Genomic DNA, 230686 nt, shown 5'->3' with positions numbered 1-230686 from the left:
TATCCATTCATGGATAATTTTGCAGCGTGGGCTGGACCAAACGCAGCAACCATATTAGGCGTTGTTGTATTATTTGGTAAGATCTTCTTCTCTATCTTCTTTTTCATGTGGGTACGCTGGACTATCCCGCGTTTCCGTTATGACCAGTTGATGGACCTTGGCTGGAAAATATTAATTCCATTGGCCATTACCAACATCGTGCTGACAGGCGTGATTAGTACATTACTTAAATAGATTGGAGTTTTTAAAAAATGGAATCATTAAGCAATAAACGAAAAGTACTGGAAGTTAAGCCACTCAATTTTTTAGAGCGTGCTTATCTGCCGGCCATTGTGGGCGGTTTATCCACTACAATGAAACACTTTTTCAAAAAGCCGGTAACCATCAGCTATCCTGAAGAAAAGCGTGAATTTTCGGAGAATTTCCGCGGTATGCACTCGCTTAAACGTGATGAGGATGGCAGAGAACGTTGCACAGCCTGCGGCCTTTGCGCATTATCGTGCCCGGCAGAAGCTATTACCATGACAGCTGCCGAACGCCAGAAAGGCGAGGAGCACCTGTACCGCGAAGAGAAATATGCTGCTGTTTATGAAATTAACATGCTGCGCTGCATTTTTTGCGGTTTATGTGAAGAGGCCTGCCCTAAAGAAGCTATTTATCTTGACGGTGATATCGTACCTGCCGACTACTTAAGGAAGGATTTTATTTACGGTAAAGACAAATTAGTAGAAGCACCCTTAAATCAATAAAGAAGTTTTATACCTTTGCCCTGCCTAAAAGGGTAAAGGTATTTTGTAAATAAAAACATGAGTACATTTTACTTCATCGCATTTTTGTCCATATTCTTTTCGATATTGGTAATCTCGGCCAAAAATCCGGTACATAGTATCCTTTATCTGATCCTTACTTTTTTTACTTTCACCATTCACTACATTTTGCTTAACGCTCAATTTTTGGCGATAGTAAATTTCATTGTATACATGGGCGCTATATTGGTATTGTTCCTGTATACGCTGATGCTCATCAACCTTAACAAGGAGTCGGAACCTGTAAAGCCTTTCATGGTTAAAATAGCCGGTGTTTTTGGCGGTGGCATATTAGCTGTTGCTGTTGCATCATCGCTTAAACTCATTGGTGCATCAAACCCGGTAATATTACAAAACCCGGATCTGGGCCTTGTAAAAAACTTAGGTAAAGTATTGTTCAACGAATTTTTATTGCCTTTTGAAGTATCATCGGTGCTATTGCTATCGGCAATGGTAGGCGCGGTATTATTGGCCACTAAAGAAAAAGAACCTAAAGTAGCATAATGGAAAGTTTAACAAATACTATGCACGCCGTGCCGCTTAATCATTACATACTGTTAAGCACAATCATTTTTGCTATAGGCGTAATGGGCGTATTGATCCGCCGTAATGCAATCGTGATCTTCATGTCGGTTGAGTTGATGCTTAATTCGGTTAACCTGCTGCTTACCGCGTTTTCGGTATACAGGGGTGATGCAACCGGGCAGGTGTTCGTGTTTTTTATCATGGCGTTGGCCGCTGCTGAAGTTGCAGTTGGTTTGGCTATTATCGTGATGATCTATCGTAACACAAACTCAATTGATATCAACGTACTGAACAGGTTGAAGTGGTAATAGTTATTTCGGATTTCGAAGTTTCGATTTCGGAATTGTAATAGCTGATTAGTAATAAAACAAACGTTGTTGCCTCTTTCCCGCAATAGCGATTAGATAATTAAAAACGTATAACGTAACGCGTAAAACGTACAACATCGAACATGGATAAATATATCTGGCTTATTCCAATACTACCGTTAGCCGGTTTTGTTATAAACGGACTTGGCCGTAATTCATTATCAAAAAGTGTAATTGGCTTTATTGGCAGTTTGCTTGTACTGGTATCATTTGGTTTAAGCATTGCAGCTTTTTTCCAGGTAAAATCAACCGGAGTTCCTATTAATGTCAACTACTTTACCTGGTTTGCGGTTGGGTCATTAAAATTTCCTTTCGCATTCCTTATAGATCAGTTAAGCGCTATCATGCTGCTGATCATTACAGGCGTTGGCTTCCTGATCCACCTGTATTCTATTGGCTACATGCATGACGACGAAGGTTTCGGAAAATTTTTCGCTTATCTCAACCTGTTCGTTTTTTTCATGCTATTGCTGGTTTTAGGTTCAAACTACCTCATCATGTTTATTGGATGGGAGGGCGTGGGCTTGTGCTCATACCTGCTGATCGGTTTCTGGTTTACCAATCCTGATTATGCAGATGCAGCGAAGAAAGCGTTTGTGATGAACCGTATCGGTGATCTTGGCTTCTTATTAGGCATCTTCACCATTATTTATGTTTTCGGTAGCATCCAGTTTGCAGAGATCTTCCCGAAGGCAGCTGTTATGAAATCAAGCGCTGGTCCACTGTTTATCATTACCATTTTACTATTCATTGGTGCCTGCGGTAAATCTGCGCAGTTGCCGTTGTTTACCTGGTTGCCAGATGCGATGGCCGGCCCAACTCCGGTTTCGGCTTTGATCCACGCTGCTACCATGGTTACAGCCGGTATCTATATGATTGCCCGCTCAAACATATTCTATACTTTATCTCCGGATACAATGGAGATCATTGCTTATGTAGGTTTGGCCACGGCTCTTATTGCAGCACTTATCGCGTTAACGCAAACAGATATTAAAAAGGTATTGGCTTATTCAACCGTATCTCAATTGGGGTATATGTTTTTAGGCCTGGGTGTTGGTGCTTATACCGGCGCTTTCTTCCACGTGTTAACACACGCTTTCTTTAAAGCTTTATTATTCCTTGGTGCAGGGTCAGTGATCCACGCCATGAGTGGTGAGCAGGATATGCGTAAAATGGGCGGCTTGAAAGGCAAGATCAAAACTACGTTCACCACTATGATGATTGGTACTGTAGCTATCGCCGGTATCCCTCCTTTGGCAGGTTTCTTTTCAAAAGATGAGATCCTGGCACATGCTTACGCCCATAGCCCTATATTTTGGGCTGTAGGTGTATTAACCGCTATGTTAACTTCATTCTATATGTTCAGGATGATGTACCTAACATTTTACGGAAAATTTCGTGGTACTCATGAGCAGGAGCATCATTTACATGAATCGCCTCCAACCATGACTATTCCGCTTATTGTGTTAGCTATACTTTCATTTTTTGGTGGTTTTATAGGTGTGCCGGAAGTATTACACGGGCATCACGAGCTGGCACATTTCCTTGAACCAGTTTTCAAAAAATCAAATGAGATTTTGGGCGAACATCATTTGTCCGAATCACTTGAGTATGCTTTAATGGGTACTTCGGTGGTATTGGCTTTAGCTGCTATGGCATATGCTTATGTTAAATATGCTAAAAATGGCAGTGTACCTGTTGCTGATACTGAAGAGCGTCCGGCGTTGACCAGCTTATCATACCACAAGTTTTACCTTGATGAACTCTATGATCTGGTTGTTCGCAAACCACTCGACTGGCTTTCAACCTTCTTCTATAACATCATAGAGCGTTTAGGTATCGATGGTTTGGTGAACGGAATTGGCAGAGGAACAATTGAAACCAGTAAAGGCTTGCGCCTGTTGCAAACAGGGAATGTAGGTTTCTACATATTTATAATGGTACTGGGAATTATCGCGGTATTACTGTATAGCGTATTTGGATTAACTAAAATATAAACGATAAGCGTTTAGCAACATAAAAATGACCGTTAGTATATTACTTTTTTTGCCAATAGTTGCCGCTGTTATAACTGCCCTGCTTAAAAACGGGATAGCTAAACATGCTGCATTATTTTTCTCTGTTGCCCAACTGGTAATAGCGCTTATATTTTTAAGCAAGTTTGTTCCGGATGCATCAACCCAGTTTGTTATTGATGTGCCATGGATCAGCAGTTTTGGAATTTACTTTAGTGCCGGTATCGACGGGATCAGTATGATCCTGGTTTTGTTGACCACCGTGCTTGTACCATTAATTATTTTAACAACCTATCAGCATCAATATAAAAACGAAGGTGCCTTTTATGGTCTTATCCTGTTTATGCAGGCTGGTATGCTGGTTGTATTTACCGCCCTCGACGGATTTTTGTTTTACGTTGGATGGGAAGCGGCATTGATTCCAATTTACTTCATTTGTGCCCTTTGGGGAGGCGAAAACCGCATCCGTATTACCATTAAATTTTTCATCTACACCTTTGCCGGTTCGTTGTTCATGCTGGTAGGCATTATCTACCTGTACCTCCAATCTCCTGACAAAACTTTTGATATCCACAATTTCTATAAAATGACTTTGGATGTTAAACATCAGAGCTGGATCTTCTGGGCGTTTTTTCTGGCCTTTGCCATCAAGATGCCTTTGTTCCCTTTCCATACCTGGCAGCCTGATACTTATACCGAAGCTCCATCTGGCGGGACCATGATGTTATCAGGTATCATGCTTAAAATGGGTATTTACGGTGCTATCCGCTGGATGATCCCTAATGCCCCGCTTGGCTTTTATCATTTCCAGGCATTGGCCATGATCCTCGGGGTTATAGGTGTAGTTTATGCTTCTATTATCGCCTTTAAACAAAAAGACGGAAAACGCCTGGTGGCCTATTCATCAATAGCACACGTTGGCCTGATAGCTGCAGGTATTTTTGCCTGGAATATTGCCGGTGTTCAGGGTGCCATGATTCAGATGCTTAACCACGGTATTAACGTTGTTGGTATGTTCTTTATCTGGGATATCATCGGCCGCAGGCTAAACACCCGTGAGATAGATCAGCTTGGCGGTATCGCGAAGGTAGCCCCTAAATTTGCAATAGGTTTCCTGATCATATTATTAGGTACAGTGGGATTACCGCTTACCAATGGTTTTATTGGCGAGTTCCTGTTGCTGAAAGGTGTATTTGATTTTAGCGTACAGCACTATGTAAACCTGGTACTGGCTGCAGTTGCAGGTCTTACCATCATTTTTGGTGCGGTTTACATGTTACGCCTTTATAAAAACGTAATGCAGGGTGAAACCAACCCGCTTACAGCTACTTTTGCTGATGTTAGCGGTACTGAAAAGTTAACGTTGTGTATAATTTGTGCCCTGGTTATTGTATTGGGCATTTATCCTCAGCCTATTCTGCATATCTCTGAAGCTGCGGTAACGCAACTGGTAAATCAGATAGGTTCAAAGTTTACAATGTAGGTTTAAGATTTTAAAGAAAAGAATGAATACTATAATCATCATATCTGTTTTACCTATAGTGCTGCTGTATTTAGGGCTATATAAAGCGCAAAAGGCTTTGCTGCCCGTTACTGTTATAGGATTGCTGGCTGCCTTGGGTTTTGCAATTTGCCAATGGACTTCAAAAGATACAGCTGAGCCGCTTTATACCGGCATGCTGTTGTTCAATAATTTCTCGGTTGTATTTTCAAGCGTTACCATTATATCTACTATCCTGATCCTGTTGCTGTCAAAAGGTTACTTTGAGCGTATCAGCAGGCACACGGCGGAATATTATGCTATTATCCTGTTTTCACTGACAGGCATAATCGTAATGGTATCGTTTAATAACCTTGTGATGCTGTTTATCGGCATCGAGATCATGTCGGTGAGCTTATACATCCTGGCGGGTATTAAAAAGAGTGATTTCGCTTCAAATGAAGCAGCTTTGAAATACTTTTTGATGGGTGCTTTTTCAACCGGTTTCCTGCTGTTTGGTATGGCGCTGTTGTACGGATCGTCAGGTTCATTCAATATCGATACTATCAGGGAGTATGTAATTAACCATCCACATATCGATCCTATGTTTTATACAGGCATAGCCCTGATCATTGTAGGTTTATGTTTTAAAGTAGGTGCAGCCCCCTTTCATTTCTGGACACCGGATGTATACGAAGGTGCGCCTACGCTGATCACGGCTTTCATGTCTACAGTAGTTAAAACGGCGGGGTTTGCAGCTTTCCTGCGTTTATTTTCAGCCTGTTTCCAGCCATTGTCTGACTTCTGGACACCAATAATACTTGTAATCACTATTATTACCTTATTTATAGGCAATATCACCGCGTTGTATCAGCAAAGCTTTAAGAGGATGCTTGCATTTTCAAGTATCTCTCACGCCGGCTACCTGTTATTTGCAATCGTGTCATTAGGCGCTGCCTCAGGTAATTCGGTATTTGTATATGCGACAGCATACTCGATAGCTTCAATCATCGCGTTTGGCGGTTTAATATTAGTACAGCAACAAGGTGGAAGTGATAACTTTGAAAGTTTTAATGGTTTGGGTAAGAAGAACCCGTTCCTTGCCTTTGTATTAACTGTAGCCATGCTTTCATTGGCGGGGATTCCGCTTACTGCAGGCTTCATCGGTAAATTCTTCATGTTTTCAGGAGCGGTAAGCCGTTATCATATCGGTTTAATTATTATAGCTGTGATTAACGCTATCATTAGTATCTTTTACTATTTCAGGGTCATCATCGCCATGTACTTCCGTACCGACGAACGCGCAGAGCTTACTGTGCCGGTTTATTATAAAGTAGTATTCGCACTTTCAGCTCTCGCTACAATCCTTATTGGTGTTTATCCCGATCTTATAGCCCGTTTCATATAATCGGTATTGATAACTGCAAATTGATATAATATTTGTAGTTTTACAGATATAGTGAATGGAAAGTTTCTGGGAATACCTTCAAAATTTAACTGACGCACAATCCATAATAAGCAGGGGTGGTTTTTATCTCTTGCTTATTGTTGTTTTTGCTGAAACCGGTTTATTCTTTGGTTTCTTTCTGCCCGGCGATTACCTGCTGTTTATGGCTGGGTTATTGTGTGCCGCTGGTAAAGTTGATGTTTCTATAACTACGCTGGTATTGTCATTGATAGGCGCCGGAGTATTAGGCAATTTTACCGGGTATTGGTTTGGTTACCGAACGGGGCCGGTATTATTCAATAAAAACGACTCACTATTTTTTAAGCGGCGCTACGTAGTACTGGCCAGTGAGTTTTACAACAAACATGGAGGGATGGCGCTTATTTTAGGGAGATTTTTCCCTATTGTTAGAACATTTGCTCCTATATTTGCAGGTGTTGTTAAGGTTGATATTAAAAGATTTTCGGTTTATAACCTTATTGGCAGCGTGGCCTGGGTATGTGTATTTACGCTGGGCGGTTTTTTTTTAGGGCGAAGGTTCCCTCAACTGCAGGATTATCTGCAATACATTGTACTGGGATTGATAGTAATTACAACAATTCCGCTGGTTATTGCTTATGTTAAAAAGAAACTTCGTGAAAAAAACGAAAAAATAGATTAGTTAATAATTTTATATACTATATAATAAAGATAAATGAGTACTCTGCATCCATGGCACCAGGTTTCACCAGGTGATAATATCCCTGAAATAGTAAACGCTATTATTGAAATTCCAAAAGGATCAAAAGCGAAATATGAAATTGATAAAGAATCAGGCTTGCTGAAGCTCGATCGTGTGTTATTTTCATCTGTAATGTACCCGGCTAACTACGGCTTTATCCCTCAAACCTATTGCGATGATAAAGATCCTTTGGATATCCTTGTACTTTGCTCAATTGATGTTTTCCCAATGTCTATCATTGAGGCTAAGGTAGTAGGTGTAATGCACATGGTTGATAACGGTGAGCAGGATGATAAGATCATTGCGGTGGCTAAAAATGATATGTCGGTAAATTATATTAACGACTTAAACGAATTGCCTCCACATGCCATGACCGAAATTGTTCGCTTTTTTAAAGACTACAAAAAATTAGAAGGCAAAAACGTAACCATCGAACATTTGTTAGGTGTGCGTTACGCACATAAAGTGATAAACGAAAGTTTGGAGCTGTACAAGTCTACGTTCCCTGTGTATCAATCTTAAATAAATGGACCCCGCACATTACGAGATTAGCTTATTTTACATTTTCGCTACCATATTTTTGGTTTTACTCAATGGCTTTTTCGTAGCTGCGGAGTTTGCCATGGTAAGGGTTCGGGGTTCGCAAATTGAAATTAGGGCTAAAGGCGGCAGCGGCGTAGCCAAAGTTGCCCGGGGCATATTGCATAATTTGGATGGCTACCTGGCTGCTACACAGCTGGGTATTACCATTGCTTCACTGGCCCTTGGTGTTGTGGGCGAGGAGGTTGCGACCAACCTTGTGATCCGCGCTTTCCTGAGCGTAGGCATAACCCTTTCTCCCGGTTATATTACGGCCAGTCATATCCTGGCTTTCAGCTTTATTACCATCATGCACATAGTTTTTGGTGAGCTTGCGCCTAAATCGTTAGCTATCCAAAAATCGGTACGTACAGTGATGGCTGTTTCATTGCCGCTCAGGTTCTTCTTTGTGGTTTTCAGGCCATTTATTTGGGTGCTTAATAATTTCGCAAATTTCATCCTGAAATTGTTGGGCATAAGTACCGTTGAAGGCAGCGAAACCCATCACAGTTCGGAAGAGCTGCAATACTTATTGGAGCAAGGTAAGGAGACTGGTGCACTTGATTCAAATGAGCACGAACTTATCCAGAACGTGTTTGATTTTAACGAGCGGGTGGTAAAAAACATCATGGTACCACGTACCAAAATTTCGGGAGTAGATATTGCTTCAACCAAAGAAGAGCTGCTGGATATGATTATCAACGAAGGTTATTCGCGGATGCCGGTTTATGACGATGTGATAGATAAGATCATCGGTATTGTACACGCCAAAGATATTTTGCCACTACTGGCCCGCAATGAAGAAATCGTACTGAAAGATATTATCCGCAAACCGTATTTCATCCCCGAAACCAAAAAGATCAACGATCTGATGGCCGAATTGCAACAAAAGCGTATCCAGATAGCTATTGTACTTGACGAGTTTGGCGGCACCGCCGGTATGGTTACGCTGGAGGATATTGTAGAAGAATTGGTTGGCGAGATCCAGGATGAGTATGATGAAGAAAAGCCGATTGTCGAAAAAGTAAATGAGCGTGAGTTTATAGTTAATGCGCTTGCATCTATTTACGATGTGAACGAGCATTTACCACATGATTTACCTGAAGATGGCGACTTTGATACCGTATCGGGCTGGCTTGGAGATATCTTCGGAAAGATCCCCGATGTAGGCGAGCAGAAAGAATCGAACGGGTACAATATCACTGTACTGAAAAAATCAGACCAGAATATTGAATCAGTTAAACTCGAATTACTGATAAATGAAGAAGATGCAGTAGATTTACATTAATCTGCTTTTCCAAAATGCAACTTTTTTATACGCCTGATATTGACGCCTCGCATCCCCAATACTTTCTGAGCGAAGAGGAAAGCAAACATGCTATACGTGTGCTGCGCCTTGAAGCAGGCAGCGAGGTACAATTGATTGACGGCAGGGGCGGTTTATACACAGCCCTGATCCATGACGCGCACCCCAAGCGTACCATTCTTAAAATTACATCAGTATCTACCGAATTTGAAAAACGCAACCATTACCTGCACCTCGCGGTAGCTCCGACCAAAAATATCGAACGCCTGGAGTGGTTTTTAGAGAAAGCTACAGAAATAGGTATTGATGAGGTGTCATTAATTATCACCCAGCGGTCGGAACGTAAGGAAGCCAAAACAGAGCGTTTAAATAAAATTATTACGGCGGCTATCAAGCAATCCCTTAAGGCTTATCACCCCATATTAAATGAGCCGGTAACGCTAAATCAGCTACTTGATAAACCTTTTGAGGGGCAAAAGTTTATTGCCCATTGCGAACCCGGAGAGAAATTCAATCTGAAAGACGAAATAACCCCGCAAGGCCGTTATTTAATATTGATAGGCCCGGAAGGGGATTTTGCTCCGGCTGAGATTGATAAGGCTTTACAAAACGGTTTTAAACCGATATCTTTAGGTACAAGTCGCCTACGTACGGAAACGGCTGCGCTGGGGGCTTGCTTTGAGGTGAATTTTTTAAACAGGTGATGAAAAGAATAAGGTTAGCATTGGTTGTTTTATTTGCAGCTATAGCAATGAGCAGCTTTAATGCCCCTGCCTATAAAATTGCACGCCTCAAATACAGCGGCGGCGGTGATTGGTATGGCGACCGTACAGCGTTACCTAACCTGATCAAATTCTGTAACGAAAACCTCAAAACCAATTTTGATGATGATGATGAGGTGGTTGAGGCAGGTAGTGCTACTTTATTTAATTATCCTTTCACTTTTATGACAGGGCATGGTAATGTTATCTTTTCCGATCAGGAAGCCCGTAACCTGCGTAAATACCTCACTGGCGGCGGCTTTTTGCATATAGACGATAACTATGGGCTCGATCAATATATCCGCCCGCAAATGAAAAAAGTGTTTCCCGAGCTCGATTTTGTTGAGCTGCCGGTTAATCATCCCATCTACCATCAAAAATATGACTTCCCGAACGGCCTGCCCAAAATTCATGAACATGATGGTAAGCGCGCCCAGGGTTTTGGTTTGATATACAAAGGCAGACTGGTTTGCTTTTATACCTATGAGTGCGATTTAGGCAATGGCTGGGAGGATTATGGCACCTATGCCGGCGATACCCAGGAAGCCCGCCAAAAGGCCCTCAAAATGGGCGCGAATTTAATTCAGTATATTTTTACTCAATAGGAGCTGCTCTTATCCGCAGCTTTCAATTCTTTTAACGCTATTGGAGATGGAATTTACTTGTTGCTGTATTGCAAGTGAAATTATACAGGGTTTACTAAAGGTTTTATATAAAGCAATTGGATAATATTAAACTATAAGCTTTTTAAATTTTACTTTCAGCTTTTATATAATATGTTTAGCTTTATATCAACCCCTAATATAAACCGCTTATCCTCAAATCCAAACCCTATGTATAAATTGAGTATTAATGACAGTTACAGTATTGAAGCTGAAAAAACCGTTGCGGCAGGCTTACTTATTAACGGGGTTAAAAGTGAAGCCGATATTAAACAATTAAGGCCGGGAATCTATCATGTTATTGAAAATAACCGCTCATACAATGTCGAGATAGTTAATTTTAACGGTAACGATAAAACTGCTGAAATAAAGGTTAATAACCATATTTATCATATTACCGCTAAAGATCAGTTTGATATATTACTTGATAAGCTTGGATTTAGTGATTTAAACAGTGCCAGGATTAGTGAAATAAAAGCCCCCATGCCGGGTTTGGTGTTGAAAGTATTTGTAAATAAAGGAGATATCATAAAAAAAGGTGATAATCTCTTTGTGCTTGAAGCCATGAAAATGGAAAATATTATCAAATCGCCGGCTGATGTTATTGTAGAAAAGATATTAATAAAATCAGGAGATAAAGTTGAAAAAGGACAAATCTTAATATCGTTTTAACTGAGTGTTATAGCTTAAATATGCGATAATAACATTTTTGCAATGAACTGAACGTAATTTTAAGGCTTTTGTTGTTTCTGCACATTTTTTTTACGAACTTACTTTCTTAATTAACAATATTAACTTTTATGAAGAAACATCTACTAACAGTCATGTTACTGTTTTCTTGTATGGCTATGGTTTTTGCTCAAAACCGGGTTATTACAGGTAAAGTAACCGACCAGAAAGACGGCTCGCCCTTACCGGGAGTAAGCGTAACCGTAAAAGGAGTTGCCGGACTTGGCACCCAAACCGACATTAATGGCAGTTACAAATTAAGCGTACCTGCTATCGCCAAAGTTTTGGCTTTTAACTTTTTGGGATACCTCCCTCATGAAGTTTCAATAAATGGAGCCACCGTAAATGCGCAATTAGCTACCGATTCAAAAGTGCTTAACGAAGTTGTAGTTGTAGGATATGGTACACAAAGCAAGCGTTCGTTAACAGGCTCTGTTTCAAAAATTAAGGGCGGCGATATAGAGAATATTCCTGTACCAAGCCTTGAATCGGCTATACAAGGCCGGAGCCCTGGTGTGTATATTCAAGCCCAAAACGGTAAGTTAGGGCAAGGGATCCAGGTCCGGGTACGTGGTGCATCTTCTGTATCAGCCGGCAGCCAGCCATTATACGTTGTTGACGGGTTACCGATCACCGTAGATGATTTTTCGAGTAACGGAGCATCCACCAATCCACTTGTGGATTTGAACCAGAATGACATTGAGTCTATTGATATCTTAAAGGACGCTTCTGCTGCAGCTATATATGGTTCGAGAGCGTCAAACGGCGTTGTTTTGGTTACCACAAAAAAGGGTAAAGCAGGTTCAACAAAAATTACTTATAATCAATACTATGGTTTTAGTAAGCCGACCCGTGAGCGTGAATTTTTAAACTCAAAAGAATATCTAAAGCTTGTTCAGTCAGCTGCTGTTGCGGGTGGTTTGGAAAGTTATGCGAAGACCCGCTTAATCAGGTATGCAGCAGGAAATACAGATTACGCAAATACAAGTGTAAATACCAATTGGCAGGATCAGATTACCCAACATGCTCCGGTTCAAAACTATAACCTCGTATTTTCGGGAGGAACTGAAAAAACAAAGTTTTACATATCTGGCACTTATAACGATCAAAAAGGCTGGATACTGAAAAACCAGATCAATCAATACAGCCTACGTACAAATATCGAAAACCAAGCTAACAACTGGTTGACAATTGGGGCTAATTTGAGTGTTTCGCGTACGCAAAACCATCGTTTGGATAATGACAATGCTTTTTCTACTCCTGAGCAAATCGTGGCCTTGTCGCCTATCACACCAGTAATTGATCCACGTACAGGTTTATTAAGTGGTCAACTTGACCCGGCTACGGGATTACCCAATAGTAATTTTCCTGTATATTTTAATCCGCTGTTAAATTCAGAGAATAGCTATTTCATTACTACTGACTACAGAAATCTCGGTAATGTTTTTGGAGAGATTAAAATATTACCGTCTTTGACTTTCAGGAGTGAAGTTGGAGTTGACATTTTAAATTCGACTGAAGATAATTATTCAGGTAGTCTTACTGCCCGTAACTCGGGTACTAATAATGGGGTGGGTCTTAATTCGTCGGTAACCTCTATTAACCTTAATACCAATAACTTTTTACATTTCCTGAAAGATTTCGGGAAAAGTAGCATTGACGCGGTGGGTGGTATGACCTATCAAAGGCAACAGAATGACCTTAATTCGTTAAATGGCGAACAATTTCCGAGCGACGCTTACAAGAAGCTGACCAGTTCTGCAAGTATCACCAGTGCTTTGTCGTCCTCTACTGCTTATTCATTGCTTTCATATTTTGCAAGGGCTAACTATAAGTATCACGATAAATATTTATTGTCATTAAGCGGTCGTATAGACGGCTCATCAAGATTTGGTGCCGACCATCGTTATGGTTTTTTTCCGGCAGGTTCCGTTGGATGGGTGGTTTCGGAGGAGAATTTTATGAAAGATCAAAAGGTTATATCTGATCTGAAAATAAGGGGTAGCTATGGCTTAACTGGTAACTCAGAGATTGGTAATTTCCCGGCCCGGGGGTTATATTCAGAATTCGGTTACGCCGGTGTTGCCGGAGCAAGGCCTACACAATTGCCAAACCCCGGTTTAAAGTGGGAAACCACAGCCCAAACAGATATAGGTTTGGATATAGCTTTCCTTGGAGGTCGTTTAGCGGGACAGTTTGATGTTTATCTAAAGAAAACCAAGGACCTGTTATTAAATGTACAGGTACCGGCAACTTCAGGATTTACCACTATCACACAAAATCTTGGTAAGTTGCAGAACAAGGGTTTGGAGATTCAGATAGATTCAAAAAATCTTGTGGGTAAAGTAACCTGGAATACAAGTTTTAATATCTCATTCAACCGAAATAAAATTACCGACTTGAAAGGTCAGGTAATTACAGGTAGTGGCGATGCTGTCAACCGTGCTATGGAAGGGCAGCCTCTGGGTGTATTCGTGGCTCCTGAATTTGCGGGCGCTGATCCGGCTAATGGGGACGCCTTGTATTATAAAAATACCGATTTAGGTGGTGGCAAGAGAGACCGTACAAAAACCAACGATTACAACCAGGCAGTACCTGTTGTGGTTGGTAATCCTAATCCCCAATATATAGCAGGCTTAAATAACAGCATAAGTTACATGGGCATAGATTTTAGCTTCCTGTTACAATCTGTGAACGGAAATCAGATTTACAATGGCGCCGGCCAATATATGTCGGTTGGTTTTAACAACGGTTTTGATAACCAAACCCGCGATCAATTGCAGGCTTGGACAAAGCCCGGCCAGATCACCAACGTACCTGAAGCGCGTTTGTTTGGCGGAAATGGTGTTAATCCAAGCTCAAGGTTCCTGGATGATGGTTCATATGTGCGTTTGAAAAATGTTGTGTTAGGATATAACTTTCCAAAGGCGTGGATAAGCAAGATTAAATTATCAAGCTTAAGGGTTTATGCTCAAGCTACTAACCTGGCCACCTGGACAAAATACAAAGGCTGGGACCCGGAGCTGAATTCGGATGCATTTTCGGGAAATATTACCCAAGGGTATGATTTTTATGCAGCACCGCAGGCTAAAACTATAACTTTTGGTATAAACGTGGGATTTTAATTTAAGCTGAAGAACAATGAAAAAAACTAAATATACAATTATAGCATTGAGTACATTAGCAATGCTATATAGTTCCGGCTGCCAAAAACAACTGGATATAAAACCCCAGGATTCTGTTGAGCAGGACCTTGCTATTAAAACTTCAAAAGATGTTCAGGGCGTACTTGTTGGTGCTTATACGGCCGCCGGCTTAAGAGGCCTATATGGAGGCCGGTTTCAATCAACCACCGACTTTTTAGCTGACGATGGCGACTTTTCATATTTTGGAACTTTTTCAGAATATACTGAACTGGCAAATAAAGCGATAACCGTTAATAATATTTTTGTTGAAGGTGTTTGGGATAGCGGGTATAATGCTATTAACGTGTGCAACAACGTTTTGGCCAACTTAAATCTGGTTGATGCTGCTAATAAGGATAGAGTGGAGGGTGAAGCCAAGTTTTTGCGGGGCATGATCTATTTTGATTTGGCAAGGGTGTTTGGTAAAGCATGGAATGATGGAACGCCGGCTTCAAATCCGGCTGTACCCATAATATTAACTCCAACAACTTCGATCCCTGGTATTCAGAAACCATTACGCAATACAGTTGCTGAAGTCTATGCACAAGCCATAAAAGATCTTACAGACGCAGAAGCAAAACTGGATACATATAAAACATCATTCGCTAACTCCCCTGATGCTTCAGCGGTACTTGCACGGATATATTTAACACAGGAAAAATTTGACCTTGCCGAACAGGAGGCTACAAAAGTTATTGGTTCAGGTTTATACTCTTTGGTTCCTGTTTTTAAGGATGAGTTCCAAAATTATGAACAGGCAACACGTGTGTTTAATTCAAGTGAAGATGTGTTTGCTATTCAGATATCACCTCAATCAGGTTTCAATGCGTTAAACGAGGTGTTCGCCAGTGCCGATTTTGCAGGCAGGGGAGAAACTGTAATTAATCAACAACACTTTGACAGGTATGAATCGGGAGATGCAAGAGCTGATGAGTTTTATAATGATGGCGATAATTATACCGCTAAATTTAACAATAAATTTGGCAACGTGATTGTGATGAGGCTTGCCGAAATGTATTTGATCAGATCAGAAGCCAGGTCGCAAAAAAACACTCCCGATTTTACAGGTGCTAAATCTGATTTGAATGTTGTAAGGAACCGGGCCGGATTAGGAAATACAACCGTTGCGAGCACCAAACAAGCATTGCGCGATGCGGTAGAAGTGGAACGCCGTGTGGAGTTGCCATTTGAGGGTTTCAGGCTATTTGATTTGAAACGCTATAAAGGAAGTACGGTTACTACAGACGAGGACGGAAATGTAGCAGATACGTTTGAGTGGAACTCGCCAAAATTGATCTTCCCAATCCCGAAACGCGAGCGTGATGCTAACCCCAACTTAACGCAAAACGAAGGATATCAATAAGAATTGTATTCTTTTAAATGTTTATATCCCGGTGGTAGCTTATCACCGGGATTTTACTTATTAAAACTAAGTAAGGCTTGTTAATTACTCCGATTTAGTTTGTTGACCAAATCGGGTTTAGCTGCTATTTGCAACTTTACCTATATTAAACAGAATAAAAGAGCTAAAACACCATGAAAGATGAGCAAATCCTTACAGCCCTGAATGCCCACTGGCAAGCATCGGCCGCTGGCGATATCAACACAGAGCATGATATTTACGATGATGATGTGATCTGTGATTATCCCCAGTCGGGTGAGCGAATTTTTGGGCGAATTAATTTACAGGCCTTGCGCGGGCATCATCCCGGTAAACCATCAGGTTTCCGTGTCAGGAGGATTCTGGGAAAAGGCGATACATGGGTCACGGAATATATGATCAACTACCAGGAAAAGTCGGTCTACACGGTAAGCATTATGGAGTTTCGTGAGGACAAGGTAATACATGAAACACAATACTTTGCCGATCCCTTCGAAGCCCCGGCCTGGCGAAGCCAATGGGTTGAGCCGATTGATGGATAGATAAAACTTTAAAACAAATAAGGCCTCTCATCGCTGAAAGGCCTTGTTTCAAATATCTGTTATAAAAATTATCTTGTTTTAAACGGTTTAGCTTTTTTAACCGGGTAATGTGGTTTGCCATTAGGGTTAATTTCAGGAGCGCCAACTAAGGTCATTGCACAGCGGAAACCAACCTCGGCACTCGCCTCGTCCTGATCCATAAAACGACGGGTAGCAGGGTTTAGCCAAAACGCCATATCGTTCCATGATCCACCTTTGTACACTTTAGAATGGTCGTTAACCAGCGTGGTTGTGCCGTAAAGAGCTTTATTAACTTCATCTTTTTCGCCCCTCGCATCCGGGTTGTAAGCTTTACCCGAGTTTTTAGGCAGCAATGAATCAATCGGTAGCGAACCTGGTTGAGGAGTTGCAAGCGGCGCGTTTGGATTGGCGCTTTGCGCGACTGTATTTTGTTGCTGTAAAGCTAAAAGTTCGCTGTATTTTAGTTTCTTATTAGCATGTGCGGGATCTTTGATTGGCTTGCCATATTTATCTTTTGCATAAAGTCCTTTGCTTGGATCTGCAAGGCGTTTGTTTGAAAACTCATTACCGCGGAAAGGGTTAAAATCTTCAAACTCCTCAAATGATGTTTGGCGGTAGGTATCAGCAACCCATTCGTTAACATTACCCGCCATGTTATATAAGCCAAAATCATTAGGTGCATATGAACGTACAGGGGCGGTAATGTCTGCCTTATCGTTCAGGTAACCGCCAACACCGGCGTTATCACCGTTGCCGCGTTTAAAGTTTGCCATGATCAGGCCGCGTGTTTTCTTTTTTGCCGAACGTACACCCATACCGTTCCATGTATATATTTTGCCATCATCGATGTTTTCAAACTGGGTGTTTCCTGCAAGGGCCAATGCTGCATATTCCCATTCGGCTTCTGATGGTAAGCGATACGCTTGCTTAAGGATCCCGTCTTCCATACGTACAGGCCTAACGGCTTTGCCGCCTTTTCCTGTACCTGCCTGGGCATTAGGGCTCAGGTTAGGCATCATTTTTTTACCATCGATGCCTGCCCCGGTCATCTGGCCGTTCAGGTAAATATCAGTATTAAAAGGTTGTCCGTTCGCTGCAATGCCGGCGTCACCGCCACCACCTTTTTTGCCCATATCTTTCCACGCTACCATTTTTCCGGTTTCGCGTAAAATGTTTTCGTTGGTACGGTCGGTGCGCCATGAGCAATAATCCTGTGCCTGGTCCCAGGTTACGCCTACAACAGGATAATCCTGAAAAGCAGGGTGACGCAGGTAGTTATCTACATATGGCTCATTATAAGATAAGGGATGACGCCAAACCAATGTATCCGGCACCGCATTGTAATATAACTCACGATCCTGTGGGAAAGTAATGTTTATCCAATGCAGGTAATCAAGCCAATCCTGATTCGATACTTCGGTTTCGTCCATGTAAAAAGAGGGTACGGTAACCCTGCGGCGTACATTATTGTAATCGTAAGTTATGTCCTGGTCGGCACTGCCTCCCATAACAAAAGTACCACCCTCAATAGGTACCAATCCGGGTCCTGGCGATGGATGGCTTTGCCTGAAACGCTCATAACCGCCGTTATTTTTATCGTTATAAGTTATACCCGTTTTTTGCGATTGCTCACGTTTACTGCAGCTACTCATCACGGCACCTAAAGCCAACAATCCCAGAGCAGTTTTAGTAAAAAGTATTTTCATATTTTTACAGTTATATTAAGTGGTAAATTTATAAAAAAATGGATACAGTGCTTATGCTAATGAACCATTATTTAGAAATAAATACTACAATTATCAGGGGTTTTAACGAAAAATTGATGAAATTAGTTGCGTTGATTTAAATTTTTGATTTAACTTTCAGCGAAAGTGCGGACTTGAAAATGTGAAGCAAGTCATGGTCCTATGTTTATAAAATACAAATTGTTAAAACCTAACTCCTACAAATGAAGTTTTTTACATTTCGAGGCCTTGCTATTATTACCCCATTTTTGTTGCCACTTGCTGCAGCTGCGCAAACAAATCCTAACGGAAGTAATATCAATGCAATTCCCACCGAAGTCCCTTTTTTAAATATTTCACCTGATTCGCGTTCGGGGGCTATGGGGGATGCAGGCGTGGCTTTGTCGCCGGATGTAAATGCGAATTTTTGGAATCCGTCAAAGCTTGCATTTTTAGAAAGTAATGATGCATTGTCTGTATCATATAGCCCCTGGTTAAGGCACCTTGTTCCTGATATCAGCTTATCATACCTGAGCTATGCCCATAAAATTGATGAGCGGAATACAATAGGCGCTTCGCTCAGGTATTTTAATTATGGTTCCATTCAGCTTACCGACGATAACACAAACGATCAGGGTACTTACACACCAAACGAGTATTCGTTAGATGCTTCATTTGCCCGTAAGTTTGGCGATAATTTTTCACTGGGCCTGACCGCCCGGTATATTCATTCCAATATATCAAGTATTTCGTTTGCCACCGGCTCAAGCCAGGCGGCAAAAGCCGGCAATGCTTTTGCCGCAGATGTTTCACTATACTACACGGCGCCTTATGGTGACGGCAACACTTTTGCTTTTGGAACACACATTTCAAATATTGGTACAAAAATCAGCTACAGCGATGTGGGCAACAAGTATTTTTTGCCGGCCAATTTGAAATTAGGGGTGGCTAACACCTGGCAGTTAGATGATGTTAATGAGTTTACAGCAACCTTTGACATCAACAAACTGCTGGTACCAACCCCGCCCCTCCGCGACAAAGATGGTAAGATCATTAAAGGCAAGGATGATAATGTATCGGTGCCGGCGGGTCTTTTTCAATCGTTTGGCGATGCACCGGGTGGTTTCAGTGAAGAGTTGAAAGAGATCAGCTTTTCGCCGGGTGTTGAATATTGGTACAACAAACAGTTTGCTGTACGGGCAGGCTATTTTTATGAAAACCCCAACAAAGGCGACAGGCATTATGTTACCATGGGTATTGGATTTAAGTACAGTGTTTTTGATTTTGATTTTTCGTACCTGGCAGCCAGCCAGCAAAATAGTGCCCTGGCCAATACTTTGCGCTTCACTTTGTCGGCAAATTTTGGCGGTACAACAAATGCTTCTAAAAGATAATGGGTAAAATTAAGGTAGGTTTTGGGTTTGATGTACACCAGTTAAAAAAAGATCACCCGTTTGTTTTAGGCGGGGTTAAACTTGAGCACCACGCTGGTGCTTATGGCCACTCAGATGCCGATGTATTGTTACACGCAATTTGTGATGCCCTGCTGGGGGCGGCAAACCTGCGCGATATAGGCTTTCACTTTTCAAATAAGGATGACAGATGGAAAGGTATCAGCAGCCTGGTCCTTTTGCAGCATGTAGTTGCCCTGATCAAAGAAAAGGGTTTCACAATCGGCAATATTGATGCTATGGTATGCCTTGAGGCTCCGAAGATCAACCCGCATATCCCTGCAATGAAAACCTACATAGCCGAAGCTGCGGCAATTAGCGAAGAAGATATTTCCATTAAAGCTACTACCAACGAGCAAATGGGTTTTATAGGTCGTGAAGAAGGTGTTGTGGCTTATGCGGTTTGTTTGATTGAAAGGGGGTAAGGAAGCAATCTGTAGTTACAAACTGAGGGCATAGTCGTCCGAAGTCTCCGACTTCGGACAGCGGAATTGAAAAGAAAATGCTATTCGAAGTCTCTGACGTCGAATCTGCTGTAGTTTGTAACTACAGGCTCTTTTAATTCTAACTATAATGTTTATACAACAAATACACAATCACCGCAACTATTGCCACGCCAATTACCATATATATCGGCTGCGCTTTTTTGTTTCCCGAACCATCAACTTTCACATTACCCGTACGCTTAAGCACTCCCCATCCGCTCAATTCGCCCTTCAATGCTTTTCGTAGCGATTTAAACAGCACGTAATACATTAACTGCCGCCACATAAAACGCTGCGGAATGATATAGATGAGTTTCTTGTAGTCTTCCTTTTCCATCCGGAAAGCGATGATACCTACTATAAAATCAACCACTACAAAGGCTACGTAATAAAGCAGCATCTTTTCGGGTTTTTCACCGAACAGGGCGAATAGCATCATCAAATCTGCCAGAGGGGAGAACAGCGGCAATATGATCTGGAAGATAAGGATGTTTGGCATTCCCACCATCCCAAAGAACTTGTACTTTTTGTTAAACAGCGCGTCGCGGTTTTTCCAGAAACTTTGCATCACACCAAAACTCCAACGGAAACGCTGTTTAAGCAACATGTTTATCGTCTCCGGCGCTTCGGTATAAGCAATGGCTTCGGCGCAGTTACGCACTACGTAGCCTTGCTTCAGGATACGCATGGTAAGGTCGCAATCCTCGGCAAGGGTATCATAGGTGAAGCCGCCGGCCCGGAAAATAGCCGATTTACGGAATGCACCAATAGCCCCCGGTACAACCGTAATACTATTGATGAGGTCAAACGCCCGGCGGTCCATGTTTTGCGCGGTGATATATTCTATCGACTGCCAGCGGGTGATGATATTTGTTTCGTTTCCAACTTTGACCGTTCCGGCTACAGCGCCAATTTCCTCATCGGTAAAGTAGGTCATGAGCTGGTACACGGCATCCGTTTTAAGTTGGGTATCGGCATCAATACAAACCACAAAATCATTTTGGGCATGGGTTATACCAAAGTTTAATGCTGATGCCTTGCCTCCGTTTGGTTTGGTTAGGATCTTGATGAGCGGATTACCTTTATAGGCGGATTCTACAACCTCAAATGTTTTATCTTTTGATCCGTCATCAACAAAAATAATCTCGAATGATGGATAATCGGTTTTAAGCAAGCTTTGTATTGTTGCTACTGCATTCACCTCTTCGTTATAGGCTGGCACAATAATGCTCACGGCAGGCATCACATCGGTATTACGATCAAGCTTTTTGGATTTTTTATCCACGCTTCGCTGCCTTACAGCCAAAATGCCAATAAGCACAATGCGGCCAATAGCCAGGAATATAGCCGACAGGAATATATAGATCAGCGCCCAGTTTATATAGTAATAACCATGGATAAAAACATCATAGGCGGGCCCGAAAATGCCTGTGCTTGGATCTGGTTTAATCGGCGGCATCAGATCATCCTTAGTTTTGCCCAGTACATCGGCAATGGTGGTAAACTGGTATCCTTGCGATTTAAAGTAATGAATGATTGCAGGAAGGGCTTTAACGGTCTCTTCACGGGTATCACCTCCTGCATCATGCAGTAATATCATCGATCCGTTATCTTTTTGCCTTATGGTGCGGGCAATAATACTATCGGCAGTTACGCCGGGCTGCCAATCCCAGGGATCGATAGATTCGCCGATGGTTATATAGCTTTGACGGCGGCTTTCTGCAACCGGAATAACCTCGGCAAGGGTTTGCGGCTCGGCATCGGCATTAAATGGAGGGCGGAACAAGATAGTGCTTCGGCCGGTTACCGATTCAATAAGTTTGCGCGTGGAGTTAAGCTCCAGGATCACCCTTTTTAAGCTGATGGTTGAAATATCGGGGTGGAAAAACGTGTGATTGCCTATTTCATAGCCTTCTTCGTATTCGCGCCGCAACAACTGTATGTTTTTTTCGGCCATGGAACCCACAACAAAGAATGCTGCCGGTACCTTTTCGGCTTTAAGGATATCTAAAATACGTGGGGTAAAATCGGGGTCGGGGCCATCGTCAAAAGTTAAAACTACTTTCTTAGGAGCATAACCATACCTGCGGATCACATATTTAGTGGGAAGTTTTATATAATGCTGATCGAGAATGGTAAATGTAGATGTATCCATTTTTACATTAATTACCCCGGTGGTAGGCGTGGTAATGAGGTCAAGCACCTCGCCATCACCATCGTAGTCAACATTTACACGGTTGTTTAAACCTACAGATGTAAGTTTCCGCATATCTACACCTGTCTTTTTCAATGAGTCTATCGACAGGTTTTTCTGGAAAAATGTCCACAAACGCGGATCTTCGGCACCTAAACGCCATAAAGCCACGCCACCGGTGGCCCAGTCGTCGGCCATGCGGATTACGTTAAAGTTTGTTGCCGCGTCTGTAAAGTAAATAGTATGGTCAAGGCTGTCCTTGTCCATATAAGTGAAGTGTAAATTTGCCGAATTTGGATCAAAGGTGATCTTGCTTTTTTGCTCTTCGGCGGTACTGATAGCCTGCTGATAACCTATAGTTTTACCTACACTGCCTTCGGGCCAGTCATAGGCCCCGCCTGCGAATGTTAAAATTATTTTTTCTGACGGAACTTTCGAACATACATCATCGAGGATTTGCTCAACCCAGCGCTGATTTGAAAGATCGCCGGCATTAGTTGCTTCATAATGTTCATCAATAGCCATGATGAACAGGAAATCGTTTACATGCTGGAGCTTTGTGATATCAAAGCTTTCATCCTCCGGCACTACGTTTTGAGTAACCAGGAAACCTTTGGCATGCAAGGTTGTATAAAGCTCATTTTGAAAGGCTATGTAATTTTTACTGTTGCGGTCCCTTAGCTCATCAAAATCAACATTGACTCCCTTCAACTTGTTTTTGGTGAGCGAGTTAGCTATGCTGTTAATAAAATTACTACGAAGTGTTTTATTGTTAACAATACGGTCTACATCTTTAGTATCATAGCCGCCGTGTGTGTTGTTGTAGTTTACGTAGTTTGACAGTGATACAATAATCGGCTTGTTGTATTTTTTATTGAGGTTCATCAGCCCGGTATCGAGCTTGGTTACAACGGTATCAGTTTTAGGTAATATAGAAAAGCCTTCGCTCACTACCATATCCAGGTGGCCAATATTCACCACCAGCGAGTTATAAGCCTGGGGTTCCCACGCACGATAAAAAGCGGCGTTTATACGGTCTTTATTGTTAGGTTGTTTAAGCTGGTGTAATTTTTTTGCCCTCTCAAGTGCTTCTATTTCAGATTTTTGAATTTTGAACGATTTGAACTTCGTTGACTTTTTTAATTGCTCGAGCTCCTCCCTGGTCATTTTTTTGGGCGCAGGGTTAAGGTTGGGAAGCTCGGGGTAATAGGTTGAGCGGATGGTAACAATAACGGCTATTATACCAATAATCAATGCAGCCAGTAGTACACGGCTCAACCATTTAAAACGGTTCCACCTACCGGGATTATCAGCCTGAAAAACTTGCTTGCTTGATGACATTAAGAAAAATTACTTTATTAAAAGTATAGGTTACTTATGAAGATTGTATGAAATAAGAATTGGCCATTATTTGGTGGTTTTTCCGGGTTCGATACCTGAAAAATCAACACCGCATTTGCAATTGCCGCCGCAGCTTTTTTTAGTAGTAAGCGCCCTGTACATCATACGGCCAATGTAAAAAACAGCGCCTGCAAAAAGTATCGCGATAATGATGATCTGCATATTCATAAAGACAAAATTAAGCATTATTTAATATATACGTACAGACAGGGTAATTAGTACAAAGTTTAACGGGGCATAAAAGCAACCGTGCCGCCAACCCAGTTGTAATCTTTATTATAACGTACGCCTATCATTTTTCCACGGCTTAACCGCGCAAGGTTTATGGCAAGTGTGGGTTTTTTATCCCCATCGGGCCAGAGATAAAGCAACCTGATCTCGGCCTTTACGCCGCCTTCCGGCGATTGTACAACAGGTTCGTAATTTACCTTTTCCTGTAAAATCCAGTTTTCAGGATCTGTAATAGTTGTTATGTCTTCCTTACTAATATCGATAATTACACCCTGACCCGCAAAGGAGAACAACGGTTTAAGCACATAGTTTTCCAAATTGGCAGGGATTTGTTCTAACTGGTGCAAAAACTGAGTTTTGGGAATGTAATTGCCTGTTAAAAAAGGCATGGTGAATTTACTGACCCGATAAAACCAGTTGGGATGAGTGATCCATTCAACCTCAAGGGGCTGCCTGATATCGGCCACTTTTGTAAAAATATCCGGATCACCGGCTATTTCATCGAAAATAAGACGATTGTAGATACGCTTAATTGGTTTCTTTTGATCGCCTGCCATGTAATAGAGCTTTTTGCCATCCTGGATCAGATCGCTCAACGATACCACCGGCGTACCAATGTATTTTTGTGTGAGATAAAAATCAACTGCTGTTTTTTGCTCTGGGGCGTTTACGTCCATTAATACAACTTCATCGGGCTGGTAAGGGCCAAGAATAGTTTTTTTGAGCAGATCGAGGTAACTTTCCTCCTTCAGTCCCCCAAAAAAGATGGTTTCATCCGCGGGGATATCATAAACCTCCTGATAAGTATCTCCCAGATGCACCTGGAAACTGTAAAGTGAAGGAAATCCCTGCAATTCAATAAGTTTTGGCACCATATTACCCTGCTCATCTTTACAGATCCCAAAATCAAGTGCGATAAAATGAGGATGATCATTTTCATTGGATACCCGCCAAAAATCAGGGATGGCCCCCTCTGTAAGTTCTTTGAAATTGGGCTTGAGGATAGTATCAACAATATCATTGCCGGCGGAGATAAGCTTATCACGGAAATCAGCAGTTAAAAAAACGGGTGTCTCTGCAACACGGAAAGGAACGGGTTCTTTTAAGTTATTATTGAGCTTATCCAGAAATTGAGCGTATTTCTCGCCGCTGAATTTTTCGTTAAATGTTTTCCTGGCTGATGGATTCATCGATAATTATTTTTAAATCAAAGTCATATTGAGTTTTAAATCCGTGGCCTCTAAAGCTGAAATGACATCTCCACGCCGTCATGCTGAACTTGTTTCAGCACCCCACAAGAAAGGTAGGCGATTTGCTTAGCATATGGCTTAGCAAGTGGGGTGTTGAAACAAGTTCAACATGACGATAGTTTATTAATCGGGTCATGCTGAGCCTGTCGAAGCATAGTGGACAGGGCCTCTGCGCGCGTCCTTCGACAGGCTAAGGATGACAGTCCCGCTACACAAAAATGAAATTACAGTTTATGTCACCCCCAACGCACTTTCAACCGCCATATCCAAAAAATTAGGGATCAGTGTACGCTGAGTATACGTTATTTTATCCGGGTCGTCGAGGCGTTCCAGCATCTCATGGTATTTAACTTCTCCGTGTTCGCTGATGACTTCGCCCTTTTTTTCTTCGCGAAGCAGCATCCCCTTCATTCCTCCGGCATCGGCCTCGGGGTGAAATTGTGTGGCAAAGAAATAATCGTTATACCTGATGGCCATCATCGCCCTTGGCAAATCAACATGCGGCCGTTCTTTTTCTATAGCCACCAGTTGCATGCCCAGCTCTTTAAAGCGTTTTTCATCCGGGTTGATCACCTGCCAACTACGCGAATCAACAGCGTAAAATGGTTCGGCTAAACCTTCAAATAATGGCTCATTTAACCCAAGCCCGGTTTTATTTACCGGCAGTACGCCAAACGACGGCGAGCGCCGCATATTGATATCGCCCAGCTTGTAATGGCGGCACATTAACTGAAACGAGTGGCACACAAAGAACACATGCTTTTTGTTGCTGTTGTGAGACAGGTTATGATCTTCCAGCTTATCAACCAGGTTAAAGTATTTCTTCTCCCATTCGGTACCTTCTGTTTCCAATGGATTACCCGGGCCTCCGCTCGAAATATAAATATCAAAGTTGAGATCGGCCATTTCACATTTACGGCGTACATCAAAGATCTGGTAAGTTAAATTTAAGTTGTGTTCAGCCCTGTAACGTTTTAAAATGTCCTGGAAACCGCGCATCCCCTCGTTCGCTATCCCATCATACAAATCAAGTATGGCTACTTTTATTTCCGGTTTCATATGCACCCTCTAAATGGCCCCCTAAAGGGGAAGACTTTTAAATTTTTGTTTGTAATTAAATATTGACAGCCCTGCTCATTAAAGCCCTCTCCCTTTAGGGGAGGGTTTGGGTGGGGCTTACAACCCTTTCAAAGTTTGTGAGGTGATATAATCCACCACGTCGGCAAAGTTATTGTTTTGCTGGTAAATGGCCAGCTGCCTGTCGGCGCCGGTACCGTGCTCCAGGATATTGTGTACGTATTGCAGGTCATCGCGTGAGCCAAGCTCATCAACTACATCGTCTACAAAATCAAGTAGTTCCAATATTAACGATCGGGTATTCACCTCCATTTCCTTACCAAAATCTATCATTTTGCCGTCGATACCGTACCGGGCTGCACGCCATTTATTTTCGTTAATGAGCGCGCGCGAATAGTTAATAAACTTCATGTTTTGCGCCCTGAGTTTGTATAACTTGGCACATAAAGCCTGGAATAGGGCCGTAAACGCAATGGTTTCATCAACCAGCATCGGGCAGTCGCAAATGCGAAACTCAATAGTTTCAAAAAAAGGATGTACCCGGATATCCCACCAGATCTTCTTGGCGTTATCGATGCAATTGGTTTTTACGAGCAGCTTTATGTAGCGGTCATACTCCTCTATACTGCTAAAATAATCGGGGATACCAGTACGCGGAAACTTATCAAAAACCTTGGTACGGAATGATTTGAAGCCCGTGTTTCGCCCTTCCCAAAATGGTGAATTGGTTGAAAGGGCATACACATGCGGTAAAAAATAGCGTACCTGGTTGGCAATATGAATAGCCATATCGCGCGACTGGATGCCAACATGCACATGCAAACCAAAAATGAGGTTGGAACGGGCCGCCTCCTGCATCTCATCCACAATTTCAAAATACCTGGGGTTATCGGTAATCAATTGATGCTGCCAGTGCGAAAACGGGTGTGTACCCGCGGCGCCAATCCGCAGACCAATATCACCTGCCAGTTGCGCTACCGTGGTACGAAGCTTACTTACCTCCTTGCGGGCTTCCTGGGTATTGCGGCAAATATGTGTACCCACCTCAACTACAGCCTGGTGCATTTCGGCTTTCACCTGGTCTTCATGGATCTTTTGCGCGGCATCCACAATTTTTTGCTCATGCGATTTTAGCTCCCGCGATACCGGGTCAATCACCATAAATTCTTCTTCAACACCTAAGGTAAATTCGTTCATAATTGGTTAGGGTTATGATATTTCAAATCCCCTCTTGAGAGGGGGCGCGTTGGGTTGTGTGATAGCAGGGGTGTGTTTCTGCGAGCGATAACACACCCCTACACCCCTCTCAAGAGGGGAATCGCACATGCCCTTTATTTCTTAGCCGCTTTTTTGGGCTTAGTCACTGCTTTTTCTTTTACAGCGGCTGCTTTTGCGGCGGGTTCTTTCACTGCTGCCGCTTTTGCTGCGGGTGCTTTGGTTGTTTTGGTTTTCTTCGGTTTGCCCTCGTCTTCAATAGCATGGTCAACCACAGCCACGGAAACATCTGCTTTAACAGCCGCTTTTTTTGCAACTGCTACCAACGGCATTTTTGCTGCCGAAGTTTTTACAAATTCGCCCCAGGTAAGGTTGTCTAAGCCGTCTTTTTGTTTTTTTGCGCGTTCAATGGCATAATCGGCAGCGGTTTCAACCACCCATTCAAAATTTTCCTGGCCTACGCTGGTTACTTCAGCATCGGGAGCAGGGTTACAAAAATCAATAGCGTAAGGTATGCCATCGCGAACGGCAAACTCCACTGTATTAAAATCGTAACCTAAATATTGGTTTAGTTTTATCACATAATCTTTAATGGTGTCCAATAGCTTTTTAGATGCAGGTACTTTACCATGCTCATAGCGCAGGTGGTGCGGGTTACGCGGCTCATACTGCATAATGCGCACATGCTTGCCACCAATGCAATAGCAGCGAAAGTAATCGTCAAAAACAACCTCTTCCTGCAGCATCATTACATACTGTTTGGTTTTATCGTATTTGCTGAAAAAATCTTTCTCATTTTCCAGTTTATAAACTTCTTTCCAACCGCCGCCGTCAAAAGGTTTCATATAGGCTGGGAAACCTACATAGTTGAAAATGCCATTCCAATCTAACGGGTAGGCCAGGTTGCGGAATGATTTATTGGTGGTATCATCAGGAAGTTCCTTTGATGGCAGAATTACGGTTTTAGGTACAGGCACTCCAATTTTTACAGCAAGGGCGTTGTTGAAAAACTTTTCGTCGGCACTCCACCAAAATGGATTGTTGATTACGGCTGTACCGCAAATAGCCGCATTTTTTAGGGCCGCGCGATAGTAAGGCACATCCTGCGAAATGCGGTCGATGATCACAGCATAGTCAAGCGGTTCGGCCTGCATTACCTTATCGAGCCGCACAAACTCGGCACTGATGCCTTTTTCTGCTTTTTGGTTCACGCGGTCAACAAATGCCTGCGGAAATGAATCTTCCTGTCCGAATAAGATACCGATTTTTTTCATGATAGTAGGTGTTTATATGTTTGTTTTTCTTTGGGTTTCAGGTTGATGTAAATGTTGCTCTTTATTTTTCCATTTTTTAAACTCTTGCCTTTTATTTTCTTGTTTCTTGAATCCTGATCTCTTGTTTCTATTTAATCGTTGATAAATAATGCGGGAACATTTCGCGCCAGATGGGCCAGTCGTGATTGGCAAAGGGCCGGATATCCAGCCAGTGTTTAATGTTTTTTTGTTTTAAAATGTTTGAGAGCTGGATGTTATATCCTTTGCATATGTCATACTCGGATGTGCCGAGAACAATGTTCATTTGCCAAAGGTCATGATGGTTGCTGCCCGGCAAAAAATCGACCGGGTTATTATAAAAAATATTATCATCATAATAACCATCGGTAAACATTTTAATATCAAAGGCCCCGCCCATGGTAAACAAATGCTTCACCTTTTCAGGATGTTTGAACGCGAAATTGGCGGCATGATAGCCCCCAAAACTACAGCCGGCGAGAGCTACCTTGCCAACACCTGTTTCATGCATGGCCCAGGGGATAAGCTCGTTTACCAACATGCGATCATACCCTGCATAGGTTTTAGCCCTGTCGGCCGGGTGTATGCCTTTGTTGTACCAGCTGCGGTCGTCGATGGTATCGGGGCAGTAGATTTTTACCAGACCATTATCAATAAACCATTTTACACTCTCGATCAGGCCGAAATCTTTGTTTTGATAATAGCGGCCTTTGGTAGTAGGGAAAACGATCACAGGATAACCGCGGTCGCCGAATACCAGCATTTCGAGGTCGGTGTTGGTGTTGGGTGAATGCCAGCGGTGAAATTTTTCGGTCAAAGCTTGTAGTTTTTATAATGACTGTAAGTTAGGAGGTTTGTTTGAAAAAGGCAACAGCCTGATAATATTAATCCTTAGCCGCCAAAAAGTAAAAAGTATAGCTTATTTTTGCGCCCTTAATTTTAATTTAGAAAGAGATGTACCCGGGCTGGCTTGATACTGAAATGACGATAACCGAACAAGAAATAAATATAACCTCGGCACTGCTGGAGCGGGAAGTGACCTTAACCATCTTGAAGCCGGAAGACAGTGATATCGCCGAACCGCTAAACCTGCTGCTGCTTAATGACGGACAGGAGCTTGAAAACCTCGGATTAAAAACCACGCTCGAAACATTATATAATACCAATCGCCTTAAGCCGCTGCTGATCGTAGCTATCCATGCCGGAGATAGCCGCCTGGATGAATATGGCATTGCTGGTAAACCCGATTTTAAAGGCCGGGGTGCCAAAGCAGGTGTATATACACAATTTATAAAGGAAGAACTATTGCCTCAATTACTACAATTAACCAGCTTTACTGAATTTGATGCAACGGCCTTTGCAGGCTTTTCGCTCGGCGGTTTATCCGCATTTGATATTGTTTGGAATAATCCGGCATTGTTCAATAAAACCGGCGTTTTTTCCGGTTCGTTTTGGTGGCGGGGAAAAGACCTGACCAAAGGCTATACCGACGCCGACAGGCTTATGCACCAGGTAATCAGGGAAACCAAAACCAAACCGGCTATCAATGCCTGGCTGCAAACCGGCACTAAAGATGAAACCAGCGATCGAAACAAAAACGGCATTATTGATGCCATTGACGATACTATCGACCTGATCAAAGAAATGGAGATGAAGGGCTTTAAACGCCCTGAAGAAATTCAATATGTTGAAATAGTAGGAGGCACCCATGATCCCGCTACATGGGGCAAGGCGATGGCCAAGTTTTTGGTTTGGGCTTTTGGGAGATAACGTATAGTTTTTGTAAATTAGCTTAATTAAGTTTAAGAACATGGTTAGTGCTGCACTTATAAAAAAGCTTGATCAATTGCCCCCTGATTTACAAACTCAGATAGAGAAAGATGTGGATAGGCTTTTGAAAAAAATTACTAATGCTGAATTGGTAAACAGTGATCAAACCATAAGAGGATATGGAAGTTTAAAAGGGAAAATTTGGGTGTCGGAAGACTTTGACGAACCGCTTGAGGATTTTAAAGATTATATGTAATGCAATTGCTTATAGATACACAAGCAATTCTTTGGTTTCAAACTTCTCATGACAGATTATCTAAAACAGCCAAACAATTAATTGAAAACCCCGATAACCAATGCTATATAAGCATGGCATCACTATGGGAGATGGCTATCAAGGTTGCTTTAAAAAAGCTTAATATCGAAATTGGTTATGAAAATTTTTATAGCTATTTAATAGGGAAGCAATTTGAGGTTCTTGATATAACACCTTATCATTTAAGTAAATTAATATCTCTGCCTCATTATCACGGAGATTCTTTTGACCGCCTCATTATCTCGCAGGCTATCTCTAAAAATCTTACCATCATTTCGGCTGATCAACACTTCAAAGCCTACCCGGCAAGCGTACTTTGGTAAACTCAATGTTAATTCTAAACAATAACCGCTAAACGCTTTATAATCTCATAATTTAACCTTACCTTTGCGCCAAATTTAGAGAGGCATTTTCATGCAAAAAATCAGAAATATTGCGATCATCGCGCACGTTGACCACGGTAAAACTACTTTGGTTGATAAAATCCTGCACAGCTGTGCCATTTTCAGGGACAATGAGCAAACCGGAGAGTTAATCCTTGACAACAATGACCTTGAACGTGAGCGTGGTATTACCATCGTTTCAAAAAACGTATCTGTAAGGTATAAAGATGTTAAGATCAACATTATTGATACCCCTGGTCACGCCGATTTTGGTGGCGAGGTTGAGCGTGTATTGAAAATGGCCGATGGTGTATTATTACTTTGCGATGCTTTTGAAGGCGCTATGCCTCAAACTCGTTTCGTAACTCAAAAAGCTTTGGCTTTAGGCCTTAAGCCAATTGTGGTTGTAAACAAAGTTGATAAAGAGAACTGTCGCCCTGAAGAAGTTTACGAACAAATTTTTGAATTATTCTTCAACCTTGAAGCTACCGAAGAGCAGCTGGATTTCCCGGTTATCTACGGTTCATCAAAACAAGGCTGGATGAGCACCGACTGGAAGAAACCTACGGAGGATATCTTCCCGTTGATGGATGCTATATTAGAAAACATTCCTCCGGCCCCTATCGCCGAAGGTACGCTGCAAATGCAGATCACTTCGTTAGATTATTCATCTTTCGTAGGCCGTATTGCTATCGGTCGTGTAGCCCGTGGTACAATCAAAGAAAACCAGCCGGTATCTTTGGTAAAACGCGACGGCACTATCCAAAAATCAAGGATCAAAGAACTTTACACTTTCGAAGGTTTGGGTAAAGTAAAGGCTACCGAAGTAAAATCTGGTGATATCTGCGCTGTAGTTGGTATCGACGGTTTTGATATCGGTGATACTATTGCTGATTTTGAAAATCCTGAGCAATTAGAGGTTATCAAAATTGATGAGCCAACCATGAACATGTTGTTTACCATCAATAACTCGCCTTTCTTTGGTAAAGAAGGTAAATTTGTTACTTCACGCCACGTACGCGACCGTCTGTACAAAGAGATGGAGAAAAACCTGGCGCTTAAGGTTGTTGAAACCGAGTCGCCTGATTCATACCTGGTTTATGGCCGTGGTATCCTTCACTTGTCAGTGCTGATCGAAACTATGCGTCGTGAAGGTTACGAGTTACAGGTAGGACAGCCTCAGGTTATCGTTAAACACATTGATGGTGTTAAATGCGAGCCGGTTGAAACCCTTATAGTTGACGTTCCTGCTGAAGTTGCCGGTAAGGTAATTGAATTGGTAACTCAACGTAAAGGAGACCTGTTGATCATGGAACCAAAAGGTGATTTACAGCACTTAGAGTTTGAAATTCCTTCACGCGGTATCATCGGTTTACGTAACAACGTATTAACTGCTACTGCCGGTGAAGCTATCATGGCGCACCGCTTTAAAGCTTACGAACCATGGAAAGGGCCAATCCCTGGCCGTTCAAACGGTGTATTGATCTCGATGGAAAAAGGCAACACAACTGCTTATGCAATTGACAAACTGCAGGACCGTGGCCGTTTCTTCGTTGATCCGGGTGTTGATATTTACGAAGGTCAGATCCTTGGTGAGCACATCCGCGATAACGATTTAGTGATCAACGTTGTTAAAGGTAAACAATTAACCAACATGCGTGCATCAGGTAGTGATGATAACGTTCGTATCGCACCGGCTATCAAATTCTCGTTAGAAGAATCTATGGAGTATATCCAGGCTGATGAATACATCGAAGTTACACCGCAAAGCATGCGTTTACGTAAAATCTACTTAACCGAAAACGAGCGTAAAGTAAACGCTAAAAGGTTTGTTAATCAATAAATTTCAATAAACAAGTATATGAAGCCCTTCGGTTAACCGGAGGGCTTTTTACTTATCAGCTTACCATTATAAACTACTTTGCCATTTAGTTCGATGGTATAAACATACACGCCTGCCACGAGATTTACGGGGATACTGTTTTGTAATTCATTGATGTTTTTAACCAGGGTTAACTTACCATCGATGCTGTATAGTTTAAATTCGTAATTATTGATATCGCCGCTGATGATATTGATCTGGCCGGCAACAGGGTTGGGGTATATAACAAATTGGTTGGGCTGTAAATAAACAGCATCGGCTATGTTGGAGTAAATGATATCGCCGTTAATTGTGATGAGTTTTGCCCGGTAATATTGTTTGCCCCTCCGGGGATTATTGTCGGCGTATATATAATCTACCGCTTTACTAACCGGGATGGTATTTAAAGTAACGTATTGGCCCGTAGCTGTTGTTTTTTCCCATGTGATGGATTTAAGATTATAAACACTGCCCAACTGCAGGTTGAGCACAACGGTATTGTTAACTACGTTTGCCAATAATGTTTTTACATAGCAGCCAACCCCCTGTGTGGTAGCATTAATGGTATAACTTTTTATGCCCTCAAAACCACCGCCTGTAGCGCTCACCGCAAAATAAGTTGAAGTCTGTTGTTGCGCGGGTATGATGATGCTGGTATCAGCAGTTGATACAAGTTTTTGAAGCAGGTTATCTTTAATAGTATAAACGCTGTAGCCTATGCTGCCTGGCTGGGGTTTCCATTGCAGGAGTGTGCCGCTGGCGCAATTATATCCTATATCAAGTGTTAAAGGTTTTGAAATACTGAATTCCGCACTGGTAAAAGTTTGCCCCCCGATATCCATTTTAAGCATGGTTTTGGTAAAAACATCGGGCGTTGTCCAGGTATAATAGCGGTTTTTAAGGGTGGCATTATTAATGGCCTGCCAGGTTTGGCCATGATCATAGCTAACGCTTATTGTACCCGATGCGGTATTGAATGAGCTTTGCCATCTCAGGTAATTATCCTCGCCGGCAAAAAGCTGGTCGCCGGCCGAGGGGTAGATCCATTCGAACCGGTTTGAAATGATCTCCTGGTGGGCAACATGAAATTTTTGAGCACCGGCAGTAACCCTCCTGCCCTTAACATGCACCATATATATGCCAGTCACGGGGTTTTGTAAACTTATTTGTTCTGTATTGTTTAATATATCCACTCGTCTTTTTGCCGGGGCAGATAAGGAATCGGCAGAAGGGAAGCTGCTAAGCACCCATGGTAAAATTTGCTGCCCGGATGGTGTGGTGACGGTAAGATCGAGATCATTTACCAAAGCCCATGGTGCGTTAACGGCCGCCGCGGGGTCATTCCAGGCCAACGAAACTTTAAGCTCACTGCAATTTGCTGGGACCGTTATGGAATAGTCTGTTTGTGTAGCATTGCTGACCGAGCCGGTAAAAGTGCGTTTTTCATTGATGGTGCGTAATGCTTCCAATGCATTCAATGAACCATAGCCTGTTTTATGGCTGGGACCGGATAAGCCTGTTTCATCGGCCGAGTTAATGAGTACACTTTTTATAAGCGCGGCAGATGGCAGTTGTTTATATTGTGTTTTATAAGCTTGCTGCAGCAAAGCTACCGTGCCTGATGCCAGGGCTGCCGCGCCAGACGTACCATCTTCACCATCCGCGATCAATTCGGGCTTGATGCGGCCATCATATGCCGGTCCTGCTGAACTTAAGGATTCGGGGACACCCGTCCTGCCGGTGCCGCCAACCACCAATACATTTTTAGCCTGCTTAAAGTCGCCCGAGAGGTTGGCTACCGCGTTTATACCGCTGTAAACCCCGCTTTCAGGTGCAGAAGTACCGATATTGCCCGATGAAAATACATGAACCAGCGAATCATTTTCAAAAATCTGCTGATCATAAGCGGCGCTTTCGGCTCCGTAATAATTTTCAATGCCGGTACCATATGAATGGTTTTGTACCGAAATCCTGAATGATTTAAAAATGGTAGTGCTATCGGGCATTAATTGTGCAAAAGATGATGAGGTGAAATTTACCTTAGGAGCAACTCCCAGGCCTTTGATATATGAGTTGCCGTTGCCGCCTATGAGTGTTGCCATGGTGGTAGCGTGTCCTGATGTGATATCGGATGTTTTGAAGGATGTGAAGCTGCGGCCTAACAGGTCGAGATCATTATCATAGCGGTCTTCTTTTACCGAAACGTTAATGCCGGATCCGGTTATACCCGGAAAATTAGCGCCTATGGCCGACATGGTATTTAAACCAAGATCAATATCGCTAATGGCAAGCTCTGCATGAGGTTGGCGCACCTCATTGGCAAATAATATATAGTCCTGCCGAAGTAAGGCAGGCAGGTTTTCTAATTTGATGTTAAGACGTATTAGGTTGCCGGTTTGGCCTGTAATGACTCCTGATTGTTGGATGTGGTTGATAACCGTGTCATTGACAGCGGTAGCCGTAACCTCAATGGCTTGTGTACGTGCCGGATGCTGCTTCCAGTTCTTCGCAAGGTTATCCGAAGCTTTCCAGATGGAGGAAGCGGCGCTGTTATTTATAATATTAGCATCGCTTTTGATAGCCGAGGCTGATGATACTACATAATAGTTATAGGAAACCCGTTTGATGATATTGTATTTCTGGTTATCGATATGTGCCGGATCTTTAAATTTTACAAGGTAATACTGGTTGGAATTTTTTTGCGGAGATAAAGATGTTGCCTTATAAAGTGAAACAATTGCCTCGTCGCTCATGTGTTTTTGTGACCATGACACTTTAAAGCATAAAAAAAGGAGTAATACGGTAACAGGTAGTCTTTTTGTCATAGGCGGTAGTGTGATCAAACCAATAAAGGGGAGCTGCAGCATCCCCTTTATTGATAAAGCTATTTAGTTGAAATGTAAAAAAACAACTATAGGCGCTATTAGTATAAATAGTTTAACGCTATCTGATCGTTGGCATTAAACGTACGGTCGGTACCGCTTGAGCAGGCTAACATCCATGAGCCGGCATCTGCCTTGGTTGGTGTGCCCGGAATGTTGATAGCGCCTATGCCTGCCGAACCTTCGTTTACATGTCGGCCGCCGCAGCTGAACGCGCGGTTCATATAGTCGGTATGACGGAAACCGATACAATGGCCCAACTCGTGCTGAATAACTGATGTTACATAACCCAGATCAGGGTTAGTGCCATAAGCCTGTTCGTTGGTGTTCATCTGGATTTGGCTATACGGGTCGCCCGATGAAGTAGGGAAGCCTGATGAACCTAAAGTGATATAACCGCCGCTTGGGCCCTCGTTAAAGCCGATGATATCGATTGTGCCGCCACTGCTAACCATTTGAAATTTAAGCGTGAGGTTTAAAGCATTGTAACGTGCAACCGCCGCGGTAGCCGCGTTAAGGTAAACAGTAGGCAGGTTTGTAACTGATACGGTTACTGTCCTGGGCAGATTTTTAACCAGGTTTGTGGTACGGTACTGCTCAACATCGGCAATTCTTAAGGTAGGGCTGGTGCTTGCTTCGGCTAAATTAGCTTTAGTGAGCAGGATATCTCCTTCAACAAGATAGCCATCGCCCTGCCTGCGCACTTCATCGGTGCTGAAGCCTAAGTTTGTAATACTTTTCAGTACATCATCCGGAATAGCGGTTGGGCTGGTGGTTGTAGTTTTTGCAGCCTTGTCTTTTGAACAGGAGAATAGTACAGAGATCCCGACAAGCACGCTTAGTCCGATCCCTAATAATAGTTTTCTTTTCATTGTTTTCGTTACGTTTTAGATGTAAAAGAAGAATTAATTTCAGCAGCCGGCCAGCGCTATTAACTTATACGCAATATATAAATAAAATGTTATGGATTTATTAATAGAAAATAACAAAAAAATATTCTTTTTAGGAATTATTGTCTTTTTATTCGATTGATATCGAAATTATAATTGTCATTTTGACTATTATGCCAATTATAGCTTTGTTATAACCGAATGGGTATTTTTGGAGCAAACCCTTGTTGATTAATTAAAATTACCTTCGAATATATAAGGCCCCGCGTAAGCTTGACAAAGGCTTTTTTAGTTTCAGTACCCGTTTCCCATAGTCAATAACGGCTTTATATTTCATTAAAATATCTCCGCCCAAAACACCCAATACCTGCGGGTACCCCATTTGGCCGTAGGCGACATTAATGGTGGAAAGATCAAGCACAGCTACTTCAAATTCGGCGATAGGCAAGTCGCCGATGTGCAGGTCGCTGACTGTTGCTGTAAAAGATTCCATGGTATTAGTGCCGAGGCCAGTGGAGAGTTTATCGCTGGCTAAGATGTTCATGGTTTCATTGGCTTCGGAAAGCACCGTTTGATCAAAAGCGGTTTTTGACGCGCCGGTATCCAGCACCATAATAAAAGTTTTTTCAAACAGCATAACTTCAACCAGCGGGTGGAAACCATCGTCATGAAGGTCGATAATACGGAGCGGGACAGATATAATCATTGCAGGCATGCCAATTACAGATGTGCAAATGTGCAGATTAAAGCAGTGATTATTATTGATCCTGTTAGAAAAAAAATCCGGCAGTAGTTTTAGGATTTAATTAGATGGCATCTTTCACGGTGTGATCTTTCAATTGTGATAAGGTTTAGGCTTTAAAGATCACCAACAGGGAGTTAATTTTAACAACGCCTTTTAGTTTCTTTATAACGCTAAATTAGCGTTAACCATTAAGCCCTGCAATACTGAAAAAGTGGTATATCAGATTGCGCGAAATTTATTAATAGCTTCTACTTTATTTTGTACCTGCAGTTTGATGTAGGTATTGCGGATGTGTTTTTTAACGGTTCCGGTAGAGATATCGAGGCGATCGGCGATTTCTTTGTACTGGAGGCCGCGGGCCAGGTGGTTAAGTACTTCAACCTCGCGGTCCGTGAGGCTTTCGGCAGCAGGGGCAGGCGGTTTATCGGCGTCGGCATTGAATGATGCGATGACCCTTCGCGAGATATAGGCGCTCATGGGCGAACCGCCGGCCGCGATTTCGATAATGGCGCTCCTGATCTCATCGGCCGAAGATTCTTTGAGCATATAGCCGGTTGCGCCGCTCTTTAAGGACTCAAAAATATTGGTATTGTCGTCGTTGATAGTGCACATCAAAAATTCGGCATCCGGCACAAAGGGCTTGGCCCGCCGTATAAATTCAATGCCCGACATGCCTTCGAGGTTTATATCCACGATAAAGATATCCGGTTTAAGCTGGTCAATTTTTTTTAATACGGCTTCGGCATTGGAATAAGAACCAATTAAAGTTACACCGCTCATATCATGAATAATCTGTTCCAGCCCGCGCCGGTAATGTAAATTATCCTCTAACAAAACTATCTGGAGCATGCTTTTCGGTAAATATAAAATGCTAATTTCCTAAATTATCCCGGCTTTCTTTATACCTATTATGGGGTATACGCTAAAGGTTCAGTTTAAGGCCGATGGATGTGCCTTTACCGTGGGCGGTATCAATTTTCAGTTCGGCGTTCAATCTTTTTGCCCGCGTGTGAATATTCCGGATGCCCATGGTTTCGTGCTTGCGCACATCAGGGTCAAATCCGCGCCCGTCATCACGGATGCTGATCTGCAGCCGGTTTTTGTAAAGATTGATTTCCAGAAACGCGTTTTGTGCCTCCGAATGTTTGACAATATTGTTTAATACTTCCTTAACAAGGAGGTATACCTGGCGCCTTTTTTCGCCGCTGATGGTAACCGGAGTTTCACTGACGGAGGCATTTACATGGAGGTCAATATTGCTGTATTCAAATATTTTAATGGCTTGTTTATGAATAAAGCCGGCCAGGTTGCTTACTTCGTCGTTTTCGGCATCAAGGCTCCAGATAATTAACCTTACCTGGGTAGATATATCGGTAATGGCTTCATGAATAGCGTCAATCTCCTTAAAAGCCGGCTGATCGGCCGTTTTGCGGCTGAGTAATTCGGTCCTGAGCTTAATACCGGAGATGCTTGCCCCTAAATCATCATGCACCTCACTGCTGATGCGCTGTCGTTCGCGCTGAAGGGCAAGGGCATTTTCATAGTCCTTTTTTTGTAAGCCGATGATGGATTGATAATATTTCCGTACCAACAGGAAAGCGATGATTATGGCACTTAATACAGCCACCACCTGCAGCCATAGCTGTTGGTACCATAAAGGCATAACGTCAAATTTAAAAATGAGCGGCTGGCTTAACTGGTTAAAACGGTCGGCAGCCAGGGCTTCTAACTCATAGTTTCCGGGGGGCAGCAGGTCGAACCGTTTTTCGCCGGAAGGTGCGACGCTCCAATTTTTATCAACCCCCTTAAGCCTGAAGCGGTATTGTATTTTGCCCATGCTTTTGTAGGATAGGGCAACGCAGTTAAATACAACAGGCCGGCCGTAAGTAAAGCTGTTTTGAGTACCGGGTATCCCGTCATTAATCAACACCGGTTTAGGCAGGCCCGTATTCCCTAAATTTTGAGTAACGGCTATGCCCTGATCGGTGGCTATATAATAATCATGGCCGTTCTGCACCACATCGGCAACGTTATCCGAGGGGAGCCCGTTACTGGTATTGAGTAAACTTATGCGGTAATTTTGATAATGATTATAGAAGCTGATAATGCTTACACCGTTTGCGGTGCAGACCCATAGTGTATTGTCATCTGTCCATACCAGTTTACGGATATCGCCTGAAAAAATAGCAGGAGATCTAAATTGAACAATTTTTTCGCCGGCCAGCAAAAACACCCCCTGAGCTTCGGTGCCTATCGCGCATACATCATTATTTGATGCCAGGCTCTTAACAACATTTATTCCTTTATTGGCTAATATTCGAATAGAGGAAAACTTGTCAGTGTTCCCGTAAGGTACAAACTGGTATAACCCGTAAAGCGAGCCTATGAGCATCTTACTCTTATACCATGTAACAGATGTCATACGTATGGGCTTAAAATTGTACCCCTCTTGATGTTTCAATTCATCTGTTAAAACGCCAACTGCATTTTGTGTAAGGAAATACACTGTGTCGGATCGTGCAGCAATTCCTTTTATCGGACCATAAAAAATTTTTACAGAATGCCATGACAACGGGTTCTTATTCGAAATATCTAATCTGAATATACCATTATCGGTACCTATAACGAGAGTGTTGCCCGGGATTGTAAGCAGATTGGTTATCCGGTTAAAGTCAGACCGGTTTTGATTCATAGTTATAGTGCCAATCGGCGGCGTTTGATTTGCGCCAAGTTTCATATAACTCAGTGTGCTTAAAACATGCCCGGTAAAAAGGTAACCTCCTGCAATGGCCAGTTTTAAAACATCTTCATTGGCCAGCCCGCTTTCTTTGTTAATGATTTTTATTTCGGGATTGGTACATAGAAAAAAGCCTTTGTCATAGCTGCCAAACCATAAATTATTTTCCCGGTCAATAACCGTGGCTGTAGTGATGTTATTATTAAGGTAATTTTTCCGTTCGCCGGTAAGATAGTTAATAATGTAGGTGCCCTGTTTTACCGTTGTAACGGCAAACGTATTTTTGCCGGTAAGGTATACTGAAGTTACATTCCCGGTAAAAAAGATTTTACTGAGCGGGATGATCCCGGTTTTTTGATACCGATAAACACGTACCCAGTCTTTAGTTATCAATAACAAATAATTTTGCTGTAAAGCCAACCGGTAAGGTTTGGTATTGTTATTGGCGGTTTGAAAACTTAGCTGGCCGGCCTTAAGTTCTTCTTCGAGGATATCAAGATCATTTTCAGACAGGATGATCTCTTCTCCGTCAGAACCATAAATATACCCGTTCAAATGCCGGATAGCATGTCTTTCCGATTTCAATTCCTCAAAATGGTAAACTTTGGTACTAAGCCTGTAATTTACACAGAGCTCATTATAACGGTTAAAAAAGAAATTGGCGAAGGGTAATACGGTTACTTTTTGAGGCGAATTAAGCTTATGTATAAGCCCGTTTTCATAATAACAAACCCGGTAGTTATTACAGTAAAAAAAGATCCGGTGATAATTATCCTCGGCAATCCTGAAACACTCATTGTTTTCCAGCCCGTCAGCCGATGTGAAGTTTTTAAAGTGCTGTCCGTCAAACCTGCTTACGCCTTTATCGGTGGCCAGCCAGATAAAACCCCTGCTGTCCTGCATTAAATAGTTAACCCTTGAACTGGGCAGGCCATCAGGGGCGCTATAATTTTTCAGGTAAACTAACTGATATGGAATGTCGGCACATACCCGGCCCGGGAATAGAAACAGCGTTAATATTAAAAGTTTAAAAAAAAGGCTTTTTAGCGGCATTCTATAATTTGTATCAATTTAACATCGCTGCTTTTATCAATATGCAATGATACGGTGTATCGCTTTGTTTTGTTGTATCACCGATAAATTTAAAAAGAAATGATTTGTATTGAAATACAGTTTGAAAACGGCGAGGGAGCCGATCCAGTGTAAAACAGACGCGTATATGTATGATTGATTGCCTATTAAAGCAAACAGCACAATAGCTTTTGGCTAATTGTGCTGTTTCGCGCTATGCTATATGCCAAGCTTAACTTTCGTTATATTTAGACTGTAAAATTAAAACGGATACCCGATTGCGAGGTTAAATACACTCCGGTTAAAGTTGAAATCCCAGCGCGGCTCATTAGCACGTACATACGGTGTACGAATAGGGATGCCTAAATCTGTACGCAATACCAGTACGGTTAAATCAAACCTTAAACCAAAGCCGGCATCAACGGCAAAATCGTTATAAAATTTATTGCTGAACACTGCTCCCGGTTGTAAGCTGTTGGAGTGCAGCAGCCAGATATTACCTGCGTCAACAAATAATGCGCCACGTACAATGCTGAACAATTTTGGGCGGTATTCGATATTAGCTTCTATTTTGATATCGCCCGATTCATCTGCCAGGAAACCTCCGGTACCTAAGCCGGTTTGTGGGTCAAATGAACCCGGCCCGATGGCCCTCGCCCTGAATCCCCGCAGGCTGTTTGGTCCGCCTATAAAAAACTGCTGACTATATGGTAATTGGGTTGAGTTGCCATAAGGTAAACCAACACCCACTATGAACCTTGTGGCAATAGTGCTGTTGGGTGCGGTTTTATGGAAATACCTGATCTCGTTTTCGAACTTTACAAACTGGTTAAATATCGCGCCGAAAAGTTTTTTAGGTTTTCCACCGGCACTATCGGCACCGGTTACCAAACCATATATGTTATTTGAGAGGGTTACTTTGCCATTGTAATAAAACGTATTGGTGCGGTAATCTTCGTTGGTATTGGTAAAGGTATAGCTGTAGCTTGGGCCCAATATAAACTGCTTATCAATTACATGCTTTAAGGCGGGATTAACAGGGCCATTAGCCGGATTGATACTTGCCTTATATTCGTCAGAAACACTCAGCGGATTTACAAACTGAAAATTGATGAGGTTCAGTTCATGTGAACGGTGTTCTGTTTCGCGCCACTGATAACCAAACGATAAGTTATATGAATTTAAGTTATACAGTTTTTGGCGGTTTACTATCGAATATCCTAAACTCAAATTAGTATGCGGGATATAGGCATCAGCCGCTTTTGGGTAGATAGGCCCAATAAAACGAGGCCATGATAAGGTTGTTTGAATACCTGCCTGGTATACGTTGTAGCCTGCATTTTGCCCGCCTGCCTGCACATCAGTACTTCCAAATAAGGTTATTTTCAAAGCTTCGGCACCTTTAAAGGCATTGCGGTTGAGCCAGTTTAAGTTTACCTGTGTACCGGTGTAATTGGCTGACGTGGTGCGCCCTAAAACATCAAGCGATAGTGATTTCTTTTTGTATTGGGTTAAAAAATAATAAACATCCAGCTTCGATGAATCGGCAGATACATCTTCAAACCTATTTTTTACAAATTTATAAGGGCCCAGATTAATGAAGCGGTTAAGCGAGTTGTTATGCGCGGTGCGGTTGTAAACCTGGCCGGGTCGCATCAGCACCGTATTGGCAAAAGTATAAGTATGTACGGTGTTACGACGCTCAACAATATTATACCATTTATAAAAAACAGCTTTATCCTTCATCAGCGAAGTATCTCTTAACGAGTAACTCGGATACACATAAATATTATTGATGGTATAAATGTTTTGGGCGCGACCAGGTGTTTCATTTTTAACAGCCACAAAAATATCAACCTGGTGCCCGGCTATAGTGCTATCGACATGCATGATGAGGTTTTCGGGTGAGAAATAGTAAAAACCTTCTTCTTTAAGTTTAGCGTCAATGCGCAGCCGTTCGGTTTTAATAACATCAAGGTTGTATTTATCGCCAACTTTTAGCAGCGTTTTTGCCGACGTTCCGGCTACTGCGGTATCGATAGTGCGGTTACCCTGCGGAAATACTACCTTCCTGATTTTATAGCCCGGCCCGGTTACTGCTGTATAAACCGCTTTGGCAACTTTTGACGTTGGTTTTTTGCTTACCGTATCGCCGCTAACCTGCGCCTGAAAATAGCTTTCATTTTGTAGCCTGTTTTGCAGGATTTTGCTGTTTTGATCAAGGTTAACAGAACTAATAAGCACAGGAGGCTCACCTTTTTTGTTAAGCCAGTGGGCAAGGCCTTTGGTTTTATTGGTTTTTGTTTTAAAGTACAGCCACAGTTTAAATCTCAAACCTAATATGGTACTGTTGGGCACTGGCCTTAGTAAAGCCCCAAGCTCTTCACTTAAAGCTTTTTTCTCGCTCTTTTTCAACACCGAATCTTTGATCACAACCTCGCCGCCTGTGTACAGTTTTTGGCCGGGCGCCAGGAATTTAGTGGTACTGCAGGCACTCAGTAAAACACATGATGAAAGCAGTATATATTTTAAATGTTTGGTCATGGGCTTAGTTTGAAGTAGTTTGCGGTTTGTTTTCCTGTTGCTGCTGCATGTTCTTTTGCTCCAGTGCTTTATCTGCCTGGTCCTGTTTTTCTTTTTTCTCCTTTTGTTCCTGCTGGTACTGGCGGCGCAACCTGCGTTCTTCAGGGGTACGTTTGCGGAAAATCTCGCGGAAGCGGTTATAATCAACCGTCAAAGTAAAACCCACGCCTGTTTCAATGATCTGTCCCTGGATCACAATAAACTCGTCGCGGCGATAAGCACGCAGGGTATAGCGGCCGTCCTTGCTTAGTTTATAGGCTATGGATACGTCACCTGCGATGTTCGATGCTTTTTGACCGGGTTGATTACCTTCCAGGTTAAAATTATTGCCAACACTTACGGTAAGCCTGTCATTCAGGAACCGTTTAGACAGGCCAACGTTGAGGTCGGTACGATTGGTGGCCGTGCCAGATGAATAATCCTCACCTGAGGTTAAACCGAAATTCAGATCAACTCCTGATATTAAACTTCCTGCGAGCCTGTTTAACTGGTCAGATAACAGGCTGCTTACGCTGTTACGGATGGTGCCCTCTACGGTAGTACCCGCACCCTGGCTTTGCAGCGGATTATCGCCAATAAAGTGCCCCAGTACAAGTACACCTAATACCTGTTTATTAAGCTCGTTAGGATCCTGGCGTATCTGGGTAAGGCGGGTATTAACCGTACTTACCACATCGGATGACACAGAATACGAGCTATCGGGCAATACAATGTCAAAGCTGATAGTTGGTGTGAGCAACTGATCTTTCAGGTTAAGGTTAACATTGAAAGGTAGTTTTTGCTTGTACATCGTACTATTTTGCGCATCCGAAAGCTGGTTTGAAACCAGGTCAATAGGTGGTACATTGGCTACGTAAATAGCGGTAAGATCAATATTGGCACTGGTTGGGTCGCCGGTCCAAACAATGGTGCTGCCTTTTTTAAAGTTAAAAGTGCGCTTGACAGTTGCATAGGCCAGGTTGTACGAGCCCGAGTTAACCACATAAGTACCGGTAAGGTTTATTTTGCCGCTTGGATCAATGCCGCCATTCAGGCTGGCCTCGCCTTTAAGATGTACGATATCGCCGTTTCGCTCATCAACTACAATAGTAAACGCTGCGTTTTTATTTACGTTGATGGTTGCAGAAACATCCAAACCCGTAACATCCGATTTCTTGAGCGAATCCAGTTGCCTGGCCAGCAGGATGGAATCCATTTTAGGGGCATCTTTATCAATAAAGTCAACCACACCCTTCCGGTCTTCCAGCGCCGGGTCGTTGGTAGGCAGCACAAAGGTCATGTCGGTTTTGTCATTAACAGTAAGGTTGGCATCAACCACCGGCTTAGTCATATTGCCACGGATCTTGATGCGGGTATCCACATACAGTTTACCGTAGTAAAGTTTGTTATCAGCCTGGGTGGAGTTGGTCACCCTGAAGTTATTGGCGTTAATATCCATACCGAAGGCAAAATCAGTGTAAGTTTTGGTGTAGATACTGCCGCTTACCACAGACTTGTTGCCGGTCGAATCAACCAAAGTAAAGTCATTAAAGCGGATGCCTTCGTTGTTAAACGTAATGCTTTCCTGCGGCATGCGGAAGTAGGAGTTAAGCATAGCAACGTTAAAGCCTACTTTGTTAAAGTTGATATCTCCCCGTACAGAAGGGGCATCTGTAGTGCCGGATATTTTAAGCGCCCCGGTAATATTACCCGTAGCATTACGCAAACTGCCAAAGCTGAATCCCTCAATGCTCTTCATACTCAGGTTCACGATATTCAGGTCGAGATCAAAGCGGCTTTCGGGCGAAGTATAGTAGGTACCGTTCAAATCAACCTGGTTGCCTTTGCCGGTTATACTCATTTGCGCAGCATACGCGTTTTCGGTTTGGTTATTTACTTTGAGGGCGATGTTACCCACGGTATCGCCTTTAAAGTTAAAATCATTAACGTTGATGGCGGCCGTAAATAAAGGAGCAGCCTGGAAATGACTAACGGTAGCATCGCCGTTTATAACGCCACCTACCTGTAAGGAATCCTGCTTGGCCATTTTGGTTAGCGCCTCTATATGGAAGTTGTTAAACTTGATATTCAGCGGACTGTTAAATTCCTGCGTACTGCTGTTAACACTAAGGATCTGGTTGTTGTTGCTGATGGTGAAGTTATGCGCCAGGATCCCTTTTGGCCCGTATTGTAAAAAGTTATCGTCACTAACGGCCCATGGCAAATAATCCAGCAATAGGCCATCTTTATTAAAGCTAAACTGGTATTCGTTTGGTAACAAACTGAAAGTACCTGCTATTCGGAAACGTTCTTTTTTAGCTGCGTCGCGGATTTGAACGTTCAAGCCTGCTTTGTTGTCCTGCGCAGCTCCGGAAATGTTGGCATACAACAGGTCGACAGACGATCCAACTTTAACTTCATCAACTGAAAGATTATAGTTAAGCGCGTTGTTAGCGGTGTTAATGTTAAGCGACGCTTTATTAATGGTATTAGTGCCGTAAACCACTTTGGGTATGGAGCCTTTAACAATCAACTCGCCGCTTTGGCTGTTGAAACTGCCATTCAGCAAAACAGGGTCGAGCTGTTTCAGGTCGGGGGCAAACTGGGTAAGCAGCGGGGTTTTAACCAGTTTGGCTTCAAACGTAAACTGCTGAGGAGAATATTTAACTGCAGGCGCAGGTTTGGCTTTTATGGTTTTGCCGCCTTTAGTTTTTACAGCTACCTGCTGCCCGCCTGCAATAGCGGTGTTGAAATATTTGTTAATCACATCCTGCACGGCCGGAGCTATCTGTGTGAGCTTGTATTTACCGGCCATGTGGGCGCTCATGACAGCAGTTTTTAAATGAAGTGTACTGCTGTCGGCACTGGCTGTAGAGATGAGGCTGATGGTATCCATCCGGATCCGTTGACCTTTGTTCACCACCAATAGATCGGTAGCTTTAATATCGGCGTTCAGGTAATCCGGATCGGCGGTTGGTACATCGGCCACGATCTTGCCATGGAAACGCATATCGTCCTTCACAAAATTCAGGTTTTTAAGGTTGATGCTATCCACATTCAGAGTGGCCTTCACTGCCGGATATTTTTTATTGAGATCAGCCTTCGCATTTAGGCTAAAATTAATGTTAGGATCTTTCATGGTAGCAACAGCGGTATAAGCCCCGTTGCTCGATGTACCTTTCATTACCAGGTTTTTGTACGTATAGCCTTTAACATAAGCCTTTGCAATATTGCCATTAAAAGCGATGCTGGCTTTTTTAGGATCGAGGCTTGTGCCTTTCACGTTGGCGCTCATGGTTATGCGGCCAACCATTTGCGGCTGTTTGGTAAGCGCGCCCACATTAAGTTCATTCGCCTTAATGTTGGCGGTATAAGTTGCCGCGTTTTTGTTTTTCCCGTTTTTTAAAGCAGCTACCAGATCAACTGCGCCATAACTCGAGCGCAGGCCCATTTTGGTATTAAAGCTGTACATGCTGCCTTTAAAAGTACCTTTCAGGTTCAATTTTTCGGGAATGCTCACATTTGGCGGGATACTGCCCGCGGGAGCGAGCTTAGCGATATCACCGCGACTGGTGCTGAAATCGGCAATGTTTACATCAAAGGTGGCCTTGTTTACGTCGGGCAGCCCTTTCATTTTAGCTGAAGCCTTGATATGCGTGCTGCTTAAGCCGGTAACTTCCAGGTTGGGGATCTCGAGGTTGTTCACTTGTCCGTTTACCCGGCCGTTGATCTTAAACACCGTACCCGGCGATGATTTAAAGGGCTCCATATTGGCCACGGTTGGCATCAGCAATAAAACATCCTTTAGGCCCAAACGGCTGCCATCTAAATTGGCATTGATACCCAGCACGCCAATGTTTTTGGTGATGGCATCAATAGAAGGGTAACGTACCTGTACCGACTTTTGTAGTGTGGTATTCGGCGTTTCCAGCAACAGGTCGTTCATATAAGCGTTAGTTGGGCCGTACAGGAAGGCAGTATGGAACTTATTGATCTTTAAACCGCTTTTTTCGGTAAAGGTAAAGGAGTTAATTTTGCCCGAAATGGTATCAGGGCTATAGGAAATATTTTCAGCTTCGGCATTAAGACTTCGGATGTCCATATGGCCAAAATCAAGGCCTTTGGGGATAGCTTTCTGTGCTTCATTATCGAACTTAATATTATCGTTAGTAAAAGTAACCTTGCCAATAGTGGCCCGCCAGGTAGATTTGGTAGGAGAGGACACCAGCGTATCCAGCTTTTTAATTGTTTTAACAACTTCTTTAACTACTGTTTTTGGTTTGGCGAGGGTCAATCCGGCTTTGGTATTGCTCAATTCAATGTTTTTGATTCCAACCTTTTGGTTTTTCAGGTCGATCTTGTCCATCTCCACCAAAAATTTGCTCAAATCTACCTTGGCAGCCATTTCGGCACTTTGGTAATCGACTTTGATTTTGGAGATATCGATCACACCTAAATTCAGATCCATGTTTAGCGGTGTAGTTGCGGTATCGGGTGGTGGGATGGCTTTGGTTGGTGTTTGGATGATCTTGGCATTTACATCGCTCAGGGTAATTTTCGGTATGGTGAACTTCATCTTATCCATATCAAAATCCTTAACGCGGGTGTCAAAATGGCCAAGCAAAAACTTTACATCGTTGCCGGTAATGGCATCCTTGTATTTTATGTTGATCTTATCGAGAACAATCTTATCAACAGAAAATTTCATGGTTGAAGTGGTATTGGTAGGCTTAACTTCTTTTTTCTGTTCGCTTACAAAGGCTTTCATAATATAGTCGAAGTTGAAAATGCTGTCGGCACCCCTGTTTACATTTGCTGTAATGCCCTGAAGGTTTATTTCGTTCACCTCAACCTCGCTGTGAAGCAGTTTAAGCATACTGATATCAACTTTTAGCTTTTCGCCGGCTATGAGGGTGTCTTTTTTCTGGTCTTCAAAATATACATCTTCCAGCACCAGCAGTTTGGGCAGGCCGAGGCTGATATGGCCAATCTTAACTTTGGTATGGATCTTATTTTCTAAAAAAGTTACGGCTTTGTCTTTCGCGAAGTTTTGTACAGCTGGAACCTGTATCAAAATTACTACAAGGATAACCAGCAGAACTACACTTACCAGTATCCAAAGTATCGTTTTAAGGGTTATTCGTAGTATTTTTTTCAATTGTATTTGTATTTCAAAGGTGAAGATGCTGTTGATCAATATAAACAAATAACATGCTAAGTATAGCAGTCGCTGCGTGTTATTGTATAATTTACAAAATGGGGCGGCTTTAATTAAATTTCCACAGCGCTACTTTTTAACAGTCTACATCCCTAACTTGTTTTAACTTTGTACCTCATAAAGATTTTGTCGAAACGGATTTACTATGCCTGATTTTTCTCACCTCCACGTACATACTCAATTCTCCCTGCTCGACGGTGCAGCCGATATTTCCAAGTTGTATAAAAAAGCCGCTAAGGACGGAATGAAGGCCCTCGCTATTACCGATCATGGTAATATGTTCGGCGTATTTAAGTTTGTGGCCGAAGCCGGCAAACACAATGTAAAACCCATTGTGGGCTGCGAATTTTATGTGGTTGAAGACAGGCATAAAAAGCAGTTCACCAAGGAGAATAAGGACGTTCGCCGCCACCAGCTGATGTTGGCTAAAAACCCTACCGGTTACAAAAACCTGGTGAAGTTATGCTCGTTGGGATATATGGAAGGCCTGTACAGTAAATGGCCCCGTATTGATAAGGAACTTATTTTAAAATACCACGAAGGTATCATTGCCACCACCTGTTGTATAGGTGCATCAGTACCGCAGGCCATTTTAAAGGATACGCCCGAAAATGCCGAGAAGGAATTCAGATGGTGGCTTGACCTGTTTGGCGAGGATTATTACATCGAGTTGCAGCGCCACGAAATTCCGGAGCAGGAAACAATTAACAGGGTGTTGCTCACTTATGCTAAAAAGTATAATGTAAAAGTGATCTGCTCAAACGATTCGCATTATGTGGATCAGCAAGATTCCAACGCGCATGATATTTTGCTTTGCGTAAACACAGGTGATATGCAAAGCACCCCCATAGCAACCGACGAAGAAGGTGGTAAGGGGTATCGCTTCGGTTTTCCTAACGATCAGTTTTATTTTAAAACCCAGGAAGAAATGGGACAATTGTTCCATGACTTGCCTGAGTCATTGGATAATACCAACGAAATTGTTGATAAGGTAGAAACGCTGAAACTGAAACGCGATATTCTGCTGCCCAACTACGTTATCCCCGATGAATTTAAAATTCACAACACGCCCGATGCTGATACCCTGAACCAGTGGGAATACCTGAAGCACCTCACCTTTATGGGTGCTAAGGAACGCTACAGGGATATAAGCCCGGAAGCCGAAGAGCGTATCAACTTTGAGTTGTTCACCATCCGTACTATGGGTTTTGCGGGATACTTTTTGATCGTGGCCGACTTTATCAGAGCCGGCCGTGATATGGGGGTGTTCATTGGCCCGGGTCGTGGTTCGGCAGCGGGATCGGTGGTGGCTTACTGTATTGGCATCACTAATATTGATCCTATAAAATATAACCTACTGTTCGAGAGGTTCCTGAACCCCGATCGTAAATCTATGCCCGATATTGATACTGACTTTGACGATGCCGGCCGCCAGCGTGTTATTGACTACGTGGTTGATAAATATGGTAAAAACCAGGTAGCACAGATCATTACCTACGGATCCATGGCCGCGCGTACCAGTATCCAGGATGTAGGCCGTGTGCTTGATATGCCGCTGGCCGATGTAAGTGCCATGAAGAAGCTGGTACCGGAAACCCTCGGTATCACCCTCAAGGATGCTATTGAGCAAGTGCCGGAACTAAAAGAGATCCTGAACGGTAACGACCTTAAAGCCCAGGTACTTCGCGAGGCCGAAAAGTTGGAAGGCTCGGTACGTAATACCGGTGTACACGCCGCGGGGATCATTATTGCGCCATATGACTTAACCGATATTGTACCGGTAGCTACGGCTAAAGATTCGGACCTGCTGGTTACCCAATATGACGGACGTGTAATCGAAGACGCAGGTGTAATTAAGATGGACTTTTTGGGTTTGAAGACCCTTACCATTATTAAGGATGCCCTGCGCATGATCAAACAAAATCACGGTGTGGTAATTGATATCGACTACATTCCGCTTGATGACCTGAAAACTTATGAGCTTTATCAGCGTGGCGATACCAATGGTACTTTCCAGTTTGAAAGTGACGGTATGCAAATGTACCTGCGCGAGCTTAAGCCTGATAAGTTTGAAGACTTAATTGCCATGAACGCCCTTTACCGCCCGGGCCCGATAGAGTACATTCCAAACTTTATTTCCCGTAAGCACGGCCGCGAACCAATTGTATTCGACTTACCTGACATGGAGGAATACCTGGGCGAAACCTACGGTATTACCGTATATCAGGAACAGGTGATGCTTCTGTCGCAAAAATTGGCGGGCTTTAGTAAAGGCGATGCTGACGTTTTGCGTAAGGCGATGGGTAAAAAGCAGATTGAGGTATTGAATAAAATGGAAGCCCAGTTTATGGACGGGGCGGTAGCTAAAGGCCATCCAAAAGATAAGCTTACCAAAATCTGGACCGACTGGAAAGCATTTGCCCAGTACGCGTTCAATAAATCGCACTCTACATGTTACGCTTTCGTAGCATACCAAACAGCTTACTTAAAAGCGCACTATCCGTCAGAGTATATGGCGGCGGTTTTAAATAACCAGAACAACATTGAAAAAATTACCTTCTTTATGGAGGAGTGCCGCCGTATGGGCGTAGAGGTATTGGGGCCGGATATCAACGAGTCGGACATGGCCTTTGCGGTTAACAAACGCGGGCAGGTACGCTTTGGTCTAACCGGTGTAAAAGGTGTGGGTGATAAAGCGGTAGAAAGTATCATTGAAGAACGCAACGCCAACGGCCCGTTTGAGACAGTATATGATTTTGCAAGGCGTTCCAATACTCGTAGCGTTAACCGTAAATCATACGAGAACCTGGTATATGGTGGTGCGTTCGATGGTTTCGGGATAGCCCGTTCACAATTTTTTGCCAAAACTGAACTGGGCACTTTAACCGGTGTTGAACGGCTCATTAAGTACGCTAATGATTATCAAAACGTGCAAAGCAGCTCTCAATCGTCATTATTTGGCGGTTCGGTAGCATCATATGTACCGGAGCCTGCTATGCCCGATGTTGAAGAATGGCCGCTGATAGAGAAGCTGAAGTACGAGAAAATGGTTATCGGGATCTATTTAACCGGTCACCCCTTGGATAATTATAAGGTTGAGCTTAAACGTTTCTGTAACGCCAATATCAGTGATCTCAAACTGATGCAAAAAGCCCGCTCAGGCGAAGGCGGCGAGGATGTGATGGTTGCGTTTAATGAATTGCGCCGTCGCGGGGAGTTGCGGATTGGCGGCCTGGTATCAAGCGTTCAGCATAAAATGACCAAAACGGGTAAGCCATTCGGCACGTTTGTGTTTGAGGATTATAATGAATCGTACGAGTTTGCTTTGTTTGGCGACGATTATGTAAAGTTCCGTAATATGATGATGGAGGGTTACTTCCTGCATATTAAAGGAACCATAGAGGAGAAATTCCGCCAGAAAGATAACTGGGATTTGCGGATCATGGTGATGGACCTGCTATCGGAAATGCGGGATAAACTTACCAAGTCATTAACTGTTTGTATTGATGTGCAAATGCTCAACAGTAAGCTGCTGGATGATATCCAGCACATGATAGATGATAACAACGAAAAGTACCCGGTTAAAAACTGTAAGCTCCGTTTCCAGATCAAAGACAGGGAAGAGGTTATGCTTGTTGAGTTGTCATCTAAATCATTCAAAGTAAATCCAAGCGATGATTTTATGGCGGGGATACATAGTTTGACTAATGAAGAGCCGGTGTTGAGTTAAGATAAAAGCTGGTTTGATATAGTTGATTTTATAAGTTAAATTTGTTTAACAAGTGATCGTTATTATGGAAACAGAAGTTATTAGGGAAAGACTACAAGAGTATATCCGTTTTGCCGATGATAAAAAAGTGGCAGCTATATACACTATGGTTGAGAGTGAGATACAGGACGAGCTTGATTTATGGGAAGATCAGGATTTCTTAAACGAAATGAAGGATCGTGTTGATGAGTATGAGAGCGGTAAAGTGGCTGGAATCCCCTGGGAGCAGGTTAAGAAAAACGCAAGGGCTCGATAATTCTGATGAGGTATAACATTGAATTGCTTCCCAAAGCCGAAATTGAATATCAGAAAGCATATAGGTGGTATGAAGAACAATTAATTGGCCTGGGTGATCGCTTTGAAACTTCCGTTGAGCGAAAATTAAAAAGCATAAGTAATAACCCTCTTTTTTACCCTAACAAGATTGGCAAATTGCGTGAATGCAAGGTGGACGATTTTCCTTTTCTCATCATTTTTAGAGTTTACTCTGAAAAGAATCTCATCTTTGTTTATTCAATATTTCATACAAGTCGCCGTCCTGGCAAAAAATATAAAAGCAGCCTTTAAAGGATGCCGTGTTTAACTTGCGCTCGTAACGAGTGCAATGATTTATACACTTTCCTTCACCACCTCATCATCCTGTTTCACTAAAGTATAACAAGTATAATCAGGCTTGATTATTTCGCCATTGGCATTGGTAACGGTCATGTAATGGCTGCCCCATCTTTCGAGGGTGTAAAATATAGATGATAGCTCCTGGCCGATGGGAGTGAGGGAATATTCAACCCTTGGCGGTACTTCGGGGAAAATATGGCGGGATACGATACCGTCTTCTTCCAGTTCACGGATTTGTTGTGAAAGCATCTTTTCGGTCATGCCGGGAATGGCCCGGTTTATCTCGCTGTAGCGCTTCTGACCACTTAATAATTGGTTTATTATACTCAGTTTCCACTTACCACTAATCACGCTTAGGGCTGCTGCCATAGTGCAGGAGTGATCGGAATGTCTGTTTTTTGTCATAATGAAAAAGGCGATATATCGATTGCATCAAACCGGCCCATAACCTACCAAAAAGTATGTTGCACACAAAATGGTGCATTCTTGTGGGGAGCTATAACTCACTGTACCTTTGATGTATCAAAACAAAGATAATGAAAAAGTTACAAGGAAAAACAGCAGTAATAACAGGCGGCAACAGTGGTATAGGCCTGGCCACAGCACAGGAGTTCATTGCACAAGGTGCAAAAGTGATCATCACTGGCAGGAACCAAAAATCAATTAACGAGGCACTTGAAATACTTGGTGCTGATGCGAAAGGTGTGATTGCCGACAGCGGCGACATGAACCAGGTAAAACAATTAGGCGACAAAGTAAAAGCCATTGCCGAAAAAATTGACATCGTATTTGTTAACGCCGGTATTGGCCAGTTCAATTCAACTGAGCAAATGAGCGAGCAGATGTTTGATGATATCATGAACATCAACTTTAAAGGTGCCTACTTCAGTATTCAGCAATTGTTGCCTTTAATTAATGATGGCGGCTCTATCATACTTAATACTTCTATAAACGCACATATCGGTATGGCCGGCGCAACTGTTTATGCAGCAAGTAAAGCAGCATTGCTTTCATTAGCTAAAAACATTTCGGCCGAGTTGTTGCCACGTCGTATCAGGGTTAACTCAGTAAGCCCTGGCCCGGTTGTAACACCTTTACACACCGCCGATAAATTAGGCTTAACACAAGAACAGTTAGAAGGCATGGGCTCTGAATTGATCAAACAGATCCCAATGGGCCGTTTTGGTTTGGCCGAAGAAATTGCCAAAACAGTTACTTTCTTCGCTTCCGACGATTCAACATTTATAACCGGTGCCGAGTTGATTGCCGACGGTGGTATGGCTACTTTGAAAGGCGCATAAGCCCCCTCTAAACGGCGTAGCCCTCATGAGCACTAAAAGCAAATTAACTGCGAATAATCTCCCCCTGAAGGGGAAACTTTAAAAATTGCTCCCGGAATAAATTGGGTGAGATATAGTGAATCGGAGTAATACATTAAACGACTGGTGGTTTAGCTGCCAGTCGTTTTTTTGTCTGAACTCGAATTTCGATAATTAAACGAATTGGCAGAATAAAAGGCAAATTCAATAAATTCAAATAATTACTTAAAATTCGAGTTCAGACAATAACCTATTGCAGAGCTGTAATGTTAATTAATGCCGCCAATGTTAAAAACTAACCCGCCGGTGTAGTTGTAAATATCGTTCGGAAACAGGTTATTTGTGTTAATACGCCATGTCGCAAAGCTATATTTAAGGGTGTAAACGCGACAAATGGTCATGCCTGCGTTAAGGGCGTGGATTATAATAATATAATTGTCACATTGTCAGTAACGCACTTGTGGCAAGCAATTTGAATAGCATATATTTGTAAGTACAAAATTTAAAAAAATAGAAATCATGGCTTTAGAAATAACTGATGCAAACTTTGACGAGCTTGTCCTGAAATCAGACAAACCGGTATTAATTGACTTTTGGGCAGAATGGTGCGGTCCGTGTAGGATGGTAGGTCCGGTAGTTGAAGATATTGCTAAAGAATATGAAGGCAAAGCTGTTGTTGGTAAAGTAGACGTTGACAACAACCCAGGTATATCTGTAAAATACGGTATCCGTAACATCCCTGCCTTATTGTTCTTCAAAAATGGCGAAATTGTGGATAAACAAATCGGTGCTGTGCCAAAATCAGTATTAACTGATAAACTGGTAAAACAGTTAGCATAACCCTTAATTTTATTTAATGCTATTCACTGTAGCATTAATACAACATATTTTTTGAAAAAGCGTTGCAATTTTGCAACGCTTTTTTTATGTCCATATATTAGCCTATGCCCAAATTAAATGATGATCAGCAAATAAGGCAATTGGCCAATCTCGAATTGCTGGCCCGGCAGGTGGTTGAAGGTTTTATCACCGGCCTGCACCAAAGCCCCTTTCATGGTTTTTCTGTTGAGTTCGCCGAACACCGATTGTATAACAACGGCGAGTCGGTAAAAAATATCGACTGGAAGCTGCTGGCCCGTACCGATAAATTGTTTGTAAAGCAGTTTGAGGAAGAAACCAATCTTCGTTGTTTTTTGCTGCTGGATACCTCGTCATCTATGAATTTCCCCGAAACTGGTATCAATAAACTTCAGTTTTCAGTTTATGCCATAGCATCGTTAATGTACCTGTTCAAAAAACAGCGCGACGCTTTTGGACTTTGTCTTTTTTCGGATAAAATAGACTGGATCAGCGCGGCGAAATCAACCACTACACACCTGTTTTATTTATATGCCGAGCTGGAAAAAATGTACGCCAGTCCAAAAGTAAATACGCAAACCAATATCACTAACGTGCTGCACCATATAGCGCAGGAAATTCATCAGCGTTCGTTGGTGATCATTTTTAGCGATATGCTGGAGAATAATCTGAATGCCGAAAAGCAGCAGGCTTTATTTGCGGCAATTCAGCATTTAAAGTTTAATAAGCATGAGGTAATAATTTTTAATGTTACTGATAAGCAAAAAGAACTTGAGTTTAATTTTGATAACCGCCCTCATCATTTTGTTGATATCGAAAGTGGTGACGAGCTGAAGGTGAACCCGGCCCGCATCCGCGACGCCTACAGGGCATCGTTAAAAGAGTACCGCCATCAGTTGGAGTTAAAATGTGCACAGTATCATATTGATTTGGTTGACGCTAATATTCATGAAGGCTATCATCATATCCTGAATACCTACCTGGTTAAGCGGAATAAGATGATATAAGAGATTATTTTGTAAAAAAGGCGTCATTGCGAGGTACGAAGCAATCCCCAATACGCCGGGCCGCTCTATATAGTTTGGGATTGCTTCGTACCTCGCAATAACGGTAGTTTTTTGATTGGGTTTTCTTGAAAGCAAAAAAAGGCCATTCCCATTTGGAAAACGGCCTCTATAGTTAAATAGGGGATCTACTTACAAAATAAACTTTGTAAAGGTATTGATACAATGTGAAGATTAAGTGAAGTCGTTATTCACGGTTAAATATGAGGAATATGCTCGTTCCCCTGTCTTTTACCGAATCTATTTTTACCCTGATGCCATGAAAAGTAGTAATACTTTTTACAATAGCTAAACCGAGGCCGTAGCTTTCCTTTTCTTCAGTCTCAAATTTTTCAAAACGGTTAAAAGCGTTTTCTATTTGTTGTTGGTCCATCCCCGCACCTGTGTCCGTAATTTCCAGTACATAAACATCTTCCTTCAATGCATCGGCAACGGTGATACTACCTTTGGGCCTATTGTATTTAATAGCATTGTTTATCAAATTGAACAACAAGGTATGCATCAGCGGGCGGTTACCCATAATGGAGTAGATGTATTTAATGTTATTGTTGAAGGTGAGATGTTTTTCTTCCAAACGGTCTTCCAGTTCTTCCTGGATCTCCATAATTACACCTGCTATCATCACCACATCGGTCTTGGCATACTGATTATTTTCAACTTTTGATATTAGCAGCAGGCTATTGATGATAGATTTAAGCCGGTTTAATGTTTTCAGCGAGGCGTGCATTTTGTTTTCGCTGGCTTCGCTAAGTTCTTCCTGCAATAAAATATTCTCCAGCCGCGAGCTGATAATTGATATGGGCGTAAGTAACTCATGCGATACATTGGCAATGAACTGTTTTTCCAGAGCAAACAGATTACTGATCTTTTTCATGAGTGTGCTGATACTGTCATCAAGCAGTTCAAAATCCTGTGTGGTGGTCTGGATCTTTTCATAATCAAAGTTCATAGGATCATTTACTTTGATCAGCTTACGGTCGATGATCTTATAAAAGGGCGCGAGCAAAAATTTGGTAAACACGAGGTCGCTTACCAGCGTGAGAGCGAGTGCTATTATCAATGTCAAAAGGGTAAACCTTTTAATGATGGATTTTAATTCCTCAATGGAGGTAACTGACACGCCAATTTCAAGCAGATAGGTGTGGTTGTTAAAATTAAACTGGTGAGTGAGGATACGATAAGTTTGTGTGACCAGGTCACTGGTACGGGTTTCGGTTGTGAATTTTACAGCTTTGGTTTCGGTGGGCTCAAATTTAACAGGGGTTATAATAATGAACTCCTCTTTTAAAATATTATAATCGGTATAAGGCTTTTGATTAGCAAGCTTGCTGCTAATCTCTTTTGAACTGAGGTTTTTAAGCGTTTCTCTTTCATTTTCCTCAAGCCTGAGCTCTACATGATTATAGGAGATCTTCTCGATAGAAAGCAGGATAAGCAGGCCAGTGAAAAGTATAATGGCTAATTTGGTTAACGTATTATAAAGGGCCAGTTTTACCTGTAATTTCATGAGGCTGTTAATTTCAGATGTTGATACGGTAGCCGATGCTCCTTACGGTTTCAAACCAATCTATAGGAATATATGCCGATAGCTTTTTACGCAGGTTTTTAACGTGCACATCCACAAAGTTAGAGTCGGAATTTATTTCCAATACATCGCCCCAAACATGTTCGGTGAGGTTGGTGCGCGATATTACCCTGTTTTTGTTAAGAACCAGGTAGTTGAAGATCTCGAACTCTTTTTTGGTGAGGGTTATACGCTCATCATTGTAGGTAACGGTACGGTTTTGTATGTTGATCTTTAACCCTTTTACATTAATGTCATTACTCTCCAGGCGGTGTTTGCGGCGGGTGATGGCATGCATGCGGGCTAATAGTTCGTTTAATGAAAACGGCTTTGCCAGGTAATCGTCGGCACCCTGTTCAAGGCCCGATACCCGGTCGTCAACAGCGCCGCGGGCGGTGAGGATAATTACAGCATCTTCGCGTTCGTTCATGCCTTTCAGCATTTTAAGCAGGTCAAAGCCGTCACCGTCGGGCAGGCCCAGGTCGAGCAGGATAAAGTCATAATTATTTACGAAAATTTTTTCAGATGCCGATTTCTTGGTGCGGGCGTGTTCAACTGTGAAACCTTCGTGGCTTAAAAATTCATCAACCTCAAGCGCAAGGCCTTTTTCGTCTTCAACAATTAGTACGTTCATAATTGTGCATTTACAGGAACTATCAATAAGGGTTACAGGATCAAGATTATTCACGGCAGGCAAAGTACCGTACCGAAGATTAATAAAGTATGAAGATAGGTTTTTATAGCGGCCTGTAAAGTGTCATTTTTTAAATCTTGCGTTTAAATTAAAAAAGCGCAAATCAATTTGCGCCGATTGGTGTTACAAACTAAAAGCTACCACTTCATTGTATGAGACTTTCTATCGAACGCAAACCCATCCGGGTAAATCCAGATCCGAAACGTGTAATAGCAAGATTTTTTTTTAATGGGAACGATCGCGCCAAAGAGGTTATTGAGCGTGTAATGTTAATCAGCGAAGATGATGCTTTTGGCATTGTATCGCCCTTGCTGCAGGAATATTCCAAAAGGCACCGTAATATTACCCGGGTGCTCAACAGGCATTGCAGCAAACTTAAGCCCTTGTTTTTAGAGCTCAATATTGATTTTGATACGCTTACCGTTTACCGAAAGCTGCTCATTGGGTCTTATTTTACCCATGAGTATTCAATAGAATCGGCCGCCTTCTTTAATCCCTCGATAGTTGAAGATCCCGACCAAACTGAGCTTGAAGACGGTCAGCGCAGGGTGATCATCAGTTTCCGGGCGGTAGGCGAGGGGCATATCTCTTCCATAACTTTTCGCCGTGCCTGGATAGATAAGGATAACAACATCAGCATACAACCTGCGGGCAGTTATATTGATGAAGCCGAAATTGTGAGGAATGCAGTTTATAATAAAAAGCTTTTTTTTGAAAAAGCAGCCATTACCCAAATTAATATTGATGTTATAAGCGAGCTGGAATCAAAGCTCGATCATCATTTTGAGTACGCCAACCTGCGCCGGATCATTATGGACTCGCAAAAACTGCAGGAAGACGATATGAAGCGGCTGGAGTATGACAAGGTACTTTGGCTGGCAGATTCCTATTATGAAATTGTTTTTTCACTGGATACCGATATTTCCGACAGGGTGATCTTCCCGATATCCGAATATGAACGTAAGGGTATTGAGGATGCCCGTTTTGTACAGTTTACCAACGATGACGGCAGCAAACTGTACTATGCTACTTATACCGCCTACGATGGCTCGCTGATTATGCCTAAGCTGCTGCAAACAACTGATTTTTATAACTTTAAGATCATGCCTTTGTACGGTGCGGGTGCACAGAATAAAAACCTGGCCTTGTTTCCGCGCAAGGTGAACGGCAAGTATGTGATGATATCGCGGATAGACGGCTGCAATAACTATATCATGTACTCGGATAAGATCAATATTTGGGAAAAGCCGGTGATGCTGCAACAGCCTAAATTTAGCTGGGAGTTTGTGCAGATAGGTAATTGCGGCTCGCCCATTGAAACACCCGATGGATGGATCATGATAACCCATGGCGTTGGTCCCATGCGCCGTTATGTGCTGGGTGCAAGTCTGCTTAAACTGGATGACCCAACGGTTGAAATTGGCCGCCTGCGCGAGCCTTTACTAATCCCCAACAGTGATGAGCGGGAAGGCTATGTACCTAACGTGCTTTATTCATGCGGGGTAATTGTACACAACAATAAACTCATTATTCCATACGGTGTTTCAGACTCATCAACTGCCTTTGCAGAAGTATGTTTAGATGCACTTTTGAATAAGCTTAAAGCCTGAAAAGAGCTTAATGCTGAAAGCTCAAAGCGAAAAGCTTTGTGTTTGAAAAGCTTTCAGCATTAAGCTTTCAGCTTTTAGCCTGTATTTATATTGTTGATTATAAGTCATTTAACTTTCACGCAAATCTCATAATGTATTATTAGTTAAAACTTATTCTTCTTTTTCAAGTTAAATAAATATGAAAAAGATAATTTTAAGCTTAAGCATAATACTGTTTTCGCTTACAGGTTTTAGCCAGGCACTTAAACCTGTAAAGATAGATAGCCTTGTCACGGTTTCATTACCCGAAGGCTTTACTAAAAAGGATACATTAGGCCAGCAGATATACCAGGGTAGTGCATCATTAGGTAATATTCTTGTTTTACGCGTGCCAAACGCTAATACAAAACCTTTAAACAAGGAGAGCGACTTGAAAGATGTATTTAAAACCTACATCAAAGGTATTCAAAAACAATCTGTTAATGGCAGCGTAATGTATCCGCGTGATACCACTATCGGTAAACTGGAAGGAAAGGTATTCACTCTCAGGATTGATAACAGCGGTTCAACCGGCGAATCTCCGGAGTTAAGAAATTTTATCCTGTTATATACCCAGGACGTAACCTATACTTTTGAATATAACTATCCGGAGCAAAGACTTGATCTGGCAAAGGCCGAACTGAAACAATTTTCCAGTTCTATAAAAATCGCACCTACTTTAGATCGCCGCGATCAGTATTTGTCTGACGCAAAAGGCATGTCTGCCCCGGCCAAAATAGGTATTTATGGCGGCGGCGCCGTTATAATACTGATTATCGTGTTAACCGTGATCAAACGTAAAAACAGTCAACTGGAAGCTGGAGTTTAATTGGCGACAGGGGCTTTTTTGAATACGTTATCGAGCAGGCCCCGGTTCCATTTGGCCGAATTGATGAACTGCTTACCATCAAGCCATGTTAACCAAAATATAGTAACAAACACACCAATGGCCGAGCCGGCAAGCACGTCTTCATAAAAGTGCTCGGTTAAATAAATTCTTGAATAGCCAACCATTATGGCAACAAACAAGGCTGGGATTCCCCAGCTTTTGTTTTTACAGAGGTACGTTATGACCAACGCGGCAGAAAAAGCACTCACCGTATGCCCGGACGGAAAACTGTATTTCTCCAATATATAAACTCCTTCTACGGTATGTACCCTGCTCCACTGGCTGGCAAAGTATAGCTTTGGCCGGGGAGCAATGTAAATATATTTAAGGATTTGTGCCGCTATGGACGTTATGGCATAGCTTGAGGCCATTAACAGCCAGCAGCGGTAGCTGAATAAAAGCATAGCAAGTGATACTATCACTGCTGTGGTGCCATCGCCGATATCTGTAACATAAGGCTCAATGGTATCAAGCCAGGGTTGGTGCCAACCATTTACGGTAAAAAAAATAGCTTCACGGGTAAATAGCAGTTTGATAGTCAGGCAGGTGGCTAAGACGATAAGGTAAAGGATAAAAAAAGGGCGGATCCTGTGCAACACGTCTTTTATTCCTATCTTCATGCTGCAAAGTAAGCATATACTTATTCAATGCAAAAAAATGATTAATTTTGAGATTGGTTAGCACTTATTAATTAAACTACATGTCGAAAAGTATCTTTCGTAAAAAGTCGGTAGCAAAAATTTTAAATGATGTTGAATGTGGTTTTAGTGATAGTGAGCATCCCGGTACAACGTCATCCCAACTCAAAAAAGAACTTAACGTAAAAGACCTCACCCTCATGGGGATAGCCGCCGTTGTGGGGGCAGGTATATTTTCGACAATTGGCGAAGCCTCTTTCCACGGCGGCCCCGCGGTTTCCATCCTGTTTATTTTAACCGCTGTTACCTGCGGCTTTTCGGCTCTTTGTTATGCCGAGTTTGCCTCGCGTATCCCGGTTGCGGGCAGTGCGTATACCTACGCTTATGCCTCTTTTGGTGAATTGATAGCATGGATCATTGGCTGGGACCTGTTAATGGAATACGCCATTGGCAACATCGCGGTAGCCATTTCCTGGAGCGAATACTTTGTAAACCTGCTGGAAGGCTTTCATATACATATGCCCAAGTTTCTGACTATGGACTATGTTTCGGCCCTGCGCGGGCATGAGCAGGTTCAGGCAGCAGGTGCAAACCTGGCTGATATCAGTGATAAAGTAAAAGCAGAAGCACTGGCCTGGGATCAGGCGCCGGGCATAGGTGGTTTTAAGCTCATTGCCAATTTGCCCGCCCTTTTAATTGTTATCATCATCACTTACCTGGTTTATGTGGGCATCCGCGAAACAAAAAAGGCCACCAATGCTATGGTAGTTTTGAAGATAGTGATTGTTATAGCAGTTATAGTAGTCGGCTTTTTTTATGTAACACCTGCCAACTGGCACCCATTTATGCCTAACGGTTTCAGTGGCGTTATGAAAGGCGTATCGGGGGTGTTTTTTGCTTATATCGGCTTTGACGCCATCTCAACCACAGCCGAAGAATGTGAAAGGCCCCAGCGCGACCTGCCCCGCGGCATGATCTATTCGCTGGTGATTTGTACAGTATTGTATATCCTGATAGCGTTGGTGCTTACCGGCATGGTAAGTTATAAAGACCTTCAGGTTGGTGACCCACTGGCCTTTGTTTTTGCAAAGGTGGGCTTAAATAAGATTAGCTATGTGATCTCCATTAGTGCGGTTGTTGCTACAGCGAGTGTATTGCTGATATTCCAGTTAGGCCAGCCCAGGATCTGGATGAGCATGAGCCGCGATGGTTTATTGCCTAAAGCATTTTCACGTATCCATCCAAAATATCAAACACCTGCTTTTGCCACCGTGGTGACCGGTTTTGTGGTGGCTATACCGGCCCTGTTCATGAACCTTACCGAAGTAACTGATTTGACCAGTATTGGTACCCTGTTTGCATTTGTACTGGTTTGCGGCGGTGTGCTGTTGCTGCCGCGTGAAGAGGCTGTTAAAGGCAAATTCCATTTACCATACGTGAATGGTAAATTTATTATACCAATTATCACACTGGTGATTTTGGGTTCGGTCGCCTGGTTTAAACCGGCCGCGCAAGTTGAGATGATGCAGTTTAAGAAACTAAAAGACCGTAGCGATATCATTGATAATATGGATAACAATGACAAGCTGAGCCTGCTTAAAACTACCAATCAGCTTTATAACGCTAATGTAACTGCCCAGCCCGACTCGGCTAAAAAATATTTTAAGGATATAGAAGAGGATAAATTCAATACCGCGCTAAGGCAAACGAACGATATCAGCGATGGTAAGAAGTATTATTTAGGTTTTGATGGCTTCCTGTATAATTTCCCTAACTATCTTTTCTTTATCCTGATCATTATTATAGCGGTTTACAGCTTTATTAAAAACTTCTCGCTCATCCCTGTTTTGGGGCTGATGAGCTGTTTTTACCTGATGACGGAACTTGGCTATACCAACTGGCTCAGGTTTTTGATATGGCTGGTGATAGGTCTGGTAATTTATGCCACTTACAGCTATAAAAACAGCGTGCTGGGCAAAGAAATCAAAACCGCGTAAAACTTATGTGGACCTGCCCTTTATGCGAACGTGAATTTACCGCCACCAACCAGGCGCATTCATGCCGCGACAGGGAGCTATCGGAAGCGCTAAGCAGCAAAACGCCCCATACCATAGCGCTGTTTGATCATTTGATTGATGAGTACCTGCAAATTACCGAAATTAAAGTTTATCCTACCAAAAGCATGATAGCATTGGGAGCAAGGATAAACTTTGCTTATGTTACCCAATTAGGTAAAAACTTTATTGATGTGGTATTTCCCTTTAAACAGGTTTATGACGATAACCTGTGCTTCAGTAAAATAAAACAAGTGCCCGGCACCGATCAGTATAATCACTACTTCAGGATGTATTTTAAGGAAGATATTAATGATGAAGTGCGGAAATATATGCGGATGGCTTGGGAAAAAAGTAAATAACTATATAACTACCGCAGGCTTTCAGCCTGTGGGTGGCATAATGTAAGCTTTCAGCTTACACCCTTGAGCTGAAAGCTCAAACCATGGTATACCACGGGCTGAAAGCCCGCGGCAGATTGAGCGACAGAATGTAAAAAGAAAAGCCTCCCGTTTCCGGAAGGCTTTCAATATTAAAAAGGATTGCAATTAATTAACCCTGTGGATTTCAATTGCCTCAGGTATAGCAAGTACCAGCGGTACTTTCTCTACCGTTACAAAACTCAGGTCGAGGCCGAAACCGCGCTCTTCGGATAAGCTCACTTTTTTAAGCTGCTTGTAGTAATCCATTATAAATCTTTCGATGAATGACAGGTTGTGTGAGCGTGAGAAGATCTTTTCGATCACCACAAAACGGAAATCGCCGACAATTTTGTGCCTGTTCAGTGATTTATAAGTGCTGGTAATATCAACCTCGCCTTTTTTAACTAGGTCTTCTACTACTTTCCTGAATAGCAGGTTTATTTGCTGTTCAACGCGGAAACCGAGCTTAAAGTCAATCCGGATGAGTTTGTTTGGCACTAAATGGTCAACTTCGTATTCGCGTTTGTAAGGTTCGTCCACTACGTCAACGTGTACCAGCCAATAAACATCGGCACGTTTAGGCTGTTTTTGAAGTATAGAATAAACAATTTTTGATTCGATTTCTGAATTGAAGTTGGCGCTGGTTAAATAAACCAACTGCGAAGCATATTTAGGTACACTTTCGTCGGAGCTTAACTCCTTTATAATGTCAAAATAGTCTTCTATCTCAACAAACTTCACATAGCGGTTCCTGATCTTGCGGGCGGTATGCCAGGTCCACATCACAGTAAACAATACAAAACCTATCGACAGTGTAAACCAACCGCCATCTAAGAACTTATGCAGGTTACCGGTAAGGAAGGTTCCTTCAATAAGCAGGTAAACCGCCAAAAACGTATTGATGATATAATTGGGCACTTTTTTGCGCTTCAGGAATTTGGATACCAGTATGGTAGTCATAAGCATGGCTACGGTAATACTTAAGCCGTAAGCAGCCTCCATTTTATCCGAGTGTTTGAATATCAGCACCACACCTAAACAACCCGCCCAAAGCAGCCAGTTAACGCTGGGCACATATAACTGTCCTTTTTGCTCTGATGGGTAGTTGATCCTAACTTTTGGCCAAAGATTAAGCCTTACCGCTTCGGCAATGAGCGTAAACGAACCTGATATCAGCGCCTGGCTGGCAATGATGGCCGCTACTGTAGCTATGCCGATACCATATATCAGGAACCATGTTGGCATGATTTGATAAAAAGGGTTTTGAGCGTTAAGGTCCATAACGTGCCCGTTACGTTGTAGCAGCCAAACTGCCTGGCCTAAATAGTTTAGGATAAGGCAAATCTTAACATAAACCCAGCTTACGCGGATATTGGCTTTACCGCAATGACCAAGATCGGAGTACAATGCTTCGGCACCCGTGGTACACAGAAACACGGCACCTAATATAATGAAGGCGCCATCGCTTGAGCTTGAGGTAAGCAATTTAATGGCATAGTACGGGTTTAACGAGCGGATAACCCATGGATCATGTACGATATAGGTAACACCTAAAAAGCCCATCATCGTAAACCAGACGAACATGATAGGCCCGAATGCCTTACCTACCAGTGATGTGCCGAATTGCTGTATGATAAATAAAGCGGTAATAATGGCCATTACCACATATACAGTAGGCAAATTAGGGTAATAGGTTTGCAAACCTTCAATGGCCGATGATATGGTAATTGGCGGGGTAATAATGCCATCGGCCAAAAGGGCGCAGCCCCCTACAACCGCCGGTATAATAAGCCATTTTGCTTTACGCCGTACTAATGAAAACAGCGAGAAAATGCCGCCCTCACCCTTGTTATCGGCCCTTAGGGTTATCACCACATACTTTAAAGTGGTTTGCAGGGTTAATGTCCAAAAAATGAGCGAAACACCTCCAAGAATTAATGTTTCTGAAATTTGACGCTGGCCAACTATAGCCTTGAATACGTATAATGGGGAGGTACCAATATCACCGTAAATTATTCCTAAACTGATTAGAAAGCCCGCGGCCGACAGTTTATGCAGATCTTTATGATTTGACACTTTTATGATTTAGAGATGGCAAAAATATTAATTTTTTTGGTTAAACCATTAGAATGATTAAACGTATAAGGAAATTATGTGTCTATTATACAATAAGGCTGTGCATTTTGTTAAAATTTGTTAAAAAGTTTTACAAAAACACTAATATTTAATGGGATGAGGGCATTATTTATACTTTTGTAGAATCATACTAAATAATGAGGCGAAATTTTACATATTCTTATGTTTATACCTATACATGGGTCGTGATAATTGCGATGGCAATTTTCGTGAACTTCGCCTTTGTTGCCGATGGTCATTCGCTAAAGTCTGATACCGTGTATCTTAGGGGTAAAACTAAAGCCGCCAAAACGTCTTATTTAAAGAATGGCTTGCACCTTTCGCTTCCTCCATTAAAACCCGCTGTTACTTCAAGTGTAAAATTGAATGTATCCCGGCCTGATGATAAACTACTAAGCGATGTGCAATTGTACCCTAACCCGGTAACCGACCAGATCAATCTTAAATATTCCATTTCGCGCAATGCCAACGTAACCATTAAAATAATGGATGTGCTGGGCAACGATATTTCTACCCTGTTTTCTCAAAGGGTTGAATCCGGCGATCATAATCTGAATTACCCGATCAGCAATAAGCTGGTCCGTGGTTTTTACTTTGTCCGCGTTGTTGCCGGCACCGAATCTGTTATCAAAAGGATTTCGGTTATTAATTAAATTCGATTAAACTTAATTTTTTCATTTTTGACTGCCCCAGCGGGGCAAAAGGTTTGTAGCAATTGAATGAACCCCATTTTGGGCGTGCCAGAGGTACGCAACTTGCCTGCGTAAGTTTTACTTGAGGGGAACGTCAAATTATTAATACAACATTATAAACCTTCCTCCCAAACCCATCAATTTTTTTAGCTTTGGCGATTATAGCGTTCATTTATGAAAATTATTGCCATTGGCCGCAACTACGCCGAACACGCCAAAGAACTCAATAACCCGGTACCCACAACGCCGGTTATCTTCATGAAGCCCGATACGGCCTTATTAAAAGAGAACAAGCCTTTTTACCATCCCGATTTTTCGGAAGATGTACACCATGAAATTGAATTGGTTTTGAAGGTCAGTAAAGAGGGCAAACACATCAGCGAAAAATTTGCCGCTAATTACTATGAAGAAATTGGCTTAGGTATTGATTTTACCGCGCGTGATGTTCAGGCACGCCACAAAGAAAAAGGCCTTCCCTGGGAACTGGCTAAAGCCTTTGATGGCTCGGCGCCCATCAGTACTTTTGTGCCTAAGACCAAGTTTGAATCTGTTTATGATATCAACTTTAAGCTGGATATTAACGGCGAAACCCGCCAGCAGGGCAACACCCGCGATTTGCTTTTTTCGTTTGAGAGCATCATAGCCTTTGTTTCAAAATACATCACCCTAAAAAAGGGCGACCTAATATTTACCGGCACCCCACCAGGTGTATCAAAAGTAAAAATCGGCGACAGACTTGAGGGATACCTCGAAGATGAGAAAATGCTCGATTTTTACGTTAAGTAAGCATGATAAAAAAAATATTGGTTACAGGCGCAATGTGTTTGGCGCTTTATTCAAACGCATTTGCTCAAAATATTATACAAAGCAGAGCTTACCCGCAAAATTATTTCAGGTATCCGCTTGATCTTACGCCACCCACTACAGCCGGTTCATTTGGCGAGTTAAGGCCGTCACATTTCCACTCCGGGCTCGATTTTAAAACCAACCAGAGGACAGGCTACCCTGTATATGCAGCTGCCGAAGGTTACATATCAAGGGTACGTGTTCAGTTTGGTGGTTTTGGGAGGGCTATTTATATTACCCACCCCAATGGGTATACTACGGTTTATGGTCACCTGCAAAGTTTTAGTCCAGCGGTTATTGAGCTGGTAAAGAAATATCAATACGAGCACCAAACCTACGAAGCCGATTTTAAACTTACACCAACACAGGTGCCGGTAAAAAAGGATGAGGTGGTAGCCATTTCAGGGAACGCCGGTGCATCGGCCGGGCCGCATGTGCACTTTGAGATCAGGGACAGTAAAACAGAGGAAACTATCAATGCACAGCTATTTGGTTTAACCATTCCTGATAAAGTGCCGCCTACAATTACCTCCATCGGCATTTATCATCTTAACGGGAAACCTTTCAGCGAAAAAACACCCAGGGAGTTTTTTGGTGTTACGGGCTCAGCAGGTAATTATCATCTCCTTAAACCACAAACACTGGAACTAAGTGGTAATATCGGATTCGGGATTAATACCACCGATATGAACAGCACGTCGTTTAATCATAACGGCGTTTATTCAATAGAGCTAAAACTGGATGGCAAAACAGTTTATACCTTTGCGGTTGAGCGTTTCGCGTTTGATCAGACCCATGCTATTAATGCATATATAGATTACCCTGCATTTGAATCATCCCGCAGGTGGATGCAGAAATGTTTCATCCTGCCCGGCAGCCGGATTTCATTGTATCCGCAATCGGTAAATAACGGCATCATTACGTTTGATGATAACGCGACGCATGATGTGGAGTACGTTGTAAAGGATGTGGCGGGCAATACAGCATTGCTTAACCTGAAGGTTAAATCATCTCCGTTTACAAACCCACAGCCTGTAAAACCTACCGGTACTATGTTTTACTATGATAAGCGGAGTGAGTTTAACAACGACAAAGTGAAAGTGGTCATTATGCCTGGTAACCTTTATGATGACCTTGATTTCCAATATTCAGCATCAGCTAAACCTGTGGGGGCTTATTCGGCCATGCACCATATCCATAACCGGTTGACACCCATTCATGATAGCTATGAGATCTGGATTAAGCCCGATATTGACCTGGGCAAGTATGCCGATAAGGCGGTTATTGTGAGCTCATGGGGCGGCTGCCAGGGTGGTTACTTTAAAGATGGTTACGTGATATCGCAGGTGAGTGCCTTTGGTGATTATTATATCAAAGTAGACACTGTGCCGCCCGTTATCCATCCGCTTAATATTAAAAATGGCAGCAATATGAAGGCTGCCCATAGTATTAATTTCAGAATGAGCGATAATTTATCAGGAATTAAGAGCTATACAGGCACAATTGATGGTAAATGGGTGCTAATGGAGCATGATTATAAAACTAAAATATTAAGTTACACCTTTAATAGCGATATTGCACCCGGTAAACACGTGTTTAAGTTGACTTTAGTTGATAACAAGAATAATTTTTCGGAATTTTCCGCCGATTTTTCCAGATAAGTACCTAAATAAGCCATGACAACATTAAAAGAAGGCGATAAAGCTCCTGCTTTTACCGCTAAAGATCAAAACGGCAAAGAAGTATCGCTTGCCGATTATAAAGGCAAAAATGTGATCCTTTACTTTTATCCTAAAGATGATACCCCCGGCTGTACTGCCGAATCATGCGATTTCAGGGATAACTATCAATCACTTTTAAGCAAAGGTTTTGAGGTGATAGGGGTAAGTACCGACGATGAAAAATCGCACAAAAAGTTTGAAACCAAATATAGCCTGCCATTTACCCTGATAGCCGATAATGAGCTTAAAATTGTTGAAGCTTACGGCGTGTGGGTTGAAAAAAATATGTACGGCAAAAAATATATGGGTACAGCCCGTACCACATTTATAATTGATGCAGAAGGGGTTATTACGCATGTGATCAGTAAGGTTGATACTAAGGCCTCGTCACAACAGGTGCTCGATCTTGTAAAATAAGTGTTAAAAACACAATCAAAATAGCTACTTTAGCAGTTCCTAAATTCCATTAATGAAAGCAGACTTACAAACATTAGAAAAAACCGCGTCACAAATCAGGCGCGACATTGTACGCATGGTACATGGCTGTCAATCAGGCCACCCGGGCGGCTCATTGGGCTGTACCGATTTCTTTACCGCATTGTATTTTTCGGTAATGAACCACGATCCTAAATTTAATATGGATGCAGTTGGCGAAGATATTTTCTTCCTGTCAAACGGCCATATTTCCCCCGTGTTTTACAGCACATTGGCACATGCCGGTTATTTTGATAAAGCCGAACTGGCAACTTTCCGTAAACTGAACGCGCGTTTACAAGGTCACCCAACCACACATGAGCATCTTCCGGGTATCCGTATTGCCTCGGGTTCATTGGGCCAGGGCTTATCGGTAGCTATCGGCGCTGCATTGGCAAAAAAATTAAACGGTGATAAATCATTGGTGTTTACCCTGCATGGCGATGGCGAGATCCAGGAAGGCCAGATTTGGGAAGCTGCGATGTTTGCCCCGCACAATCATGTTGATAACCTGATCTCAACTATCGATGTTAACGGTCAGCAAATTGATGGTCCAACCAAACAGGTACTTTCATTAGGCGATCTTCGCGCTAAATGGGAAGCTTTTGGCTGGGATGTTTTGGATATGAAAGGTAACGATATGGCCGATGTGGTTAGGGTGCTCGAAGAAGCAAAAAGCCGTACAGGTCAGGGCAAACCGATCATGATCCTGATGCATACCGAAATGGGTTACGGTGTTGACTTTATGGTAGGCAGCCACAAATGGCACGGTGTTGCGCCAAATGATGAGCAGCTTAAACTGGCTTTAGATCAGTTAGAGGAAACACTGGGCGATTATTAGCCCCCCGGCCCCCTGAAGGGGGAGAGTCAAAAACATCAGTTTATATTATCACGATTTAATTCCAATCCTTCCCGATTGCGGAGGGAATTTGAACAATGAAAAAATACACTTACACAGATAAAAAAGATACCCGCTCGGGCTTTGGCGCCGGGTTGCTGGAAGCAGGCCAGAAAAATGATCAGGTTGTTGCACTTTGCGCCGACCTTATTGGTTCGTTAAAAATGAACGATTTTATTAAAGCATTCCCTGAACGTTTTGTACAGGTAGGTATTGCTGAAGCTAACATGATCGGTATTGCTGCCGGTATGACCATCGGCGGTAAAATTCCTTTCACCGGTACTTTCGCCAACTTTTCAACAGGCAGGGTTTATGACCAAATCCGTCAGTCAGTAGCTTATTCAAACAAAAACGTTAAAATTTGCGCTTCACATGCCGGTTTAACCTTGGGCGAGGATGGTGCTACCCACCAGATTTTGGAAGATATCGGCCTGATGAAAATGTTACCAGGTATGACTGTTATCAACACCTGCGATTATAACCAAACTAAAGCCGCTACTGTTGCTATTGCTGAGTATGATGGCCCGGTTTACTTACGTTTCGGCCGCCCGGTTGTTCCGATCTTTACCGATCCCGATCAAAAATTTGAAATTGGTAAAGCATGGATGGTGAACGAAGGCGCTGATGTAAGTATCTTTGCTACAGGTCACTTGGTATGGCAGGCTATCCTTGCAGGCGAAATTTTAGCTGAGCAGGGTATCGATGCCGAGATCATCAACATCCACACCATTAAACCGTTGGATGAAGAGGCTATTTTGAAATCGGTTGCTAAAACAGGCTGCGTAGTTACTGCCGAAGAGCATAACCGTTTGGGCGGCTTAGGCGATAGCGTTGCACAGGTGCTTGCAGTGCACAATCCATCACCACAGGAGTACGTAGCTGTAAATGACAGCTTTGGCGAAAGCGGTACACCTGAGCAACTGATGACCAAATACGGCCTGGATGCAGATCATATTGTGGCAGCGGTGAAAAAGGTGATAGAAAGAAAAAACAAAAAAGGTTAATTAAACCTTTAACATTAATAAAATTCTAAAAATGTCGGTACAGGTTGAAGATTCAGAGATATTAAGCAAGTTTCAGGACGAAAAGACCCGGAATGAGGCATTTAACCTGTTGTTGAAAAAGTACCAGCAAAAAATATACTGGCACATCAGGCGCATGGTTGTTGATCATGATGATGCTGATGATCTGGTTCAGGATGTTTTTGTAAAGGTTTGGAAAAACCTGGCTGGTTTCAGAAACGACGCGCAACTGTACACCTGGATGTACAGGATAGCATCCAACGAATGCATTACTTTTTTGAATAAGAAAAAACAAAAAAATAATGTTTCGTTGGATGATGTTGCTTATGAGCTGGCCGATACACTGGCCGACTCAACCTACTTTAACGGCGATGCTGCGCAGCGTAAGCTACAGGAAGCACTGCTTACCCTGCCCGAAAAACAACGGCTCGTTTTCAATATGAAATATTATGAAGACATGAAGTACGAAGAAATGTCGCAGGTTTTGGGTACCAGTGTGGGAGCTTTAAAGGCTTCGTTTCACCTGGCAGTCAAAAAGATAGAAGCTCATTTGCTTGGCAGGGATTAATTTTTTAATTTACGTTAAACCTTTTAGCACTATACCAATCTATAGTTGTGTATGAAAAGCGATATGGACAATAGGGAATGGCTGGATGATTTCATCGCACTGAAACAGGTTAGCAAAACTAACCCGTTCACAGTGCCTGAAGGCTATTTCCATGAGTTAGCGCAGCACATTACAACACGTATAAGGCTTGAGGGATTAAAAAACTATCCATCTGCAGGGTATACCATACCCGAAAATTACTTTGACGAGCTAAGCAGCAACATCCGGAGCCGTATAAATATTGAGCGTGCTTTAAGCGCCGGTGATTCGGGGTTTACCGTTCCCGAAAATTATTTTGATGAGCTGAGCAGCAATATTCAAAGCCGTATTGTGGTGGATGAAGCCATGAATGCGGGAGAGGGTTTCACGGTGCCCGAAAACTATTTTGACGAGTTAAGCAGCAATATCCAAAGCCGCATAGCGGTAGAGGAGGCCATGAACCTGGCTGATGAAGGCTTCACCGTACCCGAAAATTACTTTGATGAGCTGAGCAGCAACATCCAAAGCCGCATTGCGGTTGAGGAAGCCATGGGCGATGAAGGGTTTACTGTTCCTGAAAATTATTTTGAGGAGCTAAGTGCCAATATTCAAAGCCGCATAGCAGTTGAGGAGGCAATAAATGCCGAGCACGAAGGCTTTGTTGTACCGATAGATTACTTTGATAAGCTTAACCAGCGTATCCTGGATAAAACAGTTAATGCTGAAGTTGAAGAGGAGCAGGAGATTGATAATGTTATAAGCATTAACAAAGCAAAACCTGTACAGAAAAAAGGAATGGTGAGGAGGCTTTGGTTGTCGCCAACCATCAGGTATGCTACAGCGGCCTGCTTTGCTTTAATATTAGGTGTGGGTGTTATTTTCAGGGGAGATATCCAGGCGCCGGATCATAACCATTCTTACTTGCATGAGCAGGTATCATCGGTGCCGGTTGATGAAATAAAAAGCTATCTTCAGTTACACATGGACGCGAGCGATACCCGTACGCTGATAGATGCAAACCAAAAAAGCAACACAAGTAATGCAGACGAAGATCTGTCGGATTATATAGATAATTAAACAGAGGAAAAAATTTAATGAGTAAATTGATCAGGCATATTTGTATTGTGTTATTTGTTATGGCATTAGGCTATGAAGCTGTGGGACAGGTTAACCGCTTTGTTCCGGCTCAAACGCCCTCAAGGCCTCAACTTAACCCGGTACGTCCTAATGGCAACAAAAAGGGCGCTATGGGTAAAAGGCTTGAGGCTGCCCGTAACAGGTATATCAGCCGCCAGCTTGATCTTACTGATGAAGAGGCTAACAAATTCTGGCCGCTTTATAATCAGTACCAGCAGGAGCTTACTGCTGTACGCATTCTGAAGCGTTTAAATAACTCCACTTCATCAACCAACGGCACCGAGCAAATAGATAAGGAGATCTATTACGAAAGCCAGCTGGTTGGGATCCGTAAACGCTACCGCGATTCCTTTGCCAAGATCCTTCCGCCCGAAAAGGTGAGTGTCCTGTACAAAAGCGAACAGGAATTTAACGATGAGCTCATCAAACAACTCAGCGAACGCAGCGAAAGAGCGGGGAATTAGGGGTAGTGATTAGAGGTTGGAGTTTAGAGATTAGGTTTCTTTTCTTCCTAATAAATCAAGATCATTTTAAAAATACGTTTACAGATGGATTTTCGCCCATCTGTTTTAGTTTATCTTTGTCGGTAAATCTAAGTAGGTCATCATTGCGGACCTAAGACTTACGAAGTTTTTAAAACTTCGTAAGTCTGGGTTCTACTACTCGTCATTGCGAGGTACGAAGCAATCCCCTATAAGCAGAGCCGCTCTGTATAGTTCGCGATTGCTTCGTACCTCGCAATGACGGTTTGGATTTTAACAGTTTTGAACACAACTTAACAACATGTCTACTCTTCGCCAGCTTTTTTTAGCCAATAACGCGCAAACCACTAATTTCCCTTTATTGCTTGAATTTGAGCGTGCCGGAGGTATTTATATGTACAATGCGGAGGGCAAGCCTTATATCGACCTGATCTCGGGCATTGGGGTAAGCAGTCTTGGGCACAGCAATCCTTATGTTATTAACGCGATAAAAGAGCAGGTTGATAAATACATGCACCTGATGGTGTACGGCGAGTATGTACAAACCCCGCAGGTGCGTTTTGCCGAAAAGCTTGTTTCCGTATTACCGGCGCCCCTCCAGTCGGTATATTTTACCAACTCGGGTGCCGAGGCCGTTGAGGGGGCATTAAAGCTTGCCAAGCGTTTTACAGGCAGGCAGCAGGTTGTTGCTTGTCTTAACTCGTATCATGGCAGCACACATGGGGCATTGAGTGTTATGGGCAATGAGGAGTTTAAACAGGCTTATCGTCCTTTATTGCCGGGCGTGAATTTCATCCGTTTTAATAACCCGGAAGATCTTGTGCTGATAACTGAAGAAACCGCCTGCGTGATTATCGAAACCATCCAGGGTGAGGCCGGCATCCGTGTGCCGGATCTTGCATATATGCAGGCTTTACGTGCCCGTTGTACCGAAACCGGTACGCTGTTGATCCTGGATGAGATCCAGGCGGCGTTTGGACGAACAGGAAAGCTTTTCGCGTTTGAGCATTTTGATATCGTACCAGATATCCTGTTACTGGCAAAAGCTTTAGGCGGCGGGATGCCGATAGGGGCGTTCATTTCATCAAACCAGATCATGGACGCATTGAAGGAAAACCCGATCCTTGGTCATATCACTACCTTTGGCGGGCACCCTGTATGCTGCGCGGCAGGTTTAGCGGCACTGGAGTTTCTGCTGGATAACAACCTGGTATCCGGCGTAGCCGAAAAGGAAGCTTTGTTTCGGGATTTGCTTGTACACCCGGCTATACAACAGGTACGCGGCAAAGGCCTCATGATGGCTATCGAACTGGAAAACTTCGAGCTCAATAAAAACATAATTGACCGTTGTATCGAAAATGGTGTAATAACCGACTGGTTTTTACATTGCAGCAACTCCATGCGTTTGGCGCCTCCTTTGATCATTACCCACGACGAGATCAGGAAAGCTTGTGATGTAATTATAGAAGCGATTGATTTCTACACTAATAAATAAAATATAACATTCCTCCTCGTGAAATGAGGAGAAATCTTCTGCGGACAGTTAAGAAACCATGCAAATCCAGCCTCGATTGTGTATATGATTTCTCTTTCGCGTTAACGCGAAATCTCATTACTGCTCTATACTAAATGAAAAGAAGTTTTCTTCAGCCCATTTGCGAATCAAAGAAAGCCGACAAGCACAACGATGTTTGGCTAAGTCAATTCTGTGCTATTCTTCCTTGTAAATTGCCTGTTACAACCCCTTCATAATTCATAAGGATTATAGTTTGAGTTAAATTGGTATGGTTTGTGTATTTATAGCAATGCCTATAAAAACAATGCTTTCAGTGTCCTAAAGGCAATAAATAAGGTCACTGATGCATCTTTTTAAGGTCACCCTGCTTTTACAATTAATTAAATGTTGTAAAACGAACTATCAAAGCATCTATACACAATCTACATATGAAAATAGCATATATATCAACCTATCCCCCCCGCGAATGCGGCCTTGCAACATTTAATAATAATTTGATGCGTGCCATCAGTTCAAATTTTCCTGAAAGGCACACCTTAGCACAAAATGGCTTTGTCGTGGCACTTAATGATTCGGAAAACCTGCAGGAATATGAATACCCGGAGGAAGTTAAATATATCATTCGCCAAAATCACCAGAAAGATTATATCCGTGCGGCCAATTATATCAATACCAGTAATGCCGATGTATGTATTATGGAGCATGAGTTTGGCATTTACGGCGGCGAAAGCGGCATTTATATTTTACCGCTGATCAATCGTCTCGAAAAACCATTGATCTCTATTTTGCATACAGTATTGAAAGACCCGAGCTATGTGCAGCGCATCATTATTCGCGAAATTGCCGAGCAATCATCGAAGGTTGTGGTGATGAGCAAACGTGCTGTAGATTTCCTGACCAATATTTATGAGATCCCTGCCGATAAGATCCAGATCATAGAGCATGGCGTGCCCAATGTGGAAGCCCCTGCCGAGAATCCGGTGAAAAGCTTGTCGGCTTTTAAAAACAAAAGGGTGATGTTAACCTTTGGTTTGCTAAGCCGTAACAAAGGTTTGGAAACCGTAATAAAAGCATTGCCTAAAATAGTTGCGAAACACCCTGATGTGATGTACGTGGTATTGGGTAATACACATCCCGGGGTTATCAAAAGTTCGGGCGAGGAGTACCGTGATCACTTGAAATCGCTTGCGGCGCAGTTAGGCGTTTCGAAGAACCTGGCATTTATTGCCAAGTTTGTTTCCGAAGAGGAATTGGTAAACTACTTAACTGCCTGCGAAATTTACGTAACACCATATTTAAACGAAGCACAGATCACCAGCGGTACCTTATCATATGCGGTTGGTGCGGGTGCAGCTGTGGTTTCGACTCCATACTGGCATGCTACCGAATTGCTGGCCGAGAAGCGTGGCAGGCTATTTGATTTTAAAAATTCGGAAGCCCTGGCCGATACCGTTATTGAATTACTTGATCAGGACCGTGTGCTGAACGAACTGAAGGACAATGCGTACCAATATGGCTTGCATTTACGCTGGCCGGTTATTGGTGCCGAATTTATTAAAGTAGCACAAGAGTCTCTGGTTAGATATGATTTCAGTGATAAAATCCTTCGCAACAGCATTGTTGATCCGGAGATCCTGCCAAAATTCAGCTTGACCCACGTATTGCGGCTAACCGATGATACCGGGATTGTACAACATGCCAAGTACGGGATCCCGAATTTAAAAGAAGGGTATTGTTTGGATGATAATGCCCGCGCGCTCATTATGGCACTAATGGCTTATCAGCGTAACGGGAGCCGGGAAGCATTTGAGCTGCTGCCTATTTACCTGAGCTATATCCACTATATGCAAACTGATGATGGTAACTTCCGCAACTTCCTGAGTTTTGACAGGCGCTACCTGGACGAGGTTGGGTCGGAAGATTCATTTGGCCGTACCATTTGGGCCCTCGGCCATTTGATTGGCTGTGCGGCCAGCAATTCATACCGTGAATTCGCCCTGGAGATCTTCCATAAATCGGTGCCGCATTTTTCAGCGCTGAAACATTTAAGGGGTGTGGCAAATACTATAATTGGCATCAGTCTTTACCTGCAGGTTTATCCTACAGATGAAGGCATGGTTAAAATATTGGCCAACCTTACCCAGCCATTGATTGATGCTTATAACAACACCCAGTCTGATGATTGGCAATGGTTTGAGGAAAAGATGACTTACGATAACGCCATCCTGCCGCTGGCCTTACTGCACTCATGCGAGATTACCAGTAATGAAGAGGCCAGGAAAATAGCTTTGGCAACTATGGCTTTCCTTGATCAGCTTACTTTATCAAACGGATATTTAAGTCCTGTTGGTAACGATGGCTGGTATTACCGTGGCGGCACATTCCCTACATTTGATCAGCAGGCTATTGAAACCATGGCTATGGTGCTGATGCATTTCCAGGCATACCAGATCTTCAGGATACCGCAGTATATTGAAAAAATGTTCCTGAGCTATAAATGGTTCCTCGGCGAAAATACTTTGCGGGCACCGTTGTATGACCATGAAACCAAAGGCTGCTGCGATGGTTTGCTGCCTGGCGGCATTAACCGTAACCAGGGAGCTGAAAGTACATTGGCTTATCTGATATCGCACCTTACGGTGTTGAAAGCCTTTGAGCTGGAATATGAGTACAATAAATACGGCCAAAAAATGCAGATCTGTTAAATGAAGGTAGCTGTATTAGCCCCTGTTGCCTGGCGCACGCCGCCCAGGCACTACGGGCCCTGGGAGCAAATAGCATCAAACATAACCGAAGGGATCATCAAAATGGGGGCGGAGGTAACCCTTTTCGCCACGGGCGATTCGATAACCGCGGGTAAACTTGATGCCATTTGCGACACGGGTTATGAGGAAGACAGAACACAGGATGCCAAAGTGCTGGAATGCCTGCATATCAGTAACCTGATGGAAAAGGCCGGTCAGTTCGACATTATTCATAATAACTTTGACTTTTTGCCGCTTACCTATTCATGCCTAATTAAAACGCCGCTAATCACTACCATTCACGGGTTTTCATCATCAAAGATCATCCCGGTTTATAAAAAATATAATAGCCGGGGGCATTACGTTTCTATTAGCAATGCCGACCGTAGTCCTGAGCTTGATTATCTTGCTACGGTTTATAACGGCATAGATACCCGCGATTTTAAATTTAATGAGCAGCCGGATGAATACCTGCTATACTTTGGGCGGATCCATCCAGATAAAGGAACTGCTGAAGCTATCGATATCGCCAGGAAAAGTAAACGGAAATTACTGATAGCTGGGATAGTTCAGGATACCAACTACTTTAAGGAAAAGATAGAGCCATTGCTTTGTGCCGATGTGGAGTATATAGGCCATGCCGGGCCTGATAAGCGCCGGGAGCTTTTAGGCAGCGCTTATGCACTGTTGCATCCCATCAGCTTTGACGAACCTTTTGGCCTGAGTGTGGCTGAAGCAATGCTATCCGGTACGCCGGTAATAGCTTTTAACCGCGGCTCAATGCCTGAATTAGTCAAAAACGCACAGACCGGCTTTCTGGTTAATACGGTTGATGAAGCTGTTGAGGCTGTTAGCGCTCTTGGGGAAATTAGCAGGATTAATTGTTATGAATGGGCTAATGCACAGTTTTCGAGTGAAAAAATGGTAAGTGATTATTGGGAGTTATATAAGACGATATTAAACAAATAACCAATAACTGCCGCAGGTTTAGCGCAGCGTAACCTGTGGTAATTCATAATTGGGGCTTTCAGCCCAAGCGGTTAAGCTGAAAGCTTTAACCATAGCTAACCACGGGTTACGCTGCGCTAAACCCGCGGCAGCAGTGAAACAACAAAAGCGCCCAATGGCGCTTTTGTTGTTTTATGAAGAATTTATCTTAATTCAATTTATCCAGCTCTGCCTTAACAAACTCAGCCAGTTCTTTTACATAAGCCGCGCTGAAATCAAATTTGATTCCGGCGGTTTCGTAAATTTCTTTGATGGTTTTGGTGTAGCCAAGCTTAAGGGCATTAAGATATTGCTGCAAACCCTTTTCCGGATTTTCTTTGTAGTTTTTCCACACAGCGATAGCGCCTAACTGGGCCATGCCGTATTCGATATAGTAAAACGGCACCTCGAAGATATGCAACTGTTTTTGCCAAAGATTTGCTAATGCTTCGCGATGTTCGCTCCAATCGGCAAAACCCGCGCCGAATGGTTCAAAGATCTCGATCCAGGCGGTTGTGCGGTCGGCGTCGGTATGGTCGGGGTTGGTATAGATCCAGTGCTGAAACTGATCGACAACGGCTACCCAGGGCAAAGTTTTCAATACATCAACCAACTGATCACGTTTAGCGCGTTTAAGATCTTCCTCATTATCAAAATACACATTCCAGTTATCCATCGAGATCAGCTCCATCGACATGGAGGCTAATTCGGCAACTTCGGATGGGCAATGTTTAAAATCATTCAGTTCCAGATCGGCAGTAAGGAAAGTGTGTACCGCGTGACCGCCCTCATGTACCATAGTGGTTAAATCGCGAAAGGTATTGGCCGAATTCATAAAAATGAAAGGTGCGCCGGTTTCGGCCAAGGGATAGTTGTAACCACCCGGGGCTTTGCCTTTACGGCTTTCCACATCAAACAGGCCGTTATCTTTCATGATCTCCAAACGTTCGCCTAAATAGCGATTGATGTTGCTGAAGCACTGGATAGATTTCTCGATCAGGTCTTCGCCATTTTGGAATGGTTTAAGGGCTGGTTTGCCTGAAATATCCACATCCATATCCCATGGCTTAAGCGTAGGTAAGTGCAAAGCCTCGCGGCGCTTTTCGGCCTGGGTTTTTAGAATAGGTACTATTTCGGTTTCGATAGCTGCATGAAAAGCATAACAATCCTGCGGGGTATAATCAAAACGGCCTAAAGCCTGGAACATATAATCGCGGAAGTTTTCAAAATTGGCGTTTGTTGCCACTGTGTGACGAAGCTTGCGCAAATGATCGAAAAGTTCATCGAGTTTGTCTTTATCCTGTAAACGGCGGCTGGTGATCTTTTCCCAAACTTCCTGGCGTTTAGCACGATCAGTGCCTTTTAAAAATACGGAAGCTTGTTCTAAAGTAAATTCCTTATCATCAACATGAACAGACATGGAACCGGTTATAGATTGGTACTTCTGCTGTTCCACCTGGATTTCGGTTTGTACCGGGATATTTTCCTCGCGGAAAAGTTCCAATGCTTTTTTTACAGCCCGTAAAAAAATAAAATATTTTTCGCCGTCCAGTTTATCAACAAATGCGCTGGCAACCAACTTTTTGTTCAGTTCGTTACTATATGGAGCAATTTTGGGCTCAATTTCGGTAGCAAAGTACTGGAACTTTTGAAGCAAGTCTTCGCTGGTGGTATCGCAGGTCATGCGGATATAGCGCCATGCGAAATCTTCTTCCAAAGCTGCCTCCAGCTCACTTTTATCGCGCAGCCATTTCTCCAGTTCTTCAACTGAATTGATAGGGCGATCTAATAATTCTTTATAAAAAGGTTCAAGGGTTTCCCATTTAATATCAAGGGAAGCCGGGATATATGTTCTCGTTTTTTTGTGGATCATGATTTTTAGATGTGCAGATATGCAAATATGCGTATTTAGTCCGTAAGTCCGCAAGTCGGAAAAGTCCGTAGGTTGGAATTAAAAAGAAGATATTCCTATTAAAAAAGCCCGAAAGTTACATCTTGACTTTCGGACTTGCTGACATCGGACTTGCCGACAAAAAAACAACTTTCGGACTTTCGGACTCACCCTTTATGAAGCGTTTTCGATATCTCAGTTATCGCATCCTCGTAGCTTGTTGGTTTAAAGTTGAACGCTTTCTCAAATTTGCTGCTGTTGAAAATATAATCGTGATCGTACTGGTAATACATCTCCACTGTACCCATTACCACCTTTTTAAATAAACCGAACAGCCACAGCATTACTTTATTAACGCGTGTATATTTTGGTTCAACTTTATAAACCCCGGCGGCAATATCCAAAAACTGTTTACCGGTGATGGCCGGCGGGGTAGGGAGGTGCCAGATCTGGTTGCCGCTATTGGGATTTTGACCAAGCATAAACATAGCTTTACCTGCATCGGGCACATAAATAAAATTGTGTTTACAATCCGGATTGCCTATCCATTGCGCGTTTTGTTTTTTGGCGTAATTGCTAAGCACCATCATATCAATAAAGCTGTTGACCGGGGCGCCATAAAAATCAGGTGCGCGGGCTATGGTTGCGTTGATATTGCCGGCTTTAACTTCATTCATGAGCATTTCGGCGATGCCCGCTCTTATTTCGCCTTTAACGCTGCTGGGTTTATATGGGGTATCTTCGGTCATGGAGCCGTTAACCAGTCCGTACATGTAAACGTTATCAAAAAATATTAAACGGGCACCGGTGGCTTTGGTAACATTGATCACATTTTGCATGATCACCGGCCATTGCGCCCGCCAGATGTCTTTATCATAAACCAGGCCGGCCACGAGATAAATTACTGTCGATCCTTTTGCTGCCGACAGTACTTCATCGTAATTGAGCAGGTCGGCTTTTTGCCAGGTTACTTTATCATTATTATTTGTGTTAACCGGTTTGCGGCTAACTAAACGGATGGTTTCGTTATGGTTGATTAATTCTTTGGTGAGGATGTTTGCTACCGGACCGCCGGCTCCTAATATAGTATGCATGATCTTTTTCGTTTTGTGTATTACAAAGGTAGGCTGCCTTTGTAAATCAAAACGTTAACAAAAGATAAGGAATTTCACCTCTCCTAAATCCTCTCCGAAGGAGAGGACTTTAAAATTTATGCCTTTACTCCCTCTCCTTTGGAGAGGGCAGGGGTGAGGTTTAAGCGCTTATCTTCATGATCCTTCTCCTGATTCGCGAAAGCGAAACCGGAGTGATCCCTAAATAATTGGCAATATAATGTTGGGGGATGCGGTATAAGGCTTCGCCACCTGTTTGTAAAAGATCGGCATAACGTTCTTCGGGCGATTGGGTGATAAAGGAAGTAATACGTTCTTCGTAACAGATGAGATAGTGTTCGGCTGTTAATCTTCCAAAACGCTCCATCTTAAAACCGAGCAGCTCATTCATGCAAGCTTCTTTCAGATTTTTGTGGCTTAAATTCACAATCACCGAATCTTCGAGCGCCTGGATATAATTTGCCGCCGGTGTACGGGTGAGGAAACTTTTGTATGAGCTTAACATCTCATCTTCAAAGCTGAAATAGCCGGTTATTTCTTCGCCGTCTTTAATATGGTAATAACGTACCGAGCCTTTAACTACCAGGCCGATATGATCGCATACTTTACCGGCCTCTACATAAAACCTTTTCTTTTTTAAGGCATCTACCGTTAGGTATTGCGATAAAGCCTGCCACTCGTAGTCGGTAAGCGGAACATATCTCTCAAAATACTCCCGAAACTTGTTAATGGCCTTTAGCGAATCCATATCCTGTCGAGCAAAAACAATACAGCAAATACTACGCTGGCAATGCCATTGGTAGTCATAAAAGCAAAGTTAACGCGGCTCAGGTCGTTTGGTTTTACAAGCAGGTGCTGGTAAACAAGCATGGCGCAAAAGAACGCGATACCAATGTAGTACAGGAAGCCTACCTGAGTTTCAAATGCCGGCATCATGATGAAAACAGCCGAAAGCACATGTAAAAAGGTAGAGAGTCTTAAGGCGTTCACTTTACCTAAGTACGCCGGGATAGAGTGCAGGTTTTGGCTTCGGTCAAAATCTTCATCTTGCAAAGCGTAAATAATATCAAATCCGCTTACCCAACAAAGTACGGATAGTGAAAAGAATATAGGTGTGAGGGCAAATTGACCGGTGACCACTAAGTAAGCGCCGATAGGAGCAAGCGATAAACCCAATCCTAATACCAGATGGCAGAGCGCGGTAAAACGTTTGGTTGCGCTGTAGCCCATTACCACAAATAAAGCTACCGGCGATAAAAAGAAACAAAGCCTGTTGATGAACCAGGTAGCTGTAATAAACAGCAGGCAGTTGATAATAACAAATGTTAAAGCAGCTTTTGGGCTGATCCGGCCGGCCGGGATATCGCGCTGTTTGGTACGTGGGTTTTGAATGTCGATATCCCTGTCAAGGTAACGGTTAAAGGCCATTGCCGAATTACGGGCAAATACCATACATAAAACCATCAAAACCAGCTTTAGCCAGTCGAAATGATACTGGGTTGTAGTTACTGCCAAAAAGAAGCCGATAAATGCAAACGGCATGGCAAAAATGGTATGGGCGAAGGTTACTAAGGATAAGTATTTTTTCATTGTTTATTATTCTCAAGAGGGGAACTAAAAAACTGCGGTACTTCAAAATTTTGATTTACTGCATCAATAAACTCAAGTATCTCTTCGCGGCCTTGCTGTGTTTCCGACGATGTGATGAAAAACTGCGGCATTTCATCAAATGTAGCCAGCAGGGCTTTCCTGAATTTGGCAATGCTTTGGTCTGTTTTAATGCTCGATTGTTTATCGGCCTTGGTAAATACCAGCACAAATGAAAGGCCTTTTTCGCCCAACCAGTTGCAAAATTCAAGGTCGATCTTTTGCGGCTCGAGACGACTGTCTATCAACACCATTACACATTGCAGGCTTTCGCGCTTGTCCAGGTAAGTATGGATGAACTTATCCCATTTGGCTTTTTCCGTTTTTGATGCGCGGGCATAGCCATAACCGGGTAAATCAACAATGTACCAGCCCTCGTTGATCAGGAAATGATTGATCAGCTGCGTTTTGCCGGGAGTTTGCGACGTTTTAGCAAGACCCTTTTTACCAGTTAATGTATTGATAAGGGATGATTTGCCCACATTTGAGCGCCCGATGAAAGCGTACTCCGCTTTAACGGGTGGAGGTAACTTGCTTACCTGGCTGTTGCTGCAAATAAATTCGGCCGATTTTACGATCATTCTGCAAAGGTAGGGTTTTGTTTTGGATGTTATAAAGTAGGATTTGTTGTTATAAAGTTGTAATGTTTTAAAGTTGAAATGTTATTAGATTGTTGATGGTTGTAATGTTTTGTTCAAACCAGCGTAGTGCTTCAGGTTTGAAACTGAATCAAAATTAATAAAAATAGATGTTTAAACATATTTTACATGTTGCCGACACGGTCCGGATTAAAATAGCTTAAATTTGTGACAGTTAATGATGTTTGTAGGCAACATTCCAACTTTACAACATTTTAACCTTCCAACAAGAAACAACATGAACAATTATAAAATACCCGCCCAAACCCGCATTGGTCACGTACATTTAAAAGTAAGCGACCTGCAAAAATCTCTTGATTTTTACTGTGGTTTGTTAGGCTTTGAAAAAATGGTGATGTACGGCGATCAGGCTGCATTTATATCTGCAGGTGGTTATCACCATCATATTGGCTTAAATACCTGGCATAGCAAAGGCGCTTCACCGGCCCCGGAATACGCACCGGGCTTATACCATACTGCCATCTTATATCCCGAAAGAAAAGACCTGGCCATTATACTTAAAAGGCTGATTGATGCCCGTTACAATATTACAGGAGCATCTGATCATGGTGTATCTGAAGCCATCTATCTTAACGATCCTGATCAAAACGGGGTTGAGCTCTACTGGGATCGCCCCAAAGAACACTGGCCTGTAGATCAGGAAGGGAATTTGACCATGTTTACCCGCAGGTTGGATATAGAAAATTTACTGCAACTGGCTAATTAACAGATAAAAAGCAAACAAAAAAACTCATTGTGGGTTATATATTTAACGGGGGGATCAAAAGATAATCAATCTTTCCCGGTCATTGGGAGGCGGAACGGCGAAGCAGTCCTCTGCCGGCGATATTGCATGGTTGCCTGCTGTTAAGGATTGCTTCGTACCCCCAATGAGTTTTTTGATAAAGATAAAACTGTTGCGCGAAGGTACGAAGCAAAAAATTATAAATTTTATAATTCCTTTATTTTAATGCTCCTGAAATAAGCTTTATGCCCGTGGTCCTGCAGTGCAATTAAGCCGGTTTTGGCGTTGCCATAGTCGGGATAATCTTTCCATTTACCTTCGGCTTTTTTCCTTTTCCAGTCGCTGGTCCAGGCTTCAAAAGCTAAAATCTTTTTGCCGTTGAGCCAGTGTTCAACATGCCCGTTGTTGAAAATAATTTTACTGGTGTTCCAGGTGCCAACCGGGGCTACTTTTTTTGAGGCGTTTGGCAGGTACATGGCATAATCACAGCCTGTTTTTTGCCAGTCTTCCAGTTTTTCGGGCCAGCCGGCATCGTCAATGATCTGGTATTCGGGGCCGGTTTCATAAGGGCCGTGGTATTTCGGATCTTCAACCACATGGTATATTACACCGCTGTTACTGCCTTTTTCTATCTTCCATTCCCATGAAAGCTCAAAATTGGTATAAGCTTTATCGGTTACTATATCTCCGCCGGTATCACCCTGCGCTGCACCAAGACAAACCAGGGCACCGTCAACAATGGTCCAGTTTTTTACCGGACCGTTTTTGTTGAAGCCATGCCAGCCTTTTAACGTTTTGCCATCAAATAAATTTATCCAGGTACCTTTTGCAGGAGTAGCCTGTTCAGGAAGTTTGGCGTTATGAACCGGAATCCCTGACGTTTGTACGCAAACTAAGCCTGCAGCAGCCAGTGCCAAACCCAATTTTTTAAACTGTTGTTTCATAATAAGGTATTTGCTGTGATCTGTTATTTTTTGACAACCTGCATTTTTTCCGGATCCCAGAACATGGGGCTGTTATTGTAATAGCTGTCATTACACAGCAGGGCAGGGGCCGCCGCACGATATCCAAATATCGCATCTTCAGTTACCTTGCCTTTATTGCGGATAGCGGTAAAAAAGTTCACCATATGATCATATGGCCCACCTTTGTATCCTTTTTCGGCATCATACGTGATCTCTTCGGGCGGTAGCATTTTTTTGCGTTCGGCATAACCGCTGCCTGCTTTTTTGAGTTTATCAAGATAGAATGGATCATCAGAGTCCATCACTTTATTGCGTTTAAGCGTCACTTTATCCCATGTTATATCCATTGAGCCTTCGCTGCCTACCAGTTTAAGATAAGTAGTACCGCTGGTGCCATCCACGAAGTTGCAACGCAAGGAAAGATTAAAGGCCGGGTGTGCCTGTGTTTTACCATAATCAAAAGTGCCTAAAAGTACATCAGGTACTTCGCGGCCATCATTCCAGAAACGTAAGCCGCCGGATGCATAAATTTTATTAGGGCCAACAGAATCGGTTATAAAATGCAGGCTTGAAAAAAGGTGAACAAAAAGGTCGCCTGCCATGCCTGTACCATAGTCGGTATAATTTCTCCAGCGGAAAAAGCGTTTTTCATCAAACGGACGCTTTTTGGTATTGCTGATATAAGTTTCCCAATCAACAGTTTGAGGTGAGGCATCTTCAGGGATCGGGTATTGCCAAACCTCAAGCGGCGCGCGGCGGGCCCAGAAACCTTCGGCATAGTTTAATTCGCCAATAGCGCCGCTTTTTAATAACTCGTGTGCTTTTTCATTGCCTAATGATGATACCCCCTGGCTGCCTACCTGGAAGATCATTCCTGTTTCTTTTTGCGCTTTAATCACCGCCGGACCTTCGGTAATGGCGTGCACCATCGGTTTTTCGCAATACACATGTTTACCGGCGTGCATGGCATCAACAGAAATCTGCTGGTGCCAGTGATCAGGCGTGGCAATGATTACGGCGTCAATGTCTTTACGGTTCAGGATCTCTTTGTAAACCCGGGTAGTAAAAATGTCGGCTCCCCAGCGGGTTTTGGCATCTTTTAAGCGACCGTCATACAAATCGCATACGGCTACCAGTTTAACACCGGGCACCTGCAGGGCGGTGATGGTATCCTGGGTACCCATACCACCGGCGCCAATGAGGGCGATGTTTACCTGGTCGTTAGGACTGTTGCCGATGAGGCGTTTTTGGATGGAAAAAGATTTGGCCTGGCTTTGGCTGGCTAAGAGGCCCGATCCGGCAGCTACGGCCGCGGTTGCAGTGGTTAGTTTTTTAATAAAACTGCGGCGCGAGGATTCTTGTTCGTCTTTCATAAGGATAAGGAAACAAATTTTTAAATGTGATTTGCCGGAGTGTGCCGGCTGAAATTGGTTTTTAAAAATAATGAATTGACTTAACATTTACATAATTGTAGTAATATAAAATCGGTTTAGTTACAGCGTAACGCATAGGTGATCCATTTGGCTTGCGCTGCGTTGGGCCACCCTCCTCTATCCTTCGGATAAAGAGGGTAAGAAAATATATAAATTAAACCCCCCTTCTTTGCGAAGCAGAGAGGGGTGGCGAGCGTAGCGAAGTCGGGGTGAGTTAACTTGTCAGCCCTGTTTCAGTATTCGTTTTTCACCCGTGTTAGTGTTAATGCATTCGGTATACAATCATTATCTTTGCCCGCGATGAGCAAAACCATAACACCGTACCATGACGAGCAGGCTACCAAAAAAGAACAGGTGGCAGATATGTTCAACAATATATCAAAAACCTATGATTTCCTTAACCATTTCATGTCGCTTGGTATTGATATCATCTGGCGTAAAAAGGCCATTAACGAATTAAAGAAGGATAAACCCAAACTGATACTTGATGTTGCTACCGGTACCGGCGATTTTGCTTTTGAGGCTTTATCTATCCTGAAACCTGAAAAAATTATTGGTGTAGATATTTCAAGGGGGATGCTTGACATCGCGGAGCAAAAAATAGCAAAACGGGGTTTAAGCGATAAATTTGCTGTAAAACTGGGCGATTCGGAAAAACTGCCGTTTGAGGGCGCGGAGTTTGACGCTGTTACGGTTGCCTACGGTGTACGTAATTTTGAAAACCTGGAAAAAGGCCTTGCTGATATAATCCGGGTGCTAAAACCCGGAGGAAAGGTGGTGGTGCTTGAGTTTTCAAAGCCTAAAGTATTCCCGGTAAAGCAGTTGTATAATTTTTACTTCAGCTATATTACCCCGGGGATTGGTAAATTGTTCAGCAAAGATGCACGGGCATACAGCTATTTGCCCGAGTCGGTAGCTGCTTTTCCTGATGGGCAGGCTTTTGTGGGTTTGATGGATAAAGTAGGCTTTAAGAATACCAAATGCCGGCCTTTAACGTTTGGTATCTGTTCAATATACACCGGTATTAAATGATTATAAACCGTTACCTGCTTGTAGTTGTACTTATTTTTAGCAGCAATTTATTGTTTGCTCAGCATGTACCTGCATGGGGTGGCGGTGCCGATCAGCAGGATCTGAGCTTTGGCTTCAGTTTCACGTATGTAAGCACCGATTTTAAGATCGTCAATCAACCCAATTTTCGCAACGCGTTTTTAGATGAGAACGGTGTGCAGGTTAAAGGGCCGCTTAACAGCATCAGCTCAAAAAGTTCACCGGCTTTCGGAGTAGGTTTTTTGACCCGGTACAGGATCACTGAGCACCTTGAGGTACGCACCACACCTTCATTAATTTTTGCCGACAGGGCTTTGCATTATTCTTATGTCGATCCGTCGGAAGATGTGGATAAAAAAGTACAAACCACTTCGGTTGACATTCCCCTGCAATTGAAATTAAAATCAGACAGGCTGGGCGATTTCAGGGCTTACGTGGTAGGCGGCCTGAAATATACCCAGGCCATAGGCTCTAAGAAAAACGCGGATGCCAATCTCGACCTTTCAGAGAAGCTGGTTAAAAACGTAGGCGGCTTTGCCTCATATGAGGCGGGCGTGGGTTGTGATATTTATTTTGAATTTTTTAAGCTTTCGCCCGAGATTAAGATCTCCAATTCATTAGGCAACGTACTGATGCGCGAGTATAACCCTTATTCGGCGCCCCTCAGCAGGTTGGGCTTACATACCATTATGTTTAGTTTGATTTTTGAGTAGGATGTAATCCTCCTAAATCTCGCGCTTTTCTTGCGCTCATTTATAATGAGTGCTTAAAATGGGTTGGCGTTTTTAACGCAAATGGTAAAAATCCCCATACAAAAACATCCTTACTCCCAACCGACAATATTTTGAACTAAAAAACATAATTTCGCTGTTTATAGTTATCAATATCTATGAGTAAGATTGCCTTAATTACAGGAGCTACCGCCGGCATTGGCGAGGCATGTGCACACGTTTTTGCCCGTGAAGGCTATGACCTGGTTTTAACCGGTCGCCGGTTAGATAGGTTGGAGAAACTGGCCAAACACCTGAATGATAAGTATAACGTAGAAGTTGCGGTTTCGTCATTTGATGTGCGTAACCGCGAAGATACCATTAACAACCTGGAAGCTTTGCCGGCCGAATGGAAGAATGTAACGGTACTGGTTAATAACGCCGGTTTAAGCCAGGGGCTTGATCCTATTCAAAAAGGCAGCATTGATGATTGGGAAACCATGATTGATACCAATATTAAGGGCCTGCTGTATGTAAGCCGGGTGATATCAAACTGGATGATAGAAAATGGTAAGGGACACATTATAAATCTTGGTTCGATTGCCGGTAAGGAAGTTTATGCCAATGGAAATGTATATTGCGCTACCAAACATGCAGTTGATGCTTTAAATAAAGGTATGCGGATTGACCTTTTACCCCATAATATTAAGGTAACGGCGATACATCCGGGGGCTGTGGAAACCGAGTTTTCGGAGGTGCGCTTTAAGGGTGATAAGGAAAGGGCTAAAAAAGTTTATGATGGTTTTAAACCATTGGTGGCCGAAGATGTGGCCGAAACCATCTGGTTCATTGCATCACGACCGGCACATGTTAACATTAACGACCTCGTGATCATGCCTACAGCACAAGCCAACGCAGGTACGATATTTAGGGGGTAGGAAGGAAGTCTGAAGTCGGAAAGTCAGTAAAGTCCGAAAGTAAGACAAGGCTGCTTTATTAACCAAACAAATCCTTCGGACTTCCGGACATCGGATTTCCGGACTAAAAAGAAAAACTTCCGGACTTTCCGATATCGGAATTCCGGACTAACATAAAACATATGTCATTAATTACACAAATAGACCAGGACATTAAACTGGCCATGCTTGCCAAGCAGGCAGATCGTTTGCAGGGGTTGCGTGCCATCAAATCGGCATTGCTTTTGGCTAAAACCGAAAAAGGTGCTGCCGATGAACTAACCGAGGAAGCTGAAATTAAAGTATTGCAAAAGCTGGTAAAACAGCGTAAGGAATCGGCCGATATTTATAAGGAGCAAAACCGCGACGACCTGTACCAGGTGGAAATAGCCGAAATGCTGGTTATTGAAGAATACCTTCCGCAACAAATGAGCAAGTTTGAAATTGAAGGCTACCTGGAAGAGCTTATTGGCAGGATAGGTGCTACATCCGTAAAAGATATGGGCCGCGTAATGGGTATGGCCAGTAAAGAGCTTGCAGGCAAGGCCGATGGTAAAACAATATCAGAGGTGGTTAAACAGTTATTGGGTTAAGTTTTTACCATTTAATTAATACAGCGCTTTTTTGCGTAATGTTGTGTTAATGTTAATCTTGTTTAATAAAAGCTTAACATTACTACATTGGTAAATAATTACTATACTTGCTAAATGTCGTTCGTAATAAACTAATTTTACAGCGGAATAACAGGAATTTGTACTGAAAGCGATTTTGGTATAAGATAAGTTTGAAAAATTAATTTTTAATATTTTATATGGAGTTCGTGCTTAAAGAGGAACACGGTTTTAGTTACATCGATGAGGGCGAAGGAGAGGTGCTGTTACTGCTGCATGGTTTAATGGGGGCGTTGAGCAATTGGGATGGTGTTATTAATGAGTTTAAATCAAAATACAGGGTTATTATCCCCATGCTGCCTGTTTATGACATGCCGCTAATCAGTACCGGGGTAAAAAGTTTATCGAAATTTGTACATAAGTTTATAAAGTTTAAAAAGCTTAGCAATATTACCTTATTGGGTAACTCGCTTGGCGGGCATGTGGCATTAGTTTATTTAACCACGCATCCCGAAAACATCAGGGCCCTTGTTTTAACCGGTAGCTCGGGCTTATATGAAAATGCTTTCGGCGGCTCTTTTCCGCGCAGGGAGAGTATAGATTTTGTGCGCGAAAAAGTACAATTTACATTTTACGATCCGGCTATAGCCACTGATGAGTTGGTGCAGGATGTTTTCCAAACCATTAACGACAGGCATAAGGTGATCCGCTTGCTGGCCATGGCAAAATCGGCCATCAGGCACAATATGAAAAAAGATCTGCATAAGATCACTATCCCGGTATCTTTGATATGGGGACGAAATGACAAGATCACCCCGCCCGAGGTAGCTGTTGAATTTCATGAACTACTGCCCGATTCGGAACTTCATTGGATTGATAAATGCGGACACGCCCCTATGATGGAGCACCCTGAAGAATTTAATACTTTACTTAAACAGTTTTTAGCTAAATTAGAAACCAAAGTAAATGCATAGATGATAGCACTTGACCTGATAGCTGACTCGATACCGCCGGTACACACTTCTGATACCATTCAGAAAGTGCTTGACCGTATGATTGAGTTTCGCCTCAGGCATTTGCCTATTGTAAATGAAGAGCAGTTTTTAGGTTTGCTTGCCGAGGATGACCTGATAGCCGAAAGTGATTATCAAACACCCATAGGTGCGCTGGCCCTTTCGTTGGTTAATCCCTACGTGCTGGAAGATCAGCATATTTATGATGTTATCCGCCTGTTTTATGAGCAGCAGCTTACCATTGTACCGGTGCTTGACGCAAAAAGCAACTATCTTGGGCTGATATCTATTAACGCCATTACAGAATATTTCGCAAAAATAACTTCAGTATCGCAACCGGGAGGCATTATTGTACTGGAGATCAATAATAAAAATAATTCGCTTGCGCACATGGCGCAGATAGTTGAGTCAGACAACGCGCAGATCCTGAGCTCCTATGTTCAGTCCTTTCCCGATTCAACCCGGATGGAAGTTACCCTTAAGGTTAACAAGCAGGATATTTCGGCCATAACTGCCAGCTTCCTTCGGTATGAGTATGATATCAAAGCTACCTTTAATCATACCGATATCAACGATACCACCCGCGACAGGTATGATTCGCTCATGAATTACCTTAATTTGTAGTATTAAGTCATTAGTCCGAAGCCTTGAGTCGGCTGTGCATGACTTTTTCGCACAATTTAAACTACTGACTTAAGGCTCAGAACTTCCGACTTTGGACTTTAAACCAAATTATAAGCCTGCGCAAACATCACTGCATCATAATTATTTTTCAGGTGCAGTTTGTTCTTGATGTTTTTACGGTGCGTTTCGGCCGTAGCCGGGGCAATGAACAGCTTCGCGCTGATCTCTGCCGAGCTCATACCCATGGCAATATATTTCAGAATTTCTTTTTCGCGCCGGGTAAGTGTTAAAAATAGCAGGTTATTATGGCGTAAAAAAGCGATCTCATTCATAAGCCGATTTACCTTGGTGGTGATATGATGCACAGGATCAAGCCTGCTGGCTATAGTTAGCATGTATGTAGCATCGCCTGCTTCATTGCGTGCAAAAACCTTGGTATTGCTCACAAACAACTGCCACTCGGGGTTATCAGGTACACGTACCTGCTGAAAGTAGGATACCTGCTCCTGTGTTTTGCTTTTTATCAGGTGCAAAATTTTAGGTACGTACTCGTCGCTGTCTTCAGTGTTAAAATATTTCAGGTGATATGTTTCAGGGCCCATGGCCTGCAGTTCGCCGAGCGTGGTACCCAGTATATCGAGGCCTACACTGTTCATATACACTATCTGCAGCGTTTCAACCTCATGAATTATTAATGCAGAAGGAAGGTCATCAGCTATTGACTGTATATCCGATAGTTTTTGGGTAAAAGTTTTATCCATCAATAAAATAACCGTTGTTTAAATATTGGTAAGGTAGGCCAAAAATAGTTAAACTTAATTATTTTACTTTGAAGTTATTTATCTGTTAAAGCAATTAAAATGGCTTTATTAGGAAATATAAGCAAACAATAGTGCACAATTTACCATTATAAGAAAAATGTATGATGGATGGATTGTAGGGTTTAGTTTATGCCGGTATTAATTATTTATGCCTTGCTGCAATTAATGTACTTTCAAAGTTCGATATTCGCTTTTTTAAAAAATGAAAATAGCAGTTTACGGCAGGCCGTTTAATGAGCCATCTGTTTTACCTTTTATACAGCAGGTTTTTGATAACCTTGCATTGCATGGTGTTGATATTTATGTACACCAGCAACTCCACGAATATTTGCAGGATAAACTAACCACAGTGCAATATAAAGTGTTGCGCCCCGCCGAAACCTTAAAAGGCTTTATTGATATTTTTATAACGCTTGGAGGCGATGGTACCCTGCTTGATACGGTTACCTTGATTCGCGATTCGGGGATCCCTGTTATCGGTATAAACTTTGGCCGCCTGGGCTTTTTGGCCAGTGTTAATAAAAGTGATATTACGGCAGCCATTCATGCCGTGGTGAACAGGCAGTTTACCTGCGATTGCCGCGAATTGCTTACCGTCGACTCGGATCCCAATGTTTTTGGCAGCAATAATTTTGCCCTTAATGATGTAACCATCCATAAGCGCGATGATGCCGCCATGATCATAACGCACGTGTTTTTGAACGATGAGTTTTTAAATTCATACTGGGGCGATGGTATTATCATCTCAACATCAACCGGCTCAACAGCTTATTCATTAAGCTGCGGAGGGCCTATTATTTTCCCGCAGTCAAACAGCATAGTGGTAACCCCGGTATCACCTCACAACCTTAACGTGCGGCCTATAGTGATCCCTGATACCAGTAAGCTTTGTTTTGAGGTGGAAAGCCGCAGCGCTAATTATATCATCTCCTGCGATTCGCGGACGGAAGTTTTAGATCAAACAGTTAAGTTTCATGTTCAAAAAGCCAGTTTTCAGTTAAATTTAATTCGCCTTAGTAATGAAAGCTATTTAACTACGTTAAGGAATAAACTGCTTTGGGGCCTTGATGCCCGTAATTACTAAATTTGATTGATGCCTAAATTTTTACTTTTTGCCATATTCTTGTTTTTAACTTATCAGCTGCAGGCCCAAACCTGGGAAATAGGCGGATCGATAGGCGGTGCTGGGTACATAGGTGATCTTAACCCCAATAACCCTGTTAAAATAAGCGGCGTTTCGGCGGGTATCTTTGGTAAAAGAAATTTTAATGGCTATTTTTCAGCTAAACTGAATATTGGTGTTGGTAATATATCGGCTTATGATAACAGGTCCGGCTACCAGCAGTTTCGTGATCGTAACCTTAACTTTAAAGATCAATTGCGGGAGGTAAGTCTTATCGGCGAGTTTAACTTTATGAACTATATCCCCGATGCCGGACGAAAGAAATACACACCTTATATATTTACAGGTATTGGCGTTGCATCTTACGCGCCGCGTGCACAGGATTTTGACGGTCGTGAGATTAGCTTAAGGCAGCTAAAAACCGAAGGCCAGGCTAAGCCTTATGGCAATAACACCGTCGTCATCCCGTATGGTTTAGGTATCAAGTATAATTTATCCGGTAAGTTTACAGTTATGGCCGATATGGGTTACCGCTATGCATTTACAGATTACCTGGATGATGTAAGCGGTGTATATGCCGATAAAAGCAAAATGACCACGACCGGCGCTTTACTCTCTGATCGTTCGGGCGAAAAAACCGGCAATTATATTGGTACCGTTGCTTCTCAGCGCGGCGACTTTAAATCGCATGATACCTACTTCTTCCTTAACTTTACAATCTCATTTACTTTTGTAACAGCAAACTGCTACTTCTAATTACATCAGGCCTGTAACAAGTGTTGTGGATTTATTGCGTCTCTTTTAGATAATAATTAAATATTTAATTCGTTTTAAATTTAAAATACAATATTTAATTCTGTTTTCATGTTGTATTTTACAATTTAGTATTGTAATTGATTATTAACCTAAAATCTTTAAAGTCATGGCCGAATTAAACTCATCTCCCCAAAATGGCGGCGGAAAGCACAAACGCAAAAAAATAAACGCCCGCGTTGATCTTACTGCAATGGTCGATCTGGCATTCCTGCTTATTACCTTTTTTATCATGACCACCACGCTGGCTAAACCAAAAGCTATGGATTTGGCTATGCCAGATGACGGCGGCGACGGAATGCCGGTTCCGGCAAGCCGAACACTGACTGTAGTTTTGGGCAAAAATAATAAGGCCATGTATTTTCTGGGCGAGCTTAAAAATCCGATCATTGCACCTTCGGTAACCGATTTTTCAGCCAATGGCATTCGCAGGGCCATCATCGAAACCAATAAAAAAGTACACGACGGCTCGGGCAAAAGCATGATAGTATTGGTAAAACCAAGCGATAAATCACAATACAGCAATTTGGTGAGTACGCTTGATGAGCTGGCTATTACCGGCATTCAGCAATACGCTATAGTTGATATTATGCCCGCCGATGTTGACGCGCTTAAACAAAAAGGAATATAAAAGTGTAACGCAATTGTAAGCAAATTTACGCGCGGTTTTTTAAGGCCGGCAGCTTTCATTATCAGGCAGATAATGGCTGCCGGCTTTTTTATTTTTTTGAGCTTTAAACCAAATATTATGAAAAATCATGGTTTTGATAGCTGTTTAGGCAGTTTTAATATATTATTCGCAATAACATTTTCTTTTAACGCGGGATACTAAAAAAATACAAAGTAAGTTTTACCTTTGTACCCTGAAAAATCCGTCAATTTGCGTGACAAAAATGGCAGATGCAGGTAATTAATAATTGATTAGTCTAACAACCGAATATCGCAGACCATAGTATTGATGAAAAATTTTACACAGGTGTGTTTGTACAGGGTGGCTTTTGATAAAGAGTAATATGGATTATTTGGATCAGATTGATTTGTCGAGACTACCACAGCACGTAGCTATTATTATGGATGGCAACGGGCGTTGGGCAAAAGGGAAAGGCAAATTAAGAATATTTGGCCATCACAACGGTGTAACATCTGTTAGGGATGTTGTTGAGGGGGCCGATAAATTAGGTATTAAATATATCACCTTATATACATTTTCGTCCGAAAACTGGAACCGCCCTAAGCTGGAGGTTATGGCTATTATGGAGTTAATGGTAACCACTATTCATAAAGAGGTTCCCGGCTTTATGAAAAACAACATCAGGCTAAATGCCATCGGCGATCTGGACACATTGCCCGAAAAATGTCTTCGCGAACTTAATAACGCTATTGAAACAACAGCCGGTAATACCGGTGTTGTGCTTACGCTTGCTTTAAGCTATAGCTCGCGCCGCGAAATTGTACGGGCCGCAAAAAATATAGCCATAAAGGTAAAAAACGGCGAGTTGAATGCGGAAGATATTAATGAAGAGGTTTTTGAACAAAACCTTTTTACAGGCGATATGCCAAACCCCGAACTGCTGATCAGAACCAGCGGTGAATACCGTATAAGTAATTATTTATTATGGCAGATTGCTTACGCCGAGTTGTATTTTACAACCAAATTATGGCCCGATTTCAGGAAAGAAGACCTGTATGAAGCAGTGATCGATTTTCAGAAACGCGAGCGCCGTTTTGGCCTAACAAGTGAGCAGGTGAACTAAATTTTTACTTTTAACAAATTTTAACAACTGTATAAATTATTTTTAGCCCACTAAAATATTCGAATGTATAAATTTCTTTTTGCTATTTTTTTCTCGGTTTTGGCTACTACGGCTTTCGCCCAGATATCCAATGGGCCGAGGCCTACACTTACAAAATCGATACCGGCTGATAGTTTAAGTTATCTTAATCCTAAAGATTATATTATTGGTGGTATTTCTGTTAGTGGCGCAAAATATCTTGATAAAGACATCCTGATCCAGCTATCCAAATTAACCAAAGGCGATCGTATCAACCTGCCGGGCGAGCGTAATGCCGAGGTAATTAAAACCTTATATCAACAGGGTTTATTTGATGATGTTCAATTAAACATTACCAAAATTAACATGGATACGATTTACCTGGAGATTGCTGTGTTGGAGCGTCCGCGTTTATCACGCATGCACTTAACCGGTATTCGCAAAGGCGAAATTGAAGATGTTCAGAAAAAATTGAACGACCGTGTAGGCAAGATCGTAAATGAAAACCTCATCAGCACAACAACTGCTATCATAAAAAAGCATTTTAACGAGAAAGGTTTCTTAAACACTACCGTTACCATTACCCAACGCAAGGATCAGGGCGATGTTAACAGCGTTATATTGGATGTTGCCATTGATAAAAAGACCAAGGTTAAAATTAACGACGTTATTTTTGAAGGCAACAAAGCATTTAAAACAGGTACGTTGCGCGGATTTTTAAGTAAAACCCGTAAACGTAAATGGTATAACCTATTTGGTTCAAAGAAATTTAAACAGGATAAATACGAAGAAGATAAACAAAACCTGGTTGAAAAAATGCAGGCCAGGGGTTACCGTGATGCCGAGATCCTGAGCGATTCTGTATGGAAACATGACGATGAAACCGTAAACGTAAAGCTGAAAGTATATGAAGGCCCTAAATATTACTTCGGTAATGTTAAGTTTTCGGGTAATGCCAAGTATACCACCGATTTGTTAAACAGGATCCTTCACGTTAAAAAAGGTGACGTATTTAGCGAAGACGAGCTGAACAAGCGTTTAAGCGGCCCGACTCCGGGTAACGATGACATTTCATCGCTTTACCTTAATGATGGCTATTTAACCTTTAATGCCGATCCGGTACAAACAAGGGTTTATAACGATACTGTAGATGTTGATGTGAGGATTTATGAAGGCCCTCAGTATACGATTAACCGCGTTATGTTAAAAGGTAACGACGTTACTAACGATAAGGTGGTAATGCGTGAGATCCAGACAAAACCGGGTCAAAAATTTAACAAAGAGTTACTGATCCGCAGTGCGCGTGAAATTGGCCAGCTGGGCAACTTTGACGAGCAAAAAACCGAACCTAAACCAACCAACATCAATCCGCAGGATGGTACTGTTGATTTGGTTTACAACGTAGTTGAAAAACCTTCAGACCAGATCGAGCTTTCGGGTGGTTTTGGTGGCGGCCAGTTGGTAGGCACCTTGGGTTTAACCTTTAATAACTTCTCTATCCGTAATATCTTCCACCTTAAAGCTTACAAACCGCTACCAAAAGGCGATGGTCAGAAACTGAGCTTAAGGGGGCAATCGAGCGGTCGTACTTATCAAAACTTCTCGTTCACATTTTCCGAGCCGTGGTTAGGCGGTAAAAAGCCAATCTACTTTGCATTGTCGGCTTATACACAGGGAAGCTCAACCGGTCAGTACTATCCAAAATCAAGTCCTTACTATAATAAGTTGCGTATTAATGGTATTGGGGTTACGTTAGGTAAACGTTTGAAATGGCCTGACAACTATTTCCAGTTAAACTACTCGCTTAACTTTGACCATTACAGTCTTGATAACTATGGTGGTTACCTGTTTACCAATGGTACATCATATAATATTAAGTTAACCCAGGAGTTAACCCGTAACTCTATTGACGCGCCTATCTTCCCGACACAGGGTTCAAATATTAAATTTACTGTACAGGCTACGCCGCCATACTCATTGTTTAACAATATAAACTATAAAATAGCTACACCGGAAGAGCGTTACCATTTTGTTGAGTATTATAAATTTAAATATGATGCGCAGTGGTTCTCGAAACTGGTAGGTAAATTTGTGTTAATGTCGCAGGTTAGGTTTGGTTTCCTTGGCCAGTACAATCACCAGGTTGGCCCATCACCGTTTGAACGCTTTAAATTAGGTGGCGACGGTATGCAGAGCTATCAGTTTTTACAGGGTAGCGAGATCATCGGTTTACGCGGTTACCAAAACTTCTCAATAGTGCCTGAAGGCTCAAACGAAACTCAAAATAATAATACAGGTAGTGCGATCTACAATAAATACACACTGGAGCTTCGCCACCCGGTTATTGCAAGCCAGTCGGCAACGATTTTCTTGCTGGCCTTTGCCGAAGGCGGTAACGCATGGAACCAGTTTAGCCAGTTTAATCCGTTTAACGTAAGGCGTTCGGTAGGTGTGGGCGCAAGGATATTTTTGCCTATATTTGGCTTACTGGGGTTAGATTATGGTTATGGCTTTGACAAAATACCGGGACAACCGGATGCTAATAAAGGCCAGTTCCATTTTACAATTTCTCAGAGTTTATCCGGCGGATTTAATTAATTTGCGTACCGAATATATGAAGAAGATAATTTTAGTGGCCTTTTTAACGTTAACTGCTTTTGCAGGCGCTTATGCGCAACGTTTTGCTTATGTTGATTCAGAGTATATATTAAAGCACATGCCCGAATATGCCTCATCACAAAAGCAATTAGCTGCATTATCTGATCAGTGGCAGAAGGAAGTTGATGGCCGTTTTCAGGAAATTGACCGCCTGTATAAAGCTTATCAGGCCGACCAGGTGCTGATGACCCCTGATATGAAAAAACGCCGTGAGGCCGAAATTGTTGATAAAGAAAAGGCCGCGAAAGATTTTCAACGCCAGAAGTTTGGTCCGGATGGCGAGCTTTCACAAAGAAGCACAGCGCTGATTAAACCAATTCAGGATAGGGTGTCTAAAGCTGTACAAGCAATTGCCGAAGGCGATAACCTGGATATGATTTTTGATAAAAACAGCGAGGTTATTATGTTATATGCTAACCCGCGGTATGATAAAAGCGCGGATGTTATAACCAGATTAGGACTAAAACCCGGGGTATTTGCTAAATAATTTGAATTAAAATAAATCGAACTATTATTTAAACACAGAAAAAGGAAAATGAAAAAACTATTTAAAGTTGCCTTAGTTGCAGTAGGTTTGTTATTTGCGGGCAGCTTTGCAAATGCTCAGACTAAGATCGGCCACATCAACTTCAATCAGCTGATTGATATGATGCCCGAAACTAAAACTGTAACTGCTTCGATACAGGCTTATCAAAAAACATTTATTGATCAGCTTACTACAATGAATAATGAGTACCAGACAAAGGGCCAGGACTACCAGTCAAAAAGGGCAAGCATGACCGATGCTGTACGTACTGCTAAAGAAAACGAGCTTACCGATATCCAAAAACGTATGAATGATTACCAAAACAATGCCCAGCAACAGGTTGATGCTAAAAGGCAGGAATTAGGTAAACCGCTTATTGATAAAGCTACGCAGGCAGTACAGGCTGTAGCTAAAGAAAAAGGCTATGCTTATGTATTGGATTCATCACAGATCACCTTATTGGTATCTCCTGATGCTGATGACCTGATGGCAGCTGTGAAATTAAAATTAGGTTTGAAATAAGAAATACAAAAGACATAAAAAAAGCGCCCTGATTAAACGGGACGCTTTTTTTATGTTTGCCATTTAAATTACACATTGTTATTTTAGCCGGGTAAGGGTAGCTGTCAAATGTTCCTGTTCATTGTAAGCTCTCCCGAGGTTAGTTCATGAGTGATTTGCTGATACACGTTACAAAAACAAACAGATAATTATTATCCATTATTAAACACAGGACACAAAACAAAATGAAAAAACTATTTAAAGTCGCCTTAGTTGCAGCAGGTATGTTGTTCGTGGGTAGTTTTGCTAAAGCGCAAACAAAAATAGGTTATGTTAATTTTAGCCAGGTTATTGACCAGATGCCTGAAACTAAAACTGTTTCTACAACATTACAGGCCTATCAAAAAACATTCATTGATCAGTTAACCACTATGAACAATGAGTTACAAACCAAGGGTGCCGATTTGGAAAAAAACGGTGCAACTCTGACAGATGCTGCCCGTTCAGCAAAAACTTCTGAATTGCAGGATATTCAGAAACGCATGAACGATTACCAAAACAATGCTCAGCAACAAGTTGATGCTAAAAAACAAGAATTGGGCAAACCAATTATTGATAAAGTATCGGCTGCTGTACAAGCTGTAGCCAAAGAAAAAGGTTACGCTTATGTACTGGATTCATCACAGGTTAGCATGATCGTATCTCCTGCAGGCGACGACCTGATGGCTGCCGTGAAATTGAAATTGGGTTTAAAATAAAATCACCTTTAAGTAAATTATACAAAAGCGCCCCGTAATTACGGGGCGCTTTTTTTATGTTTGTATATGTCAAATCAACCAATTGGTATTTTTGATTCGGGTTATGGCGGGCTAACGGTGTTCCGTTCTATCATTGAACAACTGCCCGGCTATGATTATATTTATATGGGCGATAATGCCCGTGCTCCCTATGGTAACCGCTCATTCAGCACCATACACCAGTATACCTGGGAATGTGTGCAGTGGATGTTTGACCAGGGATGCCCCTTAGTGATCCTGGCGTGTAATACGGCATCGGCCAAGGCATTACGTACCATTCAGCAGCAGGACCTTAAACAGATAGATGATCCGTCGAAGAGAGTATTGGGCGTTATCCGCCCTACGGCCGAGGTTATTGGCGATTATACTAAAACCAAAGAGATTGGGGTGCTTGGCACAAAGGGCACCGTACAATCTGGCTCATACCTGCTCGAGATCCAGAATTTTTTCCCCGACATAAAAGTTTACCAGCAGGCCTGTCCGCTTTGGGTGCCGTTAATTGAAAACGGGGAATACGATAAACCCGGTGCGGATTTTTTTGTGCAGCTGTACCTGGATCAAATCATGGCACAATCGCCCAACATCGATACCATTTTGTTGGCCTGCACACATTATCCTATTATCCAGGACAAAATAAAAGCACATTTGCCCGAACGCATTAATGTTATAGGGCAGGGCGATATCGTGGCTAAAAGCCTTGTTAGTTATTTAAACCGCCACCCCGAAATTGAGCAAAAGCTTAGTCGGAACGGCGAAAATAAGTTTTATACCACTACCGATGATACTGCCGATTTTGACCATCATGCTTCGCTGTTCTTCTCGGCCCCGGTAAAATCAACGTTTATATCGGCAAATGATTTGGTGAAGTGTTGAACCGTGATTTCTATGATTATAGGATGATTATGATACAGAGCTTCAGGCGTTGATATATCAGGCAATCCTTAAATCAGGTAAATCATGGTTCTCCTATCAACTTAATATATAATTTAATCATTCTAAATAACTCAACATTTAGTAAGTTTGCACCCTTAAGCAAATATTCCTGTTGAACTATTATTTTACATATTTTATTGCAGCAATCGGGTTGTTCAGTTTTTCGGCCTTTTTCGCTTTATTCGGTGTATATGCCGAGCGTAAAATATCAGCGTTTATACAAGACAGGCTCGGTCCAACGGAAACGGGAAAATATGGTTCGCTGCAAACGCTGGCCGATATTTTAAAAATGCTTCAGAAAGAGCTGATCGCCCCGGCAGCTGCCGATAGATGGTTGTTTATGTTGGCTCCGGCAGTAATATTCATAGCCGTATACCTCGGTTTCGCCGCGCTACCCTGGGCTCCCGGACTTATCCCTTCAAAAACAAATATCGGTCTCTACTATATTTTTGCCATTATTTCTATCGAAACGTTAGGAATTTTGATGGCAGGATGGGGATCAAACAATAAGTATTCTATCCTGGGTGCCATGCGCTCGGCAGCACAGATCATTTCGTATGAGATCCCTGCCGGTTTTGCCATTATAGCTGTTGTGATGATAGCACAAACGCTGGATTTGCAGGTGATTTCGGCCCAGCAGGGTATCCTGGCGACGGAAAAAGTTAAATTCGCTGGGTTTTGGGACGTATCTCAAATAGGTGGTTTTTTTAGCTGGAATGTTTTCAGGGCACCGCATTTGCTCATCGCATTTGTGATCTATTTTATAGCTTCATTGGCCGAGAGTAACCGTGCACCTTTTGATATCCCGGAAGCGGAGTCGGAACTGGTTGCCGGTTTCCATACCGAGTTTACCGGGATCCGCTTTGCGCTGGTATTTTTGGCCGAATATTCGATGATGTTCCTGGTATCTATGATAGCAGTAATATTGTTTTTAGGTGCCTGGAATACGCCGCTGCCCAACATAGGCGGCGTTAAATTGGCAACATGGACAACCGGAGTAGCCTGGGGGATATTATGGGTAGTATTAAAAACATTAGGCCTGGTGGGTGTTCAAATGTGGATCAGGTGGACATTGCCCCGCCTGCGGGTTGACCAGCTCATGAACCTTTGCTGGAAAGTATTAACACCACTGGCCTTTGCCTGTATGTTGATATCGGGTGTATGGAGGTTGTGGCTGATGTGATTTTTAATTTCGGATGTTCGATTTCGGATTTGGAAAAGTTGAAATATAGAATTTATTAAAATATAAAATAACGGATTTAACGGAGAGAAAGGCAATATCCTGGCCATCCTAAAATCCTAAAAATCATGGTTCAGAAAGTAATAAAAGCGTTTACAACGGCATGGAAAGGTCTAAGCCTTACCATACGCCACCTTTTTGCGGGTAATGGCAAAAGGGAGATTGTAACCGTGAGCGATAGCAATTATTTTAAGCAACTGGAGCATGGCACCAACACTATTCAATATCCTAAGCAGCAACTGCCGGTACCTGAAGTGGGCCGCTACCAGTTGGATGTGGAAATGGATGACTGTATCGTATGCGATCTGTGCGCCAAGGTTTGCCCCGTTAATTGTATTGATATTGAATCGATCAAGGCTACGGAAGCTATCGGCCAAACATCCGACGGTACAACCAAACGTTTGTATGCAGCCAAGTTTGATATTGATATGGCCAAGTGTATGTATTGTGGTTTGTGTACTATTGTGTGCCCAACTGAATGCATTACCATGACCAACCAGTACGATAAAACAGTTTTTCAGCTAAGCGATCTGGTTTACCAGTTTTCGGATATGACGCCCGAAGATGCCGCCGAAAAGCGTGCCCTTTTTGACAAACAACAGGCCGAAAAACAGGCTGCCAAATTAGCCGCCATGAAACAAAAGGAGGGCGGGGCATGAGCTTAGTGCGCTTGTTGTTTTATGTGATGAGTTTTATTGCCATTGGTTCGGCCTTATATGCAGCCTTAAGTAAAAACCTGGTCAGGAGTATTTTTATATTTTTTGTGACCTTGTTTGCATTAGCCGGTTTGTATGTATTGGCCCTTGCAGATTTTGTGGCGGTAACCCAAGTGGTGATCTATGTAGGGGGCATCCTGGTGCTCATCCTTTTTGCATTTATGCTCTCCGGTCGGGAAACATTGAATGTGATCCAACAGCAGAAAGGGAAATTCATTAATATGGCTAAAGTACCGGCGGTTATACTGGCTACGCTGTTTTTAGCGGTGATTGTAAACATTATCCTTAAAGCTGATGCTGATAACCTGCCATGGGTAAAACAGGCCATCGCACAAAAAAATGAGATAACGCCAACCTCTTCAACTATAGATAATATAGGCGTTAACCTCATGACCACCTACCTGCTGCCTTTTGAGGCCATTTCTGTTTTATTGCTGATGGCATTGGTAGGGGCGGCGCATTTATCACGTAAGGAGGGCAGGGCATGATAACGTTAACCGATTTTTTACTGGTAGGCGCGTTATTGTTTTGTACAGGCATGTACATGATTGTATCCAAACGCAACTCTATACAAGTATTAATAGGTATTGAACTGATGCTGAATGCTGCCATTTTAAACCTGGTAGCTTTTGGTAAATATGATAAGCTGAATAACGGCGGACAGGTGTTCGCCTTGTTTGCAATTGTGCTGGCAGCGGCTACAACAGCGGTTGCGCTGGCCATCGTCCTGAATATTTACCGGCGATATAAAACCATTGACCCGGATGAGATTAAAAATTTGAGGGATTAAAATATTGTAGAGACGCATAATTGCGTCTCCCGCAGGACAAGCGGAAATGTACATTCGGAGACGCAATTATGCGTCTCTACAGAAGATAAAAAAGATAATTGAACAACGCTATACCATATACCGATACCATCATCAGCTACACCATTGCAGCCGTGGGTTTGCCGCTGTTTGCTGCGTTGATCAACTTTTGCCTGCCGGTAAAAAGTAAAGCAGCAGGCTGGATCTCAACACTGGCTATTTTGGTTGGGTGTGTATTATCAGCCATTGTGTTTGCAAGGGTGTGGAACCAGCAACCTCAGCATGCGCAAACCTTATGGTTCACAATTGGTACTACCAAAGTTTTCGCGGGCATCCTGCTTAATAATCTGTCAGCGCTGATGTTGCTGCTGGTGTCTCTGATTGCCTTGCCTGTTCACATCTATTCCACAGCTTACATGAAGCATGACGACAGGTACAGTCGTTATTTTACCTACTTAAGTTTCTTTTGTTTCAGCATGCTGGGTTTGGTTGTGGTAGATAGCCTGGTGCTGTTCTATGCTTTCTGGGAACTGGTGGGCTTTTCATCATACCTGCTTATCGGTTTTTGGTTTACCAGGGATAAAGCCGTACAGGCCAATAAAAAAGCCTTTATCATGAACCGTATCGGAGACATCGGTTTGCTAAGTGCTATCATTATCCTATTTGCCCAGTTTCATACGTTTGATATTGATGCCTTATTTGGACAACATGGACTTGTTAAGTTTATGGGGCCTGATAACGGGCAATGGACTTTTGCTCCTGATAGGATGCCTTCTAATTATGGCTCTGTTTGGACCCGGGGGGCAATGGTTACATTACCCGCGATATGGCAGTATATAGCCTGCGCCGGGATCTTCCTTGCTGTTGCTGCAAAATCGGCACAATTCCCTTTGCATACTTGGCTACCTGATGCCATGGAAGGGCCGACGTCTGTTTCGGCGCTGATCCACGCGGCTACTATGGTGGCTGCAGGTGTATTTCTGCTGGGCAGGGTTTATCCTTTGTTTACCGATACGGAGTTAACGGTTCTTGCTGTAATAGGTTGCTTTACCGCTTTCATGGCCGCCACTATCGCGCTTACACAAAACGATTTGAAACGGGTGCTTGCTTACTCAACCATATCGCAACTGGGTTATATGATCCTGGCGATGGGGGTTGGGGCTTATGGCTCTTCTTTATTCCATTTAGCCACGCATGCTTTCTTTAAATGTTTACTGTTTTTGGTGGCCGGTGTTGTGATCCACGAAATGCAGCATATCAGGGAGGAAAATAACCTGGATATCGACCCGCAAAATATTCAGTACATGGGTGGCTTGCGTAAAAAGCTGCCATTAACTTTTATTGTGGCAATTGTTGGTTCACTGGCGCTTATAGGTATTCCGCTTACTTCGGGCTATCTGTCAAAAGATGGCATCCTGATCCAGGCGTTTGAATGGAGCGAGGGTAGAAGCGCATGGCTTAAACTGATCCCGGCAGGTGCATTATTTACCAGTTGGCTTACTGCCTTTTACGTATCAAGGTTAATAGTGAAAGTATTTTTCGGAGAGTTTCGCTTGTTAAAACATCGTCCGGAAATTAAAATTCATATCGGCGATGGCGGCTGGCAATATCGTATACCATTGATATTACTGGCAATATGCAGTTTGTTCCCATTGTTCTCGCTCAATCCTTTCTTTTATGAAAAAGCCTGGCTATTCGAAAGCTTAAAACCTGCCGAATTCATGGCCCGCGAAAATATCTACCATACCATTATTCCGATAGGAGTGAATATTTTGAGCGTATTTGTAATGTACGCGGCCTATGCTATCTACGTAAAAAGGAATACGTTCTCGTTTCCGCAAACCGGCTTCTTTTACCGCTTATCCTATAACCAATGGTATTTGGATAAGATATATAAAAAAGTAATTGTAAAACCGATACTTGGTTTGGGTAAAACCTGCTTCTGGTTCGACTGGAATATTATTGACGGGCTGATCCACTCAATTGAACGATTGAGCCGGAAGATAGCAGACCTTACCGCCTGGTGCGATAAATATATTGTTGACGGATTTTTGCATTTGATGGCTGCATTAGTGCAAAGTATTGGCAATTTTGCACGTAAATTTCAAAACGGAAAAGTGCAGTACTATTTGTACAGTATGCTGCTCATTGTGTTGGTACTCTTTATTTTAAAAATACTGATCTGAATTTAATGAACCTACTAACCCTACTCATATTTATACCTGTACTGTTTGCGTTGGTGATCGTATTGCTGCCATCGTCGGTTCGGGGGAGCTTTAAATATATAACGCTGCTGGCTACGCTTTTGCAGTTAGGAATCAGCATATATATTTATCTTCATTTCAAAACAGGTGCAGCTACAGCAGGAATCAATCACGAAGAACAGTTTCAATTTGTACAAAAGCTGCCATGGATAGGTCTTAACCTGGGCAGCATGGGTAAGCTGCAGATAGATTACTTTGTTGGGATAGACGGGATTTCGGTAATGCTGCTGGTGATGTCGGCACTGGTAATGGTGATAGCAACGCTTGCGTCCTGGGAAATTAAGAGCAATCTCAAAGGTTTCTTCCTGTTGTTTTTATTGTTGGATATGGCCGTGATGGGTGTATTCTGCGCGCTGGATTTCTTCCTGTTTTACCTGTTTTATGAGTTGATGTTGCTGCCGCTTTATTTCCTGATTGGGATGTGGGGCGGTGTGCGGCGGGAATACGCGGCCATCAAGTTTTTCTTGTATACCCTGTTTGGTTCAGTATTTATGTTACTGGTGATGGTAGGTTTATACCTTTCGGTAAACGATCCCGCAACCGGAAGCCATACTTTCAATATTATCCAGATGATGAACCCTGCCAATTATACCCAAGGTTCGGTATTTTCAGTGGCGGCACATCAAACCATATTGGGGATGCCAGCGCGTACTGTTGGCTTCGTGGTGCTGTTTATTGCTTTTGCTATTAAAGTGCCAGTTGTGCCTTTACATACCTGGCTGCCCGATGCGCACGTTGAAGCGCCCACACCGGTATCTATCATTCTTGCTGGGGTATTGCTTAAAATTGGTGGTTATGGCATTATCCGTATCTGCCTCGGGATTTTCCCGGAGATAGCATCATCCGGAGCTTTTTGGCTCGGTTTAATAGGCGTTGTTTCGATATTATATGGTGCCTGCAACGCCCTGGCCCAGCGCGATCTGAAGCGGATGATCGCTTACTCTTCAGTATCGCATATGGGTTTTGTATTGCTGGGGATAGCTTCGCAAACTGCCGAAGGTGTAAGCGGCGCGGTAATGCAGATGGTAAGCCATGGCTTTTTATCATCAATGCTGTTCTTTTTGGTGGGTGTGGTTTATAACCGCGTACACGACAGGGATATTTATCATTTCCGTGGATTGGGCACGCAGATGCCTCAATATACAGCCTTTGTTATGGTGGCTTTTTTTGCTTCCTTAGGCCTGCCGGGCTTTTCGGCATTTGTGGCCGAAGCATTTACACTGGCGGGCACATTTAAATCGCCAACGGTTAACGGTTTGCTGCCATACTGGATGGCAGTTTGTGGGTCGGTTGGTATCCTGTTGGGAGCGGCTTATTTCCTGTGGACGCTGCAGCGCATGTTCTTCGGAAAAGTATCACTTAAAGGCGGCGAGGTTTGGAAAATAGCACTTACCGATGTAAGCATCCGCGAAAAGCTGGCATTGATACCAATGGCCGCTGCAGCATTGGCTTTAGGTTTGATGCCGTCGTTGGTGTTTGGAAAAATCAATGATTCGGTATTGGCATTGATACAGTTTTTACAGGCTAAATAAAAAAATAGTGTTTCAACATAAATTCATTTATGGAAAAGTGCATACACCTGCATCTTTTATTTACGCTGTCCCCGGCAACCCGGGCTTAAGCGAAATAACAGATGGTATGTATTTAACCGAAGGAATTATGTTTAAAAAATTATCCATTGCCGCAGCATTACTTTTTATCACTGCGGCAACCAGGGCCGATGAAGGCCAGAAAGTAGCCTCCAAAGTTCAAAAAGTAACCGTTTTTTTGAACGGAGCACAGGTAAGTCGTACCGCATTGGTCAATATCAGCCCCGGCACATCAACACTGGTGTTTGAAAACTTGTCGCCTGGAATTGATGTGCAGAGTATCCAGGTAAATGCAGGCGGCGATTTTACCATTCTTTCGGTTAATCACGAACTTGATTTTGCCGATAATGATATCAGGCAAAAAAACATACAGGCTATTGAGGCGAAGGTAAAACTGGTAAGAAACAAAATAGCCTTGCAAAATAACATGCTCTCTATTTACCAGGAAGAAGCTAATACACTGGCTAAAAACCCGGTGAGCAATGGTACTAATGTTGCGCTGGATCCAGTTAAGCTGAAACAGACACTCGACTTTCAGACAGCTCGCTTAAATGAGATCAAAAAGAATCAGCAAGCCGTAAATGATCAGATAGATTTGTTTAACGACCAGTTAGAAGATTATAACAAACAAATTGCAGAGATTAACAAAGCGGGTGTTAAAACAACCAGTAATGTTTTGGTCACCGTATCGGCAAAAGTAGCCTTGCAGGCAAATTTTACTTTAAGTTATCTGGTGCGAAACGCCAGCTGGTTCCCAACCTACGATATCCGTGCTAAAAATGTGAACAGTCCAATAACTATCGTTTACAAAGCCAACGTATCGCAAAAAACGGGTGAGGACTGGAAAAGCGCTAAGCTTACCTTATCAACCGGTAACCCAAGCGTAAATGGGGCGAAGCCCGAGCTTACGCCTACCTATCTTAACTTCGGTATGTACTATTCAGGTACTGGTGTTTCAATAACTAAAGTAATGGGTAGAATAGTGAGCAGGGATGATAACAGCTCAATACCTGGTGTAAGCATCAGGGTAAAAGGTACATCAATAGGGGCCGTAAGCGATGCCGGTGGAAATTACAGCATCCAGATCCCTAACGCCAATGCTGTGCTTACTTACAGTTTTATTGGATATGAAACATTAGAAAGGCAGGCCAGCGCGCCAATGCTCAACGTGGCGCTAAATCCGTCTTCACGACAGCTTAACGAGGTGGTTGTTGCAGGTTATGGCACGGAATATAAAAGGGATTTGACCGGCGCTGTTGCGAGAATACAAGATAAAAGTATAATTAACACGGTTCCTATCGAAGTAAAAAAAGAAGAGAACCAAACCAATATCGAGTTTAATATTGCCAACCCTTATACGGTACCAAGCGATGGCAAACAATATGCGGTTGAAATTAGCCAATATAATATCGATGCTACTTATCAATATTACGTGGCGCCAAAATTGAGTACCGATGTATTCCTTACCGCGCAGCTTACCAACTGGAATAAATACAGTTTTCTTTCGGGCGAGGCCAACCTGTTTTTTGAAGGAACCTATATTGGCAAGTCGCTGATTAATACTGATGCTACTACCGATACGCTGAACCTATCGTTAGGTACGGATAAAAACATTGTGGTTACCCGCACATTGGAGAAAGGTTTGGCTATGAGGCAATCATCAGGCTCCAACCAAAAGGAAACCCGCAATTGGCTTATCGACGTAAAAAACAGGAAAAGCCAGTCGGTTAATTTATTGGTTGAAGACCAGGTACCGGTTTCACAAAATAAAGATATCGAAGTAGAGGCGCAGGAAACGTCAGGCGCAAAACCTGATGCAACAACAGGCAAGGTTTCATGGAATTTCATGTTAAATTCGCTCGATGAAAAGAAGGTGAAACTAAAATACCAGGTTAAATACCCCAAAAATCAATCAGTAATAGTACAATAAAATATAAATGCACGATCTGCTCCCCCATATATCAGTTCAGTTAACCAATGTTTTTGGCAGTATACCCTATTTTATGCCCGAAATTTATTTAACCGTGCTGTTTTTGGTTGTACTGATAACCGACCTGATATTTGGGCGCAGATCTGTAAAGCTTTGTAAAATGGTAGCCTGCGGTGGCTTACTGCTGGTACTGTTTAAAGACCTGCAGCAGGTAGCCCTGATCCTTGACGGCGATCATGTTATTTTCGGCAGTATGTTACTGCTGCGCAGGTCGGCAGTATTTTTCAAGATCATTATCGACCTGCTATCGTTTATCCTGCTATTGAATTTTACCTGGGATGATAAGCTGAAGGCGCATCCAAAAGGCTTATCAGACCTGTATACCATTTCCATAGCCTCTATTTTAGGTCTGCATTTAATGGCCATGGTTATTAACCTGCTTTCTGTTTATCTTGCCATCGAGATGGTATCCATAGCGTCATACCTGATGGTGGCTTACCGGTCCGAAACTGCTTTAAGTACCGAAGCCGGTTTAAAGTACGTACTTTTCGGCGCGGCATCATCGGCTGTTATGCTATACGGGATCTCGTTACTGTACGGCTTCAGCGGCTCGCTGGATCTGCCGGGTATTGTAACCCAGTTGCCCAATGTAAACCCGTTGAGTGCTTCATTTGCTTTAGTACTGGTGATGATTGGCATAGGGTTTAAATTATCATTTATGCCGATGCATTTTTGGGTACCCGATGTTTACCAGGGGGCACCCACGCCGGTTACCGCATATCTTTCAACCGTACCTAAAATAGCGGCTTTTGCGCTGCTTGTAAATGTGATGCCTTTGTTCCTGTTTTCGGCGGATTGGAAGGGGATTGATTTTGGGATAGTTTTATCGGCTATTGGTATTATCACCATGATAGCCGGAAATTTTGCTGCCGTTTTGCAAAGCAATGTAAAAAGGATGCTGGCTTATTCAAGCATTGGCCACACCGGTTTTGCTTTAATGGCAGTAGTTACGTTCAATTTACAGGGCTTATCATCATTAACCTATTACCTGGCCGTTTACGCGTTAGCCAATATCGGGGCGCTGACACTGGCATCGTACTTCAGCAATATTGTGGACGCTGAAGAGGTGGAAGCTTACAAGGGGCAGGGCTTAAAATACCCTGTAGCCTCGGTTTGTTTTGTAATTATCCTTATTTCTTTAACGGGGATCCCGGTTACTGCGGGGTTTACGGGTAAACTGTTTGTGTTTTCGGCGGCTTACAGCGCCTATGAGCAAACACACAGTACCTGGCTGTTGTCGCTGATGATAACCGGTGCTGTAACTACGGTAGTATCGTTGTTTTATTACCTTAAAATTCCTTTGTATTTATTTCTGAAAAGGACAGAAAATGCCGAAGTTGCCAGTGAAAGATCTTATAATTTACTTGTTTTAGCTATTGTTATTAGTTTTCTGCTCGTTTTATTAGGGATTTTCCCGAATTCTGTCCTGAAATATCTGTAGTTGTTGTTTTTTTCAACAAAAGTCAATTAGTTTCTTTTGTTTTTAGAAAAAATACTAACTTTCATGCCGATTTAAAACATATTTTTTCTGAATACATGAAGAGGTATTTCCCTTTTTTCCTGATCTTAATTATACTTTCCCTTACTTTCATTTTTCCGTCGGTTGATTTTAAGGATTCAGGTCACCCCAATTTTAATACGGGCGATATCGCCTGGATGCTGATGTCGACGGCGCTGGTTTTGATCATGACACCCGGTCTCGCTTTTTTTTACGGGGGAATGGTTAATAAAAAGAACGTGATCTCCACCATGCTGCAAAGTATTATTTGTATGGTGATCATTACAGTAATGTGGGGGATCTTTGGTTTCAGCCTGGCCTTCGGCGATAGCTTTTATGGGCTTATCGGTAACCCCGGAACTTATTTCATGATGAAGGGTATGTTAGGTAACGCCACCTGGAAAGCCGCGCCAACCATTCCTTTACTGCTTTTTGCTATGTACCAGTTAAAATTCGCCATTATTACCCCGGCGCTTATTACCGGTGCATTTGCCGAGCGTATCCGTTTTAACTCGTATATTATTTTCCTGGTACTGTTTTCTATTTTCATATTCTCGCCGCTGGCGCATTGCACCTGGCACCCTGATGGCATATTAGCCAAATTTGGTGTGCTTGACTTTGCAGGCGGTACGGTAGTGCACATGTCGGCCGGATGGGCTGCCCTGGCATCGGCCTTATATTTAAAACGCCGTAACGAGGCTAATCATTCCCCAGCGCGGATTACCTACGTAATGATAGGTACGGGCTTGTTGTGGTTCGGTTGGTTTGGTTTCAATGCAGGTTCGGCTTTTGGCGCAAACGCTTTGGCGGTTACCGCTTTGGCAACCAGTACCACTGCTTCGGCAGCTGCAGGTGTTACCTGGATCTTTTTTGATATGCTGCTTGGCCGCAAACCATCTGCAATGGGTACCTGTATTGGCGCCGTTGTGGGTTTGGTGGCAATTACGCCAGCCGCCGGCTTTGTATCGGTACCGCACTCGCTGGCTATCGGTATCATATCGGCTGTGGTGAGTAACCTGGTTGTGGAATGGCGTACCCGTACCTCTATTGATGACACGCTTGATGTATTTCCTTGTCACGGCGTTGGCGGTATGGTAGGGATGCTGTTAACCGGCGTATTTGCCAGTCAGCATGTAAATGCTAATAATACAACAGGCAACGGTTTGTTTTTTGGCGAGACACACCTGTTTCTTGTACAGTTGGTGGCATTGGTGTGCGTATCGATATTCGCATTCTTTGGTTCATTATTATTGTTAAAGATCACCGACATGATCTCGCCGTTGAGGGTATCGGCCGAAGAAGAGGAGCAAGGTCTTGATATCAGCCAGCACGGCGAAAAATTATAATTACGTATTTCCAACCAATCCAATAAATCTAATGAAATTCCCGGCCGCAAGGCCGGGTTTTTTGTTTTAAGGGGTAGTTGAAAATATTAACACGGGTTCAGACGCCCGCATTTGAATGACTTTTTAACAGGAGCGTACACGCTCCCTGATATTATGGTAAGCGTGAATCCATTAGGGAGAAAAACTTAAAAATCTCCCCTTACGCCCTGGTATAATAAAGCAAAGCCGCACCACAGGCAAATGGTTTACAATTCATCAACTTTAATTCTAAATCATTTTTTAAAGGGTTGAAGGTTTGTTGTCCGTTACCAACCTCTGCAGGGTTTACAAGCAAATAAAACTCATCAATCAAATCATGTTGAATTAAGGATGATACAAACGAATCTCCTCCATAAACAAGGATGTCTTTACCATTTTTCTTTTTCAATGTTTCTATCGCCTCCTTTACGTCACCGCCTATTATCGTTGTATTGTCCCATGGGCTTACTTTAAGGCTGTTTGAAAAAACAACATTTGGAATATCCGCGAAACGCCTTCCAAGCTTATATTCAGCGTCATTGGGGTTGTTTGCTATTGCTGTCCAATAGGGAATAAAACCTTCAGCTGTTTTTCGTCCATGTAAAATACAGTCCACATTCTTAAGATTGTCGATACTAAAATCAGACATTCCGCTGTCCCATTTATTGTTGAGTGCAAGGTTCATTTGTAATTTTAACTTTCTCATGCCGATCCGTTTTAGGGTAAATTGATATTACAAAGTTACAGGCCCAGCGGCTGCAGAATAAGGCATGATCACGACATTATACCGTTATGATTGCGACATTTTAGAAGTATTCGTCCCGCGCTCGTTTGCAACGAGAGCTTAACCTGCGTTAGCGTTTAAAGCGCGAAGAGCGATGCGATTGCCCGATTGGAATAAGCACTCGTTGAAAATAAGCGCAAAAGGCAGAAAAATAAAGCCCCGCTTTGCAAAGCAAAGAGGGGCAACACATGTAGTTAGGTAGTGGAAGTTAATACATAATGGTTAGCCCTACGCAAAAACTTTCTTACCCATACCTTCAACCGCTTTATGCGTGACCGGGTCAACCCTTTTTATGTGGATATTATTAACCGGTTTTACCACCAGCGGAATCTTTTCAATGCGTGTTTCACTGGTATCAAGCCCAAAAGCTTTAGCTTCTGACTGGGCCAGTTTTTTAATGGCAAAATAGCTGTTGAGGATAAAGCTCTCCGATACGTTGAACACGTTATTGTACGACAGGAATTTCTCCATGATCACAAACCTGAAATCGGCAGCCATATTGTGTTGTTTTAATGATGGGTAATTGCTGGAGATATCAATCTCGCCACGTTCAACCATATCTTCAACTACTTTACGGAACAATACGTTTACCCGCGGCTGGATCCTGAAGCCCAAACGGAATTCTACGCGGATGACCTTGCCCGGCTCAATTTGGTCAACACTGTACTCCATAGTATATGGCTCGTCGGTGCGTTCAATGTGCACAAACCAATAGGTGTCGGCACGTTTAGGACGGCGGCTCATGATGGAGTAGATGATCTTTTCTTCAATCTGTTTGCCATTATTGGCTTTGGTAAGATAGATCAGGTGCGTAGCGTATTTGTTTATGGTAGCATCATTGCTCAGCGCGTTTAGTAAAGGCAGTTTCTCCTTGATATCGGTAAAATGAAGGAAGCGGTTATTGATTTTACGGGCCTTAAACCAGGTGTACATCGTAAAGATCAGACCAACTTCAAATCCCACAAAAAACAAACGTTTTAGTATTTTAACCGCGTTAGCTACAAAAAAGGAGAATTCGACGGTTACAAATAAGCACAGGATAATGGTAACCAGCCATACAGGCCAGTGCTTTACATAGCGCATAAAGTAATACATTAAAATGGTGGTGCTAAGCATAGCAATGGTGATGCTGAATCCGTAAGCAGCCGTCATTGCGCTTGAGGTACGGAAATAGAGCGATACCAGGATACAACCTATACACAGTATCCAGTTAATGCTTGGAATATAGATCTGCCCGCGGATATTTGATGGGTATTTGATGGTGATCCTCGGCCAAAAGTTCATGCTTACCGCCTCACTGATTAGCGTAAATGAACCACTGATTAAAGCCTGGCTGGCAATAATGGTTGCCAGTGTAGCCAAAGCTATCGCAGGTAGCAGGAAGAAATGGGGAACGATTTCAAAGAACGGGTTAACGCCGGTAAAGTTCTTATCCGGAGCTTGTGACAGCACCCATGCGCCCTGCCCCAGGTAGTTTAATATCAGGGTTGTTTTCACAAAGATCCAGCTTACCTGGATATTGCGCCTGCCGCAATGGCCAAGGTCGGAGTATAGGGCTTCGGCACCCGTGGTACATAAAAATACCGCGCCTAACAACCAGAAACCTTTAGGATGGTCCATCAGTAAATGGGCGCCATAATAAGGGTTGAGAGCTTTAAAAATAGAGGGGAAATGCGCTACCTGTATAGTGCCTAATACACCCAGCATGATAAACCACATCAGCATAACCGGCCCGAATGCCGAACCGACCACTTTGGTGCCAAACTGCTGAAAAAAGAACAGCAATAAAATGATGCTAATTACAATAATGAGGATCAGGTTATTGCCGGGGACAATAACGGTTGAAAATGCCGGTACTAAATTTAGGCCTTCAATGGCCGAGGTTACAGAGATGGGCGGGGTAATGATACCATCGGCAAGCAAAGTACCTGCGCCAATTATAGCAGGAATAGCCAGCCATTTACCGTAACGCCTTACCAGGGCATATAATGAAAAAATACCGCCCTCGCCTTTGTTATCAGCCTGTAGCGTAATAACGATATACTTGAAAGTGGTTTGCAGTGTGAGTGTCCAGAAGATACAGGAGATAGAGCCTAATACCAGCGCGGGGTTCACCTTACCGCCTTCAACCAACAGGGTTTGAAAAACATACAGGGGAGAGGTACCAATATCGCCAAAAATAATACCGAGAGTAACGATCATACCCGCGAAAGTGAGTTGCTTAACGTGCGAATTCATGAAGTGTATAAATTGTTAGGGGAAAAGAGGGGATGATACCAGCTGCAATGAAGGAACTTATTGTCCGTTTTGTAAATTTTGCTGTAGCAGCGATAAACAATGCCATCGTAAATTTATTTTGTATTGTGAAACCGCATGGACAATAAGCATGCCATAGCGTTTTTTATTTATTTAGAGGCTTGTGTTATAGGAGTTTATCAAAATGAGAAAGATTTTCTCAATATGAAGAAAAGCTATCAAAATGATAGGTTTTATCATTATGATAATAGGGCAGGCTATCGTGTTTTATAGCATGTATTACAGATATTTGAACATGGACCTATTCAATAATGACCAACTGAACCTGTTTGGCGCACCAAAAAACTTATTACCTTTTGATGGAGAGGTATTGCTTTATCCCCATTTTTATAAGGAAGATGTATTTACGCGGCTGGTTGAGGAAACACCATGGAAGCAGGATAAAATGAAGATCTACGGCAAGGAAGTGAACTTCCCACGGCTTACGGCCTGGTACGGAGAGCGTGATGAAGTATATGTATATTCAGGTGTGGTAAATGTGCCGGTTAAGTTTAGTCCGCTGCTTAATAGCATTAAGCAGGCGGCGGAGCAGCAGTGCGGTCACCGGTTTAATACAGCGCTGCTTAATTATTACCGTGACGGTGGCGATAGTATGGGCTGGCATAGTGATGATGAAAGCGAGCTTGGCGGTAACCCTGTCATCGCTTCGGTATCGTTTGGCGCTTCGCGGGTTTTTCAGTTTAAGCATAAGCGGCAAAAGAATGCTAAAGTATCTGTCGTACTTAACAACGGCGATCTGCTGATCATGCAGGGGCAAACGCAGCATCACTGGCTTCACCAGGTGCCTAAAACAAGCAGGATGCAGGGGGCAAGGATTAATATAACGTTCAGAAGAATAGGGTGAAGATTTTGCTTTTATGATATAGTTGATCGGAAAGTGACAGGTGCAATTAAGCAAAAAACTGTTTTGTAACATCCCAAGCAAACTGCTATCTTACATTAACATTACTGACCTTATGAAAACACCTTTATTATTATTTGCCGCCTTTTCGGCCTTAATAACAAACGCCAGTGCACAAACCGATTTGCCAACTGACAGCGGTACTTTTTTTCTGCATAAGTTTGAGCAACACATTGGTAGGGAAACCTATTATGTGCACAAGTATAAAGATGCCGTTCATTATAATGTCAATTTTAAGTTTGTTGACCGCGGTTCGCCGGTGCCGCTTACTGCCGAGTTGAAGGTGAACCCCGTAGCCGATCCGCTGGAATTGACTATAAAAGGCAATACTTCAAGGTTTTCGACCATTGATGATAAAATAACCATTCGCGGAGGTGAGGCTGCAATCAGGGTTAACGATTCATCATATACACAAAAAGTATTGCCGCTCAGCTTCCCGGTAGCGGGCTATTCGCCAGGCACTGTGCAGCAGGTGCTCATCCAATATTGGAGTAAACATAAACAACCTACAAGTATCCATACACTGCCATTTGGAGCGGTACAGATCAAAAAAGCAGGTATTGATCAGTTTACGTTTAACGGTAAACCACTTACACTTAGCCGGCTCACCATAAGCGGACTGGTTTGGGGTAACGAACTGGTTTGGACTGATAGTGAAGGGAAACTCATATGCCTGATCACTAATGACGCCGAAGGTGACAAACTGGAAATGATGCGGGTACCTTACGAAGAGCTGTTACCGCAGCTCATCAGTAAGGCGGCTACCTATGGTATGGAGCTATTTGCGAAAGCGGCCGCACCAACAGGTAAAGCAGATAAGATAATAGCTATTACCGGTGGCAACCTAATTGATGTAAACACCGGTACAAACACCCCCAATGCTGTTGTGTTGATTGAAAATGGCATTATCAAACAAACGGGCAAGGTTGGTGAGGTTAAAATACCGGCAGGGGCTAAGCTCATCGATGCCAAAGGAAAATCTATTTTACCTGGCCTGTGGGATATGCACTCGCACTTTGAACAGGCCGAGTGGGGGCCGGCCTATCTTGCAGCAGGTGTAACTACCGTGCGCGATTGTGGTAACGAATTTGGTTACATCAATGCTATAAAAGCCGCTATTGATGGCGGAAAAGGTGTGGGGCCGAACATCATTAAAGCAGGCATTATTGACGGCAAAGGGCCTTATGCATTGGGGATTATCCAGGCTGATACTAAGGAAGAGGCTATAAAGGCAGTAGACCGTTATAAAGAAAATGGCTTTCAGCAGATCAAGATCTATAGCTCGGTTAAACCGGCCATAGTTAAAGTTATTTGTGATGAGGCACACCGGTTGGGTTTAACTGTAACAGGCCATATTCCGCAGGGGATGACCCTTCAGCAAGGGGTTGATTCGGGGATGAATATGGTTAACCACGTGCAGTATGTGTATGCCATCATGAAACGGGATAAGGACAGGTCGGTTATTTTCGATGATTCGGTAAGTATCGCGGCTATTAAGTTTATAAAAGAACATCACGTGGTGATAGATCCTACTATAGGTGTTTTCGAGCTCGCCTTCCGTAATGTTAAGGATGATATAACCAAACTGGAGCCTAATTATTATACACTGCCGCTGCCGCTTCAGGCACTGTTTAAAAACATGGGCGAAGAACCGGAGAAGGCCGCTAAGCTGAAACCCTTGTATGAAAGCATGAAGAAAACCGTTAAGGTATTGCATGATGCCGGAGTTACTATTGTTGCAGGCACAGATATGGGGTTCCCCGGCTATAGTCTTGACCGCGAGCTTGAATTATATGTTGAAGCCGGTCTTACCCCGGCGCAGGCTATCAAAACGGCAACGATAACACCGGCTATGGTGATGGGACTTGATAAAACTACAGGTTCGGTTGAAGCGGGAAAGCAAGCCGATCTTGTTATTATCGATGGTGATCCGCTGCGCAATATCAGGGAAATCAGGAAGGTATCAGTAGTAATAAAAGAGGGCAGGATCTATGACCCGGTTAAGCTGCACCAGATGGTTGGGTTTAAGAAATAGGTGAATAATGGAAGAATTAACAACGCTTTACAGGCCTGTAGGGCCACGGGAATTAAAGCTTATAGAGGAATCGGGATTTAAACGTTTTCCGAAACGTTTAGCTGAACAACCCATTTTTTATCCGGTGATGAACAAGGAGTATGCCATTCAAATAGCAAGAGATTGGAACGTGCCTGCATCAGGTTCGGGTTTTGTGACTAAATTTAGTTTGCCTGCTGAATATTTGAAACGCTATGATGTACAAAATGTGGGCGGTATTGTACACGATGAGCTTTGGGTTCCGGCCGAAGAACTTGAAGAGTTCAACGATCATATAGTTGGATATATTGAGGTTACGCGTTCTTTTTACCCCGATAAAGCGGATTAAACAGAGTTGTAAATAAATGCAATGTTATGACAATAGATTTTACCGATACTTCATTTTAAAATGATACCTTTGCAGCCTCATTCCGAATCATGAGCGATCAGATTAAACATGAATGCGGTGTGGCATTTATCCGCTTACTAAAGCCACTATCTTATTATCAGAAAAAGTACGGAACTGCACTGTACGGCCTGAACAAACTTTATCTCTTAATGGAAAAACAACACAACCGCGGCCAGGATGGCGCTGGTGTTGCTACCATTAAACTGGATATTGAACCTGGCAAAAGATACATCAGCCGTCACCGCTCAATGGCCTCAAATGCCGTTGCCGATATTTTTGAATATATCCAAAAGAAATTTGCGGACATTCAGAAAGAGACCCCCGAAAAAATGGCGGACGCTGAGTGGCTTAAAGAACATGTTAGCTTTACCGGCGAGGTTTTGTTAGGGCACCTGCGTTATGGTACCCATGGCAAAAACAGCATTGAAAGCTGCCACCCGTTTTTAAGGCAAAACAACTGGATGACCCGTAACCTGGTTATTGCCGGTAATTTTAACATGACCAATGTTGATGAATTACTGCAACAACTGTATGCGTTAGGCCAGCATCCAAAAGAAAAGGCCGACACGGTTACTGTGCTCGAAAAAATAGGCCACTTTATCGATACCGAAAACCAGGGCTTGTTTGATCAGTACAAGCGCGAGGGATTGGACGACAACAGAGAGATCAGTAAGCTTATCGCTAATGATATGGATGTTGCCAAGATCCTCCGTAAATCCGCAAAGAACTGGGATGGTGGCTATACTATTGCCGGGATCCTTGGCCACGGTGATGCTTTTGTAATGCGTGATCCGGTGGGGATCCGTCCGGCATTTTACTATTATAATGATGAGATCGTTGTTGCGGCATCTGAACGCCCTGCTATTCAAACGGCATTTAACGTGCCGATGGAGGAGATCAGGGAAATTCGCCCCGGACATGCGTTGATCGTTAAAAAGAATGGTAAAATAACCGAGGATATGTTCAGCGAGCCAAAAGAAAAGAAAGCCTGCTCTTTTGAGCGGATCTACTTTTCGCGCGGCAGCGACTCGGCCATTTACCGTGAGCGTAAGCAATTAGGTCGCCTGCTTTGTCCTCAGATATTGGATTTTGTTAATCATGACATTAAAAACACGGTATTCTCCTACATACCAAACACCGCCGAAGTTGCCTTTTATGGTATGGTTGAAGGTATGCATAAGTATGTAAAGAAATATCAGCACCAAAAATTGCTTGAGCTTGGAAGCGACATTACCGAAGAAAAGCTTACCGAAATATTACAGATAGCCCCAAGGGTTGAAAAGATAGCCATTAAGGATGTTAAACTGCGTACTTTCATCACGCAGGACGCGGATCGCAGCGAAATGGTGGCCCATGTATACGATACTACTTACGGATTGATCAAAAAAGGTACCGACACGTTAGTTGTATTGGACGATTCCATTGTTCGCGGTACTACGCTGAAACAAAGTATCCTGAAGATTCTTGACAGGCTTGGCCCTAAAAAAGTAGTCGTGGTTTCGTCTGCTCCGCAGATCCGTTACCCCGATTGTTATGGTATCGACATGTCACGTATGGGTGAATTTGTGGCATTTGAAGCTGCAATCAGTTTGTTAAAAGAGATGGGCAGAGAAGATGTGATCCTGGATGTTTATCAAAAATGTAAAGACAGCCAGAAACTGCCGAAGGAAGAAGTTAAAAATTATGTGAAAGAGATTTATGCCTTGTTTACCGATCAACAGATCTCTGACCGTATTGCGCAGATCATCACACCTAAAAATGTGAACTGCGAAGTACAGGTAATTTATCAAACATTAGATAACCTGCACATCGCTTGTCCTGATAATTTGGGCGACTGGTATTTCAGTGGTGATTACCCAACCCCTGGTGGTAACAAGGTTGTTAACCGCGCCTTTGTTAACTGGATGGAAGGTAAAAACCAAAGAGCTTATATGTAAAAGTCCCTAACCCCCTAAAGGGGGAATGATATACGAGGCGATGAGTTTTTCATCGCCTTTTTTGTTGCTATTAGTTTTAGAGCATCGTTGAGAATAAGCACAGTGCCAACAATGGCAATTTCTGGTGTTATGTTTAGGAAAATGGAGATTTTAATAATCTGTTTATTGGCTTGAGTTTGGCTTATTTATTGAGCAAGAATAAATGAAATTTGAACTATCACTGGCATTACAAAACCCAATTTAAGGAAGAATAAGGAGAAAAACTTCAATGCAAAAGCATTAAAACTCTTGTTTCGTTCGATTGCATCTCTGTTTATTCCTTTGATTACTTCATGATGAAAGAATAAGAAAAATAATACAGGGGCAAGGCCCATAAATACAATTGGTATAACTACATCAATAGGCCAAAGGAAACTAAGATTAAACAGATGGAGTAAAACGAACAGAACTAATATTGCGCCAATCAAATTAAATTGAGTGTTGTTGATCCAGTCCTTTTTATGAAGTTTCGAGTATACCAATAGATCGGTCACGATTGCGAATAGCAAGTAGGCGAATTTAAGTAACATTATGATAAGGTTTAAAAATGGCCGAGGTTGAAATATGTAACTATTTACGATCCTGCCGGTGCCGCAAATACAAAATGTGTAACCAGCTTATCAATCAGCACCAATGAGGCGATAATGAGCGCGATACCGGCAACCTCATTTAAACGGTGGATAAACTTAACCGAAATACGTGCCCGGAGTTTATTAGCATAAAAAGCTTTGAGGGTATCCATACCAAACTGGATGATGAGTATGGTAAGGAACATGACAGCTATATGAAAGGATCTGTGCGGTGTACCTACCAGGAATGTGGTGCTGGCTGCACCGATCACTACCGTCCAGTGGAAAAGGAGGGTAGGGTTAAAAATGCACATCAGGAAACCTTTAAGTACGTAACCAAAGCGGTCGGCACCTGATGGGACTTTGTTTTCATAATTGATCTCGCTTTTCTTGAACATGTAATATAGGCCAAGCGCGAATAATATGGCGCTGCCTACAACGCCTGCTATAACTTTGGTATGGTCAGATACATCGATATATTGCGAACCAAACAGGATTGCGCCCACAAAAACCACATCGCTGCAAACCACGCCAAGGGCAAGCGAAACACCGGCATGAAACCCTTTTTCGATACTGGTTTTAATGAGCGCAAAAAAAACCGGGCCGGTAATAAATGTAAGTACTAATCCAAACCCGATACCCGAAACAATGGCTTTTATCATTAAGTTAAGCTTTGTTCTTTTTTGAACATTGCGAATATGCAATTTTATCTCATAAACAACGAAAGTTAAAATTGTGATTTAATTTATTTAAAAAAGACCAGAGAGTTTTACCAAAATTGAATTATGTTTAGAAATTCAAAAATCAAATCTGTACAACCTATTTTAAAATGGAACAAAACAATGCTAAGAACTACGGTACAGCCCTGTATACGCTGATTACCGTGTTTTTCTTTTGGGGCTTTTTAGCCGCCTCCAACGGTATTTTCATACCTTTCTGTAAAGAGCACTTTCACCTTACCCAGTTCGAATCACAACTTATCGACTTTACATTTTACGGTGGGTATTTTATCGGTTCATTGATACTTTACTTTGCATCACAAGCCAGTAAAGTTGATATTATGAACAAGTTAGGTTACAAAAATGGTATCATTTTAGGCCTCGTTGTTTCGGCCGTTGGTGCATTGGCTATGATCCCTGCTGTAGCTTCGGGCGCGTTTGGTTTCATTTTGGCAGTATTCTTTATAATAGCTGTTGGTTTTTCGTTACAGCAAACAGCTGCAAACCCATTTGTTGTTGCATTAGGACCTCCTGAAACCGGTTCAAACCGTTTAAACTTTGCAGGCAGTATCAACAACATTGGCGCTTTATTGGGTCCCGTAGTAGTAAGTGTGGTATTATTTGGTTCGGCAACCGCAAAAACTGCCGCTGCTGATGTTAAAATATCATCAATCAATAACCTATATTATTTGTTGGCTGGCTTGTTCATTGCTGTTGCTTTGTTCTTTTGGTTTTCGAACCTGCCAAAGGTTACCAGCGATGAAAAGATCGAATCAAGCTCAAAAGCAAATACACCTTTGCTGGTAATGTTTGTTGCGTTTTGTTTAATACTTGCAGCCGATCCTATCAGCAAGGCTATAGGCATACCAAGCCAATATTTTGTATATGCTTCGTTAGCTATAATTGTATTTACACTGATAGGTACCATTTTCGCCGCTAAAAAGAGTAAAGAAGGCTGGGGCGCCATGCAATACCCGCAGTTAATATTGGGTATGCTTGCTATATTTACTTACGTAGGTACTGAGGTTACTATTCAAAGTAATATGGGTTCATTATTAAAGACCCCGGAATTTGGTTCTTTTGCTGAGTCAGATATTGCTCCATATATCTCATTATACTGGGGTAGTTTAATGATCGGGCGTTTTGCGGGATCTATTGATGCGTTTAATCTTTCAAAATCGGTTAAATACGTTTTATATGTTTTAATCCCGTTCCTCGCATTCGGCATAGTGCTGCTGGTAAATGTTTTCTCGGGCGCTAACGTAAGCCACCTGTACGCCTATGCGATTTGCGTGGCCATCCTGATCGTTGCCTTCTTTATCGGCCAGCAAAAACCAACCCGTACTTTATCGGTACTCGGTTTATTGGGCGTAGCGTTCATGCTTGCGGGTTTATTTACTACAGGCAAGGTAGCTACCTTCTCGTTTATCAGCGGTGGATTATGCTGCTCAATCATGTGGCCGTCAATCTTCTCGTTAGCTATTACCGGTTTAGGCAAATACACCAGCCAGGGCTCGGCATTTTTGATCATGATGATCTTAGGGGGCTCTATCATCCCACCGCTGCAAGGTAAAATTGCCGATGGTGCCGGTAGTGTTGTTCCGGGTATGAGCGGTATTCACTTCTCGTACATCGTACCTGTAATAGGTTTCGCATACCTTGCTTATTTTGCATGGAAAGTTAGCCGTGAGCTCCGTCATCAGGGTATCGACCTTGACCACGTTGAAGTTAAAGGCGGACATTAATATTTTTAGAGATTAGAGGTTGGAGATTAGAGGTTAGGCCTTTAATTTTCAACCTCTTTCTTTTTATAATAATTTTAACTAATCTCAAATCTCTAACCTCCGATCACCGATGACAAAACCCAGCTTTGATCAAATCTTCATGAACCTGGCCACTGATCTGGCCGAGCGGTCGCATTGTGTTAAGGCGCATGTAGGGGCGGTTTTGACACGCGATACGCGGATTATTTCCATAGGCTATAACGGTCCGCCGGCTGGAACACATAACTGCGATGTTGAATGGCCCGAAACAGGTTGTGCCCGCGATTCAAAAGGCAGCTGTTCACTTGCCCTGCATGCCGAAGAAAACGCGATACTTTATGCGGTAAAAAATGGGGCGCGACTTGAAGGCGCTACGTTGTATACCACGCTGTCGCCATGTTTGCCTTGCGCAAGGCTCATCTATTCGGCCGGGATCACCCAGGTTTATTATGATAAATCATATGCCGAATATAAAGGCTTAGTAAGCGACGAGGGGGTAGATTTTTTAAACAGGTTTGGGGTGAAAGCGGAGAAGTTTAACCGTTGATTTTTTTGATTACGTTGATTTTTTCCGGGATTTCACCGATTGATTTTTGATTACACTGATTAATTGGGGGGCTGATATAATCATCAGTTTCTGAATAAAAAAAGCGTCATAAGGTTTTTGCTTATGGCGCTCTTTATTCAAGGGTTGAATCTAATCTCTGATCTCTGAAAAGAAACTAATCTCCGATCTCCAACCTCTAATCACTAACCGCTACTCCGCAATAAACGGTTCAATATGGCTTATGGCAAACATCAATTGCTCATCCTGGCTCAGGTCGGTGTTGTCTAATATAATGGCATCTTCGGCGCGGGTAAGGGGGCTTTCCTCGCGGGTGGTATCCTGGTAGTCGCGGTGTGCCAGGTTATCAAAAACCTCTTCCAAAGTAATGTTAGGGTTGGTTGGTAATAACTCTTTATAACGGCGTTCGGCCCGGATCTTTGGATCGGCAGTCATGAACAGTTTCACCTGCGCATCAGGGAACACAACGGTACCAATATCCCGGCCATCCATAATAATATTTTTGGAGCGGCCTAAACGCTGCTGCTGCCTTACCATGGCTGTGCGCACTTCTTTTATAGCTGCTACCGAGCTAACTTTGTCAGCTACGTGCATCTGGCGGATCTCTTCAGACACGTCCTCTTCATTTAAGGTAATAAAGGTTTTATAATTTTGCGTATGAAAATTAAGATGGATATTATGCAAGGCGTCCGCTATCTGGGCATGATTTTCAAGATCAATGTTATGCCTTAAAAAGTATAAGGTTACGGCACGGTACATAGCGCCGCTATCAACATAGATAAAATGAAGCTCTTTTGCTAAAGCTTTTGCCAGGGTGCTTTTCCCGCACGAAGAATAACCATCAATGGCTACTACGATATTGTTGTTCATAGAGCTGCTAAAATAGCAAATTATTAGCAAATGGCCTGATAGCGGTAACTCAATAAGGCTTATTTTTGAAGATGAATTTTACTAAAGCAGATCTTCAAAAGGAAACAAGCTACAAAACATCAAGAAGCGGCGGAAAGGGCGGGCAAAACGTAAATAAGGTTTCGAGCAAGGTTGAACTGTTATTTTCAATAGGTTCATCCGCTTTGTTTAACGATGAGGAAAAGCTGTTGTTAACCGAAAAACTGCAGAACAGGCTTAACAAAGATGGTTACGTGCAGGTAATATGCGATGAAGAGCGAAGCCAGTATCTTAATAAAGAAAAAGCAATTGAAAGGTTAACATCGCTGCTAACAAAAGCCCTTCAAAAGCCTAAAGTGCGCAAACCCACCAAAGCAAGTAAAGCTGCAAAAGCCGCAAGATTGGACAGTAAGAAAATACAGTCAGCTAAGAAAGAAAATAGGAAAATTGATTTTAGGGAATAGTTAAGCGAACTCTCTAAAGCTATGTCATTGCGCAGCGTGGCAATCGCATACTCTACAGAGTGGCAATGCTTCCGTGCGATTGCTTCGTTCCTCGCAATGACATGATGGTTCAGGTAGCGGTTCTTCTAATCACTAACCTCCAACCTCTAATCTCTTTATTTAAACCTGTAAAACCCGGTAATTGATCCCCATTGATGAGAGCGGATCATTTCTTTGGCATCTTTGGTATGGAATATCGCCGCTATATCAAACGCGAAACGGCTGGTTGTAAAAGCTACACCTACCTGCTGGCTAAATATAAACGGTTTCTTTTCTGAAACAACTTCCAGGCTGTTTGGGTCGTCATGTTTGCGGAACAGGCTGCCCTGGATGGTTGCATCATAACCAACCAAATTGGCTAAAGGCTTGTAGTAAAAAAAGATCTCGTGCTTGTGCAGTAATTTTTCCTCGCCGCCGGTTGATACCGTACTTTGGGTACTGATGGAATTAAAAAGCTGGTTAAAGTTACCTATGCGTACAAAGCCACCTGCACCTGCGCCGGTAAAACCGTTACCCAGGTTGGCATAGGAGCTAAAGCTCAGGTCAATCCATGAGGTACGGGCCAGCAGCTTATTATACTCGGCCGAAAGATTGAGCTCTACATCATTTTTGATCTGGTATTGCCAGCCGTTAAGTTTGTAAAAACCGAAAGTATTGTGAATAAGCTTCTGAACAGGTTCGCCGCCCGCAGCCGGGCCTACCAAGCCAATCTGGGTGCCAAGCTTCAGGTTACTTTCGTTTTTGTAAAGCAAGTTAAGTGTTGAACCTATATATGTATATGCAGCAAACGGCCTGTCAATATCAAAGGGACCGCGAACATAGCCCGATTGGGGGTTGAACATTTTTTGCCCTAACTCAAATCCTAAAACTTTGTTTTGAAGATCGTTTTCGGTTGGTTTAACTGTAAGCGCTTTTCGGTAATAAAAGAAAATACCATTGGTGTAATACCTGTCAGATCCCTGACCAAGGAATGAATCATTGTCAGATTGAATACCAAATTCATGACCGCGGGTTTGTGCAAATAAACAGGTAGCGCTTAACAGGCATACCAGTGTTAAAAATAGTTTATTAGGCATTGGGGTTTATATAGTATAATAGTATATATGTGCGCTAATATATAAAAAACCCGATGCAAATAAAGCAGTTATAAATTTAGGGAATGTTACAGTTTGAAATTTGGTTGATGAGAAAGAAATGAATTAGTGTTTTACTAAAATAAAACGAAATTTAAAAAGCAAAGCAAGCAACCCATAATCCCATATTTATATGAACGTGCAGCAACAAACCGAAGAGTATATTGCCAGCCAACCCGAACCCAAACGTGGTGATATGCAAACATTACATAGGCGCATACTTCAAATATTACCGGGATGTAAGCTATGGTTTGAGGATGGCAGAAACGCTGAAGGCCGGATTGTTAGCAACCCTAACGTGGGATATGGATCTTACACCATAAAATATGCTAACGGAACAACCCGGGAGTTTTTTCAGGTTGGTATGAGCGCCAACACGACGGGGATTTCTATCTACATCCTTGGTATTAAGGATAAAAAATATTTACCCCAAACATATGGAAAAGAAATAGGCAAAGCGAGCGTGACAGGGTATTGTATTAAGTTCAATAATTTGAACGATATAAATATTGATATACTTGAAGCGGCAATAAGGGATGGGGTTGAGATTACAAGTGAAAATTAAACTTCAAGCCGGGGACTCTATTTTAAGTTGGGCATTATTATGTTTTGATACTTTGTCATGAAGAGCTTCTAAAACAAAAAAGTTTTACAGCGTGTAACTGTAAAACTTTTTTGTTTTATGCCGGGAAATAGCCCCGCTTTAATTAATGGCTGTTTTTTCGTCTTCTTTAACGGTAAGATTTATTGGATTTTTAACCTTTTCGTTAAGCAGGGCCAGGGTTATCACATCTCTCATATCGGTAACGTAATGAAAGCTAAGGTCTTTGATGTAATCTTCCTTAATTTCCAGAATATCTTTTTGATTTGATTTGCACAGGATGATCTCTTTTATGTTGGCGCGTTTTGCAGCCAGGATCTTTTCTTTGATACCGCCCACAGGCAAAACCCGACCTCGGAGGGTGATCTCGCCCGTCATGGCCAAATTAGGCTTTACTTTACGCTGCGTAAATGCCGAAACCAGCGCTGTAAGCATGGTAACACCTGCCGACGGGCCATCTTTAGGGGTGGCGCCCGCAGGTACGTGTACATGCACATCCCATTGATCAAACAGTTTAGGGTTGATGTCAAAATCGGCAGCATGAGCGCGCAGGTAAGCGAGGGCTATAGTTACCGACTCCTTCATTACATCGCCCAGGCTGCCTGTAAGCGTTAAGCGGCCTTTTCCGGGGCTTAAACTGGCTTCAATAAACAGGATGTCGCCGCCTACAGAAGTCCAGGCCAGGCCCGTTACAACGCCTGCAACATCATTGCCTTCATAAAGGTCTTTATCAAAAATAGGTGCGCCCAGTATCTTTTCGATATCTTTTTTACTTACAACACTGTTGTAAGGCTCTTCCATAGCTATGTTCTTAGCCACGCCGCGCACAACCGATCCAATCTTTTTCTCCAGTGAACGTACCCCCGATTCGCGAGTATAATCAACTATCACCTTTTCGATAACATCTGCTTTAAGGCTTACATCTTTTATTTTTAAGCCATGTGCTTCGCGCTGTTTAGGCACCAGGTGTTGCTTGGCTATCTCAATTTTTTCTTCAATAGTATAGCCGTTCACTTCAATGATCTCCATCCTGTCTAACAAAGCAGGCTGGATCGTGCTCAGCGAGTTGGCGGTAGCAATAAACATTACGTTTGAAAGGTCGTAGTCCATTTCAACATAATGATCAGAAAAAGTGCCGTTTTGCTCGGGGTCAAGTACTTCAAGCAGGGCCGATGAAGGATCGCCCCTGAAATCGTTGCCTACTTTATCTATCTCATCCAAAATAAATACCGGGTTTGACGCGCCCGCCTTTTTTATCGACTGGATAATGCGACCCGGCATAGCACCAATATATGTTTTACGATGACCCCGGATCTCCGCTTCATCGCGGATTCCGCCTAATGCCATGCGCACATACTTACGGCCCAAAGCTTTGGCTATTGATTTACCTAACGATGTTTTACCAACCCCCGGAGGGCCGACCAAACAAAGTATCGGAGCTTTCATGTCGTGCTTTAATTTCAATACGGCCAGGTATTCGATAATGCGTTGTTTTACTTTATCTAAACCAAAGTGATCTTTATCAAGGATCCTTTGCGCACGCTTAAGGTCGAAGTTATCTTTGGTAAACTCGTTCCATGGTAAATCAAGCAACAGTTCAAGGTAATTGATCTGGACCGAGTAATCGGCTGCTGCGGGATTGGTACGACTCAGTTTTTCAAGCTCTTTGTTAAAATGATCTTTAACTTCTTTTGCCCATTTCTTTTTAATGCCACGCTGGCGCAGGCTCTCAATTTCCAGGTCGGGCGTATTGCCGCCCAACTCTTCCTGTATAGTTTTTAGCTGCTGGTTAAGGAAATAATCCCTTTGCTGTTTATCCAAATCGACACGTACTTTGGTCTGGATCTGGTTTTTTAATTCCAGCATTTGCAGGTCGAGCGTTAAATGCTCAAGCACAAGGTTGGCACGTTCGCGCAGGTTGGCAATTTCAAGCAGGTGTTGCTTAGCGGTCATATCAGCGTTCATATTTGATGATATGAAGTTGATCAGGAACGATGTGCTTTCGATATTGCGGATTGCGATCCCTGCTTCACTCGGGATGTTTGGCGAAAGCTGGATAATATTCATGGCCATATCCTTAATGGATGATACCATGGCTTTAAACTCTTTATCTTCCTTGATTTTTATCTCATGAAAGGGCTCAACTGTGGCTTTTATATAGGGTTCGCTCTGTACTTCTTCTTTTAAATAAAAACGTTTTTTGCCCTGGATGATAACGGTGGTGTTACCATCAGGCATTTGCAGCATTTTTATAATGAGTGCTATAGTACCAACTTTGTTAAGCTGGTTAAAAGTAGGGTCTTCAATCCCCACATCCTGTTGCGAAACCACCCCAATCATGCGGCTGCCTTTATTGGCATCGCGGATTAGTTTTATTGATTTATCCCTGCCAACTGTAATTGGGATCACAACACCCGGGAAAAGTACAGTATTGCGCAAGGGTAAAATAGGCATTACATCGGGCAGTTCCTCATTATTCATCTCTTCTTCATCTTCCGATGACATTAGCGGGAAAAATTCTGAATCCTCGTTTATAACCGGTAAAGCATTTTTAAAATCAAACGGATCGAAATTCATTATTATATTTTGTAGAATAAAACGTCATGTTGTCAGCCTGTAATATAGTATCCACTTCAATTACAGGTTAAATTGCGATTATCAATCGCACATAACAATGGTTCAAGAGCTGTGCCAAGTTACGATAATAAATAACAACAATTAATCTGGTGATTTAACGTACTGGGTATATGTTTGTTACAAATTTGTAAAACGAATTGTAAATAAATAAGATTTTATTGGTAAAGATGAAAAAAAGTCATAGTATCGCTGTGCTTAAATTATTTGTAGGTGTAAAAATTTTTACACAAAACCACAATATGGCATAATAATTTAGGGTATTAATAGTTAATATTATACCATTTTTGTTTTACCAGTAATCCGTTTAATGAAGTTATCAGTTATCCTGCCCCTTCTGATCATGTCTTCGCTCGAGTCGGCTATAGCGCAAAACGCTTATGTGCGGCTCGGCCAGCAGGCGCTTATGGATGGCGATTTCCGTTCGGCGGTGTCACACCTGGAAAAAGCGTGCATAACTGATTCAACAAATGCAAACGCTATGTGGATGCTGGGCTACTCATACTACCACAGCGATAACTACAAAAAATCGATACTGGCATATACCAAGGTAATTGCCGTAAAGCCGGCCGATGCAACAGCTTATTATTACAGGGCAAGGGCAAAAAGCTATCTCGGGAGAGACAGCCAGGCTTCAGCGGCGGATAAGGAATTGTACCTGTTAGGCGCTATTGTGGATCTTACAAAGGCCATTTCTATTAACAGCGATCTCAGGGATAACAAGTACTATCAAAACAGGGGCATAGCTTACCGCGACTACGGTATGTTTAAATTGCAGGCGACATCTCGTTTTTATGACAAAGCAAGGGGAATAAACTCGTTAAAAGCTTCAGTTGCCGATCTGGAAAAGGTACTGGCAGATAACCCGGGCCGCATGGACATTTCCGCACTGATCGATCAGTCAAAAGAGAAACTCATCCAGGCTACTACAGGGGTTAATACTTTAGTGAAGCAGCACTAAAATCAGGTTAAACTTTCTCTTTACCTTTTAGGCAGGGTTCCCTGCACCTTATAATCGTTCCGGCCCATCAATTTCACGTGTTGTGTTTTTTGGATCAGGTAAAGCGAATCGGGAAAATAACTCAATTTTTCGTTGGTTTCGTACAGCAGGTTTTTGGTGTGGTTATAGATCAGGATCCACGCCACTTTATCGCCGACTTTTTTGATAATCATGCGGCGGGTTTTAAGCTCGGGGGTACGGGCCTTATAAATAATAGCGCTATCGCTTGTACTTACTGTATAACTGTTTTTCCAGGCCGGGCGGTTAATGTCCGACTGGATAAACAAATTAAGCTCCTGGTTCCAGTTGCCAATGTGTACTACTTTGGTTTCGGTAACGCCATTGTGGGTAACCGTTTTGTTTACCGCGGGGTTTAACCTGGTAAGCCGTGCCGAATCGGCCCTGAAAAATTCTTTCAGGTCAAAGTAAACCAGTTTGGCACCGCTTTGCCTGTTATCGGGCCGGCAGGAATACAAATTTGCTATTAACAATAAAAAGCCGCCCATCAGGGCGGCTTTGCTTATGTTTTTTGGATTACACCAATACATTACCAGTCATTTCGGGAGGGATGGCAACACCTAATATACTTAATATGGTTGGCGCCACATCGCCCAGTTTTCCGTCTTTTACTTCTTTTACATCTTTGTCAATCACGATACATGGTACCAGGTTGGTAGTATGTGCCGTATTGGGCGACCCATCTTCGTTGATCATGTAATCGGCATTGCCATGGTCGGCCAGGATAATAAACGAATAGCCATTGGCCAAACCTGCTTCAACAACAGCTTTGGTGCAGCTGTCGGCAGTTTCGGCTGCTTTAACCACCGCGCTGAAAACACCGGTATGGCCAACCATGTCGGTATTGGCAAAGTTAAGGCAAACAAAATCAGGCCAGCCGGTTTCCAGCTCAGGGATAATGGCATCACGGATGCCCGCAGCGCTCATTTCTGGCTGAAGATCATAAGTAGCCACTTTTGGTGATGGTACTAATAAACGTTTTTCGTTATCAAATTCTTTTTCGCGCCCACCCGAAAAGAAGAAGGTTACGTGAGGATATTTTTCGGTTTCGGCAATCCTGATCTGTGATTTACCTGCGTTTTGCAGGATCTCGCCCAAAGTTTTGGTCAGATCTTCCTTGTTGAAAACAACCTGAACATTCTTAAACGTTTCATCATATGGTGTCATGGTGATGTAACGGATATCCAGCGGGTGTAAATTATATTCAGGGAATGATTTTTGAGTTAGAGCAATACTGATCTCTCGGCCCCTGTCAGTACGGAAGTTAAAGCAGATCACCACATCGCCATCTTTAATCACGGCTAAAGGTTTTCCTGCGTCATCAACAGCAACTATTGGTTTTACAAACTCATCGGTAACATCCTCAAGGTATGAATGCTTGATTAAATCGGTAACGTTTTGAGTTGGTGCACCTACACCGTTTACCAACAGGTCATAAGCCAGTTTAACGCGCTCCCAGCGGTTATCACGATCCATAGCATAGTAACGGCCGATGGCAGAGGCTATTTTAGCGCCGGTACCTGCAATATGCTCTTCAAGTTCGGTAACAAAGCCCAAACCCGATTTAGGGTCGGTATCGCGGCCATCTAAAAAGGCATGGATGTATACATTGTTAACATCCAGTTGTTTAGCGGCATCGCAAAGGCCTTTCACATGCCTGATGTGCGAATGTACACCACCGTCAGATACTAAACCGATAAAGTGTACATCTTTATTATTTTGTTTCGCGTATTCAAACGCATCTTTCAATACAGGGATAGTTGGCAGCTCATTGTCATCAACTGCCTTATGAATGCGGCCAAGTTCCTGGTAAACCACGCGGCCTGCACCAAGGTTCATGTGACCAACTTCCGAATTGCCCATTTGCCCGGCAGGTAAGCCTACTGCTGTTCCTGAAGCTTCAAGCTTTGAATTTGGATATTGCTTAAGCAGGCCATCAACAAAAGGAGTATTGGCAGCCAGTATAGCGTTTGATTGATCGTTGCGGCCATAACCCCAGCCATCAAGTATTATTAGTGCGAGTTTCTTTTTGTTTTCCACAATGCAAATATAAAGGCAACTGGGTACTTTATATATAATTTTTTAATTTAGGTTAGCAGCCTGAAATAAAACTTAAATTATACTGTTAGTGTTTATTATACAGTTTAATGAACATAGCTTTTTAGTTTATTAAAAAACGAGTAAACACTTAACCGCTATTTGTAACTTTAGCACCCATTAGTACGTTATTATTGTATGAAATTAATATACCTGCCGTCGTTTATTTTTTTACTGCTGCTCCCATATGCCTCAACGGCAGATGCTATAGATAACGTAGCCAATCTTTTAAAAACAGGTAATACTAAAGAGCTTTCCAAACTATTTGCCAATAATGTGGAGATCACCATTATGGAAGACGAGAATGTTTATTCGCAAAACCAGGCCACGGTTATACTGGATAAGTTCTTCGCAAGGAATAAGCCTAAAGGTATTAAGCTGTTACATAAAATAAATTCGGGGGGTAATTATCATTTCGGTGTTTATATTTTGAGTACCGATAAGGGCGAATTTCGGGTCGCCATCACGCTCAAGGATGCAGGCAAAGGCACCAATGTTGTCGAATTAAAAATTGAAGACGAAAAGGTAAAATGACTTAGTTCATGGATCATGGTTAATGGTTCATAGCACCTGTTTGGAGCTGAACCGTTTTCATAGTCAGAGATTTGCCATGAACCATGGACAATGAACCATTATCTTTACCGTAATCAATCCCCTCCATTTAAAAATTGTTGTTACTTTTGACACTCAAAAAGTACACAATTGGATAAAGAACTCATACACCAGTTTATAAATAATGCTTTAAGTGAGGATGTGGGCGATGGCGACCATACCTCGCTTTCAACTATCCCGGCCGACGCTACCGGCAAAGCAAAACTTTTAGTTAAGGACGAAGGAATACTGGCCGGTGTTGAGCTGGCCGCCGAAATATTTCATGTGGTTGATCCAAACCTTAAACTTAACGTGTTTTTGCAGGACGGAGCCCCGGTTAAATATAACGACATAGCTTTTGAGGTTGAGGGCAATTCGCGCAGCATTTTGACCGCCGAGCGTTTGGTACTAAATTGTATGCAGCGTATGTCGGGAATTGCTACAAAAACCAGGCAGATAGTTGATTTGCTGAAAGGGACTAATACTAAAGTTTTAGATACCCGTAAAACCACACCGGGGCTTCGTTATCTCGAAAAATGGGCGGTACGCATAGGCGGAGGCGTAAACCACAGGTTTGGTTTGTACGATATGATCCTGATTAAGGATAACCATGTGGACTATGCCGGCGGAATAAGGCAAGCTATTGAAAGTGCTAATCAATATTTAACCGACAATGGGAAAAAACTTGCTATTGAAATTGAGGTGCGAAACCTTGATGAACTGGAGCAGGTTTTACAAACCGGCCGGGTTAACCGCATACTGCTTGATAATTTCAATTTTGATGACCTGCGGCAGGCTGTTGGTATAATACAAGGGCGTTATATTACCGAAGCTTCGGGCGGTATCACCATTGATAATATACGTGAATATGCCGATTGCGGGGTCGATTATATTTCTGTCGGGGCGCTTACTCATTCGGTTAAAAGCCTTGACCTTAGCCTGAAAGCCGTAAAATAGGGTAATTAAAATATCAAATAACACATTGTTAAACAAAGTTTAGTGGTAAAAGCGCTATGATTAAAACGCTTTTACCGCTTCAATTTTGTAATATTGCAGGAGAATGATAACCGTTTACTCTGTTACAGCACTTATAATGGCTTATCTGTGCGGCTCAATACCTACGGCTGTTTGGATTGGTATGGCTTTTTACAATGTGGATGTACGCGAGTACGGAAGCGGTAATGCAGGTGCTACAAATACTTTTCGTGTGCTTGGTAAAAAGGCGGGCATCCCCGTGATGCTGCTTGATATATTTAAAGGCTGGGCAGCAACAAACTTCGCTTATTTCATTGGTGCATCTGCTACAGGTGCTATCAATTCAACCGCATACACTAATTATGAACTGGCCTTAGGGATAGCGGCAGTTATGGGCCATCTGTTCCCTATTTTTGCAGGTTTCAGAGGCGGCAAGGGCGTAGCAACTTTGTTTGGAATGATTTTGGCTATACATTTTCATGCCGCCTTATTATGTATAGTGGTTTTTATAACGGTGTTACTGATCTCAAAATATGTGTCGCTTAGCTCAATTGCAGCTGCCTTTACTTACCCTATAGGCGTTACATTTGTTTTTCCGACACCTATACGGTCTATAGTAATTTATGGCATGTGTATTTGTGTGCTTGTGCTGGTAACCCACCAAAAAAACATTGAACGCTTAATAAGAGGCAAAGAATCGAAAGTTAATTTTTTTAAGAAGAAAACAACAGCTGCCTAATCACCATGAAAAAGTTTAAACCTTTATTAGTCCTGATAGCCATCATGGCTGTCTTTTCCTGTTCAACTGTGCCACTAACCGGCCGTAAACAGTTAAGCCTTGTTGGCGATGCCGAAGTGAACCAGTCGGCAGCGGCAAGCTATAAGCAACTGCTTTCCGACCCTAAAACTAAAGTGGTGGCCAGCGGTGCCGATGCGCAACGTGTTAAAACCATTGGTAACAGACTGGCTGTAGCCATTGAAAAATACCTCAAAGAAAACGGTTATGGCGATCAGTATAGCTTTAATTGGGAGTTTAACCTGATCCAAAGTAGCGAGGTTAACGCCTGGTGTATGCCCGGCGGTAAAGTTGCGGTTTACAGCGGGTTATTACCTGTAGCTAATACCGATGCCTACCTTGCCGTAGTTATGGGCCACGAAATAGGTCACGCTATTGCCCGTCACTCAGCTGAGCGCATCTCGCAGGAGATGTTGGTACAAGGGGGCGGACAATTGGTAGGAGCGGCGACAAGCCAGCAGTCGCAGGCTACACAAACCGCCATAAGTACTTTATATGGTGTTGGAAGCCAGCTGAAACTGTTGGCCTATTCCCGTAAACAGGAATCAGAAGCCGACCGTTTAGGTTTAACCTTTATGGCTATGGCCGGTTATGACCCGCACAATGCCATTGCCTTTTGGCAACGTATGGCAGCCCAAAACAAAGGTGGGGCACCGCCTGAATTTTTAAGCACTCACCCTGCCGATGCTACGCGTATTGCCGATATCCAGAACCTCATACCCGAGGCCATGAAATATTATAAAAAATATTAATCATTTTAGTGGATCCCGCCCGTAAAAAAGGCGGGATTCTTCTTTTTATGGCTAAAAGCGAATTTTTAAAAGCCCAGTGGAAAAACCTTGTAATGCTAAATTACGAGGTTGATGCTGCAATATTAAAACCTTATACGCCGGCAGGCACGGTGCTCGACCTTTGGGAAGGAAAAGCGCTGGTAAGTATGGTTGGTTTCATGTTTTCGGATACCCGGGTACTGGGCATTAAATGGCCCGGGCATGTAAACTTTGAAGAAGTTAACCTGCGGTTTTACGTGCGATACTTTAATGGTACCGAATGGAAGCGCGGCGCTGTTTTTATAAGCGAAATAGTGCCTAAAAGCATGATTGCGCTCATTGCCAACAATCTTTATAAGGAACATTATCGCGCCCTGCCCATGCGGAGCTCTATAACCGCGACAACAGATAACCATACCCGATTTTTATACGAATGGAAACTTAACGGGCGCTGGAACAAGCTTGGCGCTACGGCAAGCGACACCCTGGTTGATATTAAGCCCGGCAGCCCGGAAGAGTTTATTTTAGAACATTACTGGGGATACAACGGTTTAAGTGAAATAAAAACAATGGAGTACCAGGTTGAGCATGTTTCATGGCAAACGGGTTTGGTGCGCGACTATGTTTTTGATGCTGATGTTGCCGCACTCTATGGTGATGCATTTAAGCCGTTTTTGGAAAAAGAGCCGGGTTCTGCTTTTTATGCGGTCGGTTCGGATATCAGCGTACGAATGGGGGAGAAGATAGTGGTGGGGAAGTAAAGAATTATGCTTCGAGTCTTTATGGTAAACCTATGGAGGTGAATTATTAAGCATGACGATCTGCCCCAGAGGGGCAAAAGGTTTGTAGAAAAATAAATGCCCCTCCTTTTATAGCCGCAGAGGGGCTGAACAAAGCCCACAAGTTAATTATTGAGGCAATTTAAAGATATATTGTTCGTCAAATTCGATATTGAAATCATTTAGTATTTTCCTGTATTCGTCTAAAAATGTAATTTTTCGATGATGCTCTTGCTGGTTTGCTATGTAGTTTACCACCTTATCAATTTGTGACCTGCTATTACTAAAAGCTCCATATCCTTCCTGCCACTGAAATCCGCCATTGGCTAATTTTTGTTTATTAATCCATTCGGATGAGTCGCTTTTTATGATGCGCACAACTTCAGAAATAGATTGATTGGGATTTAATCCGATAAATAAATGCAGATGATCAGGCACATTGTTGATAGCAATTAGTTTATGCCCCTGGTTTTGAACAATTGAGGTTATATACATTCTTAGCCGTTCGGCCCATGTTTCCTCAATTAATGCCAGTCGATATTTTACGGCAAAAACAACGTGGACATACAATTGCGAATAGGTGTTATTACTTGCCATCCTTAGTGGTCAGGTTCGTTAAGTTGATCACCTCTGGTGCTCTAATCAAATTTACATTATTTTTCTACAAACCTTTTGCCCCTCTGGGGCAGCCTGTCAATTTCTTAAATTTAAGTTAATGATATCGCTTGTAGCAGTAATCTGATCCGTTCCGAGTTAGCTGTGCTGTTAACCCTTATTAAAGCAGCTATGATTAAATAATCCCCCATCACCCCGTCGTCAAAAAAAATAATCAGTTCATTAATAATCACGTTGTTTGCTATTTTTGCCACCCATACAATTTTTGATACATGGCAAATTACAGCAACCGCATTGCACAGTTAAAAAACGAGATCCAGCCTTTACGCGATCAGCTTATCAATCACGAGCTTTATAAAAATATTACATCGCTTGATGAGCTTACCGTTTTTATGGAGCATCATGTGTTTGCTGTTTGGGATTTTATGTCGTTGTTAAAAGCTTTGCAGCAAAAGCTTACCTGCACTGTTACCCCCTGGATGCCAACCGGGAACGCCAATACCCGTTATCTTATTAATGAAATTGTTGCGGGCGAAGAAAGCGATATTGATGAACAGGGAAACCGTGCAAGCCATTTCGAACTTTATCTGCGTGCCATGCAGCAAGCGGGGAGTACCGCCGAAGGCATCAATAACCTGTTTAATGAATTAAACTTCGGTAAGCATATTGATGAAGCGCTGATCATAGCCAATATTCCTGTTGCCGCCCGCAATTTTGTGCAGCACACATTTGATGTTATCGATACCAATAAAGATCATCTGCAAGCTGCAGTATTCACCTTTGGCCGCGAAGACCTGATTCCGGATATGTTTGTAAGCATAGTAAAAGAGCTGAGCCAACAATTGCCGGGTAAGGTTGATATATTGTTATACTATCTTGAGCGCCATATAGAAGTTGACGGCGACCATCATTCCCAACTGGCCTATCAAATGACTGCCGAACTTTGCGGCGATGATGACAGCAAATGGGCCGAAGCGATTGTTGCTGTTAAAGAAGCATTACAGGTGCGCATTGCACTTTGGGATGGGATTTTGGAAGCGATTAAAGTACAGGAAATAAGTTCCCTTTAACCATATACCGATAGAAAAGGTTATTTCGACAGCGCATGGTTGGAGATTTTTCTTTCGGCTCCTAACGCCCGTTCTTGTCCCAGCTCTATCGGTTTGCTATCGTAGTATACAAAAACACCGCCGACTCTCCCAATATTACCTGGTCGCCTTCGCTTAGGGGGTGGCCAATTTGAGTGGAATTGAGTTTGATCATTTTGCCATCGGCCGCGATATGGATCTTGGTTTTATTGCGCGGGGGCACGCCGCCTTCATCAGCAAAGATCATGAAGCGCTCGCTTTCGCCGTCCCATTCAATATGGGCATGCTGCCTGCTGATGTATTTATTACTTTCGTCCCTGCTCTCTCCCGGAAAAACAAATTGATTTAGCCTGAACGATCCATTTTCGGTAACGGACTTTTTATCCCTCCCGATGTAGAGTTTGGGGTCAGTAGCTTTGATCAGGTATTCTTCTTTTTCGGCCTCACCGCTCAGGATGCGTAAATAGGCTGTAAAGGAAGCTGCATTGTGTGCAACCTGCTTGCGGGTATTCATGATAAAGGCGGCGTCCAGATCAGGGATCCTTTTCGCTTCCGCCGGGAGTTCTTCCGTGAACTCGACGTCCAGCGTCCAGTCGGGGGGCAAATTGATGTCAAAGTCATCGGCTATTTTTTGAACCTCGTTTTTGAAAAGCGCTTTATCATGTACATAAACCGCGCCTTCATAAATAGGCTTATCCTCGGCATCGGCAACTATAAAAAGCTTCAGCTCTTTGATATGGCCGCCTTCTCCACCTTCTATCTTTTGTAACGATTCTTTAATGAAACGTAATATAGCCTCACGTAAGCTTTTTACATCCCAGGGTTGTTTTTCGCCGCTTCTTTTAAATAAACTAAATGCCATTTGCTTTTCCTTTCTGCTTAAACACTATTCTTCGGTAGTAGTTTCCGTTTCCATGCTTTTTATATAACCTTTTTTCAGCAGGAAAGGGATCACATGATTGCCGGCCAGGTGTACCGCGTCTGATGATCCGCGGGTTGATTCTACCCGGATACAAACCACCAAATAGCCGCTGCCTTTTTCTTTTGGTGCAAAGAAAACATACCAGCCGTCGTTAACACTCTGGTTCCTTACAATACGTTCCGGCGTACCGGTTTTACCTGCTACCTTGATGCCTAATATAGGCGTTTTAGGCGCGCTTTGCTCAATCATATATTGTTTTAACAAAGCAGCATAACGCGGATCTTCGGCCAGCTTGATGCCGCTTTTTACAGCCACTGTTGAATCGGCAATTTTTAGCGCGTACCTGTTGGGCAGTAACATACCGTCATTAGCCACGCCCGATACCAGCCTTGCTACCGCCGCGGGGGTAGCAATCAGTTCGCCCTGCCCCCAGGCCATACCCGAAATACCTTTAGCCCTTGTTTTATGGATATTGTTAGGATCGTACCGTGGTTTGGTATTAAATTCGGTTTTACGCCATAAGGTGCGCCATTTATCTTCCTGGGTGGCGTTCAACACCGGTTTATTATAATAGTAACCGCCTACACCATGTAAAAACATCCCTGTTTTAAGGTACAATGTTGCCATGTACTCTTCCAGGTGTTCCTGGTTGGCCAGTTTAATAAAATATACGTTGTTTGATTTGGCAATGGCGCGCTCCATGGTGATCATCCCGGTTTCGTCGGGCTCGATGCCCTTGGTACGGATCCGCTCCTGAGTGCTTACATGATATTGTATTGCAGATGCAGCGATGCCTAATTTATTAAATGCCGACATCGCCGTTAAAACTTTAGCCGTTGAACCAGGCTGACTGGCATAGGTAAAACCCAGATCGGTAGTGGTTAACCAGGTGGCCAGTTTATTCTGATCGGCCAGTGGCATAGTCAGCTGGTCCCAGTTGTGCACAGGAGGCAGCGGGTATTGTGCCGATGTAAGCACATCGCCGGTGTTGGATTCCATGATAACTACCGAAACCCTGTTATCATACAGCGAAGTATCGGAAGCGATAGATTGCTGAATACTGGTTTGCAGATCGGCATCCATCGTAAGCTTTACATCGCGGTTTTTGTTTTTGAAAGCTTCTACTTCAGGGCCGTTGATATCACTTACAAGGAGATTGGCCAAAGCGCTGTAGTCTTTTTTAGCTACAGTCATTTCTTTCATTCCGCGGGGCAGGAACCGGTCTTCCTGGTAACGTGATGCCTTTACATTATAATTGGTAATAGGCATATGAAACCCGCGAAGTTCGGCGGCATGCTCATACTCGGCAAAATAACCGTTGGTGCTGCCATTAAATACCCCGGTGTTTTGATCGCCCGTCCAAAAAAACGTTTGTTCTTCAAAAGGATAAAACCTGTCCAGTCGCTTATGCATAGCCGAATCCAGGTCATAATGCAGCATGCCCGAAGCGCTTAATTTGTTCTTTTGTTTTTCGATAAGTTCGGGTTTGCTGGTAGCCAGGATAAGGCCGTTACGGTCATATATAGTACCGGCCTGCAACCTGTTCATTAATATAGCGATACGCGGGTTGTAGCTAAACATCCGCAGACCGCTTTTATCGGCAACCAAAGCAGGCTTTACAACCCATTGCTTATTATCTGTTGTGTAACGAGATACATTCACCACCAATAATACCACTCCGGCAAGCGCGGCTGCCAATGCAGGTACCAGGTTTTTATCCTGCTGTTTGGTAATATAATCCATTTGCACCGCTGTGCCCCTTACTGATGAGACCGACAGCAGGAAGCCCGCAGCCAGCAGATTTATTACCAATGATGAGCCGCCATAACTTTCAAAAGGAAGGGAAACGCCGGATAATGGCAATGCCCCGATAGAGCCGCCCGCAATAAGCAAAAACTGCACAAAGGTACATACCCCGATACCTGCACTTAGGTAAAACAGCAGGGGCATCCCCGTTTGCCTGCCTATGATGATGGAGCGGTGCAGGTACAACAAAAACAAGATGAACACCGCGGCCATGCCAGCCCAGCCAAACTCTTCGCCGATGGATGGCAATATCATATCGGTATGTGCTTCGGGGATAGTTTTGGCAAAGCCCTGACCAACACCTTGTCCGCTTACCCCTCCACTGGCCATGGCCCAAAGTCCGTTAGCTACCTGGTCGCCGCCGTAAACTTCATTATTCCAGGCGTCCTGCCAAATGGCCTTACGCTCAACCAGGCGTTCCACCGGACCGGGGATAATTTTATCAAGACCGGGAATTTTATCGATGGTTAAAAAAGCAGTGATCACTACGAGCGCCATAATGGCCGATTCACTCAACCTCCTCCGCCTGAAAAATACTACGCTCCCAAGCGAAAAAAATGTGATGCCCGCGCTAAGCCATATATTATCAAAAAACCAGGTAGTGAGCACAAATAGCACCACAAAACCCGCCATATACAGGAAATCGCCGCGTGAAAAAGAGAACAGGATGATGAACGTAAAACAGATCACCATGGCCGGCCCCAGATCGCCCAAAACTAAAAACAGCAGCAGGGTTATTATTGTGGCGATAAGTGCAAAAGAAAAGAACGACCAGCGCTTGCTCCAGCTGGCGTATTGACTGATGAATTTTTCGTTGGTGGCAAAAAATCCGGCAAGGAAAATAACAATGAGGTATTTTACAATTTCGCTTGGCTGAAAACCCAGCAGGTTAACTTTTACACCGCTACCCTCGGGGCCGGTACCAAACAAGATGGTGGAAAACAGGATGCCCATGGCAACAATAGCCCAGGGCCAGCCGTTGGCAGCGCTCCTGCTCCATTTAAAAACAAGCAGCCGGTAAAAGCCCGAGTCGGGGTTAAGGCGGCGAAGGTTAAATAGCTGAATGATGCAGATCCCCGCCATGCCGATGCCCAAATAAACAAGCGTATCTTTAGCCAGGAACCTATCGCGCAGTGGGTCTTGCAGGCTTAAAAGCGTAAGGAATGAGATACCGGTAAGCATCATGACCAGGGGTAAAATGATCTGATCTGCATTAGGATACCGGGCGCTGAGTAACAGGTGTACGATGATAAAGCTTGCAAAAAAGCTTCCGGCTATGATCCAGTACCACATGTTAAACTCCTCCTGGTAGCGCACAATAAAAGCACCCTCTTTTTTCAGGATGTTAAAATCGCGGGTAGAGAGCAGCTTGATACTATGAGGTGCCTGGCTAAATTTAAAGGTTACGTCTTTGTCTAGTTCGTCAACGCCCTGCGAGCGGCCAAACTCAAAACCCGGCTGCATGGGCAATACAGAAAATGCTTTGCCGGTTGGCAATTTGGCAAATACAAACCGCCCTTGCTCATCGGTACGGGCAAAAGCTGTTAGTGACTGCAGTACCTTCTTTTTCTGATCGTTAAGTACATACAGTTTTTTGTATGATGAGGCATTTTCTGAAAAAGATGTTTTTGCTCCCGTTTCTTCATCACTGAAGATACTATCACGGGGCAAAATCATGGTGAGCTTTACCAGTACACCGGGCACTGGTTCGCCTTTGTGGGCTATGGTGCCTTTAATGCTGTATTCGCCAAGGTTGAGATCGGTTTGGGCACCCAAAGCAGGAGGATTTTTCAATTCCTGTTCAAAGCGGATGGAATCATCGCCGGTATAGCCTAAAAGCGTGCGGGACGTAAGTACTCGTTTCTTGAAAGTTTCACCGCCTTTTTCAAAGGCCTCGTCGGCATTTACGTAGTATTTGCGTTTGTTAAGCTCGCCGGTATTATCTACCAGGTCGCCGGTTGTTTTACGCGATGCTATTACCGATTCAATGTAATCAACATCCTTCGGATCATCGAAATAATAACCCTTTTTAAGCAGCGCCTTTACGTTTTGAGCGGTATTGGGCGAGTTAAGATTTACGATGGTACCATCCTTCAGGCGCTTATCAACATCAGTGAACTTAAGTTGCAATACGCTGAAAAGCTTCACAAATAAAACGGCCAGCAATATGCCTGTAAGCAACAGGAACAGCCGTTCCATTCTCCTGCCGGGTACTTTGGGATTTTCCTGGGCCATTTATCAGTGGGTAGCTTTAGTTGGAACAGAATCAGTTTTGAACATGCTGCCAAACAATCTGCCCGAGATGTATTTTTTATTAGGGAACATGTACAATGCCTGGACCGGTGTTAAGCAGTTATTAAACTGCACATTTTTTAGCACCAGGGCATCGTTGTGTGTAATAATGGCCGTGCGGAAGCCGTCAAAAGCAACGCTATCCAACACTACATATTTACAATTAGCAGCCAGCACAATTGCCGGGCCTGAGTAAGTGGAATCTTTTTTGAATACGACGACACCCTTTGTTTTAATATACAGGCTATCCTTATTGATATGCAGCGTATCGCTCAGCACAATAGGCTGCTGAAAATCAGCTGCCGAAAGTAACAGCGTATGGCCTTTTAATTTGTTAATAGTATCCTGGAGCTTGAGCTCCACCGCATTTTTAATGTGCTGAGCTACCAACGTATCTGTTTTTTTAGGAATAGCAGCCTGATCGGCATTCTTTTTAAACTGCCAGATAAATCCGCCTAAAAAAATAAAGCACAGCAGGGTGAGTATAGCCACGGTACCGCCATTGCCTTTGGTTTTCACCACAGGATCAGGCTCTTCCTGCCTTTTTACCGGGGCGGGCGTAATTGCTTCCGGCTGTTCGGCAGCTTTTACAGCAGCCACCACTGGTTTTGTGGCGCTGTGTTGCTTGCGCTCCTTATCGTTATGTACCAGTACTACGGTCACATTATCTTTTCCACCACGGTTATTGGCTGCATCAATCAGTTTTTTACCTTTTTCGGGCAGGTTATCGCTGTTGGTAAGGATATTGGTGATCTTGCTTTTATCAACAAGGTCGGTTAAGCCGTCGCTGCAAATGAGCAGGATATCGCCCGGCAAAAAGGGTGAGTTACCTGTCTCTACAAAATCGGGGTCCTGGCCTATCTGCCCGGCAAAGCCAAGCGCTTTATTAATTTCATTGCGTTTGGGATGATCCATGGCTGCTTCCTCGGTTAGCCGGCCCGAATCTTCCAGGAAGCCCACAAAAGAGTGATCTTTCGAGATCTTGATCAGCGAATAATCTCGCAGCAGGTACAGGCGGGTATCCCCAACGTGGGCATAATAAAATTTATTGTTGATCATATCAACCACGGCCAGTGTAAGCACACAGGCCATGTTTTCAAGATCTTTGTTCTGTACTTTTTCGTCGTAGATCCGTTGATTGGCAATGGTAAACGTATTTACCAATAGCGGCACAATATCGCCGGCTATATATTGCAATTGCTCCAGGATGGTGGCGCGGGCAATTTCGGCAGCTATTTCGCCGCCGGCATAACCGCCAACCCCATCAACCACACAGGCAATGATAAAATTACCATCACCAGATTTTTCGGCAATAAAAACGTCCTCGTTATTTTGCCTTTGCCTACCGGTATCTGTTATCCCGAAAAAATTATTTGCCATGGTTTTAACTGGATTTTTTTATGTCGATAAAATGAGCTACCAATAACAGCACACATATTGCCAGCAGCCCTATTGATAATACCTGTGACATTTATGGTTCGGGTTTAAATATGTTAATACCTACTATGCCATTGAGCAGAATCCTGGAGTTGAACGGAAGCTCAACCCATTGCGGCGAGTTCACATCGCTACCGGCTACTTCCAGTTCGTTGATCAGGGTACGTTCGCCAAAAGATGCCATGTAAAACTTGCCATCAGCTTTATTTAATCGGATGCGCAGGTGCGGGGTGTTCACCCATTCAGACGGTACCTTAAACACGGCCTGCTCGTCCCTTTCCTCATCACTGCCCGATACAACAATATCATCATCCTTGATCAGGTACTCCACCTTGCGGCCAACAAACTGCTTATCGGGCATAATGGTTTCCAGCCGGGCCAGTACTTTGGTTCCGGGCTTAACTACGTCCTTTTCATTGTGCTGCAGGTCGTTGGCATAAGGCAATTCGTAATAACCTTCGCTGTAATAAGTAAAGCCTTTTAAAACCTCGTTACTGATATCCAAGGTTTGGGCAACACCCGTTTGGCGCGGAATGAAGGTAACCCGCAGGTTCTCATCTTTTTTAGCGCTTGTGCCGGGCAGCAGTTTGCCTATAAAACCCTTATCGCCGCGTTTATAATCCGGGTGCGATACCAGCCTGAATACCCATTTTGAGCTTGAAGGTTCCACCTTTTTGCCTACTTCCTGATGTTCGCGCAGCAATTCATAAAACTTCTTTACCGATTCATTAACGATAATGCCGAACAAGCCAGAGCGGTTATTTACAAAATCCTGGTAATCTTCCTCGTTAAAGCTGATGATAAATTCATGGTAAAAAACTATCCTGTCGGCAAAAGAAAGCTGCTTGATCGACTCCTTGAATTTTTCGATGATGTATAAATACACGTCATCGGGCGTTAGCGCTTTTATTTTTACAGCCTCCTCGTTTACAGGTTTTCCGTTTGGTAAAAACCAGTCCTGAAGGCCTATCCGTTTCCAAAATGTTGATTTAGGTTCCATTCTGTATATGCTAAATCATTAAAAGTTTAAGTTAGAGGTATCCGCTTTTTTCACGCTATCGCGATAAAACTGCGTATCTTCCTTTTGTTGTTTTGCCCGTTGTATGTTACGCAATATCGAATCGGCGGTTGAATCAACTTCAGGCGGAATATTGCTCTCATCTTTGTAATCACTGGCCTTAGGCTGCTGTACAGAGTCTTTTTTTGGGGAGGGAATAATTTTATTACCTGCGGCCGAATCGGTTGCCTTTTTTGAAGGCTTAAACAGCCTGTTAACCACCCCATTATAAATACGCCCGCCAAACTTATCCATCACCACTGCAGAGAAAACGGTGAAACCGCAAAGCAATATCATGAACAAAACAAAAATTGGCTTTGACATGCGCACCGCTTTATTGTCCACAGGTTCGCTGTTAACTACCTGTGCCGGTTGCTTGTTCTCGTTTTCCTGGTAATATAGCACCAGCCCCTGCAGGCGTTCATTTTCCTTCAATAAAACTTCGGTATTCCACGATTCATCGGGGTGCGTTGGGCTGATAGCGCCGATACTGCCCTGCATCAAAGCTTCCTGCAATTCAATGCCGTTGGCATACCGGTTATTGATGTCTTTTTGCAGGCATTTAGCCACAATCTGTAATAACCAGGCCGGAACCTGCATCTGCATTTCCTTTTTCTCGTCCGACCAGCTTTCGGGCAGGTTTTTGCGGCGCAGCTCCATTACATCAGGTATCTCCGACTCCATGTGGGCCAGCATCACGGCGTTGCGTGCTGTTTCGCCATTATCTTTTAGCGGGAAAGGCACCTGCCCGCCAATCAATTCATACAGGATGATGCCGTAGCTGTACACATCTGTTTGGAAATACATCAGGCCTTCATTTTGCTCGGGTGCCATAAATTCAATAGCGCCCGCATGACGGATACTGGTACGGCGCTGATCATCAGACATGGCCGAAAGACCAAAATCAAGCAGCACGTAGTTACCGGTATGTACGTTGAACTTTACATTGTTGCTTTTGATGTCGCCGTGCTTTACCGAAACCTTGTGACAGTGCGATAACGCGTTTGCCAGCTGATCGGCCAGTTTAATGATCTCTTTAATGCTGAAGATAGCCTCATGGGGTGGTTTCAGCAGGTCTTCCAGATCGGGACCATCAATATATTCCATTTCGATAAACGGGAACGAACCACTTTCGGTAATGCCCGAATTAAGGATCTTAACCACATTTGGGTTAGGCTCTTCGTTTACCTTTTTTAGTTTTTCGACCTCGTTCTGGAAATTGCGAAAATTTTTATCGTCGGTGCTTTCGGTATGAATAGGAGTGGGCAGGAGCTTTACCGCTGTGATAATAGGCCCATAGCGGCGACCTTTATAAACAGAGCCCTGACCGCCCGTTCGTAAAGCCCCCATGTTTTCCAAACCTTCGGTAATAGTAAATACTTTGCTCATTGAGTTATACTTGGGGAATGAGTATTCGTGACAAATATTAAAAACTTTTTACTCAACATAACGCAGGCATTAGTGTTTGGTATAAAAATATAAAAAAATAACCGCTGATTAGGGTGATTTCGTTGATTACGCTGATTATGAATGTTGTCTGAACTCGAATTTATTGAATTAAAAGAATGGACAGAATGCTCAGCAAATTCAATAAATTCGAGTTCAGACGACCATAGTTCATTAATTTACAATTATCTCATCCACCATTAACCATGCCTTTGCCCCGGGAATATACTCACCCGGCGGAATAATCCCTTTGTTGGTTGCTTTTACCCTGATATATCTTGCTTGCTGTGTTTTGATGTTTGCCCTTACCGCGTTGATGCCGTTATCCGGGAAATCTGTCTGGCGGTAAACTTCGGTATAATTGCTTCCATCTGTTGATACCTCGAACGTAAGCAATGTTGGCTCCCACATTTTTTGCCAGTGGTATTTTAGGATATTGATACCCAGTTTTGATATGCTTTGCACGTTTCCAAGGTCAACTACCGCTTCAAGGTCATCTCCGCTGAAGCCATACCATTGCCCGTCATTATAAAGCTTGCTGCCGAAGATGCCGTTCACTAAACCAAAGGTATTACCCGGATTAAACCCTCCCTGCGGCTGGTTTTTAAGCGTTACCGTTTTGCCTATGGCCTTGTGAATGGTAAATGACTTTTCATAGGTTCGGCCCTGCTGCCTGCCATTATTAAAAACAGCTGCTTTAATAATGCCTGGTGATGCTATTGTAATTGCACCTGTGTAACCTTTGCTGTTTAAGCCTGGCTCAGTACCATCTGTTGTATAAAATATTTTAGCGCCGGGTAAAGTTGTTTGGAGATTTAACGCTACCTGATGATCTGCAGTTTCTGTTACCGAATCGATGATCTCATCAAATACATCAGCCGCGTTTATATTTAGCTTTTTGAGCAAAGGCTGCTGGTACCGTAGTCGTTTCAAAAAATCCGGATAGCTTTTATTTTCCTTCGAACTCCAGGCAACTTCGGCCAAAGCCAGCATTCGCGGGAACAATTGCCGCTCGGCCTGTGCGGGGCTGGCCATGTATTCGCTCCATGCGTTGGCTTGTACACCTTTAATATATTTTGCTTCCTCTCCGCTTAATTCATTAGTTATTGGTTCGTAATTATAGACCTTGCTTAATGGCGTGTATCCGCCGCCGGCTAATGGCTCGGCCGGGTAAAGTGACTGGTAGTAATCCAGGTATACATATTTTTCGGGCGTCATGATGGCATCATGATGCTGTTTGGCGGCGGCTATGCCGCCCTCTTCGCCAGTCCAGCTCATGACGGTTGCACCAGGGGTAAGCCCGCCTTCCAGAATCTCGTCCCAGCCTATGATTTGCCGGCCTTTACTGTTCAGGTATTTTTCCATGCGGCCGATGAAATAACTTTGCAGTTCCTTCTCATCTTTCAGGTGTTCGTCCTTAATGCGCTGCTGGCATTTGGGGCAGACCTTCCATTTGGTTTTAGGGCACTCATCACCGCCGATGTGAATATATTTTGAAGGGAACAAGGGCAGTACCTCATCCATCACATTTTGTAAAAAGGTAAACGTTTCGTCGTTGCCGGCGCAATACACATCGTCAAAAATGCCCCAATAGGTAGCGGTTTTATACGGACCGCCAGTACAGCCCAATTGCGGGTAAGCAGCCAGCGCCGCCAACGCATGGCCCGGCATTTCAATTTCCGGTATTACGGTAATGTGCCTTTGGGTGGCATACTTTACAATTTCCTTAACCTCATCCTGGGTATAATAACCGCCATAACGTACGCCATCAAACTTATGCGGACTATCCTTTTTATGACCGATAATAGTTTCATCGCGGTAAGCCGAAATGCTTTGCAGTAAAGGATATTTTTTTATTTCGATGCGCCAGCCCTGATCATCAGTTAAGTGCCAGTGGAAGGTGTTGATTTTGTATAATGCCAACAAGTCTATCCATTTTTTGATAGCTTCTGGCTTGAAAAAATGACGGCTTACATCTAAATGCATTCCGCGGTATGCAAAACGGGGGTAGTCGGTAATGGTATAGCCTTGTATGGTTACTTTTCCGTTGGTTACCTTTAATAGTTGCGTAAGTGATTGTAGACCGTAAAACACACCGGCTGCATCATGGCCAGCAATATTGATCTGTTTGGCTGTAACAGACAACTTGTATCCTTCGGGATGGGTTACCGCTTCACTGTCAATAGTTAAGTGAATGGAAGGATTCAACTTATGACTTACAGCAAGACTAAAACCGGCAACCGATTTAAAATAGGTGTTAAAAAACGTGAGGTTATCCGCATCGATATCTGGTGCAATCCCAATGAGAGCAGATTTGTTAAACGTAAAAACCTCGTTTGTTTTTACCACTTTAATGGGCCTCGGAATAATACCTTCTTCCTTAACCTGTGCTTGCGTAATCATTGCAAAAAGCATGCACAATAAAATATAACTGAAAAAAATACGGGATGTAAACAGCTTGACCATCAAAGTAAATGTAAAGCCGAATATACTTTTTTTGCGGAAAGGCAGATAAAGAAATTGTTGCACAGGTGGAGGAATCCTTTTGAAATGTAAAGTGAAAAATTTTTACACGAATTTTTGCGTATTAATCGAATTACACGAATTTTTAATTGGGATTAATTTGAGATTCGTGTAATTCGATTAATTGTGGCAGACTTGAAAAGCATTCGTGTGAAAATTTCTTACGTGATTTTTTTAAACACATTAAATGTTTATTTTTTTGCTTCTCATCAAAAAAACACCGCCCCGTTTTTCTTATCCTACATCAAGTGCTACCGGCGATTTTGACCGTAATTTTGAATCATAATAACACAGCAAGTATTAAAATATTTAAAACAAGGAAAACAATGGAAAACACTATAAACGGCATTCACCACATCACTGCAATTGCAGGCAATGCCAAAAAAAACTATGATTTTTATACCCGTGTATTGGGTTTAAGGTTAGTTAAAAAAACCGTAAACTTTGATGATCCTGGTACCTATCACTTATATTATGGCGATGGCAATGGTACTCCCGGCTCCATCCTTACTTTCTTCCCCTGGGAAGGTATCACAGCAGGTCGCCGGGGTGCAAGGCAGGTAACTGAAATTGGTTATTCGGTACCTGAAGGTAGTTTGGATTTCTGGTTGAAAAGGTTTGAAGACAACAATGTGATCTACAACAAACCGGCCGAAAAATTTGGTGAGCAGTATCTTACTTTCCTTGATCCTGATGGTTTGAAATTTGAGCTTATCGTTCCTAAAAAAGCCGATAACCGCACACCATGGGAAACTGCCGAAGTAACTGCTGCCAATGCAACCAAAGGTTTTCACAGCATTACCATTACATCAAATAAAATTGAGGCTACAGCCAAAATATTAACCGGTGTATTAGGCTATCGCTTACTGGAACAACATGTTAACCGCTACAGGTTTATTACCGATGCTGTCGACAATGCAGCTATAGTTGATTTGGTGGAAGTTCCGGGAGAAGTTGCCGGTCATGTAGCAGGTGGTTCTGTTCACCACGTTGCGTTCCGCGTACCTAATGAAAAAGTATTGATGGAATACCGTGAAAAGATAGCCAACCTTGGCTTGCATATCACCGACAAAATAGACAGAAACTATTTCTACTCATTATACTTCCGCGAACCAGGTGGTGTTTTGTTTGAGATAGCAACCGACAACCCAGGCTTCGCGGTTGATGAACCAGCCGAATTATTGGGCACAGGTTTAAAATTACCTGCACAGTATGAAAACCTGCGCGGCGAGTTGGAAAAAACATTACCATCATTAGTTTAATCAAACAGATGTACAGGCACACCAAACAGCTTGTTTCGGCGGGAGTTCCCGCCGAACAGGCCAAAAAAGCCATCATTATGCTGCATGGCCGCGGCGCATCGGCAAGCAGCATGGTCTCGCTTAAAGATCATCTTGAATTAGAGGGGTACGCTATCTATGCACCACAGGCCAATCAACATAGCTGGTATCCCTACAGCTTTATGGCCCCGGTTCAAAATAATCAACCGGCACTTGATTCGGCCCTTGAAGTAATTGACGAACTGGTTGAGGACCTCAGGCAAAAAGGAATAGCACGGGAAGATATCTATTTCCTTGGTTTTTCGCAGGGCGCATGTTTAACGCTTGAATATACCGGCCGAAATGCCGGCAGGTACGGGGGGATTATCGCTTTCACCGGCGGATTGATAGGAGAGAAGCTGGTTAAGGAAAGCTACAAAGGCGATTTTAACAATACCCCGGTACTGGTCACCACCGGCGACCCCGACCCGCATGTACCAGTTAGCAGGGTTAATGACAGTGTTGAAATATTAAAAGAATTAAATGCGGGTGTAACCCTCAAAATATATAAAGGCCGCCAGCATACTATTTCCCATGAAGAAATTGTGTTGGCAAACGAGATACTGAAGAATTGATTGTTTTCAAAGTTGAGTGTTTAAGAGTGGAGAGCTGCCCGGAGGGGCGGCTCTCTTTTTTTTGCCGGATAGTATTGACCAACCTGTATAATAAATAAGTTATGCCTATGCTTTTGATAAGCTTTGTGGTATTTTATATTAATAACCAGTAGTTTGAAATGATGATTAAGTGATTCATAATTAGCAGATAAGCTTATTTTTACTTTTTAAATATATTAAATTAATATTTAAGTAATTTTAGCCTTTGTTTCCCGGACCAACTTAATTAGTAAACTATGCCCGACAAAATTGTGATGAGCGATATGCAGCTCATTAGCCGGTTAAAGGCTGATGATGAAGCGGCGCTTACCATGATTTACAGGAGATATTGGGCTTCACTTTTTAAAGCGGCTTATAATATCTTAAAAGACAGACAGGCATGCGAAGATATTATCCAGGAACTGTTTATTAAGCTTTGGGATTGCCGGGCCGAAGTGGAGATCAATATATCGCTTAAAGCCTATCTGTATGCATCGGTACGTTATGGGGTTTACAGGCAAATCCGCACAGGTACCCCTGTAAGAAGCGAGATTTTTGACGATCTGATAGAACGCCTGCACACTCCAGCTACCCACAACACCATTGAGCATAAAGAACTGTTACTGCAAATAAACCAGGTAATTGATACCCTGCCCGAAAAATGCCGGGAAGTTTACAAGCTGAGCCGCGAAGAATGTCTTAGTCATAAGGAAATAGCCTTGCAGCTAAATATATCCACTAAAACCGTCGAAAATCATTTAACCAAAGCACTTCGCCAGTTACGCGGCTCGTTAGGCTCCGCTTTTATCCTGGAAGCGTTGATGTTTTTTTTAGATAAATAATTCTAATTATTTTATGGTGATCTTTCATGATTGGGTAATATCCCAATCGACGATTGGGAAAATAGCAATGTAAAAACGTTTTCTTTTTCTGGCTGTCATTTACATCTTATGATGCCTCACGTTTACATCATTTAATGTCTCATTTTTTTTTAGTTAGGTGAAAGCTTTGTGACGCCTCTCTTTTAATGAGCCAACTGTGCAGAACGCCGAATTATTAATTATTGCTTCGGTACTCCAAAGGAGAGCTGCCGGTTTGTTTCTTGAATAGTCGGGTGAAATGTTGCGGGTATTTAAAACCCAGTTCATAGGCGATCTCGCTAACGGACTTGTTGGGGTCGAATATCTTTTCTTTCGCCAGATCAATCACTTTTTCCTGAATATATTCATGTGCAGATTTGCCTGTTTCCTTTTTTATCAGTTCCCCAAAATAGTTTGCAGATAAATTGAGTCCATCAGCACAATAAGCAACCGTTGGCAGGCCGATGGTTTGCAGTTTATCCGAACTCAAATATTCATTCAAAAAAGCCTCGAATCTTTCTAGTAAACCTCTGTGTGCTTCGTCACGGGTTATAAATTGCCGGTCATAGAAACGGACACAATAATCAAGAAAGAGTTCAATGGTGCTCACCACTAATTTTTTGCTGTGCTTGTCGATGGCATGTTCTAATTCATAGCGGATCTTGCTGAAGCTATCCAGGACAATCTTCCGTTCACGCTCTGAAAGGTGAAGTGCTTCGTTTACTTTGTAACTAAAAAAACCATAATCCTGTATATGTTTTCCCAAAGATGTGCCTTTGATAAAGTCGGGATGAAAAACCAAGGCATGACCGCTTGGCTGGAAGAGTTCTTCCTTTTGTACCCCAGCCACCTGTCCTGGAGAGAAAAATACCAGTGTGCCCTCCTGGTAATCGTAATTTGCCCTACCGTAAGTCAGGTCACCACAATCCACATCTTTTAAGATGACAACGTATAGCCCGAAATACATCTTATAGCGCTTGCGCGGTGTTGCCTTTGAAAAATCTATGACGCTCACCAATGGGTGCAGCGTCTCTTCATTATTGAAGTCGTTATAAGACTTTACGGTCTCAAACCGGATGATCTCTTCCATATCAATTCCTTATCCTAAACAAATGTAAGCACTCCATCCACCAAATAATCATTACTGCCACCATATCCGAGAAATTGGTAGGTAATACCGTGATCTGTATAAGTGAAGACAAAAAAATAGGCCTGACCTTTGTGCCATCATCTACAATAACAAAAATTATTAAGACATGGACAAGAGAATATTAGGAAAAGACCTGGAAGTTTCAACCCTTGGATTAGGCTGTATGGGTCTAAGCTATGGATATGGCCCGGCTACAGAAAAAACAGAAGCAATCGAATTGATCCGTCGCGCGTTTGAAATTGGCGTAACCTTTTTTGATACCGCTGAAGCCTACGGGCCTTACCTGAATGAAGAAGTGGTTGGCGAGGCATTGGAGCCTTTTCGCAACGAAGTAGTGATCGCCACCAAATTCGGTTTTAAGAACGGTAAGACAAGTGACGGCCTGGACAGCCGCCCTGAAAACATCCGCGCACATACGGAAGCCGCATTAAAGCGTCTGCGTACCGACCGGATCGACCTGCTGTACCAGCACCGTGTTGATCCTAACGTGCCGATGGAAGATGTTGCAGGTGCTGTGAAAGAACTGATCACAGAAGGCAAAGTAAAGCACTTTGGTATGTCGGAAGCCGGTGCAGCCAGCATCCGTAAAGCACACGCCGTTCAACCGGTAACAGCACTGCAAAGTGAATACTCCTTGTGGTGGCGTGAACCTGAGAAGGAAATACTACCGTTATTGGAAGAATTGCACATTGGCTTTGTGCCATTCAGCCCGCTCGGCAAGGGATTTTTAACCGGTGCCATTAACGATAAGACCAGTTTCGATAAAACGGATTTCCGCAATGTGGTGCCGCGCTTTTCGGAAGAAAACCGCCAGGCGAACCAGGGCCTCGTAGATGCCTTAACAGAGATCGCGAAACAAAAAGGCGTAACCAATGCACAGATAGCAATTGCCTGGCTGCTGGCGCAAAAGCCATACATTGTGCCGATACCTGGCACCACCAAGATCAACAGATTAGAAGAGAACATGTCAGCTGCTAAGGTAGTCTTAAGCGAGCAGGATCTCGCGGACATTCAAATCGCACTTGGTCATATCGAGGTTGTCGGCGCACGTTATCCACAACATTTAGCTTATAACCAGGGACGTTAATCATGAAAACTTCAAACAATGTTATCGTATTGACCGGGGCCGGTCAATTAGGTATGGCCATCGTCCGTAGAATGGGTTATGGTAATAAAATATTCGTAGCAGACTGGAAAATAGAAAATGCGCAGGCGATATCCAAGACACTGACGGAAGCCGGTTTTGACGTAGTACCGTTTAAAGTGGACATCTCATCAAGAGAATCTGTTCAGGAACTGATCAAAGCTGCTCAGCAGGAAGGTGAAATTGCGATGCTCATCAATGCGGCAGGTGTTTCACCGAGCCAGGCATCCATTGAACAGATAATGAAGGTTGACCTCTACGGAACTTCACTTTTATTGGAAGAGTTCGGCAAGGTGATCAAACCCGGCGGTACAGGCGTGGTGATCTCCAGCCAGTCAGGGTACCGGATGCCGGCATTAACAGCCGACGAGGACAGGTTGCTGGCAATAACACCGACAGAAGAGTTGCTGCAATTGGAACTGCTTAAACCGGAACACATAAAAGATACGCTGCATGCTTATCAAATGGCAAAACGGGCTAATGGTAAGCGTGTAATGGCAGAAGCTGTAAAATGGGGCAAACGGGGTGCACGCGTTAATGCGATCTCACCGGGTATCATTATTACACCGCTTGCACTTGATGAGATCAACGGTCCAAGAGGTGATTTTTATAAAAACATGTTTGCGAAAAGCCCGGCAGGGCGTCCCGGTATAGCTGATGAAGTTGCCAATGTTGCCGAATTGTTATTGTCGAATGCAGGCGCTTTCATTACCGGTTCCGACTTTTTGATCGATGGTGGTGCAACGGCCTCTTACTTCTACGGAGAATTGGCGCCAAATTCAAACAGCTGATATGAAAGCAATTTCAATAGCGCTTTTGCTGCCCACCGGCACTACGGCATTTGCACAGTCCAAACGTGAAACTGCTTTAAAAGCACTTTCATCGCAGATCTTTCAATGGGAAGTCGGAAGTCATTTTGACTCGCTTGAAAACGTATTGCATAAACGGCTGGTCGTACTCAGTTCAGCGGGCGTGATACAGTCTAAGGCAGCATATCTTGCACGTTTGAAGGGCGGCAACTTTGTGCATAACAGTATTAACGTCGAAGAAAGCGATGTAGTCATCGAACAAAACACGGGCACCGTAACTGGTAAAGGCTTGTTCGATGTAACTGTTGACGGTAAGCAAACTGTACTGCACTTGGCTTACCTTGAAGTATTTACCAGATCGACAACTAAAAGCGCTTGGAAGCTACTGGCATTGCATGCCAGCGTAATACCCGAAAGCAAATGAAAAAAGTGATCATTATCGGGGCGAGCGGAAGCCTTGTCCCATGCGTAATAAAAGACCTGGAAAAACAGCCTGAGGTGGAACTGACGTTGTTTGTGCGAAACAAAAAGCGATTACAGCAAAATGTAGCTGCCAAACACAAAGTGATCGAAGGCGACGCTGCCAACTATAACCATGTTGAAAACGCAATTATCGGCCATGATATTGTTTATGTGAACCTTGCGGGCGATCTGGAAACCATGACTGGAATCATTGTCAAAGCTATGCAGGAAACCGGGGTTAAACGGATCGTCGCGATCAGTTCTATTGGCATCTACAATACGCCTTTACGGGCGATATTAAAGCCATACCGTAAACTTGCGGACATCATCGAAGCATCCGGACTGGATTATACCATTCTTAGACCGGATTGGTTTACCAATGGCAACGAGGTCGAATACGTGCTAACAAAGAAGGGGCAACCGGAAACCGGCACCGCTATTTCCAGAAAAAGTATTGCTGCTTTTATTGCTACCATCATTAAAGATCCGGAACTGCACAAAAATGAAAACCTGGGTATCAGCAAGCCCAATTAATCAATAAAATACATTTACCATGAACCAAGAGAATTTAACTGAACAAGGATTTAAACCCGCCGTTGCAAAATACTTCAGCGGCAAAGCGTATGTTAAAACGCTGGTAGCTACTGATGAGGTGACTAACTGCAATGTAAGTGATGTCTATTTTGAAGCAGGCTGCCACAACAACTGGCATACGCATCCCTCAAACCAGATCCTGCTTGTCAAAGAGGGCGTTTGCTATTACCAGGAAGAAGGAGGCCCAGTACAACATGTTGAAGCCGGTGGCGCGATCAATGTTTTGCCGGGCATCAGACATTGGCACGGTGCTTCACCCGATGCCCCGATGATCCACGTCGCCATTAACATCAATGCGGAAAAAGGAGTGGTCAACTGGATGGAGCCAGTATCAGATAACGAATATTCAAATCAAAACAATTAACAGCAATCAATGAGCACTACAGTAAAAGCATATGGAACAGAAGCAGTCGATGTAGCACTGCATGAAATAGACATTCAGCGCCGCGCTTTACAAGCACACGACGTAGAGATGGAAATCTTGTACTGTGGTATCTGCCACAGCGACCTTCACCAGATCAAAAATGATTTTGGCGGAACGCAATGGCCTATCGTTCCTGGTCACGAAATTGTAGGCCGGGTAACAGCCGTAGGTGATCATGTAAAAAACTTCAGGGTTGGTGAACTGGCAGCAGTTGGTTGTATTGTCGACAGTTGCGGGCATTGCGAATATTGCAATGACGGCATCGAGCAGTTCTGCGAAGAAGGCGTAACCTTCTCTTTCAACAGTGAAGACAAAGTATCAGGCGGACATACTTTTGGCGGTTTTTCTAAAACCTATGTATGTAATGAACGGTATGTATTGCATATGCCGGAGTTCCAAAACCTTGCTTCAGCTGCACCGCTGCTTTGCGCAGGTATCACCGTTTACTCCCCTTTAAAACATTGGGGTGCTGGTCCCGGCAAAAAGGTTGGTATACTGGGTATCGGCGGCTTAGGTCACTTAGCTATTAAAATAGCTAAAGCGATGGGTGCGCATGTTACAGTGTTTACCACATCACCATCCAAAGTCGAAGATGCTAAACGTTTAGGTGCAGATGAAGCAGTGTTATCATCAGATGCCGAACAAATGGCTCAATATGGACGCAAGTTGCATTTCATTATTGACACCGTATCTGCAAAGCATGATGTAAACGCCTATCTGAATTTGCTGCGCCATGATGGTGCTGTTGTATTGGTTGGTTTACCTCCTGAACCACTGGAAGTACAAGCTTTTGGTGTGATCGTAGGCAACAGAAGCTTTGCCGGTTCAAACATTGGCGGCATTCCTGAAACCCAGGAAATGCTGGACTTTTGCTTTAAACATAATATCGTATCGGAATCAGAGATCATTGATATCCAATATGTGAACGAAGCTTTTGAACGGCTGGAAAAAGGTGACGTCAAATATCGCTTTGTTATCGATATGGCATCGCTTCAAAATTGATCGAAAAAACGTAATTACCAAAAGCCACCGATGTCCGGTGGCTTTTTCATTGAATAATATCCTCAAAACGGTTGTTAAACTGTCTCACTAAATGTGAAAAAACTGTCTCATTAAAAAAGAAAACTCACAAATATTTTAATTTTTTCATTTCGGCGTAGGGGATACCCCCGTTTTTTTACTCTCCTTATCAAAACCACATTTGTGCAACAGGGAGAATTTTTACAACTGATAGATAAATACCTGGCCGGGCAGGCAACTGCCGCGGAGAAGGAGCAGTTGTTGAATTTTTTCGAAAGCTTTCAGGGTGATACCGACGAATGGGATGAAAAAATAATTGGTGTAAAACAGGAACTGGAAGACCGCATGTTAAACAACATCAGGCAGGCGATAGCCGAACCGGTGGCTAACAAGGGTCCAAAAGTTATAAGGTTACATTTTTTCAGAAATGTTGCCGCTGCTGTTATCCTGTTGGCTGTGTCGGGCACTGCTGTTTATCATTGGTGTATTAAACATGAACAGCAACAATTAGCCGTTCAAAACAAAGCAGTTGTAAAACATGACGTTGAGCCTGGCGATAACAGGGCTGTTTTAACCCTTGCCAATGGCTCCAAACTGATACTCGATTCGGCTAAGATCGGCTTGCTGAATCAATCGGGTAACACCAGCATTAATAAAACGCAGGATGGGCAGGTGGTTTACACCGCGGATAAAGATCAACAGCAAAATGGACCGGTTGCCTATAACACCATTAGCACCCCCAGGGGCGGCCAGTACCGGGTAGTGCTTCCTGATGGTTCAAAAGTTTGGCTTAACTCTGCCTCTTCACTGAAATTCCCTACGGCATTTACAGGTACCGAACGTGATGTTGAACTCACCGGTGAAGGATATTTTGAGGTGGCCAAAAATAAGGCGAAGCCTTTTAATGTAAAGGTTAAAGATATTAACGTGGCGGTATTGGGCACGCATTTCAATATCATGGCTTACAACGATGAGGCCGCTGTTAAAACCACTCTTCTTGAAGGATCGGTGAAATTAACACAAGGTAATACGAGCAATTTATTAAAGCCCGGTCAGCAGGGCATTATAAATGATAAAAACATTAAAATTATTGATGTTGATACCGACGAAGCGGTAGCCTGGAAAAATGGTTTCTTTGACTTTGAGCGGGCAAACATACAAGATATTATGAAGCAGCTTTCGAGGTGGTATGGTACCGAAGTAATATACGAAGGTAAAATACCTGATGATGAGTTTGTAGGTAAGATCAGCAGGGATGTAAAACTATCGCAGGTATTGCACATCCTTGAATTAAGCCACGTGCGTTTTAGGATTGAGAACAAAAAAATAATTGTTACGCCTTAAAATACCGGCAGCTGATTTTTAACTGCTAAACCCAAACTATGAAGAAACACTGACGATATAATCTCAAAATATTCCAACCTAAGCTCCCCTTATCTAAATGAAAGAAAAGCCGGAAGCGCTGCAACGCTTCCGGCATAATGAATTGGATCAAGCTTTCCTGAGTTTTCAATAACAGATTTTTTTAACCCAAACATCACGAAGTTATGCATTTAAACTTTACTGGTAAAGTATTTAGTGCCTTTGGTACACATTCAAAACTGTTTTTGACGATGAGATTAACCGTCTTATTATTAACCCTCGGCTGCCTGCAGCTCAGTGCTAAAAGTTTTTCACAATCCATAACCCTGAATGCGAGGGGGATAGCGCTTGATAAAGCTTTTAAAGCAATTGAAAAGCAAAGCGGCTATTATTTCTTTTACAGGTATAAGGATATTTCAAAAACCAAACCGGTTAATCTTTCACTAACTAACGCTTCATTACAGGAAGCGTTACAGCAATGCTTTAAGGATGAGCCTTTAACGTATGTTATTGATGATAAAAATATCATTGTAAATAAAAAGAAAACGCCCGATGTAAGCACTGCCCAGGTACCCATAACCATAAGCGGTATTGTGGTAGATGATAAAAATCAGCCTTTACCGGGTGTTAATGTTAAAGTAAAAGGCACCAATGTTGGTGCCATAACCGGGGTGGACGGTAAGTATTCCCTAAATGCCGAAGATAATGCAGTCTTGGTATTTACATTTATCGGTTTCCAAACCAAAGAAGAACCGGTTAATAAAAGAACAACTATCAACGTTGTTTTGAGTGAGGATAACAAGGAATTAAAAGAGGTAGTTGTTGTAGGCTATGGTAACCAGGAGCGTAAGGATGTAACGGGCGCTGTAGGTTCGGTAAAAATGGGCAACATCAAAGAGATCAAAACGGCGAGTCTTGATTTGAAACTGGCCGGCCAACTCGCGGGCGTAACCGTAAACCAGGTAACCGGTACTCCGGGTGGTGGTGTATCGGTAAATATACGTGGTGCCGGTTCAGTGGGTGCAGGTGATGACCCTTTATATGTAATAGATGGATTCCCCATTTCTCCGGGGTTTGATCAATATCAAAACCCTTTAAGTACCATCAACCCCGACGATATAGAAAATATCAGCGTATTGAAAGACGCTGCTTCTACAGCTATTTATGGTTCGCGCGGTTCAAACGGTGTAATATTGATTACTACCAGGAGGGCAAAAAAAGGAGAGTCATCAGTTACGGTAAATACTTCAACAGGGATCCAAACCATATTGCCTAAAAGCAAATTAAAAATGATGACCGCTGAGCAATTTGCACAGTGGCGTAAGGAGGCTATACAGGATGCCAATGCTGTTAACGGAACAAACAACCCGATTCCCGTTGAGTATCAAAATCCGGCAGCTTTAGGCAAGGGAACGGATTGGTTTGACGCAGTAACCAGGGTGGCGCCGATACAGAATTATGATGTAACGGTTTCTAACGGTACTGAAAAAGCACGCTCCTTGTTTTCGATGGGGTATTTCGACCAACGGGGAACGGTACTCAATACCGGGTTTCAGCGCTATTCTTTAAAAGGCACAATGGATGCTGATGTGGCAAAAAACGTTATTGTTGGCTTAAGTATAGCGCCCACGTACAGTTTACGTAACCAGCAGCAAACAGATGGGCATTTTCTGTCGGCAGCATTAAGCCAGGCTTACCTTGAAAGCCCGCTTACCCCCGTAAAACAACCCGATGGTTCGTATACCAATGTTGTAGGATCACCCGGTACTTTCCAGAATGTGAACCCGGTAAGCGCGCTGGTTAATACAACAAACATGTATAAGCAGTTCCGTACGCTGGCCAATGCTTATGTGGAGTGGAAAGTAATTGACGGGCTTACACTACGGTCGACCTTTGGTGTTGACTATCAAAATAGTAACGGTGATTATTTCCGGCCGTCGTTTTTAGGGGGCTTTAATGCACCTAACCGCGATGGTAAACAAGTAAAAGCTGTTGGTTCATTTAACTCATCAAACACTTTTAACTGGCTTAATGAAAATTCAGCTACCTATAAAAAAACTTGGGGCAATCATACATTGACTGTTTTAGGCGATTATTCGATCCAGCAGGAAACCAACCGTTACCGCTTAACATATGGTACAGATTTTCCTGATGATGCAATCCAATCCTTAAGCTCTGCAACAACTATAACCGCAAACACTATTAATGAAGAATGGAGATTGCTATCCGTAATAGGGAGGGTTAACTACGCTTATAAAGATAAATACCTGCTGAGTGCCTCTATCAGGCGCGATGGTTCATCAAGATTTGCCCCTGGGCACAGATGGGGTACGTTTCCTTCGGTTTCGGGCGGATGGCGTATTTCAGATGAATCATTCTTTCCTAAAACTTCTTTTATCGACCAGGTTAAATTTTCGGGCAGTTATGGCCATGCGGGTAACAACAACGTAGCAAGTTATATGTGGGTATCGCAGGTTGACGATACTAATTATACGTTTGGCGGCGCGCTTTCGCCTGGTAAGTCGCTAACAGATCTTGGCAACCAGGAACTTGGCTGGGAAACCACTAAACAGTTTGATTTGGGTGTTGACATCTCGTTGTTAAAAGGCCGTGTTTATTTAATAGCCGAGTATTATAACCGTTATACCGAAAGGATGCTTCAATATATTCCTGTACCGATAGTTTCCGGCTACAGCGGTGCCTTAACAAACGTGGGCAATGTGCGTAACCGGGGCTGGGAATTTACCCTTACAACCAAAAATATAGTTGGCAAAGGGTTTAACTGGAGTACCGATATGAACATTTCGTTCAACCGTAATAAAGTAATTAGCTTGGGCCCTACACCCTACATATATGATGCACCAATTAACGATAACCCTACCAGCATAACGCAGGTGGGGTTACCATTGGGGCAATTTTATGGTTATATTTTTGAAGGAATATTCCAAAACCAGGCCGAACTTGACAAATACCCGCATTTTGACGGTGAACAGGTTGGTAACATCAGGTATAAGGATGTTAATAATGATGGTATCATTGACGGGCATGATCAGGTACCTATCGGTAACCCATGGCCAAAGTTTACTTTCGGTTTCAACAACCACCTATCGTATAAAGGCTTTGACATGAATATCATTTCGGCAGGATCTGTTGGTGGGCATGTATTTGATATGTACAAGCAATTTACCACCAACCTTGATGGGGTATTTAATGTTGAGCAGTCGGTAATACAGCGCTGGCGGTCGCCTCAGCAACCGGGGGCGGGCAAATTGCCAACAACGGTATCTAACACTAACCTTGCACGTGATTATTACCCTTCATATTGGGTTGAAAGTAACTCATACCTGATGGTTAAAAATATTGACCTTGGATATAATTTCAAAACCAAATTCAGCAAGAATTTCAGGGTTTATTTTAGTGCTCAAAATGCTATCCTGATTACAGGCTACAGAGGCGGAAGCCCCGAGGTAGGGATTGAGGGGCAGGATGGCAACCGCTCTTTATCGCCCAATGTAAACTTTACAGGTTATCCGGTTTCGGCTGTTTATACATTGGGGTGTAACGTGACATTTTAAAGTATAAAAGCTTTTAACGGATCAATTGATAAGTTCAAACTTTAACAACTGAAAAGCATGAAAAAATACATATACCTTTTGGTTTTTCTTTGTGTTGCGATGTTAAGCAACTGTAAAAAAGATTATCTGAGTCTTCAGCCCACCGATACTCAAAATGGTATTAACTTTTTTAAAACCAAATCTCAGTTCATTCAGGCCACTAATGGTGCATATGCTCCGCTTCAGGGCTTATATAATGGTTCATTTTGGGCCATGGCCGAAATGCGTTCTGATAATACCTCATACGAGTATGACCCATATGACCGTTCGGGTACAGGTAACGAAGAAATAGATGAATTCCGGGAGTTGAATAACAACGGTATGGTAGAGTCTTTCTTTAACGCTTGCTATATAGGTATTGGCCGGTGTAATGTTATTCTTGAGCGTTTGCCCGCTGCTAAACTTGATGTTGGAGTTGCAGATACGATAGCCGGACAGGCATCGTTTTTAAGGGCGTTTAACTATTTTAATATTGTGCGTATGTTTGGCGATGCCCCCCTGGTACTTACAGAAGCGCAATCTGTAGCTGATGCTTTTAAAGTTGCTACTAAAAGTCCGGTCGCTAAAATTTACACCCAGATAATAGCTGACGCGCAAACTGCCATTGCCAAGTTGCCGGTGAAGTATATAGCCGGTACCGATAAGGGACGTGTAACCAAGGGCACAGCCGAAACTATGCTGGCCGAAGTTTACATGACTCAAAAGAAATTTGATTTGGCCATCCCGCTGCTTCGTGCTGTTATTTCATCGGGTGTTTATAGCCTGAATGCTGATTATGCCGATAACTTTGATATTCATAAAGAAAACGGCCCTGAATCGATATTTGAGATCCAGTATATTGAAGGCCCGAATGGTTTGGGCAGCGATTTCGTAGACACATTTATCCCCTGGGATTATTATGATACTGATATTACCGGTCATGAAATAGCTAATGGGGCTCAAAATGGCTGGAACATCCCTACCCAGGACCTTGTAAATGCTTATGAAGAAGGTGATAAAAGGAGGGATGCTTCGTTGACTGATTTTACATCAGATGAGTACGGCATCGATCTGCCTTTCATAAAGAAGTATCAGAGCATTGCGTCGGTACAAGGCATTACCGGCAACAACTTCCCGGTTTATCGTTATGCAGATGTTTATCTGATGCTTGCGGAGTGTTTAAACGAACAGGGCTTCGCAGCAGGTGGCGATGCTTTCAAATACCTGAACCTGGTTAGGCAGCGCGCCGGTCTTGAACCTAAATCAATGGGCAATGCCAATCCCGATTTAAATGTTTCCAGTCAGGATGAATTTCGCGCTGCCGTGGCGCACGAACGCCAGGTTGAACTTGCCTTTGAAAATCACCGCTGGTTTGATCTTTTACGTACAGGTAAAGCAACAGAGGTAATGAAAGCGCATGCTACCCACGAACGGGCGTATAAAAATAGCTCATGGCAAATTAATTCTGCTGCCTATAACAATATCCGTTTGCTTTTCCAATATCCTGTTAATGAGGCTAACCTCGAACATTAATAATGTTACATGGCCGGGGTGAAACTTTTACCGGGCTATATTACGTTTATAGGTGTATATTGCGATGAACGCACATTTTGTGGGCAGGCTCGATGAAAAATTTCAGGTGCATATCAAAACAATATTGCTGTTAAAGTATATTTAATAGCATGAACTATTAAAACCCCAAAAAAGGTATGTGTAAAAAGATATGCACACGCGTTATTATATTGTTTTTTTCTTTTCTGCCAATAATTGTACAAGCACAAAAAGTGCCGCCGGTTCCTCCGCCGTTCCGGGTTGATAACCTGGTTTGTGAATACAAAATAAACCCCATCTCTGTCGACGATGCCGCTCCCCGTCTTGGCTGGAAACTAATAACCCGGGATCGCAACATTCAGCAAATTGCCTATGAAATAAGGGTAGGCAGTAACGCCGTATCCTTACTGAAAGGTAAAGACCTGCTCTGGACCTCGGGAAAAGTTAACTCCAATGAATCGCTGCATGTTTACTATGGCGGCCCCGCGCTCGTTTCACGTCAGAAAGTTTACTGGCAGGTACGCGTTTGGAACAATAGGCAGCAGGTTACCCCATGGAGTATGGTTAACTCGTGGAAAATGGGCCTGCTTAAACCCGCCGACTGGAGTGCCAAATGGATAGAAAATAATTACCTGTCGGACACTACCGGTGGCCCATGCCCCATGTTCAGGAAAACATTTAAGCTTGATCATAAGGTACGTGCGGCGCATTTATACATTACTGCCCACGGTTTATATGAGGCGCAATTTAATGGTAAACGAATTAGCAGCGACTACTTTGCACCCGGCTGGACGAGTTACAATAAACGCCTGCAATACCAGGTTTATGATGTAACTGCCGACCTGCTAAAAGGCGATAACGCTGTTGGCGTAACCCTTGGCGATGGCTGGTACCGTGGTTACACCTATAATCGAAAAAAGAATGTGTACGGCACCAAGCTTGGTTTGCTTTTTCAATTAGAGGTGGTGTACACTAACGGTAAACGGATACTCGTTAATTCGGATAAAACCTGGAAGGTAGCTTATGGGCCAATCCGTTCATCATCATTTTTTGATGGCGAAGTTTATGATGCCCGCAAGGAGAAGAAAGGCTGGTCGACCATTGCTTACAAAGATTTAAACTGGGATTCGGTACGCACCATTGATACCATTAAAGATAATTTAGTGGCTACATTTGGTCCGCCGGTGCGCAAGCACGAAATGTTTAAGCCGCTTAAAGTGTTTACCACTCCCGCTGGCGAGCATGTGGTTGATTTTGGGCAAAACCTGGTTGGCTGGGTACAGTTTAAATTAAAGGCAAAAGCAGGCGATACGGTAAAGCTGTTCCATGCCGAGGTTTTGGATCAGAAAGGGAACTTCTACACAAAAAACCTGCGTACAGCCAAGCAGGAAAACGTATATGTTTTTAAGGGCGATAGTATTGAAACATTCGAACCTCATTTTACCTTCCAGGGCTTCAGGTACCTGAAGGTTGAAGGATATGATGGTCAGTTGGATTCGACCAATGTGGCTGCCTTTGCCTTGTACTCGGATATGGCGCAAACGGGTATGTTCTCTACCTCCAATCCGCTTATCAACCAGTTGCAGCATAATATTCAATGGGGGCAAAAGGGCAATTTTATTGATGTACCTACCGACTGCCCCCAGCGCGACGAGCGTATGGGCTGGACGGGCGATGCCCAGGCTTTTTCCCGCACCGCTACCTTCAATATGGATGTGGCCGGATTTTTTACCAAATGGCTAAAAGATCTTTCGGTCGACCAGCATAAAAATGGCGCGGTACCCTATGTGATCCCTAACATGCTGGATAGCGCTTCGGCGGCAGCCTCAGGATGGAGCGATGTGGCAACTATTGTCCCCTGGAATATTTACCTGGCTTACGGCGATAAAAAGGTTTTAGAAAACCAGTACCCAAGCATGACCGCCTGGGTGGGCTACATTACCCGGCATACCCGAAACGGCCTTTGGGACACCGGTAACCACTTTGGCGACTGGCTGTTTTACGCCGGTACCGACTATGAGGATGGCGCCGCCCTTACCGATAAAAACCTGATAGCGCAGGCTTTTTATGCTTATTCAACTCAACTGGTTATCAATGCCGCTACTATATTGGGTAAGGAAGATGATGTTAAAAAATATACCGCGCTGTTAGCTGATATCAAAAAGGCTTTCCTGGCAGAATATGTTACGCCTAACGGACGTATGATCTCGGGTACGCAAACATCATATGTACTGGCCCTCAACTTCGACCTGCTGCCCGAAAACCTGCGCGAATCTGCAGCAAAAAGGCTGGTAAACAATATTGAAGATTATGATGAACACATTACCACAGGCTTTTTAGGCACGCCTTATATCTGTCATGTGCTAAGTCGTTTCGGTCATACCGATATTGCCTATGACCTGTTGATGAAAGAGTCATACCCATCATGGCTTTATCCCGTAAAAAACGGGGCAACTACCATATGGGAGCGCTGGGATGGCATAAAACCCAACGGCACATTTGAAGATCCGGAAATGAACTCCTTTAACCACTATGCTTATGGTGCCATTGGCGATTGGATGTACCGGGTTATAGCAGGGATCAATACCGACGAGAGTAGCCCTGGCTTTCATAAAATAAATATCTTCCCGCATCCCGGCGGTAAATTGACCAATGCCAATGCCGAGCTGGAAACATTATACGGAAAGGTAAAATCGGCCTGGAGTATTGATAACGGCATTTTTACCCTTGATGTAATTGTGCCGCCAAATACTACTGCCACGGTCACCCTACCGGCGGTTGATGGCCCGGTGACAGAAAGTAATATCGACATTAATACCAATAAAGATATCGCTAACATCAAACCGGCCGGCGGTGATATGCAGATGGATGTGGGCTCGGGTACTTACCAGTTCAAATACATTTTAAAAACCCATAAAAAAAATACCTAATGGTACTGTAATACATAGCAACTATGGTAATCAATCAGCAGGAAGCGCTTAAAAACACAGGCACAACAAAGACAAGCCGCCCAAGACTTTTGTCGCTTGATTTTTTCAGGGGATTTACCGTAGCTGCTATGATCCTGGTAAATGACCCCGGCGATTGGGGGCATATTTACTGGCCGCTTGAACACTCCAAATGGAACGGCTGTACCCCAACCGATTTGGTGTTTCCCTTTTTCCTGTTTATGGTAGGCGTATCTATCGTATATGCCATGGAAAGTAAAAAAGCGGATATAGCTAATCATAACAAATTGCTAACATCCATCCTGCGCCGTACGCTGATTATTATAGCCCTTGGCGTTTGTTTACCGTTGATCAACGATTTTCAATTCGCGCATCTGCGTTTTCCCGGTGTGTTGCAGCGCATCGGGCTTGTATTTGGCATAACTGCCTTGCTGTACGTTAAAACCGGCATCCGTACACAGGTAATTATCGCTGTAAGCTGTTTAATAGGTTATTTTTTATTGATGACGCTGGTACCTGTACCGGGTTTTGGTACACCTAACCTTGAACCGGCAACCAATTTGGGCGCCTGGATTGACAGATCGGTATTTACCGAAAACCACCTTTGGAGTTCCTCCAAAACCTGGGACCCTGAGGGTTTGCTTGGGACAATCCCATCTGTTGCTACCTGTTTGTTAGGTGTATTCACCGGTACCTGGCTCAAAATGGGCAAGCTTGCAACCCGTACTGATCTGCTTAAAATAATGGGAGCCGGCATCGTATTGATCATACTGGCCTTGATCTGGAATCCATTTTTTCCCATCAACAAGCAATTGTGGACGAGCTCGTTTGTTCTGTTTACTGCCGGACTGGCTATCAATATTCTTGCATTGTCATACTGGTTTATTGATATCAAAGGGAATAAAGCCCTGCTGCCTCCATTTTTAGCGTTCGGGCGTAATGCCATTGCTGCCTATGTTTTGGCCGATATTATCCCGGCTTTAATAGCTGCCATCCCGGTAGGTAAAACCAATGTATGGTCGTTCACTTATAATCAGTTATTTGTGCCATATCTCTCGCCCGAAAACGCTTCACTGGCCGGAGCTATACTGACTGTGCTGATCATTTTTATCCCGGTCTGGATCCTTTACAAAAGGAATATTACCATTAAGGTATAATCTTTATCCATCATCTACCGAAATGAAGAAAACACTATCTTTTAAACATATTTTACTATTCACCTCACTGCTTTTATTAGCAATAACGGTAAAAGCACAGTTTCATATCATCCCGCAGCCGGTAAGTTTAAAAGCAGGGAAGGGGAGTTTTATTTTAAGTAAGTCTGCCGTGATCGGGGTTAATAAAGAGACCGAACCAATAGGCAAATACCTGCAGGATTACCTTAATCAAAACTACGGCCTGCAAACAACGGTAAAAGTTTTTGAAAAGATCCCTGCCAAAACAGCCATCAGGTTAAACAATGTTTGGTCTAATGCTGAGAGTGCCTACACCATGAATGTAAACCCTGCATCGGTAAGTATCAGCGGCAGTGGGGCTGGTGTTTTTTACGGGGTACAATCACTAATTCAGTTGTTGCCGACAGATAAAACTGCGCCCCTAAAAGTTACCGCCTGTACCATAGCCGATCAACCACGTTTTGGCTGGCGTGGCCTAAGCCTTGATGTAAGCCGCCATTTTTTTACGGTTGATGAAGTAAAAAAATACATCGACGTAATGGCACATTACAAACTGAATGTGTTTCATTGGCACTTAACCGACGATGAAGGCTGGCGCATCCAGATTGATAAATATCCGCGCCTTACCGAAGTTGGTGCCAGGATCAGCTACTATGCTAAACGGGGCGAATTCCGTAAGCTGGACAATCTGATAGATGACGGTCGCGACGGGTTTTATACAAAGGATGAAATTAGGGATGTGATTAAATATGCGCAGGACAGATTTGTGACCATCCTGCCCGAAATTGAAATGCCGGGCCATAGCGAGGCTGCTATTTTTGCTTACCCGCAACTGGGCTGCCAGGATTCGACAGGGGCTAAACACCGTGTGCGGATGCTTGACCCGAGTGAATATACTTTCAAATTTATGGAAGATGTGCTGACAGAAGTGATAGCACTATTCCCGAACCAATACATTCACATTGGCGGTGATGAGGCTGAGATGGCCGACTGGCTCAAAAGCCCTACAGCAGTCGCACTCATGAAACGTGAGCACCTGAAAAGCGAAAAAGAGGTGCAGAGTTATTTTATTAAACGGATAGAAAGGTTCCTGCTGTCAAAAAATAAGAAGTTGGTTGGTTGGGATGAGATTTTAGAGGGTGGCCTTGCCGAATCCGCAACAGTAATGAGCTGGCAGGGTGAAGCCGGGGGCATAGCTGCCGCCAGGATGCATCATCACGTAGTAATGACGCCGCTGCCATACATGTACTTTGATGCCCCGCAAGCCAATGAGGATCTGGAACCTATAGGCTGGAACCCGCCGGTTACCTGGCAAATGGTTTATAATTATGAGCCGCAGTCGAAAGAACTGACCAATGCCGAAGCCGAGTATATCTTAGGTGCCCAGGGCAATATCTGGAACGAAAAGGTGCCCAACGCGCAGCACCTGCAATACATGGTTTACCCCCGTGCCCTCGCCGTGGCCGAACTCACCTGGAGCCCGAAAAATGAAAAAGACCTGGAACGTTTTGCCTGGAAAATGAAAAACCAGTACGGCCTGTTTAAGTTGTGGGATTTCAACGCCCGCCTGCCTGATATTGACGGCGTAGACAACGTAATTACCAATAAAAGCCGGTTTAAACTAACGCTGAGCTACCCGCTGAAAGGAGCTAAAGTGCGGTACGCGTTAAACGGTAAAATGCCGGATGCCAATAGCGTGGCTGTACCTTTCCCGGTAAATATCAATGTACCCTTAAAAGACAGCATCGGTTTAAGAACCTTCACCACCTGGACATTGAATGATCAGCACATTCGCCAAATGGCCAGCATCAGGCGGGTGAATATCAAGCCTGCACATGAAAAAGTTGCTAACCTCAAAACCGGTATGGCTTACGAGGTTTTTAAAACGAGGGAACGCGATATAGATAAGCTGGAAAATGAAAAGCCAACGGAAACCGGCCAAACAAGCCTGATTGTACCCGTTAAAATTGCAACCGAAGGTTTTATCAATTGGGTTAAAATTAAAGGTTTTATCAAAATAGACAAGGAAGCGGATTATGAATTAACTACTGGTTTTGAGGTTAGCCCCGCTTTGTTTTTGGATGAAGTACCGGTAATTAAACCCGGGCTGAATACTTATGTAGAACCGCAAAAAGCTCTATTACATTTGAAAAAAGGCATCTATGCTTTAAGCGGACATTACATGGCTGATAAAGCCAACGAAAATCAAACCCTGATAGAATTGAAGGTAGCCGGAGGGGAAAAGCTTTATCCTAAGTTTTATTTGATGCATTGAGGGGATAAAATCGGTTTCTATGCCGTTGTTGGTGACAACACCATAGGTGTACGGAAGATGCAGATCAGTTGAAATTATTGGTTTAAAAAACCATGTCATTGCGAGGAGAAACGACGAAGCAATCTCGTAGTTATACAGAGCGGACATGCATTGGCTACGAGATTGCCGCGCTACGCTCGCAATGACATGCTCTTTATCCTGGTAAATGTTTAGAACGGAAAGAACCTCAGGGTCCTCTGCGAGAGACCCTGAGGGAACATGATGAAAATATGCCGTTGTTGGTGTTGTCACCAACAACTCCTATGATTTTTATTTTCTGAAATGCCGCATGAAAAGTTGTTGGTGACAACACCAACAACGGCGAGGAGGACAAGCAACGATGCTTTGCATGTGGGAGACGCATGTGATGCGTCTCTACATTTGAAAATTAAATATCTGGATACTATGCAAAAGAAATTATGCCTGTTTGCCGCGTTTGCTTTTGTAATAAATATTGCCAGCGCGCAGATTTATAAAGACCCCAAAGCACCTGTGCCTGTACGCGTGAAAGACTTGCTAAGCCGTATGACGCTGGAAGAAAAGGTGGGCCAGATGAGCATGAACTCGTTAAAAGGCTCCATGCAAAACCCAATTGCTTATGGCGTTTGTGAAAGCCCTTTTACCAATATCAAAGATATAGCATCGCTCTCAATCGCTGCAAAAAAATATGCTAAAGAAAAAACAAGACTTGGTATCCCGCCTATCCAAATAGGCGAATGCCTGCATGGGCAACTGGCGGCAGGCGCTACCATTTTTCCACAGGCTATAGCGCAGGGCAGCACCTGGAACCCGGCGCTGATCGAAAAAATGGGTTCGGTGATCGCTTATGAAGCATCCTCTTCAGGAGTTGACCAGGCGCTTTCGCCTTTGTTCGATCTCATCCGCGACCCGCGTTATGGCCGTAATGAGGAATGTTATGCCGAAGATCCATATCTCGTGAGCGGGATGGGTACATCGTTTGTAATTGGGATGCAGGGTGATCCTTCGCAAACAATAAACGGTATTGGTAAAGACAAAGTGATGTGTACAGCCAAGCATTTCGCGGCCTACAGCATCCCTGTGGCAGGTATCAATTTAGCCCCGGCATCAGTAGGGGAAAGGGAGCTACGGTCGATGTTTTTGCCGCCTTTTAAAGATGCCGTGCAAAAGGCAAATATTTACGCTGTAATGCCTGCTTACAACGAAATTGACGGCGTGCCTGCACATGCCAACCATTTCCTGCTGCAAACCATATTGCGGGAGGAATGGGGTTTTAAAGGCTATGTTTTTTCGGACTATGAAGGTTTAAAACATTTATACACTTTTCATCATATTGCTAAGGACGCCGAAGGCGCTGCTCCAATTGGCCTGAACGCCGGGGTTGACCTGGAAGCGCCAAGCCCCGATGTATATAATAAACTGATTGGCCTGGTGAAAAGCGGAAAAGTAAAAGAAGCGTTGGTTGATAGCGCTGTTGCCCGTATCCTTACCGTGAAATTTAAGGCGGGTCTATTTGAAAAAGCATTACCCGATACATCGGCCCTGAAAAAGCGTGTTCATACCGCAGAGCATATCGCCCTGTCGCAGCAAATAGCCGAAGAATCCATTATCCTGCTTAAAAACGATAAGCAGCTTTTACCGCTCAATATGAACAGCCTGAAATCGCTGGCGGTAATCGGCCCCAATGCCAACCAGGTTCAGTATGGCGATTACAGTTCAACCCGCGACAGCCGCTCGGGCACAACAGTGCTTGATGGCATAAAACAGTTGGCCGGCAATAAAATAAAAATCAATTATGCTAAAGGCTGTGCCCTGTCGGGCCCGGACAAAAGCGGCTTTGCCGAAGCCATCACGGCTGCAAAAAACAGTGATGCCGTAATAGTAGTTTTGGGCACCACCAGCGTGGTGTTCTCCGGCGTAGGTTGGAACGGGCATGCACCCGAAAGCGAGCCTAAAGACCCGTTTACCTGCGGCGAAGGTTATGATGTAACCGACATTGATCCCGATGGTGTACAACGTGAACTGTTGCAGGCTGTTTATAAAACAGGTAAACCTGTAATTTTGGTACTGGTACACGGTCGGCCGCAAAGCATCAGCTGGGAAAAAGAGAATATCCCGGCTATTGTGGAGGCCTGGTATCCCGGCGAAAGGGGAGGCAATGCCATTGCCAACATCCTGTTCGGCAAGGTAAACCCATCAGGCAGGCTTACGGTATCTATCCCGCAGTCAACCGGGCATATCCCGGTTTTTTATAACCATGTGGCATCCAATAAAGGGTTTTATCACAATCCGGGTTCAACCGAAAAACCGGGACAAGACTATGTTTTTTCATCGCCGGATGCGCTGTTCCCCTTTGGTTATGGCTTGAGCTATACTTCATTTAAATACAGTAATCTGCAGGTATCGGCAGCGTCGTTCGGAAAAAATGAGACTGTAACGGTTTCGGTAGCTGTAACCAACAGCGGCAGTATGGCGGGTAAGGAAGTAGTACAAATGTACCTGGGCAATAAGGTAAATTCGGTAACTACGCCTGTAATGGCCCTCAAGGGTTTTGACAAGATCAACCTTAAACCCGGCGAAACCAAAACAGTTAAATTTACGGTAAAGCCCGAAGATATCGCTATCTGGAATAATCAAATGAAACAGGTAACCGAACCCGGTACATTTGATGTGATGATAGCACGCTCGGCCGAAGATGTTGTGTTAAAAAAGACAATTGAATATAAATAGTAAAAGGTCATGAAAAAGCTGATTGCCGTTTTATTAGTGTTGACTTTGGCTGCTGAGGTTAATGCGCAATCGTATAATAAATACGTAAACACCTTCATTGGCACTTCCGCAACCGGGCATACCTTTCCGGGCGCTACGGTGCCTTTTGGTATGGTTCAGCTTAGTCCTGAGACCGGGAATTTTGGTTGGAACTACTGCTCGGGATATCGTTATGAAGATAACGTGATCACCGGTTTCGCGCATACCCATTTAAGCGGTACAGGTGGTGTTGATTTAGGAGATGTGCTGTTTTTTCCCTTTCAGGGCGATCAACCTCAAAAGTTTCAAAGCAAATTTTCTCATCAGGAAGAAAAAGCATCGCCCGGTTATTATGAAGTGATTTTGGGCGATAACAATATTAAGGCTCAACTAACTGCTTCTGCCCATACTGGTTTGCACCGGTATACTTTTACAAAAGCCGGTAAAGCACATTTGCTTGTTGATATGCAAAGCGGACTGGTTGATAGCCCGGAGCAATTGACTGAGCATGTTTCTGACGGGGAGATCACTATCGATAGCAAAATAACTATCAGTGGTTATGCCTTCACCAGCCAATGGGTAGATAAAAAAGTATATTTCACGGCTGTTTTTAACCGCCCGTTTACCGGACAGCATTTTATTGATGGCGATAATAAACGCCGCTTAATATTGGATTTCGATCTGAAACCCGGTGAAACTATTGAAGCTAAAGTTGGGGTATCGGGCGTAAGTATTGCCGGTGCGCGTAAAAACCTGCTGGCCGAAACCCAGCACAAAACATTTGAACAGGTAAAAACGGAAGCAGCCCGTACATGGGAAAATAATCTTGGTAAGCTTAAAGCCGAAGGCAGCAAAAAAGAGAAAATAGCATTTTATACCAGCCTGTACCACGCCTTGATCCAGCCTAACAACATTGCGGATGTTGACGGTCAATATCGCGGAGCCGACAGCCTGGTGCACCGATCCGCTGATAAAGTTTTCTATTCTACGCTTTCATTATGGGATACTTACAGGGCCGCCCATCCACTGTATACTATTATTTGTCCTGAAAAAGACGGGCAAATGGTAGAGAGCATGTTACAACACAACGACGTGGCAGGTATGCTGCCAATCTGGACGCTGTGGGGTAAGGAAAGCTACGCCATGATCGGTAACCATGCCGTACCGGTAATTGTAGATGCCGCGCTGAAAAGGATTAAAGGTTTTGATCGGCAAAAGGCATTTGCTGCCATTAAAAACACGCTCACACATAATAAAAATCCAAAATACGATTGGAGCCTGTATCTGCGTTATGGCTACCTGCCATCAGATACTGTAAAACGCGAAGCTGTTTCCCGTGCACTGGAGGCCGCTTACGACGATTGGTGCGCCGCTCAATTAGCCAAGGCGCTGAACAAACAAAGTGACTACAATTATTTCATCAAACGATCTCTGTTTTATAATAGCCTGTTTGATAAAAGCACGCGTTTGATGCGTGGCCGAAAATCAAATGGCGAATGGGTACAGCCTTTTGCCAATTTAGATAGTGGCCAACTGGCCATTGGTGGTGACTATACCGAAGGCAATGCCTGGCAATATACCTGGCAGGTTCAGCATGATATTCCAGGTTTGATTAAACTCATGGGCGGCAAAAAAGCATTTTCGGGCAAGCTGGATTCATTGTTTACTATGGATTCAAAAGTGTTTGGAAAAGGCTCAACGCTTGATGTTACCGGGTTAATAGGCCAGTATGCACATGGCAACGAACCTAACCATCATGTGGCTTATTTGTACACGCTTGCCGGGAACCCTGCCAAAACACAGGAACTGGTAAGGCAAATTGCCGACCAGTTTTATATAAACAAACCCGATGGCCTCTCTGGCAATGATGACTGCGGACAAATGTCGGCCTGGTATATCTTTACTGCTATGGGTTTTTATCCCGTTAATCCGGCAGATGGCCGTTATGTTTTTGGTGCGCCGCTATTAGATAGGGTTAGCATTGCTTTACCTGGCGGCAAAAGTTTTGTGATAGAAGCAAAGGGGCTATCCGAAGAGAATAAATATGTGCAAAACATCAGCTTAAATGGTAAACGTTACCCCAAAGAATATATTACACATAAGGATATTATGAAAGGGGGGAAGCTGGTATTTGTGATGGGTGATAAGGCGAAAGCGCCGGTGTTTTAAGGCTTTTGAGTTCAAGCGTGGACGCTTAAACCTGCATCATTAAACCAAGACCTGGTATTGATAAGCTAATACCGGTCCAACATTTATACTCTCCACAACTTTCCATTCCTTCAACTCCCTTATAAACTCCGGTTTTTCAAAGCCTGAATCAAGAGCAGCCTGTGTATAAAAATCAACCTTTGCGGGGTGCTTGGGGGAGCAGCCGTTAAACAGATAGCCGAATGTCTCTTTCGTCAATATCGCTTTGCTAATGCCGATACAATCATCAAGATGGATGAGGTTTACTGGCGCGTCACCGTTAGGGATCTCCTTTTTACCGGCAAAAAACCTACCGGGATTGCGTCCGGGGCCAATCAATCCTGCAAAACGGATAATGGTTGTTTTAAAGCCATCCTCAGCACGGAAAAGGTTCTCAGCTTCAAATAATATCCTGCCGGCTTCTGTATTGGGCTGTGGATCGGTTCCTTCATTCACGTGCCTGTTGTTATCGGCATAAACCCCGGTGGAGCTGACGAAAATCACTTGCTGTATAGCAAACCTTTTTATGGCATGGACAATGCCTTTAACCTTCTGTAAAAAAATATCACCTTCACCGCTGCGGCTTTTGGGCGGAATGGCTATCCACAAAACATCGCAATCAAAAAAATCGGCATCATATATTTCCTCGGCCGGCGAAAAGTTTACTACATAGGGCCGGATGCCCAAAGCAGCCAGGTTATCCATTTTTGCGGTAGAAGTGGTTGAGCCTTTTACCTGCATGCCATCGGCAATTAACGCTTTAGCCAATGCGCTGCCGTACCAGCCGCAGCCTAAAATACTGATCTTTGTTTTACCGGGCATGTTATAAAAATAATGCTTTGGCGCAAAGGTAATTAAATAATGATATGGTGTTTGGCTGCCGTTAATATGCTTTTGTTTTAAACTTTTTGGGCATAACAGGCGTTATTGGTTTATGAAGAAAGAGATCATTGCAACCTCTGTAGCATTAGGTTTAACTGCTTTAGCTTTACAGGCAACCCGCTGCAAACCGCTTGAAACTGTTCCTTATGTTGATTTGAAAAAATATGTTGGTTCCTGGTTTGAAATTGCCGCTTTCCCGCAATGGTTTGAGTCGGGTTGCACTTTTACTTCGGCAGCCTATGGTTTAGCAAAAGATGGTAGTATCATTGTTAAAAACCGTTGTATAAAAGATAATAAGATAAAAATTGCCGAGGGCAGTGCTGTTGTTGCTGATAAGACAAGTAACGCAAAGTTGGAAGTACAATTTCAGTGGCCATTTAAAGGTAAATACTGGATCATTGCTTTGGCTGATGATTACAGCTATGCCATGGTAGGGCACCCGAATAGAAATTACTTATGGATCCTGAGCCGCCGTTCAACACTTGATGAACAGATCTATAATCAGTTGGTGGTACAGGCTGCCAATCAGGGATTTGATGTGCGAAAGCTGGTGAAAACGGTGCAGGTGTAGGTAGGTGAAAAAATGTCATTGCGAGTAACCATCAGGGGAAAACCCTGAAAAAAAAAGTGATGACGTGAAAAAAACCATATTTGATAATCAACTATTTACGATCACGTCATTATAAGCGTAGCGCGGCAATCGCACGGAAGCAGGGGCGCTCTGTATAGCATGCGATTGCTTCGTCGTTCCTCCTCGCAATGACATGAAAAAATTTATTTTATTTCCTTTATCTTAATAACCAATTTCTTCACCTTATCATAACCATCAACCTTGATGTTAGGCCGGTGACCATCACTTGGGAAAAACAGGAAAAACTCGTTGGGATTGGCGGTGTAGTATTTACCCTGGCCGCTGTAGTTGGCACCGTCTTTAGCCGGGTCATAGGGTTTAGTAACGGTAAGGCTTTCAATAGGGGCGACACCGATCTTTTCCTTGCCTTTGATCACATATTGCAGGTCGATATAGTTTTGGTGCGATTCCCAGGCCGATTGTTCAAACTCTTTGGAAGGGCCTTCAGTAACGGATGCATAAACATTATCGCCATCTATAGGATATTTACCGGGAGCTATCTGATCAAGGTTGCGTTCGCGCAGAAATTCAAAAGCCTTATCCCATACCGCTTTATTGGCGGCATATTGTTTTGCAAATTCGAGGTTATTGGTTGATGAGTTTAATTTAAGCTTTAACCCATTAGCCCAGATGCGGCTTTTTACCCATGTTTTTGCGCTTTTAGTTGTAAGCTCCTGCTGCTGGGCATTAGCAATGCCTGCAACAAGCAAAAAGACGGTTAGTAGCGCGATGTTTTTATAGGCTGCTAATTGTTTCATAGTTTATTAGTTTACCGGTTATTGAATTGGCGTTGCCCTGGTTCGGCAGCTCATTAAGTATCAATTATACAAGCTTAAATAAATAAAACAATATACTAACCGTTAAATATTTACTTTAACGTTATAGTTTGATTTTTATTTGTGCTAATGTACGGCAGATAAACTATAACGTTGGAGTGAAAATAAGGCTTAAATGGCTTTTGAAATCGTTTATAAGATTGTAGAATTGTATTTATTAACAAAAGATTTTCTAAAACAACATTTGCTTTGAAAACAATACACAGTGTCCACCCAACGGATTTTAAAAGCTACGATACCACTACCATACGCGAAAGATTTTTGATAGATAAACAGGTTCAGCCCGACCAAGTCAATTGTACCTATACCCATTACGACAGGATGATTGTAGGTATGGCCAACCCGGTAAGTAAAACACTTGAGCTGCCAAATTACCCGAACCTGCGCGCCGGATATTTTTTAGAGCGACGCGAGATCGGGATCATTAACGTAGCCGGTGCCGGTGTAGTAAAAGCCGACGGAGAAGTCTTTGAAATGAATAAGCTTGATTGCCTGTACATTGGTAAAGGGACAAAAAGCGTGACTTTTGAAACTGCCGATCCATCAGTGCCGGCTGTATTTTACCTGCTGTCATCACCGGCACACGCGGTATACCCAACAACCCTGCTTACCCACGCCGATGCGGTTAAGGTTGAGCTGGGTTCGGTAGCAACGGCAAATAAACGCACCATTAATAAATATATCCACCTGGAAGGTGTACGGAGCTGCCAGCTGGTAATGGGGCTTACCATATTACATGAAGGCAGTGTTTGGAACACTATGCCGGCCCACGTGCACGACAGGCGTATGGAGGCGTATTTTTATTTCGACGTACCAGCAGGCCAGAAGATTTTTCATTACATGGGCGAAGGACAGGAAACAAGGCATATCACCATGGATAATTACGATGCTGTGGTGTCGCCGCCGTGGAGCATCCACTCGGGCAGCGGTACGGCAAATTACAGCTTTATTTGGGGTATGGCAGGCGAAAACCTCGACTACACCGATATGGACGCCATTGCTATAACAGATCTGAAATAATTATACATCAACCTTAAAAATATAGTTTAAGTGGAGAATCAATTTTCATTAGCCGGTAAAGTAATTGTAGTAACCGGCGGAACAGGCATATTAGGCAACGCATTTATAGATGGTATTGTTGAGGCGGGGGGCGCGGTAGGCATTCTTGGTCGTAATGCCCAGGTAGCAGAAGAGCGTGCCAACGCCATAAATGCAGCCGGGGGCAAAGCCATAGCACTGGTAGCCGATGTAATGAACGAAGCTGAACTGGTAGCCGCCAAAGATAAATTGCTGGCAGCTTTTGGCAGGATAGATGGCCTGGTGAACGGTGCGGGCGGCAACATGCCCGAGGGGGTTTTGCAGCCTGACGAGGATATTTTTAAAATGAATATCGATGGCATGAAAAAAGTAATGGAACTGAACCTTTGGGGTACACTGATTCCTACACAGGTTTTCGGCGAAGCCATTGCCAAAACAGGCAGGGGCAGCATCGTTAATATATCGTCAATGAATTCAAAACGCGCCATAACCAAGGTATTAGGCTATAATATAGGCAAGGCCGCTGTTGATTGCTATAACCAATGGTTTGCGGTTGAGCTGGCTAACCGTTATGGTGATGCAATAAGGATGAACGCTTTGGCACCGGGTTTTTTCCTTACCGAACAAAACCGTTACCTGCTCACCAAACCCGAAGGCGGTTATACCCAAAGGGGCGAACTGGTGATCAAACAAACACCTTTTAAACGCTTTGGTCATGCCGATGAACTGAAAGGAGCACTGGTATGGTTACTGAGCGATGCTTCGGTATTTGTAACTGGTTCGATGATTTGCGTCGACGGCGGGTTCTCGATTTTTGGAGGAGTTTAGGGGAATAAGATAATAATGGGATCCCGAATTTATTTCGGAATCCCATTGTTAAGGTCAGCTTCATACATGACGGTTACTTGGCGGGTGGGGTGCTGAAACAAGTTACCCATGACATAATAAAAAATACAGTCATGCTGAACTTGTTTCAGCACCCCACATGCAAGACTGCTTGCATAGCCGCTCAGCGCGTGGGATCCCGAAATAAATTCGGGATGACGGGTAGTGTAAATGTCATTTCACCTTCAGAGACCTCCGGATTTAAACACTCAGCATGACCGCCGAGATATATGGCCGTAAAATTGGGCACAAACACAAGTGTTCAATTTTTTAAAAAATAGGGTGTTCAATTTTTGATCTTGTAAAATATTAACTTGTTGATTATCAATGGATATGTGTTCATTTTTGCTAAAAAGGTAATTTTTGCTAAAGTTAATCTATTGATTATCAGTGTTGTTTTTTTTGAAAACAAGCGAAAGTGTTTACACCTAAAAAAATTGAACACCTGGAAAATAGACTGAAAAGTTAAAATGTATGGTGATAACACCTACCACAGGCTAACCAAATAATAAAGCTACTATGAAACTAAGATTATCCCTTATAACCCTGTTCTCCCTTGCCGGCTTTGCCGCAAGCGGTCAAACTGTAACGCTCGATTATTATTTTAACCATGAGGTACATAAAGGTGCCAACGGGCAGTCGGAGCGGTTCCATTACCTGTGGGATGAAGCGGATAATAACGGTTTCAAGATTTTTGGCGAGGCTTTTACAAGCCGCGGCGCTAAGCTGGATACCCTTGGCACAGCGCCGACATTGGAAAACCTGAAAGGTTCATCTGTTTATATCATTGTTGACCCTGATACTAAAAAGGAGAGCCCGAACCCAAACTATATCCAGGAAGATGATATTGAGCAAATTGCTGCCTGGGTAAAAAAAGGTGGTGTGCTGCTGATGATGGCTAACGACAGCGTTAATGTGGAGCTGCCTCATTTCAATAATCTTGCTGCAAAATTCGGGATGCATTTCAATAACGATCTGCAAAACCATGTAATTGATGATGCTCATTTTGAAGATGGTGCTGTCTACGTAAAAAACAATCCGGTATTGAAAACAGCCACTAAAGTTTTTATGAAAGATGCCTGTTCAATAGGTTTAGCCGGGACTGCCGTACCTGTGCTTAAAAACAAAGATGGTGCTACGATCATAGCATCTGCCAAGTATGGTAAGGGCACGGTAATAGCTGTTGGCGATCCATGGCTTTACAATGAATATGTGAACGGCAGGCTGCCTGCCGGATATGAGAATGATAAAGCAGTGAATGATGTTGCCCACTGGCTGTTGAAGCAGGCTAAGAAGTAACTATATATGAAAGTCATTTCGAAACGAAGAACGAGTGAGAAATGTGTTGTACGTCTGCATTGTGGGGGTGTAGAAGATTTCACTTTCACCCTATGCTTGTTCCTTCCCTGCTATATCTAAATGACAATTTTTATTTTGTGAAAAAGACGCGTACATACTCCGGGACATAAAATTGAGATTGGCATCATCATCACCCTAAATAAGTAGTATAGCCAAGCGTAGCATTGGCCCCTGCCTCGCCTATAACCAATTTTTGCGAGGCAGGATCGGCAAGAAGGTTAAATTGCACTTCGGTGCCTAAAGGTATAAAGTAGGATAATAATACATCAATAGCTTTTGCAGCAGATGTGCCGGGCAAAAACTCCAGCATCCGGGTGGCGCTCACGGGGCCTATGTTCATGATTAATTTTCGCTCGGCCTCAATAACCTGCCCGGCAATAAAGTTTATGCCTAAAGTACCGGCGCCAAGGGCTGTTCCGCCATTTATAATGGTATTGTTTTTTTGCTTCGGGTACATCGTTTTGTAATGCAATGATAAAGGTACATCGAACATCATATTAATGATACTGCTTACAAAATTTATATTATTGCGCTGCTCATGTATTACAGGTAAAACATGTATCAAAATAAGCATCTGCTTTTTTGTAAAACACTCAAACTCCTGCCATTCCTTTAAGAATATATTTATCAGCTCATCGTATTCATTTTTTTTGTCGAGCCGGTTTTCATAAAGTTCGACCAGTGTTCTGAAATAGTTAAGCTCGGCCTCAAATGGGGCAAAAAAGCGGCGGGTTTGTTTTTCTTCTTCGCGGCGGGCTTTAATATCTTTGATCATATCCTCCTCGGTGATCATCACACTCGAAGCCGGCGGCCGGTGAAACAATCCCTCGGGCAGCATATCATAAAACCCATCGCGGTTAACCCAAATGGTGGTTACCGGTTTTTTACTTTCAGTTTTTTTATCAGCCGTTATGCCTGCTATCTCCTTATCATAGGCACGCTTTTTAGGGCCTTTGGGCAGTATTATTACATCACCAGCACTAACCATTTCATTTTCAATAATTTCTGCCGCTATAGCTGCCGCTTTAAAGTCGGTATCAATTTGATTAGGCTTTTTTATTCTCATTTGTGATTTAAATAATTGATGCTATCCAAAACAATAACCAATATTATCGGTAATTGATTATACTAAATTGAAATTTATATAAGATAGCTGCCCGGCCTACATATTTAATACTCATGAACCTTAAATCGTTTTTTATAAGTTATCTGATAGCTCCTGTCCTGTTCTTCATTGCCGCGCTGATCATGTCGGTGGTGAACAAGAAAAACAAATACCTAAGCAACAGGCGCCTTATCATCACTTTACTTTTAACGGCTGTTATATTGGGAGTTCCGGGTTTTTTGGGCTTTTTAGGTATGCAGTTTATGCCGTGGGGGTACTTATTTTGCCAACTGATATATTTAGGTATGGGTGTATTTTACACCTGGCTTGCAGGCAAATACCATGAAGATCAGTTTCTTGATAAAAAATGGTTTTTCCTCGTGGCTTCTTTAATATCATGCTTGCTGGGGATGTTTCTTTTCAAGCTGGCATTTAACTGGCTTAATGATATGCAATATGGCCTGTGGGCCTCAACCAGCATCCTGATATTTTTATTACCGCCGGTTTTTTGGTGGGGGTACATCGCTTTTTTAAGCATCCCGCTCGAAATTTACAAGGTTTGGCAATATCCCCGTACGCCTGAAGAGATCAGTATGGAACACCTGGATTTTGACAGGCTGATGGTGCTCGAGCTTGATCTGTATAAAAACACCGACGATCCTGAACCGCTTAAAGTAAAGGCCAAAGCACCGCCAAATATGAACTTTGGTCAGTGGTTTCAAAAGTTTATTGATGATTATAATCTTAAATTTCCAAAATCAACGGTGCAGTACAAGCTTAATAATAATGAAAGCTATAAGTGGATCTTTTATATTAAGCCGTCGTTTTTTAAGCAACGCCACTTTATCGACCCGGACCTTAATATTACAGAAAACCGGATAACCGAATCGGTAACCATATTTGCCAAACGTGTATCGGAAGTGGTAAGTGAACCCGCCCGCACCGGTGATCAGGCCATTTACCTGTAAACTTTATTAAAACAAAAAAACATGATCAGCCCATTAAAACATAAACCTGTGAACTGGATAGATGGAATGAAAATTTCCAGCGCACATTTTGTTAATACTGATAATTTTATTCATGATATAGTACGCGATGCCAATTCGCTGCCGCTCAACAATAATAATTTCGGGCTGCTTCCACCCGCACAAGGGCAAAGCTCATCGCTGGATATCCAGATCACCGAACGGGCATCAGGCCAGGTGCAGGTAACTTTAAACCAGTGTAACGCCATCACCGCCGAAGGTTTCAGGATTGATATTAGCCGTGCCGAACAACCGCTAACATTTAGTCATTACTTTGGCCAGGAAACTATCAATGAAGCATCAGAAACCTATTATGTGCTGCTTACCGTAAACCCCTTTGAACGTGTACCCTCAGGCACACCCGACCCGGAAGAACAGCCCATCCGCTATCCCGATATCAGCAAACATTACGGTATCACTATTTTGCCGGCGTCACAACTGAACAGCATGGGGGCGCATTTTATGGAGGTTGGTAAATTTGTACGAAGCGGAAGCACCTTTCAGGCCAATGTAAGTTATATCCCGCCATGTACCGCGCTGATAAGCCATGCCGGCCTGATGACCTATTATGAAAACTTTGGGGCACAGATCAACAACCTTCAGCTGCTTTCGTTCCGTATTATTGACAAGATCACCTCAAAAGATTCGGTATCTACTATTGGTAAAAATGTAAAGGTGCTGTGCGATAAAATGCTTGATTATATCGCGAGGATCTATTTTTCATACCGAAATCTGATCTATCTTCAGCCGCCTATCCAACTGGTTTCCTGCTTTTCAGAAATGGCACATCTGTTTTTCAGTACCGTTAAAAGCATGCCGGGAGCCGAACGGGAAGAATTGCTTAAATATTTTTATGAATGGAAAGATGTAACACCCGGCAATTTTGAAGAGCTTTTAGCTCGTTTGATCGAAATAGTTTATAATCATCATGAGATAAACTCGTCAATGACAGCGATTGATGAATTTATGCGGGTAATTGTTGCCCTGTGGAATAAGCTTAGTACATTAGAATACATAGGCCAACGCAAAGAGAACATTGTAGTTGCCGAGCAGCAAGCCATACAAACCATTCAAACTAAACGTACCTGGACATTGCTTGATTAAGTATGGTTAAAAGGTTTCAATAAAATAAATACCTGCCGTTTCCATATATTGCGGCAGGCACTCATCATAAACCAGTATTGTTTTATTACCGACTTTCGGCACCCGCCATTAACAGTTGTTCCAGTATTTCGGTATAACCGCGCTCACTGGCAAAATCCATAGCGTGCCGGCCGTTATTATCTACAGCGTTTACATCAGCGTTGTTTTCTATTAAAAAAGCTGTAAAATCATTAAATCCGCACTGTGCTGCCAGGATAAGCGGAGTTTCGCTAAAGCTGTTGCGCGAGTTGATCTCGGCCCCTGCCTCAAGCAACATTTTGCCAAGATGATAGTTGCCCATACCCGCCGCGTAGTGCAGTGCCGAATTACCATTCTGTACATGTAGGTTAACATCGGCGCCATTTTTAATCAACAGTCCGGCTACGTGTATATTGGAGTTATTAACTGCAAATATCAGCGGACTAACGCCGTCGTTATTTAATCCGTTTACATCCCATATGCCCGACTTGAGCAAGGCGCTTATCGTCTCACTATGATTATTGTAAACCGCCTGGTGAAGCGGCGTGTTGCCGTTGTCATCTCTTTGCGCGGTTTCACCGGCCGACAATTTTGCAACCAGGTCGCGCATACCATTGGCAGTAGCATGATCGAGCAAACTGTAACCGGCATTGTCTTTAACGGCGATATCGGCACCTAATGAGATCAGGTAAAGCGAGGTTTCTGTTTTACCCGCAAGTACGGCATAAAAAAGAGGTGTTTGCCCATGGTTATTACCGGCATTCACATCGGCACCGGCATCAGTTAATAATTTAATCAGGTCTTTACTGCCGCTGCGCGATGCACAATGCAGGGGTGTTTCGCTTAGGTTATTGCCCAGGTTAACATCGGCGCCGGCATCTATAAGCATTTTAGCAATATCCTTTGCACTTTTTAAGCATACATAATATAATGGCGTATTGCCCAGGCTATCGCGTTTGTCAATATTAATCCCTCCCTTTTTCAGGAATGTTTGTACTATCCCTTTTTGTGCGTTTTTACACGCGTTTAAAAACATATTATCCATAGGTGTCTATTTTATTACCGGCTATGCAAGCATCAGTTTAACAACGCTTTCGTTATTATGCTGAACTGCTACATCAGCAGCTGTTTGCCCCGCATTATTTACATTTTCAACCGTCGATCTGTCTTTATCCAACAACAACGAAACTATCTTTTTGCCCGACATTTTATCACCATTTGCAGCAGCGTACATCAATGCGGTGTTACCGGTTTTATCGGCGTAGGTAGTATCGGCGTTATTGTCAAGCAGCAGTTCGGCAATACTGTATTTAATTTCATTGCCTTTTTGTGCAAAACTCATCAGTGGTGTTTTGCCCCAAACGTTAGGTTTATTGATATCGCAGCCTGCCTCAACTAATTCTTCTGCCAGTACAATATTTAAATCGGCCAGGTAACCAGCCTGGCATACTATGTTTAAAGCAGTATCACCATCGTTATTTACCGCTGCGTCAAGATCAAGTCCGTGTCTGATCAATATGCGCAGCATTTTCACAATATCTTTCAGGTCGCGGCTCATGCCCCTTCCAAAATTGCTCATAGCCCTGGTAAGCAGTATAAAAACAGCGGTATCACCATTACCTGTCCTGAAATTCACATCTCCGCCACCTTCGGCCAGTAAACGGACCATTGGCTCTGAGGGATACTCGCAGGCGAGCATTAAAGGCGTGCGCTTGTACTGATCAGAAAAATCATCCAGGTCTGCACCGGCTTTGATAAGTGCTTCCACGGCTGTGAAATCACGGTTCAATACAGCTTCATGAATGCTCATCCCTCCGGTAGCTATGTCGGTTTCATCGCCCGATAGCAGTGCAGCTATTTCCTTTACCCCGCTGCGCTGCGCGTAAGTAAGCGGAGTTGTATCAAATATGTCTTTATCCTCTGTATCAATACCGCTTTTTTCCATTAATATCTTTACAGTTTTCGTTGCTGTATCTATGGCTCCGGGTATGGTTTTGCGGTGGACGAGTTTATCACAAATAATATGTAAAAGATTTTTTCCTTCCGATTCCGTTGCATCCATCTTTACGCCGGCATTGCCCATAGCCTCGATAAAAGGGTACATATACAACTGGCCGGCCTCAAAATAGGCTAACTTGCCCGAATCGTTTTTCTTTTTAGGGTTGATACCGAGTTCCAGCAGCGCAGTGGCGGTATCAAATATTTTCTTCGCCTTATCCTCAGATGAAGTACCCTGCAAATCAAACCTGGTGCCAGTGAGTGCGTGCAAAGCCGTGTTGCCGTATTTGTCGGCCGTGGGTTTCAAACCCGCACCTGCTAAAAACCGGATGGCTTCCGGATCGGTAAAACGGGCTGCAAGGTGGAACAGGTTTTCTTCCTGCTCATTTACCATATGAATATCAGTTAAATTCTGATACATGCCCATCACATCAATGGCATTGGGCGCCGGATTAAACATGTTGCGATGATAGGCATCCCTGATCTGGTTAAATTCGTTTGTCATATTTAAATTCGTTCTTTGGCTATCTGCAACGCATCGTCAATGTTTTTATAATTTTTGTGCGCAATGGGGGTAGCAATCTCAATAACCTTTTGATATACTTCAAGCTGCAGCCAGCAATCTGTTTTAAGCCGCGTTATATTATCCTTCGCCAACTCACCAAACAAAGCAATATATTTCGACGTAATGGGCAGTTTGTATTCATCTGCAAGTTTTTGCTTTTCCCTGATGGCTTTGTAAAAATTATCGCTGTTAAGCCTTATCCCGCCCTGATCAATCGGCATTAACATCCGGGCCTTATCAAGGCATACCAGTGTTTCACGATAGCTGCCAAGCCAGTAAAAACATAAAGCCAGGTTAAACATACCTGCCGGCCGCTGGGGCGTTTCCGTTTTTAAAAGCAGGTATGCTTCGGCGTAACGACCCTGGTAAATCAGGTTAATAATTAAAAGCTCTTCAGCACCCTCCGGAGGCACCTGTGATGATTGTAGCAGCATAAAGCCTGTTGAATTGATTTAAACCCGGATAGCCGACATTTGTTGGCGGTCCGGGTTCGTTAATTAAAATATAGTGACAGGTAAAAGGTAAAAATGGCTTTCCGGACATCGCCGTTTGCTTGCCTTTGTATGAGAATTATTTGGAGAAATCAAATTTGCCCTCAAACAATTTACCCACCACCGGCAAGGGTTTAATAGCCTCATTATTGGCGGTTATAATACCCAGCAGCAGCAATACAAACGTAAGGGCACTGATAACCAGCGATACAACCGAAAGGGCCGGGATAATAGATGCCAATGCCGCGAGAGCAACTCCCAGGATGACTGATAAAATAATGAGGCCGAGCGACTGCCCAAGGTGATAATTAACCAAAGGACTTTTATCAGCGCGCTTTTTATATTCAAGATAAGATACGATCCAACCAATAATAGTGATGTAAGCCACAATGGACATGCTTTTGTTTGTCATAACTTTTTGTTTTTTAAGGTTAAACGATAAATGATGTGACCCAAAATTAGCTGCCCATATACCCTCACTCAAAAAAAACGGCGACTACAAGCCGTCTACAATCTTGATTGACAGCGTCTACAAATCATCTACAACAATTACTTAAACTTCTGTGTTATAATGCTGATAATTAATTATCAGCTTAATATCCGGGTAATACCTAAAGCAAGAAATAATACCTTTTATATGCCTTTGAAGAATAAAGTCGCCGCAATAACCTCCTTTTTTTTAGTATCATACACAACCATAGCCCAGGCCCAATCACTCGTAACTGATTCTTTACAGCAAGTTTTAAAAACTGCCGGTAACCACGAAAAACCGGTTGTAATGGCCGAACTTGCCCGGGCCACCGTTGAAAAAAACATTGATGCGTCCGTAGCAAACGCAGGCAAGGCCCTAACCATGGCAAAAGAGAACGCCGATGCTGGTGCAACCGCTTTTTGTTATGCTACCATGGGGTATTTGCTAATGCAGAAAAACCAGCAACACCGGGCTTCCCTTTTTATTGACAGCGCGGTACAGATTGCCGTAAAATCAAAAAATAACGTGCTGGTTTCTTTTGCCTGGCTGCGCAAAGGCTGGCTGGAACTGGTAAAAGGAAATAATGAAAAGGCCATGTCAGGTTTGCTGAAAGCCGAACAACTAATACAATACGCCGACGGTCGGCGCGCATTTAGCTATAAAACGCTCATCAACCATTACATCGCCAGTATTTACGCTTATGGCAGCGATACTCTTAAACAACGCAAATACGCGTACGATTGCCTTTCGGCGGCTAAGCAAAGCTTGTATCCGGATGATTTATTATTAGGTTACATGACGCTGGGCCACAGTTTTTTCTCCGCATTTGAAAAGAATAGGTCCAGACGTGCGCTGCTTGATTCGTCAATGGTATATTACCGGATTGCGTTAGCCACCTACCGGCATAATACGGAAAAAATACTTTTGCAAAGTAATGCTTCGGCAACGGCCCTTAATATCGCAAACAGTTATTTCAAATACTATCCTCCCGCTTATAAAGACAGCGCTTATAGCTATGTTAACATGGCACTTGATATTGCCAGACGCACCAATGGTAAGGAAATTATTGCCAATTGCTACGGCATATTAAGCGAATATGCGCTGCGCGAAGGGTCGCCCAAAAAGGCAGAACAGTACCTGCTCACAGGGATATCCGAATTAAAGGATTCTGCCCCCGGCGTCGCTATCACACGGTCGCGGTTAATGTTAGGACTTGCAAACGTAGCCGAAAAAAGCGGCGACAAGGCCAAAGCGCTCGATTATTACAAAAAATATATCGACTACTACAGCAAGGTATTTGACAGCCAGAAACTGACTACCGTTCAGCAACTGGAAGAGGAATATCAATCTGTACTTAAAGAAAATGAGATTGCCCGCCTGCGCGAACGCGCCGATTTTAATAAGCAACTCAACTGGCTTTATGTAGCTGTCGGGTCGGCAAGTATTATTTTACTCGGGCTGTTGTTAAGCTCTTACCATTACAAACTAAAAGCATCACAGCAGCAGAAAAAGCTTACCGAACAGGAGAAAGAAGAAATAAAGCTTTTGGCACAATTACAACAAGCCGAAGCCCAGCGCTTAATGCTCGAGAAACAGGAAGCCGAACTGCAGATTTCCCTGCGCGAAAAAGAACATGCCCATGCAAAGGCCCAGCAGGAGCTGTTACAAGACCGAACCGAATGGCTGGAAAAAGAGTTACTGGCCGGTTCATTGAAGATTGAAGAGAAGAACGCTATACTCGAGTTGTTAAAAGAAAAATCGCGTAAAGCCGATTCGCCGGCTGTAGCCAGGCAGATGGGCCGCATCATTAACCAAAACCTGCGAATGGATAAAAGTATTGATGAGCAGCAGGTCGTAAGCCAAAGTCATCCCGGTTTTTTCAATGCCCTGCAGCAACAGGCCGAAAACAGCCTTACCCGCCTCGACCTAAAATATTGCTCATATATTTTAATGGGGCTTGATACCAAGGAAATAGCTAACCGCCTTGGCGTTGAGCCAAAAAGTATCCGCATGGCCAGGTACAGGCTTAAACAAAAACTTAAATTAGCTAAGGACGACGATCTTGACCAATTTATCGGCAGGGTTGGTTAGCGTAAAGTAGAAGTGAAAATGAACGCCCTCAATATTAGCAAAGAGAAATAATACCTTATTTATGAATTAAATGTTTAAATAGTAAACATTTGTCAATTTGCGTAATTACTTTCCGATACAAAACTTGCTAAATATATTTTCCAGCAAATCATCTGTGGTAACAACGCCGGTGATCTCACCGAGATAGTGAAGCGCCTGTTTAATATCCATCGACAAAAAATCGGAAGTTATGCTGCCACCAATACCACCCAGTACCCGTACAAGGGCTTCTTCAGTTTTTTGTAAGGCTTCGAGGTGGCGGATATTGGTTACCAGCGTTTCATCGCCACTTAGCTGGTCTTTTACGGCAGACGAGTAGATCTTGTGTTTCAATTCGTCAATATGATGTTTTTCTTTGGCGGAGATAAAAATTATGTCCGGAAGTCCGAAAGTCCGAAAGTCAGGGGATTGAGAAGTGAATAAACCTCGTTCCCCGAAACCGTAAGCATTATCGAATAAATCAGCGAAGCTTCTTTCGGACTTTTCGACTTGCTGACTTTCTGACTTATTTAACAAATCTGCCTTATTGGCTACCACTAACATGGTAACCCCGGGTTTTTGCAGGCTGGCGATATCACTATTCAGTTCTTCAATAGTAATTTTAGCGGCGTCAAAAACGTAAACCAACAGGGCCGACTGGCTGATCTTTTCCATGGTGCGCTGTACGCCTATCTGTTCAATGGCATCGGTAGCTTCCCGGATCCCTGCAGTATCAATCAGCCTGAAATTGATGCCCTGGATATTCAGCACCTCTTCAATCGTGTCTCTTGTGGTTCCGGGGATGTGGCTCACTATGGCACGCTCTTCATTAAGCAGGGCGTTCAGCAGGGTTGATTTGCCCGCATTTGGCCTGCCTGCTATTACCGTGTTTACACCATTTTTAATGGCATTACCCAACTCAAATGAATTAATTAACCGGCCAACGATTTTGGTAATCTCGTGGATCAACTGTTTCAGTTGGTCGCGGTTGGCAAACTCTACATCTTCCTCAGCAAAATCGAGTTCCAATTCAATTAGCGAAGCAAAGTTTACCAGTTGCTCGCGCAGGGCCTGTAATTGAGTGCTGAAACCTCCGCGAAGTTGTTGCAGGGCCACTTGCTGCGATGCTTTAGAGTTGGAGGCGATCAGGTCGGCAACAGCCTCGGCCTGGCTCAGGTCGAGCTGACCATTCAGGAATGCCCTTAGGGTAAATTCACCGGGTTTGGCCGACCGTGCCCCTTTTTTGATGAACAGCTTAATGATACTTTCGATAATATAACCCGAAGCATGGCATGAAATCTCAACCACATTTTCGCGGGTGTATGACCGCGGACCAACAAACAACGATACCAGTACCTCGTCCAAAATCAAATCGCCATCAGCAATACTGCCGAAATGAATGGTATGTGATGCCTGTTTGCTCAGGTCTTTGCCTTTAAATACACTGTTGGCTATGTTTATGGCATCAGGGCCCGAAAGGCGGATCACAGCAATGGCGCCCACGCCGTTTGGTGTGGCAAGGGCAACTATGGTATCGGTATTATCTGTCATTTTTTAGTTGATAGTTAATGGTTCATAGATCATAGCCGAAGCCCGCCTAATTACCAAAGTGCAAAGGTCGTTATTTCGTGGTGATTTTTCTCACCTACTCCTTCTAATCCATCTCCATATGACTTGAACATGAAAAACGCAGGCACACCATGAACTATGATCCATGAACCATTAACTAAAATCTTTACCTTCGCAGGCAACTATGGTAACTTTTTTTGAAGCTTCGCTCGAAACTATTTCGGTACATCATGTGGGCAATCAGTCGCAGGAAGAGATGTATGCCCTTTCCGAACAGCCGTTAGAATTGAAGGATGAGATTATTCCCAACCTGCTTATGCAGTATTTTCTGAAACCTTTTGAAAAGGCTAACGAGGTTTATCACCTGATGCACAGCAGTGGCGACTTGGAACTAAACGAACTGCACCACTTTGCCACACAGGTATTTGAAGACAACACTAAGTTTCATGAGGCATCTGAGAAAATAGCGAAGCATTTGTACAAGGTTACCAATCACCCTAACATTAAAGGCGGCGAGCTTTATGTGGTTTACTTTAATAAAGTGCAAATTGAAGGCAACCCACTGGATGCCATCGGGATCTTCAAGTCGGAAAACAAGGAAACTTACCTTAAAGTTTACCCGGACAAAGGCGGTTTCCAGGTTGACTATGAGCAGGACGCCATCAACATTAATAAACTGGATAAGGGTGTACTCATCTTCAATATCGAAAAAGAAAACGGCTACAAAGTAGTGGTAGTGGATAAAACCAACGGTGGGCAGGAAGCCGCCCGTTTCTGGAAGGACGATTTTTTGCAGTTGAAGATCCGCAATGACAGTTTCAACCAAACCAACAATACCTTAGGCATTTACAAAAACTTCATCACCGAAAAAATCGATGAAGAATTTGAGATGAGCAAGGCCGACAAGATAGACCTGCTGAACCGCTCCATGAAGTATTTTAAAGAGAAGGAAACCTTTGATATGGAGGAGTTTTCGAATGAAGTGATCGGCAACGAACAGGCCATTGAATCATTCAAAACTTTCAAAAACCAGTACGAGCAGGAATTTGACAGCCCTATTGCCGATAATTTTATTATATCAGAAAATGCTGTAAAGAAGCAGGCCCGTGTTTACAAAAGCGTTTTAAAGCTTGATAAAAACTTCCATATTTATATTCACGGCGATAAAGAACTGATTGAGAAAGGTTTTGACGATGAGAGAGCGATGAATTATTATAAGGTTTATTTTAAGGAGGAGGCGTAATGGCAAAAAACAACAGATAGTGAATAAACCTTTGTTTCTCGCGTGAGTCATATCTGCAACACAAGAAAAATAAACTAAGTCACATGTCTGCTCTAAAAAACACGGTCATTATTCTGTCAATTCTACTGATATTTTCCGGTTGTAGTGTAAAACATTATACTATTGGGATGAGTGAAAGCGAATTTAAAAATTCGGAAAAGTATAATCTGGAGTTAGTTGAAGAAACCTCACAACATGCAGTTTACAGGCGAATAGCTTCTGCAGATGCACAATCAAAACCACAATCATATCATTATTATTATTTCAATAACGGTACATTGGTACGCACAGAACTTGTTGATGCGCCTAAACCAGGCATTGTAGTTTTGGGTAAGTAGAATGCTGATATTTTAAAACTGCACGCCCCAGCGTTCTTCAATCCCCAAACCAAACAAGGCAAAATCATATTTAACCGGATCGTTAGGATCGAACTCGCGGAGTCTTTCGGTCAGTTCAACGGCGGTTTGCCAGTCGGTTTGTTTTCGGGCGATAAGATTGAGTTTGCGTGATACCCTGTCAACATGTAAATCAAGCGGGCAGATCAGGTCGGAAGGTTTGATGCGGTTCCAGATGCCAAAATCAACGCCGTTATCGTCCTTCCGCACCATCCAGCGTAAAAACATATTCAGCCTTTTGCAGGTTGATTTTTGCGATGGCGACGATACATGCTTTTTAGTACGATGCGGAAAATCGGGCAAAGAAAAAAAGTATGAGCGAAAATGATTTAAAGCAGCCTCAATCGCTTGAACCTTTCCCTCCCTCTTTAGGGGGGCGGGGGGCATAAACGCATCTTCCAACGATTCAAACCGTTCATAATGCTGCCGAAAAAAAGCGATGAAATATAAAGTATCCACATCATTAAAAGTGCGGTGCTTGAACTTTAACAGCTTTTTCAGATCAGGCTCTTCATGATTGATGATGAAATCATAAGGCGCGCTATCCATCAACGTAATAAGTTCTTTGCATTTTTTGATAATGGTAACCCGTTGTCCCCAGGCCAGTGTGGCAGCCCAAAAACCCATGATCTCGATATCCTGCTTTTGGCTAAACATGTGCGGGATGGTTACCGGATCATTCTCAATAAATTCGGGGCGATTGTATTGGGCAACTTTAGCGTCGAGGAAGGCTTTGAGATTTTCTGTCATGATTTTTTTAGTGGCAGTTGCAAGTAGCAGTAGCAGTTGTGCATTAACTAATTAAAAAACAACTGCTACTAATTTCTGCTACTGCAACTTAACTCAAAGCCTGTTTAATATCCTCCAGCAAATCTTCTATATCTTCTACACCTACGCTCAGGCGCAGCAGGTTATCAACTACGCCTGCTTTTTCACGTTCGGCTTTAGGAATTGAGCCGTGGGTCATGCTTACCGGGTGGTTGATCAATGATTCAACTCCTCCTAATGACTCGGCCAGCGAGAATACCTTAAATGACGATGCAATGCGGAAAGTCTCCTGCAAATCGGCATCTTTCAATACAATCGAGATCATACCGCCAAAATCACGCATTTGTTTTTTGGCGATATCATGATTAGGATGATCGGTAAAGCCCGGCCAATAGATCTTTTCAACTTTTGGATGATCTTTCAAAAACTCGGCTATCTGCCTGCCGTTTTCGCAATGAGCTTTCATGCGCAGGTGCAGGGTTTTGATACCTCTCAAAACGAGGAAACTATCCATCGGTCCAGGAGTGGCTCCGCAGGCGTTGTAAATGAACCAAAGCTTTTTATAAAGTTCTTCATCGTTCAGCATCAATGCACCCATCACCACATCACTATGGCCGCCAATGTATTTGGTTACCGAATGCATTACAATATCAGCACCCAGATCTATAGGATTTTGCAGGTATGGTGATGCAAAGGTATTATCAACCACAAAAAGCAGATTCTTTTCTTTGGTGATCTTACCGATGGCTTCCACATCTACAATCCGCATAGTAGGATTGGTAGGCGTTTCGATCCAAACCAATTTGGTTTTATCATTTACATGGGCACGTACAAGCTCCGGATCAGACAGATCCAAAAAATGGAACTTAATGCCGTAGTTAGCAAATATCTTGGTAAAAATCCGGTATGAGCCTCCGTAAAGATCGTTACCGGTAATAACCTCATCGCCGGGCGCAAGCAGTTTCATCACCGCATCAGTAGCACCCATACCGCTCGAAAACGCCAAGCCAAACTTTGCATTTTCCAAAGCAGCCAAACAATCTTCCAAAGCCTTACGGGTAGGGTTGGTACCACGCGAGTACTCATAGCCCTTATTATCCCCCGGCGATTTTTGCCAGTAGGTTGATGTTTGATATATTGGCGTCATGATAGCGCCGGTAGTTGGATCGGGCTCCTGCCCTGCGTGTATTGCTTTAGTTGCGAATTTCATAAGCCCCCCAGCCCCCTAAAGGGGGTGTTTGGAATGCGTTTCATACCCTACCATGAAACCTGTTTTACATCGTATATCCTTTAGGGACGGATATTAAAGTTAGCTCGCCACAGACAACTTCCCCCTTTAGGGGGCCGGGGGGCGACTAATATGCTCTTGCAAATAACACCCGCTGCGTCGATGGCTTACCTGTCAAAATACATTTACCTTCTTCCTGTTTATTATTCAAAGGTATGCAACGAATTGTCGCCTTGGTTTCCTCTTTTATTTTTTGTTCGGTTTCGGATGTGCCGTCCCAGTGCGCGCTGATAAAGCCGGGTTGCTCGTCGAGCATGCGTTTAAACTCGTCCCAGGTATCCACCTCGGTGGTGTTTTCGGCACGGAAATCAAACGCTTTTTTATAGATATTTTGTTGGATCTCTTCAAGCAGGTTTTCGATAGTTTGTGCAAGACCTTCCTGGTTAACAGTTTCTTTAGTCTTGGTATCACGACGGGCCAGCTCAACTGTTCCGTTCTGCATATCACGGCTACCGATAGCTACACGTACCGGTATACCTTTCAATTCATATTCAGCAAATTTAGCACCCGGGCGGTGGGTATCGCGGTTATCAAATTTAACCGATATGCCTTTGGCCTTAAGTTCTTTGCTCAGGGCTGCTACGTACGCCGAAATGTTATCAAGCTCTTCCTGGTGCTTATAGATAGGCACCACAACAACTTTGATAGGTGCAATTTTGGGAGGCAATACCAAACCGGCATCATCACTATGCGCCATGATCAGTGCGCCAATCAAACGCGTTGAAACACCCCATGAAGTAGCCCAAACATAATCGAGCTTATTTTCTTTATTGGTGAACTTTACATCAAAAGCTTTAGCGAAGTTCTGGCCCAAAAAGTGCGATGTACCGGCTTGTAAAGCTTTACCATCCTGCATCAGCGCCTCAATGCAATAAGTATCCAAAGCACCGGCAAAACGCTCATTAGCAGTTTTACGGCCTTTTACTACCGGCAAAGCCATCCAGTTTTCGGCAAAATCGGCGTATACATTCAGCATTTGCTCTGTTTCGGCTACTGCTTCTTCGGCTGTTGCATGCGCGGTGTGGCCTTCTTGCCATAAAAATTCGCTGGTGCGTAAAAACAAACGGGTACGCATTTCCCAGCGCATTACGTTGGCCCATTGGTTAACCAGGATAGGCAGGTCGCGGTATGATTGGATCCAACCCTTGTAAGTGTTCCAGATAATAGTCTCTGATGTCGGACGGATGATGAGCTCTTCTTCAAGCTTGGCTTCCTCGTCAACAATAATATTTCCTTCGCCATCATTTTTGAGACGGTAATGGGTTACAACAGCACATTCTTTGGCAAAACCGTCAACATGGCTGGCTTCTTTACTAAAGAATGACTTGGGTATTAAAAGCGGGAAGTAAGCATTGCTGTGACCGGTATCTTTAAACATCTCGTCAAGTACCGCCTGGATCTTTTCCCATATCGAATAACCGTACGGTTTAATGATCATACAGCCTCTGACCGGCGAATACTCGGCCATGTCAGATTTAATTACTAAGTCGTTAAACCATTGCGAATAATCTTCGTCTTTACTAATAACACCTTTGCTCATATTGATTGGATAGAATTTGGACTTGTGTAATTGTTGTATATTGCTGCCAAATTTATAAATTTAAAACTTATTTGACCTTGAACTTTTTACTTACCTGCATATGAAACGGAACATCGCGATAGGAATGTTTATCATCGGTGCCATGGCGCTGAGTTCCTGTTCTACAACCAAGCTTGCATCAAACCAAAGTAATGACAACGTTTATTTTTCTGATGCACGAGCGGGCGATGAACCTGTTTACGCACAACAGCCGGCTTACAACCAAACTCCGGTTGCAGAGGATGGATATAGTGATGACGACGATGATTACTTTTACTACGATGATTATTCGGCACGTATAAACCGTTTCAGTTATTTTTCCCCATTTGGTTATTACGATGACTTTTATTCAGCATATAATAGCTATCCTTATTACAACTATGGCCTTGGTTATGGTGGTTTAGGCGGCTATTACGGTGGCCTGGGTTATGGAGGCTATGGCGGCTGGGGACCAGGATACGGATACGGCCTTGGCTGGGGATATGGTGGTTGGGGATTAGGCTACGGATATGGTGGCTGGGGTTATGGAGGTTATGGATACGGCGGTTATTACGGCGGCGGTTATGGATACGGCGGATATGGCGGTTACTATGGTGGAGGCTATGCTTCGTCAGGTACAGCACGGCCTTATCGTGGTAATGGCAATCCTTTTGCAGGCAGCGGGCGTCGCCCTGTTAGCAGTGCCACTTCTGGTATAGGCTACATTCCCGGAGGTCGTAACAGACCATTGGGCAGCAGAACGAACACTTACAGTAACGGCAGCAGCAATAGCGGAAATAACAGTTATAATAATAGCAATGGCACCCGCTATGCACGCCCGGCCCGTACGGACGCGGCGCCTACCCGTGATGCACAGCCGGTTTACAGACAACCACAGGTTGAACGTACATCGCAGCAACCATCCTATACGCCATCACCAAGCTCAAGCGGCGGCAGTTCACGCAGCACCGGCAGCAGCAGTGGCGGCGGTGGCGGCAGACCATCAAGACCATAAACCTAAATCTTATATTTTATTTACCTGAATTTTATGAAAATCAAGTATTTACTAAGCATAATTGCTATAGTAGCAATTACTAAAGATAGTTTTGCACAATACTCACAGGATGCCATCAGGTTTTCAACCTTTCAAACCGGGTCAACCTCACGTATCAAAGCTATTGGCAACGCCGGCACAGCCGTAGGCGGCGATTTAAGCTCAGTTAGCGGCAATCCTGCCGGCTTAGGCTTTTTTACACACTCGGAGGTTAGTATTACCCCTGAGTATGATAACTCCAAAATAAGCTCCAGCTTTTTTGGGCAGGCAGGAAGCGCCAACCGTAATGATGTGAATATGAGCAACGCTGCCATCGTATTTTATCAGCAGCTAACTACCCGTGGGCGCGACAAAAGCAAAGGCTGGCTAAGTATCAATTATGGCGCGGGCTACAGCCGTACCAATAACTTTTATGAAAACGTTGCTTACGGCGGTACAAACCAAACCAGTTCTATTTCTGATTACTATGCCGGTATTGCCAAGCGCGAAGTATCTCAATATGGCAGCGTCAACCCCAATGGGCTCGACGGTTGGGCATATGATCATGTCCTGATCGATAATTTCGGCCCGGCATCAGACCCGAACTCGTATTCAAGCACGGTGAATGTTCCGGTAAGGCAATTGGCGGGGATTACCCGTACCGGCGGCCAGTCGGAGTTTAACCTTTCGTTCGGTGCCAATTACAGCAATAAGCTTTACTTAGGTTTGGGACTGGCTATTACCGATATCAGGTATAATTCGCACGCCAGGTTTACCGAAAATGGCAACGCCATTATAACCAATGGCGGCAACCCTACCGACTTTTCATCCACTTTTGCGCAAGACCAAAGCACCAAAGGCTCGGGCTTCAACGCCAAATTGGGTATTATTTATAAACCTATACAGGCCTTACGACTGGGCTTTGTGTTTACCTCGCCTACGTTTTATAATATTGATGATTCATATGCCGAAGGGCTTGCCACACAATACACAGGTGGTAAGAGTTATCAAAACGTATCCGAACCATATCAGCTAAGCTACAATCTGCGTACGCCGTTAAAATTGGCAGGTGGCGCGTCTGTTTTCATAGGCAAATATGGTTTCATAAGCGGCGATGTTGAATATATCGATTATACCACTACCCATTTAAGTACTAATGACAGCTACACGGCCGATGGCGACAACAGCGATATCAAATCACTTTACCGTTCAACAGTGAACCTTCATGTGGGCGCCGAAGTAAACGTGAACAGCCTCGTTTATCTGCGCGGCGGTTACAGCCAGCAAGGTAACCCGATGAAAGACCTTGGCAGCGATATTAAAACAGTTAGCGGCGGCATAGGCTTTCATTTTGGTGCTTATTTTGTTGACGCTACTTACGCCAGGGTAACCGGCAAGCAAACCATTTTCCCTTATGAGGTAGGTGCAACCAGTCCTTTTGCCGATTTGAAAAAAACTAACAACAATGCATTCCTTACTTTAGGGTACCGCTTTTAACCGTTGATTTATTTGATTACGCTGATTGCGTTGATCTGTTCAACCTGGCTTTCTGTTATGGAAAGCCAGGCTGTTTCATTTAACGCTCATTGTTGTGCCTTTGTTGATGTTGTCGCCAACAATGCCGAGAAAGTCAAAATGTGCTATTATCAGCGAAATCAGCGTAATCAAATAAATCAGTGGTCAAAATCAACGTAATCAAAAATATCAACGGTCAAATTAAGTAACTTGCCATTCATAATTTAAATTGACCATGAATAAAAATCTACTTAAAAGCACCGGTTTGTTAGTGCTATTGACTGGTATCTGCATTAATGCCCGGGCGCAGCAATCAGCCGAAACAAAAGCATGGGTAGCCAAATCAAATGAGTATACCAAAATTATCATCGATCTGGATAAAAAATACTCGCCCGAATACGGATCATCGCAAGGCCTGGCCGAGTATGACAGCGACATCGCTGTACCAACCCTCCAAAACATCATGGCCGAACGCAAGGATGAAGAGGCCGTTGTCGCTAAACTTACCGAAGCCCTTAAGACTGAAAAAAATACTTTTATTCAACAGGATATCAATATCATTATAACCCACCTCAAACTGGGTTTTCGCCAGCAGGACTTTGAGCTGAGCCGCCAGGTCCCTTTTTTAAATGCGTCCTCAACCATTTACAGCGGACTGGAAACACTGCTTGACGATCAAACCCCCGAAGCCCGTCGCCAGGCAGCGGTAATGCGTATCCGTAAATATGCAGGACTGGAAAAAGGTTATAAACCATTGACAACCATTTACAGGGAACGCCTGCAGCACCAGATGGGCGGCAAAAACATGATCTATCCGTCAAAACAACGCATGGAAACCGATCTGTCACGCAATGCGAGTATCGTGAGCGGCATTGCCGAGCTTTGTACCAAATACAAGGTGACCGGATGGGAACAACCCTATGCAACCCTGAAAAAACAACTGGAAGATTATGACAAATGGGTAAAAGCAAATGTACTGGTAAAAGCCCGTACAGACTTCAGGCTCCCACCCGAAGAGTATGCTATGAACCTCGAAGCTTATGGTATAGATATTCCTCCTGCGAAAGTAGCTGAAATGGCACATGCCCTGTTCAACCAGATCCAGGACGAGATGAAACCTATTGCCGGGCAGATAGCCAAAAAACGTGGCCTGCCATCAGATGACTATCGGGCTGTAATTCGTGAACTTAAAAAAGAACAGATCCACGGAGATTCTATTATTCCGCTGTACGAGCAGCATTTAAAAGATATTGAAGGCATCATTCGCGATCATCAACTGGTAACGCTGCCAAACCGCCCGGCTATTATCCGTTTAGCTACAGCCGCCGAAACCGCGCAGAGCCCCGCCCCGCATATGGTGCCACCGCCGTTCCTGAACAATACCGGCCAGCGCGGTGTTTTTGTGCTGCCATTAAACATGCCCGCATCACCCGGCGAAAAAGCTACAGACAAGTACGATGACTTTACTTTTGATGCCGCCTCGTGGACCATCATAGCCCACGAAGCAAGACCCGGCCACGAATTACAGTTTGATAAAATGGTAGAAGAAGGGGTATCACAGGCACGCGCCCTGTACGCATTTAACTCAACTAATGTGGAAGGCTGGGGCTTATATTCCGAATATATTACCCGCCCTTACATGCCTTTAGAAGGACAGTTGGTATCGTTAGATTATCGCTTGCTCAGGGCCGCGCGCGCCTTCCTTGATCCTGAATTGCAGGCTGGTAAGATAACCCAGCAGCAGGCGCTTGATGTATTGATGAACGATGTAGTGCAATCGCGTGCCTTTGCCCGCCAGGAAGTTGAGCGTTATACCATTAACGCTCCCGGCCAGGCCAATAGCTATTTTTATGGTTTTACCAAAATGATTGCCCTGCGCAAGGATACCGAGGCTGCATTAGGCAACAAATTCAACGCTTTGCATTTTCATGATTTCATCCTGTCGCAAGGGATCCTGCCGCCGGCATTGATCCGCGAGGCGGTGATGAATGATTTTGTGCCGAAAGAGAAGGCGTTGTAAGATTTTCTATAAAACGCAAAAAGCGGGATATTTTAAAATTATCCCGCTTTATTGGTTATTTACAATGTTGCGATAGAGCAGGGTGGGCAAGCGGGCCAAAATAATGCAGCCCGTGATTCTGCCCGATTTGCAGGGCCGTCGCTTAATAACAAAAGAACACAAGGGCGATGACGGTATCGATATGTATACCTTATTCCGTAAACACCCTATAATTAACATCCATTACGCTCCGGCTTTGCAGCTTTGATTTTAGCAGCTCAAGCAGCGTGGCCCATTCCGGTGCCGAAAGTTCATGATCGGCCGGGGTTATATAAATATCGGTTGTTTTAATAAAACCTTCTTTGGGGTTGGCTGAGATACTTACTCCTTTGCTTACCCGGATGTTTTTGATTTTTGTTCCAAGCTCATATCTGCAGAAACTTGTTAGATCGGCAAGGGTAACTATGCGGTCTTTAGTGGTGAGGCCGTATTTATAGGCCTGGATCCGCTCGGAAGCCCCAAGGCTGTTCCGGCCGCCGGTGGTCGTGGTAAGGAGCCTTAAACTATCCGGCTTAAGTTTAATGGTTTCCGCCTGTTGCAGCTTTGACCCTTTGCGGATATTGTTGGCATTATCGGCAAGTGTTGTCCAAAAACTGAGGTATAACATGGCCGCTTTGTTTGCCGGTTTTAGTACCAGGTAATTTACCAGTTCATGATTATCTTTTGAACTTTTTGACTTTTTTTCGATAACGGAAATATTTTGCTCCAGTGTTTTTAGGGCCGTTGTTAAAAAGTCGCTTCCGTATGCGGCAAAGGCCGCTTTTTCGTCGCGAAGCAGCTCAAACAGGTATTCGATAGTTTGCCTAGCGTTACGTGCATCAAAACGCTCGGCGCCGCCATTCCTGATGGAGTAACTGCCCTCATAATTAATACCGGCCTGGCTATACGGGATCTCGTTATACCGGACGTTATTGTCGTCATGCAGCTCATGGATCGATAAAAAATGATCATAAGCGCCTGGTTTTATAGGGATGATATCGCTGATCTCCTTGATCCTGAATTTTTGTTGGTGAAGCCGCCTGCTCATTACCGGGAAACAGTTTAAATGTAACTGTAATTCATCAATGGCATTTGCCGGGATTGCTGCCGGGAATACGATCTTGAACCACAGGCAGGGCTTAAGTGCTTTCAAATCCTGTTCATTAAAAAACGACAGCAACTCAACCGGATAGTTTGCTTTGAAGGTGGTAATATTGCTTAGCCGCTCATCGGTGAGCGAAATAAAATGATTGTTGTAATAGGTCCTGACGTCGCGGGTTATAAGGTTAATGATATGCTGATCATAAAAAACAGGTTTCTGATCGTCGGCTTGCTCATCAGCGTAAATGAGGCCCGGTTCAGTATCAAGCTGTGAACCATCCAGGTAAAATTTAGTTACCTGTAGCAGGCTGTAAAAGTCTGTATTGCTGATGTAAACAGGCCAGTCGAAATAGATTCCTGCATTTTTAAAAGTATTCAATGCTACTGCTGTTTCAATGCCTATCCAAAGGGTGTTAGGTTCCCCAAAAGCACCAGTTCGGACGTTTAGCAATGTATTCTTCTGCCCATTTTCAATATGTTCCTGCAGCCTGCCCCCGTTGAAGCTGTATTTTATTTCTGCATTAAATACAGCGTTGGCACCTGCCGGTGTAAAGTAAATGTCCAGTTGTTCCGGGCTGGTTTTGCCAACCTCTGCTGCCAATTGTTTCCGGAAATAAAAATGATTGCCGATGTTCAATATTTCTGAAGCCTCGATGGGTTTACCTTTTAATATGGCATGGGCGGGGAGCGGGGCCGTTAAATAGTCGGAAGCCAGGATCCTGGATATTTTGTTCAGGATGCGATGCTCCAGGTTTTTAACATCGTTGTTTAAGTTGAACAACTCGGTGCTCAGGGCTTCAATCAAAAGCTTTACTAGCGGATCAACATCATTTACGTTTTGAACGCCCCAAAACTCGGTAGCGTTCTTCAGCATGCGGTTCCTGATCTCTTCTTTTGAATTATAAAATATAGCGCTCATAGGTTTATGCTGATAGCGGGCTTAGGAATAAAGCAGTTTTGAACAAATATGTTTCGCCGGTTTTGTTCAGTTTGCCTTTAATGGTTATATCTACTTTCTTTTTTATCTCGCTAACGTTGCGCAAGGGGTAAAATTTATTGATCTCGGTAATGTTCACGCCGATATCAATATCATAGATCCTGTTTTCAAATTTGCTGATAGAACGCAACAACGATTGCCTTAGCTTTTCTTCCCAAATAGTCTCACTCATAATGAGTTCAAAATCCATATCCCAGATCTCGCAGCCAAATTCGGGGTTGTAGCGCTGTTCACCAAAACGGGTAAAAATAATGAGTTCGATGTATTGCGATATGGACGCGCCAAGGTCTTGTTTATCAAGGTCCTGGCCATTATTGATATGGCTAAAGCGGATCGGTTTTGAATAAAGCGGGTTTAGCATAAATGATATTATTGGATTTCGCTTATGTTAAATTTTAACTTTTTATAAACATTTATTTTCAAAAATAGTTGTAGATATGTTTTATTGGTTACAAATAGTTGATAAAGTATTGATTTTTTGATAATTATTACACTATTGGTTAATTAATAGATATGAGTTAAATATTATAAATGCAGCTTTTTTAGCTGTAAATAAACCGAACCGATACTATAATATTAGATGAAACCTGTAAACAATAGCGACCTAAACCGGGCTTATCGCAAATTCATGATGTATCTTATTACATTACTGGGTTTTGCCATCATTATCGTTTACTTCTTTTTTGCAACCTCGGGCCGTGAGCTTGAATTATTAAATGACCGCGTTAAAAAAACAGATCAGCTGATAGCGCTCCGTACCGATATCAATAGCAGCTTTGAATTGATCCTGCTGCGCATGCAGCAACTCTCGCAGTATGCAAAAATGAATTCGCAGGAGCTTAATAACCAAACGGTACTGCTCAATGATATCCAGGAGAGCAATCAGCATATCCGTGAGCGGCTGCAAAGTAACCCTTACCCGCTTAAAAGTTTTGAACTGTATAAAAAGCTTAGCAACGATATTGAAACCATTGCCAGCATCAAAGATTCGCTTTTTACCACACGTTTCCAGATCGAAAGCCTTCGCTCACAGTTAGAGTCATGCAGCCGGGTAAATAAATCGGCTATTAACCAGTTAAACCATCACTATCCGCATTAATAAGCCATATGTTAAAATTTAGTTTAAAAGAACGGAGAGAAAAATTCCTGTTTTTCATGGGGATGTTTTTAGTGACGTCGGTGATATTGTGCGTGGCTATATTTTATAATTATGGCAACGAAGGGTTAGTATCAAAAAACGAGTTTGCTAAAAAAGTAAACGAAGAAGAGCAGTTTGAAAGCCTTGTTACCGAAGCGTTACCAACCGTTGATACCACGTATCATAAAATAGTAAAGTTTAACCCCAACGTGCAGGCCGTTTTTTTGGAGAATGATATCAGCGGTTCAATAGGTGCCATAAAGTCATATTACAACCGCCGCCCATATGATGCGCGGTATAAATGCTTTATCCATGCTTCAAAACTGTTGCAGGCACTTTTTTATGATAAGCGCGAACTAACGGGCAATTATAACGATATCAGGAACATAAAAGGATCGGTTGATGATTGCCACATTGCACAGCGGCAATTGCAGCAAAACATGAGCATGGCCCGGTAAGCATCATCATACATCTACCATATATAACCTAAGCAAAATGAAAAACGATTACAACGACGGGAGGCCCGTCGATACTAACCGGAACACCTACACCTTTCTATACATTTTTACTGGTGTAGTTGTTATTGCCGGTATCATTTTCCTGCTGCGGAGTTCATTGTTTGAAAAGAGAGTGATCAACGCCCGCATCCTGAAGGATGAGATAGCCCTGAACGAACACCTGGTTTACTCGGATAATACGGCCAATGCAAAAAACTGGCTTTGGGAGTTTGGCAATGGCGATAAATCAACTCAGCAAAACGGGAGCTACCGCTTTAAAAAAACAGGCGACTATATTATACGGCTTACCGTTGACGGCAATTTGACGCAGCAATTCCCGGTTAGCGTAAAAGATAGTACCCCAACCATAGCTGCCGATACCCTGATTACAATTAACGGCCCCACACAGGGGATTGTAAATGAACAGGTAAGGCTTGAGGCGCAGGGTAATGCCCGGATTTTTGAATGGTCGTTTGGAGAAACTGGCCGGGTGGATGTTAAAGGACCAACTGCACTCTACACCTTTCATAACCCCGGTACCTATTTTATCAAACTGAGCACGGATAAAAGCAGGCGCCCGGTCTATCACCGCATGCATATTACCAATCCCGATTCAACATTTGCCAACCAGATCGTAAACCCTGGTGAAAGTGAGCGCCGTGTAATCGATGATATCAGGGCACACCTGCAGGCCATAGCCAACGGCGGTGATTTTAACCGTCATTATTATTACCTGGTTAGGAGGTATTTCTGCGGAGATGAGAAAGTTACCGTAAACCTTGAAGATAATGGCGAGAGCAAACGGACTGATTTTTACTCTTACTGTATGCGGTTAACTTTTGGAGGTGGCATCAGTGTTGACGAAGCACAGGTTACCCTAAAGCCAAAATCAAACTGCTCAAGTATGCTTTCGGTAAGGCAGCATGCAACCACTGCCGCTCCCGAAAAGAGGCCCAGATAATCCATTTTAAAACCTATTTGCATCAACCAACATGAAAAATATATTAAGCTCCGTTTTTTTAACCTGTATAGTAATTGCGTCCCGGGCACAATCGCCGGTATCACTTGGCAAAACGGTGGTAACGCTACCCAAAGCTTTTGAAAAACCTGATGAGCGTACCAGCATTTACAATACCGACGACCGTACTTCTCTGCCATGGATCGTATTTTCGGACAGGGCCGAAAATTATACATATACCTCGCCGGGCGGAACGCTGGTAATGAAAAAAATAAGTTTCATGGAGCCTTTTTATGTAAGTGAACAAAAAAACGGGTTTATAAAACTAATTAAGTACCAGGCCGGCATGGTACAAGGTAAAAAGCTTACCAATAAAAAAGGCTCGCAAAGTTACGGATGGATCAGCATTTCAAAGGTGTTGCCCTGGCAGTCGGCTTTTACCAGCACAAATGGTTATCCCGAAAAATATATCACCATTATAAGTGGTGCCGGTCCGCTCACTATGCCCGATTATTATTATGACAAAACTGATTCGGCATACATTTTTGCCGGGCCCGATCAAAGCCAGAAAAAAACCAAAGTAGCACTGCACAACGTGGTTTATGTATACAAAAAATCTGACGACGGGAAAAAAGTATTGGTAGGGTCCGATCCGCAGTTGATTGCCGATAATGCAGCGGGCAGTGTTTATGGCTGGATAGCCGCCGACGCCGTTCATAGCTGGGGCGATAGGCTGTATATCGGGTCGGCAAGGGAAAACCAGCCATTGATCAATGATTCTATTGCAAGGTATATCAACAGTTCCCTGAAAACCAATAATAGCAAGGGAGGTATGGGCTATTTTGCTTTTGACCCCTTACTGGCCGATAATGCCCCCTTGTTATTGAGCATGCCTGTAAGCTCATCTGCTTCGGGTAATCTTAGCCTCGGCTTCGCAACCGATGTTTATGATAAAAGCCATAACAGTGTGCTCAATATCAAAGGCGGGCATTTAGCATATAAGGATTATCTCAAGATCCGCAACAATGTTCACCACGTTAACATTGTGTTTGTGGTTGATGGCGGTAGCCCTATGCGCAATTATTTTTCGGGTATTACCAGCACTATTCAATCATTTGAAGATATTTTTGATGCGCATGCCAGGGGTAACCAGGTTAGATATGGGGCTGTAGTTTACCGTAACGCGTCCGGTTGTCAAACCGGGGGCATCCAGTCAACCCCGCTCAGTGCCGATTATCGCAACCTGGTAAAATACCTCGAATCGCAGTCAACAGTAACAGGTAACTGTGCCCCGGTGATAAGTTCCCAACCTGTTTTTGACGGTATCCGCACGGGGTTAAGCCTGTTTGGCAATCATCCGGACGAAACCAACCTGGTCATCCTGATTGGTGCCACCGGTGCTTTAGATCGTAATTCGGTAGGGGTTAATACGGTGGCCAGTCAGATAGCGGCCGCCAACGCCCGCTTGTTAGCTATCCAGGTATTTAGCGATTACAACCCTATCTACAATGATTTTGTGATCCAGGCAAGACAAATTGTATCACAATCTGCGGTAAAGCTGGCCGATTATAAAAAACAGCGCATGGTGAATGGAGAAGGCCTTACCAACGTGCAGCAATTCAATACATCACTGTCCGATTCGGTTTCTTTCTACCTCGATTATCCCAAAAAGAGCCTGATCCAGGGCGCTGTGGTATTTCCGCCCAAGAGAGTAGTAAAATCAAACCAGGCCATGAGTTTGGCAGTTGAACGCCTGATGCGCGAAACAGATTATGATATCCGTAACCAGATCCATACGCTCGACAGCGCATTCAGGCTTACCGGGCGCGAAAACCGTTATGTACAGCCGCTGGTTATGCAGCAGCAGGGGCAGCCATCAACCGATTTGGGAAACAATATGCCGCATAACGCTTTCAAATATTACCTCAGCGCCGAAGCACCAAGAAACCTGGTAAATGAAAGCAAGGGACAGCTGCAATACCTGCTGATATTGAACGAGCAGGATTATAAGCAGCTGACAGATCTGCTGTCGCTCATGATAGGCGAAAACCTGCAGCGGGACGCGTCCGATTACCGCTCAAAATTGGTTGATAACTACGTTGATATCGCTGCCAAGCATTTAGGACTTAACTTATCTGGCGGTGATATTAAAGACATGACCCTGGCCGATTATTTTCTGCGGGTTACCAGTTTGCCCTTACCCGGCAAAAAAGATTTCTATAATAAAAAGGTGAATGATCTTAAACACAACGATGATATGCCGCAGGCGCAGTTTGAGGCATATATCCACTATTTGATCCATAGCAGTGATGTTATTAAACAGGCTGCTATTACCAACCAACACTTTACGTCAAACGGCAAAACCTATTATTATATAACCCAGGCTAACCTGCAATAGCATATGAATATAGTTAATTTAAGCGAGTCGGTGAAAACGGCGGTGCGGGTAGCGCAGTCATTAGCCAAAGAATATCACCATAAGGAATTCGGTCCGGCGCACCTTTTAAAAGGCTTGATGCACCAGGAAGTGGGGTTGAAGAACCTGCTTCAAACCATCGGGAAGGACACGGCTTACATAAGCGATTGGGCCGAAGTGCGCATTGAAGATTATTCGGCCGCGTTAACCGTGCCCGACGAAATGTTAGGTAACAGCCAGGTAAAACAGGTATTTGAAGAAGCCGATAATGTGCGCATAAAATTAGGCCAGGATTTGATTACGCCCGTTTGTGTATTGATTGCGTTAATAAAGCCTAATGTGGGTTTTGATGCTAACCAGCTAAAATCTTTCCCGGTAAAAGAACGTGAGTTGCTGGATATTTATTTGAGTAATGAGGATGTTAACCATGCGGTAAATCCCTCTGCGCAGGCCACAAACGGCAGCGATGTACCCAAACAAACAACAGCATTACTCAAATACTGTGTAGACCGCACAAGCCTGGCCAAACAGGGTAAGGTAGATCCTATCATAGGCCGGGAGCGCGAAACACGGATGGTGATGGAGATCCTGAGCCGGCGCACCAAGCCCAATGTAATGATCACCGGCGACGCGGGCGTTGGCAAAACAGCCCTGGTTGACGGGTTCGCGCTTAGCATTGTAAACGGACAGGTACCGGCGTCGCTTAAAAATGTACAGCTTTTTGAACTTGATCTGGGTTCATTGATCGCAGGGGCATCTTACAAAGGAGAAATTGAAGACCGGTTAAAAAACATCCTGCGCGAGATAAAGCAGTTTGAAAAAGCTATTCTGTTTATTGATGAGATCCATACACTGCTTGATAATAAAGGGCCGATAGGCGGCGGTGTTGGCAACCTGCTGAAACCGGAACTTGCCCGCGGCGAAATAACGGTGATTGGTGCCACTACCATCGACGAATACCGCAAAGTGATTGAGCCCGAACAGGCATTTAGCCGCCGGTTTGAGGTGCTGCAGGTAAATGAGCCCGATACGCCTACAGCTATTAAAATGCTTAAAAAACTGGTGCCTCAATATGAGGAGCACCACAACTTAAAGATAGATGATAATACAGCCGAAGAGTGCGTTAGACTGGCGCAGCGGTATATGAAAGACCGTCGCCTGCCCGACTCTGCTTTCGATCTGCTCGACCGTACCATGGCTGCTATCCGTTTAATGAACGATACCACCGATACAGCCCTTTCCGAACTCCGCACCGAACTGGACGAATTGAAAGCTCAGGATGATGCAGGCGATTTGATCGGAGCCTACAAATGGCTTTACACCTTGTATTGCAATAAAATAAGCGCGGTGTTGTTAGGCCAGCTGGAGGATGAAACCCAGGTTGATACTTTTGAAACGCCCGATGAATACATCGCTTACTTTGAACGCAATTTGAGCCGGCTTGAAGAATTGGCTCAAAATAAAACCGAGGTGGTGAATAAACATGATATTGCCGCTATTATCTCCTATAAAACAGGCATCCCCTTAGGCAAGATCCAGGCACAAGAGAAAGAAAGGCTTTTGGGCATGGAAGGCTTCCTGAAAAAACGGGTTGTTGGGCAGGACCAAGCGTTGAAAGCCGTATCTGATGCCATACTCGAATCGCGGAGCGGACTGAACAAAAAAGGGCAGCCCATCGGCTCATTCTTTTTGCTTGGCCCAACAGGCACCGGTAAAACGGAGCTGGCCAAATCAATAGCCGAGTTTTTATTTAATGACGAAAAAGCGATGATCCGCTTTGATATGTCGGAGTTTAAGGAGGAGCATTCGGCCGCATTGCTGTATGGCGCGCCGCCGGGCTATGTGGGGTATGAAGAGGGCGGCTTGCTCGTAAACAAAATAAGGCAGCAACCTTACTCGGTTGTACTGTTTGATGAAATTGAAAAGGCACACCCATCGGTATTTGATATCTTTTTACAGATCCTGGATGAAGGGCATATGCACGACAGGCTGGGCAAGCAAGGCGATTTTTCAAACGCGCTGGTGCTATTTACCTCGAACATTGGCAGCGAGTGGGTATCTGAGCAAATTAGCCGGGGGCATATGCCTACATCAAACCAATTGATGGAAGTGATGGCCAATAAGTTCAGGCCGGAGTTTTTGGCGCGGTTATCAGAGATAGTACCCTTTGCACCTATACATGAAGAAAATGTAGTACGCATCTTTGAGATCCAGCTCAAAAGCCTTACGCAGGCGCTCGATAAAATGGGCATCACCATGCAGTTAAGTGCCGAAGCCCAAAATATGCTGGCCTTAAGCGGTTTTACACCCAAATATGGCGCCCGGCAGCTATCGGCGGTGATCCGTAACCAGTTGCGCAGGCCAATATCACGGTATATTATTTCGGGCGAGCTGAAAAAAGGAAATACTATCGCCATAGATAAAAAAAGTAATGATACTGAATTATTGTGGAGCATTAGTTAAGTAATTTAACTGAAATACATACTGTTGAAAACAATTTTATAGTTATTGCATTATAACATAAACACTTTCATACTTATCATTTATTAAATAAAGCTATGTTTAATTACGAAATAGGGGGAAACGAAACAAAAGTTGATTCCTCAGAAGCATTTGGTGAGATAGCTCCCAATAAAACTTTGTTTATTCAAAAATTAACTGATAATGAGCCGCTGAGACCGGAGAAGGTTGAAGGACTTAAAAATGTTGAAGAGGTTTTTGCTCATTACAAGCCAAAAGTAAGTGTTGAGCTTGAAAGAGAAAACGGATCAAATGTTACCGAAACCCTGTACTTTAATAATCTTGGCGATTTTGCTCCAAAAAACCTGGTACAACAAAGCAAATACCTGCATAAGCTTAATATTCAGCGCGAGATGTACCTCAATATCATGAAGCAGCTGAAAACCAACAAAACGCTGAAGTCAACCCTCGATAATGCCGAAACCAAACAGGCCTTTATTGAGGCGTTAAAAAATATAGTAACCGAGCTTGACCAATAATTAGCTAATCCTAAACATTTAACAACACGATCATGGCAACACCAAACGAGCAGATCCTGAATGAAAATTCAACAGACCAGGCTCTTAAAATAAAAGAAAGAAGTGGCGCGGCATCCTTATCAACCAGTTTAGATAAACTATCAAAAGTTGGTGGTTTTGATTTGCTGGAAGCTACTATTGATGGCCTTCAAAACCTGAACCCCGAACGCAAAGCCCGTAAACAGATCTTTTTAACTGATGATGAGAAGAAAGGGGAGCGCGAAGAGCTTAAGCTGAAGCTTAATCAATGGATAGAAGCTTTGGAAAGCGGCGAATCGGTTAGCGATACTATTCAGAAAAGCGCCGAAAAACTGCAAAGCGTTGAAGAAAACCTGAACAAAAATTTACTCAATGTATTGGAAAGCACCCGCGAGCTGGAACAGGCTTACCGCACAGTGCATTTGTTTTATAAAAACACCGAACAGGATAAGCTGAAGAATGTGGTATTAATGAATGCCACGATCGATCAGTTGAAAGAGCTTGATAACCCACGCTTTATTGAATATGCTGCAAATGAACTCAAGCAAAATTATGACAGGCTGGATCTTCGTCAAAATTATTCAATCCTGGTTGTGCCCGGCTACCTTGGCTCAAACAAGGTAGTTGAACGCTGGTCAAAAATAGCCTATGATAATAAAGTAATGCTGGTGACCGATTTTGCGGATCTTGAACAACCGGATGATGTGATAGACCTGTTTACATCTGCTAATTTAACCGGCGGCGATGCCTTTAAATCAAACACCATCATGACCTGTAACTGGCTGGTAGGCCGCGGCAAAGTTGCCGAAGCGGGTGAAGAGGATGACCTGTACATCCCCGGTTCAGCAGCATTGGCGGGTAAAATGTATTATACGCTGATGTCGCAGGTTACCGCCGGTAAAAAACACGGTGCGGTTAACGAGGTGGATGGTGTACGTTTTGACCTTAAAAAGAGCGAGATCTCACACCTGGAGCGCATTGGCCTGGTACCTATGGTGAATGAGTACGGCAAGGTAATGGCATTCTCGGCCAAAACTTTGTTTAATGGCGATAATATCGGTTTGCAAACCTATTCGGTAGTGAGGGTATTTGATTATATCACCAAAGTATTATTCGACTTTTTGAACCGCCGTGCTTTTGAAAACTGGACATCAAAAACAGAGCAGGACCTGCGCTCGCAAATTGTGAAGTTTTTGGATAACATCCAGGGGCCCGACAGGCTTATCGAACGCTTTAAAATAATCAGGTTTGAACGTGATGAGCAGCAAAAGGACCGCATTCACCTTGATATCAATATCACGCCATATTTCCCGGCTAAAAGCTTTGTGGTAAAGCTTGACGGGCAAAAAGGTGAGGATGCAAGCCCAACCTGGAACAGCGAATATAAACAGCAGTAATATCGCGGTACACAACGTTGTGAAGTGGTAATGAATCCCTTTTAAAATAAGGAAGCACCTACTGGAGCGATATCGGATATGTGCAAAACAATATATTGGCTCCGTAGGTGCCTCTTGTTAGGAGGCGGGTTTTAAAAGCGATATTCAACCGTTAAACCAGCGCTGTGTGCATTTTAGGTTAATTTAACCGAAGGCCTAACTTTATTTATTGTTAAATATGGTTTATGTTTGCATTGATGAGGCAGCTATTGATCATTAATGCAGATATAGATAAAACACCAACCACAGCGGCATTGATCAATGCTTATAAAGACGGGGCCCAGGCCGCCGAAGCTGTAGTAAAAGAGATAGCCATCGCCGATCTTAAATTTAATCCCAACAAGCAATTCACGCTAAGCAATAACGAGCCCGAACCCGACCTGGTGCAAGCTGTAAACGCGATAAAATGGGCATCGCATGTGGTTATATTTTGCCCGGTTTATAAAGATTCGATCAACTCAAAAATTAAAGGTTTTTTTGATCGCGTTTTTATGCCCGACCAGGTTTTTATCAGCGGCTCGTCGGTTAATTTCAATGGCCGGTCAGGACGTGTGGTTTCTATATTGGATGAAGCTGCCTGGCAGGACTGGCAGGTTGATATGAAGCCAACCTATCTGGCAGTAAAAAAACTAACCCTCGAAAAGCGCGGCATCAAGCCTGTGCATACCAGTACCATCGGGCATCTCTATAACCTCGATAATGAGTACAGTAAAAAGTGGATTCAAAAATTATATTCTTTTGGGTTAAAACTTATTTAAATAAATATTTAATATTTTCTCAAAACAATAAATTAATTACATTGTAGTTATTAAAGTAATGCGCAAAGCATCTACTTTAAATTATTAACCTCTTAAAATTTATCATTATGGCTTTCAAAGCAAGATTAAATTTTTCGGGCAAGGACTACGATGTGCTCACTTGCTCCTATGCATTAAACCGCGATGTAGACTCAAAAGGACGCCCGTCCTCAGGTATTTACGGCGGTACTATCGATATCGAGATCGAGTCGACTGAAGACACCTCCATTATCGAATCAATGGTTAACAACCAGTACAAACCGATTGCCGGAACTTTGCTGATCAAAAAATCTGAGGAAGACGCTAAGATGAAAGAGCTGTCTTTTGAAGATGGCTACATCGTGAAGTATTCTGAAGGTATCGACATTACAGGCGCAACTCCAATGAGTTTGAAGTTTGTGATCTCGGCCCGCAAGTTGAAGCTGGGAAGCGCCGAGCACGTGAACGACTGGCCAGGTAAAAACTAAGCCCGGCCGATTTTGTTATCTGTTTGTGCCGAAGGGGCACTTAATTTATTTATCTACTTAAAACTTTATTGATCATGGCTTTCAAAGCAAGAATTAGTTTAGGATCGAAAGAATTCGACGTGCTGCAGTGCAGCTATTCATTAAACAGGGACGTTGACTCAAAAGGCCGTCCGTCATCAGGTGTATATGGTGGTACCATCCAGGTTGAGGTTGAATCAACCGAAGATACTTCGGTTATCGAATCAATGGTGAACAGTCAGTACAAACCAATCCACGGCACTATCACCTTCAAAAAATCTGAAGAAGATGCCAAAATGAAGGAGCTTAATTTTGAGGATGGTTATATCATTCAATATAACGAGGGGATATCGATTATCGGTAACAACCCAATGTCGTTAAGCTTTGTGATATCGGCGCGTAAGCTGAAAATAGGCAACGCCGAACACGAAAACGACTGGCCTAAATAATATCTCAGTACAATTGATTTGTACTGTCTTTTAAAAAGATACGGAGGAGATAGTAACATATTTTCCTCCGTGTTCTTTTTACAGGTTTTGTTTAGGTTCAGTTATAAACCTTATGAAAAGAAAGAAGAGAATAATAAACCCAGCCTTACCCACTACAAAGAAAAAGGTGAAAAAATCGTCGGTTCCAACCCCCATGGAATACGTGCAGCTTTTTAATACCTGTGTTATTAAAAAGGAAAAAATCGCTGCTGTCGATAAGATCATCGATGAAAAGGTAACCGTAAACCGCCCCCGTTACGAAAGCATTTCAAACCTGGTACGCCTTGGTACTAATGCGCCGTCGGCTGCCGGAAATAAAAATCTTTTCGCATCGGTATATACCCCTTTTTTTGATCGTTATAACACCACACCGCTATCATTAAACCCAACTGCGGCCAGTGTTAAACCCGAAAGCGTTTTGGATATCATGACCAAACCGCAGATGACAACCAACCTTTTGGGAGGTAATTTTTTTGATACCGGGAGGTTTACTCCAAACGATCCGTTTTCGTTTATGAACCTTTTTGGCGGCGGCGGAGCTATCCCCTGGTATTTTATAGCTTGTGTACATTATATGGAGTGCTCGTTCAGTTTCAAAAAACACCTGCACAACGGCGATCCGCTTACCGGTTATACGGTACAGGTGCCGGCCAATCGCCCAAAGGTGGGTCATGGCCCTCCGTTTACTTTTGAGGAGAGTGCTGTTGATGCTATTAAACTGATGAAGTATGATAAGGTAACCAATTGGAGCCTGCCGTTTATTTTGCAAAAGCTGGAGGGATATAACGGTTTCGGTTATAACAAAAAAGGCATTCATACACCTTACCTCTGGAGTTTTTCGAACCAGTATGTTAAGGGCAAATATGTCAAAGACGGTGTTTTTGATGCCGAAGCGGTATCCCAGCAAATGGGCGCGGCAGTTATCCTTAAACGCATGGAAGACAGGGCACTGATCAGCATCCCCAGAAATTAACCAATGAACAGGATTAATAAACATATGGTATTGTTACTGCTTGCTACCGGGTTGGCAGGTTCGGCCGTGGGCTGTAGTGGCAACCCTAAAGCCCCGGTTGCTGATACTGTCAAAACCATAGCTAAGTCGGCCTCCCGAACTGTACATAAATCGGCCCTTACCGACGAGCAGTTGTTCCGAGCCTGCCTGAAACAGTTTAAAGCCGCTGCCCTGCAAAAAAACAAAAAACAACTGGCCGCCATGTTTTACTTCCCGCTGCAAACAGCACCCCAATGGTCGAACGAAGATTTACGATCTGCTAAGATTAACCCTGCTGAAGGGCTGGTTAGCGGAGCAGAATATCCACAGTATGAGCCTGCTATATTGAATGCTGACGCGCTTCGTCTTATACCCAAAAGCACAGAAGACGATCTGTCGGAAATTGACGCCGCTACCGACGAAAACTATTATAAAGTTATTGCAAAAGTTACAGATAAAGGCAGTAAGCTTTACGAGTTGCAGCAACAATATGAGCAAAAAAATGGGAGGGAAACATCGTACGGGTTTGTTTTTGGCAAAGTTAACGGGCAATATAAAATTATAAGTTACTACAGCCCATGGCCTGTTAAAGGTTAATGGATTTTATAGCCGAATTATGGAAAAGAAACTAAAAGTAGATATCAATATTGAAGGTACCCAGATCACCCATTTCTCTACCTTTAACCTTGACCAGCGTTTTAATGAGCACCATACTTTTCAGCTCAGGTTTAACCATGATATGGTTGAAGAGTACAACGCTGTTACGCTCGAAAACTCAAAGGACTTTATTGGTAAAAACATTACCGTGCAATTTGGCACAGCCGATAGCGGCGAAAATAAATTTAGCGGTATTGTTACCAAGGTAGAGCTTTCGCAAAGCCATGGGTTTCATGGCGATATCCTGGTGAGCGGCTTTAGTCCGACCATCCTGATTGACCGGGGTCCAGACCTCGGCTCGTACCTTAACAAAAGCCTGAGCAGCATTATTCAGTTAGCTACGCAGGATGCACCTGCAAATGATCTGAACCTCAATATCAAGCCAACCAATACTTCGCCTATTGATTATATCATTCAATATCGTGAAAGCGACTTTGAGTTTATCAACCGTCTTTCGGCCGAGTATTACGAATGGTTTTATTACGATGGTGCTAAACTGAATTTTGGCAAGCCCGATAAACTGGAGGAGGTTGCTCTTATTTACGGGCGTGATCTGCACAGCCTGCAATATGCAATGCAGATAGCGCCTTTAAAGCATAATAAATTTGCTTACAACCCCAGGCAGGATGAACTGCTTTCGTCAGAGCCGCAAGGCTCTTCGGGCAGCACGCCGGACCTTTCGCATGCCATCAGCGCGTCAAACAAAGTTTTCAGCAAAGTTTATAATGAACCATTGGCTGTTAGGGTAAATAACAAAAAAGAAATAGATGATTATGTTAATAACCAGCAAAAAGCGCTGATATCCGAATTGGTTACCATTGTAGGCAATGGCGACAACCCCATGGTGGGCCTGGGCAAAATACTCAATGTAAGCATGAGTGTAAGGGGCACAGGTGCTTTTGAATTGCAGGATTTTGGCAAGTTCCTGGTTACGGCGGTTTATCACCAGATCGACGGTGTTGGCCATTACCAAAATACGTTTGAAGGCGTTACTGCCGATACAGAGCGTATCCCGGTTGCTGAAGCCGAAAAGCCAAACCCGGATATGCAGCTGGCCGATGTTACCGACAATGCCGACCCGGATGGGCATGGCCGCGTTAAAGTAAAATTTAAATGGCAATGTACCGCGAATGATGTTACCGAGTGGCTCAGGGTAGTTTCTCCTGATGCAGGCAGCTCGGATAAAGTAAGCAAGAACCGTGGGTTTGTTTTTATACCCGAAGTTGGCGACCAGGTGCTGGTAGCATTTGAGGAGGGTAATATTGCCCGCCCGGTTATTATTGGCAGCATGTTTAGTGGTAAAACAGGCACAGGCGGCAGTCAAACCAATAAAACCAAAGCGCTTACTACCCGAAGCGGCAACACCGTGATACTGGACGATAGCAATGGCAGCATTAACGTTAAAGATCCCAGCGGTAACGTGGTAACCCTTAATGGCGACGGTACGGTAACCATTTATGCGCCAAACACCTTAACGCTGGTATCAAAAGATATTAACATTAATGCGGGCAATAGCATTAACATAACATCGTCGCCGGCTAAAGAAGGCGGGGGTGACGGTGTTATCAATGTTACAGCTAAAAAATCGATAGCGGTAGCGGCGCAGGATGAAGGTATTACTACAAATGCGAAAAAAGATATTGCCTTTACCAGCGAAACCGAAAGCATCAAACTCTCCGCATCGGCCAAAGACATCACTTTTGATGCTGTGGCCGGCAAACTTTCATCAAGCAGCAAATCGGCCGAGATCAGCTCGACCGACAAAATGCATCTCAACGGCGGCAGTCTTGCGCATATTATAGCAGGCGATGTTGAAATTAACCAATCATGATCATGAATATATTACCGGTAAATACAGCTCAAAGTTCATGGTACCAGCTTAGCTCATCCAACCGTACCATAATTGGCACAAAAGTACTTGAGTTTGTGCAGGACAGGTGGATTGAAATAAAACTCATTAGCCATGACGATAAGCAACGGGTTTATGAATATACCCTGCTTGATCAAAATATGGATGGTTCGGCGCTGATACATGAATGGGCAGCAGATATGGAATGGTTCCAGTCGCCGGTACAGATCATAACAGATCTGGAAGGGAAATTTATCGGCATCAATAATTTTAATAGTATCGCTAATTGCTGGCAGCAGGGCTTCCGGTCAAAAATTGCCAAAAAATATCGTCAGCAGGATGGTATCGATGTAATGCTGTCCGAAACAGACAAATTGCTGCAGGATCCTAAACGCTTTCTGCAATCATTTGTGGGGTACAGCCATTACCGGTGCTTTTTTCAACCGTTTTACAGGGAATGGCAAGCCAATGAAAGCTCTTCCCTGATACTGAAAGGTTTTTTCGGCACAATTGACCTGCCGCTCGTCATCTACAGTTTTACCCAGCAACAAGGCAACACCGTAACCATAACTAACGAAGCCGAGGTTGACGAAGAAAGGTTTGAAAGACCTGTTTTAGTGAGAATGCTAAAAGACCTTACAAACACTTATAACCTAAAGGTTGACCTGCAGACCGAGATGGAAGAGATTTACAAATTTGAAAACAACATACTACAGGAGGCCGATTTGTTTTTGCAATTACATGTGCCCTCATTTTATACCGTTGTAACGGCACATCAATGCAGGCGGATTGAACAGCATGAGCTTCCGAAGGAACGCGTTGATAAGAATGAGTTAAGCAACAGTGTACTGCATGTATAAGGCTGAAGGCTTAGTACTAACAAAAAGTAATATCCGATGTCAAAAAAATATATTCCAAACAATAGCTGCCTTAAGTGCGATAAAGGGTCGGCTCCTGTGCGGTTAAAGGTAACGCATCATAACAACACGAAAATTTATGGTGAGTTCCTGGCCAGTGAGGCCGATATGGTACCGGGTGAAAATATTTTGCCTATGGGCAGGTGTTCGGTAACGGGTGGCAGCTGCAAATTTGACCCAATTTACTGGGACAAGACCAATAAAGGTGTTAAGGTTAACGGCTACAAATTATTATTTGAAGATGCGAACCTGTTGTGCAAACAAGGCGGCAAAATAAGTGTTGACTTTAATGCGCCAAGCGGTATGAGCACAGCCGGGGCGCTTGTTACGGGTGCCGGTGCCGGAACGTTCAACTATGGTTCGTACACCAACACCCTTGATATATTGCAGCGCGGTACCATTTATGATGTTGAAAACGGCAAGATAAGCCTGGTACGGAGCAACAGCGAAAGTGATTACCGCAGGCACGGTAATTACGGGGAGATGAAGGACAACGTTTATCATCGGCAGGAAGGTTTTCGCGACGTAAGAAGCGAGCATCCTGTAATTGATATTGATAAACCTACGGCTTCGGGCATTGACGGGGCTTATGCCAAAGATAATGGGTATAAAATTACAGACGGTAAATACAATACAGCATCAATACAAAATACGACAACCGGCCGCGAGTTAAGTGAGCGATGGACGCGAAATCACATCGACAATAACGGGGCTATAAACCCGGCAGACGAAGCAGGGGTTAGACTGGCAAATACAGATGGCAGCCTGAACCGCGAGGTGATCAGGGTTAAGCCCGACGGAACCATGCAGTCAGAAACTATAAACTCCAACGGTTTTAAAGCTACCCGCGGGCAAAGTGAGGCCCTGGAAATAAAAACCAGCAGGGCAGGCAATTTTATGAATGGTGTAAGGTCGTCCATGCTCAATTCAAAACCTCTTACAGCCTTGTCCGAATCTAATTTTTCGCAGGCGGTACGTAATAGCAGAATTGCCACTGGCGCAAATGACGGCCTGTTTAAGGCAAGCCAGGCAATTGCACGTTCTCCGGCTTTAAGTGTGGCTGGCAAAGTTGCCGGCCGGGGGCTTATAGTTGTTGGTATCGCCCTTGATGCAGTAAGTATCTATTCGGCGTATGAAGAAGAGGGCGGTTTTGGCAAAAAAACAAAAGAAGCGGTAGGCGGTGCTGCCGGTGGCCTTGCCGGCGGTATAGCCGGCGCCGAAATAGGTGCAATGATAGGTACTGCTATATGCCCCGGGGTTGGTACGGTGGTTGGTGGTATTGTTGGCGGGGTTATCGGAGGCCTGGCCGGAAGCGGCATTGGTAAATCAATTGCAGGATGGTTCTCATAAATTTAAACAGCTTAAAAAATGGGTTTTTTTGATAAATTATTTGGCGGAGGTGGAACCACGGCAACACCCGAAACGCAGTTAAGAGCAGAATATAAAGACGTTGCTTTCTTTAAAAAAATGTTTGATAAGAAGCAGTCGATAATAAAAATGTACCAGGAACAAAATGTCACCCTAAAACAGCAGGAAAAGTTTCGCCCGATAAACAACTGGGTGCTTGCTATGGAACATCTTGACCTGGTTTATTTAAACTATTCTATCGGGAATGATATCAGCCTGTGTTATAATGAATATATAGCAGCTGCCGGATACTATGGCGAAGGCTGGGATGCCGACGCGTTTTATGCCGATATGATTGATATGGTAGCCTTAGGCAGCTTACTGAATGTACCTGATGAGGTATACGAGCCGGTTATTAATTATATCCGCCAGTCGGATAGTGGTTCCAGTTACCCAACCTGGACACCGGATGCCTTATTATGGTATATCATCAACACCAAAAAGCCGGGGAGCGGCCCGCAGCCGGATACGCTTATCACCGAAGCTTACAGGGATATTTATGATTTAACAAAAATGCCTAAAGCCGATGCGGAGCGCGAAATGAAACTTTACCTCGACAAATGGTACAGGTTGCATAAAGACGATTCATGGTATGAAAATCATAAAAAAGAAGGCTCATATAAAGGCTACTGGAGCTGGGAGGCCGGCGCGGTAACTAAGATATTGGGACTTGATGATAGCGGTTACGCTAATCATCCAAATTATCCTTATGATATGGTGCACTGGTCGGCTTCGTAATTGCGCGGTATCAAATAAAATCACTATAAACCGGAGTTGCTTTGAGTTTAACTGAAGAAATCCGGTCTCTTTTTTTAGCCGCTAAAACTTACGCAAACGTTTCTGGGAACGTTTGCGCGGTTTTTGTTGGGCAAATTCTTTTTTTTATTGCCGTCAGCCTTTAATCTTGTTTAGGATTTAATGTTCCTTCACCAATTATAGGGCGATAAATAGCTGTTTTAAAATAAAAACATGTCGGTAGTAAAAACAAGGATAGGGATAGCGGTTTTGCTTTTGGCGGGTTGCGTCACATCGCGGGTACAGGGTCAGCAGTATTCCTGGCAACATTTGCCGCGGGTAAATAAACCTGAATTTAAAAAGGATACCATCAACATTTTAAAATACGGAGCCAAAGCGGATGGCATTACGTTAAATACAACAAGTATCAATAAAGCGATAAGCGCCTGTAGCGCCAAAGGGGGCGGGGTAGTGCTTATTCCGCAAGGCTTGTGGCTAACCGGGCCGCTGGTGATGAAGAGTAATGTAAACCTGCACGTAAGCAGGGCGGCGCTGTTGCAGTTTACCGATGATAAAACTCAGTATAAACTGGTTGAAGGTAACTATGAAGGCCATGCCGCTGTGCGCAATGAATCGCCGATATCGGGTACCAACCTTACCAATATCGCTATTACCGGCGAAGGGATCATTGATGGTCACGGCGATGTTTGGCGGGCCATCAGCAAAGACAGGCTTACTGAAGCTGAATGGAAAAAACTGGTAGCATCGGGAGGCGTAGTGAGCGAAAATGGCAGGTCATGGTACCCTTCTGAAAGTTATGTTAACGGCCTTAAAGCACCTGGGGCAGGTGTTGTTGGCAATGGGAAAACTATAAAGGACAACGAACCCTATAAAGATTTTTTCAGGCCCAACATGCTGGTACTTACCAATTGTAAAAAAGTATTGCTGCAGGGCGTTACGCTGCAAAATTCGCCCGCATGGAATATCCATACTTTACTATGCGAAGACCTTACCATACAGAACGCAAGGGTCAGGAATCCCTGGAATGCCCAGAACGGTGACGGAATCGATGTAGAATCATGCCGGAATGTGTTAATTGAAGGCAGCACTTTTGATGCCGGCGATGATGGCATCTGTATTAAATCGGGCCGGGATGAAGAAGGCCGCAAACGCGGTAAGCCCACTGAAAATGTCATTGTACGGAATAACGTGGTTTACCGTGCCCATGGCGGTTTTGTGATAGGTAGTGAAATGTCGGGCGGGGCGCGTAATATTTTCGTGTCTAACTGTACGTTTATTGGTACTGACATTGGCCTGCGTTTTAAAACCACCCGCGGCAGGGGAGGCGTAGTTGAAAATATCTTTATTAAGGATATTGCCATGAAGGATATTCTTCATGAGGCTATTCTTTTTGATATGTACTACGGAGGTAAATCGCCCGGCGAAGCGGATGATATAAATGACCAGGCTGTTGTGCCGGTAACCGAAGCTACACCTTCGTTTCGCAAGTTTTATGTAAATAACGTAGTATGCAACGGTGCTGAAAAAGCGCTTATGATCCGGGGGCTACCCGAAATGGGGATCAAAGACATCCACATCGAAAACAGCACCTTCAAAACTGTTAAAGGAGCAGATGTAATAGAAGCACAGAACATCTTCCTGAAAAATATCCATCTCGAAAGCAAAGAAACCAACCCACTCATAAATATTCAAAATAGCAACAACCTTGCGTTTGATCATATTACCTATGGCAATACAGAGTTGTTGTTTAAGGTCAGCGGTAAAAAGTCGCAGCAAATAAAATTACTGAATACAGATGCCGCCAAGGCTAAGAACAAAGCTGAGTTTGCTTCAGGAGCAACCAAAAATGCAATAACCGGTTCAAATTAATGAAGAGAGCGGCGCTATTGATATGGATTGTTTTTGCTCCGGCACTATTGCTGGCGCAGGCTGTTGTTTATCCGAAGCGCTTTACTGTAGCGCAGGATGGCAGCGGCGATTTCAAAACCATTCAGCAGGCCGTAAACGCTGTTCGTGACCTGTCGCAGCAAAGGGTTTGCATTTACATAAAAGCCGGAGTATACCACGAAAAACTGGTAATCCCCTCCTGGAAATGTAATATCGAACTGATAGGCGATGGCCGAGATAACACCATTATAACCAACAGCGATTTCTCGGGCAAAGCAAACCCGCAGAGTAAGGATGCCTTCGGAAAAGCCGAGTTTACAACCTATACTTCCTACACTGTTTTGGTGCAGGGAAATGATTTCATCGCCAGGAATTTAACCATAGCAAATGCCGCAGGCCCCGTAGGACAGGCCGTGGCTTTACATGTTGAGGGCGACAGGTGTGCCATAATCAATTGCCGGCTGCTTGGCAACCAGGATACGCTTTATGCCGGTACCGAAAACAGCCGCCAGTTTTATAAAGACTGTTATATGGAAGGTACAACCGATTTTATTTTCGGCGAAGCCACTGCGGTTTTCCAAAACTGTGTGATCAAAAGTCTCCGAAACTCTTTTATTACGGCTCCCGCAACTACACCGCGACAGCGATTTGGTTTTGTGTTTTTGAACTGCCGGCTTGAAGCAGCTGATACCTCTGTAACAAAGGTTTATCTGGGCAGGCCCTGGCGGCCATACGCCAGATCTGTTTTTATCAATACAACAATGGGAAGCTACATCTGCGCCCAGGGCTGGGATAACTGGCGTAACCCGGAAAATGAAAAGACCGCCTTTTTTGCCGAATATAAAAGCAGCGGCACCAATATCAGCAAACGTGCGCCATGGTCGCATCAGTTAACTGAGGCCGAAATGAAAAAATATACATTTAATAATATTCTTGCCGGGAATGATAACTGGGATGTAATGTCAATAAAATGAGCTGTATAATGAAGAAAATATTATTGTTATGTGCTTTCCTGTTCGCGGGCCTGGGGCTAAGGGCGCAAACGCTGCCATGGTCACAGCGGATGGCTAACACGGCTATATATATCTGGGCAGATTCGTTAACGGGCGCCAACTGGTCGTATGACCAGGGGATTGTTTTGCAGGGGCTGCAAAGCGTTTGGCAGCAATCGGCCCGGAGTGAATATTTTACTTATATCCAAAAAGCGATGGACAGGTATGTGGGGGCAGATGGATCCATCCGTACTTACAAGGCTAAAGATTATACGCTGGATAATATCTTATCCGGCCGGAGCCTGTTGTTTTTGCAACAAGTATTAGGTACTGAAAAATACTACAAAGCTGCTTCGTTACTTCGCAAACAGTTGGACGAACAACCAAAAACACCCGAAGGTGGTTTCTGGCATAAAAAAAGATACGCTAACCAAATGTGGCTCGATGGCTTATACATGGCCGAGCCTTTTTATGCCGAATATGCTTCCGTTTACCATGAGGATGCGGACTTTGATCAGGTAGCCGATCAGTTTATCTGGATGGAGCTGCATGCGCGCGATGCTAAAACAGGTTTGTTGTATCATGCCTGGGATCAGAGCAAAAAAGAACGCTGGGCTAACCCGCAAACCGGTCTTTCGGCCAGTTTATGGGCCCGTGCCGATGGCTGGTACGCGATGGCATTGGTTGATGTGCTGTCGTATTTTCCGGCCAATCATCCTAAACGAGCGGCACTCGTTGCCATTTTAAAGCGCCTTGCGGTGGCTATACAAGCTTGCCAGGACCAGGGCACAGGTTTGTGGTACCAGGTGCTCGACAAGGGTAATAAAAAAGGTAATTACCTGGAAGCATCGGCTTCGTGCATGTTTGTGTATGCGTTGGCTAAAGGTGCAAGGGAAGGCTATCTGCCTCAAAAATATTTGCCTGCTGCCCGAAAAGCTTATGATGGTATCATCAAAAACTTTATTGAAACCGATGCCGATGGACAGGTAAACCTGAAAGGCACGGCAGGTGCTGTAGGCGTAGGTGGCGAACCATATCGCGATGGCAGTTACGAATACTATACCGGAGTAAAGACTGTCACCAACGAAACCAAAGGTGTTGGTTCATTTATGCTGGCCAGTGTAGAGATGGAACGTTTAGCCAATCTGAATGCCGGTAAAGGCAAAACCGTACTTTTAGATAGTTATTTTAATAACGAATACCATAAGGATATTACCGGTAAAAGCATCCCGTTCCACTACAAGTGGGAGGAACAGGATAATAACGGATTTTCGCTTTTTGGACGGATCTTTAATAATTACGGATTACATACCAAAACTTTAAGTGAGGCGCCGGATGATATAAATTTGAAGAAAGCTTCGGTTTATATTATTGTTGATCCTGATATACCAAAGGAAAACCCTGATGCTAAATATATTGAAGAACCACATATTAAAGCCATCAGTAACTGGGTTAAAAATGGCGGGATACTGGTTGTTTTAAATAACGATACCGGTAATGCCGAATTTGTACATCTGAACAAGCTAATGGCGAAATTTGGTATCAGCTTTAATCAAAATAGTGTTAACCGTGTAGTTGGTCGTAACTTTGAGCAAGGGGCAATAAATATTCCTGCGGATAACAGCATCTTTAAAACAGCCCGTAAAGTTTACATTAAGGAGCTAAGTACTTTGCAATTAACCAGTCCCGCCGTTTCGCAGTTAATCAATGGTAAAGATGTAATTGTAGCTACCGCCAAATATGGTAAAGGCACTGTGTTTGCCGTTGGCGACCCCTGGTTTTATAACGAATATACAGATGGCCGAAAGCTGCCACCCGACTATGACAACTTTAAAGCAGCTAACGATTTGGTAGGCTGGCTGGTGAAGCAGATTCCTCAAACAAAAAAATAGTAACTTATTACAATTCAAAAGAACATGATATTATCAAGATATAACCTCAACAAAACAACTGTACCGGCGGCAGAATTACCTCCTGCCAATGTATTCGATCTGCCTGAAAAGGTACTGCAATTTGGTACCGGCGTACTGTTGCGTGGCCTGCCCGATTACTTTATCGACAAGGCTAACCGTGCCGGCATTTTCAATGGCAGGGTGGCAGTTGTTAAATCAACCGATAAAGGCTCAACTACCGATTTTGATATGCAGGATGGTTTGTACACCATTTATTCAAAGGGGATTGAAAACGGCGAAGAAGTTAATGAGCAGGTGATCTGTTCGGCGATCAGCCGAGTGCTTTCAGCCTCAGGCGAGTGGGAAGAGATCCTGGAGATAGCGCGCAGCAAAGATTTACAAATAGTGATCTCCAATACAACCGAGGTTGGCATCCAATTGGTGAAGGAAGATGTACGTAAACATCCGCCAGCATCATTCCCCGGCAAATTGCTGGCTATTTTATATGAACGATACAGGGCATTTAACGGAAGGCCCGATACCGGTTTGGTGATCATCCCAACCGAGCTGATCATTGACAACGGTAAAAAGCTGGAAGCCATAGTATTGGAACTCGCCCACCTGAATAAACTGGAGCCCGCCTTTATGGACTGGCTGGAGAGCAGCAATAGTTTCTGCAACTCGCTGGTGGATAGGATTGTGCCCGGCAGGCCGGATCAGCAATTAAGTGACGCCATGGAAACCGAGCGCGGTTATACCGATAACCTCAGCATCATGTCCGAAACCTATAGTCTTTGGGCTATCCAGGGCGATGAGAAAATAGCCGAAGTGCTATCTTTTGCCCAGGCTGATAAGGGTGTTGTAATCACGCCTGATATTGAACTCTTCAGGGAGTTGAAACTCCGGCTGCTCAATGGAACGCATACCTTGAGTTGTGCCG

At 43.3% G+C, this 230686-nt stretch carries 190 protein-coding genes (2 of these 190 running past the window's edge); 133 read left to right on the top strand and 57 right to left on the bottom strand.

Annotated features, from left to right (window positions below; translation table 11 throughout):
* The 16 genes from nuoH to ACEN82_RS19185 all read left to right on the top strand — a co-directional run.
* Positions 1-234, top strand: partial view of an NADH-quinone oxidoreductase subunit NuoH gene (gene nuoH / locus ACEN82_RS19260; protein ID WP_413321441.1) — the final stretch only. 798 nt of this gene lie to the left of the window's left edge; 234 of the gene's 1032 nt are visible here — the last part of the coding sequence; its start codon lies off the left edge, out of view; its stop codon occupies positions 232-234.
* Positions 235-251: 17 nt separating this feature from the next.
* Positions 252-749, top strand: coding sequence for a NuoI/complex I 23 kDa subunit family protein (locus ACEN82_RS19255; protein WP_090533905.1), 498 nt, complete (start codon positions 252-254; stop codon positions 747-749).
* A gap of 57 nt (positions 750-806) precedes the next feature.
* Positions 807-1310 (top strand): NADH-quinone oxidoreductase subunit J family protein, encoded by a 504-nt coding sequence (locus tag ACEN82_RS19250; protein ID WP_413321442.1) that lies wholly within the window; start codon positions 807-809, stop codon positions 1308-1310.
* Entirely contained in the window at positions 1310-1639 is a 330-nt protein-coding gene (nuoK, locus tag ACEN82_RS19245; protein ID WP_090533902.1) for an NADH-quinone oxidoreductase subunit NuoK, read from the top strand. Before ACEN82_RS19250 ends, nuoK (ACEN82_RS19245) begins: the two co-directional genes overlap by 1 nt.
* A 143-nt stretch (positions 1640-1782) precedes the next feature.
* Positions 1783-3696, top strand: a complete 1914-nt coding sequence (gene nuoL / locus ACEN82_RS19240; RefSeq protein ID WP_413321443.1) for an NADH-quinone oxidoreductase subunit L — start codon at positions 1783-1785, stop codon at positions 3694-3696.
* A gap of 25 nt (positions 3697-3721) precedes the next feature.
* Positions 3722-5197 (top strand): complex I subunit 4 family protein, encoded by a 1476-nt coding sequence (locus tag ACEN82_RS19235; RefSeq protein WP_413321444.1) that lies wholly within the window; start codon positions 3722-3724, stop codon positions 5195-5197.
* A gap of 22 nt (positions 5198-5219) precedes the next feature.
* The gene (locus tag ACEN82_RS19230; RefSeq protein ID WP_413321445.1) at positions 5220-6602 is read left to right on the top strand and encodes an NADH-quinone oxidoreductase subunit N; all 1383 of its coding nucleotides are present in this window, start codon (positions 5220-5222) and stop codon (positions 6600-6602) included.
* A 55-nt stretch (positions 6603-6657) separates the two neighbouring features.
* Positions 6658-7302 (top strand): DedA family protein, encoded by a 645-nt coding sequence (locus ACEN82_RS19225; protein ID WP_090533894.1) that lies wholly within the window; start codon positions 6658-6660, stop codon positions 7300-7302.
* Positions 7303-7335: 33 nt separating this feature from the next.
* Entirely contained in the window at positions 7336-7884 is a 549-nt protein-coding gene (locus tag ACEN82_RS19220) for an inorganic diphosphatase (protein ID WP_090533892.1), read from the top strand.
* A 4-nt stretch (positions 7885-7888) separates the two neighbouring features.
* Positions 7889-9229 (top strand): hemolysin family protein, encoded by a 1341-nt coding sequence (locus tag ACEN82_RS19215; protein WP_090533890.1) that lies wholly within the window; start codon positions 7889-7891, stop codon positions 9227-9229.
* A 14-nt stretch (positions 9230-9243) separates the two neighbouring features.
* A complete protein-coding gene (locus tag ACEN82_RS19210) occupies positions 9244-9951 on the top strand; it encodes a 16S rRNA (uracil(1498)-N(3))-methyltransferase (RefSeq protein ID WP_413321446.1) in 708 nt (235 codons plus the stop codon).
* Positions 9951-10613: a DUF4159 domain-containing protein gene (locus ACEN82_RS19205; protein ID WP_413321447.1), complete on the top strand. Its 663-nt coding sequence runs from the start codon at positions 9951-9953 to the stop codon at positions 10611-10613. Before ACEN82_RS19210 ends, ACEN82_RS19205 begins: the two co-directional genes overlap by 1 nt.
* A gap of 228 nt (positions 10614-10841) precedes the next feature.
* Positions 10842-11342, top strand: coding sequence for an acyl-CoA carboxylase biotin carboxyl carrier protein subunit (locus tag ACEN82_RS19200; RefSeq protein WP_413321448.1), 501 nt, complete (start codon positions 10842-10844; stop codon positions 11340-11342).
* A 152-nt stretch (positions 11343-11494) separates the two neighbouring features.
* Positions 11495-14524 carry a SusC/RagA family TonB-linked outer membrane protein gene (locus tag ACEN82_RS19195; protein WP_413321449.1) on the top strand — a complete coding sequence of 1010 codons (3030 nt, stop codon included), beginning with the start codon at positions 11495-11497 and terminating at the stop codon, positions 14522-14524.
* A 16-nt stretch (positions 14525-14540) separates the two neighbouring features.
* Complete coding sequence (locus ACEN82_RS19190; RefSeq protein ID WP_413321450.1) at positions 14541-15947, top strand: RagB/SusD family nutrient uptake outer membrane protein; 1407 nt, start codon at positions 14541-14543, stop codon at positions 15945-15947.
* A 173-nt stretch (positions 15948-16120) separates the two neighbouring features.
* Positions 16121-16507 carry a nuclear transport factor 2-like protein gene (locus ACEN82_RS19185; RefSeq protein ID WP_413321451.1) on the top strand — a complete coding sequence of 129 codons (387 nt, stop codon included), beginning with the start codon at positions 16121-16123 and terminating at the stop codon, positions 16505-16507.
* 68 nt (positions 16508-16575) lie between these two features.
* Here ACEN82_RS19185 and ACEN82_RS19180 read toward each other — a convergent pair whose 3' ends face one another.
* Positions 16576-18234, bottom strand: a complete 1659-nt coding sequence (locus ACEN82_RS19180) for an SUMF1/EgtB/PvdO family nonheme iron enzyme (protein WP_413321452.1) — start codon at positions 18232-18234, stop codon at positions 16576-16578.
* A 242-nt stretch (positions 18235-18476) separates the two neighbouring features.
* Between ACEN82_RS19180 and porV the strand changes: the two genes are divergently transcribed.
* A complete protein-coding gene (gene porV / locus ACEN82_RS19175) occupies positions 18477-19646 on the top strand; it encodes a type IX secretion system outer membrane channel protein PorV (RefSeq protein WP_413321453.1) in 1170 nt (389 codons plus the stop codon).
* A complete protein-coding gene (gene ispF, locus ACEN82_RS19170; RefSeq protein WP_413321454.1) occupies positions 19646-20128 on the top strand; it encodes a 2-C-methyl-D-erythritol 2,4-cyclodiphosphate synthase in 483 nt (160 codons plus the stop codon). Before porV ends, ispF begins: the two co-directional genes overlap by 1 nt.
* A 139-nt stretch (positions 20129-20267) precedes the next feature.
* On the opposite strand, the gene ACEN82_RS19165 is transcribed toward ispF, so the two are convergent.
* From ACEN82_RS19165 to ACEN82_RS19135, 7 genes are all read right to left on the bottom strand, one after another.
* On the bottom strand, positions 20268-23723 hold the full coding sequence (locus tag ACEN82_RS19165; protein WP_413321455.1) for a trifunctional glycoside hydrolase family 18/polysaccharide deacetylase/glycosyltransferase family 2 protein: 3456 nt from the start codon (positions 23721-23723) through the stop codon (positions 20268-20270).
* Positions 23724-23789: 66 nt separating this feature from the next.
* The gene (locus tag ACEN82_RS19160) at positions 23790-23969 is read right to left on the bottom strand and encodes a FeoB-associated Cys-rich membrane protein (protein ID WP_243770706.1); all 180 of its coding nucleotides are present in this window, start codon (positions 23967-23969) and stop codon (positions 23790-23792) included.
* Between the two features lie 41 nt (positions 23970-24010).
* Complete coding sequence (locus ACEN82_RS19155) at positions 24011-25204, bottom strand: ATP-grasp domain-containing protein (protein ID WP_413321456.1); 1194 nt, start codon at positions 25202-25204, stop codon at positions 24011-24013.
* Positions 25205-25495: 291 nt separating this feature from the next.
* On the bottom strand, positions 25496-26323 hold the full coding sequence (locus tag ACEN82_RS19150) for a type 1 glutamine amidotransferase (RefSeq protein WP_413321457.1): 828 nt from the start codon (positions 26321-26323) through the stop codon (positions 25496-25498).
* Between the two features lie 117 nt (positions 26324-26440).
* Entirely contained in the window at positions 26441-27538 is a 1098-nt protein-coding gene (locus tag ACEN82_RS19145; protein ID WP_090533867.1) for a carboxylate-amine ligase, read from the bottom strand.
* Between the two features lie 134 nt (positions 27539-27672).
* Complete coding sequence (locus tag ACEN82_RS19140) at positions 27673-28830, bottom strand: ATP-grasp domain-containing protein (RefSeq protein ID WP_413321458.1); 1158 nt, start codon at positions 28828-28830, stop codon at positions 27673-27675.
* Between the two features lie 127 nt (positions 28831-28957).
* The gene (locus tag ACEN82_RS19135; protein WP_413321459.1) at positions 28958-29665 is read right to left on the bottom strand and encodes an esterase family protein; all 708 of its coding nucleotides are present in this window, start codon (positions 29663-29665) and stop codon (positions 28958-28960) included.
* Positions 29666-29802: 137 nt separating this feature from the next.
* Here ACEN82_RS19135 and ACEN82_RS19130 point away from each other — a divergent pair, with 137 nt between their 5' ends.
* The 4 genes from ACEN82_RS19130 to typA all read left to right on the top strand — a co-directional run bounded on the left by ACEN82_RS19130 (position 29803) and on the right by typA (position 33160).
* Entirely contained in the window at positions 29803-30618 is an 816-nt protein-coding gene (locus tag ACEN82_RS19130; RefSeq protein ID WP_495643999.1) for an alpha/beta hydrolase, read from the top strand.
* A 40-nt stretch (positions 30619-30658) separates the two neighbouring features.
* The gene (vapB, locus tag ACEN82_RS19125; RefSeq protein WP_090533860.1) at positions 30659-30874 is read left to right on the top strand and encodes a type II toxin-antitoxin system VapB family antitoxin; all 216 of its coding nucleotides are present in this window, start codon (positions 30659-30661) and stop codon (positions 30872-30874) included.
* The gene (locus tag ACEN82_RS19120; protein ID WP_413321461.1) at positions 30874-31257 is read left to right on the top strand and encodes a type II toxin-antitoxin system VapC family toxin; all 384 of its coding nucleotides are present in this window, start codon (positions 30874-30876) and stop codon (positions 31255-31257) included. Before vapB ends, ACEN82_RS19120 begins: the two co-directional genes overlap by 1 nt.
* A gap of 91 nt (positions 31258-31348) precedes the next feature.
* Positions 31349-33160, top strand: a complete 1812-nt coding sequence (gene typA, locus ACEN82_RS19115; protein ID WP_090533857.1) for a translational GTPase TypA — start codon at positions 31349-31351, stop codon at positions 33158-33160.
* A 32-nt stretch (positions 33161-33192) separates the two neighbouring features.
* Here the strand turns inward: typA and ACEN82_RS19110 are convergent, their stop codons facing one another.
* The 7 genes from ACEN82_RS19110 to ACEN82_RS19080 all read right to left on the bottom strand — a co-directional run bounded on the left by ACEN82_RS19110 (position 33193) and on the right by ACEN82_RS19080 (position 49223).
* Positions 33193-36003 carry a S8 family peptidase gene (locus tag ACEN82_RS19110; protein ID WP_413321462.1) on the bottom strand — a complete coding sequence of 937 codons (2811 nt, stop codon included), beginning with the start codon at positions 36001-36003 and terminating at the stop codon, positions 33193-33195.
* A gap of 98 nt (positions 36004-36101) precedes the next feature.
* On the bottom strand, positions 36102-36932 hold the full coding sequence (locus ACEN82_RS19105; protein ID WP_274989999.1) for a M57 family metalloprotease: 831 nt from the start codon (positions 36930-36932) through the stop codon (positions 36102-36104).
* A gap of 259 nt (positions 36933-37191) precedes the next feature.
* Complete coding sequence (locus tag ACEN82_RS19100; protein WP_373614960.1) at positions 37192-37665, bottom strand: aspartyl protease family protein; 474 nt, start codon at positions 37663-37665, stop codon at positions 37192-37194.
* A 249-nt stretch (positions 37666-37914) separates the two neighbouring features.
* Positions 37915-38544, bottom strand: coding sequence for a response regulator (locus ACEN82_RS19095; RefSeq protein ID WP_495643998.1), 630 nt, complete (start codon positions 38542-38544; stop codon positions 37915-37917).
* Positions 38545-38617: 73 nt separating this feature from the next.
* The gene (locus tag ACEN82_RS19090) at positions 38618-41485 is read right to left on the bottom strand and encodes a sensor histidine kinase (RefSeq protein WP_495643997.1); all 2868 of its coding nucleotides are present in this window, start codon (positions 41483-41485) and stop codon (positions 38618-38620) included.
* A gap of 279 nt (positions 41486-41764) precedes the next feature.
* Complete coding sequence (tamL, locus tag ACEN82_RS19085; protein ID WP_413321588.1) at positions 41765-44047, bottom strand: translocation and assembly module lipoprotein TamL; 2283 nt, start codon at positions 44045-44047, stop codon at positions 41765-41767.
* Between the two features lie 4 nt (positions 44048-44051).
* Positions 44052-49223 (bottom strand): translocation/assembly module TamB domain-containing protein, encoded by a 5172-nt coding sequence (locus tag ACEN82_RS19080; protein ID WP_413321587.1) that lies wholly within the window; start codon positions 49221-49223, stop codon positions 44052-44054.
* Positions 49224-49428: 205 nt separating this feature from the next.
* Between ACEN82_RS19080 and dnaE the strand changes: the two genes are divergently transcribed.
* The 3 genes from dnaE (at position 49429) to ACEN82_RS19065 (ending at position 53619) form a co-directional block, all read left to right on the top strand.
* The gene (dnaE, locus tag ACEN82_RS19075; RefSeq protein WP_413321586.1) at positions 49429-53013 is read left to right on the top strand and encodes a DNA polymerase III subunit alpha; all 3585 of its coding nucleotides are present in this window, start codon (positions 49429-49431) and stop codon (positions 53011-53013) included.
* A gap of 64 nt (positions 53014-53077) precedes the next feature.
* Positions 53078-53308 (top strand): addiction module protein, encoded by a 231-nt coding sequence (locus ACEN82_RS19070; protein WP_413321585.1) that lies wholly within the window; start codon positions 53078-53080, stop codon positions 53306-53308.
* A 5-nt stretch (positions 53309-53313) separates the two neighbouring features.
* Positions 53314-53619: a type II toxin-antitoxin system RelE/ParE family toxin gene (locus ACEN82_RS19065; RefSeq protein ID WP_413321584.1), complete on the top strand. Its 306-nt coding sequence runs from the start codon at positions 53314-53316 to the stop codon at positions 53617-53619.
* A 42-nt stretch (positions 53620-53661) separates the two neighbouring features.
* On the opposite strand, the gene ACEN82_RS19060 is transcribed toward ACEN82_RS19065, so the two are convergent.
* Positions 53662-54072: a winged helix-turn-helix transcriptional regulator gene (locus tag ACEN82_RS19060; protein ID WP_495643996.1), complete on the bottom strand. Its 411-nt coding sequence runs from the start codon at positions 54070-54072 to the stop codon at positions 53662-53664.
* 131 nt (positions 54073-54203) lie between these two features.
* Here ACEN82_RS19060 and ACEN82_RS19055 point away from each other — a divergent pair, with 131 nt between their 5' ends.
* The 3 genes from ACEN82_RS19055 to ACEN82_RS19045 all read left to right on the top strand — a co-directional run bounded on the left by ACEN82_RS19055 (position 54204) and on the right by ACEN82_RS19045 (position 56851).
* On the top strand, positions 54204-54968 hold the full coding sequence (locus ACEN82_RS19055; RefSeq protein WP_413321582.1) for an SDR family oxidoreductase: 765 nt from the start codon (positions 54204-54206) through the stop codon (positions 54966-54968).
* 537 nt (positions 54969-55505) lie between these two features.
* Positions 55506-55826, top strand: a complete 321-nt coding sequence (gene trxA / locus ACEN82_RS19050) for a thioredoxin (RefSeq protein ID WP_090531998.1) — start codon at positions 55506-55508, stop codon at positions 55824-55826.
* 104 nt (positions 55827-55930) lie between these two features.
* The gene (locus ACEN82_RS19045) at positions 55931-56851 is read left to right on the top strand and encodes a DUF58 domain-containing protein (protein ID WP_413321581.1); all 921 of its coding nucleotides are present in this window, start codon (positions 55931-55933) and stop codon (positions 56849-56851) included.
* 244 nt (positions 56852-57095) lie between these two features.
* Here ACEN82_RS19045 and ACEN82_RS19040 read toward each other — a convergent pair whose 3' ends face one another.
* Together ACEN82_RS19040 and ACEN82_RS19035 are read right to left on the bottom strand one after the other, a co-directional pair.
* Complete coding sequence (locus ACEN82_RS19040) at positions 57096-58415, bottom strand: sensor histidine kinase (protein WP_413321580.1); 1320 nt, start codon at positions 58413-58415, stop codon at positions 57096-57098.
* Positions 58416-58428: 13 nt separating this feature from the next.
* Positions 58429-59106: a response regulator transcription factor gene (locus ACEN82_RS19035; protein WP_091172639.1), complete on the bottom strand. Its 678-nt coding sequence runs from the start codon at positions 59104-59106 to the stop codon at positions 58429-58431.
* A 212-nt stretch (positions 59107-59318) separates the two neighbouring features.
* On the opposite strand from ACEN82_RS19035, the gene ACEN82_RS19030 reads away from it, so the two are divergent.
* A complete protein-coding gene (locus ACEN82_RS19030; RefSeq protein ID WP_413321579.1) occupies positions 59319-60776 on the top strand; it encodes a glycoside hydrolase family 130 protein in 1458 nt (485 codons plus the stop codon).
* A gap of 178 nt (positions 60777-60954) precedes the next feature.
* Positions 60955-61623: a hypothetical protein gene (locus ACEN82_RS19025; RefSeq protein ID WP_091172635.1), complete on the top strand. Its 669-nt coding sequence runs from the start codon at positions 60955-60957 to the stop codon at positions 61621-61623.
* On the opposite strand, the gene ACEN82_RS19020 is transcribed toward ACEN82_RS19025, so the two are convergent.
* Positions 61620-62303 carry a phosphatase PAP2 family protein gene (locus tag ACEN82_RS19020; protein WP_413321578.1) on the bottom strand — a complete coding sequence of 228 codons (684 nt, stop codon included), beginning with the start codon at positions 62301-62303 and terminating at the stop codon, positions 61620-61622. The genes ACEN82_RS19025 and ACEN82_RS19020 overlap by 4 nt on opposite strands.
* An 80-nt stretch (positions 62304-62383) precedes the next feature.
* Between ACEN82_RS19020 and ACEN82_RS19015 the strand changes: the two genes are divergently transcribed.
* Both ACEN82_RS19015 and ACEN82_RS19010 read left to right on the top strand, forming a co-directional pair.
* Entirely contained in the window at positions 62384-64318 is a 1935-nt protein-coding gene (locus tag ACEN82_RS19015; protein WP_413321577.1) for an amino acid permease, read from the top strand.
* A gap of 5 nt (positions 64319-64323) precedes the next feature.
* Positions 64324-64737 carry a DUF5655 domain-containing protein gene (locus ACEN82_RS19010; RefSeq protein WP_413321576.1) on the top strand — a complete coding sequence of 138 codons (414 nt, stop codon included), beginning with the start codon at positions 64324-64326 and terminating at the stop codon, positions 64735-64737.
* Between the two features lie 186 nt (positions 64738-64923).
* On the opposite strand, the gene ACEN82_RS19005 is transcribed toward ACEN82_RS19010, so the two are convergent.
* Entirely contained in the window at positions 64924-66873 is a 1950-nt protein-coding gene (locus ACEN82_RS19005) for a KUP/HAK/KT family potassium transporter (protein ID WP_090531981.1), read from the bottom strand.
* A 257-nt stretch (positions 66874-67130) separates the two neighbouring features.
* On the opposite strand from ACEN82_RS19005, the gene ACEN82_RS19000 reads away from it, so the two are divergent.
* The 12 genes from ACEN82_RS19000 (at position 67131) to ACEN82_RS18945 (ending at position 80020) form a co-directional block, all read left to right on the top strand.
* Positions 67131-67586: a T9SS type A sorting domain-containing protein gene (locus ACEN82_RS19000; RefSeq protein ID WP_176844542.1), complete on the top strand. Its 456-nt coding sequence runs from the start codon at positions 67131-67133 to the stop codon at positions 67584-67586.
* Between the two features lie 213 nt (positions 67587-67799).
* On the top strand, positions 67800-68411 hold the full coding sequence (locus tag ACEN82_RS18995; RefSeq protein ID WP_090531977.1) for a fumarylacetoacetate hydrolase family protein: 612 nt from the start codon (positions 67800-67802) through the stop codon (positions 68409-68411).
* A gap of 2 nt (positions 68412-68413) precedes the next feature.
* Entirely contained in the window at positions 68414-70132 is a 1719-nt protein-coding gene (locus tag ACEN82_RS18990; RefSeq protein ID WP_413321575.1) for a M23 family metallopeptidase, read from the top strand.
* A gap of 15 nt (positions 70133-70147) precedes the next feature.
* The gene (bcp, locus tag ACEN82_RS18985; protein ID WP_091221880.1) at positions 70148-70609 is read left to right on the top strand and encodes a thioredoxin-dependent thiol peroxidase; all 462 of its coding nucleotides are present in this window, start codon (positions 70148-70150) and stop codon (positions 70607-70609) included.
* Positions 70610-70661: 52 nt separating this feature from the next.
* The gene (locus ACEN82_RS18980) at positions 70662-71507 is read left to right on the top strand and encodes a transketolase (protein WP_090531971.1); all 846 of its coding nucleotides are present in this window, start codon (positions 70662-70664) and stop codon (positions 71505-71507) included.
* 95 nt (positions 71508-71602) lie between these two features.
* On the top strand, positions 71603-72568 hold the full coding sequence (locus ACEN82_RS18975; protein ID WP_090531969.1) for a transketolase family protein: 966 nt from the start codon (positions 71603-71605) through the stop codon (positions 72566-72568).
* 31 nt (positions 72569-72599) lie between these two features.
* Positions 72600-73154, top strand: coding sequence for an RNA polymerase sigma factor (locus ACEN82_RS18970; RefSeq protein ID WP_090531966.1), 555 nt, complete (start codon positions 72600-72602; stop codon positions 73152-73154).
* 51 nt (positions 73155-73205) lie between these two features.
* On the top strand, positions 73206-74249 hold the full coding sequence (locus ACEN82_RS18965; protein WP_090531964.1) for a hypothetical protein: 1044 nt from the start codon (positions 73206-73208) through the stop codon (positions 74247-74249).
* Between the two features lie 17 nt (positions 74250-74266).
* The gene (locus tag ACEN82_RS18960; RefSeq protein WP_090531962.1) at positions 74267-74773 is read left to right on the top strand and encodes a hypothetical protein; all 507 of its coding nucleotides are present in this window, start codon (positions 74267-74269) and stop codon (positions 74771-74773) included.
* A gap of 319 nt (positions 74774-75092) precedes the next feature.
* Positions 75093-76286, top strand: coding sequence for an aspartate aminotransferase family protein (locus ACEN82_RS18955; protein ID WP_413321574.1), 1194 nt, complete (start codon positions 75093-75095; stop codon positions 76284-76286).
* A gap of 449 nt (positions 76287-76735) precedes the next feature.
* Complete coding sequence (locus tag ACEN82_RS18950) at positions 76736-79012, top strand: glycosyltransferase family 4 protein (RefSeq protein ID WP_413321573.1); 2277 nt, start codon at positions 76736-76738, stop codon at positions 79010-79012.
* Complete coding sequence (locus ACEN82_RS18945; protein WP_413321572.1) at positions 79013-80020, top strand: glycosyltransferase family 4 protein; 1008 nt, start codon at positions 79013-79015, stop codon at positions 80018-80020.
* A gap of 187 nt (positions 80021-80207) precedes the next feature.
* Here ACEN82_RS18945 and ACEN82_RS18940 read toward each other — a convergent pair whose 3' ends face one another.
* The 5 genes from ACEN82_RS18940 to yihA all read right to left on the bottom strand — a co-directional run bounded on the left by ACEN82_RS18940 (position 80208) and on the right by yihA (position 85269).
* Complete coding sequence (locus ACEN82_RS18940) at positions 80208-81911, bottom strand: M3 family oligoendopeptidase (protein WP_413321571.1); 1704 nt, start codon at positions 81909-81911, stop codon at positions 80208-80210.
* Between the two features lie 185 nt (positions 81912-82096).
* A complete protein-coding gene (locus ACEN82_RS18935) occupies positions 82097-83023 on the bottom strand; it encodes an NAD-dependent epimerase/dehydratase family protein (protein ID WP_413321570.1) in 927 nt (308 codons plus the stop codon).
* Positions 83024-83183: 160 nt separating this feature from the next.
* On the bottom strand, positions 83184-83789 hold the full coding sequence (locus tag ACEN82_RS18930) for a Crp/Fnr family transcriptional regulator (protein WP_413321569.1): 606 nt from the start codon (positions 83787-83789) through the stop codon (positions 83184-83186).
* Entirely contained in the window at positions 83777-84631 is an 855-nt protein-coding gene (locus ACEN82_RS18925) for a UbiA-like polyprenyltransferase (protein WP_413321568.1), read from the bottom strand. Before ACEN82_RS18925 ends, ACEN82_RS18930 begins: the two co-directional genes overlap by 13 nt.
* The gene (gene yihA, locus ACEN82_RS18920; protein WP_112654814.1) at positions 84628-85269 is read right to left on the bottom strand and encodes a ribosome biogenesis GTP-binding protein YihA/YsxC; all 642 of its coding nucleotides are present in this window, start codon (positions 85267-85269) and stop codon (positions 84628-84630) included. The genes ACEN82_RS18925 and yihA overlap by 4 nt, the downstream gene beginning before the upstream one ends.
* A 295-nt stretch (positions 85270-85564) precedes the next feature.
* Between yihA and ACEN82_RS18915 the strand changes: the two genes are divergently transcribed.
* Positions 85565-86053 (top strand): VOC family protein, encoded by a 489-nt coding sequence (locus tag ACEN82_RS18915; RefSeq protein ID WP_413321567.1) that lies wholly within the window; start codon positions 85565-85567, stop codon positions 86051-86053.
* Positions 86054-86277: 224 nt separating this feature from the next.
* Here the strand turns inward: ACEN82_RS18915 and ACEN82_RS18910 are convergent, their stop codons facing one another.
* A complete protein-coding gene (locus ACEN82_RS18910) occupies positions 86278-87015 on the bottom strand; it encodes a 3-keto-disaccharide hydrolase (protein ID WP_413321566.1) in 738 nt (245 codons plus the stop codon).
* Positions 87016-87038: 23 nt separating this feature from the next.
* Positions 87039-88409 (bottom strand): Gfo/Idh/MocA family protein, encoded by a 1371-nt coding sequence (locus ACEN82_RS18905; RefSeq protein ID WP_090531940.1) that lies wholly within the window; start codon positions 88407-88409, stop codon positions 87039-87041.
* Positions 88410-88769: 360 nt separating this feature from the next.
* Here ACEN82_RS18905 and ubiE point away from each other — a divergent pair, with 360 nt between their 5' ends.
* From ubiE to ACEN82_RS18875, 6 genes are all read left to right on the top strand, one after another.
* A complete protein-coding gene (gene ubiE / locus ACEN82_RS18900) occupies positions 88770-89501 on the top strand; it encodes a bifunctional demethylmenaquinone methyltransferase/2-methoxy-6-polyprenyl-1,4-benzoquinol methylase UbiE (RefSeq protein WP_274989966.1) in 732 nt (243 codons plus the stop codon).
* Positions 89498-90232 (top strand): type IX secretion/gliding motility protein PorT/SprT, encoded by a 735-nt coding sequence (porT, locus tag ACEN82_RS18895; RefSeq protein WP_413321565.1) that lies wholly within the window; start codon positions 89498-89500, stop codon positions 90230-90232. Before ubiE ends, porT begins: the two co-directional genes overlap by 4 nt.
* A gap of 176 nt (positions 90233-90408) precedes the next feature.
* The gene (locus tag ACEN82_RS18890; protein WP_413321564.1) at positions 90409-91167 is read left to right on the top strand and encodes an SDR family oxidoreductase; all 759 of its coding nucleotides are present in this window, start codon (positions 90409-90411) and stop codon (positions 91165-91167) included.
* 161 nt (positions 91168-91328) lie between these two features.
* Positions 91329-91778 carry a GatB/YqeY domain-containing protein gene (locus tag ACEN82_RS18885; RefSeq protein WP_188832885.1) on the top strand — a complete coding sequence of 150 codons (450 nt, stop codon included), beginning with the start codon at positions 91329-91331 and terminating at the stop codon, positions 91776-91778.
* 218 nt (positions 91779-91996) lie between these two features.
* Positions 91997-92770, top strand: a complete 774-nt coding sequence (locus tag ACEN82_RS18880) for an alpha/beta fold hydrolase (RefSeq protein ID WP_413321563.1) — start codon at positions 91997-91999, stop codon at positions 92768-92770.
* On the top strand, positions 92771-93433 hold the full coding sequence (locus tag ACEN82_RS18875) for a CBS domain-containing protein (protein WP_090531930.1): 663 nt from the start codon (positions 92771-92773) through the stop codon (positions 93431-93433).
* Positions 93434-93531: 98 nt separating this feature from the next.
* On the opposite strand, the gene ACEN82_RS18870 is transcribed toward ACEN82_RS18875, so the two are convergent.
* Positions 93532-94194: a response regulator transcription factor gene (locus tag ACEN82_RS18870; protein WP_090531929.1), complete on the bottom strand. Its 663-nt coding sequence runs from the start codon at positions 94192-94194 to the stop codon at positions 93532-93534.
* Positions 94195-94456: 262 nt separating this feature from the next.
* Between ACEN82_RS18870 and ACEN82_RS18865 the strand changes: the two genes are divergently transcribed.
* From ACEN82_RS18865 to ACEN82_RS18780, 18 genes are all read left to right on the top strand, one after another.
* Complete coding sequence (locus ACEN82_RS18865) at positions 94457-95338, top strand: NAD kinase (RefSeq protein WP_129568469.1); 882 nt, start codon at positions 94457-94459, stop codon at positions 95336-95338.
* Between the two features lie 9 nt (positions 95339-95347).
* Complete coding sequence (gene porG, locus ACEN82_RS18860) at positions 95348-96133, top strand: type IX secretion system protein PorG (RefSeq protein ID WP_413321562.1); 786 nt, start codon at positions 95348-95350, stop codon at positions 96131-96133.
* Positions 96134-96299: 166 nt separating this feature from the next.
* Entirely contained in the window at positions 96300-96821 is a 522-nt protein-coding gene (locus ACEN82_RS18855) for an ExbD/TolR family protein (protein WP_090531923.1), read from the top strand.
* Between the two features lie 382 nt (positions 96822-97203).
* A complete protein-coding gene (gene uppS / locus ACEN82_RS18850) occupies positions 97204-97944 on the top strand; it encodes an undecaprenyl pyrophosphate synthase (protein ID WP_090531922.1) in 741 nt (246 codons plus the stop codon).
* A gap of 63 nt (positions 97945-98007) precedes the next feature.
* Positions 98008-100560: an outer membrane protein assembly factor BamA gene (bamA, locus tag ACEN82_RS18845; RefSeq protein ID WP_413321561.1), complete on the top strand. Its 2553-nt coding sequence runs from the start codon at positions 98008-98010 to the stop codon at positions 100558-100560.
* Between the two features lie 16 nt (positions 100561-100576).
* The gene (locus tag ACEN82_RS18840; protein ID WP_090532069.1) at positions 100577-101107 is read left to right on the top strand and encodes an OmpH/Skp family outer membrane protein; all 531 of its coding nucleotides are present in this window, start codon (positions 100577-100579) and stop codon (positions 101105-101107) included.
* 48 nt (positions 101108-101155) lie between these two features.
* Positions 101156-101668, top strand: coding sequence for an OmpH/Skp family outer membrane protein (locus ACEN82_RS18835; RefSeq protein WP_090531918.1), 513 nt, complete (start codon positions 101156-101158; stop codon positions 101666-101668).
* A 224-nt stretch (positions 101669-101892) separates the two neighbouring features.
* On the top strand, positions 101893-102405 hold the full coding sequence (locus ACEN82_RS18830; RefSeq protein ID WP_413321560.1) for an OmpH/Skp family outer membrane protein: 513 nt from the start codon (positions 101893-101895) through the stop codon (positions 102403-102405).
* Positions 102406-102471: 66 nt separating this feature from the next.
* Positions 102472-103317, top strand: a complete 846-nt coding sequence (gene murI, locus ACEN82_RS18825) for a glutamate racemase (RefSeq protein WP_090531914.1) — start codon at positions 102472-102474, stop codon at positions 103315-103317.
* 172 nt (positions 103318-103489) lie between these two features.
* Positions 103490-104560: a complex I subunit 1/NuoH family protein gene (locus ACEN82_RS18820; protein WP_413321559.1), complete on the top strand. Its 1071-nt coding sequence runs from the start codon at positions 103490-103492 to the stop codon at positions 104558-104560.
* Positions 104561-104685: 125 nt separating this feature from the next.
* Positions 104686-105276: a 4Fe-4S binding protein gene (locus tag ACEN82_RS18815; protein WP_090531910.1), complete on the top strand. Its 591-nt coding sequence runs from the start codon at positions 104686-104688 to the stop codon at positions 105274-105276.
* Positions 105273-105821, top strand: coding sequence for an NADH-quinone oxidoreductase subunit J family protein (locus tag ACEN82_RS18810; RefSeq protein WP_413321558.1), 549 nt, complete (start codon positions 105273-105275; stop codon positions 105819-105821). Before ACEN82_RS18815 ends, ACEN82_RS18810 begins: the two co-directional genes overlap by 4 nt.
* Positions 105818-106123 (top strand): NADH-quinone oxidoreductase subunit NuoK, encoded by a 306-nt coding sequence (gene nuoK, locus ACEN82_RS18805; RefSeq protein ID WP_413321557.1) that lies wholly within the window; start codon positions 105818-105820, stop codon positions 106121-106123. The genes ACEN82_RS18810 and nuoK (ACEN82_RS18805) overlap by 4 nt, the downstream gene beginning before the upstream one ends.
* A gap of 98 nt (positions 106124-106221) precedes the next feature.
* Positions 106222-108327, top strand: a complete 2106-nt coding sequence (gene nuoL, locus ACEN82_RS18800; protein ID WP_413321556.1) for an NADH-quinone oxidoreductase subunit L — start codon at positions 106222-106224, stop codon at positions 108325-108327.
* Positions 108328-108332: 5 nt separating this feature from the next.
* Complete coding sequence (locus ACEN82_RS18795) at positions 108333-109937, top strand: complex I subunit 4 family protein (RefSeq protein WP_495643995.1); 1605 nt, start codon at positions 108333-108335, stop codon at positions 109935-109937.
* A gap of 7 nt (positions 109938-109944) precedes the next feature.
* The gene (locus ACEN82_RS18790; protein WP_413322596.1) at positions 109945-111924 is read left to right on the top strand and encodes a mucoidy inhibitor MuiA family protein; all 1980 of its coding nucleotides are present in this window, start codon (positions 109945-109947) and stop codon (positions 111922-111924) included.
* A 7-nt stretch (positions 111925-111931) separates the two neighbouring features.
* Entirely contained in the window at positions 111932-113425 is a 1494-nt protein-coding gene (locus tag ACEN82_RS18785) for an NADH-quinone oxidoreductase subunit N (protein ID WP_413322595.1), read from the top strand.
* A gap of 95 nt (positions 113426-113520) precedes the next feature.
* A complete protein-coding gene (locus tag ACEN82_RS18780; RefSeq protein ID WP_112654793.1) occupies positions 113521-114828 on the top strand; it encodes an ammonium transporter in 1308 nt (435 codons plus the stop codon).
* A gap of 199 nt (positions 114829-115027) precedes the next feature.
* Here the strand turns inward: ACEN82_RS18780 and ACEN82_RS18775 are convergent, their stop codons facing one another.
* Positions 115028-115552, bottom strand: coding sequence for a dihydrofolate reductase family protein (locus tag ACEN82_RS18775; protein ID WP_413322594.1), 525 nt, complete (start codon positions 115550-115552; stop codon positions 115028-115030).
* A 306-nt stretch (positions 115553-115858) separates the two neighbouring features.
* A complete protein-coding gene (locus ACEN82_RS18770) occupies positions 115859-117868 on the bottom strand; it encodes a KUP/HAK/KT family potassium transporter (RefSeq protein WP_413322593.1) in 2010 nt (669 codons plus the stop codon).
* Between the two features lie 313 nt (positions 117869-118181).
* Here ACEN82_RS18770 and ACEN82_RS18765 point away from each other — a divergent pair, with 313 nt between their 5' ends.
* The 4 genes from ACEN82_RS18765 to ACEN82_RS18750 all read left to right on the top strand — a co-directional run bounded on the left by ACEN82_RS18765 (position 118182) and on the right by ACEN82_RS18750 (position 123246).
* The gene (locus ACEN82_RS18765) at positions 118182-118790 is read left to right on the top strand and encodes an alpha-ketoglutarate-dependent dioxygenase AlkB family protein (protein WP_413322592.1); all 609 of its coding nucleotides are present in this window, start codon (positions 118182-118184) and stop codon (positions 118788-118790) included.
* Between the two features lie 112 nt (positions 118791-118902).
* A complete protein-coding gene (locus ACEN82_RS18760; RefSeq protein WP_413322591.1) occupies positions 118903-120882 on the top strand; it encodes an amidohydrolase family protein in 1980 nt (659 codons plus the stop codon).
* Positions 120883-120889: 7 nt separating this feature from the next.
* On the top strand, positions 120890-121249 hold the full coding sequence (locus tag ACEN82_RS18755) for a hypothetical protein (protein WP_413322590.1): 360 nt from the start codon (positions 120890-120892) through the stop codon (positions 121247-121249).
* An 89-nt stretch (positions 121250-121338) separates the two neighbouring features.
* Positions 121339-123246: an amidophosphoribosyltransferase gene (locus tag ACEN82_RS18750; RefSeq protein WP_413322589.1), complete on the top strand. Its 1908-nt coding sequence runs from the start codon at positions 121339-121341 to the stop codon at positions 123244-123246.
* Between the two features lie 613 nt (positions 123247-123859).
* Here the strand turns inward: ACEN82_RS18750 and ACEN82_RS18745 are convergent.
* Positions 123860-124516, bottom strand: coding sequence for a LysE family translocator (locus tag ACEN82_RS18745; RefSeq protein ID WP_090531882.1), 657 nt, complete (start codon positions 124514-124516; stop codon positions 123860-123862).
* Positions 124517-124683: 167 nt separating this feature from the next.
* Between ACEN82_RS18745 and ACEN82_RS18740 the strand changes: the two genes are divergently transcribed.
* Positions 124684-126318 (top strand): MFS transporter, encoded by a 1635-nt coding sequence (locus tag ACEN82_RS18740; protein ID WP_413322588.1) that lies wholly within the window; start codon positions 124684-124686, stop codon positions 126316-126318.
* 109 nt (positions 126319-126427) lie between these two features.
* The gene (locus ACEN82_RS18735) at positions 126428-126883 is read left to right on the top strand and encodes a deoxycytidylate deaminase (protein ID WP_413322587.1); all 456 of its coding nucleotides are present in this window, start codon (positions 126428-126430) and stop codon (positions 126881-126883) included.
* 210 nt (positions 126884-127093) lie between these two features.
* Here ACEN82_RS18735 and cmk read toward each other — a convergent pair whose 3' ends face one another.
* Positions 127094-127771: a (d)CMP kinase gene (gene cmk / locus ACEN82_RS18730; RefSeq protein ID WP_413322586.1), complete on the bottom strand. Its 678-nt coding sequence runs from the start codon at positions 127769-127771 to the stop codon at positions 127094-127096.
* A 71-nt stretch (positions 127772-127842) separates the two neighbouring features.
* On the opposite strand from cmk, the gene arfB reads away from it, so the two are divergent.
* Entirely contained in the window at positions 127843-128253 is a 411-nt protein-coding gene (gene arfB, locus ACEN82_RS18725) for an alternative ribosome rescue aminoacyl-tRNA hydrolase ArfB (protein ID WP_413322585.1), read from the top strand.
* Positions 128254-128408: 155 nt separating this feature from the next.
* Here the strand turns inward: arfB and ACEN82_RS18720 are convergent, their stop codons facing one another.
* On the bottom strand, positions 128409-129368 hold the full coding sequence (locus ACEN82_RS18720) for a lipid A deacylase LpxR family protein (protein ID WP_413322584.1): 960 nt from the start codon (positions 129366-129368) through the stop codon (positions 128409-128411).
* 190 nt (positions 129369-129558) lie between these two features.
* Here ACEN82_RS18720 and ACEN82_RS18715 point away from each other — a divergent pair, with 190 nt between their 5' ends.
* A complete protein-coding gene (locus tag ACEN82_RS18715) occupies positions 129559-129990 on the top strand; it encodes a hypothetical protein (protein ID WP_413322583.1) in 432 nt (143 codons plus the stop codon).
* 138 nt (positions 129991-130128) lie between these two features.
* Here the strand turns inward: ACEN82_RS18715 and lon are convergent, their stop codons facing one another.
* The gene (gene lon / locus ACEN82_RS18710; protein ID WP_090531869.1) at positions 130129-132603 is read right to left on the bottom strand and encodes an endopeptidase La; all 2475 of its coding nucleotides are present in this window, start codon (positions 132601-132603) and stop codon (positions 130129-130131) included.
* 367 nt (positions 132604-132970) lie between these two features.
* Here lon and ACEN82_RS18705 point away from each other — a divergent pair, with 367 nt between their 5' ends.
* Positions 132971-133621, top strand: coding sequence for a tetratricopeptide repeat protein (locus tag ACEN82_RS18705; RefSeq protein WP_090531867.1), 651 nt, complete (start codon positions 132971-132973; stop codon positions 133619-133621).
* Between the two features lie 20 nt (positions 133622-133641).
* On the opposite strand, the gene ACEN82_RS18700 is transcribed toward ACEN82_RS18705, so the two are convergent.
* Both ACEN82_RS18700 and gpmI read right to left on the bottom strand, forming a co-directional pair.
* Positions 133642-134166 (bottom strand): hypothetical protein, encoded by a 525-nt coding sequence (locus ACEN82_RS18700; protein ID WP_413322582.1) that lies wholly within the window; start codon positions 134164-134166, stop codon positions 133642-133644.
* A 28-nt stretch (positions 134167-134194) separates the two neighbouring features.
* Positions 134195-135718, bottom strand: a complete 1524-nt coding sequence (gene gpmI, locus ACEN82_RS18695; protein ID WP_413322581.1) for a 2,3-bisphosphoglycerate-independent phosphoglycerate mutase — start codon at positions 135716-135718, stop codon at positions 134195-134197.
* Between the two features lie 195 nt (positions 135719-135913).
* Here gpmI and ACEN82_RS18690 point away from each other — a divergent pair, with 195 nt between their 5' ends.
* The 5 genes from ACEN82_RS18690 (at position 135914) to ACEN82_RS18670 (ending at position 139668) form a co-directional block, all read left to right on the top strand.
* Entirely contained in the window at positions 135914-136309 is a 396-nt protein-coding gene (locus ACEN82_RS18690; protein WP_495643994.1) for a DUF4783 domain-containing protein, read from the top strand.
* A gap of 168 nt (positions 136310-136477) precedes the next feature.
* Entirely contained in the window at positions 136478-137323 is an 846-nt protein-coding gene (nadC, locus tag ACEN82_RS18685; RefSeq protein ID WP_413322579.1) for a carboxylating nicotinate-nucleotide diphosphorylase, read from the top strand.
* Positions 137324-137426: 103 nt separating this feature from the next.
* Entirely contained in the window at positions 137427-138080 is a 654-nt protein-coding gene (plsY, locus tag ACEN82_RS18680; RefSeq protein WP_090531854.1) for a glycerol-3-phosphate 1-O-acyltransferase PlsY, read from the top strand.
* Positions 138081-138085: 5 nt separating this feature from the next.
* Positions 138086-138889 (top strand): M48 family metallopeptidase, encoded by an 804-nt coding sequence (locus ACEN82_RS18675; RefSeq protein WP_091172486.1) that lies wholly within the window; start codon positions 138086-138088, stop codon positions 138887-138889.
* Positions 138890-138936: 47 nt separating this feature from the next.
* Positions 138937-139668, top strand: coding sequence for a YqjF family protein (locus ACEN82_RS18670; RefSeq protein ID WP_413322578.1), 732 nt, complete (start codon positions 138937-138939; stop codon positions 139666-139668).
* 147 nt (positions 139669-139815) lie between these two features.
* Here ACEN82_RS18670 and tnpA read toward each other — a convergent pair whose 3' ends face one another.
* Positions 139816-140283 carry an IS200/IS605 family transposase gene (gene tnpA, locus ACEN82_RS18665; RefSeq protein ID WP_413321675.1) on the bottom strand — a complete coding sequence of 156 codons (468 nt, stop codon included), beginning with the start codon at positions 140281-140283 and terminating at the stop codon, positions 139816-139818.
* Between the two features lie 290 nt (positions 140284-140573).
* On the opposite strand from tnpA, the gene ACEN82_RS18660 reads away from it, so the two are divergent.
* Positions 140574-141371, top strand: coding sequence for a DUF3050 domain-containing protein (locus ACEN82_RS18660; RefSeq protein ID WP_413321674.1), 798 nt, complete (start codon positions 140574-140576; stop codon positions 141369-141371).
* Positions 141372-141456: 85 nt separating this feature from the next.
* On the opposite strand, the gene ACEN82_RS18655 is transcribed toward ACEN82_RS18660, so the two are convergent.
* From ACEN82_RS18655 to ACEN82_RS18630, 6 genes are all read right to left on the bottom strand, one after another.
* Entirely contained in the window at positions 141457-142251 is a 795-nt protein-coding gene (locus tag ACEN82_RS18655) for an FHA domain-containing protein (protein WP_112654774.1), read from the bottom strand.
* Positions 142252-142275: 24 nt separating this feature from the next.
* Complete coding sequence (locus ACEN82_RS18650; protein ID WP_413321673.1) at positions 142276-146352, bottom strand: FtsW/RodA/SpoVE family cell cycle protein; 4077 nt, start codon at positions 146350-146352, stop codon at positions 142276-142278.
* Between the two features lie 3 nt (positions 146353-146355).
* Positions 146356-147789 (bottom strand): protein phosphatase 2C domain-containing protein, encoded by a 1434-nt coding sequence (locus ACEN82_RS18645; RefSeq protein ID WP_413321672.1) that lies wholly within the window; start codon positions 147787-147789, stop codon positions 146356-146358.
* Positions 147790-147880: 91 nt separating this feature from the next.
* Positions 147881-148846 carry a hypothetical protein gene (locus ACEN82_RS18640; protein WP_188832904.1) on the bottom strand — a complete coding sequence of 322 codons (966 nt, stop codon included), beginning with the start codon at positions 148844-148846 and terminating at the stop codon, positions 147881-147883.
* An 18-nt stretch (positions 148847-148864) separates the two neighbouring features.
* Positions 148865-150292: a serine/threonine protein kinase gene (locus ACEN82_RS18635; protein WP_413321671.1), complete on the bottom strand. Its 1428-nt coding sequence runs from the start codon at positions 150290-150292 to the stop codon at positions 148865-148867.
* A gap of 231 nt (positions 150293-150523) precedes the next feature.
* The gene (locus ACEN82_RS18630) at positions 150524-152752 is read right to left on the bottom strand and encodes a glycoside hydrolase family 20 protein (RefSeq protein WP_413321670.1); all 2229 of its coding nucleotides are present in this window, start codon (positions 152750-152752) and stop codon (positions 150524-150526) included.
* Between the two features lie 446 nt (positions 152753-153198).
* On the opposite strand from ACEN82_RS18630, the gene ACEN82_RS18625 reads away from it, so the two are divergent.
* From ACEN82_RS18625 to ACEN82_RS18615, 3 genes are all read left to right on the top strand, one after another.
* Positions 153199-154134 (top strand): ring-cleaving dioxygenase, encoded by a 936-nt coding sequence (locus ACEN82_RS18625; RefSeq protein ID WP_091172453.1) that lies wholly within the window; start codon positions 153199-153201, stop codon positions 154132-154134.
* 8 nt (positions 154135-154142) lie between these two features.
* Positions 154143-154766: an alpha/beta hydrolase gene (locus tag ACEN82_RS18620; RefSeq protein WP_413321669.1), complete on the top strand. Its 624-nt coding sequence runs from the start codon at positions 154143-154145 to the stop codon at positions 154764-154766.
* 275 nt (positions 154767-155041) lie between these two features.
* The gene (locus ACEN82_RS18615; RefSeq protein ID WP_090531831.1) at positions 155042-155626 is read left to right on the top strand and encodes an RNA polymerase sigma-70 factor; all 585 of its coding nucleotides are present in this window, start codon (positions 155042-155044) and stop codon (positions 155624-155626) included.
* Between the two features lie 214 nt (positions 155627-155840).
* Here ACEN82_RS18615 and ACEN82_RS18610 read toward each other — a convergent pair whose 3' ends face one another.
* Positions 155841-156734 carry a helix-turn-helix domain-containing protein gene (locus tag ACEN82_RS18610; RefSeq protein WP_090531829.1) on the bottom strand — a complete coding sequence of 298 codons (894 nt, stop codon included), beginning with the start codon at positions 156732-156734 and terminating at the stop codon, positions 155841-155843.
* 166 nt (positions 156735-156900) lie between these two features.
* On the opposite strand from ACEN82_RS18610, the gene ACEN82_RS18605 reads away from it, so the two are divergent.
* The 14 genes from ACEN82_RS18605 (at position 156901) to ACEN82_RS18540 (ending at position 179086) form a co-directional block, all read left to right on the top strand.
* The gene (locus ACEN82_RS18605; RefSeq protein ID WP_413321668.1) at positions 156901-157881 is read left to right on the top strand and encodes an aldo/keto reductase; all 981 of its coding nucleotides are present in this window, start codon (positions 156901-156903) and stop codon (positions 157879-157881) included.
* A 2-nt stretch (positions 157882-157883) separates the two neighbouring features.
* Positions 157884-158729 carry an SDR family oxidoreductase gene (locus ACEN82_RS18600; RefSeq protein WP_090531825.1) on the top strand — a complete coding sequence of 282 codons (846 nt, stop codon included), beginning with the start codon at positions 157884-157886 and terminating at the stop codon, positions 158727-158729.
* A 1-nt stretch (position 158730) separates the two neighbouring features.
* Positions 158731-159171: a nuclear transport factor 2 family protein gene (locus ACEN82_RS18595; RefSeq protein WP_413321667.1), complete on the top strand. Its 441-nt coding sequence runs from the start codon at positions 158731-158733 to the stop codon at positions 159169-159171.
* Positions 159168-159743, top strand: coding sequence for an NAD(P)H-binding protein (locus tag ACEN82_RS18590; protein ID WP_413321666.1), 576 nt, complete (start codon positions 159168-159170; stop codon positions 159741-159743). Before ACEN82_RS18595 ends, ACEN82_RS18590 begins: the two co-directional genes overlap by 4 nt.
* A gap of 19 nt (positions 159744-159762) precedes the next feature.
* On the top strand, positions 159763-160167 hold the full coding sequence (locus ACEN82_RS18585) for a cupin domain-containing protein (RefSeq protein WP_413321665.1): 405 nt from the start codon (positions 159763-159765) through the stop codon (positions 160165-160167).
* Positions 160168-160176: 9 nt separating this feature from the next.
* Positions 160177-161229: an NAD(P)-dependent alcohol dehydrogenase gene (locus ACEN82_RS18580; RefSeq protein WP_413321664.1), complete on the top strand. Its 1053-nt coding sequence runs from the start codon at positions 160177-160179 to the stop codon at positions 161227-161229.
* A gap of 201 nt (positions 161230-161430) precedes the next feature.
* Positions 161431-162591: a FecR family protein gene (locus tag ACEN82_RS18575; RefSeq protein WP_413321663.1), complete on the top strand. Its 1161-nt coding sequence runs from the start codon at positions 161431-161433 to the stop codon at positions 162589-162591.
* Positions 162592-162794: 203 nt separating this feature from the next.
* Positions 162795-166184, top strand: coding sequence for a TonB-dependent receptor (locus ACEN82_RS18570; protein WP_413321662.1), 3390 nt, complete (start codon positions 162795-162797; stop codon positions 166182-166184).
* A 57-nt stretch (positions 166185-166241) separates the two neighbouring features.
* On the top strand, positions 166242-167735 hold the full coding sequence (locus ACEN82_RS18565) for a RagB/SusD family nutrient uptake outer membrane protein (protein ID WP_413321661.1): 1494 nt from the start codon (positions 166242-166244) through the stop codon (positions 167733-167735).
* Between the two features lie 176 nt (positions 167736-167911).
* Positions 167912-170683: a family 78 glycoside hydrolase catalytic domain gene (locus tag ACEN82_RS18560; protein WP_413321660.1), complete on the top strand. Its 2772-nt coding sequence runs from the start codon at positions 167912-167914 to the stop codon at positions 170681-170683.
* Positions 170684-170706: 23 nt separating this feature from the next.
* The gene (locus tag ACEN82_RS18555) at positions 170707-171858 is read left to right on the top strand and encodes an acyltransferase family protein (protein WP_413321659.1); all 1152 of its coding nucleotides are present in this window, start codon (positions 170707-170709) and stop codon (positions 171856-171858) included.
* Positions 171859-171880: 22 nt separating this feature from the next.
* Positions 171881-174151, top strand: a complete 2271-nt coding sequence (locus ACEN82_RS18550) for a beta-N-acetylhexosaminidase (protein WP_413321658.1) — start codon at positions 171881-171883, stop codon at positions 174149-174151.
* A 444-nt stretch (positions 174152-174595) separates the two neighbouring features.
* On the top strand, positions 174596-176899 hold the full coding sequence (locus ACEN82_RS18545; RefSeq protein ID WP_413321657.1) for a glycoside hydrolase family 3 N-terminal domain-containing protein: 2304 nt from the start codon (positions 174596-174598) through the stop codon (positions 176897-176899).
* 9 nt (positions 176900-176908) lie between these two features.
* Positions 176909-179086 (top strand): GH92 family glycosyl hydrolase, encoded by a 2178-nt coding sequence (locus ACEN82_RS18540; RefSeq protein ID WP_413321656.1) that lies wholly within the window; start codon positions 176909-176911, stop codon positions 179084-179086.
* 39 nt (positions 179087-179125) lie between these two features.
* Here the strand turns inward: ACEN82_RS18540 and ACEN82_RS18535 are convergent, their stop codons facing one another.
* Entirely contained in the window at positions 179126-179926 is an 801-nt protein-coding gene (locus ACEN82_RS18535) for an SDR family oxidoreductase (protein WP_413321655.1), read from the bottom strand.
* Positions 179927-180038: 112 nt separating this feature from the next.
* On the opposite strand from ACEN82_RS18535, the gene ACEN82_RS18530 reads away from it, so the two are divergent.
* Positions 180039-180557, top strand: a complete 519-nt coding sequence (locus ACEN82_RS18530; RefSeq protein ID WP_373614882.1) for a lipocalin family protein — start codon at positions 180039-180041, stop codon at positions 180555-180557.
* Between the two features lie 203 nt (positions 180558-180760).
* Here ACEN82_RS18530 and ACEN82_RS18525 read toward each other — a convergent pair whose 3' ends face one another.
* Positions 180761-181375 carry a NanQ anomerase/TabA/YiaL family protein gene (locus ACEN82_RS18525; protein ID WP_413321654.1) on the bottom strand — a complete coding sequence of 205 codons (615 nt, stop codon included), beginning with the start codon at positions 181373-181375 and terminating at the stop codon, positions 180761-180763.
* A 267-nt stretch (positions 181376-181642) separates the two neighbouring features.
* Between ACEN82_RS18525 and kduI the strand changes: the two genes are divergently transcribed.
* From kduI to ACEN82_RS18510, 3 genes are all read left to right on the top strand, one after another.
* On the top strand, positions 181643-182473 hold the full coding sequence (gene kduI, locus ACEN82_RS18520) for a 5-dehydro-4-deoxy-D-glucuronate isomerase (RefSeq protein WP_413321653.1): 831 nt from the start codon (positions 181643-181645) through the stop codon (positions 182471-182473).
* A 30-nt stretch (positions 182474-182503) separates the two neighbouring features.
* Positions 182504-183319, top strand: a complete 816-nt coding sequence (locus ACEN82_RS18515) for an SDR family oxidoreductase (protein WP_413321652.1) — start codon at positions 182504-182506, stop codon at positions 183317-183319.
* Between the two features lie 576 nt (positions 183320-183895).
* Positions 183896-184675, top strand: coding sequence for a DUF4350 domain-containing protein (locus ACEN82_RS18510; protein ID WP_413321651.1), 780 nt, complete (start codon positions 183896-183898; stop codon positions 184673-184675).
* A gap of 190 nt (positions 184676-184865) precedes the next feature.
* On the opposite strand, the gene ACEN82_RS18505 is transcribed toward ACEN82_RS18510, so the two are convergent.
* Complete coding sequence (locus ACEN82_RS18505) at positions 184866-185801, bottom strand: type VI secretion system baseplate subunit TssG (RefSeq protein WP_413321650.1); 936 nt, start codon at positions 185799-185801, stop codon at positions 184866-184868.
* Positions 185802-185914: 113 nt separating this feature from the next.
* Here ACEN82_RS18505 and ACEN82_RS18500 point away from each other — a divergent pair, with 113 nt between their 5' ends.
* Complete coding sequence (locus ACEN82_RS18500) at positions 185915-186808, top strand: TssN family type VI secretion system protein (RefSeq protein ID WP_091172409.1); 894 nt, start codon at positions 185915-185917, stop codon at positions 186806-186808.
* 21 nt (positions 186809-186829) lie between these two features.
* Complete coding sequence (locus ACEN82_RS18495; protein WP_413321649.1) at positions 186830-187969, top strand: hypothetical protein; 1140 nt, start codon at positions 186830-186832, stop codon at positions 187967-187969.
* Positions 187970-188054: 85 nt separating this feature from the next.
* On the opposite strand, the gene ACEN82_RS18490 is transcribed toward ACEN82_RS18495, so the two are convergent.
* The 4 genes from ACEN82_RS18490 to ACEN82_RS18475 form a co-directional block, all read right to left on the bottom strand.
* A complete protein-coding gene (locus ACEN82_RS18490) occupies positions 188055-189032 on the bottom strand; it encodes an ankyrin repeat domain-containing protein (protein ID WP_413321648.1) in 978 nt (325 codons plus the stop codon).
* Positions 189033-189053: 21 nt separating this feature from the next.
* Positions 189054-190490 carry an ankyrin repeat domain-containing protein gene (locus ACEN82_RS18485; protein ID WP_413321647.1) on the bottom strand — a complete coding sequence of 479 codons (1437 nt, stop codon included), beginning with the start codon at positions 190488-190490 and terminating at the stop codon, positions 189054-189056.
* Between the two features lie 2 nt (positions 190491-190492).
* Positions 190493-190984, bottom strand: a complete 492-nt coding sequence (locus ACEN82_RS18480) for a hypothetical protein (protein WP_413321646.1) — start codon at positions 190982-190984, stop codon at positions 190493-190495.
* A 136-nt stretch (positions 190985-191120) separates the two neighbouring features.
* Entirely contained in the window at positions 191121-191453 is a 333-nt protein-coding gene (locus tag ACEN82_RS18475) for a magnetosome magnetite crystal formation protein family (protein ID WP_413321645.1), read from the bottom strand.
* A gap of 231 nt (positions 191454-191684) precedes the next feature.
* Between ACEN82_RS18475 and ACEN82_RS18470 the strand changes: the two genes are divergently transcribed.
* Entirely contained in the window at positions 191685-193604 is a 1920-nt protein-coding gene (locus ACEN82_RS18470; RefSeq protein WP_413321644.1) for a LuxR family transcriptional regulator, read from the top strand.
* Between the two features lie 105 nt (positions 193605-193709).
* Here ACEN82_RS18470 and mnmE read toward each other — a convergent pair whose 3' ends face one another.
* Positions 193710-195173, bottom strand: coding sequence for a tRNA uridine-5-carboxymethylaminomethyl(34) synthesis GTPase MnmE (gene mnmE / locus ACEN82_RS18465; protein WP_413321643.1), 1464 nt, complete (start codon positions 195171-195173; stop codon positions 193710-193712).
* Between the two features lie 202 nt (positions 195174-195375).
* Here mnmE and ACEN82_RS18460 point away from each other — a divergent pair, with 202 nt between their 5' ends.
* Positions 195376-196434, top strand: a complete 1059-nt coding sequence (locus ACEN82_RS18460; protein WP_413321642.1) for a nucleoid-associated protein — start codon at positions 195376-195378, stop codon at positions 196432-196434.
* 167 nt (positions 196435-196601) lie between these two features.
* Positions 196602-196811, top strand: coding sequence for a hypothetical protein (locus ACEN82_RS18455; protein WP_413321641.1), 210 nt, complete (start codon positions 196602-196604; stop codon positions 196809-196811).
* Between the two features lie 12 nt (positions 196812-196823).
* Here ACEN82_RS18455 and ACEN82_RS18450 read toward each other — a convergent pair whose 3' ends face one another.
* The 3 genes from ACEN82_RS18450 to proS form a co-directional block, all read right to left on the bottom strand.
* Positions 196824-197618, bottom strand: a complete 795-nt coding sequence (locus ACEN82_RS18450; RefSeq protein WP_413321640.1) for a TIGR02757 family protein — start codon at positions 197616-197618, stop codon at positions 196824-196826.
* Between the two features lie 88 nt (positions 197619-197706).
* Positions 197707-198846 carry a cystathionine gamma-synthase gene (locus tag ACEN82_RS18445; protein ID WP_354486778.1) on the bottom strand — a complete coding sequence of 380 codons (1140 nt, stop codon included), beginning with the start codon at positions 198844-198846 and terminating at the stop codon, positions 197707-197709.
* 145 nt (positions 198847-198991) lie between these two features.
* Complete coding sequence (proS, locus tag ACEN82_RS18440; protein WP_413321639.1) at positions 198992-200464, bottom strand: proline--tRNA ligase; 1473 nt, start codon at positions 200462-200464, stop codon at positions 198992-198994.
* Positions 200465-200564: 100 nt separating this feature from the next.
* Between proS and ACEN82_RS18435 the strand changes: the two genes are divergently transcribed.
* From ACEN82_RS18435 to ACEN82_RS18425, 3 genes are all read left to right on the top strand, one after another.
* Complete coding sequence (locus tag ACEN82_RS18435; RefSeq protein ID WP_413321638.1) at positions 200565-201497, top strand: hypothetical protein; 933 nt, start codon at positions 200565-200567, stop codon at positions 201495-201497.
* A 33-nt stretch (positions 201498-201530) separates the two neighbouring features.
* Positions 201531-203012, top strand: a complete 1482-nt coding sequence (locus tag ACEN82_RS18430) for an OmpP1/FadL family transporter (RefSeq protein WP_413321637.1) — start codon at positions 201531-201533, stop codon at positions 203010-203012.
* 253 nt (positions 203013-203265) lie between these two features.
* Entirely contained in the window at positions 203266-205050 is a 1785-nt protein-coding gene (locus tag ACEN82_RS18425) for a DUF885 domain-containing protein (RefSeq protein ID WP_413321636.1), read from the top strand.
* A 190-nt stretch (positions 205051-205240) separates the two neighbouring features.
* On the opposite strand, the gene ACEN82_RS18420 is transcribed toward ACEN82_RS18425, so the two are convergent.
* Together ACEN82_RS18420 and ACEN82_RS18415 are read right to left on the bottom strand one after the other, a co-directional pair.
* A complete protein-coding gene (locus tag ACEN82_RS18420; protein ID WP_495643993.1) occupies positions 205241-207088 on the bottom strand; it encodes a type VI secretion system baseplate subunit TssF in 1848 nt (615 codons plus the stop codon).
* 4 nt (positions 207089-207092) lie between these two features.
* A complete protein-coding gene (locus ACEN82_RS18415) occupies positions 207093-207527 on the bottom strand; it encodes a GPW/gp25 family protein (RefSeq protein WP_413322613.1) in 435 nt (144 codons plus the stop codon).
* Between the two features lie 219 nt (positions 207528-207746).
* On the opposite strand from ACEN82_RS18415, the gene ACEN82_RS18410 reads away from it, so the two are divergent.
* From ACEN82_RS18410 to ACEN82_RS18315, 20 genes are all read left to right on the top strand, one after another.
* Complete coding sequence (locus ACEN82_RS18410) at positions 207747-208265, top strand: hypothetical protein (RefSeq protein ID WP_413322612.1); 519 nt, start codon at positions 207747-207749, stop codon at positions 208263-208265.
* 8 nt (positions 208266-208273) lie between these two features.
* Positions 208274-208762 (top strand): type VI secretion system transmembrane protein TssO, encoded by a 489-nt coding sequence (locus ACEN82_RS18405; protein WP_413322611.1) that lies wholly within the window; start codon positions 208274-208276, stop codon positions 208760-208762.
* 37 nt (positions 208763-208799) lie between these two features.
* Positions 208800-209762, top strand: coding sequence for a PKD domain-containing protein (locus tag ACEN82_RS18400; protein WP_413322610.1), 963 nt, complete (start codon positions 208800-208802; stop codon positions 209760-209762).
* A 31-nt stretch (positions 209763-209793) separates the two neighbouring features.
* On the top strand, positions 209794-212157 hold the full coding sequence (tssR, locus tag ACEN82_RS18395; protein WP_413322609.1) for a type VI secretion system protein TssR domain-containing protein: 2364 nt from the start codon (positions 209794-209796) through the stop codon (positions 212155-212157).
* 3 nt (positions 212158-212160) lie between these two features.
* Complete coding sequence (locus ACEN82_RS18390) at positions 212161-214638, top strand: ATP-dependent Clp protease ATP-binding subunit (RefSeq protein ID WP_413322608.1); 2478 nt, start codon at positions 212161-212163, stop codon at positions 214636-214638.
* A gap of 95 nt (positions 214639-214733) precedes the next feature.
* Positions 214734-215174 (top strand): type VI secretion system contractile sheath small subunit, encoded by a 441-nt coding sequence (locus ACEN82_RS18385; RefSeq protein WP_091172377.1) that lies wholly within the window; start codon positions 214734-214736, stop codon positions 215172-215174.
* A gap of 32 nt (positions 215175-215206) precedes the next feature.
* Complete coding sequence (locus tag ACEN82_RS18380) at positions 215207-216589, top strand: DUF5458 family protein (protein ID WP_129568533.1); 1383 nt, start codon at positions 215207-215209, stop codon at positions 216587-216589.
* A 224-nt stretch (positions 216590-216813) separates the two neighbouring features.
* On the top strand, positions 216814-217386 hold the full coding sequence (locus ACEN82_RS18375; protein WP_090531690.1) for an NAD(P)H-dependent oxidoreductase: 573 nt from the start codon (positions 216814-216816) through the stop codon (positions 217384-217386).
* Between the two features lie 107 nt (positions 217387-217493).
* Entirely contained in the window at positions 217494-217892 is a 399-nt protein-coding gene (gene tssD / locus ACEN82_RS18370) for a type VI secretion system tube protein TssD (RefSeq protein ID WP_090531688.1), read from the top strand.
* Between the two features lie 74 nt (positions 217893-217966).
* The gene (gene tssD / locus ACEN82_RS18365; RefSeq protein ID WP_090531686.1) at positions 217967-218359 is read left to right on the top strand and encodes a type VI secretion system tube protein TssD; all 393 of its coding nucleotides are present in this window, start codon (positions 217967-217969) and stop codon (positions 218357-218359) included.
* A gap of 112 nt (positions 218360-218471) precedes the next feature.
* Positions 218472-219371 carry a hypothetical protein gene (locus ACEN82_RS18360; RefSeq protein WP_413322607.1) on the top strand — a complete coding sequence of 300 codons (900 nt, stop codon included), beginning with the start codon at positions 218472-218474 and terminating at the stop codon, positions 219369-219371.
* A 3-nt stretch (positions 219372-219374) separates the two neighbouring features.
* Entirely contained in the window at positions 219375-219986 is a 612-nt protein-coding gene (locus ACEN82_RS18355) for a hypothetical protein (protein ID WP_413322606.1), read from the top strand.
* 19 nt (positions 219987-220005) lie between these two features.
* Complete coding sequence (locus ACEN82_RS18350; RefSeq protein ID WP_413322605.1) at positions 220006-221877, top strand: type VI secretion system Vgr family protein; 1872 nt, start codon at positions 220006-220008, stop codon at positions 221875-221877.
* A 2-nt stretch (positions 221878-221879) separates the two neighbouring features.
* Entirely contained in the window at positions 221880-222755 is an 876-nt protein-coding gene (locus ACEN82_RS18345; RefSeq protein WP_413322604.1) for a hypothetical protein, read from the top strand.
* 36 nt (positions 222756-222791) lie between these two features.
* Positions 222792-224162, top strand: a complete 1371-nt coding sequence (locus ACEN82_RS18340; RefSeq protein WP_090531678.1) for a PAAR-like protein — start codon at positions 222792-222794, stop codon at positions 224160-224162.
* A gap of 18 nt (positions 224163-224180) precedes the next feature.
* Complete coding sequence (locus tag ACEN82_RS18335; protein ID WP_188832942.1) at positions 224181-224957, top strand: PoNe immunity protein domain-containing protein; 777 nt, start codon at positions 224181-224183, stop codon at positions 224955-224957.
* Positions 224958-225188: 231 nt separating this feature from the next.
* Entirely contained in the window at positions 225189-226844 is a 1656-nt protein-coding gene (locus ACEN82_RS18330) for a glycoside hydrolase family 28 protein (RefSeq protein ID WP_188832943.1), read from the top strand.
* Positions 226844-227836 carry a pectinesterase family protein gene (locus ACEN82_RS18325; RefSeq protein ID WP_188832944.1) on the top strand — a complete coding sequence of 331 codons (993 nt, stop codon included), beginning with the start codon at positions 226844-226846 and terminating at the stop codon, positions 227834-227836. Before ACEN82_RS18330 ends, ACEN82_RS18325 begins: the two co-directional genes overlap by 1 nt.
* Before the next feature lie 8 nt (positions 227837-227844).
* A complete protein-coding gene (locus ACEN82_RS18320) occupies positions 227845-229746 on the top strand; it encodes a glycoside hydrolase family 88/105 protein (protein ID WP_188832945.1) in 1902 nt (633 codons plus the stop codon).
* 24 nt (positions 229747-229770) lie between these two features.
* On the top strand, positions 229771-230686 hold the 5' portion of the coding sequence (locus ACEN82_RS18315; RefSeq protein ID WP_413322603.1) for a tagaturonate reductase. 578 nt of this gene lie beyond the right edge of the window; the window shows 916 of its 1494 coding nt (coding positions 1-916); the start codon lies at positions 229771-229773; the stop codon falls past the right edge of the window.

The sequence above is a fragment of the Mucilaginibacter sp. Mucisp73 genome, from assembly GCF_059491465.1.
This window is presented reverse-complemented; position numbering and strand designations above follow the sequence as displayed.

What these genes read in the sequence shown, in the direction of transcription:
- ACEN82_RS19255 (WP_090533905.1), top strand. Translation starts at nt 252, where the DNA reads ATGGAATCATTAAGCAATAAACGAAAAGTACTGGAAGTTAAGCCACTC.
- ACEN82_RS19250 (WP_413321442.1), top strand. Translation starts at nt 807, where the DNA reads ATGAGTACATTTTACTTCATCGCATTTTTGTCCATATTCTTTTCGATA.
- nuoK (WP_090533902.1), top strand. Translation starts at nt 1,310, where the DNA reads ATGGAAAGTTTAACAAATACTATGCACGCCGTGCCGCTTAATCATTAC.
- nuoL (WP_413321443.1), top strand. Translation starts at nt 1,783, where the DNA reads ATGGATAAATATATCTGGCTTATTCCAATACTACCGTTAGCCGGTTTT.
- ACEN82_RS19235 (WP_413321444.1), top strand. Translation starts at nt 3,722, where the DNA reads ATGACCGTTAGTATATTACTTTTTTTGCCAATAGTTGCCGCTGTTATA.
- ACEN82_RS19230 (WP_413321445.1), top strand. Translation starts at nt 5,220, where the DNA reads ATGAATACTATAATCATCATATCTGTTTTACCTATAGTGCTGCTGTAT.
- ACEN82_RS19225 (WP_090533894.1), top strand. Translation starts at nt 6,658, where the DNA reads ATGGAAAGTTTCTGGGAATACCTTCAAAATTTAACTGACGCACAATCC.
- ACEN82_RS19220 (WP_090533892.1), top strand. Translation starts at nt 7,336, where the DNA reads ATGAGTACTCTGCATCCATGGCACCAGGTTTCACCAGGTGATAATATC.
- ACEN82_RS19215 (WP_090533890.1), top strand. Translation starts at nt 7,889, where the DNA reads ATGGACCCCGCACATTACGAGATTAGCTTATTTTACATTTTCGCTACC.
- ACEN82_RS19210 (WP_413321446.1), top strand. Translation starts at nt 9,244, where the DNA reads ATGCAACTTTTTTATACGCCTGATATTGACGCCTCGCATCCCCAATAC.
- ACEN82_RS19205 (WP_413321447.1), top strand. Translation starts at nt 9,951, where the DNA reads ATGAAAAGAATAAGGTTAGCATTGGTTGTTTTATTTGCAGCTATAGCA.
- ACEN82_RS19200 (WP_413321448.1), top strand. Translation starts at nt 10,842, where the DNA reads ATGTATAAATTGAGTATTAATGACAGTTACAGTATTGAAGCTGAAAAA.
- ACEN82_RS19195 (WP_413321449.1), top strand. Translation starts at nt 11,495, where the DNA reads ATGTTACTGTTTTCTTGTATGGCTATGGTTTTTGCTCAAAACCGGGTT.
- ACEN82_RS19190 (WP_413321450.1), top strand. Translation starts at nt 14,541, where the DNA reads ATGAAAAAAACTAAATATACAATTATAGCATTGAGTACATTAGCAATG.
- ACEN82_RS19185 (WP_413321451.1), top strand. Translation starts at nt 16,121, where the DNA reads ATGAAAGATGAGCAAATCCTTACAGCCCTGAATGCCCACTGGCAAGCA.
- ACEN82_RS19180 (WP_413321452.1), bottom strand. Translation starts at nt 18,234, where the DNA reads ATGAAAATACTTTTTACTAAAACTGCTCTGGGATTGTTGGCTTTAGGT.
- porV (WP_413321453.1), top strand. Translation starts at nt 18,477, where the DNA reads ATGAAGTTTTTTACATTTCGAGGCCTTGCTATTATTACCCCATTTTTG.
- ispF (WP_413321454.1), top strand. Translation starts at nt 19,646, where the DNA reads ATGGGTAAAATTAAGGTAGGTTTTGGGTTTGATGTACACCAGTTAAAA.
- ACEN82_RS19165 (WP_413321455.1), bottom strand. Translation starts at nt 23,723, where the DNA reads ATGTCATCAAGCAAGCAAGTTTTTCAGGCTGATAATCCCGGTAGGTGG.
- ACEN82_RS19160 (WP_243770706.1), bottom strand. Translation starts at nt 23,969, where the DNA reads ATGCTTAATTTTGTCTTTATGAATATGCAGATCATCATTATCGCGATA.
- ACEN82_RS19155 (WP_413321456.1), bottom strand. Translation starts at nt 25,204, where the DNA reads ATGAATCCATCAGCCAGGAAAACATTTAACGAAAAATTCAGCGGCGAG.
- ACEN82_RS19150 (WP_413321457.1), bottom strand. Translation starts at nt 26,323, where the DNA reads ATGAAACCGGAAATAAAAGTAGCCATACTTGATTTGTATGATGGGATA.
- ACEN82_RS19145 (WP_090533867.1), bottom strand. Translation starts at nt 27,538, where the DNA reads ATGAACGAATTTACCTTAGGTGTTGAAGAAGAATTTATGGTGATTGAC.
- ACEN82_RS19140 (WP_413321458.1), bottom strand. Translation starts at nt 28,830, where the DNA reads ATGAAAAAAATCGGTATCTTATTCGGACAGGAAGATTCATTTCCGCAG.
- ACEN82_RS19130 (WP_495643999.1), top strand. Translation starts at nt 29,803, where the DNA reads ATGTACCCGGGCTGGCTTGATACTGAAATGACGATAACCGAACAAGAA.
- vapB (WP_090533860.1), top strand. Translation starts at nt 30,659, where the DNA reads ATGGTTAGTGCTGCACTTATAAAAAAGCTTGATCAATTGCCCCCTGAT.
- ACEN82_RS19120 (WP_413321461.1), top strand. Translation starts at nt 30,874, where the DNA reads ATGCAATTGCTTATAGATACACAAGCAATTCTTTGGTTTCAAACTTCT.
- typA (WP_090533857.1), top strand. Translation starts at nt 31,349, where the DNA reads ATGCAAAAAATCAGAAATATTGCGATCATCGCGCACGTTGACCACGGT.
- ACEN82_RS19110 (WP_413321462.1), bottom strand. Translation starts at nt 36,003, where the DNA reads ATGACAAAAAGACTACCTGTTACCGTATTACTCCTTTTTTTATGCTTT.
- ACEN82_RS19105 (WP_274989999.1), bottom strand. Translation starts at nt 36,932, where the DNA reads ATGAAAAGAAAACTATTATTAGGGATCGGACTAAGCGTGCTTGTCGGG.
- ACEN82_RS19100 (WP_373614960.1), bottom strand. Translation starts at nt 37,665, where the DNA reads ATGCCTGCAATGATTATATCTGTCCCGCTCCGTATTATCGACCTTCAT.
- ACEN82_RS19095 (WP_495643998.1), bottom strand. Translation starts at nt 38,544, where the DNA reads ATGCTCCAGATAGTTTTGTTAGAGGATAATTTACATTACCGGCGCGGG.
- ACEN82_RS19090 (WP_495643997.1), bottom strand. Translation starts at nt 41,485, where the DNA reads ATGCCGCTAAAAAGCCTTTTTTTTAAACTTTTAATATTAACGCTGTTT.
- tamL (WP_413321588.1), bottom strand. Translation starts at nt 44,047, where the DNA reads ATGACCAAACATTTAAAATATATACTGCTTTCATCATGTGTTTTACTG.
- dnaE (WP_413321586.1), top strand. Translation starts at nt 49,429, where the DNA reads ATGCCTGATTTTTCTCACCTCCACGTACATACTCAATTCTCCCTGCTC.
- ACEN82_RS19070 (WP_413321585.1), top strand. Translation starts at nt 53,078, where the DNA reads ATGGAAACAGAAGTTATTAGGGAAAGACTACAAGAGTATATCCGTTTT.
- ACEN82_RS19065 (WP_413321584.1), top strand. Translation starts at nt 53,314, where the DNA reads ATGAGGTATAACATTGAATTGCTTCCCAAAGCCGAAATTGAATATCAG.
- ACEN82_RS19060 (WP_495643996.1), bottom strand. Translation starts at nt 54,072, where the DNA reads ATGACAAAAAACAGACATTCCGATCACTCCTGCACTATGGCAGCAGCC.
- ACEN82_RS19055 (WP_413321582.1), top strand. Translation starts at nt 54,204, where the DNA reads ATGAAAAAGTTACAAGGAAAAACAGCAGTAATAACAGGCGGCAACAGT.
- trxA (WP_090531998.1), top strand. Translation starts at nt 55,506, where the DNA reads ATGGCTTTAGAAATAACTGATGCAAACTTTGACGAGCTTGTCCTGAAA.
- ACEN82_RS19045 (WP_413321581.1), top strand. Translation starts at nt 55,931, where the DNA reads ATGCCCAAATTAAATGATGATCAGCAAATAAGGCAATTGGCCAATCTC.
- ACEN82_RS19040 (WP_413321580.1), bottom strand. Translation starts at nt 58,415, where the DNA reads ATGAAATTACAGGTAAAACTGGCCCTTTATAATACGTTAACCAAATTA.
- ACEN82_RS19035 (WP_091172639.1), bottom strand. Translation starts at nt 59,106, where the DNA reads ATGAACGTACTAATTGTTGAAGACGAAAAAGGCCTTGCGCTTGAGGTT.
- ACEN82_RS19030 (WP_413321579.1), top strand. Translation starts at nt 59,319, where the DNA reads ATGAGACTTTCTATCGAACGCAAACCCATCCGGGTAAATCCAGATCCG.
- ACEN82_RS19025 (WP_091172635.1), top strand. Translation starts at nt 60,955, where the DNA reads ATGAAAAAGATAATTTTAAGCTTAAGCATAATACTGTTTTCGCTTACA.
- ACEN82_RS19020 (WP_413321578.1), bottom strand. Translation starts at nt 62,303, where the DNA reads ATGAAGATAGGAATAAAAGACGTGTTGCACAGGATCCGCCCTTTTTTT.
- ACEN82_RS19015 (WP_413321577.1), top strand. Translation starts at nt 62,384, where the DNA reads ATGTCGAAAAGTATCTTTCGTAAAAAGTCGGTAGCAAAAATTTTAAAT.
- ACEN82_RS19010 (WP_413321576.1), top strand. Translation starts at nt 64,324, where the DNA reads ATGTGGACCTGCCCTTTATGCGAACGTGAATTTACCGCCACCAACCAG.
- ACEN82_RS19000 (WP_176844542.1), top strand. Translation starts at nt 67,131, where the DNA reads ATGGCAATTTTCGTGAACTTCGCCTTTGTTGCCGATGGTCATTCGCTA.
- ACEN82_RS18995 (WP_090531977.1), top strand. Translation starts at nt 67,800, where the DNA reads ATGAAAATTATTGCCATTGGCCGCAACTACGCCGAACACGCCAAAGAA.
- ACEN82_RS18990 (WP_413321575.1), top strand. Translation starts at nt 68,414, where the DNA reads ATGATAAAAAAAATATTGGTTACAGGCGCAATGTGTTTGGCGCTTTAT.
- bcp (WP_091221880.1), top strand. Translation starts at nt 70,148, where the DNA reads ATGACAACATTAAAAGAAGGCGATAAAGCTCCTGCTTTTACCGCTAAA.
- ACEN82_RS18980 (WP_090531971.1), top strand. Translation starts at nt 70,662, where the DNA reads ATGAAAGCAGACTTACAAACATTAGAAAAAACCGCGTCACAAATCAGG.
- ACEN82_RS18975 (WP_090531969.1), top strand. Translation starts at nt 71,603, where the DNA reads ATGAAAAAATACACTTACACAGATAAAAAAGATACCCGCTCGGGCTTT.
- ACEN82_RS18970 (WP_090531966.1), top strand. Translation starts at nt 72,600, where the DNA reads ATGTCGGTACAGGTTGAAGATTCAGAGATATTAAGCAAGTTTCAGGAC.
- ACEN82_RS18965 (WP_090531964.1), top strand. Translation starts at nt 73,206, where the DNA reads ATGAAAAGCGATATGGACAATAGGGAATGGCTGGATGATTTCATCGCA.
- ACEN82_RS18960 (WP_090531962.1), top strand. Translation starts at nt 74,267, where the DNA reads ATGAGTAAATTGATCAGGCATATTTGTATTGTGTTATTTGTTATGGCA.
- ACEN82_RS18955 (WP_413321574.1), top strand. Translation starts at nt 75,093, where the DNA reads ATGTCTACTCTTCGCCAGCTTTTTTTAGCCAATAACGCGCAAACCACT.
- ACEN82_RS18950 (WP_413321573.1), top strand. Translation starts at nt 76,736, where the DNA reads ATGAAAATAGCATATATATCAACCTATCCCCCCCGCGAATGCGGCCTT.
- ACEN82_RS18945 (WP_413321572.1), top strand. Translation starts at nt 79,013, where the DNA reads ATGAAGGTAGCTGTATTAGCCCCTGTTGCCTGGCGCACGCCGCCCAGG.
- ACEN82_RS18940 (WP_413321571.1), bottom strand. Translation starts at nt 81,911, where the DNA reads ATGATCCACAAAAAAACGAGAACATATATCCCGGCTTCCCTTGATATT.
- ACEN82_RS18935 (WP_413321570.1), bottom strand. Translation starts at nt 83,023, where the DNA reads ATGCATACTATATTAGGAGCCGGCGGTCCGGTAGCAAACATCCTCACC.
- ACEN82_RS18930 (WP_413321569.1), bottom strand. Translation starts at nt 83,789, where the DNA reads ATGGATTCGCTAAAGGCCATTAACAAGTTTCGGGAGTATTTTGAGAGA.
- ACEN82_RS18925 (WP_413321568.1), bottom strand. Translation starts at nt 84,631, where the DNA reads ATGAAAAAATACTTATCCTTAGTAACCTTCGCCCATACCATTTTTGCC.
- yihA (WP_112654814.1), bottom strand. Translation starts at nt 85,269, where the DNA reads ATGATCGTAAAATCGGCCGAATTTATTTGCAGCAACAGCCAGGTAAGC.
- ACEN82_RS18915 (WP_413321567.1), top strand. Translation starts at nt 85,565, where the DNA reads ATGAACAATTATAAAATACCCGCCCAAACCCGCATTGGTCACGTACAT.
- ACEN82_RS18910 (WP_413321566.1), bottom strand. Translation starts at nt 87,015, where the DNA reads ATGAAACAACAGTTTAAAAAATTGGGTTTGGCACTGGCTGCTGCAGGC.
- ACEN82_RS18905 (WP_090531940.1), bottom strand. Translation starts at nt 88,409, where the DNA reads ATGAAAGACGAACAAGAATCCTCGCGCCGCAGTTTTATTAAAAAACTA.
- ubiE (WP_274989966.1), top strand. Translation starts at nt 88,770, where the DNA reads ATGAGCAAAACCATAACACCGTACCATGACGAGCAGGCTACCAAAAAA.
- porT (WP_413321565.1), top strand. Translation starts at nt 89,498, where the DNA reads ATGATTATAAACCGTTACCTGCTTGTAGTTGTACTTATTTTTAGCAGC.
- ACEN82_RS18890 (WP_413321564.1), top strand. Translation starts at nt 90,409, where the DNA reads ATGAGTAAGATTGCCTTAATTACAGGAGCTACCGCCGGCATTGGCGAG.
- ACEN82_RS18885 (WP_188832885.1), top strand. Translation starts at nt 91,329, where the DNA reads ATGTCATTAATTACACAAATAGACCAGGACATTAAACTGGCCATGCTT.
- ACEN82_RS18880 (WP_413321563.1), top strand. Translation starts at nt 91,997, where the DNA reads ATGGAGTTCGTGCTTAAAGAGGAACACGGTTTTAGTTACATCGATGAG.
- ACEN82_RS18875 (WP_090531930.1), top strand. Translation starts at nt 92,771, where the DNA reads ATGATAGCACTTGACCTGATAGCTGACTCGATACCGCCGGTACACACT.
- ACEN82_RS18870 (WP_090531929.1), bottom strand. Translation starts at nt 94,194, where the DNA reads ATGGATAAAACTTTTACCCAAAAACTATCGGATATACAGTCAATAGCT.
- ACEN82_RS18865 (WP_129568469.1), top strand. Translation starts at nt 94,457, where the DNA reads ATGAAAATAGCAGTTTACGGCAGGCCGTTTAATGAGCCATCTGTTTTA.
- porG (WP_413321562.1), top strand. Translation starts at nt 95,348, where the DNA reads ATGCCTAAATTTTTACTTTTTGCCATATTCTTGTTTTTAACTTATCAG.
- ACEN82_RS18855 (WP_090531923.1), top strand. Translation starts at nt 96,300, where the DNA reads ATGGCCGAATTAAACTCATCTCCCCAAAATGGCGGCGGAAAGCACAAA.
- uppS (WP_090531922.1), top strand. Translation starts at nt 97,204, where the DNA reads ATGGATTATTTGGATCAGATTGATTTGTCGAGACTACCACAGCACGTA.
- bamA (WP_413321561.1), top strand. Translation starts at nt 98,008, where the DNA reads ATGTATAAATTTCTTTTTGCTATTTTTTTCTCGGTTTTGGCTACTACG.
- ACEN82_RS18840 (WP_090532069.1), top strand. Translation starts at nt 100,577, where the DNA reads ATGAAGAAGATAATTTTAGTGGCCTTTTTAACGTTAACTGCTTTTGCA.
- ACEN82_RS18835 (WP_090531918.1), top strand. Translation starts at nt 101,156, where the DNA reads ATGAAAAAACTATTTAAAGTTGCCTTAGTTGCAGTAGGTTTGTTATTT.
- ACEN82_RS18830 (WP_413321560.1), top strand. Translation starts at nt 101,893, where the DNA reads ATGAAAAAACTATTTAAAGTCGCCTTAGTTGCAGCAGGTATGTTGTTC.
- murI (WP_090531914.1), top strand. Translation starts at nt 102,472, where the DNA reads ATGTCAAATCAACCAATTGGTATTTTTGATTCGGGTTATGGCGGGCTA.
- ACEN82_RS18815 (WP_090531910.1), top strand. Translation starts at nt 104,686, where the DNA reads ATGGTTCAGAAAGTAATAAAAGCGTTTACAACGGCATGGAAAGGTCTA.
- ACEN82_RS18810 (WP_413321558.1), top strand. Translation starts at nt 105,273, where the DNA reads ATGAGCTTAGTGCGCTTGTTGTTTTATGTGATGAGTTTTATTGCCATT.
- nuoK (WP_413321557.1), top strand. Translation starts at nt 105,818, where the DNA reads ATGATAACGTTAACCGATTTTTTACTGGTAGGCGCGTTATTGTTTTGT.
- ACEN82_RS18795 (WP_495643995.1), top strand. Translation starts at nt 108,333, where the DNA reads ATGAACCTACTAACCCTACTCATATTTATACCTGTACTGTTTGCGTTG.
- ACEN82_RS18785 (WP_413322595.1), top strand. Translation starts at nt 111,932, where the DNA reads ATGCACGATCTGCTCCCCCATATATCAGTTCAGTTAACCAATGTTTTT.
- ACEN82_RS18780 (WP_112654793.1), top strand. Translation starts at nt 113,521, where the DNA reads ATGAAGAGGTATTTCCCTTTTTTCCTGATCTTAATTATACTTTCCCTT.
- ACEN82_RS18775 (WP_413322594.1), bottom strand. Translation starts at nt 115,552, where the DNA reads ATGAGAAAGTTAAAATTACAAATGAACCTTGCACTCAACAATAAATGG.
- ACEN82_RS18770 (WP_413322593.1), bottom strand. Translation starts at nt 117,868, where the DNA reads ATGAATTCGCACGTTAAGCAACTCACTTTCGCGGGTATGATCGTTACT.
- ACEN82_RS18765 (WP_413322592.1), top strand. Translation starts at nt 118,182, where the DNA reads ATGGACCTATTCAATAATGACCAACTGAACCTGTTTGGCGCACCAAAA.
- ACEN82_RS18760 (WP_413322591.1), top strand. Translation starts at nt 118,903, where the DNA reads ATGAAAACACCTTTATTATTATTTGCCGCCTTTTCGGCCTTAATAACA.
- ACEN82_RS18755 (WP_413322590.1), top strand. Translation starts at nt 120,890, where the DNA reads ATGGAAGAATTAACAACGCTTTACAGGCCTGTAGGGCCACGGGAATTA.
- ACEN82_RS18750 (WP_413322589.1), top strand. Translation starts at nt 121,339, where the DNA reads ATGAGCGATCAGATTAAACATGAATGCGGTGTGGCATTTATCCGCTTA.
- ACEN82_RS18745 (WP_090531882.1), bottom strand. Translation starts at nt 124,516, where the DNA reads ATGATAAAAGCCATTGTTTCGGGTATCGGGTTTGGATTAGTACTTACA.
- ACEN82_RS18740 (WP_413322588.1), top strand. Translation starts at nt 124,684, where the DNA reads ATGGAACAAAACAATGCTAAGAACTACGGTACAGCCCTGTATACGCTG.
- ACEN82_RS18735 (WP_413322587.1), top strand. Translation starts at nt 126,428, where the DNA reads ATGACAAAACCCAGCTTTGATCAAATCTTCATGAACCTGGCCACTGAT.
- cmk (WP_413322586.1), bottom strand. Translation starts at nt 127,771, where the DNA reads ATGAACAACAATATCGTAGTAGCCATTGATGGTTATTCTTCGTGCGGG.
- arfB (WP_413322585.1), top strand. Translation starts at nt 127,843, where the DNA reads ATGAATTTTACTAAAGCAGATCTTCAAAAGGAAACAAGCTACAAAACA.
- ACEN82_RS18720 (WP_413322584.1), bottom strand. Translation starts at nt 129,368, where the DNA reads ATGCCTAATAAACTATTTTTAACACTGGTATGCCTGTTAAGCGCTACC.
- ACEN82_RS18715 (WP_413322583.1), top strand. Translation starts at nt 129,559, where the DNA reads ATGAACGTGCAGCAACAAACCGAAGAGTATATTGCCAGCCAACCCGAA.
- lon (WP_090531869.1), bottom strand. Translation starts at nt 132,603, where the DNA reads ATGAATTTCGATCCGTTTGATTTTAAAAATGCTTTACCGGTTATAAAC.
- ACEN82_RS18705 (WP_090531867.1), top strand. Translation starts at nt 132,971, where the DNA reads ATGAAGTTATCAGTTATCCTGCCCCTTCTGATCATGTCTTCGCTCGAG.
- ACEN82_RS18700 (WP_413322582.1), bottom strand. Translation starts at nt 134,166, where the DNA reads ATGGGCGGCTTTTTATTGTTAATAGCAAATTTGTATTCCTGCCGGCCC.
- ACEN82_RS18690 (WP_495643994.1), top strand. Translation starts at nt 135,914, where the DNA reads ATGAAATTAATATACCTGCCGTCGTTTATTTTTTTACTGCTGCTCCCA.
- plsY (WP_090531854.1), top strand. Translation starts at nt 137,427, where the DNA reads ATGATAACCGTTTACTCTGTTACAGCACTTATAATGGCTTATCTGTGC.
- ACEN82_RS18675 (WP_091172486.1), top strand. Translation starts at nt 138,086, where the DNA reads ATGAAAAAGTTTAAACCTTTATTAGTCCTGATAGCCATCATGGCTGTC.
- ACEN82_RS18670 (WP_413322578.1), top strand. Translation starts at nt 138,937, where the DNA reads ATGGCTAAAAGCGAATTTTTAAAAGCCCAGTGGAAAAACCTTGTAATG.
- tnpA (WP_413321675.1), bottom strand. Translation starts at nt 140,283, where the DNA reads ATGGCAAGTAATAACACCTATTCGCAATTGTATGTCCACGTTGTTTTT.
- ACEN82_RS18660 (WP_413321674.1), top strand. Translation starts at nt 140,574, where the DNA reads ATGGCAAATTACAGCAACCGCATTGCACAGTTAAAAAACGAGATCCAG.
- ACEN82_RS18655 (WP_112654774.1), bottom strand. Translation starts at nt 142,251, where the DNA reads ATGGCATTTAGTTTATTTAAAAGAAGCGGCGAAAAACAACCCTGGGAT.
- ACEN82_RS18650 (WP_413321673.1), bottom strand. Translation starts at nt 146,352, where the DNA reads ATGGCCCAGGAAAATCCCAAAGTACCCGGCAGGAGAATGGAACGGCTG.
- ACEN82_RS18645 (WP_413321672.1), bottom strand. Translation starts at nt 147,789, where the DNA reads ATGGCAAATAATTTTTTCGGGATAACAGATACCGGTAGGCAAAGGCAA.
- ACEN82_RS18640 (WP_188832904.1), bottom strand. Translation starts at nt 148,846, where the DNA reads ATGGAACCTAAATCAACATTTTGGAAACGGATAGGCCTTCAGGACTGG.
- ACEN82_RS18635 (WP_413321671.1), bottom strand. Translation starts at nt 150,292, where the DNA reads ATGAGCAAAGTATTTACTATTACCGAAGGTTTGGAAAACATGGGGGCT.
- ACEN82_RS18630 (WP_413321670.1), bottom strand. Translation starts at nt 152,752, where the DNA reads ATGATTACGCAAGCACAGGTTAAGGAAGAAGGTATTATTCCGAGGCCC.
- ACEN82_RS18625 (WP_091172453.1), top strand. Translation starts at nt 153,199, where the DNA reads ATGGAAAACACTATAAACGGCATTCACCACATCACTGCAATTGCAGGC.
- ACEN82_RS18620 (WP_413321669.1), top strand. Translation starts at nt 154,143, where the DNA reads ATGTACAGGCACACCAAACAGCTTGTTTCGGCGGGAGTTCCCGCCGAA.
- ACEN82_RS18615 (WP_090531831.1), top strand. Translation starts at nt 155,042, where the DNA reads ATGCCCGACAAAATTGTGATGAGCGATATGCAGCTCATTAGCCGGTTA.
- ACEN82_RS18610 (WP_090531829.1), bottom strand. Translation starts at nt 156,734, where the DNA reads ATGGAAGAGATCATCCGGTTTGAGACCGTAAAGTCTTATAACGACTTC.
- ACEN82_RS18605 (WP_413321668.1), top strand. Translation starts at nt 156,901, where the DNA reads ATGGACAAGAGAATATTAGGAAAAGACCTGGAAGTTTCAACCCTTGGA.
- ACEN82_RS18600 (WP_090531825.1), top strand. Translation starts at nt 157,884, where the DNA reads ATGAAAACTTCAAACAATGTTATCGTATTGACCGGGGCCGGTCAATTA.
- ACEN82_RS18595 (WP_413321667.1), top strand. Translation starts at nt 158,731, where the DNA reads ATGAAAGCAATTTCAATAGCGCTTTTGCTGCCCACCGGCACTACGGCA.
- ACEN82_RS18590 (WP_413321666.1), top strand. Translation starts at nt 159,168, where the DNA reads ATGAAAAAAGTGATCATTATCGGGGCGAGCGGAAGCCTTGTCCCATGC.
- ACEN82_RS18585 (WP_413321665.1), top strand. Translation starts at nt 159,763, where the DNA reads ATGAACCAAGAGAATTTAACTGAACAAGGATTTAAACCCGCCGTTGCA.
- ACEN82_RS18580 (WP_413321664.1), top strand. Translation starts at nt 160,177, where the DNA reads ATGAGCACTACAGTAAAAGCATATGGAACAGAAGCAGTCGATGTAGCA.
- ACEN82_RS18570 (WP_413321662.1), top strand. Translation starts at nt 162,795, where the DNA reads ATGCATTTAAACTTTACTGGTAAAGTATTTAGTGCCTTTGGTACACAT.
- ACEN82_RS18565 (WP_413321661.1), top strand. Translation starts at nt 166,242, where the DNA reads ATGAAAAAATACATATACCTTTTGGTTTTTCTTTGTGTTGCGATGTTA.
- ACEN82_RS18560 (WP_413321660.1), top strand. Translation starts at nt 167,912, where the DNA reads ATGTGTAAAAAGATATGCACACGCGTTATTATATTGTTTTTTTCTTTT.
- ACEN82_RS18555 (WP_413321659.1), top strand. Translation starts at nt 170,707, where the DNA reads ATGGTAATCAATCAGCAGGAAGCGCTTAAAAACACAGGCACAACAAAG.
- ACEN82_RS18550 (WP_413321658.1), top strand. Translation starts at nt 171,881, where the DNA reads ATGAAGAAAACACTATCTTTTAAACATATTTTACTATTCACCTCACTG.
- ACEN82_RS18545 (WP_413321657.1), top strand. Translation starts at nt 174,596, where the DNA reads ATGCAAAAGAAATTATGCCTGTTTGCCGCGTTTGCTTTTGTAATAAAT.
- ACEN82_RS18540 (WP_413321656.1), top strand. Translation starts at nt 176,909, where the DNA reads ATGAAAAAGCTGATTGCCGTTTTATTAGTGTTGACTTTGGCTGCTGAG.
- ACEN82_RS18535 (WP_413321655.1), bottom strand. Translation starts at nt 179,926, where the DNA reads ATGCCCGGTAAAACAAAGATCAGTATTTTAGGCTGCGGCTGGTACGGC.
- ACEN82_RS18530 (WP_373614882.1), top strand. Translation starts at nt 180,039, where the DNA reads ATGAAGAAAGAGATCATTGCAACCTCTGTAGCATTAGGTTTAACTGCT.
- ACEN82_RS18525 (WP_413321654.1), bottom strand. Translation starts at nt 181,375, where the DNA reads ATGAAACAATTAGCAGCCTATAAAAACATCGCGCTACTAACCGTCTTT.
- ACEN82_RS18510 (WP_413321651.1), top strand. Translation starts at nt 183,896, where the DNA reads ATGAAACTAAGATTATCCCTTATAACCCTGTTCTCCCTTGCCGGCTTT.
- ACEN82_RS18505 (WP_413321650.1), bottom strand. Translation starts at nt 185,801, where the DNA reads ATGAGAATAAAAAAGCCTAATCAAATTGATACCGACTTTAAAGCGGCA.
- ACEN82_RS18500 (WP_091172409.1), top strand. Translation starts at nt 185,915, where the DNA reads ATGAACCTTAAATCGTTTTTTATAAGTTATCTGATAGCTCCTGTCCTG.
- ACEN82_RS18495 (WP_413321649.1), top strand. Translation starts at nt 186,830, where the DNA reads ATGATCAGCCCATTAAAACATAAACCTGTGAACTGGATAGATGGAATG.
- ACEN82_RS18490 (WP_413321648.1), bottom strand. Translation starts at nt 189,032, where the DNA reads ATGGATAATATGTTTTTAAACGCGTGTAAAAACGCACAAAAAGGGATA.
- ACEN82_RS18485 (WP_413321647.1), bottom strand. Translation starts at nt 190,490, where the DNA reads ATGACAAACGAATTTAACCAGATCAGGGATGCCTATCATCGCAACATG.
- ACEN82_RS18480 (WP_413321646.1), bottom strand. Translation starts at nt 190,984, where the DNA reads ATGCTGCTACAATCATCACAGGTGCCTCCGGAGGGTGCTGAAGAGCTT.
- ACEN82_RS18475 (WP_413321645.1), bottom strand. Translation starts at nt 191,453, where the DNA reads ATGACAAACAAAAGCATGTCCATTGTGGCTTACATCACTATTATTGGT.
- mnmE (WP_413321643.1), bottom strand. Translation starts at nt 195,173, where the DNA reads ATGACAGATAATACCGATACCATAGTTGCCCTTGCCACACCAAACGGC.
- ACEN82_RS18460 (WP_413321642.1), top strand. Translation starts at nt 195,376, where the DNA reads ATGGTAACTTTTTTTGAAGCTTCGCTCGAAACTATTTCGGTACATCAT.
- ACEN82_RS18455 (WP_413321641.1), top strand. Translation starts at nt 196,602, where the DNA reads ATGAGTGAAAGCGAATTTAAAAATTCGGAAAAGTATAATCTGGAGTTA.
- ACEN82_RS18450 (WP_413321640.1), bottom strand. Translation starts at nt 197,618, where the DNA reads ATGACAGAAAATCTCAAAGCCTTCCTCGACGCTAAAGTTGCCCAATAC.
- ACEN82_RS18445 (WP_354486778.1), bottom strand. Translation starts at nt 198,846, where the DNA reads ATGAAATTCGCAACTAAAGCAATACACGCAGGGCAGGAGCCCGATCCA.
- proS (WP_413321639.1), bottom strand. Translation starts at nt 200,464, where the DNA reads ATGAGCAAAGGTGTTATTAGTAAAGACGAAGATTATTCGCAATGGTTT.
- ACEN82_RS18435 (WP_413321638.1), top strand. Translation starts at nt 200,565, where the DNA reads ATGAAACGGAACATCGCGATAGGAATGTTTATCATCGGTGCCATGGCG.
- ACEN82_RS18430 (WP_413321637.1), top strand. Translation starts at nt 201,531, where the DNA reads ATGAAAATCAAGTATTTACTAAGCATAATTGCTATAGTAGCAATTACT.
- ACEN82_RS18425 (WP_413321636.1), top strand. Translation starts at nt 203,266, where the DNA reads ATGAATAAAAATCTACTTAAAAGCACCGGTTTGTTAGTGCTATTGACT.
- ACEN82_RS18420 (WP_495643993.1), bottom strand. Translation starts at nt 207,088, where the DNA reads ATGAGCGCTATATTTTATAATTCAAAAGAAGAGATCAGGAACCGCATG.
- ACEN82_RS18415 (WP_413322613.1), bottom strand. Translation starts at nt 207,527, where the DNA reads ATGCTAAACCCGCTTTATTCAAAACCGATCCGCTTTAGCCATATCAAT.
- ACEN82_RS18410 (WP_413322612.1), top strand. Translation starts at nt 207,747, where the DNA reads ATGAAACCTGTAAACAATAGCGACCTAAACCGGGCTTATCGCAAATTC.
- ACEN82_RS18405 (WP_413322611.1), top strand. Translation starts at nt 208,274, where the DNA reads ATGTTAAAATTTAGTTTAAAAGAACGGAGAGAAAAATTCCTGTTTTTC.
- ACEN82_RS18400 (WP_413322610.1), top strand. Translation starts at nt 208,800, where the DNA reads ATGAAAAACGATTACAACGACGGGAGGCCCGTCGATACTAACCGGAAC.
- tssR (WP_413322609.1), top strand. Translation starts at nt 209,794, where the DNA reads ATGAAAAATATATTAAGCTCCGTTTTTTTAACCTGTATAGTAATTGCG.
- ACEN82_RS18390 (WP_413322608.1), top strand. Translation starts at nt 212,161, where the DNA reads ATGAATATAGTTAATTTAAGCGAGTCGGTGAAAACGGCGGTGCGGGTA.
- ACEN82_RS18385 (WP_091172377.1), top strand. Translation starts at nt 214,734, where the DNA reads ATGTTTAATTACGAAATAGGGGGAAACGAAACAAAAGTTGATTCCTCA.
- ACEN82_RS18380 (WP_129568533.1), top strand. Translation starts at nt 215,207, where the DNA reads ATGGCAACACCAAACGAGCAGATCCTGAATGAAAATTCAACAGACCAG.
- ACEN82_RS18375 (WP_090531690.1), top strand. Translation starts at nt 216,814, where the DNA reads ATGTTTGCATTGATGAGGCAGCTATTGATCATTAATGCAGATATAGAT.
- tssD (WP_090531688.1), top strand. Translation starts at nt 217,494, where the DNA reads ATGGCTTTCAAAGCAAGATTAAATTTTTCGGGCAAGGACTACGATGTG.
- tssD (WP_090531686.1), top strand. Translation starts at nt 217,967, where the DNA reads ATGGCTTTCAAAGCAAGAATTAGTTTAGGATCGAAAGAATTCGACGTG.
- ACEN82_RS18360 (WP_413322607.1), top strand. Translation starts at nt 218,472, where the DNA reads ATGAAAAGAAAGAAGAGAATAATAAACCCAGCCTTACCCACTACAAAG.
- ACEN82_RS18355 (WP_413322606.1), top strand. Translation starts at nt 219,375, where the DNA reads ATGAACAGGATTAATAAACATATGGTATTGTTACTGCTTGCTACCGGG.
- ACEN82_RS18350 (WP_413322605.1), top strand. Translation starts at nt 220,006, where the DNA reads ATGGAAAAGAAACTAAAAGTAGATATCAATATTGAAGGTACCCAGATC.
- ACEN82_RS18345 (WP_413322604.1), top strand. Translation starts at nt 221,880, where the DNA reads ATGAATATATTACCGGTAAATACAGCTCAAAGTTCATGGTACCAGCTT.
- ACEN82_RS18340 (WP_090531678.1), top strand. Translation starts at nt 222,792, where the DNA reads ATGTCAAAAAAATATATTCCAAACAATAGCTGCCTTAAGTGCGATAAA.
- ACEN82_RS18335 (WP_188832942.1), top strand. Translation starts at nt 224,181, where the DNA reads ATGGGTTTTTTTGATAAATTATTTGGCGGAGGTGGAACCACGGCAACA.
- ACEN82_RS18330 (WP_188832943.1), top strand. Translation starts at nt 225,189, where the DNA reads ATGTCGGTAGTAAAAACAAGGATAGGGATAGCGGTTTTGCTTTTGGCG.
- ACEN82_RS18325 (WP_188832944.1), top strand. Translation starts at nt 226,844, where the DNA reads ATGAAGAGAGCGGCGCTATTGATATGGATTGTTTTTGCTCCGGCACTA.
- ACEN82_RS18320 (WP_188832945.1), top strand. Translation starts at nt 227,845, where the DNA reads ATGAAGAAAATATTATTGTTATGTGCTTTCCTGTTCGCGGGCCTGGGG.